Source organism: Providencia sp. UF-183 (genome assembly GCF_058246155.1).
In genome coordinates, this window is record NZ_JBSICD010000004.1 from 1 (window position 1) to 230,686 (window position 230,686).

Annotated in this window: 202 protein-coding genes, 4 tRNA genes and 2 pseudogenes (1 of these 208 cut by a window edge); 135 read left to right on the plus strand and 73 right to left on the minus strand. The window is 41.3% G+C overall.

What is annotated here, in order from left to right:
• Positions 1-378: 378 nt before the first annotated feature.
• On the minus strand, positions 379-543 hold the full coding sequence (locus AC4IFT_RS04305; RefSeq protein ID WP_490750698.1) for a hypothetical protein: 165 nt from the start codon (positions 541-543) through the stop codon (positions 379-381).
• Between the two features lie 1,017 nt (positions 544-1,560).
• Between AC4IFT_RS04305 and AC4IFT_RS04310 the strand changes: the two genes are divergently transcribed.
• The gene (locus AC4IFT_RS04310; protein WP_490731477.1) at positions 1,561-1,854 is read left to right on the plus strand and encodes a helix-turn-helix domain-containing protein; all 294 of its coding nucleotides are present in this window, start codon (positions 1,561-1,563) and stop codon (positions 1,852-1,854) included.
• Positions 1,855-2,188: 334 nt separating this feature from the next.
• On the opposite strand, the gene AC4IFT_RS04315 is transcribed toward AC4IFT_RS04310, so the two are convergent.
• From AC4IFT_RS04315 to AC4IFT_RS04330, 4 genes are read right to left on the minus strand one after another with little or no spacing between them, the layout of a single operon-like run.
• Positions 2,189-2,857: a methionine ABC transporter permease gene (locus AC4IFT_RS04315; protein WP_490731475.1), complete on the minus strand. Its 669-nt coding sequence runs from the start codon at positions 2,855-2,857 to the stop codon at positions 2,189-2,191.
• Entirely contained in the window at positions 2,854-3,867 is a 1,014-nt protein-coding gene (locus tag AC4IFT_RS04320) for a methionine ABC transporter ATP-binding protein (RefSeq protein WP_490750699.1), read from the minus strand. The genes AC4IFT_RS04315 and AC4IFT_RS04320 overlap by 4 nt, the downstream gene beginning before the upstream one ends.
• Before the next feature lie 3 nt (positions 3,868-3,870).
• A complete protein-coding gene (locus AC4IFT_RS04325; protein WP_490750700.1) occupies positions 3,871-5,331 on the minus strand; it encodes an NAD(P)-binding domain-containing protein in 1,461 nt (486 codons plus the stop codon).
• Between the two features lie 4 nt (positions 5,332-5,335).
• Entirely contained in the window at positions 5,336-6,460 is a 1,125-nt protein-coding gene (locus tag AC4IFT_RS04330) for a CMD domain-containing protein (protein WP_490750701.1), read from the minus strand.
• A gap of 214 nt (positions 6,461-6,674) precedes the next feature.
• Here AC4IFT_RS04330 and AC4IFT_RS04335 point away from each other — a divergent pair, with 214 nt between their 5' ends.
• Positions 6,675-7,517, plus strand: a complete 843-nt coding sequence (locus tag AC4IFT_RS04335; protein ID WP_490731467.1) for a MetQ/NlpA family ABC transporter substrate-binding protein — start codon at positions 6,675-6,677, stop codon at positions 7,515-7,517.
• Positions 7,518-7,727: 210 nt separating this feature from the next.
• Positions 7,728-8,465 carry a cyclase family protein gene (locus tag AC4IFT_RS04340; RefSeq protein WP_490750702.1) on the plus strand — a complete coding sequence of 246 codons (738 nt, stop codon included), beginning with the start codon at positions 7,728-7,730 and terminating at the stop codon, positions 8,463-8,465.
• Between the two features lie 60 nt (positions 8,466-8,525).
• On the opposite strand, the gene AC4IFT_RS04345 is transcribed toward AC4IFT_RS04340, so the two are convergent.
• Positions 8,526-9,758: an ArsB/NhaD family transporter gene (locus AC4IFT_RS04345; RefSeq protein WP_490731463.1), complete on the minus strand. Its 1,233-nt coding sequence runs from the start codon at positions 9,756-9,758 to the stop codon at positions 8,526-8,528.
• A gap of 601 nt (positions 9,759-10,359) precedes the next feature.
• Here AC4IFT_RS04345 and AC4IFT_RS04350 point away from each other — a divergent pair.
• From AC4IFT_RS04350 to AC4IFT_RS04365, 4 genes are all read left to right on the plus strand, one after another.
• The gene (locus tag AC4IFT_RS04350) at positions 10,360-12,309 is read left to right on the plus strand and encodes a PTS mannitol transporter subunit IICBA (RefSeq protein ID WP_490731461.1); all 1,950 of its coding nucleotides are present in this window, start codon (positions 10,360-10,362) and stop codon (positions 12,307-12,309) included.
• Between the two features lie 11 nt (positions 12,310-12,320).
• Positions 12,321-13,484, plus strand: coding sequence for a mannitol-1-phosphate 5-dehydrogenase (locus AC4IFT_RS04355; RefSeq protein WP_490731459.1), 1,164 nt, complete (start codon positions 12,321-12,323; stop codon positions 13,482-13,484).
• 78 nt (positions 13,485-13,562) lie between these two features.
• Positions 13,563-14,111 carry an MltR family transcriptional regulator gene (locus AC4IFT_RS04360; RefSeq protein WP_490731457.1) on the plus strand — a complete coding sequence of 183 codons (549 nt, stop codon included), beginning with the start codon at positions 13,563-13,565 and terminating at the stop codon, positions 14,109-14,111.
• Between the two features lie 114 nt (positions 14,112-14,225).
• Positions 14,226-14,648, plus strand: a complete 423-nt coding sequence (locus tag AC4IFT_RS04365; protein ID WP_490731455.1) for a GNAT family N-acetyltransferase — start codon at positions 14,226-14,228, stop codon at positions 14,646-14,648.
• 21 nt (positions 14,649-14,669) lie between these two features.
• On the opposite strand, the gene AC4IFT_RS04370 is transcribed toward AC4IFT_RS04365, so the two are convergent.
• The 3 genes from AC4IFT_RS04370 to AC4IFT_RS04380 form a co-directional block, all read right to left on the minus strand.
• Entirely contained in the window at positions 14,670-15,083 is a 414-nt protein-coding gene (locus tag AC4IFT_RS04370; protein WP_490731453.1) for a hypothetical protein, read from the minus strand.
• Positions 15,084-15,986: 903 nt separating this feature from the next.
• Positions 15,987-16,163 carry a hypothetical protein gene (locus AC4IFT_RS04375; RefSeq protein WP_490731451.1) on the minus strand — a complete coding sequence of 59 codons (177 nt, stop codon included), beginning with the start codon at positions 16,161-16,163 and terminating at the stop codon, positions 15,987-15,989.
• 254 nt (positions 16,164-16,417) lie between these two features.
• Positions 16,418-16,639 carry a hypothetical protein gene (locus tag AC4IFT_RS04380; protein WP_490750703.1) on the minus strand — a complete coding sequence of 74 codons (222 nt, stop codon included), beginning with the start codon at positions 16,637-16,639 and terminating at the stop codon, positions 16,418-16,420.
• Positions 16,640-16,781: 142 nt separating this feature from the next.
• Here AC4IFT_RS04380 and AC4IFT_RS04385 point away from each other — a divergent pair, with 142 nt between their 5' ends.
• Both AC4IFT_RS04385 and AC4IFT_RS04390 read left to right on the plus strand, forming a co-directional pair.
• Positions 16,782-17,177, plus strand: a complete 396-nt coding sequence (locus AC4IFT_RS04385) for a hypothetical protein (RefSeq protein ID WP_490750704.1) — start codon at positions 16,782-16,784, stop codon at positions 17,175-17,177.
• 441 nt (positions 17,178-17,618) lie between these two features.
• Entirely contained in the window at positions 17,619-18,746 is a 1,128-nt protein-coding gene (locus AC4IFT_RS04390; RefSeq protein WP_490750705.1) for a hypothetical protein, read from the plus strand.
• A gap of 61 nt (positions 18,747-18,807) precedes the next feature.
• Here AC4IFT_RS04390 and AC4IFT_RS04395 read toward each other — a convergent pair whose 3' ends face one another.
• A complete protein-coding gene (locus AC4IFT_RS04395; protein WP_490731447.1) occupies positions 18,808-19,134 on the minus strand; it encodes a hypothetical protein in 327 nt (108 codons plus the stop codon).
• 127 nt (positions 19,135-19,261) lie between these two features.
• Between AC4IFT_RS04395 and AC4IFT_RS04400 the strand changes: the two genes are divergently transcribed.
• From AC4IFT_RS04400 to AC4IFT_RS04415, 4 genes and pseudogenes are all read left to right on the plus strand, one after another.
• Positions 19,262-19,600 (plus strand): hypothetical protein, encoded by a 339-nt coding sequence (locus AC4IFT_RS04400; RefSeq protein WP_490731445.1) that lies wholly within the window; start codon positions 19,262-19,264, stop codon positions 19,598-19,600.
• A gap of 168 nt (positions 19,601-19,768) precedes the next feature.
• Entirely contained in the window at positions 19,769-20,092 is a 324-nt protein-coding gene (locus AC4IFT_RS04405) for a hypothetical protein (RefSeq protein WP_490750812.1), read from the plus strand.
• Positions 20,044-20,235 (plus strand): annotated as a pseudogene (locus tag AC4IFT_RS04410) (hypothetical protein); the annotation flags it as partial. The gene AC4IFT_RS04405 and the pseudogene AC4IFT_RS04410, both read left to right, overlap by 49 nt.
• 13 nt (positions 20,236-20,248) lie before the next feature.
• A complete protein-coding gene (locus AC4IFT_RS04415; RefSeq protein WP_490731508.1) occupies positions 20,249-20,422 on the plus strand; it encodes a hypothetical protein in 174 nt (57 codons plus the stop codon).
• Positions 20,423-20,683: 261 nt separating this feature from the next.
• Here the strand turns inward: AC4IFT_RS04415 and AC4IFT_RS04420 are convergent.
• Both AC4IFT_RS04420 and AC4IFT_RS04425 read right to left on the minus strand, forming a co-directional pair.
• Positions 20,684-20,794: pseudogene (locus AC4IFT_RS04420) on the minus strand (Arm DNA-binding domain-containing protein); the annotation flags it as partial.
• A gap of 164 nt (positions 20,795-20,958) precedes the next feature.
• A tRNA-Arg gene (locus AC4IFT_RS04425) sits at positions 20,959-21,033 on the minus strand.
• 277 nt (positions 21,034-21,310) lie between these two features.
• Here AC4IFT_RS04425 and AC4IFT_RS04430 point away from each other — a divergent pair.
• Positions 21,311-21,943 carry a LysE family translocator gene (locus AC4IFT_RS04430; RefSeq protein ID WP_490731443.1) on the plus strand — a complete coding sequence of 211 codons (633 nt, stop codon included), beginning with the start codon at positions 21,311-21,313 and terminating at the stop codon, positions 21,941-21,943.
• Positions 21,944-22,224: 281 nt separating this feature from the next.
• Positions 22,225-22,977, plus strand: a complete 753-nt coding sequence (gene mlaA, locus AC4IFT_RS04435; RefSeq protein WP_206082411.1) for a phospholipid-binding lipoprotein MlaA — start codon at positions 22,225-22,227, stop codon at positions 22,975-22,977.
• Positions 22,978-23,532: 555 nt separating this feature from the next.
• On the opposite strand, the gene fadL is transcribed toward mlaA, so the two are convergent.
• Positions 23,533-24,816, minus strand: coding sequence for a long-chain fatty acid transporter FadL (gene fadL / locus AC4IFT_RS04440; RefSeq protein WP_490750706.1), 1,284 nt, complete (start codon positions 24,814-24,816; stop codon positions 23,533-23,535).
• Between the two features lie 353 nt (positions 24,817-25,169).
• Here fadL and AC4IFT_RS04445 point away from each other — a divergent pair, with 353 nt between their 5' ends.
• The 4 genes from AC4IFT_RS04445 to sixA all read left to right on the plus strand — a co-directional run bounded on the left by AC4IFT_RS04445 (position 25,170) and on the right by sixA (position 30,054).
• Complete coding sequence (locus tag AC4IFT_RS04445; RefSeq protein WP_275074618.1) at positions 25,170-25,466, plus strand: YfcZ/YiiS family protein; 297 nt, start codon at positions 25,170-25,172, stop codon at positions 25,464-25,466.
• A 271-nt stretch (positions 25,467-25,737) separates the two neighbouring features.
• Positions 25,738-27,057 carry an acetyl-CoA C-acyltransferase FadI gene (gene fadI / locus AC4IFT_RS04450; RefSeq protein WP_490750707.1) on the plus strand — a complete coding sequence of 440 codons (1,320 nt, stop codon included), beginning with the start codon at positions 25,738-25,740 and terminating at the stop codon, positions 27,055-27,057.
• Positions 27,057-29,246 carry a fatty acid oxidation complex subunit alpha FadJ gene (fadJ, locus tag AC4IFT_RS04455; RefSeq protein ID WP_490750708.1) on the plus strand — a complete coding sequence of 730 codons (2,190 nt, stop codon included), beginning with the start codon at positions 27,057-27,059 and terminating at the stop codon, positions 29,244-29,246. The genes fadI and fadJ overlap by 1 nt, the downstream gene beginning before the upstream one ends.
• A 325-nt stretch (positions 29,247-29,571) precedes the next feature.
• A complete protein-coding gene (sixA, locus tag AC4IFT_RS04460) occupies positions 29,572-30,054 on the plus strand; it encodes a phosphohistidine phosphatase SixA (RefSeq protein WP_490750709.1) in 483 nt (160 codons plus the stop codon).
• Between the two features lie 20 nt (positions 30,055-30,074).
• Here sixA and smrB read toward each other — a convergent pair whose 3' ends face one another.
• Positions 30,075-30,620 (minus strand): endonuclease SmrB, encoded by a 546-nt coding sequence (gene smrB / locus AC4IFT_RS04465; RefSeq protein WP_490731433.1) that lies wholly within the window; start codon positions 30,618-30,620, stop codon positions 30,075-30,077.
• Positions 30,621-30,838: 218 nt separating this feature from the next.
• On the opposite strand from smrB, the gene hutI reads away from it, so the two are divergent.
• The 11 genes from hutI (at position 30,839) to AC4IFT_RS04520 (ending at position 42,920) form a co-directional block, all read left to right on the plus strand.
• On the plus strand, positions 30,839-32,077 hold the full coding sequence (gene hutI, locus AC4IFT_RS04470; protein ID WP_490750710.1) for an imidazolonepropionase: 1,239 nt from the start codon (positions 30,839-30,841) through the stop codon (positions 32,075-32,077).
• Positions 32,078-32,376: 299 nt separating this feature from the next.
• Positions 32,377-33,108: a histidine utilization transcriptional repressor HutC gene (hutC, locus tag AC4IFT_RS04475; RefSeq protein WP_490731429.1), complete on the plus strand. Its 732-nt coding sequence runs from the start codon at positions 32,377-32,379 to the stop codon at positions 33,106-33,108.
• Positions 33,109-33,435: 327 nt separating this feature from the next.
• Positions 33,436-35,115 carry a urocanate hydratase gene (gene hutU / locus AC4IFT_RS04480; RefSeq protein WP_490750711.1) on the plus strand — a complete coding sequence of 560 codons (1,680 nt, stop codon included), beginning with the start codon at positions 33,436-33,438 and terminating at the stop codon, positions 35,113-35,115.
• 12 nt (positions 35,116-35,127) lie between these two features.
• Positions 35,128-36,660: a histidine ammonia-lyase gene (gene hutH / locus AC4IFT_RS04485; protein ID WP_219247128.1), complete on the plus strand. Its 1,533-nt coding sequence runs from the start codon at positions 35,128-35,130 to the stop codon at positions 36,658-36,660.
• A gap of 90 nt (positions 36,661-36,750) precedes the next feature.
• The gene (locus AC4IFT_RS04490) at positions 36,751-38,142 is read left to right on the plus strand and encodes an amino acid permease (protein WP_490731423.1); all 1,392 of its coding nucleotides are present in this window, start codon (positions 36,751-36,753) and stop codon (positions 38,140-38,142) included.
• A 212-nt stretch (positions 38,143-38,354) separates the two neighbouring features.
• Positions 38,355-39,287 carry a 50S ribosomal protein L3 N(5)-glutamine methyltransferase gene (gene prmB / locus AC4IFT_RS04495; RefSeq protein WP_490731421.1) on the plus strand — a complete coding sequence of 311 codons (933 nt, stop codon included), beginning with the start codon at positions 38,355-38,357 and terminating at the stop codon, positions 39,285-39,287.
• A 113-nt stretch (positions 39,288-39,400) separates the two neighbouring features.
• Positions 39,401-40,489: a chorismate synthase gene (gene aroC, locus AC4IFT_RS04500; RefSeq protein ID WP_490750712.1), complete on the plus strand. Its 1,089-nt coding sequence runs from the start codon at positions 39,401-39,403 to the stop codon at positions 40,487-40,489.
• A gap of 173 nt (positions 40,490-40,662) precedes the next feature.
• Positions 40,663-41,466, plus strand: coding sequence for a TSUP family transporter (locus AC4IFT_RS04505; protein WP_273803701.1), 804 nt, complete (start codon positions 40,663-40,665; stop codon positions 41,464-41,466).
• Between the two features lie 17 nt (positions 41,467-41,483).
• Positions 41,484-42,032: an elongation factor P hydroxylase gene (locus AC4IFT_RS04510; protein ID WP_490750713.1), complete on the plus strand. Its 549-nt coding sequence runs from the start codon at positions 41,484-41,486 to the stop codon at positions 42,030-42,032.
• Positions 42,033-42,059: 27 nt separating this feature from the next.
• Positions 42,060-42,332 carry a YfcL family protein gene (locus tag AC4IFT_RS04515; RefSeq protein ID WP_219247140.1) on the plus strand — a complete coding sequence of 91 codons (273 nt, stop codon included), beginning with the start codon at positions 42,060-42,062 and terminating at the stop codon, positions 42,330-42,332.
• Between the two features lie 69 nt (positions 42,333-42,401).
• Positions 42,402-42,920, plus strand: a complete 519-nt coding sequence (locus AC4IFT_RS04520; RefSeq protein ID WP_490731415.1) for a GNAT family N-acetyltransferase — start codon at positions 42,402-42,404, stop codon at positions 42,918-42,920.
• Between the two features lie 35 nt (positions 42,921-42,955).
• On the opposite strand, the gene mnmC is transcribed toward AC4IFT_RS04520, so the two are convergent.
• Positions 42,956-44,995, minus strand: coding sequence for a bifunctional tRNA (5-methylaminomethyl-2-thiouridine)(34)-methyltransferase MnmC2/FAD-dependent 5-carboxymethylaminomethyl-2-thiouridine(34) oxidoreductase MnmC1 (gene mnmC / locus AC4IFT_RS04525; RefSeq protein ID WP_490750714.1), 2,040 nt, complete (start codon positions 44,993-44,995; stop codon positions 42,956-42,958).
• Between the two features lie 202 nt (positions 44,996-45,197).
• Between mnmC and fabB the strand changes: the two genes are divergently transcribed.
• Complete coding sequence (gene fabB, locus AC4IFT_RS04530) at positions 45,198-46,412, plus strand: beta-ketoacyl-ACP synthase I (protein WP_490731411.1); 1,215 nt, start codon at positions 45,198-45,200, stop codon at positions 46,410-46,412.
• Positions 46,413-46,603: 191 nt separating this feature from the next.
• A complete protein-coding gene (locus tag AC4IFT_RS04535) occupies positions 46,604-47,446 on the plus strand; it encodes a hypothetical protein (protein WP_490750715.1) in 843 nt (280 codons plus the stop codon).
• Between the two features lie 46 nt (positions 47,447-47,492).
• On the opposite strand, the gene AC4IFT_RS04540 is transcribed toward AC4IFT_RS04535, so the two are convergent.
• The 4 genes from AC4IFT_RS04540 to AC4IFT_RS04555 all read right to left on the minus strand — a co-directional run bounded on the left by AC4IFT_RS04540 (position 47,493) and on the right by AC4IFT_RS04555 (position 51,404).
• On the minus strand, positions 47,493-47,954 hold the full coding sequence (locus tag AC4IFT_RS04540) for a hypothetical protein (RefSeq protein ID WP_490750716.1): 462 nt from the start codon (positions 47,952-47,954) through the stop codon (positions 47,493-47,495).
• Positions 47,955-48,466: 512 nt separating this feature from the next.
• Positions 48,467-49,975, minus strand: coding sequence for a tripartite tricarboxylate transporter permease (locus AC4IFT_RS04545; RefSeq protein WP_490750717.1), 1,509 nt, complete (start codon positions 49,973-49,975; stop codon positions 48,467-48,469).
• An 11-nt stretch (positions 49,976-49,986) separates the two neighbouring features.
• Positions 49,987-50,418 carry a tripartite tricarboxylate transporter TctB family protein gene (locus AC4IFT_RS04550; RefSeq protein WP_353243190.1) on the minus strand — a complete coding sequence of 144 codons (432 nt, stop codon included), beginning with the start codon at positions 50,416-50,418 and terminating at the stop codon, positions 49,987-49,989.
• An 11-nt stretch (positions 50,419-50,429) separates the two neighbouring features.
• Positions 50,430-51,404 carry a Bug family tripartite tricarboxylate transporter substrate binding protein gene (locus AC4IFT_RS04555; RefSeq protein ID WP_219247153.1) on the minus strand — a complete coding sequence of 325 codons (975 nt, stop codon included), beginning with the start codon at positions 51,402-51,404 and terminating at the stop codon, positions 50,430-50,432.
• A gap of 312 nt (positions 51,405-51,716) precedes the next feature.
• Here AC4IFT_RS04555 and tctD point away from each other — a divergent pair, with 312 nt between their 5' ends.
• The gene (gene tctD, locus AC4IFT_RS04560; protein WP_490731505.1) at positions 51,717-52,385 is read left to right on the plus strand and encodes a transcriptional regulator TctD; all 669 of its coding nucleotides are present in this window, start codon (positions 51,717-51,719) and stop codon (positions 52,383-52,385) included.
• Positions 52,382-53,812 carry a sensor histidine kinase gene (locus tag AC4IFT_RS04565; protein ID WP_490750718.1) on the plus strand — a complete coding sequence of 477 codons (1,431 nt, stop codon included), beginning with the start codon at positions 52,382-52,384 and terminating at the stop codon, positions 53,810-53,812. Before tctD ends, AC4IFT_RS04565 begins: the two co-directional genes overlap by 4 nt.
• A 43-nt stretch (positions 53,813-53,855) precedes the next feature.
• On the opposite strand, the gene AC4IFT_RS04570 is transcribed toward AC4IFT_RS04565, so the two are convergent.
• Positions 53,856-58,523: a tetratricopeptide repeat protein gene (locus AC4IFT_RS04570; protein ID WP_490750719.1), complete on the minus strand. Its 4,668-nt coding sequence runs from the start codon at positions 58,521-58,523 to the stop codon at positions 53,856-53,858.
• A gap of 364 nt (positions 58,524-58,887) precedes the next feature.
• Positions 58,888-59,808 (minus strand): DMT family transporter, encoded by a 921-nt coding sequence (locus AC4IFT_RS04575; protein ID WP_490731398.1) that lies wholly within the window; start codon positions 59,806-59,808, stop codon positions 58,888-58,890.
• A 101-nt stretch (positions 59,809-59,909) separates the two neighbouring features.
• Between AC4IFT_RS04575 and AC4IFT_RS04580 the strand changes: the two genes are divergently transcribed.
• The 11 genes from AC4IFT_RS04580 to AC4IFT_RS04630 all read left to right on the plus strand — a co-directional run bounded on the left by AC4IFT_RS04580 (position 59,910) and on the right by AC4IFT_RS04630 (position 70,706).
• On the plus strand, positions 59,910-60,731 hold the full coding sequence (locus AC4IFT_RS04580; protein WP_490731396.1) for a helix-turn-helix transcriptional regulator: 822 nt from the start codon (positions 59,910-59,912) through the stop codon (positions 60,729-60,731).
• A 78-nt stretch (positions 60,732-60,809) separates the two neighbouring features.
• The gene (gene pdxB, locus AC4IFT_RS04585) at positions 60,810-61,946 is read left to right on the plus strand and encodes a 4-phosphoerythronate dehydrogenase PdxB (protein WP_490750720.1); all 1,137 of its coding nucleotides are present in this window, start codon (positions 60,810-60,812) and stop codon (positions 61,944-61,946) included.
• A 79-nt stretch (positions 61,947-62,025) separates the two neighbouring features.
• Positions 62,026-63,036, plus strand: coding sequence for an aspartate-semialdehyde dehydrogenase (locus tag AC4IFT_RS04590; RefSeq protein WP_490750721.1), 1,011 nt, complete (start codon positions 62,026-62,028; stop codon positions 63,034-63,036).
• On the plus strand, positions 63,036-63,851 hold the full coding sequence (gene truA / locus AC4IFT_RS04595) for a tRNA pseudouridine(38-40) synthase TruA (RefSeq protein ID WP_490750722.1): 816 nt from the start codon (positions 63,036-63,038) through the stop codon (positions 63,849-63,851). The genes AC4IFT_RS04590 and truA overlap by 1 nt, the downstream gene beginning before the upstream one ends.
• A gap of 65 nt (positions 63,852-63,916) precedes the next feature.
• Positions 63,917-64,603 (plus strand): DedA family protein, encoded by a 687-nt coding sequence (locus AC4IFT_RS04600; protein ID WP_273839202.1) that lies wholly within the window; start codon positions 63,917-63,919, stop codon positions 64,601-64,603.
• Positions 64,604-64,707: 104 nt separating this feature from the next.
• A complete protein-coding gene (gene accD / locus AC4IFT_RS04605) occupies positions 64,708-65,679 on the plus strand; it encodes an acetyl-CoA carboxylase, carboxyltransferase subunit beta (RefSeq protein WP_490731389.1) in 972 nt (323 codons plus the stop codon).
• Positions 65,669-66,958 (plus strand): bifunctional tetrahydrofolate synthase/dihydrofolate synthase, encoded by a 1,290-nt coding sequence (folC, locus tag AC4IFT_RS04610; RefSeq protein ID WP_490750723.1) that lies wholly within the window; start codon positions 65,669-65,671, stop codon positions 66,956-66,958. The genes accD and folC overlap by 11 nt, the downstream gene beginning before the upstream one ends.
• Positions 66,959-66,963: 5 nt before the next feature.
• Positions 66,964-67,611, plus strand: coding sequence for a cell division protein DedD (gene dedD, locus AC4IFT_RS04615; RefSeq protein WP_490731387.1), 648 nt, complete (start codon positions 66,964-66,966; stop codon positions 67,609-67,611).
• 178 nt (positions 67,612-67,789) lie between these two features.
• Entirely contained in the window at positions 67,790-68,293 is a 504-nt protein-coding gene (gene cvpA / locus AC4IFT_RS04620) for a colicin V production protein (protein WP_206082374.1), read from the plus strand.
• A gap of 14 nt (positions 68,294-68,307) precedes the next feature.
• Positions 68,308-69,825: an amidophosphoribosyltransferase gene (gene purF / locus AC4IFT_RS04625; RefSeq protein ID WP_490731386.1), complete on the plus strand. Its 1,518-nt coding sequence runs from the start codon at positions 68,308-68,310 to the stop codon at positions 69,823-69,825.
• Between the two features lie 308 nt (positions 69,826-70,133).
• The gene (locus AC4IFT_RS04630) at positions 70,134-70,706 is read left to right on the plus strand and encodes a UbiX family flavin prenyltransferase (protein ID WP_353243179.1); all 573 of its coding nucleotides are present in this window, start codon (positions 70,134-70,136) and stop codon (positions 70,704-70,706) included.
• Between the two features lie 13 nt (positions 70,707-70,719).
• Here AC4IFT_RS04630 and AC4IFT_RS04635 read toward each other — a convergent pair whose 3' ends face one another.
• Together AC4IFT_RS04635 and AC4IFT_RS04640 are read right to left on the minus strand one after the other, a co-directional pair.
• Positions 70,720-72,249 (minus strand): YopT-type cysteine protease domain-containing protein, encoded by a 1,530-nt coding sequence (locus tag AC4IFT_RS04635; protein WP_490750724.1) that lies wholly within the window; start codon positions 72,247-72,249, stop codon positions 70,720-70,722.
• A 212-nt stretch (positions 72,250-72,461) separates the two neighbouring features.
• On the minus strand, positions 72,462-73,370 hold the full coding sequence (locus AC4IFT_RS04640) for a TIGR01777 family oxidoreductase (RefSeq protein WP_490750725.1): 909 nt from the start codon (positions 73,368-73,370) through the stop codon (positions 72,462-72,464).
• A gap of 424 nt (positions 73,371-73,794) precedes the next feature.
• Between AC4IFT_RS04640 and yfcD the strand changes: the two genes are divergently transcribed.
• The 4 genes from yfcD to AC4IFT_RS04660 all read left to right on the plus strand — a co-directional run bounded on the left by yfcD (position 73,795) and on the right by AC4IFT_RS04660 (position 77,465).
• The gene (gene yfcD, locus AC4IFT_RS04645; RefSeq protein WP_490731378.1) at positions 73,795-74,337 is read left to right on the plus strand and encodes an NUDIX hydrolase YfcD; all 543 of its coding nucleotides are present in this window, start codon (positions 73,795-73,797) and stop codon (positions 74,335-74,337) included.
• A gap of 237 nt (positions 74,338-74,574) precedes the next feature.
• Positions 74,575-75,810: a M24 family metallopeptidase gene (locus AC4IFT_RS04650; protein WP_490750726.1), complete on the plus strand. Its 1,236-nt coding sequence runs from the start codon at positions 74,575-74,577 to the stop codon at positions 75,808-75,810.
• Positions 75,811-75,828: 18 nt separating this feature from the next.
• On the plus strand, positions 75,829-76,026 hold the full coding sequence (locus tag AC4IFT_RS04655) for a DUF3311 domain-containing protein (RefSeq protein ID WP_219247190.1): 198 nt from the start codon (positions 75,829-75,831) through the stop codon (positions 76,024-76,026).
• Entirely contained in the window at positions 76,023-77,465 is a 1,443-nt protein-coding gene (locus AC4IFT_RS04660; RefSeq protein ID WP_490750727.1) for a sodium:solute symporter family protein, read from the plus strand. Before AC4IFT_RS04655 ends, AC4IFT_RS04660 begins: the two co-directional genes overlap by 4 nt.
• 58 nt (positions 77,466-77,523) lie before the next feature.
• Here the strand turns inward: AC4IFT_RS04660 and AC4IFT_RS04665 are convergent, their stop codons facing one another.
• Entirely contained in the window at positions 77,524-77,994 is a 471-nt protein-coding gene (locus AC4IFT_RS04665; RefSeq protein WP_273839196.1) for a DMT family transporter, read from the minus strand.
• 103 nt (positions 77,995-78,097) lie between these two features.
• Here AC4IFT_RS04665 and AC4IFT_RS04670 point away from each other — a divergent pair, with 103 nt between their 5' ends.
• Entirely contained in the window at positions 78,098-78,994 is an 897-nt protein-coding gene (locus AC4IFT_RS04670; protein ID WP_490731370.1) for a LysR family transcriptional regulator, read from the plus strand.
• 50 nt (positions 78,995-79,044) lie between these two features.
• Here AC4IFT_RS04670 and pta read toward each other — a convergent pair whose 3' ends face one another.
• Together pta and ackA are read right to left on the minus strand one after the other, a co-directional pair.
• Positions 79,045-81,189, minus strand: a complete 2,145-nt coding sequence (gene pta / locus AC4IFT_RS04675; protein ID WP_490731368.1) for a phosphate acetyltransferase — start codon at positions 81,187-81,189, stop codon at positions 79,045-79,047.
• Between the two features lie 71 nt (positions 81,190-81,260).
• Positions 81,261-82,463: an acetate kinase gene (gene ackA / locus AC4IFT_RS04680; RefSeq protein WP_219247197.1), complete on the minus strand. Its 1,203-nt coding sequence runs from the start codon at positions 82,461-82,463 to the stop codon at positions 81,261-81,263.
• A 595-nt stretch (positions 82,464-83,058) separates the two neighbouring features.
• Here ackA and yfbV point away from each other — a divergent pair.
• The 5 genes from yfbV to AC4IFT_RS04705 all read left to right on the plus strand — a co-directional run bounded on the left by yfbV (position 83,059) and on the right by AC4IFT_RS04705 (position 87,843).
• A complete protein-coding gene (gene yfbV / locus AC4IFT_RS04685; protein ID WP_219247199.1) occupies positions 83,059-83,514 on the plus strand; it encodes a terminus macrodomain insulation protein YfbV in 456 nt (151 codons plus the stop codon).
• Positions 83,515-83,664: 150 nt separating this feature from the next.
• Positions 83,665-84,159, plus strand: a complete 495-nt coding sequence (locus tag AC4IFT_RS04690) for a YfbU family protein (protein ID WP_219249371.1) — start codon at positions 83,665-83,667, stop codon at positions 84,157-84,159.
• Between the two features lie 356 nt (positions 84,160-84,515).
• Positions 84,516-85,205: a sugar phosphatase gene (locus AC4IFT_RS04695; protein ID WP_490750728.1), complete on the plus strand. Its 690-nt coding sequence runs from the start codon at positions 84,516-84,518 to the stop codon at positions 85,203-85,205.
• Between the two features lie 88 nt (positions 85,206-85,293).
• Positions 85,294-87,123: an SLC13 family permease gene (locus tag AC4IFT_RS04700; protein WP_490750729.1), complete on the plus strand. Its 1,830-nt coding sequence runs from the start codon at positions 85,294-85,296 to the stop codon at positions 87,121-87,123.
• Between the two features lie 180 nt (positions 87,124-87,303).
• The gene (locus AC4IFT_RS04705; protein ID WP_490750730.1) at positions 87,304-87,843 is read left to right on the plus strand and encodes a phenylacetic acid degradation protein; all 540 of its coding nucleotides are present in this window, start codon (positions 87,304-87,306) and stop codon (positions 87,841-87,843) included.
• A gap of 66 nt (positions 87,844-87,909) precedes the next feature.
• Here AC4IFT_RS04705 and yfbR read toward each other — a convergent pair whose 3' ends face one another.
• The gene (gene yfbR, locus AC4IFT_RS04710; RefSeq protein ID WP_353243165.1) at positions 87,910-88,491 is read right to left on the minus strand and encodes a 5'-deoxynucleotidase; all 582 of its coding nucleotides are present in this window, start codon (positions 88,489-88,491) and stop codon (positions 87,910-87,912) included.
• 202 nt (positions 88,492-88,693) lie between these two features.
• Between yfbR and AC4IFT_RS04715 the strand changes: the two genes are divergently transcribed.
• Positions 88,694-89,122 (plus strand): hypothetical protein, encoded by a 429-nt coding sequence (locus AC4IFT_RS04715; protein WP_490750731.1) that lies wholly within the window; start codon positions 88,694-88,696, stop codon positions 89,120-89,122.
• Positions 89,123-89,378: 256 nt separating this feature from the next.
• Here the strand turns inward: AC4IFT_RS04715 and AC4IFT_RS04720 are convergent, their stop codons facing one another.
• Positions 89,379-90,593 (minus strand): pyridoxal phosphate-dependent aminotransferase, encoded by a 1,215-nt coding sequence (locus tag AC4IFT_RS04720; protein WP_206082353.1) that lies wholly within the window; start codon positions 90,591-90,593, stop codon positions 89,379-89,381.
• Between the two features lie 803 nt (positions 90,594-91,396).
• Between AC4IFT_RS04720 and AC4IFT_RS04725 the strand changes: the two genes are divergently transcribed.
• The 14 genes from AC4IFT_RS04725 to nuoN all read left to right on the plus strand — a co-directional run bounded on the left by AC4IFT_RS04725 (position 91,397) and on the right by nuoN (position 108,416).
• Entirely contained in the window at positions 91,397-92,320 is a 924-nt protein-coding gene (locus AC4IFT_RS04725) for a LysR family transcriptional regulator (protein ID WP_490750732.1), read from the plus strand.
• Positions 92,321-93,432: 1,112 nt separating this feature from the next.
• Positions 93,433-93,876: an NADH-quinone oxidoreductase subunit A gene (locus tag AC4IFT_RS04730; RefSeq protein ID WP_206082351.1), complete on the plus strand. Its 444-nt coding sequence runs from the start codon at positions 93,433-93,435 to the stop codon at positions 93,874-93,876.
• Between the two features lie 18 nt (positions 93,877-93,894).
• Positions 93,895-94,569: a NuoB/complex I 20 kDa subunit family protein gene (locus tag AC4IFT_RS04735; RefSeq protein ID WP_004912254.1), complete on the plus strand. Its 675-nt coding sequence runs from the start codon at positions 93,895-93,897 to the stop codon at positions 94,567-94,569.
• Positions 94,570-94,643: 74 nt separating this feature from the next.
• Complete coding sequence (gene nuoC / locus AC4IFT_RS04740; protein ID WP_374447138.1) at positions 94,644-96,446, plus strand: NADH-quinone oxidoreductase subunit C/D; 1,803 nt, start codon at positions 94,644-94,646, stop codon at positions 96,444-96,446.
• A 2-nt stretch (positions 96,447-96,448) separates the two neighbouring features.
• Positions 96,449-96,997: an NADH-quinone oxidoreductase subunit NuoE gene (gene nuoE / locus AC4IFT_RS04745; protein WP_004912250.1), complete on the plus strand. Its 549-nt coding sequence runs from the start codon at positions 96,449-96,451 to the stop codon at positions 96,995-96,997.
• Entirely contained in the window at positions 96,994-98,352 is a 1,359-nt protein-coding gene (gene nuoF / locus AC4IFT_RS04750) for an NADH-quinone oxidoreductase subunit NuoF (protein ID WP_206082348.1), read from the plus strand. Before nuoE ends, nuoF begins: the two co-directional genes overlap by 4 nt.
• 89 nt (positions 98,353-98,441) lie before the next feature.
• Positions 98,442-101,174, plus strand: a complete 2,733-nt coding sequence (nuoG, locus tag AC4IFT_RS04755; protein WP_490750733.1) for an NADH-quinone oxidoreductase subunit NuoG — start codon at positions 98,442-98,444, stop codon at positions 101,172-101,174.
• On the plus strand, positions 101,174-102,151 hold the full coding sequence (gene nuoH / locus AC4IFT_RS04760) for an NADH-quinone oxidoreductase subunit NuoH (RefSeq protein WP_004912244.1): 978 nt from the start codon (positions 101,174-101,176) through the stop codon (positions 102,149-102,151). Before nuoG ends, nuoH begins: the two co-directional genes overlap by 1 nt.
• 14 nt (positions 102,152-102,165) lie before the next feature.
• A complete protein-coding gene (gene nuoI / locus AC4IFT_RS04765) occupies positions 102,166-102,708 on the plus strand; it encodes an NADH-quinone oxidoreductase subunit NuoI (RefSeq protein WP_004259834.1) in 543 nt (180 codons plus the stop codon).
• 12 nt (positions 102,709-102,720) lie between these two features.
• Positions 102,721-103,257, plus strand: a complete 537-nt coding sequence (nuoJ, locus tag AC4IFT_RS04770) for an NADH-quinone oxidoreductase subunit J (RefSeq protein WP_219247213.1) — start codon at positions 102,721-102,723, stop codon at positions 103,255-103,257.
• The gene (gene nuoK, locus AC4IFT_RS04775) at positions 103,254-103,556 is read left to right on the plus strand and encodes an NADH-quinone oxidoreductase subunit NuoK (RefSeq protein ID WP_004912233.1); all 303 of its coding nucleotides are present in this window, start codon (positions 103,254-103,256) and stop codon (positions 103,554-103,556) included. Before nuoJ ends, nuoK begins: the two co-directional genes overlap by 4 nt.
• On the plus strand, positions 103,553-105,409 hold the full coding sequence (gene nuoL, locus AC4IFT_RS04780; protein ID WP_490731351.1) for an NADH-quinone oxidoreductase subunit L: 1,857 nt from the start codon (positions 103,553-103,555) through the stop codon (positions 105,407-105,409). The genes nuoK and nuoL overlap by 4 nt, the downstream gene beginning before the upstream one ends.
• A 19-nt stretch (positions 105,410-105,428) precedes the next feature.
• On the plus strand, positions 105,429-106,949 hold the full coding sequence (nuoM, locus tag AC4IFT_RS04785; protein WP_353243159.1) for an NADH-quinone oxidoreductase subunit M: 1,521 nt from the start codon (positions 105,429-105,431) through the stop codon (positions 106,947-106,949).
• Positions 106,950-106,955: 6 nt separating this feature from the next.
• Positions 106,956-108,416 (plus strand): NADH-quinone oxidoreductase subunit NuoN, encoded by a 1,461-nt coding sequence (nuoN, locus tag AC4IFT_RS04790; protein WP_490750734.1) that lies wholly within the window; start codon positions 106,956-106,958, stop codon positions 108,414-108,416.
• Between the two features lie 54 nt (positions 108,417-108,470).
• On the opposite strand, the gene AC4IFT_RS04795 is transcribed toward nuoN, so the two are convergent.
• Together AC4IFT_RS04795 and AC4IFT_RS04800 are read right to left on the minus strand one after the other, a co-directional pair.
• Positions 108,471-109,481, minus strand: coding sequence for an alpha-xenorhabdolysin family binary toxin subunit B (locus AC4IFT_RS04795; RefSeq protein ID WP_490750735.1), 1,011 nt, complete (start codon positions 109,479-109,481; stop codon positions 108,471-108,473).
• Positions 109,482-109,492: 11 nt separating this feature from the next.
• A complete protein-coding gene (locus AC4IFT_RS04800) occupies positions 109,493-110,701 on the minus strand; it encodes an alpha-xenorhabdolysin family binary toxin subunit A (RefSeq protein WP_490750736.1) in 1,209 nt (402 codons plus the stop codon).
• A gap of 664 nt (positions 110,702-111,365) precedes the next feature.
• On the opposite strand from AC4IFT_RS04800, the gene AC4IFT_RS04805 reads away from it, so the two are divergent.
• From AC4IFT_RS04805 to menE, 6 genes are all read left to right on the plus strand, one after another.
• Positions 111,366-112,691 (plus strand): isochorismate synthase, encoded by a 1,326-nt coding sequence (locus tag AC4IFT_RS04805; protein ID WP_490750737.1) that lies wholly within the window; start codon positions 111,366-111,368, stop codon positions 112,689-112,691.
• A gap of 128 nt (positions 112,692-112,819) precedes the next feature.
• Entirely contained in the window at positions 112,820-114,493 is a 1,674-nt protein-coding gene (gene menD / locus AC4IFT_RS04810; protein WP_490750738.1) for a 2-succinyl-5-enolpyruvyl-6-hydroxy-3-cyclohexene-1-carboxylic-acid synthase, read from the plus strand.
• Positions 114,493-115,257: a 2-succinyl-6-hydroxy-2,4-cyclohexadiene-1-carboxylate synthase gene (gene menH, locus AC4IFT_RS04815; RefSeq protein WP_490750739.1), complete on the plus strand. Its 765-nt coding sequence runs from the start codon at positions 114,493-114,495 to the stop codon at positions 115,255-115,257. The genes menD and menH overlap by 1 nt, the downstream gene beginning before the upstream one ends.
• 12 nt (positions 115,258-115,269) lie before the next feature.
• Positions 115,270-116,127: a 1,4-dihydroxy-2-naphthoyl-CoA synthase gene (gene menB, locus AC4IFT_RS04820; RefSeq protein WP_206082336.1), complete on the plus strand. Its 858-nt coding sequence runs from the start codon at positions 115,270-115,272 to the stop codon at positions 116,125-116,127.
• Positions 116,127-117,098: an o-succinylbenzoate synthase gene (menC, locus tag AC4IFT_RS04825; protein WP_490731342.1), complete on the plus strand. Its 972-nt coding sequence runs from the start codon at positions 116,127-116,129 to the stop codon at positions 117,096-117,098. The genes menB and menC overlap by 1 nt, the downstream gene beginning before the upstream one ends.
• Entirely contained in the window at positions 117,086-118,492 is a 1,407-nt protein-coding gene (menE, locus tag AC4IFT_RS04830; protein ID WP_490731340.1) for an o-succinylbenzoate--CoA ligase, read from the plus strand. Before menC ends, menE begins: the two co-directional genes overlap by 13 nt.
• 87 nt (positions 118,493-118,579) lie before the next feature.
• Here menE and AC4IFT_RS04835 read toward each other — a convergent pair whose 3' ends face one another.
• Both AC4IFT_RS04835 and AC4IFT_RS04840 read right to left on the minus strand, forming a co-directional pair.
• Complete coding sequence (locus AC4IFT_RS04835) at positions 118,580-118,960, minus strand: DUF805 domain-containing protein (protein WP_490731338.1); 381 nt, start codon at positions 118,958-118,960, stop codon at positions 118,580-118,582.
• 119 nt (positions 118,961-119,079) lie between these two features.
• Entirely contained in the window at positions 119,080-120,522 is a 1,443-nt protein-coding gene (locus AC4IFT_RS04840; RefSeq protein WP_490750807.1) for a catalase, read from the minus strand.
• A gap of 304 nt (positions 120,523-120,826) precedes the next feature.
• Here AC4IFT_RS04840 and AC4IFT_RS04845 point away from each other — a divergent pair, with 304 nt between their 5' ends.
• Positions 120,827-121,369, plus strand: coding sequence for a YfaZ family outer membrane protein (locus AC4IFT_RS04845; RefSeq protein WP_353243150.1), 543 nt, complete (start codon positions 120,827-120,829; stop codon positions 121,367-121,369).
• A 149-nt stretch (positions 121,370-121,518) separates the two neighbouring features.
• Here the strand turns inward: AC4IFT_RS04845 and AC4IFT_RS04850 are convergent, their stop codons facing one another.
• The 3 genes from AC4IFT_RS04850 to tyrP form a co-directional block, all read right to left on the minus strand.
• Entirely contained in the window at positions 121,519-121,713 is a 195-nt protein-coding gene (locus AC4IFT_RS04850) for an Rpn/YhgA-type helix-turn-helix domain-containing protein (RefSeq protein WP_490750740.1), read from the minus strand.
• 189 nt (positions 121,714-121,902) lie between these two features.
• The gene (locus AC4IFT_RS04855; RefSeq protein WP_490750741.1) at positions 121,903-122,862 is read right to left on the minus strand and encodes an Rpn family recombination-promoting nuclease/putative transposase; all 960 of its coding nucleotides are present in this window, start codon (positions 122,860-122,862) and stop codon (positions 121,903-121,905) included.
• Between the two features lie 237 nt (positions 122,863-123,099).
• Positions 123,100-124,248 carry a tyrosine transporter TyrP gene (tyrP, locus tag AC4IFT_RS04860; RefSeq protein WP_490731331.1) on the minus strand — a complete coding sequence of 383 codons (1,149 nt, stop codon included), beginning with the start codon at positions 124,246-124,248 and terminating at the stop codon, positions 123,100-123,102.
• 481 nt (positions 124,249-124,729) lie between these two features.
• On the opposite strand from tyrP, the gene AC4IFT_RS04865 reads away from it, so the two are divergent.
• Positions 124,730-126,070: an anaerobic C4-dicarboxylate transporter gene (locus AC4IFT_RS04865; protein ID WP_206082329.1), complete on the plus strand. Its 1,341-nt coding sequence runs from the start codon at positions 124,730-124,732 to the stop codon at positions 126,068-126,070.
• A gap of 75 nt (positions 126,071-126,145) precedes the next feature.
• Here AC4IFT_RS04865 and yfaE read toward each other — a convergent pair whose 3' ends face one another.
• From yfaE to ubiG, 4 genes are all read right to left on the minus strand, one after another.
• A complete protein-coding gene (gene yfaE / locus AC4IFT_RS04870; RefSeq protein ID WP_490731329.1) occupies positions 126,146-126,409 on the minus strand; it encodes a class I ribonucleotide reductase maintenance protein YfaE in 264 nt (87 codons plus the stop codon).
• Between the two features lie 2 nt (positions 126,410-126,411).
• Positions 126,412-127,548: a class Ia ribonucleoside-diphosphate reductase subunit beta gene (nrdB, locus tag AC4IFT_RS04875; protein WP_219247242.1), complete on the minus strand. Its 1,137-nt coding sequence runs from the start codon at positions 127,546-127,548 to the stop codon at positions 126,412-126,414.
• An 11-nt stretch (positions 127,549-127,559) separates the two neighbouring features.
• Positions 127,560-129,851: a class 1a ribonucleoside-diphosphate reductase subunit alpha gene (nrdA, locus tag AC4IFT_RS04880; RefSeq protein WP_206082326.1), complete on the minus strand. Its 2,292-nt coding sequence runs from the start codon at positions 129,849-129,851 to the stop codon at positions 127,560-127,562.
• Between the two features lie 359 nt (positions 129,852-130,210).
• Complete coding sequence (ubiG, locus tag AC4IFT_RS04885) at positions 130,211-130,933, minus strand: bifunctional 2-polyprenyl-6-hydroxyphenol methylase/3-demethylubiquinol 3-O-methyltransferase UbiG (protein WP_490731325.1); 723 nt, start codon at positions 130,931-130,933, stop codon at positions 130,211-130,213.
• A 285-nt stretch (positions 130,934-131,218) separates the two neighbouring features.
• Between ubiG and gyrA the strand changes: the two genes are divergently transcribed.
• Entirely contained in the window at positions 131,219-133,819 is a 2,601-nt protein-coding gene (gene gyrA / locus AC4IFT_RS04890) for a DNA topoisomerase (ATP-hydrolyzing) subunit A (RefSeq protein ID WP_490731323.1), read from the plus strand.
• Between the two features lie 160 nt (positions 133,820-133,979).
• Positions 133,980-136,823 carry a two-component system sensor histidine kinase RcsC gene (gene rcsC / locus AC4IFT_RS04895; RefSeq protein WP_490731321.1) on the plus strand — a complete coding sequence of 948 codons (2,844 nt, stop codon included), beginning with the start codon at positions 133,980-133,982 and terminating at the stop codon, positions 136,821-136,823.
• A gap of 54 nt (positions 136,824-136,877) precedes the next feature.
• Here rcsC and rcsB read toward each other — a convergent pair whose 3' ends face one another.
• Positions 136,878-137,528 carry a response regulator transcription factor RcsB gene (gene rcsB / locus AC4IFT_RS04900; protein ID WP_490750742.1) on the minus strand — a complete coding sequence of 217 codons (651 nt, stop codon included), beginning with the start codon at positions 137,526-137,528 and terminating at the stop codon, positions 136,878-136,880.
• Position 137,529: 1 nt separating this feature from the next.
• Entirely contained in the window at positions 137,530-140,205 is a 2,676-nt protein-coding gene (rcsD, locus tag AC4IFT_RS04905; protein WP_490750808.1) for a phosphotransferase RcsD, read from the minus strand.
• 214 nt (positions 140,206-140,419) lie between these two features.
• Here rcsD and AC4IFT_RS04910 point away from each other — a divergent pair.
• From AC4IFT_RS04910 to AC4IFT_RS04920, 3 genes are all read left to right on the plus strand, one after another.
• A tRNA-Ser gene (locus AC4IFT_RS04910) sits at positions 140,420-140,507 on the plus strand.
• Positions 140,508-140,512: 5 nt separating this feature from the next.
• A tRNA-Thr gene (locus AC4IFT_RS04915) sits at positions 140,513-140,588 on the plus strand.
• Between the two features lie 480 nt (positions 140,589-141,068).
• Positions 141,069-141,593 carry an AAA family ATPase gene (locus AC4IFT_RS04920; protein ID WP_490731317.1) on the plus strand — a complete coding sequence of 175 codons (525 nt, stop codon included), beginning with the start codon at positions 141,069-141,071 and terminating at the stop codon, positions 141,591-141,593.
• Positions 141,594-142,395: 802 nt separating this feature from the next.
• Here the strand turns inward: AC4IFT_RS04920 and gltP are convergent.
• Together gltP and AC4IFT_RS04930 are read right to left on the minus strand one after the other, a co-directional pair.
• Positions 142,396-143,703 carry a glutamate/aspartate:proton symporter GltP gene (gene gltP, locus AC4IFT_RS04925; RefSeq protein WP_490731315.1) on the minus strand — a complete coding sequence of 436 codons (1,308 nt, stop codon included), beginning with the start codon at positions 143,701-143,703 and terminating at the stop codon, positions 142,396-142,398.
• 582 nt (positions 143,704-144,285) lie between these two features.
• The gene (locus AC4IFT_RS04930) at positions 144,286-144,948 is read right to left on the minus strand and encodes a GntR family transcriptional regulator (RefSeq protein WP_490750743.1); all 663 of its coding nucleotides are present in this window, start codon (positions 144,946-144,948) and stop codon (positions 144,286-144,288) included.
• Between the two features lie 411 nt (positions 144,949-145,359).
• Here AC4IFT_RS04930 and AC4IFT_RS04935 point away from each other — a divergent pair, with 411 nt between their 5' ends.
• From AC4IFT_RS04935 to AC4IFT_RS04955, 5 genes are read left to right on the plus strand one after another with little or no spacing between them, the layout of a single operon-like run.
• On the plus strand, positions 145,360-146,601 hold the full coding sequence (locus tag AC4IFT_RS04935; RefSeq protein WP_490731311.1) for an NRAMP family divalent metal transporter: 1,242 nt from the start codon (positions 145,360-145,362) through the stop codon (positions 146,599-146,601).
• A 14-nt stretch (positions 146,602-146,615) separates the two neighbouring features.
• Positions 146,616-147,395 (plus strand): LamB/YcsF family protein, encoded by a 780-nt coding sequence (locus AC4IFT_RS04940; protein ID WP_490731309.1) that lies wholly within the window; start codon positions 146,616-146,618, stop codon positions 147,393-147,395.
• Complete coding sequence (locus AC4IFT_RS04945; RefSeq protein ID WP_490750744.1) at positions 147,392-148,198, plus strand: putative hydro-lyase; 807 nt, start codon at positions 147,392-147,394, stop codon at positions 148,196-148,198. Before AC4IFT_RS04940 ends, AC4IFT_RS04945 begins: the two co-directional genes overlap by 4 nt.
• A gap of 9 nt (positions 148,199-148,207) precedes the next feature.
• Positions 148,208-149,818, plus strand: coding sequence for a 5-oxoprolinase subunit PxpB (gene pxpB / locus AC4IFT_RS04950; protein WP_490750745.1), 1,611 nt, complete (start codon positions 148,208-148,210; stop codon positions 149,816-149,818).
• On the plus strand, positions 149,799-151,541 hold the full coding sequence (locus AC4IFT_RS04955; protein ID WP_490731303.1) for an acetyl/propionyl/methylcrotonyl-CoA carboxylase subunit alpha: 1,743 nt from the start codon (positions 149,799-149,801) through the stop codon (positions 151,539-151,541). Before pxpB ends, AC4IFT_RS04955 begins: the two co-directional genes overlap by 20 nt.
• A gap of 40 nt (positions 151,542-151,581) precedes the next feature.
• On the opposite strand, the gene AC4IFT_RS04960 is transcribed toward AC4IFT_RS04955, so the two are convergent.
• A complete protein-coding gene (locus AC4IFT_RS04960) occupies positions 151,582-151,851 on the minus strand; it encodes a hypothetical protein (RefSeq protein WP_490731301.1) in 270 nt (89 codons plus the stop codon).
• A gap of 418 nt (positions 151,852-152,269) precedes the next feature.
• Here AC4IFT_RS04960 and AC4IFT_RS04965 point away from each other — a divergent pair, with 418 nt between their 5' ends.
• Positions 152,270-152,812: a DUF924 family protein gene (locus AC4IFT_RS04965; RefSeq protein WP_490731499.1), complete on the plus strand. Its 543-nt coding sequence runs from the start codon at positions 152,270-152,272 to the stop codon at positions 152,810-152,812.
• A gap of 46 nt (positions 152,813-152,858) precedes the next feature.
• Here the strand turns inward: AC4IFT_RS04965 and AC4IFT_RS04970 are convergent, their stop codons facing one another.
• The 5 genes from AC4IFT_RS04970 to AC4IFT_RS04990 all read right to left on the minus strand — a co-directional run bounded on the left by AC4IFT_RS04970 (position 152,859) and on the right by AC4IFT_RS04990 (position 158,989).
• Positions 152,859-153,452, minus strand: coding sequence for a molecular chaperone TorD family protein (locus AC4IFT_RS04970; protein WP_490731299.1), 594 nt, complete (start codon positions 153,450-153,452; stop codon positions 152,859-152,861).
• Positions 153,453-153,600: 148 nt separating this feature from the next.
• Positions 153,601-154,377 (minus strand): dimethyl sulfoxide reductase anchor subunit family protein, encoded by a 777-nt coding sequence (locus AC4IFT_RS04975; RefSeq protein ID WP_490731297.1) that lies wholly within the window; start codon positions 154,375-154,377, stop codon positions 153,601-153,603.
• 1 nt (position 154,378) lies between these two features.
• Complete coding sequence (locus tag AC4IFT_RS04980) at positions 154,379-154,996, minus strand: DMSO/selenate family reductase complex B subunit (RefSeq protein ID WP_206082307.1); 618 nt, start codon at positions 154,994-154,996, stop codon at positions 154,379-154,381.
• Between the two features lie 11 nt (positions 154,997-155,007).
• Positions 155,008-157,437, minus strand: coding sequence for a DMSO/selenate family reductase complex A subunit (locus AC4IFT_RS04985; protein ID WP_490750746.1), 2,430 nt, complete (start codon positions 157,435-157,437; stop codon positions 155,008-155,010).
• Between the two features lie 283 nt (positions 157,438-157,720).
• Positions 157,721-158,989: a mechanosensitive ion channel family protein gene (locus tag AC4IFT_RS04990; RefSeq protein ID WP_490731283.1), complete on the minus strand. Its 1,269-nt coding sequence runs from the start codon at positions 158,987-158,989 to the stop codon at positions 157,721-157,723.
• A gap of 682 nt (positions 158,990-159,671) precedes the next feature.
• On the opposite strand from AC4IFT_RS04990, the gene AC4IFT_RS04995 reads away from it, so the two are divergent.
• Positions 159,672-160,514, plus strand: coding sequence for a D-amino-acid transaminase (locus AC4IFT_RS04995; RefSeq protein ID WP_490750747.1), 843 nt, complete (start codon positions 159,672-159,674; stop codon positions 160,512-160,514).
• Positions 160,515-160,525: 11 nt separating this feature from the next.
• Here the strand turns inward: AC4IFT_RS04995 and AC4IFT_RS05000 are convergent, their stop codons facing one another.
• The 3 genes from AC4IFT_RS05000 to AC4IFT_RS05010 form a co-directional block, all read right to left on the minus strand.
• Entirely contained in the window at positions 160,526-161,101 is a 576-nt protein-coding gene (locus AC4IFT_RS05000; protein ID WP_490731279.1) for a cysteine hydrolase family protein, read from the minus strand.
• A 95-nt stretch (positions 161,102-161,196) separates the two neighbouring features.
• Positions 161,197-162,558 (minus strand): sensor histidine kinase, encoded by a 1,362-nt coding sequence (locus AC4IFT_RS05005; RefSeq protein WP_490750748.1) that lies wholly within the window; start codon positions 162,556-162,558, stop codon positions 161,197-161,199.
• Positions 162,548-163,222 (minus strand): response regulator, encoded by a 675-nt coding sequence (locus tag AC4IFT_RS05010; RefSeq protein WP_490750749.1) that lies wholly within the window; start codon positions 163,220-163,222, stop codon positions 162,548-162,550. The genes AC4IFT_RS05005 and AC4IFT_RS05010 overlap by 11 nt, the downstream gene beginning before the upstream one ends.
• 171 nt (positions 163,223-163,393) lie before the next feature.
• Here AC4IFT_RS05010 and AC4IFT_RS05015 point away from each other — a divergent pair, with 171 nt between their 5' ends.
• Entirely contained in the window at positions 163,394-163,639 is a 246-nt protein-coding gene (locus tag AC4IFT_RS05015; protein ID WP_490750750.1) for a hypothetical protein, read from the plus strand.
• Positions 163,640-163,661: 22 nt separating this feature from the next.
• A complete protein-coding gene (locus AC4IFT_RS05020; protein ID WP_490750751.1) occupies positions 163,662-164,453 on the plus strand; it encodes a MipA/OmpV family protein in 792 nt (263 codons plus the stop codon).
• Positions 164,454-164,510: 57 nt separating this feature from the next.
• Here AC4IFT_RS05020 and AC4IFT_RS05025 read toward each other — a convergent pair whose 3' ends face one another.
• Positions 164,511-164,771, minus strand: a complete 261-nt coding sequence (locus tag AC4IFT_RS05025; RefSeq protein WP_490731269.1) for a DinI-like family protein — start codon at positions 164,769-164,771, stop codon at positions 164,511-164,513.
• Positions 164,772-165,030: 259 nt separating this feature from the next.
• Here AC4IFT_RS05025 and AC4IFT_RS05030 point away from each other — a divergent pair, with 259 nt between their 5' ends.
• Positions 165,031-165,564: a GNAT family N-acetyltransferase gene (locus AC4IFT_RS05030; protein WP_490731267.1), complete on the plus strand. Its 534-nt coding sequence runs from the start codon at positions 165,031-165,033 to the stop codon at positions 165,562-165,564.
• A gap of 19 nt (positions 165,565-165,583) precedes the next feature.
• Here the strand turns inward: AC4IFT_RS05030 and AC4IFT_RS05035 are convergent, their stop codons facing one another.
• Positions 165,584-165,997, minus strand: coding sequence for a GNAT family N-acetyltransferase (locus AC4IFT_RS05035; RefSeq protein WP_490750752.1), 414 nt, complete (start codon positions 165,995-165,997; stop codon positions 165,584-165,586).
• A 167-nt stretch (positions 165,998-166,164) separates the two neighbouring features.
• Between AC4IFT_RS05035 and AC4IFT_RS05040 the strand changes: the two genes are divergently transcribed.
• Together AC4IFT_RS05040 and AC4IFT_RS05045 are read left to right on the plus strand one after the other, a co-directional pair.
• Positions 166,165-166,782, plus strand: coding sequence for a pentapeptide repeat-containing protein (locus AC4IFT_RS05040; RefSeq protein ID WP_490750809.1), 618 nt, complete (start codon positions 166,165-166,167; stop codon positions 166,780-166,782).
• Positions 166,783-167,072: 290 nt separating this feature from the next.
• Positions 167,073-167,255, plus strand: coding sequence for a hypothetical protein (locus AC4IFT_RS05045; protein ID WP_490750753.1), 183 nt, complete (start codon positions 167,073-167,075; stop codon positions 167,253-167,255).
• A gap of 122 nt (positions 167,256-167,377) precedes the next feature.
• Here the strand turns inward: AC4IFT_RS05045 and AC4IFT_RS05050 are convergent.
• From AC4IFT_RS05050 to AC4IFT_RS05060, 3 genes are all read right to left on the minus strand, one after another.
• Positions 167,378-167,454: transfer RNA gene (locus tag AC4IFT_RS05050), tRNA-Pro, on the minus strand.
• Between the two features lie 73 nt (positions 167,455-167,527).
• Entirely contained in the window at positions 167,528-169,243 is a 1,716-nt protein-coding gene (gene yejM, locus AC4IFT_RS05055) for an LPS biosynthesis-modulating metalloenzyme YejM (protein WP_490750754.1), read from the minus strand.
• Positions 169,244-169,264: 21 nt separating this feature from the next.
• Positions 169,265-169,492 (minus strand): YejL family protein, encoded by a 228-nt coding sequence (locus AC4IFT_RS05060; protein WP_219247299.1) that lies wholly within the window; start codon positions 169,490-169,492, stop codon positions 169,265-169,267.
• Positions 169,493-169,733: 241 nt separating this feature from the next.
• Here AC4IFT_RS05060 and yejK point away from each other — a divergent pair, with 241 nt between their 5' ends.
• Positions 169,734-170,735, plus strand: a complete 1,002-nt coding sequence (yejK, locus tag AC4IFT_RS05065; protein WP_490731177.1) for a nucleoid-associated protein YejK — start codon at positions 169,734-169,736, stop codon at positions 170,733-170,735.
• Positions 170,736-170,876: 141 nt separating this feature from the next.
• Here yejK and rplY read toward each other — a convergent pair whose 3' ends face one another.
• Positions 170,877-171,158, minus strand: coding sequence for a 50S ribosomal protein L25 (gene rplY / locus AC4IFT_RS05070; protein ID WP_219247303.1), 282 nt, complete (start codon positions 171,156-171,158; stop codon positions 170,877-170,879).
• 166 nt (positions 171,159-171,324) lie between these two features.
• Entirely contained in the window at positions 171,325-173,082 is a 1,758-nt protein-coding gene (radD, locus tag AC4IFT_RS05075) for a DNA repair helicase RadD (protein WP_490750755.1), read from the minus strand.
• 222 nt (positions 173,083-173,304) lie between these two features.
• On the opposite strand from radD, the gene rsuA reads away from it, so the two are divergent.
• The 3 genes from rsuA (at position 173,305) to AC4IFT_RS05090 (ending at position 176,219) form a co-directional block, all read left to right on the plus strand.
• Positions 173,305-174,012, plus strand: coding sequence for a 16S rRNA pseudouridine(516) synthase RsuA (gene rsuA, locus AC4IFT_RS05080; protein ID WP_490731172.1), 708 nt, complete (start codon positions 173,305-173,307; stop codon positions 174,010-174,012).
• Positions 174,013-174,029: 17 nt separating this feature from the next.
• The gene (locus tag AC4IFT_RS05085; protein ID WP_490731170.1) at positions 174,030-175,214 is read left to right on the plus strand and encodes a Bcr/CflA family multidrug efflux MFS transporter; all 1,185 of its coding nucleotides are present in this window, start codon (positions 174,030-174,032) and stop codon (positions 175,212-175,214) included.
• 663 nt (positions 175,215-175,877) lie between these two features.
• Positions 175,878-176,219, plus strand: coding sequence for a YejG family protein (locus AC4IFT_RS05090; protein WP_490731168.1), 342 nt, complete (start codon positions 175,878-175,880; stop codon positions 176,217-176,219).
• A 209-nt stretch (positions 176,220-176,428) separates the two neighbouring features.
• Here AC4IFT_RS05090 and mepS read toward each other — a convergent pair whose 3' ends face one another.
• Together mepS and AC4IFT_RS05100 are read right to left on the minus strand one after the other, a co-directional pair.
• The gene (gene mepS, locus AC4IFT_RS05095) at positions 176,429-177,013 is read right to left on the minus strand and encodes a bifunctional murein DD-endopeptidase/murein LD-carboxypeptidase (protein WP_206082285.1); all 585 of its coding nucleotides are present in this window, start codon (positions 177,011-177,013) and stop codon (positions 176,429-176,431) included.
• 752 nt (positions 177,014-177,765) lie between these two features.
• Positions 177,766-178,365 carry a YrbL family protein gene (locus AC4IFT_RS05100; RefSeq protein WP_490731166.1) on the minus strand — a complete coding sequence of 200 codons (600 nt, stop codon included), beginning with the start codon at positions 178,363-178,365 and terminating at the stop codon, positions 177,766-177,768.
• 331 nt (positions 178,366-178,696) lie between these two features.
• On the opposite strand from AC4IFT_RS05100, the gene AC4IFT_RS05105 reads away from it, so the two are divergent.
• On the plus strand, positions 178,697-179,041 hold the full coding sequence (locus tag AC4IFT_RS05105) for a YmdA family protein (protein ID WP_490731164.1): 345 nt from the start codon (positions 178,697-178,699) through the stop codon (positions 179,039-179,041).
• A 125-nt stretch (positions 179,042-179,166) separates the two neighbouring features.
• Here the strand turns inward: AC4IFT_RS05105 and yeiP are convergent, their stop codons facing one another.
• The 3 genes from yeiP to AC4IFT_RS05120 form a co-directional block, all read right to left on the minus strand.
• Positions 179,167-179,739: an elongation factor P-like protein YeiP gene (gene yeiP, locus AC4IFT_RS05110; protein ID WP_219247317.1), complete on the minus strand. Its 573-nt coding sequence runs from the start codon at positions 179,737-179,739 to the stop codon at positions 179,167-179,169.
• Between the two features lie 157 nt (positions 179,740-179,896).
• Positions 179,897-181,141, minus strand: coding sequence for a tryptophan permease (gene mtr, locus AC4IFT_RS05115; protein WP_490750756.1), 1,245 nt, complete (start codon positions 181,139-181,141; stop codon positions 179,897-179,899).
• Between the two features lie 152 nt (positions 181,142-181,293).
• The gene (locus tag AC4IFT_RS05120) at positions 181,294-181,731 is read right to left on the minus strand and encodes a nucleotide triphosphate diphosphatase NUDT15 (RefSeq protein WP_490731160.1); all 438 of its coding nucleotides are present in this window, start codon (positions 181,729-181,731) and stop codon (positions 181,294-181,296) included.
• Between the two features lie 165 nt (positions 181,732-181,896).
• Here AC4IFT_RS05120 and fruK point away from each other — a divergent pair, with 165 nt between their 5' ends.
• Entirely contained in the window at positions 181,897-182,832 is a 936-nt protein-coding gene (gene fruK / locus AC4IFT_RS05125; RefSeq protein WP_219249385.1) for a 1-phosphofructokinase, read from the plus strand.
• Positions 182,833-182,885: 53 nt separating this feature from the next.
• On the opposite strand, the gene AC4IFT_RS05130 is transcribed toward fruK, so the two are convergent.
• From AC4IFT_RS05130 to AC4IFT_RS05145, 4 genes are all read right to left on the minus strand, one after another.
• Positions 182,886-183,200, minus strand: coding sequence for a HigA family addiction module antitoxin (locus AC4IFT_RS05130; protein ID WP_349424675.1), 315 nt, complete (start codon positions 183,198-183,200; stop codon positions 182,886-182,888).
• The gene (locus AC4IFT_RS05135) at positions 183,200-183,478 is read right to left on the minus strand and encodes a type II toxin-antitoxin system RelE/ParE family toxin (protein WP_490750757.1); all 279 of its coding nucleotides are present in this window, start codon (positions 183,476-183,478) and stop codon (positions 183,200-183,202) included. The genes AC4IFT_RS05130 and AC4IFT_RS05135 overlap by 1 nt, the downstream gene beginning before the upstream one ends.
• Positions 183,479-183,594: 116 nt before the next feature.
• Entirely contained in the window at positions 183,595-184,440 is an 846-nt protein-coding gene (gene nfo / locus AC4IFT_RS05140; RefSeq protein WP_490750758.1) for a deoxyribonuclease IV, read from the minus strand.
• A gap of 97 nt (positions 184,441-184,537) precedes the next feature.
• Complete coding sequence (locus AC4IFT_RS05145; RefSeq protein ID WP_490731151.1) at positions 184,538-185,617, minus strand: YeiH family putative sulfate export transporter; 1,080 nt, start codon at positions 185,615-185,617, stop codon at positions 184,538-184,540.
• A 191-nt stretch (positions 185,618-185,808) separates the two neighbouring features.
• On the opposite strand from AC4IFT_RS05145, the gene yieE reads away from it, so the two are divergent.
• From yieE to dld, 8 genes are all read left to right on the plus strand, one after another.
• On the plus strand, positions 185,809-186,672 hold the full coding sequence (gene yieE, locus AC4IFT_RS05150) for a DNA-binding transcriptional regulator YeiE (RefSeq protein ID WP_490750759.1): 864 nt from the start codon (positions 185,809-185,811) through the stop codon (positions 186,670-186,672).
• Between the two features lie 236 nt (positions 186,673-186,908).
• On the plus strand, positions 186,909-188,399 hold the full coding sequence (locus tag AC4IFT_RS05155) for an amino acid permease (protein ID WP_206082275.1): 1,491 nt from the start codon (positions 186,909-186,911) through the stop codon (positions 188,397-188,399).
• 246 nt (positions 188,400-188,645) lie between these two features.
• Entirely contained in the window at positions 188,646-189,782 is a 1,137-nt protein-coding gene (locus tag AC4IFT_RS05160; RefSeq protein WP_490750760.1) for an ABC transporter substrate-binding protein, read from the plus strand.
• Between the two features lie 19 nt (positions 189,783-189,801).
• Entirely contained in the window at positions 189,802-190,896 is a 1,095-nt protein-coding gene (locus AC4IFT_RS05165; RefSeq protein WP_490731145.1) for a FecCD family ABC transporter permease, read from the plus strand.
• Positions 190,890-191,678, plus strand: a complete 789-nt coding sequence (locus tag AC4IFT_RS05170; RefSeq protein ID WP_219249386.1) for an ABC transporter ATP-binding protein — start codon at positions 190,890-190,892, stop codon at positions 191,676-191,678. Before AC4IFT_RS05165 ends, AC4IFT_RS05170 begins: the two co-directional genes overlap by 7 nt.
• Before the next feature lie 286 nt (positions 191,679-191,964).
• Positions 191,965-193,986 (plus strand): ligand-gated channel protein, encoded by a 2,022-nt coding sequence (locus AC4IFT_RS05175; RefSeq protein ID WP_490731143.1) that lies wholly within the window; start codon positions 191,965-191,967, stop codon positions 193,984-193,986.
• A 601-nt stretch (positions 193,987-194,587) separates the two neighbouring features.
• A complete protein-coding gene (locus AC4IFT_RS05180) occupies positions 194,588-195,970 on the plus strand; it encodes an APC family permease (RefSeq protein ID WP_219247338.1) in 1,383 nt (460 codons plus the stop codon).
• 298 nt (positions 195,971-196,268) lie between these two features.
• Positions 196,269-198,008 (plus strand): D-lactate dehydrogenase, encoded by a 1,740-nt coding sequence (dld, locus tag AC4IFT_RS05185; RefSeq protein WP_490750761.1) that lies wholly within the window; start codon positions 196,269-196,271, stop codon positions 198,006-198,008.
• A 56-nt stretch (positions 198,009-198,064) separates the two neighbouring features.
• Here the strand turns inward: dld and sbcB are convergent, their stop codons facing one another.
• Complete coding sequence (sbcB, locus tag AC4IFT_RS05190) at positions 198,065-199,492, minus strand: exodeoxyribonuclease I (protein ID WP_490750762.1); 1,428 nt, start codon at positions 199,490-199,492, stop codon at positions 198,065-198,067.
• A 346-nt stretch (positions 199,493-199,838) separates the two neighbouring features.
• Between sbcB and AC4IFT_RS05195 the strand changes: the two genes are divergently transcribed.
• Together AC4IFT_RS05195 and tmaR are read left to right on the plus strand one after the other, a co-directional pair.
• Complete coding sequence (locus AC4IFT_RS05195) at positions 199,839-201,122, plus strand: MFS transporter (protein WP_490750763.1); 1,284 nt, start codon at positions 199,839-199,841, stop codon at positions 201,120-201,122.
• Positions 201,123-201,246: 124 nt separating this feature from the next.
• Complete coding sequence (gene tmaR, locus AC4IFT_RS05200; RefSeq protein ID WP_004253179.1) at positions 201,247-201,579, plus strand: PTS system regulator TmaR; 333 nt, start codon at positions 201,247-201,249, stop codon at positions 201,577-201,579.
• A gap of 59 nt (positions 201,580-201,638) precedes the next feature.
• Here tmaR and AC4IFT_RS05205 read toward each other — a convergent pair whose 3' ends face one another.
• Positions 201,639-202,328: a helix-turn-helix domain-containing protein gene (locus AC4IFT_RS05205; RefSeq protein WP_490750764.1), complete on the minus strand. Its 690-nt coding sequence runs from the start codon at positions 202,326-202,328 to the stop codon at positions 201,639-201,641.
• A gap of 206 nt (positions 202,329-202,534) precedes the next feature.
• On the opposite strand from AC4IFT_RS05205, the gene AC4IFT_RS05210 reads away from it, so the two are divergent.
• From AC4IFT_RS05210 to AC4IFT_RS05220, 3 genes are read left to right on the plus strand one after another with little or no spacing between them, the layout of a single operon-like run.
• Positions 202,535-204,865, plus strand: a complete 2,331-nt coding sequence (locus tag AC4IFT_RS05210) for a molybdopterin-containing oxidoreductase family protein (RefSeq protein WP_490750765.1) — start codon at positions 202,535-202,537, stop codon at positions 204,863-204,865.
• A gap of 2 nt (positions 204,866-204,867) precedes the next feature.
• On the plus strand, positions 204,868-205,416 hold the full coding sequence (locus AC4IFT_RS05215; RefSeq protein ID WP_225818851.1) for a 4Fe-4S dicluster domain-containing protein: 549 nt from the start codon (positions 204,868-204,870) through the stop codon (positions 205,414-205,416).
• A gap of 2 nt (positions 205,417-205,418) precedes the next feature.
• Complete coding sequence (locus tag AC4IFT_RS05220) at positions 205,419-206,237, plus strand: dimethyl sulfoxide reductase anchor subunit family protein (RefSeq protein WP_490750766.1); 819 nt, start codon at positions 205,419-205,421, stop codon at positions 206,235-206,237.
• 831 nt (positions 206,238-207,068) lie between these two features.
• Here the strand turns inward: AC4IFT_RS05220 and AC4IFT_RS05225 are convergent.
• Together AC4IFT_RS05225 and rne are read right to left on the minus strand one after the other, a co-directional pair.
• The gene (locus AC4IFT_RS05225) at positions 207,069-207,368 is read right to left on the minus strand and encodes a putative quinol monooxygenase (RefSeq protein WP_490731128.1); all 300 of its coding nucleotides are present in this window, start codon (positions 207,366-207,368) and stop codon (positions 207,069-207,071) included.
• A gap of 197 nt (positions 207,369-207,565) precedes the next feature.
• Positions 207,566-210,766, minus strand: coding sequence for a ribonuclease E (gene rne / locus AC4IFT_RS05230; RefSeq protein ID WP_490750767.1), 3,201 nt, complete (start codon positions 210,764-210,766; stop codon positions 207,566-207,568).
• 542 nt (positions 210,767-211,308) lie between these two features.
• Between rne and rluC the strand changes: the two genes are divergently transcribed.
• Entirely contained in the window at positions 211,309-212,268 is a 960-nt protein-coding gene (rluC, locus tag AC4IFT_RS05235; RefSeq protein WP_490750768.1) for a 23S rRNA pseudouridine(955/2504/2580) synthase RluC, read from the plus strand.
• A 45-nt stretch (positions 212,269-212,313) separates the two neighbouring features.
• On the opposite strand, the gene AC4IFT_RS05240 is transcribed toward rluC, so the two are convergent.
• The gene (locus AC4IFT_RS05240) at positions 212,314-212,898 is read right to left on the minus strand and encodes a Maf family protein (protein ID WP_490750769.1); all 585 of its coding nucleotides are present in this window, start codon (positions 212,896-212,898) and stop codon (positions 212,314-212,316) included.
• Positions 212,899-213,041: 143 nt separating this feature from the next.
• Here AC4IFT_RS05240 and yceD point away from each other — a divergent pair, with 143 nt between their 5' ends.
• The 20 genes from yceD to AC4IFT_RS05340 form a co-directional block, all read left to right on the plus strand.
• The gene (yceD, locus tag AC4IFT_RS05245; RefSeq protein ID WP_004911841.1) at positions 213,042-213,566 is read left to right on the plus strand and encodes a 23S rRNA accumulation protein YceD; all 525 of its coding nucleotides are present in this window, start codon (positions 213,042-213,044) and stop codon (positions 213,564-213,566) included.
• Between the two features lie 12 nt (positions 213,567-213,578).
• Entirely contained in the window at positions 213,579-213,749 is a 171-nt protein-coding gene (gene rpmF, locus AC4IFT_RS05250) for a 50S ribosomal protein L32 (RefSeq protein WP_047755811.1), read from the plus strand.
• Positions 213,750-213,760: 11 nt separating this feature from the next.
• Positions 213,761-214,801 (plus strand): phosphate acyltransferase PlsX, encoded by a 1,041-nt coding sequence (plsX, locus tag AC4IFT_RS05255; protein ID WP_353243614.1) that lies wholly within the window; start codon positions 213,761-213,763, stop codon positions 214,799-214,801.
• A 9-nt stretch (positions 214,802-214,810) separates the two neighbouring features.
• Entirely contained in the window at positions 214,811-215,761 is a 951-nt protein-coding gene (locus tag AC4IFT_RS05260; protein WP_490750810.1) for a beta-ketoacyl-ACP synthase III, read from the plus strand.
• A gap of 18 nt (positions 215,762-215,779) precedes the next feature.
• Positions 215,780-216,712, plus strand: coding sequence for an ACP S-malonyltransferase (fabD, locus tag AC4IFT_RS05265; RefSeq protein WP_490731119.1), 933 nt, complete (start codon positions 215,780-215,782; stop codon positions 216,710-216,712).
• Positions 216,713-216,719: 7 nt separating this feature from the next.
• A complete protein-coding gene (gene fabG, locus AC4IFT_RS05270) occupies positions 216,720-217,454 on the plus strand; it encodes a 3-oxoacyl-ACP reductase FabG (protein ID WP_225818844.1) in 735 nt (244 codons plus the stop codon).
• Positions 217,455-217,609: 155 nt separating this feature from the next.
• Positions 217,610-217,846: an acyl carrier protein gene (gene acpP / locus AC4IFT_RS05275; protein ID WP_004253236.1), complete on the plus strand. Its 237-nt coding sequence runs from the start codon at positions 217,610-217,612 to the stop codon at positions 217,844-217,846.
• A 78-nt stretch (positions 217,847-217,924) separates the two neighbouring features.
• Positions 217,925-219,175: a beta-ketoacyl-ACP synthase II gene (gene fabF, locus AC4IFT_RS05280; RefSeq protein WP_490750770.1), complete on the plus strand. Its 1,251-nt coding sequence runs from the start codon at positions 217,925-217,927 to the stop codon at positions 219,173-219,175.
• 149 nt (positions 219,176-219,324) lie between these two features.
• The gene (gene pabC / locus AC4IFT_RS05285; protein WP_490731114.1) at positions 219,325-220,155 is read left to right on the plus strand and encodes an aminodeoxychorismate lyase; all 831 of its coding nucleotides are present in this window, start codon (positions 219,325-219,327) and stop codon (positions 220,153-220,155) included.
• A gap of 43 nt (positions 220,156-220,198) precedes the next feature.
• The gene (gene mltG, locus AC4IFT_RS05290; protein ID WP_490731112.1) at positions 220,199-221,221 is read left to right on the plus strand and encodes an endolytic transglycosylase MltG; all 1,023 of its coding nucleotides are present in this window, start codon (positions 220,199-220,201) and stop codon (positions 221,219-221,221) included.
• Between the two features lie 6 nt (positions 221,222-221,227).
• Positions 221,228-221,854, plus strand: a complete 627-nt coding sequence (gene tmk, locus AC4IFT_RS05295) for a dTMP kinase (RefSeq protein WP_490750771.1) — start codon at positions 221,228-221,230, stop codon at positions 221,852-221,854.
• Between the two features lie 12 nt (positions 221,855-221,866).
• Complete coding sequence (gene holB / locus AC4IFT_RS05300) at positions 221,867-222,859, plus strand: DNA polymerase III subunit delta' (protein WP_490750772.1); 993 nt, start codon at positions 221,867-221,869, stop codon at positions 222,857-222,859.
• 12 nt (positions 222,860-222,871) lie between these two features.
• The gene (locus AC4IFT_RS05305; RefSeq protein ID WP_490750773.1) at positions 222,872-223,663 is read left to right on the plus strand and encodes a metal-dependent hydrolase; all 792 of its coding nucleotides are present in this window, start codon (positions 222,872-222,874) and stop codon (positions 223,661-223,663) included.
• Positions 223,664-223,710: 47 nt separating this feature from the next.
• A complete protein-coding gene (hinT, locus tag AC4IFT_RS05310; protein WP_219247379.1) occupies positions 223,711-224,061 on the plus strand; it encodes a purine nucleoside phosphoramidase in 351 nt (116 codons plus the stop codon).
• Positions 224,062-224,081: 20 nt separating this feature from the next.
• Positions 224,082-224,474 carry a YcfL family putative periplasmic lipoprotein gene (locus tag AC4IFT_RS05315; protein WP_490750774.1) on the plus strand — a complete coding sequence of 131 codons (393 nt, stop codon included), beginning with the start codon at positions 224,082-224,084 and terminating at the stop codon, positions 224,472-224,474.
• Between the two features lie 2 nt (positions 224,475-224,476).
• On the plus strand, positions 224,477-225,055 hold the full coding sequence (gene lpoB / locus AC4IFT_RS05320; protein ID WP_490750775.1) for a penicillin-binding protein activator LpoB: 579 nt from the start codon (positions 224,477-224,479) through the stop codon (positions 225,053-225,055).
• A gap of 1 nt (position 225,056) precedes the next feature.
• Complete coding sequence (locus tag AC4IFT_RS05325) at positions 225,057-225,920, plus strand: phosphotransferase (protein WP_490750776.1); 864 nt, start codon at positions 225,057-225,059, stop codon at positions 225,918-225,920.
• 52 nt (positions 225,921-225,972) lie between these two features.
• On the plus strand, positions 225,973-226,995 hold the full coding sequence (gene nagZ, locus AC4IFT_RS05330; protein WP_490750777.1) for a beta-N-acetylhexosaminidase: 1,023 nt from the start codon (positions 225,973-225,975) through the stop codon (positions 226,993-226,995).
• Between the two features lie 1,337 nt (positions 226,996-228,332).
• Positions 228,333-229,685, plus strand: a complete 1,353-nt coding sequence (locus AC4IFT_RS05335) for an OprD family outer membrane porin (protein WP_490750778.1) — start codon at positions 228,333-228,335, stop codon at positions 229,683-229,685.
• Positions 229,686-229,724: 39 nt separating this feature from the next.
• On the plus strand, positions 229,725-230,686 hold the 5' portion of the coding sequence (locus tag AC4IFT_RS05340) for a bifunctional metallophosphatase/5'-nucleotidase (protein ID WP_490731094.1). It continues 658 nt past the right edge of the window; only the first 962 of its 1,620 coding nucleotides appear in the window; it begins with the start codon at positions 229,725-229,727; its stop codon lies off the right edge, out of view.

Sequence of the window (230,686 nt, forward strand, 5' to 3'; positions counted from 1 at the left end):
TACTCAGCAAATCCTCCAAATCAAGTAAAGCTCAGTTACTAAGTTGTGCTCAGGTAAGCTGGTTGCAGGTTCAGGCCAAAGGCTAAATCCGAAGGATTTAAATCCTGCACGACCCACCATCAAATCGAATACTCAGCAAATCCTCCAAATCAAGTAAAGCTCAGTTACTAAGTTGTGCTCAGGTAAGCTGGTTGCAGGTTCAGGCCGAAGGCTAAATCCGAAGGATTTAAATCCTGCACGACCCACCATCAAATCGAAATACTCAGCAAATCCTCCAAATTAAGTAAAGCTCAGTTACTAAGTTGTGCTCAGGTAAGCTGGTTGCAGGTTCAGGCCGAAGGCTAAATCCGAAGGATTTAAATCCTGCACGACCCACCATCAAATCGAAATACTCAGCAAATCCTCCAAATCAAGTAAACGCTCAGCCGCCAAGTTGTGCTCAGGTAAGCTGGTTATTTCATTCTTTTGGGTTTGTTCATTAAGCTTAGTGGCCATAAAACGTTCACAGGCCAAAGTAAATACATACTGAGTTGGTTTAGGCATTACGCCGCTTAAATTTTGTTATTATGGCTTGTTAAGTGAAAAATCCCTCTTAATGCTTATATATTTAATTTCAGATCCATTATTCTTTAAAGGAGCATCCAATATTGATCTTAATTTAATGCCGTAGGTTAAATATCCCTCAGAGGAATAGAATATGATTTAAAATGGCATATAATTAATATGGGTATTATAGGCGCTAAAAGAAAAGTGGCATGTTTTGGAGTTTAAATCTAATCATTTAAAAATTATCAATGTAAAATATTGGTCATCTTCTTTCGAAGATAAAAACATCAAAATTAAAATAAGATAATCTTATAGTGTTAATTTGTCATAATTTTGTGATGTTCATCAAGTAAAGTGAATAATAAACTTACTTAACGTTATGGTTTTGTTATGTTGAGCGTGGTGGATTGGTAAGTAATTATTTTGCTACTTTAAAAATTTAGCGTTTGCATTAATTGTAACAGACTATCTGCTTATGTATGTTATTGATATTTAATGTTGCTAAAAACTAGTAGAGGTAAAATTTATTAATTTTACTGTTATTTACAGATGCAAATGATATCTGCTTGTTTTTTATTCGTTAAATGATTGTTTCTATCAAAAATCATTAATATTGTTACTGTGTTAAATTATTCTGTTTATTTCCTTTATTTTTAGGTTATACATCGGTTAAACGCTGTTTTTTCAGTGTAATATTCCGATATTTTGATGTGTTACAAATATCACGTGTAATTTAATTGTAGATTCAAAAAATATAACCATATGATATTCAAGGTATAATTTAACATCTCCTGCAGTGGAATTACATTGTAATGTTCTGTTACATAATTGTAACGTCACTATAAGACTAGTTGAAACTAATTAGAAGGCTAGTATATCATTCCAATCGATATCTGCTGAATCGTCAGTATTATTATCAAAGCTATACTTATTATATAAAGATAAAAATAAAAACATGCAGTGATTTATCTGCTGATTTTTATTTCATTAATATAAATTGAAGCGAGAATGTTTATGAATACAAAATATCCTGTCGCTTGTGCAGTTGGACAAAAAATTAAAACACTAAGAAAAGCTCAAGGCTATACTGTTTTTCAGTTAGCTAAAGAGATAGATATTAGCGAGCAACAATTATTTCGTTATGAGCGCGGTGTAAACCGCATTGATATTGATTGTTTAGTTCGCGTATTAAAAGTCTTAGGTGTTAATATGGGTGAGTTTTTTAGCGAAGTGCTTCAAGATGATACCCGAACAGATGAAAGAAGAGAGACTAAAGGGTTTGATGACTCAATTTATACATTAGTATAATACGAGAAATTATATTGTCTCACAATGAAACCTAATTTAATTTTAGCTTCTTATTGTTTCAATTAAGAACATAAATTAAATGCACACTATAGTGTGTATTTCATTAAACAGAATAAATATATTTTTTATCTCTCATTCTGTGTAAGCTAAGAAATAAAAGCCTGTAATGGGCTTTTATTTTTTTATATGTAGTTATAATTGAAATTAAATTTATAATAAATAAAGAGTCACTGAGAATTGCATTTTAAACTTATTACAACTGCCTAAGGAAAATCAGCTTGGGCGCCTGTAATAGCAAAATAGAGCTGATAGTAAAACTACCAGCTGTAAATAATTAATGAAAACGGGCTTTTCGAGCTAGGTAATCACCAATAAATTGCATGCCTTGAACAATAACAACGAGTGTTACAACGGTAATGGCCATAGCCACGTTATCAAAACGTTGATAGCCATAATTTAAGGCGAGATCACCAACTCCACCACCTCCGACTGCACCTGCCATTGCTGTTGCACCGACTAAAGTAATGCTTGCCGCGGTTAAGCTCAGAATAAGCGAAGATTTAGCTTCTGGTAAAATGAAATGCCATACTATTTGCCAATTTGTCGCGCCCATTGAATCTGCTGCCTCAATAATTCCAGAGTGAACGCTTAAGAGCGAATTCTCAACTAATCGGGCAGTGTAGGGGGCAATAAAAATCACCAATGGGACAATTGCAGCGGTAGTACCTATAGATGTTCCAACCATAAAACGCGTTAATGGGATCATTGCCACCAACAAGATAATAAAAGGTAAAGACCGGATAATATTAATTATTGGATTGACAATGCGATATATGCTTTTATTCTCCCAAATGCCGTCAGGCCTTGTTATAACTAGCAATATTCCTAATAATATGCCAAATAGAGACCCAAGAACTAACGCAACGCTCACCATTGTGAAGGTTTCAGACATTGCCAGCAAAAACTGTTTGCTAGTTAAGGCTGTTTCAAATATTTCTGTCATATTGCCCCCTGATTAACAGCGACGCCACGCAGGCGTAAAAACTGAATAGCTTCTTCAATTTGTATTTTGTTGCCAATGAATTGCACGAACATGCTGCCAAGTACGACACCGCTAATCTCTTTCATATTGGCAAAGAGAATATTAATTTTAACGATCTCTTTTAAGATGAGTTCATTCACGACGGGTTCTTGAGCTGATGAACCTAGAAACTCAAGACGATAAATATCTTCTTGATGTTCTAAATTGTGCAGAACACGCTCAGGAATATCTTCATTTAAAACGGTACCAACAAACTTTTGTGTCGTTGGTTGTTTTGGATTAGCAAAAATATCTAATACCGTACCTTCTTCTACAATTTTACCCGCTTCCATCACCGCAACACGATTACATACTTGTTCTATGACCTCCATTTCGTGTGTCACAAGCAGGATAGTAATATTTTGCTCTCGACTGATTTTTTTTAATAGCAGCAAGATAGAGCGTGTTGTTTGGGGATCCAGTGCGGATGTTGCCTCGTCGCACAACAATATTTGGGGGTTATTGATAAGCGCACGGGCAATACCCACGCGTTGTTTTTGCCCACCCGATAACTGGCCTGGGTATTGGTGCTTTTTATCGCTTAGCTCAACATATTCAAGGATGTTATCAACTCGGCGATTGATCTCGTTCTTATCAAGCCCAAGTAAGACTAATGGCATGGCAATATTTTGAGCAACAGTTTTGGTTTCTAATAAATTAAAATGCTGAAAAATCATGCCAATACTTTTTTTATGGGCACGAATTTCAGCGGGGCTATGGAGCGCAATGTTCTGGCCATCAATTATAACGGCACCACTGGATGGTTTTTCTAATTGATTGACTAAGCGAATAAGTGAGCTTTTGCCAGCCCCGCTATAACCAATAAACCCAAAGATATCACCTTTATTGATATGCAAGTTAATGTCTTGCAACGCAACTAAAGATTGCCCATCTTTTTCATATACTTTTTGGACATTTTGAAATGTAATCATAGTTTACTCTACATTATCAGTTAGTTGCATACGTTCTGAAGGTAAAAGTGCTGGCTGCCACTCATCACCTAATAATTCAAACTCTTGGCTTGTTTTCACTAATTCGAGATGTGCTTCTCTATGAGCTAGGTATAACTGTGCTGCAATATGGTCAGCTAAACGTTCTGCACCTGTATTAGTTCCGGGGATCAGACCAATGACAGGCCCCATACTGAGAGATGCACTCAAATTAAAGCAATAAAATTGCTTTAGCTGTTCATTGTCAGCACTATTTTTGCCTTGTAATTCAAAATGCTCTCCTAAATAGGGGAGTGAGCCGAGTTCATTATTTTCTTCGCTGATTGGTGGGGTATAAGCATCAGCCCACGTTTTTATTAATGGGGTAATTTGGTTAAATGCAGGATGCTTGAACCAATTGATTCGATACCCTGTTGCAAGGATCAAATAATCTAAGGTGAATTTTTCGGTTGTCGTCGAAATATGGAGTTTTTTATCTTTTAATTCAATATGCTCAATCTGAGTATTAAAGTTAAAAAAAGCATTAGAATGTCGAGAAACCCGCAAAGTGCTGCCGTGCGGTGCTGGGGTTTTAGCTTTTGCGACATATTCAGCATAATGCCATTTCTGTGCATCTGTAAAATAAGCATAAGCATTCGAAAAGCCTGCACTTCCTGCGACTTTACCACGGTTTACTCGTGGCATATCTGCGGCTCGAATTAAAATTTCAACAGAATTTGCCCCATTTTCTAGCGCGGTGGCTGAACTGTCCATGGCACCTGCGCTATAGCCAACAACACCAATATCTAACCCTTTAAAACGGCGGTAATCGGTGCCTGCATATGAATGTTCCCAATAATGTTGTGGAATATTATCCATAAAACTGGGGATGCTCGGTTCGCTAAATGACTCCATACCCGTGGCTAAAATAACATGCTGTGCAATGTAATCTTTTGTGCCTTCAGGGGTATTAAAAACTAACTGGCTGCCATGATCGACCAAATGCAAGTCAATAAGTTCGTACTGGTTCAATACCTTCGGTGCTGTAATAGCTTTAAACCATTGCAGATATTCACCCCATTGAAGACGAGGAATTTTGTCTAACGCTTCCCATTTTTCATTGCCAAACTGCGCTTTAAACCATGCTTGGAATGTTAACGAAGGTGACGCTAAGGCTGGGCCAACAACCTGCTTAGGTGAACGCAGTGTTTCCATAAGAGCAGGTTTTTGCCAAGGACCTTCATTTCCAGCAATAGACTTATCAAAGACAATGGCATTAATACCGCGTAATTTGAGTGCGAATGCGGCGGTGACTCCCGACATGCCTGCACCAATAATGGCAACATCAATGCGTTGCTTGTTGATATCATTATCAGATAACGCCCAAGATGCGATTGGGATATTAAGATATTGCAAGTCTTGTGCAATTTGCGCTTCTAAAGCCGCTAAACCTGTGATCCTATCCATGAAATTATTCCTTATTCTCCGTTATTTCAAATGGTTCACCGAGGGAAAGCATCAAGCGATTTGCCCATGAGAAAAACGCAGTAGACTGAATTAAATCAAGTAATTCAAGTTCGGATAGCCCCAACTGGCGCAGTGTTGCGATTTGAGAACTAGCGGCCTGAATTGGCGTTGCTGATAAAGACGCAACGAGATCGGTTATTGCTAACAATCTATCATCAAAACCAGCCGCAAGAACTTCACCCATTGGGGTTGCTAAGAGCTTGTCAACATCGCCTCGGCGTTCTTTGGCATACTGACTGGCTTTGCGTGCATGAATAGATGCACAATAAATGCAACCATTCACTTTGCTGACAACCGCAGCTGCGAATTCACGTTCCCAACGGGGAAGGCCACCTGTGGTGTAAAAGACGCCTCGGTCGATTAAGGTTCGAATTTCTAAAATCTTGCTTTGGTGAGCAAGCAAAAGGAAGTATTCAGAATTTAATTGGCCAAACTTTTTCATCACTTGAGCTTCTTCATCGCTCAGCGTTTCAACTTCTCTAGCGGCTATCCAAGCTTCCCAACCTAAACTATCTTGCGTGAAGGCCGTTGGGGATGGATTGCCTTGGCGAGTTAAAGGCTGATGATTCCATTTACCTGCGACTATTTTTGCAGTATCGAATGGCTTAGCCTCTGATGCGGTCAGGAGATTAATACCTTCGACTAAGCGAGCTTGATAGGTGACAAAAGTAATTAATTGAGCAAGCAAAATTATGTCGCTATTTTCCCAGTCATTTTCGATTAAGTTTTCGATGAGTGAGAAATGAGTATCTTTTGGGGATAACGTTAATATTTGCAGATATTCCGCAGCAGCTTGTAAAGAAGGTGAAAGATTCTCAGTTTTTAGTGATGATGATTGTTGTGAATAAAAATCTGCTAATGCTTGGCTACCCGTCAATTTTGCAACTTGATGTGCAAAATGATAACGAACATCAACAGGGAATAGTGTTGATGGAACAGAGAAAATTTCGCTGTATGCGGCTTGGGTATTTAATGTTGCAGCTGAACGGTCTTGGCGGATTAACGCTAAATCGGAATCTGGTGGCAAGTGTGTCAGTGTATTAATTAAATCATTATTGAAAATGGTCATAGAGTAACTCTCTTTTTTTAAACGTTTTTTTATCCCCTTCATTACATATCAATCACATCATTTATCGAACGATCTGTTTGTTATATCCATATAACCTAAAAGAATTAAAACTACTTCTTATATTACTAACAAACTAAGTTATAACTATCTGATCTAAGAACAACCAAATTAATATGATTATACTGGCTGAAATATTTTCACAGGGTTGTTACAAATGCTAAAACAAAAATTAATAAATCTATCTTTAATCGCGGCAGCTGTTATTGCGCTTTCAGCATGTGGCGATAACAATGAAAAAGATAATCCAAATAAAAAACAAATCACGATAGGTTTTGGGGTTGGAAATTATATCGATCAAGTTGATAAAGGCATTGTCCCTATTTTAGAGAAAAAGGGATATAAGGTTAATTTGCGCCAATTTTCACAAAATAGGCAAATCAACCCAGCATTTGAAGAAGGTTCTATTGACGCATCGGTGAATCAAAGCCGTGCGTATATGGATGCTTATAACAAAAAGAATAATATTAATATGGTGGCACTAACTGATTCACCAAGTGCGCCGCAAAGTTTACGTTCTAATAAGCATAAATCAATTGAAGATGTTAAAGATGGTATGATTGTTGCGTTATCTAACGACCCTGTTAATGCAGAGCGCGGCGCGAGGATCCTTGAGCAATTAGGTTGGATTAAAATCAAACCTAATGTCAGTACACTGAGCTTTAGCGTTAATGATATTTCGTCAGGTAAATATAACTTAGATGTGCGTGAAACAGATGCTGCTCAAGGTTTAAGATTACTTGATGATGTTGATTTTGTAGTGGTAAATGGAAATTATGTCGCAAGTGCAGGCCAACGTATTGCCGACGGGTTAGTTGTTGAAAACTCACCGTTAGAGCACCGTGTTATTGTCACTGTAATGCAAAAAGACCTTGATTCTCAATGGGCTAAAGACTTAAAAGAGGCCTTTGAATCTAAAGAATATGCAGATTATATTCGTTCCCAGCGTATTTATGATGGCTTTATTGAGCCAGAAAGCTGGAATAAATACCCTAAATAAAATCCTAGTCTAATTTTTTATATTTTTGTTCTTATCTAGCCACTTATTATTGAATTAATAAGTGGCTTTCTTATAAATTAATATGAAATTTATTCTTATTAAATTTCTAGACAACATAATGTTTTTGCTGCTATTAAATAGTTAAGTAACACAACAAAAAATACAACTTCATAAAAAGACAGAACAAAATCAACCTGACAGGGGAAAAATATGAGTCACGAACTGATTGATGCATTTAATATTATAAAACAGAAGAAATGGGTTGATTTAACACACAGCTTTGATGGCAACTCACCACACTTCTTTATGTTTGATTCAGCAGAGTTTAAAACCTTATTTGGTTATCCCGAAGGTTTCTTTGCTCAGCAATTTACCTTTCCGGGCCAATATGGTACGCACATTGATGCACCATGCCATTTTGTTGAAGGCAAACGTTTTTTGCATGAGTTAGAGCTAAAAGAGCTTGTCTTACCTTTAATTGTTATTGACCAGTCTGAAAGAGCGAAACACGATCCAAACTTTGCCTTTTCTCTTAATGATGTGCTGGTTTTTGAAGAGCAACACGGCAAAATCGAAGCTGACAGCTTTGTCGCGTTAAGAACAGATTGGAGCAAACGTTGGCCATCACAAGAGTTGATGGATAATAAAGATGTTGAAGGTAACAACCAAATTCCAGGCTGGGGAATGGATGCGTTAAAATTCTTATTTGAAGAGCGTGGTATTAAAGCAATTGGACATGAAACGTTTGATACCGATGCTGCGAAGGATTTTCGAAAAAATAATGCATTACTGGGTGAATATTACGTTTTAGAACAAGATACTTACCAAGTGGAGTTACTGGCAAACTTGGACAAAGTACCGACTCGCGGGGCAGTTATTTTTAATATTGTGGCTAAACCTAATAATGCGAGCGGATTTCCTGTGCGCTCATTTGCCATCCTTCCCTAAATATTGAAGTTTTATTACCAGCCATCATGAAGTATGGCTGGTGATAAACTGCAATTATTCCTACAAGACTAATACTACCCAGATTGCGGCTAAGAGCATGCATAACGCGGCAACAATGCCTCCCGATTTTGCAAACTCACTAAACGATATTTTCACACCATAAGCCGCAGCTTGTTCAACAACAATAATACCGGCAAGGCTACCAAAAACTAATAAATTGCTTGAAAAACCAGAGCCAAGTACTAATGCAGCACCAAGCGAATCTGCATTTCCATCAGGTGTTAAAAATGGTACAAGTAGCATGACGGAGGGGTTATTTCCTACGATTGTGCTGAGCACACCAGTCACTAAGAACAATGCCAGAGGGTTATTTAAATCGACACCATGAGCACGTAAATCATTGAGGAGTTGCTGAGGAATTCCTGTTGACGCAAAGGCCGCATTAACGACAAATAATCCCATAATTAAGAGTAATAAATTCCCATCGACTAATTTAAGCATATCGCTAGATGCAATTGAACGGTTCAATAATAAGAACCCTGCGGCAGTAAGGGCAATTAATTCTCTAGGAATATCGCTAATGATAAATGCGATAATAACGGCAAATGTAATAATCCCTGCCTTGGTTGTTTCCCATACATTTAATGTTTCTTGAGTTGTTGGTGCTTTTGTTTGCATTTCATCCTTAGCAATGTACCAGCGATTGCGGTACAACCAAACGAGGACTAGCCATGTAATGGGTAACGAAATTAAGGCAGGGATTGCTGAGGCTTCTAATAAACCGACAAATGAGATGTCGAGTCCTTGAGCTGCAATCATATTCTGCGGGCTGCCAATTAATGAGCCAGCAGCACCGTTATTTGCTGCGAAACAAAAGCCTAATAAAAATGGGATAGGGTTTAAACCACGGGATAAGCTAATTGAAACTAATAATGGTGTCATGGCAACAACCACGACATCATTAGTTAATAGAGCAGAAAGGATCCCGCCAACACCGATTAATACCGCTAAAAGTGCCGGAGGAGAAACCTTTAACATCGCAACTCGGTTCGCTGTCCAGCTATAAAAGCCAGATACAACAAACGATGCAGATACCACCATTAAACCGAATAACATGCCAATTGTTCGATAATCAATGGCATTCCAAGCATGTGGTGGGGTAATACTACCGATAGCCATCATGGCTAAGGCGCCAATAACAGCAGCTCCCGTTCTGTCTACTTTAAAACCGGGCAACTTACCAAAGCCCATAGCAATATAAACCAAAAGAAAAACAATAATGGTTAAAGTCATTGTGTTCACATTTTAATGAATAAATTTAAGGATAATTTATCGGTGAATATCTTTTGAATCAAGGTTAAATATTCTTTTGATAATAATAAGTTGCAGTAAATCTTATTCTCAATCATCGCAAAAAGATAGAAAATTTAAAATAAGATGAATGCTAAGCCGACATATTCAGCTCAATATTCATTTCATTTGTGCTTTTTTGAAATATTCAGCGAGTGAAAATTAATTACAAAACTAAATCCAACAACAGTAAAAAGGCTAATTTAGCTTTTAAGAGATCTAAAAAATCGTGAATATGAAAATAATTCGTGATCAAGATCTCTATTCTGAAAATTAAGTTAAGGATTCCAGTGTGACTAAAGTCACATTTTTTGTTTATTTTGATTAAAAAATCGTCTTTGTAGTAAAGCCACACTGCATATTTGTGAAGCTGATCAATATTTATGAGGGGATAGATAGGGTATTTGGGTGATGTTCATCACATAAAGCCCGCGTGGTACGCATCTGACAAAGGTCATGTTAGAGTGAAAGTGTCGAAAAATTCACTAACGTTATTTGGCGATAACGTTACAACCTTATCGTTCTCGTACCACGGGGTTCTATCATGGTAACATCAAATATCAAATTAAAGGTACAGAATTTTGGGCGTTTCCTCAGTAATATGGTCATGCCTAATATCGGTGCTTTCATTGCGTGGGGTTTAATTACCGCGCTCTTTATCCCTACGGGCTGGTGGCCAAATGAAACATTGGCACAGCTTGTCGGCCCAATGATCACCTATTTATTACCGCTGCTCATTGGCTATACGGGCGGGCGCCTAGTTGGCGGTGAGCGCGGGGGGATTGTTGGGGCAATTACCACTATGGGGGTGATTGTTGGTGCCGACATGCCAATGTTTATGGGGGCAATGATAGCAGGGCCACTCGGTGGTTTTGCAATTAAACGCTTTGACCGTTGGATTGATGGCAAAGTGAAAACTGGCTTTGAAATGCTTGTGAATAACTTTTCATCTGGCATTATCGGCATGCTTTTGGCAATACTCGCATACCTTGCTATAGGTCCACTGGTTGCTGGTCTATCTAAAGTATTGGCAGCGGGCGTTAACGTGATGGTGGAAAACAACTTACTGCCGCTGACATCAATATTTGTTGAACCTGCAAAAATTCTCTTTCTAAACAATGCGATAAATCACGGGATTTTTTCCCCATTAGGCATTCAGCAAGCCACTGAAACAGGTGCTTCTATTTTCTTCTTAATTGAAGCAAATCCAGGTCCAGGACTAGGTGTGTTACTTGCATATATGTTTTTCGGTAAGGGAAATGCAAAACAATCAGCACCCGGGGCTGCAATCATCCACTTTTTTGGTGGGATACACGAAATCTATTTTCCATATGTTTTAATGAATCCGCGCTTAATTCTTGCCGTTATTCTGGGGGGCATGACAGGCGTGTTTGTGATGAACTTATTCCATGCTGGTTTAGTATCGCCAGCCTCTCCAGGGTCAATCTTTGCAGTTTTACTGATGACACCAAAATCATCATTAATTGGTGTTATTTTATCCGTCACGAGTGCAACAGTCGTTTCCTTCTTAGTTTCTGCAATCTTATTAAAAAGAACCCGTGTTGGTGATGATGATGAATTAGATAATGCGACGAAAAAAATGCGTGATATGAAAACGCAGTCTAAATCATCAAATAAAGAGGCAACGAATAACCATTCAAGCGTTAATCTTGCAAATGTGCAAAATATCATTGTTGCTTGTGATGCCGGTATGGGCTCGAGTGCTATGGGGGCAGGTGTATTAGCTAAAAAAGTTCGTGATGCAGGGCTATTTGATATTAATGTCACCAATATGGCTATTAATGACCTTCCTGCGGATGTTGATATTGTTATCACTCATAAAGACCTCACTGAAAGAGCTAAAACATTTGCACCTAATGCAATGCATATTTCTTTAGCAAATTTCTTAGACGGTCAAACGTATAATGATCTCGTCACTAATTTAATTGCGAAAAAGCATCCTACTGCTGCAAATGACGGGCGTTTAATTAAGCAGACTATTGTAGCCGCAAATGACGAATCTTTTGATGTTGAAGATAAAGATGAAGCATTGTTTACACTCAGTGCTAAGCATATTCATTTAAATTTATCGGCGAAAAATAAAATACAAGCAATCCAATTTGCAGGGCAAAAATTAGTTGAAGGTGGATATGTTGAGCCTGACTATATTGATGCGATGTTGGCGAGAGAAAAATTAACGTCAACCTACCTTGGTGAGTCCATTGCAGTCCCACATGGAACCATTGAAGCGAAAGACCGTGTTTTAAAAACTGGCATTGTTATTTGCCAATATCCAGATGGTGTGCAATTTGGGGATGAACCCGATGAAATTGCTCGCCTCGTTATTGGTATAGCAGCACAAAATAATGAGCATATTGAAGTGATTACACGAATTACCTCAGCACTGGATGAGGATGGTGTTATCGAGAAATTGTGTAATACCCAAAATATTCAAGAAGTGCTCGAAATTTTAGCATCACAAAGTGCAGCGTAAGGAGAATAACAATGAAAGTCATTCATTTTGGTGCAGGAAATATCGGTCGTGGTTTTATTGGAAAAGTACTCGCAGATGCGAATTCACAACTTACATTTACCGATGTTAACCAACCTTTAATTGATCAATTAGAGCATCAACAGTCGTATCAGGTACATGTTGTTGGTCAAGAAAGTCGTATTGAAAAAGTGCAGCATGTGCACGCAATTAATTCTAATGACCCAAAGACAATCGAATATATCGCTACTGCGGATATGGTAACAACTGCAGTCGGCCCGCAAATCCTTGAAAAGATAGCAGGGACTTTAGCGCAAGGTATTACGTTAAGAAATACGTTAAATAACCAAAAACCACTCAACATTATAGCATGTGAAAATATGGTAAGAGGGACAAGCCAATTAAGGCAGCATGTTCTTGCACAATTGCCTGTAGAAATACATGGGTGGGTTGAACAACATATTGGTTTTGTCGACTCGGCGGTTGACCGTATTGTTCCTCCTATGGATGCGGCAAACGATGACCCTCTTTCGGTCACCGTCGAATCATTCAGTGAGTGGATTGTCGACAAAACACAATTTGTTGGCAATATTCCGAGCATTGATGGGATGGAGCTAACGGATAATTTAATGGCATTTGTTGAGCGCAAACTATTCACGTTAAATACAGGTCATGCGATTACTGCTTACCTAGGTCAGTTATATGGGCATCAAACAATTAGTGATGCTATTAATGACCCTAAAGTTCATGCTGTTGTAAAAGCAGCTATGGAAGAAAGCGGGCGAGTTTTAATTCAGAGATATGGATTTAACGCCGATAAGCACCAGCAATATATTGAAAAAATATTAAGCCGTTTTGCAAACCCCTATTTAAAGGATGATGTTAGCCGAGTAGGGCGTCAACCTATCCGTAAACTCAGCCCAGAAGATAGGTTGATTAAACCGTTACTAGGGACGTTTGAGTACCAATTACCTAATAATAATCTGATAATTGGTATTGCAGCTGCGCTTCATTTTAGGTGCTCTAATGATCCTCAGGCCATTGAGCTAGTTGAATTAATTAACGAAAATGGCATCTATCAGGCTACTATGGAGCTATGCGGTTTGCAGCAATACCCTGCCATTGTTGATAAAATTTGTACTCAATATGAGTTAATAAAGTTGAGTAATAAACAATAATTCGGGTAATAGGCTAATTATTGAGGTTCAATCACTTTATGGTTATTAGCGAATGAATATTAAGCAGGTGGCCATAAAGTGACAAAAAAAATTATTATGGAAAATAAGCAAGACATTGAAAATCATATCCTTGAGCGGTTAAACCAACGGCCTGAAATTCATTTATTTATTCAGGAGGTTATAACGCTAATTTCTCAAGCAATTGATAAGTTAATGTTAAAAGTATTTAGGAAGGATGATTATGCTGTAAAATATGCAGTTGAGCCTCTTTTGACAGGTAATGGACCATTAGGTGATTTATCTGTGCGTTTGAAACTGTTATTTGCTTTGGGGGCCATAACGCGTGAAACCTATGAAGATATTGAATTATTTCTAGCATTAAATGATTCTTTATCTTTCCAAGAATTAAAATTAGATTATATTGATGATGAAATAATCGGCAGTATTAAAATGTTGCACTGCATGGGTCCATTACCTGAAATGATGCGTTTTGATCAGCCTGAAGATATGGTAGATAAACAGCTAATTGATTTGCAAAAGCAGCGCTATCAGCAAATGGTCAAGTCGTCTTTGGTGTTATCTGTTGCTGATTTAATCGCACAAATACTAGAAACTGATGTTTTTTAATCAACGATTGGATTTATAATTTTTTTCTCTAAAAGCTTCGCTTATCTATTTACTTCATTATATAAATATGTTTGAAATACAAGTATGTATAATCGAACTTAATATGGTTTAAACATGAATATTATTATTACTCATGAAGTCACTCAAGAAGATAGAGATGAATTACTTACAGGGCTGCGTAGCTATAACACCCAGTATTTAGATGCTTCCCGCTTTGGTCAATTAGGCGTGTATTTTAAAGATGGTGATGGTGTGATGCAGGGCGGCTTAATTGCGACAGTAAGAGCTAATTGGTTATGTATTGATTATTTATGGGTAAGTGAATCAGCGAGAAAAGAAGGGATAGGTAGTCAATTAATGCAAACAGCTGAACTTGAGGCGTCGAAAATAGGCTGTCTTCATGCTTTGGTTGATACTTTTAGTTTTCAAGCACTGCCATTTTATCAAAAATTAGGTTATATCCAGCAAATGTCCCTGCCAGATTTCCCCGAAACAGGAATGCAATCTCATTATTTGACTAAAATGAATTTAAAATAAATTTTTGATTGTTTTCACTACTCACATTTGAAAACAATCTACTCCATTTGTTTGGATATTTTTATTAGCACTAGCGGATGGGTCAACAGGTAAATTTAATTGATTTATCCAGCATGCTAGACTTTGTTTTGCATTTAATCTTATCCCAGCATTTTTATCATGAACTGAGCGAATGTTTATTGTTGAGTATTCCATCAGTTTATTATCCACAAAGATAAATACTCTGTCAGCTTTCTGGTTCGGTTGTTCAGCTAATAACTGGTCGGCATAAAAGAATAAATCATACTGGCCCCGAGTGGCTGAACTCTTAGGTATCCCTTCAATGTGAATGACTTCAGCTTTACTCATTCCAGAAATAACGACTAAAGACGGCTCTTCTTTTGTGCAAGCTAAAAGCAAAAGAGGCAAAAAAAGAAGAATGACAATTTTTTTCATTGAGTATTATCCAGTAAATACGCGTAACAGAATTGATAATAGAAGGTTCTATTCATGATCAAAATGATTAGATGAAAAATAGGATTTTTCTACTCGCAGCGATTCAATCAGCCATTTTTTGCGTTATATTTCTTCACATTGACTTTCAATATTCACTCGGCGGGCTACGATATAAATGATTAAGTGGCGTAGGTATGGTCGATTAGGTATATTGACTTAAACTTTTAATTGGTAATTTAAATGAATGAATCAAGCGGTTTGATAATTGCAGAAACGATAATTAATGTAAACAGCATCATGTTTTCAGATAATGCATTCTTTCTGCCTATCTATATTTTCAGAGCAGTAAATATCATTTATCAGGTGCATTTATTAATGTGATTTCCGTTAACATTGTATATTTGAGGGGGGAGCTCAACATTAGGTTAAATGGTGATTGCGAAAGCGACAAGAGTTACATAGATTGCAGATAAGACCAAGGTCACGCCTATGATTGTTCTAGCGAAGAGGCAGAAAACACTACTCGGTGGTGATTTTGGAAATAGAGCTGAAAAGCTCCAATAAGCAAGCCACAGGAGTAAAAAGGCAGCAAATAAAAGATAAATAACGGTAAATGACACTACGTATGCCCCAATCTTTAAGTTAGGTAGATGATTGCTATGATGCAACGTACGCTATGATCATACCAAGCATACACATGATGACTATAAGGCATATTCCAGCGATAACTCGAATAAAAGACCAGAAAGTATTGGTTCGGCCTATATTCCAAAAGCAAAAAAATACTGCAATTCCTAATATGATTTCATAAATAATCAGTTCAGCCATGACGACGCACACATCCATATGATTAAGTGATTAACAATATACATAAGTCAAATATCAATAGCTATCAATTAAAGACTAAAGTTCTATCGACCACAATAACTTTTTGATTAGCATTTCCATTCGTGGATGATAGCTAACGGTAACCATTTTTTCTTTGCCTGCGTTTTCACCTTCTTTTATCGTTTTAATTTCATTGAGGATGAACTGATACTTATCAGATGTTATTACGTATTTACCTAATTTAATTTCCATTGTTATTCTCCGCATCCTTCATTAATAAATAAATTTCCATAGCAATTCGATAATAATTATCACCGTTAATTGCTATGCAATGGTTGTTAAATTGACGAGCTGACCAAATGTTATTAACTCGAACCATACTGATGCCGTTATCAATAATAATCGGCATTGATTGCAGCTTCCTTGCTGAAATATCGCCTATTCCTAGTTGGCGAGCAATAAACTTTCACCACCTCGGTAGTTACAGGCATGGTTATATCCTTTGGTTAAATCATATAAATAGCGTAGCGTAGGTAGGTGAGCCCAATGGGAGCGAATGGGATATCATCTGAGAAGTCCATCGGTGGCTCATTCTGCGGCATTTGTTGCTGTGGTTTTCGAAAATTCTGGCTTCCTGACTGATTGCTGTTACCGCCAAAATCCAACTGGTTAACGATAATTACTGGTGCTGATTTCTTCTCTCCATTCTGGCTTGTCCACTCTTTCATGACGAACTCACCAGTTATACGCGATGGGTTGATAGGAATGTAATCAAAGAAACAAAGCGTATGGGTTTTGAAATTAAGGAGGGGGAATACGCAAACTTTCGTGAAGTAAGAGAGGTTAAGCGCATAGCCTGCAAAACCTGCAATGGAAAAGGCGAGATTAGTCACTCGTACAGATGCAATAGGCGTGGCTATCCTCGATGATTTCCAAGCAGGCGGCATTGCTCGTAATGTTTATAAATGCTTACTTATGAAGCACGAATATATAGTGTGCGATAATTTACGAACTATAGGCGGCGGTTCTTTGTGGGTGTCTGGTATGACTAGTATTGGTGAAGTAAGAATTTATGACATGATCAAAAAGAAATTTATTGATGTGTTATCAAATACTGGATGCGGGCATAAAGGTATCATTCCATGGAGCGCGGAAGGGCTATCTCAGTCGGATATAGCCAAATGGGAGCCAAGAAAGTTATCAATGGACTCCTGTCACCATATAGTAAACATTATCAGCAAAGATAGAATTTACAGTAATGACTAATGTAATGTATTAACAACCCACCCACTCCGGTGGGTTTTTTATTGCCTGAAATATATAGGTTGATCAGAATGCACTCTGTAGCCTTGATGTTTTCATATATTGAAAGTGTTTTGCTTTCAGTTTGTTTATGTGTGTAATTTATTGTGTATTTGTAATCCAATTATTGAAAGAGAAAATATGGATTATTTATTGCATTCACTCCTGCATTTAAACTGTCAAAAAATAAAAATTACTAAAAAACATTATTAATCAATGGGATATGTATTTATTTAAGGCTGTTTGGCTGCATTGGTAATTTAACTCACCACACAAGATTATGATTAGCAGTTAGTAACAAAATAAGTAGTCATTTTCTTTATTTATATCGCAATTACACCTATATTGAGTTAAATAATTAAACAGTGGCATTAAATATAATGCATAACTAGAAGAAATGACGATATGAAAAAAAGAGTGCTACTTATAGCAACCTTATTTGCTGTTGCTATGCAAAGCTATGCTATCGAACTTAAGGTTCCGATCGGGGCAAGAGGTTATCTGGGGGAAGTTCAGCCCCCTGTTGCATCAGTATCTACCTACTTACAGACAGCATCAGACCTTGAGGCGAATACCATTCACTATCAAATAAGTTTACGGTGGTGGGGCGTTCTTGGTGAATTGGAGTATTTTCCTGAAATAAATACATCAGGTATTCAGTTTGTCAATACGACTAATCCAGACAGTGGGTCAATCGTGTTAACTATCAATGGAACTTTAAATGCATCATTTTTACGTTATGATGGGAAAACGATGCAGAATGTAACAGCGACATTGGTTAATGGAAAAAATGTTAGCATGAATGGGCTATATAGATTCCAAAATGAATACACAAGGTCTGAAGCGGCATGGGGAATAGCGCCAAAATTAGGAAGCAAAAATTTTTTCAAACATACATATAATGATAAGATAAACCCGGCCGTATTCACAGTTTCAAGTTACTCAGCTTATGCGATTGGTGGTGGCCTAAAGCCTGGTGTGTATAAAATTAATCCGAGTTATATTGGTGTGACTCTAATCGCTTCAGGATGGGGGTTCACAGAAAGTGCCCCGCTGTTTGACCAAAGTAGTAATGTGACAATAACAGCACTAAAAAGTTGCAAGTTGACACCTTCAACACAGACAAATATCCAATACCCCACACAGTTAAGCCAGAACTACCCTACACCGAAAAACTTAGCGAGTGAACAAGCGGTTGTGCAAGTGAGCTGCTATGAAGCAGGAAAGGAAGGTTTTTTAACTCTGGGGCCTATGAATCCAATGGTGACAGGAAGCACTACAGGGATGGTGTTAACGAGTTCAGAAAGTAATGCAGGTGACTTGCCTTATATTGCAACATCGGCGACAAGCCAAGGTGATAGCGTGTGTAATGCTAACTCATCAGATGCAATCCCTTATTTAGGTAGCCAATCAATTTCGACGATACCGGGCAAAGACTTTACGAAATCGCTCTTTTTCAATCTTTGTGCGAACGGTAATATTAAGCCGGGTAAATATAAAGGTGCGATTAACGTCTCTGTATTGGTAGAGTAGCAGCGTTAACTCAATCAAAAATCAGACCTGCTTCGGCAGGTTTTTTTGTTATGAGCATCGATTAAGGATATACCCAAGACTCTGGTTTATTATAAATACCACATTCATCATCCATGACTTTAGCATTTAGTTTTTTTGCGATTTCTAGCATTTTTATATAGAGAGCAGTATCAGGCCATGTGGTATAAACTCTACCGTTATCCCACTCAAGCCAAGGCTCATCATAGGTGCTATTTCCGATCCATATTGCATTAAATTCACCGTTAATAGCATTTATTTTTAGCTCAGGGTCTTGCTCAACAAGAGCTATCCACTCGTCGCTACTGATTGGATTGCTTTCACTATCAAACCAGCATTCAGCACGAGTAATATGAAATTCAACGCCCATACAGTCATCCTTATTAAATTGGTGGGAAATAAAATATCACTTAAATATATAATCTGAAAGTGTGCTTTGCTTCAATTTGCACTCCCGCTAAGCTAACATTACTGAAACTAATTGATGGGATGGTGAGATGAAAGGATACATAGCTGCTAGCTTGCTAATGATGATGTGCTTTGGTTTTAATGCGCACTCTAGCAATAGCATTGACTCATTAGCATCAGATGGGAACAGGTCTGATTATGGCGATTGGGATTTTATTTATGCTGAAAAAATGAGTTATGAGTTATGTAAGCTGTCGGCAGAGGTCATTTACGTATCTGGCACAATCAACCATAACATGACATCAGTGACTAATTTTGAACACGCGTACACATCAATGACACGTACACCAAAGCATGTAGTTAGGATTGATTGCAACGGCCATGGTGGAAATATAATGATATTGACCGCTGATTATATTGCTCAATAGTTAATCTAGCCCGTCCTTGGGCTGTGATTCGCTCTCTATATAAACATTATGCCCCATATCACACATTACGCCTCTTAACTGAGGTCTTTTGCTTTGTTATAAACAAGAACAGTAACACTTCCCCTAAAACAAATGGTTAAATCTCTCTCATTAATTTATGGGGGATTTATGACCGAAGATGAACAAAATAAAAAGAACGACGCTCAATTGAATTCGTTCTTTCGCTCAGTCACTAAAGAGAAGTTTTCTGAGTTTATGCAGCTAAAAGGCGTTGACATCCTAACCTGCAAGATGTGCGGTAGTGACAAAATATCAATGCCAGCAATAAGGCATGTCTCAGAAGATGGCTCTCCATCTCATCTAATACCAACAAGGGTAAAACAGTTAGATTTCAATAGTGATTATTTTTTGACTAACTATACTTACAGGGTATTATGCGCGAACAACCGCAGGAGCTTCACTTTGTTAATTACCCAGTACAAACGTCGATAAACAGCAGCGTAGTAACTTGGACTGGATCGGTAATCTGCCGCAAGCTGTTTAATGAAGATGACGAGTTTGGTGATTTAATTGTTGAGATACCGCCGAGAGATTGGGGCTTGCTAGATATCGTCGTCACAGAGCAATTACCACGATGCAAGGGGGAGAATGAAGTTAAGAGAGTACCGAGCGCAACGACCGATGCGTACATTCTACGAAACAATTCAATTCTATCACCCCTCATTCGGAAACATTCACTTAGTCAGTTTGCAGATAGAGCCTAAAGTTTTGGGTGGCGTTGAGTATCAGCAGTGTAACTTTGAGCTAGCAGAGAGCCAGTAAAGCAAAACACCGATTATCGATACTTCGGTTAAGTTTAGCCGGGCCGCACAGGACTTTAAGAAGCAACTGAAGAAATGGAAGTCTAATACGAGAATGAAACCAATATCCGCTTGCGAGTTGATGAAAATGGCATCACTGAAGGACTAGCGCGCACGCCTAATAAGATAGTTTTGCAGGGCTGTAGAAATCGCTATCAGGCAATGGATAGAGCCCAATGGTTAGAAGCTTTTCTTTTTTATCGAATCGGTATATTAAACGTCAAGATTTAGCACCGGTTGTTGATATATTAAGATATAAGTCGCCACCATCCGCAAGCTTGTACGGCTTATCTTGCGCTTTCGCTGCTTCTACTTGTTTAACATTTAGCTTCATAGAGGGTATTGAGTGTGAGTAAAATATACGATACCACCAATACTACCCCCGAAAATTTGTTTATAGCAGTATAGATTGGTTTAGCTCAGTTTAGTGTGGATGATTGTTACGCTTGGTTTTATGAGGGTTTTGTTTAGGTGGGAATAGGTCGGTTGAGTCTATTGTGGTGTCCCCTGCAGGAATCGAACCTGCAACTAGCCCTTAGGAGGGGCTCGTTATATCCATTTAACTAAGGGGACTTTGAGCTTATTACTAAGCAGGGTTTGCATTTTACTGTCCACTTCCAATGGAATCAAGTTGTTACGGTGAATTAATTCAATTTATTGTGAAGATCGTTTTTTTGTTTGTTTTTTCGTACTAGTTTTGTCTAATAACTATTTCAGTTGCTGGTTTTATTTTGCTATGACTATAATCAATAGATGCGTGAAAGTTAACGTAAATTTAACAAGCTATGGGAAAATGTTAAGTGCAAAACTAGCTTAATTATCGGTCAATATTGAATTTTGGAGTGGGGAAATGCCAGAGATCGCTACATTATTTGCTTTTGGTCTAATTGCTCTTGGAATGGTATTAACGCCGGGTCCGAATATGATTTATTTAGTTTCTCGGTCTATTTGCCAAGGTCGACAAGCTGGGTTTATTTCACTTGCAGGTGTCGCACTCGGATTTGTTTTTTATATGTTATGCGCGGCCTTTGGTATCACCGCTTTTATCTTTGCAATTCCTTATGCGTATGATGTGTTACGAATTGCAGGGGCGATGTACTTGCTCTATTTAGCGTGGCAGGCAGTTAAGCCTAATGGGCGTTCAGCTTTCCAACTCCAAATATTGGATATCGATAGCCCTAGAAAACTTTTTATGATGGGGTTTTTAACGAATATCGCTAATCCTAAAATCGCGATTATGTATTTATCTTTACTGCCGCAATTTATTACACCAGATCATGGCAGTGTGTTGGTGCAATCAATGATATTAGGAACAATCCAAATATTGGTTAGCTTAACAATCAATGGGCTTATCGTGATTACAGCGGGAGCTATTTCATTATTACTGACTCGTCGTCCAACGTGGCAGTTAATTCAACGGTGGCTAATGGGGACAGTTTTGGCTGGGCTAGCCATCAAGATACTGGTTGAATCCAAAAAATAATTGTAAGGAGGAGTGTGGTCATGCGGCTTATTCTTTCATTTGATGTTTTTCAATTTGATAATTGATTTCTTAATTTACAGAAATATAAAGTAATGGTTTTTGTGCTAATTGCTCATAATTCTTATAATAATGGCATGATTAACTAGGGTATAATTAAAAGTTCATCTGTATAATCACTCAAAACGGTTAACAAAATTAATTTTTTCACCTTATTATTATCAAATTCGTGAATATTGTGGAAAGTACCATAGCAGGACGGTGCAGGGAATGGAGAGGGTGTTATGAAGTTTCGCATGACTAGCGTTTTTCTAGCGGGTGTATTAATTGCAGGTTGTGCAAGTAATATTGACCCGGATACGCAAGAACGTTCAGACCCATTAGAGGGTTTTAACCGAGCAATGTTTAATTTCAACTACAATGTTTTAGACCCTTATGTCTTAAGACCTGTTGCTGTAGCTTGGAATGATTATGTTCCTATGCCTGCGCGTAATGGCTTATCCAACTTCTTTGTTAACCTTGAAGAACCCGCGAGTATGCTGAATAGTTTCTTGCGCGGGGAAGTGACTCAAGGTTTTAAACACTTTAACCGCTTCTTCCTAAATACTGTCTTTGGTATGGGTGGGTTGATTGATGTGGCAACAATGGCAAACCCGCAGTTAGCCAAAGAAGATCCTAAACGTTTCGGTAATACACTTGGCTACTATGATGTCGGTTATGGCCCTTATGTCGTTTTACCCGGATATGGGAGCGCAACACCACGTGAGGAAGGTGGGGATTTAGCGGATGGTTTATACCCAATGTTAAGTTACCTGACATTTTGGATGTCCGCTGGTAAATGGGCGCTTGAAGGGATAGAAACAAGAGCACGACTGCTGGATTCAGATGGATTACTTAAAAACTCTTCAGACCCGTACTTGATGATGCGTGAAGCTTACTTCCAACGAAATGATTTCTTATCAAATGGCGGCGTATTGAAAGCAACTGAAAACCCAAATGCGGCTGCGATTGAAGGGGATCTTGATTCGATTGATTAATTTAGTGAATTGACTCAGGAAGGTTTATCACTCTCTTGTCTGTATTAAAACGTGAGAGTGATAAATTAACAGCTAGTCATTGTCTCGCTTTCCTCGTTGGGTAACAGTGTCAATCAAGGCGATTACCCCTAACACCCCAATAAATCCTACTGTAAATAATGTTCCCATAAAACCTCCTACGTTTTTGTCATTGTGGCCTCTTTTGTACTTTTACTGCGAATGTATCGCATTAATAATACAGTTTGATGAATGGATACGTATTTTTTGTGTATCTGTATTCTAAAATATGTGTATAGATTGTGCTTGCAAATAAGAACATTCAGAGAAAGAAAGGTAATCTAATGAAATATAAAAGGAATTATCTTAAAAGAAGCTTATAAGGCTAATTTTCAACGTGAAAACAGTTGTTAGAATGCAAATTATTTATTTAACAATTAATCTACATATATGAGTAGTAAGGTGTCAAGATAAATTTATGATAGGGATGTTTTTTTGAATAGTGGGATAGTAGGGCTATCAGGGAGTTGCCTCCCCGATAGTTAAGCATTCGATTTATTAGAATGCGTAGTTAAAGTTCACGCCGTATAACCAAGCAGAGCCTTCAGATTTGAAGCGAGTAGTTGTGCTTGGATCACCTTCTTTTAGCATTTCATTGATATTGACTTTTTTGCCATACATATAGGCAATACCAACGTCAACAGAGGCATTTTCATTAAATGCATAGGTTGTACCCGCACTTAACCAATAGCGGTCTTGGTCAGGAATCGAAATAGAGCGGTATTCTGAACGTACAGGAGTTTGGTCATAGGCAATACCTGTACGGAAAGTCCAACTGTCATCATAAAAATAAGTAGTACCAAGTGCTAAACGCCAAGCATCTTTAAAGTGCTCAGGTTTATGAAACAGTTCTTTACCATTGCTTTTTTGATAAGCTGTGAGTTCTTTAAACTCACTCCAGCCTGTATAGGCTGCACTATAGTGTAGAGCCCATTTTGGTGCGACTTTATGGTAACCAGAAAACTCCCAGATATCTGGTAGGTTAAGATCCAATTTTCCTTTAACGCTAGAACCAGCCAGTCCACCTGCCATTGCTGGTAAGTCATTTGAGAATTTGCCATCCTCAAATTTAACTTTAACCTTTGAGCGGTAAGTTAAGCTTAGGCGGTTATCTTGGTTGAATTCATATAAAACACCTGCATTCCAGCCATAACCCCAGTCATCACCTTTTAATTTCGCAGCAGTTGTACTTGGTGTAACACCTAATGCCGGAGGAAGCTTTGCAGCTCCTATACCTACATGACGAGTAATTTCAGCATCAGCATAGACAGCGTTAGCACCTAAACCAAAGCTAAAATTATCATTTAGGCGGTATGCACCACTTAAATTTAAGTTAACAGTTTTTAAATCAGTTTTTCCGCCAACAGGCCCACCTGCATAACTTTTTGGAAAATCGGTCGCTAAACCGAAGTTTGTTGTCATGGACGTACCAACAGCCCATTTATCATTAATTGGGAAAATAAAATGCGCATTAGGCACAACGGCACTTGGCGCGATATCATTAGCAGTAAATGCGCTGTTATCACGACCTTTAATATCAACACTTGGGTCAATATACACCGCGCCTACAGACAGAGATGGTCGGTCAAATAGCATCATCGCAGCAGGGTTACGGCTCCCTTCACTTGCGTTGTCGCCCATCGCACCAGCTCCCGAAAATGCGCGTCCCAGTGCGGATGTAGAATATTCATTTAGTAAGAAACCCGCCGCGCCGGCGTTAGAAGATACAATTGCCACTGCTATTGCTAAAGCTGATTTCGAAAACAGGTTTTTCTGGCTCATGACCAAAACCCTCTTATGTTTTATTTTAAATAAAGCGACTTCTATCGCAAGAAGCGCAGAATTGTAGGGTCCATTGCCGTCATGACAAATCAGACCAGTTACTAGAGTATAGGTCTGACCACCCAATATGTTGCAAGCTTGTTTTGTATTTATTGTGACTTCGTTTTCAAAAATGCGATGTATTTAACAAAATAGCAACATTGGGTGACTGTTTTGGAGTAATAAATAATCAAATACGGGGTAAGATCAAACTTATGTTTAATTATTAGCAATAAGTTTTGATACATACTGGTTTTTACCACTTTTTCAGCGTTATGATAGCCACTTAACAGTTTGTTTATTTGGAGAGTAAAATGACTGATGCGATTAACCGTTGTAGTGCGGATGAAACAGCAGCTTGCTGTTGTGTGGATGTAGGCACAGTGCTGGATAATAAAGACTGTACTGCGTCGTATCAGCATGTTTTTGCCACCCAAGGTGAAGCGGAATCCATGTTGAAGATGCTCACAGAAAAAGCGAAGTCTGTTGAGTCAGATCCCTGTGCGATTAATCATACTTTTAAACAAGTTGATGGCGGTGTTGAACTGAGCGCAGAATTTAGTTTTAGCTGTGAAGCTGAAAGTCTGATTTTTCAGTTAGGCCTTCGTTAATCAAACGTTTGAATTCATTAAGTGAACCCTTCTATAGTGATAGCACCTTTTATTAGATGCTAAGTAATAGAAGGGTTTTTTATATTTGTTAAATCCATTCCTTTTCTTTTCAGCACTATTTTTATACCAACTTGCGTGCGCGCTCCCATTTTTTAGTCAATGCAATTGATAATTGTGAAAGTTATGTTAACAATCATTACAGGTCAGACCTCTTTCGGCCCATCGTGAAAAAATAAACAATAATTTTTATTTATGCTTTGCAGGAGCGACCATGAATCAACATTCCCACCATGGTGACAGTACATATTCAACAAAAGAGCGCATTGCCATTGTTAGTGGCTTACGTTTACCGTTTGCAAAGCAGTCAACGGCCTATCAAGGCATTGCTGCTGTGGATTTAGGCAAAGCGGTTGTCGCTGAATTATTAATTCGTAGCGATTTAGATAATCAGCTGATTGAACAACTTGTCTTTGGTCAAGTGGTTCAAATGCCTGAAGCACCCAACATTGCGCGGGAAATAGTGCTTGGCACAGGGATGAGCGTTTCAACGGATGCATACAGTGTTTCAAGGGCGTGTGCGACAAGCTTTCAAGCCATTGTGAATGTGGCTCAAAGTATGATGGTTGGGGATATTTCCGTTGGGGTTGCGGGCGGGGCTGACTCTTCTTCAGTTTTACCAATAGGCGTTTCAAAAAAATTAGCAGCAACGTTACTTGCACTGAGTAAGGCAAAGTCGGTTGGGCAAAAATTATCGCTTATCACAAAATTACGCTTAAAAGACTTAATGCCCGTTGCGCCTGGAGTAGCTGAATACTCGACAGGGCTTCGCATGGGGGACACCGCGGAGCAAATGGCGAAAAGCTACCACATCACGAGAGAACAACAAGATGAGTTAGCGCATCGTTCCCACGTTCTTGCGGCTAAAGCGTGGGAAGGTGGTTTATTGAATGATGAAGTCATGACGGCGTATATGCCACCTTTTAAGCAAGCCTTTTCGCAAGATAACAATGTACGAGGTAACTCCGTCTTATCTTCTTACGCTAAATTAAAACCTGCATTTGACCGCAAGCATGGCAGTGTCACCGCGGCGAATAGCACGCCTTTAACAGATGGTGCAGCCGCTGTATTGATGATGACAGAATCAAGGGCAAAAGCATTGGGTTATACCCCACTAGGTTATATTCGTAGCTATGCTTTTAGCGCGATTGATGTATGGGAAGATATGCTATTGGGGCCATCTTATGCAACGCCTATTGCCTTGAAACGTGCGGGGTTAACTTTACAAGATCTCACGTTAATTGATATGCATGAAGCCTTCGCGGCTCAAACATTGGCTAACGTCAAAATGTTTGGTAGTCGCCAATTTGCACAAGACAAACTAGGTTTAAAAAACGCCATTGGCGAGATAGACATGGACAAATTTAATGTTCTCGGCGGTTCTATCGCTTATGGTCACCCGTTTGCGGCTACGGGTGCAAGAATGGTGACACAAACACTGAATGAACTTCGTCGTCGTGGCGGTGGCTTTGGTTTAACAACAGCTTGTGCTGCGGGTGGTTTGGGTGCAGCTATGATTTTAGAGGTGGAATAATGACGCAAAATTCTACTACGGAATTGGTGATAGATAAGGCACAGCAAGCTTTCTCATTAGAAATTTATGATGAAAATGTAGGTGTGATTTTCATTGATGTTCCAAATGAAAAGGTTAATACACTAAAAGCTGAATTTGCTGAGCAATTTCTTGCAATCTTACAAAAAGCACAATCCACTTCGGGCTTAAAGGGGTTAGTGATCACCTCGGGCAAAAAAGATAACTTTATTGCAGGCGCCGATATCAGCATGATTGCGCATTGTGAATCGAAGGCGCAAGCCAGTGAGCTATCAAAATCAGGGCATATACTCTTTGATAAAATCGATAATTACCCATTACCGATTATTGCCGCTATCCATGGAGCATGTTTAGGTGGCGGTTTAGAGTTGGCATTAGCCTGTCATGCAAGGGTGTGTTCAAATGATGATAAAACGCGCCTCGGCTTGCCTGAAGTTCAGTTAGGCTTATTACCTGGCTCTGGTGGTACGCAGCGCTTGCCACGCTTAATCGGTATTCCCCAGGCGTTAGATTTGATGTTAACGGGTCGCCAGTTAAAAGCTAAACAAGCACTTAAATTGGGCCTTGTTGATGATGTTGTCCCTGAGTCAATTCTATTAGATGTCGCCGTTAAAATGGTTAAAAAAGGCGGTATTCAACGACCAGCTATTCATTGGCAGCAACGTTTACTGAGTAGCAAATTACTTCGCAACCAAGTGTTTAATGGGGCAAAGCAAAAAGTATTGAGTAAAACCAAAGGCCATTACCCTGCACCAGAAAAAATCATTCATGCGGTAAAAACGGGGATGAATCAAGGGTCATCTGCAGGGTTTGCCGAAGAGGCCAAAGCATTTGGTGAGTTAGCGATGTCCCCCGAGTCAGCTGCATTACGCAATTTATTCTTTGCTGTTACTGCGTTGAAGAATGAAACCGGTGCACACGCTAAGCCACTTGACGTTAACCAAGTGGGGGTGTTGGGCGGAGGGTTAATGGGCGGGGGGATTGCCTATGTGAGCGCAACGCAAGGAAAAGCGTCTGTTCGAATTAAGGATATATCAGAAAAAGGCATTGCTCAGGCTTTGAAATATAGCTGGGACTTATTGACCCAGCGAGTGAGCAAACGCCGATTATTGGCGCGCGAACGTGCTGCAACAATGGCTAAAATATCAGGAACATTGAATTATCAGGGGTTAGAAACCGCTGATCTCATTATTGAGGCTGTTTTTGAGGATTTAGCGCTGAAAAGAAAGATGGTTTCTGATGTTGAAAAAATGACGAGAAAGGATGTTATTTTTGCATCGAATACATCTTCATTACCTATTCACCAAATAGCCGCTAATGCCCAACATCCAGAGCGTGTCATTGGTTTACATTATTTCAGTCCCGTCGATAAAATGCCATTGGTTGAAGTTATTCCACATAAACAAACGGATGAAACAACAATTGCTACAGTGGTCGCATTCGCTAAGCGCCAAGGTAAAACGGCGATTGTGGTTGGTGATGATGCGGGTTTTTATGTTAATCGAATTCTTGCCCCTTTTTTATGCGAGGCGGCGCAGTGCCTTATTGAAGGTGAGTCTATCGATCATATTGACAGTGCATTAGTTGAGTTCGGTTTCCCTGTAGGGCCGTTTAATTTACTCGATGAAGTTGGTATTGATGTCGGCACTAAAATCTTACCTATTTTAGTAGGACGATTTGGGGATAGATTCAAAGCACCAGATATCCTAGATAAAGTTGTAAAAGATGACCGCAAAGGTAAGAAAAACGGAAAAGGCTTTTATGAGTACGGCCATTCTTCACCTAAGTTACTATTTTGGAAGAAAAATAAAAAACGCCAAGTGGATAAATCGATTTATTCTCTTATCGGCATCGTGCCAGAAAATAATTTAAGTAAGACAGATATCGCCCAACGTTGCGTGATGATGATGCTAAATGAAGCGGCTCGTTGTCTTGATGAGAAAATTATTCGCAGTGCAAGGGATGGTGATGTTGGCGCCGTCTTTGGTATTGGTTTCCCACCATTTTTTGGCGGTCCGTTCAGGTATATGGATAATTTTGGCATCACAAAAACGGTCGAGACACTAAAAGTGCTTGCAACACGCCATGGCGATAAATTCCAACCGTGTGATTTATTGTGTCAAATGGCAGAGAACAACCAAACGTTTTATTCAGTTGATGGTCAAGAATAACAACTGAAAACTAGGTCGTTTTTGGGGCTTAATAGCATTATACGATAAGCTAATAATGCGGTTGAGCGTAAGGAAAGCGTTAAGCCTGAGCTGAATATTAATCCATTCAGTTATCAGGCTTTTTTAATCGGTAGATTTAATTAACTGGAGTTATGTTTTGATAAAGGCACGTTAAAAAATCAATAAAAAGTCATTTAAATCATTTTAATTGTTGGTCATTTAATGCAGAATCACTTTTCACCCCAACTGATGGTTACTTTTACAACAATTATCTTAACAAAAAGAATAGCCACTTTACGTAAGTAGGCTACTCAGATGGTGGATTATGCAAGTTTATATTATGCGTCACGGCGATGCGGCGTTACATGCACCAAGCGATGCCGAAAGGCCATTAACACAAAAGGGAATAGATGAGTCAGTATTAATGGCTGAGTGGTTGAGAAATCGCGGCATTGAGATTGATACTGTTTTGGTTAGCCCTTATCTAAGAGCATTACAAACTGAAAAAGCAGTAAGTGAACACCTTAAACTTCCATCGACAAATGAAGTTTTAGCGCAATTAACCCCAGGTGGAAATGCGGCTTTTGTGGCCGACCATATACGCGATTTAGCGGTGACAGGTGCAAAGGCAATCTTGGTTGTATCCCATTTACCGTTAGTGGGGTATCTAGTGTCAGAGCTTTGTCCGCAGAAAGAACCGCCGATGTTTACAACATCAACGATTGCATGCATTGAATTGGATTTGGTTCACCAAAAAAGTGATGTTGAATGGATGCTAAGTCCATCTCAATTATTATTTGCTAAATAAATTCTCGCTAAACAGAGCACTTAACGACGAGTGCTCTCTTCATTTTCGATCAAAAGTAACAAAGCTGCATTGCCACCCCATTCTTTAGGCGCTTGGTGAAACGCAATAATATCAGGATGTTGTGCAAGCCATAGTGGTGTCTGTTGCTTTAATATATGTTTGCCATGCCCATGCATGATGCAGGCACAATAGACATTTTCACGTTTACAAGCTGCTATCAGCGCGCCAATTTCTTGCTTAGCTTCCATCTGAGTTAACCCATGTAAATCAAGAAACAGCTCTGGCGTGTAGTCTCCTCGACGTAATTTTTTGAGCTCATAAGGGTTAGAATCAGGTTTTAAATAACGAGTAGGACCTTCATTGTCTAATTGTGGCTGAAATTCGTCCGAAAAGTAGAAAGATGCATCGACTTGTTCCTGTTTCATTTTTTTTTCAGAAGGTTGCGTGACTTTCACACGCACGGGAGCATGCAGGACTTGATCCTGATTAATTTTTTTTGCGCCGCGAATTGCTTCTTTAAATAGATGAATTTCATCATCTTTCAGTCCAAATTTATTTTTCGTCATTTTAATAATATGTATAGAGCCATTTTGCAGGTCACTAGTGTAACCTATTTTCGTGAGATATGGGGACAAATGCATTTTTTAGCGTGACATAACAAAATTGTTACCTTTTGAGTCGCAGAGATTGACAAATGGTGTATAACTAGTCTAATTGTATATACATATCTATACCATTATTTTTCAAACTAATAAATCAACCTGCCACGACAATAGGAAAACTGATGTTATTTAAAACGCTACCGCAAGATGTGATCTGGCGTCATGGTCGTATTGCGACAATGGACCCAGATCGGATTGAGCCTTACGGGCTAATCGAAAATCATGACATAGTCGTTCGTGATAACCAAATTATTGCAATCTTACCACCAAAGGAAATTGAACAAAATCAATGTCAGGTTGTTGATGTAAAAGGAAAACTAATTACTCCTGGTTTGATTGACTGCCATACTCATTTAGTCTTTGGCGGAGATCGCGCTTCTGAATGGGAGCAGCGTATGAATGGTGTTTCTTATGAAACTATAAGTGCACAGGGCGGTGGAATTAACTCAACCGTTCGTGCTACAAGGCAAATGAGCGAAACAGAGCTATTTGAAAAAGCGCAGCCAAGGTTAGATGCATTAATTCGTGAAGGTGTGACGAGCATTGAAATGAAATCAGGTTATGGACTTGATTACCAAAACGAAGAAAAACAATTGCGGGTCGCAAAAAAATTACTTGCAGAATATCCTATTTCCATTTCTTCAACGCTCTTATCTGCTCATACGGTACCGCCAGAATTTAAAGGTAAACCAGACGAATATATTGACCTTATCTGCCAAAAAATTATGCCCGAATTATGGAATAAGGGGCTATTTGATGCTGTTGATGTGTTTTGTGAAAGTGTTGGTTTTTCTCTTAAGCAAAGTGAGAAATTATTTGCCGCTGCCCAGCAATTAGGCATACCGGTGAAGGGCCATGTTGAGCAATTATCTAATCTCGGTGGTAGTGGGTTAGTTGCACGCTATCATGGTCTATCGGTTGACCATATTGAGTACTTAGATTTAGCTGGAATTAAAGCACTTAAAGAAAGCGGAACAGTCGCTGTGTTGTTACCCGGTGCATTTTATTTCTTACGAGAAACGAAGTTGCCACCCATTGACTTATTACGTGAACACCAAGTACCAATGGCGATATCAACGGATTTTAACCCTGGAACAAGCCCATTTGCATCATTACGCCTGATCATGAATATGGCGGCAGTATTATTTAAATTAACGCCAGAGGAAATCTGGGCTGGAGTGACCCGTCATGCAGCAAAAGCTTTAGGGAAAGAACACACTCATGGTCAGTTAAAAGCTGGTTTTACCGCAGATTTTATTGTTTGGAATGCCAAAGAGCCTGTAGAAATGATATATGAGCAGGGGAGTAACCCGATGCATATACGTGTCTATCAAGGGCAAATCACACACCATAACCAATAATATTGATAACCGTTAGCATAAAAAAAGACATTTAAATTGGCGTGATAATCGCCATAATTAATTAATAAAGTTCTTATTGCCGTATATAGTGTAAGTGGTCACTATATACGGGCAGTATTTTGTTTTTAATTTTTTATTAAGCATCATTGTTTAATTACACAACTAACGTGTTTTAAAAATGATGAATTTTATTCGCGACTGTCAGGATGACGATATCCGATAGCACTAAGGCGGTGTTGCGTGATGATTAAAATAACATGCGCACATTCAAGATTTTAATGACTAATTTGGAATGAACAGTGACAGCCGAACAAAAAAATAAATCAGGAACGCCAGTTCCACTCTATTTGCAAGTAAAGCAATCAATCATTGAAAAAATACACACCGCGGAATGGCGTACGAATGACCGTATTCCGTCTGAGTCTGAACTCGTTTCTCAATTTCAATGTAGCCGAATGACAGCTAACCGTGCTTTAAGAGAATTAACAGCGGAAGGGCTGCTTGTTCGTTTACAAGGTGTAGGGACGTTTGTTGCTGAACCAAAAGGGCAATCCGCATTATTTGAAATTCACAGTATTGAAGCTGAAATTCTTGCAAGGAATCACAAATATAGCTGTCGGATTATTAAACTCGAAGAAATTCAAGCCTCTGCTGCACTAGCAAGTGAACTTAATATTCCTACTGAAGCCCCTGTTTTTCATTCGGTGATTATCCATATGGAAAATGATGTGCCAGTGCAAATTGAAGACCGTTATGTGAATGCGTTAGCTGCACCTGATTACCTTAAGCAAAACTTTTTGTCGATCACACCTCACGATTATTTATCACAAGTGGCGCCATTGACCCAAGGTGAACATATAGTTGAAGCTATTGAGGCCGATGAGCGCTCAGCAAGGTTGCTACAAATAAATGTTGGTGCTTCGTGCTTATTGATTACTCGACGTACATGGTCGCAAGCTTATATTGTGACAAGCACGAAATTATTGTTCCCTGGGCATCGTTATAAACTTAAAGGCAGTTTTTCCTCTTAACTCATTAATTGATAAACGGAATTTTGTTTAATACAAATTTCCGTTTTACCCTCCACTAAACACAATTCATCATTTTTAATTCTCTACTTATTAAGTGTAAATTTGTTGTGAAATAAATGTGATCGAGTAGGCAAATTTAGAAGAAAAAAACAGCGTTTATAAAAAATATAAAATATTCATCTCAATGTTTTTTCAGGTAAAAAAACCTTTTAATATCAAATTTTTTTAATTTTTATGTTAAAAAATGGATTGATCGTACATGTATATACAACTATATCTATATAAACATGAATGGTATCCAATGATTCGATAAAAGAGGGTATACAAGTGACAGCACTGAATAATAAATACAGAAATATCGAAATTAGAGCGCCGCACGGAAATACATTAACGGCAAAAAGTTGGCTGACGGAAGCGCCACTGAGAATGTTAATGAATAACCTTGACCCTGATGTTGCTGAAAACCCCCATGAGCTGGTGGTGTATGGCGGAATTGGTCGCGCTGCACGTAACTGGCAATGCTATGACCAAATCATTGAATCACTAAAGCAACTTGAAAACGACGAAACGTTGCTTGTGCAATCAGGCAAACCTGTGGGTGTATTTAAAACACATTCGAATGCGCCACGCGTATTAATTGCTAACTCAAACTTAGTTCCGCACTGGGCAAACTGGGAGCATTTCAATGAGCTAGATGCAAAAGGTTTAGCAATGTACGGGCAAATGACCGCGGGGAGTTGGATTTACATCGGCAGCCAAGGCATTGTGCAAGGAACCTACGAAACGTTTGTTGAAGCTGCTCGTCAGCATTTTAATGGTGATTTAACGGGGCGCTGGGTGTTAACTGCTGGCTTAGGTGGAATGGGCGGTGCTCAACCATTAGCTGCCACATTAGCAGGGGCTTGTTCACTTAATATTGAATGCCAACAAAGCCGTATCGATTTTCGTTTAAGAACTCACTACATTGATGAGCAAGCAACTGATCTTGATGATGCACTTGCACGTATCGAAAAATACACCGCGCAAGGTAAAGCTATTTCTATTGCGTTGTGTGCAAATGCCGCAGAAGTCCTGCCTGAGCTGGTTAAACGCGGAGTAAAACCCGATATGGTGACAGATCAAACTAGTGCTCACGACCCACTAAATGGCTATTTACCGATTGGCATGACGTGGGATGAATACCGAGAGCAAAGCGTAAAAGACCCGCAAGGCACCGCGTTAGCTGCGAAAAAATCCATGGCTGAACATGTCAAAGCCATGCTCGCGTTTAAAAAACAAGGCATTCCAACGTTTGATTATGGCAATAATATTCGTCAAATGGCATTGGAAATGGGCGTGGAAAATGCATTTGATTTCCCAGGTTTTGTTCCTGCGTATATCCGCCCGTTATTTTGTCGTGGAGTTGGCCCATTCCGTTGGGTAGCTTTATCAGGCAACCCTGAGGATATTTATAAAACGGATGCTAAAGTTAAAGAATTATTACCAGATGACAAACACTTACATCGCTGGTTGGATATGGCGCGTGAGCGTATTAGCTTCCAGGGATTACCTGCGCGTATTTGCTGGGTAGGGCTAGGGGATAGAGCAAAACTCGGCTTAGCATTCAATGAAATGGTTAGAAGTGGTGAGGTTTCCGCACCCATAGTCATTGGGCGCGACCATTTAGACTCAGGTTCTGTCGCAAGTCCAAACCGTGAAACAGAATCCATGAAAGATGGCTCTGATGCCGTATCAGATTGGCCATTACTCAATGCATTATTGAATACAGCTAGTGGCGCTACGTGGGTTTCACTACACCATGGTGGTGGCGTTGGCATGGGCTTTTCGCAACATTCCGGTGTGGTCATTGTGTGTGACGGAACCGATGAAGCGGCTGAACGCATTGCGCGTGTGCTTCACAATGACCCTGCAACAGGGGTTATGCGCCATGCGGATGCAGGGTATGAGATTGCAATTGATTGTGCGAAAGAAAAAAACCTTAATTTACCTATGATTAAAACTCGCTAAGGAGTGCCATTAATGACTAAGTTAACTATCCATCCAGGAAAAATGACACTCGATGAGTTACGTATTGTTTTCCAACAAACAGTGACCGTTTCCCTTGATAAACGTGCACAAGCTGCGATTGAGAAAAGCGTTGCAACCGTCAATAAGATCATCGCGGAAGATAAAACTGCATATGGTATCAATACAGGTTTTGGCTTGCTTGCAAACACCCGTATTGCCACGAAAGATTTACAGTCATTACAACGTTCTATTGTGATGTCCCATGCGGCAGGTGTTGGCGAACCACTTGATGATGAACTGGTTCGCTTGATTATGGTTCTAAAGATCAATAGCTTAGCGAGGGGGTTTTCAGGTATCCGCCTTGAAGTCATTAATGCGCTGATCGCATTAGTGAATGCGCAAGTTTATCCGTTCATTCCAGCTAAGGGTTCTGTTGGGGCATCAGGAGATTTAGCGCCTTTAGCACATATGAGTTTGATTTTATTAGGGGAAGGTAAAGCCCGTTTTGAAGGTAAATGGATTTCAGCGAAGAAAGCACTGGAAAAAGCAGGCCTGTCGCCATTGAAATTAGAAGCTAAAGAAGGTTTGGCATTATTAAATGGAACGCAAACCTCAACTGCATTTGCGCTTAAAGGGTTATTCGAAGCGGAAAAACTCCTGCTTTCAGGTATTGTTTGCGGTGCATTAAGTGTTGAAGCCACGCTAGGTTCACGTAAACCATTTGACCCACGTGTACAAGAAGTTCGTGGGCAAAAGGGGCAAATCGATGTGGCAGCCATGTTCCGTGAAATTTTATCGCCAACGAGTGAATTAGCCAAATCCCACGAAAACTGCGTAAAAGTGCAAGACCCCTATTCACTACGTTGCCAACCGCAAGTGATGGGCGCGTGTTTAACACAAATTCGCCAAGCGGCTGAGGTGATTTTAATTGAATCGAATGCAGTGTCAGATAACCCGCTGGTCTTTACAGATAACGGTGACATTATTTCAGGCGGGAACTTCCACGCAGAGCCTGTGGCGATGGCGTCAGATAATATTGCTCTTGCGCTGGCTGAAATTGGTGCCTTGTCAGAACGCCGTATTGCATTACTAATGGACACACATATGTCCCAATTACCGCCATTCCTTGTCAATAATGGCGGTGTGAATTCGGGCTTTATGATTGCGCAGGTGACAGCCGCTGCATTAGCAAGCGAAAACAAAGCATTAGCACACCCATCTAGCGTTGATAGCTTACCAACCTCTGCAAATCAGGAAGATCACGTATCAATGGCACCTGCGGCGGGTCGTCGTTTATGGGAAATGGCAAAAAATGTCACGGGTATTTTGGCAATAGAGTGGTTATCCGCTTGTCAGGGGATGGATTTCCGTGAAGGGTTAAAATCAAGTGAAGCACTCGAAAAAGCACGTAAAACACTGCGTGACCAAGTGTCTTACTATGATAAAGACCGCTATTTTGCCCCTGATATTGAAGCGGCAATAAACCTCATTAATCAACACAAACTCTCAACACTCTTTACGGTAGGGACCGTCTTCCCTAAATAGCACATCAAGCAAATAAAAGGTGGCCGGCAATGTATCGGCCGCCTGAAGTATTTATCTGCACGACTAATAAAATAATACGAAGGATAAATCATGCAAAGCACATCACAACTTGCGCGAGGGCTTTCTGCGCGCCACATTCGATTTATGGCTCTTGGCTCTGCGATTGGTACAGGGCTATTTTACGGTTCAGCAAAAGCGATAGAAACTGCAGGCCCGGCGGTCCTGCTGGCATATATCATTGGTGGCGCGGCCGTATTTATGGTGATGCGTGCACTCGGTGAAATGGCCGTTCACCGCCCGCTGGCGGGGTCTTTTTCCCAGTATGCAAGCCATTATTTAGGTGCTAGAGCTGGCTTTTTTGCTGGCTGGACTTATGTATTTGAAATGCTAATTGTTTGTCTCGCAGATGTCACGGCATTCGGCGTGTATATGAAACTGTGGTTCCCAGAAGTTGAACAATGGATTTGGGTGCTCAGCATTATATTTTTTATCGGTGCGATTAACTTATGCCACGTAAAAACCTTTGGTGAAATGGAGTTTTGGCTTTCCATTATCAAAGTGGTGGCGATTATTGCGATGATAGTGGGCGGTGCTGCAATTATGTTGTTTGGCTTTGGTCAGGCAGCAGACCATGCAGTGGGTGTATCTAACTTATTTATTCATGACGGGTTTATGCCGAATGGAATAGGTGGGGTGATTGCGTCATTTGCCGTAGTGATGTTTGCGTTCGGGGGCATTGAGGTTATAGGTATTACAGCAAGTGAAGCGAAAAACCCTGAAACGACGATCCCAAGGGCCATTAACGCCGTACCAATTCGTATCTTACTTTTTTATGTCCTGACGTTATTTGTATTGATGTGTATATACCCATGGAACCAAATTGGTCAACAAGGTAGCCCATTCGTCCAAATTTTCGATAGCTTAGGGATACAGTCCGCTGCAAATATTTTGAATGTGGTGGTGATCACCGCGGCGATATCAGCGATCAATAGCGATATTTTTGGTGCAGGGCGCATGATGTACGGGATGGCGCATGAAGGACAAGCACCGAAAGCCTTCACTAAGCTAACAAAAAATGGTGTGCCATGGATGACCGTGCTCGTAATGGTGGGAGTTCTGTTAGTAGGTGTCGTCTTGAACTACGTTATTCCTGATGATGTGTTTGTCGTGATTGCATCCATTGCGACATTTGCCACGATTTGGGTCTGGCTGATGATTTTGCTGTCACAATTTGCGATGCGCAAAAAAATGTCTCCTGAAGAAATTAGTCAATTGAAATTCCCGGTGCCGATGTGGCCTGTTGCACCAATTCTCGCGATTGCTTTTATGGTGTTTATCTTTGGTGTGCTCGGTTATTTCGAAAGTACTCGAATTGCCTTGTATGTTGGTATCGGTTGGTTAGTATTATTAACTATCGCTTATGCGTTATGGGTTAAAAAGCCTGCAAAAGAAACGGAAGCGCTCGTCCAAAGTGAAAGTTAATCTCGCCATTTTTCTCTGATTGTTTTGGTATCTTCATTCATGCCCTTTAGCGTCTTAAAGGGCATTTTTGCATCAAATTGCTATTCAAAGGTGCGATTTGGTCGTTTTGTTAATTATTTTATTGCATTAATCTGCTGATTTGTCTTTCACTTCGTGGCAAACTTTAGCTATTCGCATTTTCCCTTTCAAAAATCACGCTGGAGAAACCCTTCTTGGAAAAGATCTTCGTTGATGAAGCTGTTGCAGAACTTCATACCATTCAGGATATTTTACGTTGGACGATGAGCCGTTTTAATGCCGCCAATGTATATTATGGCCACGGAACCGATAACCCGTGGGATGAGGCGCTGCAATTAGTGTTGCCAACGCTTTATTTACCGTTAGATCTGCCGGATGAACTTCTCACATCGCGCTTAACGCCAACTGAGCGCCACCGTATTATTGAGCGTGTTTTACGCCGCATTAATGACCGTATTCCAGTGGCCTACTTGACCAACCGTTCATGGTTCTGCGGCCATGAATTCTATGTGGATGAGCGGGTGCTGATCCCACGTTCACCAATTGGAGAGCTGATTAATAACCACTTTGTTGGGTTATTAGCAGATGAACCACAGACTATTTTAGATTTATGCACTGGCAGCGGCTGCATTGCTATTGCGTGTGCTTATGAATTCCCTGATGCAGAAGTGGATGCGGTTGATATTTCTAGTGATGTTCTTGCTGTTGCCGAAGAAAATATCGCTAACCACGGTTTAGATCACCGTGTAGTACCTATCCGTTCAGACTTATTCCGTGATATGCCAGAGGTAAAATATGACCTCATCGTCACGAACCCCCCGTATGTAGATGCCGAGGACATGGGGGACTTACCAGAGGAATTCCGTGTTGAACCTGAATTAGCACTTGCTGCGGGTAGTGATGGCTTAAAACTGGTACGTCGAATTCTGGCAAATGCGCCGCGTTTTCTCACTGAAGAGGGAATTCTGGTGTGTGAAGTCGGTAACAGTATGGTGCATCTCATTGAACAATACCCAGAGATCCCATTTATTTGGTTAGATTTCGAATACGGTGGTGATGGCGTATTTATGTTAACGCGTGAACAGCTAGTTGAGCATCATGCGCATTTTGATTTATATATTGATTAATCAATAGTTGCACGATGGATTAGTATAGGGTAATCAATAAGAACAACATAACAACATCATTATTAACAACCACATTCTTGGTATTCAAGAACGGCTTAAAATAGGAAACTCCGATGGCTGGAAATTCAATTGGGCAACAGTTTCGTGTGACCACATTTGGTGAGTCACACGGTGTGGCATTAGGTTGCATCGTCGATGGCGTACCTCCGGGGTTAGCACTGACAGAAGCAGATTTACAAATCGATTTAGACCGTCGCCGCCCAGGTACATCACGTTATACAACAGCGCGCCGTGAACCTGATCAGGTTAAAATTCTTTCGGGTGTATTTAATGGTATCACCACAGGGACAAGCATTGGCCTGTTGATTGAAAATACCGACCAACGTTCACAAGACTACGGTGCAATCAAAGATGTCTTTAGGCCAGGGCATGCCGATTACACCTATGAGCAGAAATATGGTCAACGGGATTACCGTGGTGGTGGGCGTTCATCAGCACGTGAAACCGCAATGCGTGTTGCTGCTGGTGCCATTGCAAAAAAATACCTGCAAGAGAAATTAGGTATTCAAATTCGCGGTTGTTTAACACAGATGGGCCCTGTTGAGTGTGAAATTAAAGATTGGTCAATCGTTGAAGAAAACCCATTCTTTTGCCCTGACCCTAGCAAATTAGACGCCCTTGATGAATTACTGCGTGGCTTGAAAAAAGAAGGCGACTCCATTGGTGCGAAAATTACCGTTGTTGCTGAGCATGTTCCTGCTGGATTAGGCGAACCTGTATTTGACCGATTAGATGCGGATATTGCCCATGCACTAATGAGCATTAATGCGGTTAAAGGGGTGGAAATTGGTGATGGCTTTGGCGTTATTGGCCTGAAAGGCAGTGAAAACCGTGATGAAATTACCCGCGCAGGTTTTACGTCAAATCATGCTGGGGGAATTTTAGGGGGGATTAGCAGCAGCCAACCTATTATTGCCCATATTGCTTTAAAACCGACCTCAAGCATTACAGTTTCAGGTAAAACATTAAATCGTGATGGTGAAGAAGTGGATATGATCACCAAAGGTCGCCATGACCCTTGTGTGGGGATCCGCGCTGTGCCTATCGCAGAAGCGATGTTGGCGATTGTGTTAATGGACCATTTCTTGCGCCACCGTGGTCAGTGTGCGGATGTGACTCCTGCAATGCAACCATTTGAATAACAGTAAAAAATAGCTAATGTTATCAGAGGAGCGAAGCAGTTAGTCGCTCTTCTAAAATGAAGGTTTGGATGACACCTCCTTAAAAATATTTCATCTGGGTTGTGATATCGCAATGCAAAGTTGCGATAAATTACGCGTTAACATCATGATGTTTCTCATTTTTGGATTGAAAAATGGATTGGCTAACCGCCGTTGCACCTGAAGTTTATGCCTTACTTTTCTTTGTTGCACTTTTTGCTGGTTTTATTGACTCCATTGCGGGCGGTGGCGGGTTATTAACGATACCCGCGCTGTTGTCCGTTGGTATCACACCTGTTGAAGCGTTAGCGACCAATAAGCTCCAAGCAGTTGGCGGGTCATTTTCTTCTACTTTATATTTTGTTAGGCGCAAAGCGATTGACCTACGCGAGCAAATATTCCCCTTCATTATGACAATGTTTGGTGCGATGCTCGGGGCGATTGTTATTCAAATGATTGATACCGCCTTCCTTAAGCAGTTGCTTCCCGTATTGGTTATCTGTGTTGGTCTCTATTTTTTATTAACGCCATCAATCGGTGTGCAAGATAGGCAGCAACGTGTGAGCATGCCATTTTTTGGCGTGGCTATTGGTATGACTCTGGGCTTCTATGATGGCGCATTTGGGCCGGGTACAGGTTCATTTTTGGCTTTAGGTTATGTGCTGCTGCTCGGTTATAATCTGGCAAAAGCCACTGCTCATGCAAAATTACTCAACTTCGCCTCCAATTTCGGCTCTTTAGTGTTTTTTATTATCGGAGGTCATGTTCTTTGGATGCTCGGTTTTGTTATGCTGGCGGGCCAAATGATAGGCGCACGATTAGGCGCTCGTTTGGTGCTAACTAAAGGACAAAAACTGATCAGGCCGATGATTGTGGTGATTTCGTTATTGATGAGTATTAAGTTACTCCACGATAGCCATGGTGATGTGATTAAAGCTTGGTTCCTCTCATTATTTTAAGATGATTTAAATTATTCATGAGTAAACATAATTATCAGGACTTGATTAATATTTTTGATGGATGTTTTGGTGAAACTTATAACACCAAGCTGGTAAAAGGGGACGATGAACCCATTTATTTACCTGCCGATGAGGCCGTTCCTTATCACCGTATTGTGTTTGCCCATGGCTTTTTTACCAGCGGGTTGCATGAAATTTCTCACTGGTGTATCGCGGGTGAAGCACGGCGCCAGCAGGTAGATTACGGTTATTGGTATTGCCCTGATGGGCGTGATGAAAAAACACAATGTGAGTTTGAAGTCGTTGAAATAAAGCCTCAAGCCCTTGATTGGCTATTTTGTGTTGTAGTAGGAATTCCTTTTAATGTTAGCTGCGATAATTTGGAAGGGAATTTTGAACCCGATCGCATCGCATTTATGCGCAAAGTTCATACACAAGTGATGACTTATTTGCAAAATGGCATTCCTGAGCGCCCATTATGCTTTATTAATGCGTTACAATCGTTTTACAATACGCCTCCACTTTGTGCAGAAGACTTTCCCTATCCGGAAGACATTTTTGCCTGATTGACACATTTAAAGTAAGGATTAAGCATGCTTGCGGATTTAGAAACACGCATACTGACAAAAATTGATGATATGGTTGAACACGCTAGCGACGATGAATTATTCGCAGGCGGCTATCTGCGTGGTCACTTAACCCTTGCTGTGGCTGAGCTTGAAGAAGAAAACGAAACCAGCTCAGAAGCGTTGTATCAACGCGTTGAAGAAAGTATTCAAACTGCCATTAAAGCGGGTGAGTTAACACCCCCTGACCAAATTTTGGTTTTAGGTATGTGGAAAAATTTATTAAATAACGCAATTTAATTTTCTGTGTTATGAATTGGAAGCGGGGAAACCCGCTTTTTTGTTAGCTAAATTTTGTGATAAGTAAACATGATGGCGCATACTCGCTTAGCTAAATTGGCAGATGCCAAATACCTCCCTGCGGTTGAAGCCTCCGCTGGGCAGGCATTCACGACTATTGAAAAATATAAATGGCTTGCTGAAGGTGATGGGCAAACAGAGCAAGATCACCTTGATTTTATTGCCAAGCAATTAGAATGGGTGGCAGTGAATGATAACGGTAGACCCATTGGTTTTATTAATGCTGAAATCCATCATGATAGCCTGTTTATTTGTGAGGTTTCAGTTTGCCAACAATGGCAAGGGCAGGGGCTGGGTAAAAAACTGATCAAGCAGGTTTTGGATGCGGCGTTGGCACGTAATATAGCGACTGTAACGTTGACCACTTGCCGCGATGTACCTTGGAATGCACCTTATTACCAACGCTTAGGTTTTGAAATAATTGATGAAAGCCAACTAACTGACGCACTGCGTGATATTTTACAAGCTGAAATCGACGCAGGGTTCAAAGCAACAGACCGCTGTGCGATGGCAATTCAATTAACTTAAAGCAGGCTTAAATTTATAGGCCTGCCAGTTGGTTGTTAGTAAGGTATTTTTACGGGGCGGCCTACCCGCAATTTTTTTACCCAAAAACGATTTGGGTTCAATTCAGCCAACGTTTCATCATCTAATGGTAGAGGCTGCCCAAAAATCTGTGAAGCAAGAATTTCCGCACACAGTGGGGCGGTGGATAGCCCTCTTGAGCCCAGCGCACCAAAGATAAACAAGTTGGGGTAAACGGGGGCATCCTCAATGGGTTGGCTCTTTGCGATTTTTGCCTGCAAATCATGATAAGCAGCTAAATGCTGCTCATAATTTGGCACGTTTCCTAAGAGTGGAAAATGGTCACGTATGACGCAGCGAATGCCTTGGCGCGATTGTTGTTGTGAAATATTGATATCATGTGGCCATGAAACATCGGGTAAATTATCAATCAGCTTTTGGCGGTTAGCTTGCTGCTCAGCTTCATTGTAGTCTAAATCGAGGTAGTCACGTTGATAGCTGGCGCCTAAACAATGTTGCTTGCCTGTATTGTCCGCAGGGGTTAAATAGCCCTCAAAACACAACACATTTTTAAGTTTTTGCAGCATTGGGTTGGTCGGAATATGGCTGACTTGCCCCCGTACCGCGTTTATGGGCAAATTAACGGTTTGTGAATATTGGCGCAGTTTATGGCCATTAGCAATAACTACAGTTGGGTGTACACGTGTTAGCTCGTTTTGTTCTGGTGTTGTTATCTTCAATTGCCAGTCGCGTTCGTTTTGCACTAATGCCGTGACATCATGATTGAAATAAAACTGAACACCTTGGTGTTGCAGATAATGATACAAGCCCTCGCACAGATCAGCAGGGCAGAGCCAGCCACCAGATGGATAATGAATACCATCGTAATTGACATCAACGCCACAAATATCATTGAGTTGCTGGTGGTTTTTACCCACGGCAAAATCTTCAGGCCAATCGGTATCTAGCATTCCCGCAATTTTACGGGCGATTTTTTCGTTATAGGCTAACTGAGTAACGCCACACCACTGACCATCAAAGGGAATTTCCAAGGTGGCAAGCTGGTGGTAAAAGAGTTTAGCAAATGGGAAAGCACTGACAAAAAAACGTTCGAGAGGGTCATTCGCGCCTGTTAATAAAGGGTAAATAGCACCTTGGCGGTTACCCGATGCATTTTGGGCAACATTGGCATCTTTACAATACAGTGTGACGTTGGCGCCGCGTTTCATAAGAAAGTAGGCGGCAGTTAAACTAGCAAGCCCACCACCAATAATGGCAATATCATGCGGGTTATCAGCAGGTTGCCTTTTACTCCACGGCATTGAACTCTGGTAAGTGTTTTCAGCTAATATGCCTGTTAACATTTCGCGTTTTTGCCCAAAGCCTTTGGCTTTTTGCAGTGTAAATCCTGCTTGTTGCAACCCGCGTTTGACAAAGCCAGCCACGGTAAATGTGGAGAATGTTGCACCTTTTCGAGCCAGTTTCGCCATTGTAGCGAACAGGTGTTCACTCCACATTTGTGGGTTTTTAGAAGGTGCGAAACCATCCAAAAACCAAGCATCTATCTTGTTGTTTAAATTGTCTTTAAGAAGCGATATTTGCTCATTAACATCCCCAAACCATAAATCTAATGTGATATCACCATTTTCCAAAATAATTCTTTGGTTACCCGCTAATGCAGGCGGCCAGTTTTCACATAATTCGGTAGATAGCGCAGAAAGCTCAGGCCAGCATCGATGTGCAGCAATTAAGTCCGCTTTTGTTAGGGGGAATTGTTCAAAACTGATGAAATGTAACCGCTTAAGGGGGGATTGTGGATCCTGAGCTTTGAACTGCACAAATGATTGCCATAAAACGAGAAAATTCAAACCTGTACCGAATCCTGTTTCAGCGATCACGCAGGTTTCACCAGAATGGGTCTTAAAACGCTCAGGGAAATGATTTCCGTGCAAAAAAACATGGCGGGACTCTTCTAACCCATTTTGGTTAGAGAAATAGATATCTGCAAATTGCTCAGACATGGGAGTGCCTTCATCATTCCAGCTAAGGCGTGCGGTTTGTACTGCGCTCTTTTTCACGATAAAGCCTATGATCACCAAATAATCGCTAAATTTTACCGCTGATAGTCGTGTAAGGCTACTGTCATAAAAAAGTGTTATTACTGCCGTAGAGAAAAAAATACAAAAATTTACCCTGATCGGACTTGTTCAGCGTACAAGTGTAAGCTAAAGTGACACCCTGTAATCCCGCAATCATATAAATATAGACATGAGGTAACGAATGAAGCGTGCAGTCATCACTGGTCTAGGTATCGTTTCCAGCCTTGGTAATAACCAGGAAGAAGTACTGGCTTCTCTGAAGGAAGGTCGTTCCGGGATCACTTTCTCAGAAGAATTCAAAGAGGCAGGGCTTCGTAGCCATGTCTGGGGTAATGTCAAAAATTTAGATCCCAAAGACCTGATCGACCGTAAAATGTACCGTTTTATGAGTGATTGTTCCGCATATGCTTACTTGTCTATGGAACAGGCGATTGCGGATTCAGGTTTAACTGAAGAACAAGTTTCGAATTTACGTACGGGTATTGTTGTTGGTTCAGGCGGTGGTTCTCCACGTAACCAAGTCGCGGGTTCAGACGGCATGCGTGCTAAAGGTTTACGCGGTGTAGGTCCATACATGGTGACCCGTGCAATGGCATCAGGTATCTCTGCTTGCTTAGCAACACCGTTTAAAATTAAAGGTGTGAACTACTCAATCAGTTCTGCTTGCTCCACATCTGCGCACTGTATCGGCCATGCAGTTGAATTAATTCAACTGGGCAAACAAGATGTAATTTTCGCCGGTGGTGGTGAAGAGCTGAGCTGGGAAATGACCTGTGAGTTCGATGCAATGGGCGCGTTGTCTACCAAGTATAATGAAACGCCGGATAAAGCATCGAGAACTTACGACAAAGACCGTGATGGTTTCGTTATTGCAGGCGGCGGCGGTATTGTTGTCGTTGAAGAATTAGAGCACGCGTTAGCGCGTGGCGCACATATCTACGCTGAAATCGTGGGTTATGGTGCAACATCTGATGGTGCTGACATGGTTGCTCCATCTGGTGAAGGCGCTGTGCGTTGTATGCAAATGGCAATGCAAGGTATTGATAAAATTGATTACATCAATACTCACGGTACCTCAACACCTGTTGGTGATACGAAAGAGTTAGAAGCTATCCAAGAAGTATTTGGTGATAACTCTCCGGCTATCTCTGCAACGAAAGCAATGAGCGGTCACTCATTGGGCGCTGCGGGTGTACACGAAGCTATCTACAGTTTATTAATGTTAGAACACGGCTTTATTGCGCCAAGCATTAACGTTGAAAACTTAGATGAGAAAGCAGCTGGTTTGAATATCGTGACTAAACCAACGGAACAAGCGTTGAATACAGTGATGTCAAACAGCTTCGGCTTTGGTGGTACTAACGCCACATTAGTGATGAGCAAATATAAAGCGTAATAGCAAGTAGTTTACTCAATCTAATAATAAAAACGAGAACAGTAGTTCTCGTTTTTATTTGTGTCAAAAATAATATTTCTTATATCATAAGTGTGGTTTTCATTTATTAAATAAATAATCGAAAATTTAAAGATAAAAAAACAAATTTATGTCATTCTGTTTTTTTATAAAAACAGGGATGTAAAATATAAATGGGAATTAGCTGTTTTTTTTCAAATGTAAATTATCGGGTAAAGCAGGTTTTAAATGAAAGTTCGTCGCGAGCAATAAATCAGTATAATAAAAATCCAAGTGAAAAAGGATTAATTGATACAATTAAGTTTGTTAATAATAAAATCAATTTTTATAGAATATATGATGATTCTTATTCAAAGAGCTCTTGCGTCAAGCCAAAGTTAGATAGAAAGGCACAGCACCTAAAACAATTACATGCAGTTTATTCGGATAGAGATATTACAAAAAATACGGGCCATACCAATATATTAAAAACGTTTAATGTTAATTATGAAAGTGCCAGGAATTGGAATGCAGCCCATTATGACTGTACGAAAAAAGAACTAACACAAGAAGTGCTTGAGAGTACAATTTTTGATAAAACCAAGAATAAACTATTTAATATCACTAGTATTAATGCGGATTTTTCAGACTCTGTATTAAATGGTGTTCAATTGACTTTAGCAACTAATACTAATCTACTCCATGGTAAATTTGAAAATACACAATTTAAAAATTGTGAGATTGAAATCCCATTTGATGAAAATGCGAACTTCTATTTTAAGGGTAGTACATTTGATAATTCAATATTAAAAATTAAATTTGATGTAGATAATGCGGTAAGAAATCGACTTAAAATGGGAAACCAATGGGATGAGTTTGAAAAAGAAAGCCAAATACTTAAAATTATTAATACAATAAGTGATAAAGAAATAAAAATTGATTTAATTGATCAAGTTTATAATTACAATCAATTAGTTAAAAAGGGAATAAACAGTGCAATTCAAAGTAATTTGAGAAACAATGTGAAATACTCTTAATTATTTTTGACTTAAAATGGCAGTATGATTTGCTGCCATTTTTGGCTTAATCACCACCACCTCCATCACCCCCGCCAGAATCCGATGAAGAACAGTCTGAGCTTGAATTATCATTCGAACAAAAACTGCTACTTGTACGGTGGTTATCATCATTGGATGAATTGTCATAATAGGGTGGTACATAACTTGAGTTTGAATGACTGGAGTTTATTTTTTTCGTTGTATCCTTCACATTTTTGCACACTTCAAAAATTTGGCTTTTCCCTTTTGCCCAGCCAATGGTCACCAAACTGGTGTTTTTTTTCACGGTAACATGCAGCATTTTCCCGCAGAAAATATACATTTTACCAACGGATTTTATTTGAATATAACCGCTGTCTTTCTCTGCGATAATGACAGGGTTTTGGCTGTGGATCACGTAATTGTCACCGTGAACATTAACCGTGCGGATATATGCTAATGGTTTAGGGTGGATATTAAAAAGAACAAAAAACAATCTATCAAGCATATCGTTTATTATTTTAGTGAATGAAGTTTGTAAGTTAATTGATTGGTGCTATTGCGCCAATCGTCTTTGTCTGATTAAACATTTACAGTAGTCAATTTGAATAATAAAACATCATTTTCTGAAATTATTACTATCAAGTTAGTGCGATGATATTAGCGTCAAATAAGGTTAATCAGAGGCACTAATATGAACTTCACACGATGCAAAATTTGGAAAAATGACTTAAAAATTTTAGGTAGCGCTTTAATTAACAGTATTAAAAGCCTATTCGCAGTCAGAATTAAATGCATATTTAATAATAACAAGCCATTTCCGCTGTCTGCCAAACATCCAAAACCCTCACTGCTCATGCCAATGCCAGAATCAAAATATGTCTATTATGGTGAAAGCGCACACAATAAAAATGTGATATTGCTAAGTTATACAAAGCTTCCTGTTAATTGATAAGTAAAAAAAATGCCCCGAAAGCAACCTGGGGCAAAGTTTTACAGAGAAGGTACCCGCAAGGCGAGCTAAGAGAGAGTGTGTTGCAATTTACGTTTGCGAATGCGTTTAATTATTGGTGGAAGTACCAGTACCAACACTGCAAGGACTAATAAGCTTTGTGAAATGGTGCTGCTCCACAAAATATCGAAATCACCGTTACTGATAGACAGCGAGCGGCGCAAGTTTTGCTCCAACATTTCGCCTAATACAAAACCTAAAATTAACGGGGAAAGGGGGAAATTCATTTTCCGTAAAATAAAGCCAAACACCCCAAGCCCCATCATCAACAGTAAGTCAAATGTCGTACTGTGAACCGCATAGACGCCTACGGCTGAAACACACGCGATAGCAGGGACTAAAAACCAAAGCGGTACCGTTAACATACGGGTGAATAAGCCAATTAATGGGATATTCATGATAAGTAACACCACGTTGGCAATCAGCAGGGCGGCAATCAGCCCCCACACGATGTCCGGTTGCTCGGTGAACATTCCAGGCCCCGGCGTGATGTTATACAGCGTTAATGCCCCCATCATGACTGCGGTTGTTCCCGAACCCGGCACGCCAAGAGTTAGCATCGGAATAAATGACCCACATGCAGAGGCATTATTAGCCGCTTCTGGTGCTGCAACACCGCGCACATCACCATTACCAAAATCACCTTTTTCACCACTGATTTTTTTCTCCGTCATGTAGGTGATAGCACTGGCAATCGTTGCGCCTGCTCCCGGTAATACCCCAACGAAGAAGCCAATAAATGACGAGCGCAGAGCTGGGCCCGCACAGGCTTTGGCTTCTTTGCGGTTAAACAGCATGCGGCCTGTTTTACGGATCAAACCTTGCCCTGCCGCTTTGCTTTCTAACATCAGCAGAATTTCGCTGACGGAAAACAAACCAATCACGACAACAATAAATTGCACGCCATCCGATAAGTGCACACTATCGAACGTAAAACGGTATTCTCCAGAGTTAGCATCGACCCCGACGGTGGCGAGTGACAAACCAATTAACGCCGCAAGCAGGGATTTAATCGGGTTTTGGCTCATCATGCTACCAAGGCAGGCGATGGCAAATACCATTAGTGCAAAGTATTCGGCGGGCCCAAAGGCGAGTGACCACTGGGCAAGTAACGGGGCGAACAAAATAATACCGACGATAGCGATGGTTGAACCGATAAAGGAACTTACCGCTGAAATTGACAGCGCTACGCCACCACGACCTTGTTTTGCCATAGGATAACCATCTAACGTCGTCATTATCGCGGCGGCATCACCGGGGACATTCAGTAAAATAGAGGATATCCGGCCGCCATATTCACAGCCTAAATACACGGTGGCGAGTAAAATCAGCGCAGACTCGGCGGGCAGTTTTAAGGCAAAGGCGAGTGGCAGTAAAATCGCTACGCCATTAATCGGCCCTAACCCCGGTAACATGCCTACGACGGTGCCAATAAAGCAACCGATTAAGGCAATCAAGATATTTTGAGGAACAAGGGCGACCTCAAAACCTTGCGATAGATACATCCAAGTTTCCATATTGTCGCTCCTTAACTCAGCAGGCTGCCAATGGGCAGAGTCACATCCAACAGCTTATCAAAGGCATAGAAAAGAAATATGCCAAGGACAGGCCCTGAAATCACCGCGGCGATAGGGGTTGCGCCGAATAACAGCGCGACACTGATGGTCAATAAACTGGTGGCGATGGGAAAACCCAACCACTCAAACGCCCATGCATAAATCACCAAGGATAAAATTAATAATGCAAGGCGGCGCAGTACATAAGGTTTCGGCCACTCAACGGCTTCTTGCTTACCAAACAGCAGGGCAAGCGCACACATCGCCATTAAGGAGAGTATGGCAACCGGAAAAGGGCGGGGGCCCAGTGGTTCATAAGAGAACTCACTTTGGATCCCCCAGCCAATATAAATTCCGATGACACACAATATCAGCCAGACTAGGGCAAATATGCGTTGGCTCATCGTCGGCTCCGTTATTTGGCTAAACCAAATGCACGGGCTTGTTCACGATATTGCTCGATTTCTTTTTTCACATAGCTATCGAGCTCTTGCCCCGTTAAGTTGTATTCAAATAACCCGCGCAATTCGCGTTGCTTCTTGAATTCGTCGGTTTGTTGCAGTTTTTGGAAGGCTTCAACCCATTGGTTGTAATCTGCATCAGAGACTTTTGGCCCCATATAGAACCCACGAATAATCGGCCAAACAATGTCATAGCCTTGTTCTTTGGCAGTTGGAATATCTGCTAAACCATCACCTAGGCGTTTGTCTGCATACACGGCAAGAATGCGAATTTTGCCTTCATTGATATACGGGGTCATTTCACTGATATCCCCCGATAACACTTGAATATGGTTACCTAACAACGCCGTTAAGGTTTCCCCGCCGCCTTCAAAGGCAACATAGCGCATTTTGCGTGGGTCTATATCAATGGCTTTAGCGAGTAACGCAGTCTTCATCCAGTCTTGGCTGCCAATAGAACCCCCTGCACCGAAGACAATGCTATTGGGGTCTTTTTTAAAGGTATCCATTAAATCTTTGAGGGATTTATACGGGGAGTCAGCACGTACCGCTATCATGCCGTAATCGCTACCCACACTGGCAAGCCAACGCACATCGTTTTCGTTATAACGGCCAAATTTACCTTGGGCGAGATTGAGTAGCGAACCACCCGAAAAGGCGACAATGGTGCCGGGTTCCGCAGGGCGCTGTGCGACGATGGCATTGTAGGCGACTGCACCAATTCCACCCGGCATGTAGGTCACCCGCATTGGTTTTTCAATTTCTTTGGTTTCCAACATGGAAACTTGGACTAGCTTACAAGTTAAATCAAATCCACCCCCCGGTTTAGCAGGGGCGATACATTCAGTCCGCTCAGGAAGCGCAACTGCGGAGTTTATACCAACTAAAAATATTGCTGTTGCTAAGGTGTTTAATGTGAACTTTTTCATTCTTTATTTCCTTACTAAGCCAATAATTAGAGGAACAAATTGTGGATTTCTTATTGTGTTTGCGAGCTCATCATTGGCTGAGGAAGCTTTCATTTACCTTTCATTAACAAATAATATTATTTTTATGTGATATATATCAGATTGTTTTATATTTTCGCTTCTTTGTTATGTTAATTTAATGTTAATTTAGCGCCATTAACGTGCTTGTAACGTCAGAGTTGTGATGAACACAGTAAAAATGATGACAATTGCTTTTCATTCATGATGGGGAATGCCAACGTATACCAATAAGTAATAATAATGAGTGTGCGTATGCGAATTTTATTGGTTGAAGATCATGATGAATTATCGTTGTGGTTACAAAAGGCCTTAACGTCGTCAGGGTTTGCCGTGGATGTAGCACCTGATGGTGCGATTGCAGATCAGTTGTTACAGACTGAAAATTACACGTTAGTCGTTTTGGATGTATCACTTCCTCGAATGAGTGGGCTTGAAGTATTGGCGCAAATGCGAAAACGTCATCAAGAAACGCCTGTTTTATTGTTAACGGCGAACTCCGATGTGGCAGACCGCGTGCAAGGGTTGAACGCAGGGGCGGATGATTACCTCACCAAACCATTTGATATCGCGGAGTTAGAAGCGCGAATTCGTGCACTGTTAAGGCGTAGCCAAGGGCAGGTGAATGAGCCTCAGCGTTTTGGTTCGCTGTGTTACCACGAAGAAGGTTATTTTTTATTATGCCAAGAGCCATTAGGGCTCACGCCTAGGGAATATGCGGTATTAAATACCTTATTCCATCGGCGAGGGCGGCCTGTTTCAAAAACGCAATTATTTGAGCAGGTTTTTTCGTTGTCAGATGAAGCCAATTTACAAAGTATTGAATTATATGTGCATCGCGTAAGAAAAAAATTAGCGGGTTCAGACATTAATATCAATACGTTACGCGGATTGGGATACCGATTAGAGCAGTGTAGTGTATGAAATTAGTCTCTCATCCACGCTCTCTCTTTCATCAGTTACTGCTTTTTTTCGGTATCCCGCTCATTTTGTTGGGCAGCTTTTCTGTTTATACCCACTACTACAGTGCAAAATATGCGTCTAATTTGGCGTATGATCGCACGCTTCTTGCCTCCGCACGGACGGTTGCAGAAAGGCTACAAGTTACCGATGGTCACTTATCAGTTAATGTACCCTACGTGGTGCTTGATAGCTTCGAATTGAATAATAACGACAGAATTTTTTACCAAGTGATTTCCCCTGAGGGGGAAACTATTTCGGGTTATGATGACCTACCTCCCATCCCCCCTTATTGGATGCGCTCCCAGCACTATACCGCTCTGGTTTACTTTTATGATGCGGAATATAAAGGCCTACCGATACGCATCGCCACATTTTTTCAGCCCATAAATGAAGGTGGTATTGCGGGAATGGTGGAAATCCGTGTGGCAGAAACCGTCTATTCACGGCAAGATTTAGCCAATCAATTATTAATATCCGCATTAATGAGCCAAGGAACCGTGGTGTTTTTAACCTTGTTACTTGCCTATATCTTATTGAGTAAGCTTTTGACTCCATTGAAAAAACTATCAAACTTGATGTTAGGGCGCTCAGCGAATGATTTGACGCCATTGCCGAACCTGTTGCCGTGGTCGGATTTATCACCGTTAATTGAGGCGCTTAACCGTTATATATCGCGATTAAAACGCATGGTAAGGCGCCAAGAACGCTTTAGTGCAGATGCCTCTCACCAATTAAAAACGCCATTAACCGTGTTAAAAACCCAAGTATCCGTTGCCATTAATACTGAAGATGAAAGCCAGCGCCAACAAAGCTTACAAGCGATCAATCAAACGCTGGATAACACCATCGTACTGACGGATAGGCTTTTGCAATTATCTCGCTTAAAAGCCCATGAAAAATCGGCAGTTAGCCAATATAGGGCGATTAACTTAGTGGAGATTGTGCATCAAGCCTGTTTTACTCGACTCGGCCAGGCAGAAAGCCAGCGGATTGATTTGGGCTATGAAGGGCTTGATACAGCATGGATTAAAGGTGAACCTCTTTTGCTTGCTGAGATGTGTGCCAATTTAATTGATAACGCGATTAAATATACCCCTGAAGGCGGGGTGGTGACTGTGCGAGTGGTGAAGGATGAAAGTACTCAGCAGATTGTTTTAGAGGTTGAAGATTCTGGTCCCGGTATCCCTGATGCGAAAATTAGCCGCTCCATGGAGGCATTTACACGGTTAAATAATGCATTAGGGAAAGAGGGAGCAGGGCTTGGCTTAGCATTGGTAAAAGATATTGCCAGTTACCATGATTCAGAACCGCAATTATTAAAAAGTGAATCATTGGGTGGGTTGCTTGTGCGGATAGCTTTTACCGCGAGTCATGCGCCAAATCGTTAAAAAATAAGGGCGCTATTGATTGAGCGCCCTTTGTTTCTACATTTTATTTTTTTAGTGCACTAAAATCCCATTTTTGTAAGGCATTGATGGAATCTTTGTCTTGGTATTTAGCCCCTAACTCAAGGTAATCATGGGCTTTTTGCAGATCTTCTTTGCTCTTGGTGCCAATCCAACCGTTATAGTACATATAGGCAAGTTTGTATTTTGCCATGGCATGGTGAGCGCCTTGTTCTAAATCGGTCATATCATAGTACTTGGCTGCTCTAACGTAATCTTTTGGCATACCTTGGCCGAAGTAGAGCATATCTCCTGCTAAGTGTGCGGTATTACTGTCATTTTGCTGAGCGCCTAAATCAAAATAATACAGGGCTTTTGCAAAATCCTTTTCAAGTCCACGCTCGTTGTCTTTACGGTATAGGTTGCCCAAAATGTTGTAGGCTCTTGGGTAGCCATTTTTACCAGCAAGTTCATAATAATAAATCATTTTTTGCGTGTCTTCAGGGACCATTTCGCCTCGTGCGTAGTTGATCCCTAACGAGAACGCGGCCATTTTATCACCTGCTTCAGCTTTGACGCGCTTCGCTTCAATTTGTTCAGCAAAACGGCCATATTTTTGGAAGTCTTGCTCTTCTTTAAAGCGTTTATCAATTTCTTGCTTATCTTCCGCTGAAAGGTTATTCATCAACTCAATCTTGTCAGTGTCTTTTTCCAACTTTAACGCGATGTAATACGCGTGTTTGGCATCATTTTTGCGAGTGTAGGCATTATAGAGGCTACCAAGAGCGTATTTATCGTGATATTTCAAGGAAATTTCAAACCATTCAATGGCTTTATCGAGATCTTGCTCAACACTACATTCACCTTCGAGATAGAGGTCGCCCATGGCACGAGATAAATCCTCAGGTTCTTGAATATAGGTTCTATCAGTATTTTTCTCGAACTTGCCTTTTTCTAACCACTCTTTCAGGTAGGTGCCTGCTTTATCCATATCCGTATTGCGGCTATTGGAACAGTAGCGCCCTGGGGAATTAATTTCATAGAGCATTTTGATTGCACCCATATCCCCTTGTTTATAGGCCTGTTCCAGATACTCTAACGCTTTTTGTGGATCACTACTGGCGTAATAGTGATATAAGCGTTTGAGGGCGTCAGGGCGGTTTTGGGCTTCACTTTCGAGTAAAGCAAAGTATTTCTTATCATCTTTGCTACGATTAAGGTCGTTCTTCTCGCTGCGAATACCTTTTTGGTACAAGTTTGCTAAGGAATTAAACGCTTGTTTTGAAAGATCGCTATCAGTAGATTTCATCCCCTCTTGCAGATATTGAATTGCAGTGTTGTACTCGTCAGATTCAAAGAGAACACGGCTATCATATAAGTAATCACCTGCGAGTTGCACTTTAGAGAACAAGTCACCCCTTGCTACGCCATCAAGGTAATTTTGGCGCTTGGCTTGGCTACTTTCGGTCACATTGTCTAGAGATGGATAAACAGCGAGGTTACCGCCAGCAATGGCTTTTTTGTACCAAAGCTGCGCGGCAGAAGCGCGGCCACGGGATTTATACCAATCCCCTAGTTGACCAGCGGCCGCCGCATCGCCATTTTGTGCAGGGACGACGGTGGTGTCATACAGTTTTGTGTACTCTTCAACACGGCTCGGGTTAGAATATTTTCTCAAGTAAACAATGGCTTCATCCCAATTTGGTTCAACAGTCAGTGCTTCCTTATCGGCTGAGAGCTCGCCCATATACAGTATTTCACTGTACAGAATAATGGCGTTATCGTTTCCTTCATCACTGGCCATTTTCAAATATTTCTTGGCTTGCTGGCGGTCTTCTTTCACACCGTTACCATACAAATAGGCACGGCCAACCTTGTATTTTGCGGTTGCATTTTCATTTAGCGTTTTCATGCCAATATCAAAGTCATCCATGTATTTGATATATTCATTTCCCCAACTACCTGATTTTAGGTAGTATTCACGGGCTTTTTGGCGATTAGCTTCGACTAATGGACTACCATTTAAATATTGGTGAGCCAGTTCGCGGGTATAGTTTTTGCTACCAAGGGCGGCGAGTTGGTCATAATAACCAATGATTTTGCTTTTGTTCGCACTCAGAAGTTCGGTATTTTCATTATAATAGTCAATCAGCTCTTCAAGTGCCGTTTCATTATTCAGTTTGGCGCTTTTCGCTAAGTATTCCAGCCATTTTTGCTGATCGACTTTTTGCCCATAATTTCCGAATTTATACGCATTGGCGAGGGTGCGAATTGCATCTGAGTCATTGTTTTTTGCATTGGCCTGAATGGTAATAAACGAGGCTCTCGCTTTTTCAATTTCTCTTTTACGTGATTTTAAAAAACTGAAATCAGGGTCAGAGATTTTGTTGAAATACTCCATCGCGAGGTCATAGTTTGCATCTTCCCCATAATCCCCTTTTTGGTAGATTTCACCCAGTTCATATAAGCAACGGTTACTGCCTAATGCTGCACAACGTTTATATTGTGGGACGATGTCATCGGGTGTTAACCCTGAGATGGCTTGGAAGCGGTCTTTATAATAGGCCTTGTCATTGATGTAATTCACGCGGTCAAGGTTTTGCACAATGTATAACATTGCGGATGTACTGCCTAAATCTGCTGCGTTTAAAATGGTCTCGTAGTAAGGTTTGAGTTCGTCATTGGTTAGCGCGCTAACATTCTTTAAGTTTGTGAGCTGGGTTATGCCATATTGATAAGTGATATCGGCGTCTGTACCAATCAGTGGCTCAATCAATTTTTGCGCTTCGGCGTTTTTTTCATTAGTCGCTAAGTGAACGAGTAACGTTTTGGTATCACTGCGATTTAAGCCTATTTTAAATAAAATATCGTAGGCGGTGGCCAGTTCTTCGGGCGTTAACGAGGATTTTGCACGAGATGAGTCGAGCAAATCCACCAGTATATTGGCGATGGTACTGGTTTCAGAGGGCTGATATTTAAGCAGGGCTGCAGCGTAATAGACACGCCCGTTATAATCGTATTTACTTGCTTTTTCATATAGTTCAAAGGCTAATTTTTTATTATTTTCTGGGTCTTGGCGCAGTAAGTAATCCGCATAGTAATGCGCTAATGCATCATTGTCGCGTTCGATAACGTCTTTCTTTAAGATATCAACAATGGTTTTTTCATCCACAAATTCTTTTATATCATAACGATAGTATAAATGAACTAGCATGCGATCTGCGGTGGATGGGTAGCCTCGTGAATCTAAGTTATCTTTCAGTATTTGCGTGGCTTTTTCGAGGTTTTTTTCAGTACCGAAGCCATTAATATAACCACGAGCAAGTTGCATTTGGGTTTCATAACTTGGCTTAATGCGATTTGCTTTTACTGTCGCCTCAAAAGATTTTTCTGGTGAATATAATACACTGCCTTCCGTGCCATAAACTTGGCTGGCAAGGATTTGCGCCTTTGCTGAATTTGGGTACTTCTTCATTAACTCAGGCAGATATTTCGCCACTGTCTCATTGAGTTTTTTCGTGGGAAAATCATAGTTAGAGATAGCGCGCTGAGTAATGGTAATCAGTGCTTCTTGATGGCCAATATCGGCTGCAGAGGTTAAATATTTGTTGGCTAAGGCATCATCTCGGTCAATAGAACTAAAAGTGGTACCTGAATAAGCGCGATAAGCCTCATACATTGCGTCAGGGTATTGCTGGTCAGCAGCCTCGGTGAGCGCTTTAATTTTTTTATTATCAGCAAGGTAACTTAGGTACAGTGCTTTGGGTTTCTTTTGTTGTATCAGAGGGCGCAAATAGGCCATGGCGCGCAATTCACTGCGCTTTACTCCGTCACCCTCACTGTATTTGTGATAGAGCGTGTAAATGGCGTATTCTTCACCTTTACTGGCTCTTTCTTCAAGATTGGCGAGAACTTGTTGTTTCTCTTCAGCCGTCTGTGAACCATACAGCGATAAAGGCGCTGGCTCTATATCATTGCTTTGGGAAATAAAATCTAACGTAGAGGAATAAGACATGCGCTCGTATTTTTTCGCCAATGCAGGGTTTGGTGCAATCCCATCGCCACCGTTTTCATAAATAGTGGCAAGTAGCATGGCAGGTAATGGGAAATCTCTGCTAACCAGCGGCGTTAAGATTTCAACGGCCTTTTTATTGTCTTTATCAAATTGATGGGCAATATAACCCAGCGCAAATTTTGATAAGTTGGAGCCTTGATCAGCGGCTAAGGTAAAGTATTGGCGTGCCAGTTTGATATCTTGGGGGATTTCGTCGTATCTGTCCTCCATGTACACGCTGCCCACTAACTCTTGCGCTTCGATAACGCCTAAATCCGCGGCTTTGGTGAGTGACGTGAGACCACTTCTATCTTCAGGCGTATCATCCATCTCGCGGTTATAGCGGTAATAACCGAGGTTATAGAGCGCATTCTTATTATTAGCTTCAGCGGCCTTGATTAAATAACGCTGCGCAGCTTCATCATCAGGCTCAATACCAATTCCATCTTTATACATCATGGCTAAGGCATACGCAGATTGAGGATCGCTGTCGGCATTTTTTTGGAACTGCTCAACAGCGGCTTTAGTATCACCTTGTTGATATAAGTCGTACCCAGCTTGGGCTGAGTTGGATTGGCTTGATGCATTGATAAAATAAATGCCGGCTGCAATAGCGATTATTATCAATGCAAACAAACCTATCTTAAGCTGTTTAGTCATGGTTTTTCCTTGTCATGGCTTATCAGATTGTTTGCCACGCTCCTGTGTTTAGTGCATACCCTAGGCTAATACTACTAAAGAGGTATTTTGTTTGGCTTAAGTCTAATTGCTTATGGAGAAGATTCAATCGGATTAGGTCTACAATGAGCAATAAGATGACTTTGAGCTTACCAATGGCAGAAAAATAATGAATAACTGAGTGATGATAAAATGTCACAAAGCATTAAGGTTGATAAAAAAGAGTCAAAAAAATTAAGAAAGTGAGGGAAAAGCATGGATTATTTTGTGAGGGGCTTTCAAACATAGCCCCACAATGTGGGGCATATGAGTGACGACATTGCTTTATTGCTTTTGTAATTCTATTTTACTGGCAAGTATCCTTTTGAACCACCTTTTTTTCACGGCGGAACATTTGTGTGAGCGGGGTTCGTAACTGCTGCGCTAGCATCACACCCAGTAATACCACGCCTCCACCGATTAAATGATAGCTTTTTAGTTCTTCACCCAAGGCGAAAATAGCGATAATTGCAGTGAATACTGGGGCGAGATTCATAAATATGGACGTGGTATTTGCCCCTAAGCGCATCACGCCTTGGATCCACATAGCGGGTGCGATAATTGAGGCGGCAATCCCCGCAAACATCACTAACCCAATGTTGTGGCTATTCAGTGCCACATCGTCTGCCATTAAAAAGTTTGGTAACAGTAAAATCACCCCAAAGAAAATTTGTACATAGAGCGAATCCCAGCTAGAAAGCTGAATTGACCAACGTTTTGTTAGTACGCCATAGAGGGCATATGCCGCAGAGGCAACAATCATCATCAACTCGCCTTGGCCTAACCCGTGGGAGAGTAATGAACTTGGATTGCCTTGACTGACCAACCACAGTAAGCCAAACAGCGACAAAGCAGAGCCAAGAACGATGCCCACTGTTGGGATCACTCGCAAAACAAAAATACTGATGATAACTGTTAATAATGGGATCAGTGAGTTCATGATCCCCATAAACGTGGCGCTGACACTGTGTGCGGCATAATAGGCTAAGCTTTGGTATAGCATCATTCCTAGCGCCCCTAAAATGGCTAATTGCCACCAATGTTTCATCACCACTTTATGGTTTCGTAGCACAGAGCGCAGTACAAAAGGCGTCATAACAACTAGCGCAAGTGCCCAGCGGTAAAAGGAAATTGCCGCAGGATCAATGGCCGTGGACGCCGCTTTGTTGACGATGGCGTTGACTGACCATAACAAAACCGCAATCAGCGGAAAAAGCAAATTCTTCATTAACACATTCTCCCATATCGAATGTGATCCAGTATACATCTGACCGATTTTTTATATATACTGATAACCAGACAATCGATAACGCTTTTCAGACAGGTATCATGGGAAATTCAAAATTAGATATTTGGCAAATCAGTGAATGCAATATTATTGAGCCTGAGCTTATTGCATTTCGCCACGAACAAACCGCTGCACTTACCGAATACAAGTCACATTCACACCCATTTGGGCAGATGCTGTATGTGGTGTGCGGTATTATGGAAATGGAAGTGGCTGGAAAGCACTACTTGGCGCCGCCTGAATTTTGTATTTGGATCCCCGCGAATATCCCCCATGCTAGCTTTAATAAAGAAAGTGTCAAATTTCGTATCGTGGATTTCTCACATGAATATAATGAGGTGTTAGCTCAGCGCCCTTGTGTGGTTCGTTTAAGCCCGATATTTCAATCCATTATGACGGATATGTACCAACGGGGGGTTGTTCAACCCGAAACGGAACAAGATTTACGCCTTGCCAATGTGTTGATTGACCAATTTTCACTTTCCCCATGTCAAGACACCTATTTGCCCGCCACTAAGGACAAATTTTTAGCTCCGATTTTACAAGAACTGCAAAACGACCCCGCTGATAACACCACGCTGGCGGAATGGGCAAAACGTTATTATACCTCAGAGCGAACGTTATCAAGGCGTTGCCAACAAGAACTCGGTATGTCATTTAGTGAATGGCGGCAACGTTTACGCTACTTACATGCCGTCGCTGGCTTAGAGCGCGGAAAAAGCGTGCATGAAGTCGCGTTAGATGTGGGATATAGCTCAGCATCGGCATTTATTGCCATGTTTCAACAAATTTCTGGGGTGACACCTGACCGTTTTCGTGTGAAAGAATTTGCGATGGATGATAACTTTAGCCTAGAGCGCTAACTCTCATAGGCATCTGGGGTAAACCGTGGCAAAATATTGTGATACAGAGCAAAATTACCAATCATTGGGACACACAGCGTGAAAATTTTAGTTGATGAAAATATGCCTTATGCTCAGGCACTGTTTAGTGAGCTAGGCGACGTCAAAGCTGTACCAGGACGTCCAATTCCTGAACAAGAACTCATTGATGCAGATGCATTAATGGTTCGCTCCATCACCAAGGTCAATGAATCACTTCTGAGTAATACGCCGGTTAAATTTGTCGGCACTGCAACTGCGGGCTTTGACCATGTGGATACAGCATGGTTATCCAGCGCCAATATTGTTTTTTCTTCTGCGCCAGGCTGTAATGCCATTGCGGTGGTGGAATACGTATTTTCCGCATTATTACTGCTCGCTGAGCGCGATAACTTTGATTTACGTGATAAAACGGTTGGGATCATTGGTGTTGGCAATGTAGGTGGCCGTTTAGCCACGCGTTTAAATGCATGGGGCGTGAAAACGGTTTTATGCGATCCGCCGCGTGCTGCAAAAGGGGAAGATGGGCCATTTGTGGCTTTTGATGCGCTGCTTGCTCAGGTTGATGTACTGACTTTCCATACCCCGCTGAATATGACAGGGGAATATCAAACCTTCCATTTGATGGACAAAACCCGCTTAGAAAACTTGCGTGACGGCAGCATTTTAATCAATGCCAGCCGTGGTGAAGTGGTTGATAACAAAGCGTTACTGGCTGCGCTTCAGCAAGGAAAGAAAATAAGTGTTGTGCTGGATGTTTGGGAGCCAGAGCCTGACTTAAATACCGACCTGCTCCATTTAGTCGATATCGGTACGCCACATATTGCAGGCTATACCTTAGAGGGCAAAGCGCGCGGAACGACGCAAGTTTATGAAGCTTACTGTCAGTTTCTCGGCAAATCGGCGCACGTTTCCCTCTCATCGCTATTGCCAAAACCCGATATCAGCGAATTGACTTTCAATGGTAAATTAACGCAAAACCAGCTCAAAAGGTTAGTGCATCTAGTGTATGATGTGCGCCGTGATGATGGCGCATTAAGAGCCGTTGCAGGTATCAAAGGTGAATTTGATAAGCTGCGCAAAAATTACCAAGAGCGCCGCGAATGGTCATCCCTGAATGTGATTTGTGATGACCCGCAAACTGCTACGTTGCTCAGCGAGCTTGGTTTTCAGGCGCGCTTAATTCACGCATCATAGATTTTAGTAATATGAACTTCTGATTAAATGACTTCAATTATTGAGGTCATTTAATTTTTTATTTTTTAGAGGAATAGCCATGACTGAAGGTTGGAATATTGCAGTATTGGGTGCAACCGGTGCTGTGGGTGAAGCGATAATTTCACTGTTACAAGAAAGAGAATTTCCAGTCGGTGAGCTGTATTTACTGGCCAGCGAGCGCAGTGCGGGAGAGAGCGTGCGTGTTAATGGCAAAAGTATTCAAGTTATTGATGCCAAAGATTTCGATTGGTCACAAGCTCAAATAGCCTTTTTCGCGGCAGGTGAAGCGGCTTCATTGCAATATGCCGAGTCCGCAGCGCAAGATGGCTGCATCGTGATTGATACTAGCGGCGTATTTGCCCAAGAGCCTGATGTGCCATTAATTGTGCCGGGTGTGAACCCGCAAGTATTAGCGGATTACCGTAACCGTAATATTATTTCGTTAGCAGATAGCGCAGTTAGCCAGTTGTTAACAGCCATTAAACCGCTAGTGGATGCAGCAGGCTTAGGCCGTATCACATTAACCAATATGTTGTCTGTTTCTAGCTATGGTAAAGCCGCAGTCGATGAGTTAGCAGGGCAAAGCGCACGTTTATTAAACGGTATTCCTGCGGAAGAAGGGCGTTTTAGCAAGCAATTAGCTTTCAACATGCTGCCATTGTTGGCGGATATGGATGGCAGCGTGGCGCACGAACGTCGCTTAGTTGAACAAGTACGTAAAGTGTTGCAGGACGATGGCCTACCTGTCGCGGTTAGCTTTATTCAATCCCCTGTTTTCTATGGTAATGCGCAAGTGGTTCACCTCGAAACGTTACGCCCAATCAGTGCGGAAGAAGCGAACGATGAATTTGAACGTTTTGACGATATTCAGGTCTCAGAAGAGGGTGATTATCCAACGCAAGTGACTGAAGCATCGGGTAATGACCAACTCAGCATTGGTTGTGTGCGTAATGACTACGGTATTCCTGAAATTTTACAGTTCTGGTCAGTGGCAGATAACGTGCGTTTCGGTGGCGCATTAATGGCGGTTGAAACGGCAGAAAAACTGGCTCAGGAGCTGTTTTACTGATGTCCGAGTCAACAAAGTTGCATCGTATCGCGTTAGGTATTGAATACAACGGCAGCCGATATTTTGGTTGGCAACGCCAGCAAGAAGTAAAAAGTGTACAAGGCTGCCTAGAGGAAGCCTTGTCGAAAATCGCCGCTGAGCCGATTGGCGTATTTTGCGCGGGGCGAACAGACGCAGGCGTTCACGCAACGGGGCAAGTGGTGCATTTTGAAACGTCGGCTGAGCGCAAAGAAGCGGCTTGGACGATGGGGGCAAATACTCACTTACCGCCAGATATTGCGGTACGTTGGTGCCAACCTGTCAATGATGAGTTTCATGCACGTTTTAGTGCAACGGCGCGCCGTTATCGCTATGTGATTTTTAATCACCGTTATCGGCCCGCTATTTTATCCAGTGGTGTGACCCATTTTCATTATCCATTGGATGAAAAACGTATGCATGAAGCGGCGCAGGCACTGATTGGGGAGCGTGATTTTACCTCATTCAGAGCAGTCCAGTGTCAGTCTAGAACACCTTGGCGTAATGTTATGCACGTCAATGTGAGCCGCCACGGGAATTATGTGGTGGTAGATATTAAAGCCAATGCGTTTGTTCACCATATGGTGAGAAATATTGTTGGTAGTTTGCTGGAGATTGGCTGCGGAAATCAAGAGATTGATTGGATGGCTCATCTTCTTGAATTAAAAGACCGAACTAAAGCTGCCGCCACGGCAAAAGCGGAAGGGCTCTATTTGGTCAGTGTGGATTATCCAGAGAAATTTGCGCTCCCAAGTAATGTCATGGGGCCACTTTTTCTTGGCGATGAACTGATGTAAATCGACGTTAACTTTATCTCATAATTACTGCAAATAGCACGGATGCTATTATTAATGAGGATTATATGGAATTTATCAGTTTTATTATCGACTTTATTTTACATATCGATGTGCACCTCGCTGAACTGGTCAGAGATTATGGCACGTGGGTATATGGTATTCTATTCCTGATCCTATTTTGCGAAACAGGGTTAGTGGTCACACCATTTTTGCCGGGGGATTCGTTATTATTTGTCGCGGGCGCCATTTCGTCCTTAGACAGTAACGACCTTAACGTGCATTTAATGGTAGCGCTAATGATTACTGCGGCAATTATTGGTGATGCGGTAAACTATACGATTGGGCGTATTTTTGGGGAAAGATTATTTAAAAATCCAGATTCAAAGATTTTTCGTCGAGTCTATTTAGACAAAACCCATGCATTTTATGAGAAACACGGCGGTAAAGCGATTATACTGGCGCGTTTCGTGCCGATAGTCAGAACTTTTGCACCTTTCGTTGCAGGAATGGGCAAAATGTCTTATCGTCACTTTGCATTTTATAATGTGACGGGCGCATTTATTTGGGTATTATTATTCACTTATGCAGGGTATTTCTTTGGTGAATTACCGTTCGTACAAAAGAATTTGAAATTACTGATAGTCGCGATTATCTTTGTTTCAATTCTGCCGGGCGTGGTTGAAATTATTCGTCATCGCCGAATTGCAGCAAAAGAAAAGCGTGCGGCAGCGCAAAAAATCGATAACCACTAAGTGGTTTAAAAAGTTTTTATCTACAGTGAGATATCATTGTGGTTTAATGGCAAAAAATTACATACTGGTGATAACCAGAGTGAATCAGACAAAAAGGTCCATTAATGAGCTGGATTGAAAAAATTTTAAAGAAAGGTAACTTGACCCAATCTCACAAAGCCAACATCCCAGAAGGGGTTTGGACTAAATGCGATAGCTGTGGACAAGTTTTATACGGTGCTGAATTAGAACGCAATTTATCTGTGTGTCCAAAATGTGACCACCATATGCGTATCCATGCCCGTCAGCGCTTAGAAACTTTCCTTGATGAAAATTCTACGACAGAACTCGGTAGCGAACTTGAGCCAAAAGATATTCTCAAGTTCAAAGATTCAAAAAAATACAAAGACCGCATTACCGCAGCACAGAAAGAAACTGGCGAAAAAGATGCAATGATCGTGATGAAAGGAACCTTAAAAGGGATGCCTGTCGTCGCTGCTGCGTTTGAATTTGCTTTTATGGGTGGCTCAATGGCCTCCGTCGTGGGTGCGCGTTTTGTCCGTGCGGTAGAGCAAGCGCTGGAAGATAACTGTCCGCTGGTGTGTTTCTCGTCAAGCGGCGGTGCACGTATGCAAGAAGCGTTGTTATCATTGATGCAAATGGCGAAAACCAGTGCTGCTTTAGCAAAAATGCAAGAGCGCGGTTTACCATACATTTCTGTGTTAACTGACCCAACCATGGGCGGTGTTTCAGCAAGTTTAGCCATGTTAGGTGATATCAACGTGGCAGAACCGAAAGCGCTGATCGGCTTCGCAGGTCCGCGTGTTATCGAACAAACTGTACGTGAAAAGCTGCCACAAGGCTTCCAACGCAGTGAATTCTTACTGGAAAAAGGCGCCATCGACATGATCGTTCGTCGCCCTGAAATGCGTGATCGTCTGGCTGAAATTTTGGCGATGTTAACCAACAAACCAAGTTTCACTGAAACGCCAATCATTGTGGCAGAAACGGTAGAAATCGACCTAAATGCCATTGATGAGATCAATGCCGAAGAACCAGAAAAGGATTCTGCAAAGCATAAAAAAAATGATGAGTAATCTAATCATTCCTACAGCCAAGTCTCCTTTGGAGGCTTGGCTTTCTTATCTCACTGACCTGCATAGCCAAAATATCGACATGGGGTTGGAACGAGTCGGCCAAGTTGCTCGGCACATGAACCTGACGCAACCTGCTCCTAGAGTTATCACCGTCACAGGCACCAATGGAAAAGGCACCACCTGCCATACGCTGGAATCAATTTTGATGGCAGCGGGGTTAAAAGTGGGTGTTTACAGTTCTCCGCATTTAGTGCGCTACACTGAACGTGTGCGTATTCAAGGGAAAGAACTTTCCGAGTCTGATTTCTGTGAAGCGTTTGCCACCATTGAAGCGCAGCGTGAAAATATTTCGCTCACTTACTTTGAATATGGCACGTTGGCTGCACTACAATTATTTAAGCAAGCTAAACTGGATATCGTTATCTTAGAGGTGGGCTTAGGTGGGCGTTTAGATGCCACCAACGTGGTGGATGCAGATATTGCAGCCATTACCAGCATTGCGCTCGATCATACCGATTGGCTGGGTTCTGATCGTGAACATATCGGTCATGAAAAAGCGGGTATTTTCCGTCAAGGTCATTATGGCGTGGTGGGCGAGCCTGATATGCCAGAGTCGATTGGGCAATATGCCGATAAAATTGGCACGATACTGTTCCGCCGTGGCGTCGATTGGCAATATAGCGAACAAGCAGCGAGTTGGTCTTGGCAAAGTTCGCAACGTGAGTGGCATAATCTGCCATTACCGAATGTGCCGCTGGCAAATGCAGCAACAGCATTAGGTGTGATTAGCTGCTTACTGCAAATTGATGCAGATATTGCTAAAAAAGTCACGGATACCGCTATTGTCCAAGGTTTAAAATCAGCTCAATTGCCGGGGCGTTTCCAAATTATTGGCGAGAAGCCATTAATGATTTTGGATGTGGCGCATAACCCCCATGCGGCAGGGTATTTAGTCAGTAAATTAGCTGGCTTACCTGCGGTTGAAGGTCGCCGTATTCGTGCAGTTGTTGGAATGCTTGGCGATAAAGACATTAAAGGCACTCTTGAGTGTTTATCGCAGGAAGTGACGGATTGGTATCTAGCCCCATTAACTGAATTTAGAGGGGCAGATGTGGCTCAATTGAGCCAGCATATCGCTAAAGCCAATGTGTTTGATAGTGTTGAAAAAGCGTGGCAGCAAGCCTGTGTTGATGCGCAAGAACAAGACGTGATTGTGGTTTGTGGGTCATTTCACACCGTCGCTCATGTCATGATGTTATTAGAAAACCAAAAAGGATAGTGCTGGTGGCTAGTAAATTTCAAAATCGTCTTGCTGGCGTCATTGTTCTGGTTGCGGCAGGGGTCATCGTACTTCCTGCGCTTCTTGATGGCGATAAGAAATATAATGAAAATGAATTTGCGGCCATTCCTATTATCCCGAAACCGGGTGACGAAGAAGATATCGAAGCGATTGCACCATTAGCACATAATAGTGCGAGTGCTTCTTCGGAAGGGGCTTCTGAGGCCATGCTATCAGAGGCGATTACCCAGCAGCAAAATGAACAAGTGGCGGCAAATGTCCCTGCGACAGTCGAGCCAATAAAACCTGAGCCGAAGCCAGAACCTAAACCAGAGCCTAAGCCGGAACCAAAACCACAGCCGAAACCAGAACCTAAGCCCGAACCGAAACCAGAGGTAAAACCTGAGCCGCAAGGCAAAGCGTTTGTGGTTCAAGTCATTGCATTGAACAATGCGAACAAGGTTGAGGAGATTGTGGCGAAGTTACGGTTATCGGGTTACCAAGTGTATACCGTTCCAGCTAAGCCCGTGAACAATAAACTTACGCGTATTTATGTCGGGCCTGAGGCATCTAGACAAAAGCTAGAAGCTGCTCTTCCTGAACTTAACGCGATTACTGGGACAAAAGGGATAATTCAAACATTTAAACCCTAATAAATAGACACAATAATCCCTAAAAGGTAAGGGGATTTAGTAACTTACTGCGGCGATTATGATTTTTTCTTTTCGCCGCTATTTTTTGTAAATAGATAGAAAAATGGTTACGCAAACGTTTTCGTTTTCTGTTAGAATGCACTTCGCTGATGTCGTGAGTGCAAATTTTGGATGAAATATGGTCTGGATAGATTACGCAATTATCGCCATTATTGGCTTCTCGGCACTGGTTAGCTTGATCCGTGGTTTTGTTCGTGAGGCACTATCACTGGTGACATGGGGCTGTGCTTTTTTTGTCGCAAGTACATTTTACCCTTATTTAGCGGACTACTTTACCCGCTTTGAGGATGTACTGGTGCGAAACGGCATCGCCATCGCCGCATTATTTATTGCCACATTAATTGTAGGCGCGGTGGTGAACTATGTGATTAGCTCTTTAGTGCAAAAAACGGGTTTATCAGGCACTGATCGTGTTCTGGGGATTTGCTTCGGTGCTCTGCGTGGTGTGTTGATTGTATCGGCTTTGTTGTTCTTTCTCGATACCTTTACACCGCTTCCTCAAAGTGAGGATTGGCAGCGTTCAGAGTTTATTCCACAGTTCAGTCATATTATCAGGTGGTTTTTTGACTACCTGCAAAATGCGTCAAGTTTCCTACCGGAGAACATCTCTCCGTCTGGCTGATGAGGAAAGACCAAATGTGCGGTATTGTCGGGATCGCTGGTGTTACACCAGTTAACCAATCAATTTATGATGCTTTAACAGTGCTCCAGCACCGTGGGCAAGATGCAGCAGGTATTGCCACTATTGATGGCAAAAATAATATTCGTTTACGTAAAGCGAATGGCCTTGTGAAAGATGTGTTTGAAACGCGCCATATGCTTCGGTTACAAGGTTGCATGGGGTTAGGGCATGTTCGTTACCCAACCGCAGGCAGTTCCAGTGCTTCAGAAGCGCAGCCTTTTTACGTGAACTCACCATTTGGTATCACGCTTGCTCATAATGGTAATCTGACAAACGCACACGAACTCACACGCAGTTTGTTTGAAACCGCGCGTCGCCATGTTAATACGACGTCGGATTCTGAGATTTTGCTTAACGTGCTGGCGTATGAACTGGATAGATTTGACCATTTCCCTCTTGAACCAGACAACGTTTTTAGCGCAGTCGCCGCGATGCACAAAAAGCTGCGTGGCGCCTACGCTTGTGTCGCCCTGATTATCGGCCATGGCATGTTAGCGTTTCGCGACCCTCACGGTATTCGCCCGTTAGTATTAGGCCGCCGTATCACCGAAAATGGCGAACATGAGTATATGGTTGCCTCTGAAAGTGTCGCGCTCGATACGCTCGGTTTTGAATTTTTACGTGATGTCGCTCCGGGCGAAGCGGTATATGTCACAGAGAAAGGCCAATTATTCACACGCCAATGCTCTGACAACCCACAATTGACACCATGTATTTTTGAATACGTCTATTTTGCTCGCCAAGATTCCTTTATCGACAAAGTGTCGGTGTATAACGCAAGGTTACGTATGGGCCAAAAACTCGGCGCGAAAATTGCGCGTGAGTGGGAAGATCTCAACATCGATGTAGTGATCCCAATCCCAGAAACCTCTTGCGATATTGCCTTAGAAATCGCTCATATCTTGAATAAACCCTACCGCCAAGGTTTTGTTAAAAACCGTTATGTCGGCCGTACGTTTATCATGCCGGGTCAACAAGAGCGCCGTAAATCGGTACGTCGTAAACTGAATGCTAACCGCGCAGAGTTTCGCGACAAGAATGTGTTATTAATCGATGATTCTATTGTCCGCGGCACAACGTCTGAGCAAATTGTTGAATTAGCGCGTGAAGCGGGTGCTAAGAACGTCTATTTTGCCTCAGCAGCGCCGGAAGTTCGCTTCCCGAACGTGTATGGTATTGATATGCCAAATGCCAACGAGCTGATTGCTCATGGCCGTGAAGTGGATGAAATTCGTAAATTAATTGGCGCAGATGGGTTAATTTTCCAAGATTTATCCGACCTAGTTGATGCTGTTCGTGAGGAAAACCCAGAAATTACTGAGTTCGAATGTTCTGTATTTGATGGCATTTATGTCACCAAAGACATTGACCAAAGTTATTTAGATTATCTGGAAAACTTACGTAAAGACGACGAGCTGAAGTTGAAAGATAAGAGTGAAGTCGAGGATTTGGAAATCTACAACGAAGGCTAAAATACCTATCATTCTTCAAGTTGTAGGTGTGTTGGCTTCACAAATTCGCCCTAGTCACGTAGTTATCTACGCTCCTAGGGTCTCGTTTGTTTGCCGCCTACCTACAACATGAATAATTTAAGGTATTCGTTAAGTAATATTTGTACCAATTAAACTATCTAGAAAATTCATTCGTTCTATAGTCACTACAACATGAATTATCCTTGGCAATCTCACATCCCCAAAATATTGATTATTCGGATAGGCACCAACAACCGCACGTAATTTAGTATATAATCTTCAGAAATTACCGTGGATTGGGCAGAGAAATGAAAAAACTGATTATTGGGTTAACTGGAGCGAGTGGGGCGATTTATGGCGTCAGGTTGCTTGAGGTACTGAAACCTGTCGAACAGGTTGAAACCCATTTAGTGATGAGCGCCGCTGCCCGCCAAACATTAGCACTAGAAACCCAATACAGCGTGAAAGACGTACAGCAACTTGCAGACCACAACTACGATAGCCGCGATATTGCAGCGGCCATTTCATCAGGTTCGTTTCGTACCGCCGGCATGGTGATTATGCCTTGTACCATGAAAACCCTTTCTGGTATTGTTCATAGCTATACCGACACCTTAGTGACAAGAGCGGCGGATGTCGTACTTAAAGAAGGCAAGAAATTAGTCCTTGGAGTACGTGAAACGCCATTGCATGTTGGGCATTTGAAATTAATGGTGCAAGCGGCTGAAATGGGGGCGGTAATTATGCCACCCATGCCAGCGTTTTACCATCAACCGCAAACTATCCAAGACATTGTTAACCAAACAGTGAACCGCGTTTTAGACCAATTTGATATTGAACTTGAGCAGGATTTATTTAATCGCTGGCAAGGGGCTAAATAAATTAAGACAATATTTATACTTGGTTATTAAGTGTTTTTGAGCCAAATATAACACTAGGGTCAGTATTAAGATCAAAATTACCCATAGAAATATTGGGTTCGACAGGGTAAATATGGCCTTTTTTATCAATGAAAATGTCATCATCCGTTTTTTTCAATAGCGCTAGGTTATTTTGTATAACTTGATGAAGGATCGGGGTTGCAATGTTCGACGAGTAGATGGTCTTTTGCATATCATTCTTTGATTTAGTGTAATGAAACGCTAATGTGACGAGGTGATTTTTCTTGTCAAAATGACGGTGTACAATGCGATAGGTTTTATTTTTTGGTATCAAATTTTTGAATGATTTTCTTTTGAATACGGCCTCAAAGTTATCTAATGCCAGTAATTTGTTTGTTTTTAAATTGCTATCAAAAACTTTTGTTTCTTTATGCTTATTTGAAATTGTATCTATTCTATTAAGTTTAACAAATGAAATTTGATAATTAGAATCGCTATCTTTTATAAATTCATATTCCTCATGTTTAGCCATAAAACTTTTTAGAAAAGAAGTGAACTCATCGACGTCATGAGATTGATAAATACCTTCGTTGGGGTCAAAAAATTGATAGGTTTCACTTTCATTGTTTTTCTTGATATTAATTGCGCAAGCGTGACTTTGACTTAAGAATATATAATTTTGGTTTTCATCTTCACATGCTCTAATTATATCCATAAAATCATTTAATTTTGTCATTTCTTCATATTCATCTTGCATTTTTATACTGGTGGTTAAGTTTTGTTGCTTATTTGTATCTAGCCAGCTTTTTTCTATTTTTTCGTTTGTGAAAATTAGCATTAAATCTAATAGGTTATTAATTTTTGTTTGATTTATTTTTTTATTAATGATGGGTTCAATAATGTCGGATGCTTCTTTTTGTATTTCAGTATCTGGTCTTGAAATTTCACTTGAATTCAATGAGTATATTTCTTTTGCACACTTACTATTGTCAGGAATTAATGATGCCATAGTTATTTTTAGCATTCTATCGTCTTTACCTTTACATTGCTCAAGGTTTTCATTTAAGGCTAGGTCTATCAATTTCAAAAAATTTTTTTCTTCGAGGGTGGCAGAGGATAATGGGATATGTAGTGATAAATTATAATTGTATGCTGAGTTACATCGTAGTTTTTGTATATCAAATATTTCCTTAAGTAGTTTATTTCCTTGTTTAACTAGGCGTTTTTTTTCTGCGTGCTTTTTATAGTCTGAAACAGATGTCATCGCTAAATCACTGCGTTTTTTTTGCAACATCGCGTTGTTAGCGGCAATGTTATCTAGGTATCCGTTGTAAGTATTGATAAAGTTTTGCTCTAAACCTATATCACTATAATGTAAGAATTTGACAGATGTGCCATAACAAAAGCCAAAGAAAGGTTCTTTTGAATTTGCAATACCCAGTATGTTTTCCTTGAAAAATTTAGAGCCATCTGTTTCTAAAAAATTTAAAAATTTTGATTGGGTAAAGGGTGTTTTATTTAATGAAGTTATTTTGTCGGGCATGATGGTATCCTTAATTATCTAATGAATAGATACCATACTTATGTTTTCTATTTGTATCTTTCAAATCTCAATGATTTTGTATTTACTATATGCAATGGATATAAATGTACATGATTTGCATAAAGCACCTGTATAGGAATGTGTAGCCATCATCTCGTCATGTCTATCTCGAGATAGTAAAGATATGAGTATACTAGGAGCGTTAAAAGGGATTAGTTTTCTTTGGCAACCAATAAGTCTTCTAATGCAATTTTCAATTCGATAAATTCGAATTCAAACCCGGCTTCTTCTAGGCGTTTAGGTATAGCTTGCTGCCCACCTAATACTAAAGCGGCGGATTCACCTAAAATAGTTTTGATGACAAACGCAGGCGTGCGGACAAAAGAAGGGCGGTTGAGTACATCCCCTAAAATAGCCGTGAACTGGTCATTATGCACAGGGTAAGGCGCAGTCATATTGAAAGGGCCTGAAAGTGTTGGAGTCGTCAGTAAAAAGTAAATCGCGTTGACCATATCGTTGATATGTATCCATGGCATATATTGTTTACCATGACCAATTGGGCCACCAGCACCCATTTTAAAAATAGGCAGAATTTTACCTAATACACCGCCATTGGGGGATAAAACAAGGCCTGTGCGTAATAAACACACACGTGTTTTGTCGGACGCAGCATTTACGGCAAGGGCTTCCCAGTGTTGAGCGAGTTGATGGGTAAACTCGTCGTGGGGTTGTTCGTCTTCAGTGACAACAACTTGACCTTGGTCACCATAGTAGCCTACGGCAGAGCCCGATAAAAAAACGGAAGGCGGTGTTTCGCTAGCGGTAATGAGTTCAGCGAGTCGCTGGGTGATTTTCCAACGGCTATCACAAAGGCGTTTTTTTTGCTCGTCACTCCAGCGTTTTTCAGCAATGGGTTCGCCCGCTAAGTTAATAACGGCATCAAAGCCATTGAGATTATTGACATCATTTAACGTCGTCCAACATTCAACGGCCTTACAAAAGTGGCTATACACTTTTTGTGGCGAACGGCTTAATACAGTGACCTGATGATCGAGGGCGATTAATTTTTGAACCAGAGGGGTGCCGATGAGCCCTGTGCCGCCTGTTATGAGTATTTTCATTGCCATCCCCGTCATATTTCAAACCGCAGCGTTGTTGCCTGCGCTCAATACCTTAAGTCACATACTTATGTATGCTCCTCATCCCCGTCATATTTCAAGCCGCAGCGTTGTTGTCTGCCCTAGTTGCCTAGCGACTATCTCATTAAGATCAAGTCATCACGCTAATACAATGTTTCCATAGGTTTTATGATTTAACTATAGCACCTGTGAGCACAAATTGTGTGATTTGCCTACGTTATCGCAAAAAAGACAAAAGCTCTATGAGCAATGTGATAAGAAGTGTTTATTTGTGATAGCAACCAAGTGAAAATTGGGCTAGGATCGACGACTAAGTGCGAGTTAAAGCCCGTTGTATTGTCTGACATGTCGTGGCAATCAATCTATGACATAAGCTATTTTAGCTTAATTATAAAAGGTTTACAGGATGGAACAACAAACCGAAGTCGTTGAATGGGTCGATATTGTCGATGAGGATAACAGCGTTATCGCTCAGGCAACCCGCAGCCAAATGCGCGCTGAAAATTTACGGCATCGTGCGACGTATATTGTTGTGCATGATGGAATGGGGAAAATCTTAGTTCAACGACGTACTGACATTAAAGATTTTCACCCCGGCTTTCTCGATGCCACCGCCGGTGGTGTTGTTACCCAAGGTGAAAATATTCTGGACTCCGCAAAACGTGAAGCGGAAGAAGAGCTGGGGATTGCTGGCGTACCATTTGCAGAGCATGGCCATTTTTATTTCGAAGATGCGCATTGCCGCGTGTGGGGTGGGTTATTTAGCTGTGTTAGTCATGGCCCATTTGCACTGCAAGAGTCTGAAGTGGCAGAGGTGAGTTGGTTAACCCCAAAAGAAATCAGCGCTCGTTGTGATGAATTCACCCCTGATTCACTAAAAGCACTTTCGTTATGGCTGACGCGTAACAATGAGTCAGAAAAAGCCATCACTTGTGCTGAAAACTCATAATCACTCAGATTTAAATCGTAAAAGGACTATTTTTTGTAGTCCTTTTAATTTTTTCACCAAAATTCAAATCTCTAGCAAGGTTAATTTTTGACTAATATATAACTATTAGTTATATCCAACTTGCACCTTACACGATGTATTCATTTCAACTCTCGATATAATAAGCGAACTTATTATTTCGCTTGTCATATTGTGAAATTATTTAGCGATACAGAACGACGGATTGAGAAAATAACAATGACAATTCAAAAAGCAGAGTCACTTTTAAAACAACAACACCTTGAAAATGTTACAAATAAAGCGCGTGAAATTATGGCGCGTGAGGGGATTGAAGCGCTAATTGCAACGGTTGGGGATAATTTTTATCACTTAACAGGTTTTGCGAGTTTCTTTATGTACACCTTCAGGCAAACAGGTTCTGCCATTGCCGTGATCTTCCGTGATCCCACAGTAAAATCACTGGTGATCATGAATGAGTTTGAAGCGGCAAACTTAAGCTTGGAAATGCCAAACGCACAGATTAAAATCTTCCCAATTTGGGTGGATGTTGACGACCCTTATAACCCAGATAACGGTAAAGTGGTAAAAGCAAGGCCGATCAATAGCCCAATTGAAACCATTTTTAACTTATTAAAAGACGCTTTATCTGAGGCGGGTGTGTATGGCAAGCCTGTCGCGATTGAGCTTAACCAAATTACCTACACGGGTAAAAATTGGTTAGATAAAGTCATTCCAGAACTGAATCTGGTTGATTCTTCGCCGCTTTTTAATGAATTACGCATGATCAAAAGTGAATGGGAAATCAATCATCTGCGAAAATCAGCCCAAATTACTGAGGCAGGCATTGAAGCCGCTAGCCAACTGATTCGTGTTGGTTGTACATCAGCAGAACTGACCGCCGCTTTTAAAGCCAAAGTCATGTCTTTTCCTGAAACCAATTACAGTCGTTTTCATTTAATTTCAGTGGGAAGTGATTTTTCCCCCAAAATGTTGCCAGACAATGTGCCAGCAAAAGAAGGGAACTTAATTAAGTTTGATTGCGGTGTGGATGTGGCGGGATACGGTGCTGATATCGCACGTACTTTTGTGGTGGGTAAACCGAATGACAAAGTTAACGGGATTTACCAAACTATATTAAAAGGCCATCAATATATGCTAAGCCGTATTGCACCCGGTGTGGCGTTAAGCGATGTATTTAATGAAACGATGGCATTAATTCGTTCATCAGGTTTACCACACTATAACCGTGGTCATTTGGGGCACGGTGACGGCGTATTTGTTGGTTTAGAAGAAGCGCCTTTTGTTAGTGCAGCAACCACTGAGGTGTTCCGTGCAGGCATGGTCATGAGCTTGGAAACGCCGTATTACGGTATTGGTGTGGGCGGTATTATGATTGAAGATATGTTACTGATTACAGAGGATGGTGTTGAAATGTTAAGTCATTTGCCTCGTGAATTGGTTTCTCTCAAATAATAAAAATAAGGACTTTTTATGAGATGGTATCACTACCTCGTTATTTTCCCGATTTTGGCGTTAACCGTCGGGATCTATTATGCCAATGAGGTCGAACCCTTTGTCATGGGGCTGCCTTTCTTAATGTTTTGGATAGTGGCATGGGTGATTGTGACAGCACTCGTTATGTTATTAATTAATGTGTTAGACAGTAAAAACCTTAAGGAAACGTCATGAGCTCCGCATTAATTATTATTGCCGTTTTTTTCCTTTTCAGTGTTTATTTGGCAATCAGAGCCAAAAAAGGAAAAACGATGGACCACGAAGGATGGTCTGTAGGTGGGCGAAGCTATGGAGCGCTACTCGTTTTCCTACTCAGTGCAGGGGAAATTTATACGACCTTTACATTCCTTGGGGGCAGCGGCTGGGCATACGGTAAAGGGCCAGCTATCCTCTATACCCTAGCGGTTAATGCCTTTATGGGGATCTTTTTGTACTGGGTGCATCCGCGTGTTTGGCGGTTTGCAAAAGATAATGATGTCAGAACTATTTCTGAATTATTTACTAAGAAATATAACAGCCAAGGGCTCGGGCTATTAATTAGCTTAATTTCCATTGCGGCGATGGTACCATTATTTGTTCTCCAACTGAAAGGCCTTGGTATTATTGTTTCACAAGCCTCCTATGGGGCTATTCCTGCGGATATGGCCATTTGGATTGGAATTATCGCAGTCACGTTGTTTGTGATGATTTCAGGTATTCATGGGTCAGCTTGGACATCCGCTCTGAAAGATTTAATGATCTTAATTGTCGTGGTGTTTATTGGGATTTATATTCCGCTGCATTATTACGGTAGCTTTGGTGATATGTTTAAAGCGATTGATACCGCCATGCCAAGCTTCTTAACCTTCCCAAAAACAGGGCTGAATATTCCGTGGTATATTTCCACAATATTCCTATCTGTTGTGGCGTATTTCTGTTGGCCTCATTATATGGCAGCGGTATTTACGGCAAAAGATGAAAAGTCCCTCAAGCGAAATAGTATTTTAATTCCGGCGTACAGCTTGATTATGCTATTTGCCTTTTTTGTTGGTTATGCGGCGATATTACAAATTCCACACCTTGAAGGCTCTGCGGTGGATTTATCACTGTTTGAAATTTCGAAAGAAACCTTTTCACCTGTAGTGGTTGGCTTTATCGGTGCAGCAGGGATGTTAACGGCGTTAGTACCCGGTTCTATGTTGTTGTTAACCACCTCAAATATGTTAGCGGGCGTGGTACAAAAAGCGGTAGGTGTGAGTGAAGAAAAACGCCAGTCTGGTGTGTACGCGCGCTATATGGTGCCGTTAGTTGCCTTGGTGAGCTTGTATTTTATTTTCCACAGTAATGACACGTTAGTGGCAATTATGTTGCTTGGCGTGAATATTGTAGCGCAATTTTTCCCTGCGTTATTGATGAGTTTCAAACAGCATAATCCAATGACATCCGCGGGTGCGATTTGTGGTATTGCAGCGGGGGTATTATTCCTTGCTGTCACCTATATTGAAAAAATATCGTTAGCACAACTCTTCCCATGGTTAGGGGAAGGCTTAAGCTTTATGAATATTGGTATTGCTGCATTTATTCTGAATATTATTGTTGCGGTGGTTGTTTCGTTATTGACTCGAAAAAAATAATATTGGGATATTCCATTAAATAAAATGCCCGCGATTTTTGCGGGTATTTTTGTGAGTCTTATTTACGTGCCATTTGAACACAGAACACGCCTGTCACCACTAAACCGATGCCCAGTATCTTTCCGAGTGGAATTGGGTTTTGTGGCATACCAAACCACCCAAAGTGCTCTATCAAAGCTGAAATCATTAATTGACCTGCAATCACCATCACAAAGAAGGTCGTGCTACCAATTTTTGGCACTAAAATAAGAGCAGAAGTGAGGTAAAGCATACCCGCAATTCCCCCAAACCAAATCCAAAGGGGCTGATGAAACAATTCCGCGCTAAAATTAGGTTTTGGGACCTTAAAAACAAAGAGTAATGGGATCAGGACAATAATGCTGATCACCAGTGAAACGGCACTGGCCCAAAGTGGATGGCCTAAGTGGCGGGCTAATACTGCATTGCTTGCTGCTTGGATAGGGACAACGACCCCAGCAAACAGCGCCACTAATGCTAAAAGTATTCCAGATAATGAAAGTGTAGACATACCAACCTCAGTGTTAACAGGGGATCATTATTGATTTAAGATAAGATTAACGAGCAGGGCATTAATTGGGAAATGAACAATTTTATAAGGTACTATTCGCCAAATGAATAACTTAAGAAGATTAGATTTAAATCAATTAGTTACCTTGCTAATTTTATTGAGGGAACGCCATGTCAGCCGTGCGGCACAAGCCCTTCATAAAAGTCAGCCTGCGGTTAGCCACTCACTGAATCAGCTGCGTGAGCTATTTCAAGACCCTCTGTTGGTACGGCAGAATGGGCAATACCAATTAACCAGTAAAGCGGAATCACTATATACACCGTTACTGAAAGCACTGGAGCAATTAGACTACTTGATTGCTCAACAAAATTTTCAACCTGCTTTGTGCCATCAACGGTTTAATCTTGCATTGTCTGATTATGGTGCAGCCATTATTGCTCAACCATTGACGCGTTTTCTGCGCGAGCAAGCACCTGATGTCGATTTAAACATTTGGCATTGTAGTCGAGAAGAAATGCAAAATAAGTTATTAGAAGGAAGTTTAGATCTGGCGTTTGGGGTCTTTAATTCACTTGATAACACGCTTCGTGCCCAATCGATTTTCCAAGATAAAATGGTGAGTCTGGCCGATAAGTCAATTTGCCCAGCGGGAACAATGACGTTGGACGAATGGTTGTCACACCCTCATATTGCTGTGAGTATGAAACCGTTTGACACCAACGAAGTTGATGCGCAGCTAAAACGGTTAAATCAGCAAAGACGTGTGGCAGTGACAGTACCTTATTGGCAAGTTGCACCACAACTTATTGCAGGTACTGACCTTATCTTAACAGCGGCACAAAGAGGTTTTCCGCCAGAGATGAATCAACATTGTGTGATATTTGAGCCACCCGTTGAGATTGCACCATTGGATTTTCAAATGATTTGGCATGAACGCAGTGATACGGATAACGCACTGAATTGGTTAAGAGAAACTATCATTAATTTATTCGCACAATAAAAAATGCCAGCCAATGATGCTGGCTGGCATTTACCGCAATAATAAATGAATTACGCGTTTTCGTTCTGTACCGCTTGGATTGCAGTTAACGCAACGGTATAAACGATATCGTCAACTAATGCCCCACGAGACAAGTCATTGACTGGTTTGCGCATACCTTGCAGCATTGGGCCGATTGACACGAGGTCAGCGGAACGTTGTACTGCTTTATAGGTGGTGTTACCCGTGTTCAGGTCTGGGAAGATAAACACGGTTGCTTTACCGGCAACTGGGGAGTTAGGCGCTTTCGATTTCGCCACATCAGCCATTACCGCCGCATCGTACTGCAATGGACCATCAATCATCAGGTCTGGGCGTTTTTCTTGCGCTAAACGGGTTGCTTCACGCACTTTTTCAACATCACTACCTGCGCCTGAATCACCAGTTGAGTATGAAATCATTGCAACACGTGGGTCGATACCAAAGGCTTTTGCAGAATCCGCAGATTGAATAGCGATTTCAGATAATTGCTCTGCTGTTGGGTCTGGATTGATTGCACAGTCGCCATAAACAAAGACTTGCTCAGGTAACAGCATAAAGAACACAGAAGAAACCAATGAGCTACCCGGCGCCGTTTTGATCAACTGGAGCGGTGGGCGGATGGTATTCGCGGTGGTATGCACTGCACCTGAAACTAAGCCATCAACTTCACCTTTTTCGAGCATTAATGTGCCCAAAACTACGTTGTCTTCCAGTTGTTCACGAGCAACAACTTCGGTCATACCTTTGCTCTTACGCAGTTCAACAAGGCGTGCAACGTATTCTTCGCGGACTTTAATTGGGTCAACGATTTCAATACCCGTGCCTAATTCAATGCCTTGTGCAGCGGCAACACGACGGATATCGTCAGGGTTACCTAACAGAACGCATGTTGCGATCCCACGCTCAGCACAGATAGAGGCGGCTTTAACGGTACGAGGTTCATCACCTTCAGGCAGAACGATACGTTTACCTGCTTTACGTGCTAATTCAGTTAATTGATAACGGAACGCTGGCGGAGATAAACGGTTTGGACGCTCAGAGTCAGCCACTAAGGATTCAATCCAGTCGCTACTAATATGGCGAGCCACATAGTTTTGAATTTTTTCGATACGCTCATGGTCATCTGCTGGCACTTCTAAGCTGAAACTTTGCAGGTTCAGGGAAGTTTGCCATGTGTTGCTTTTCACCATGAAGACAGGCAAGCCTGTTTCGAATGCTTGTTCGCATAATTGACGAATTGGCGCATCGATGTTGTAGCCACCCGTTAACAGAACCGCACCAATTTCAACGCCATTCATCGCAGCTAATGATGCAGAAACCAGCACGTCAGGGCGGTCTGCTGAAGTCACTAACAGTGAACCTGGGCGGAAGTGCTCAAGCATATGTGGGATGCTACGTGCACAGAAAGTGACAGATTTAACACGACGTGTTTTGATCTCACCTTCGTTAACAATCTCTGCACCCAAGTGTTTTGCCATGTCGATTGCACGCGTCGCGATTAAATCGAAGTTCCACGGAATGGATGCTAGCACTGGCAGGTTCAGTGCAGAAAGCTGTTTCGGGTCGAGGTTAGCCACTGTCGCTTTCGTTGAATCGTCAAAGATTTCAGACAGGTCAGGGCGAGTACGGCCTTGTTCATCAACAGGTGCATTCACCTTATTAATGATAACGCCGATAATATTCTTATTACGTTGGCCACCAAATTCATTACGAACTAGCTCTAAACGCTCTTGCATTTGTGTAATTGAGCTATTGCCTGTCGCAGTGACAAAAACAATTTCCGCGCCTAATGTTTTGGCAATTTCATAGTTTAATGACTGAGCAAAAGAGTGTTTACGCGTGGGCACCAAGCCTTCGATTAAAATCACTTCTGCATTTTTGGTGTGATCGTGGTAGCGAGCCACAATCTCTTCCATTAACACATCTTTTTTAGATGAGGTCAGCAGTGATTCAACATATTCCATCGTCAGTGGTTCAACAATGGTGGTGATACTTGAATGGGAACGCAGGACTTCAGTAGTTTGGTCTTTATTGCCAGAGATGCGGGGCTGTGCGATAGGTTTGAATACGCTTAATTGAACACCTTTTTGTTCCATTGAGCGAACGACACCTAGGCTAACGCTAGTTAAGCCAACGCTGGTGCCGGTAGGTATTAACATAATTGTACGGGACACGGGAACCTCTTTATTTCGGTTACTCTAATGACAAAACGATACCGCCAGCATTTGCTGGCGGTAGATGTTTCTTATGCGGTTAAACGCGCAGTATCTTGAGCGATAACCAACTCTTCATTGGTTGCGATAACCATTGCTGGGCGGCTATTATCGGTTGTGATTAAACCTTCTTTACCGAAGCGTGCCGCTAAGTTACGTTCGTGGTCATATTCGAAACCAAGAATAGCCAGTTTCTTCAGGGTAATTTCACGAACTTGTGCTGAGTTTTCACCAATACCGCCTGTGAAGATGATAGCATCAAGACGGCCTTCCATCAGTGCACTGTATGCGCCAACATATTTAGCTAAACGGTGGCAGAAAACATCCATTGCACGCGTTGCATCTTCTTTTGTGCCATAGTTGTCTTCAACATAGCGACAATCACTTGTTACGCCTGTTAAGCCTAATAGTCCAGATTCTTTGGTCAGCATTTTGTTGATTTGATCAACGCTCATGCCTAAAGAGTCATGTAAATGGAAAATAATTGCAGGGTCGATATCGCCACTGCGCGTTCCCATGACTAAACCTTCTAATGGAGTTAAGCCCATAGAGGTATCAACACATTTACCGTTGACAATCGCAGTGACAGAACCGCCGTTACCTAAATGGCAAGTGATAACGTTTAATTCTTCAACAGGTTTGTTGAGTTTTTTCGCCGCTTCACGAGAAACATAGTAATGGCTTGTGCCGTGTGCGCCGTAACGACGGATACTATGTTCTGAATAGAGTTCGTATGGCAGGGCATACAGATAGGCTTCTTGTGGCATTGTCTGATGGAACGCAGTGTCAAATACAGCCACGTTTTTATTGATCAGATGAGGGAACGATTTTCTTGCCTCTTCAATACCAATTAGGTGAGCAGGGTTATGCAGTGGAGCAAATGGGATTGCCGCTTCAATGCCTTCAATCACTTCGTCAGTGATTAAAACAGAAGAGGTGAATTTCTCGCCGCCGTGAACAATACGGTGACCGATCGATGTAATTTGCGCTGACAACTCAGGTTTTTCAGCAAGAATGGTGTTGACAATGAAATTCAATGCTTCGCTATGCGCCGCACCAGCACCTAAAGGAGCTTCCTTTTTAGCACCATCCATTTTCCATTTAATACGGGCTTCAGGGAGGTTGAAACACTCAGCTAAACCGGATAAAAATTCGTCACCGTTAGTTGGATCAATGATGGCGAACTTCAGCGAGGAGCTACCGCAGTTTAGAACCAGTACCAGCTTACTTGACATGGAAATACCTATCGTTAATTGTTGTTGTGAAGCCTTTTAAAAACATGAAAAGACTCAGATTAAAAATATGGTTCGCTAGAGCCTAGCGTATTTATGACCTGAAACATCATGATTGATATCATGTTAAAGGCGAAAAAGTTAAAGATCTTGGTAATCTTCAAGGGTTTTATAACGCTATCGTTATTCTTTTGTGCAAAGTGCTATATAAAAGAAAACTTCGCATCTGGTGTTGAAATAACGACCAAAACCCCAATATATAACTGTTGTCTATCTTTTTATTAAAAAGATGGATAAAGCGATAAAGTAACAAATTCAACAGCAATTCTAAATGTGGCAGATTCTACTAAAAATATTTTATATTTTATACGTTTTTTTTAAAAATAGGTCGTTTGATTGATTAAAATCATAAGTGTCATATAAAGTGTAGTTATAGCACGAAGTTAGATATTTATCAGAATAGCTGATTTTCATTAAGGTCGCTTAATTTAAGGTAAATTCAGTAAATAATTTGTTTAACTTAAGTGTGCGTTCTCGCTCACAATGGCGTAAGCTTAATGATAGCTAGTCAGTTTTAGAAGTGCATAGGAAACGATTCATGAGTACATTACAAAACACACCCCCAGGTTTTTTTAAACGCTTCAGATTAGGCAATCGCTATCTGAAAACTTTTCCTATGGAAAAAAAACTGTCACCTATTTTCCCTGAAATTCGGATTAACAAAGCTGTTCGTTTTGGTATTCGCTTTATGCCGCCGATTGCTATCTTCACATTAGCATGGCAAATCGCCTTAGGTGGGCAGCTTGGCCCTGCAATTGCAACGGCATTATTTGCCTGTAGTTTACCAATGCAAGGGTTATGGTGGTTAGGGAAACGTGCGTCAACACCTCTGCCATCAAGCTTGCTGAGCTGGTTTTACGAGATCCGCGACAAATTTACGGAGGCGGGAATTGCGATGGCCCCCGTTGAGCAACAGCCTGATTACATGGCGTTGGCTGACCTTCTTAAGCGTGCATTTAACCAACTCGATCGCTCTTTTATGGAAGATGTTTAACAAAAAATCGCTGTACAATTTTTATTAAAAGCTAGAGTTAACAATAAGTAATGCAAAAAGTGTATCTAGATCAATAAAAGCGATGTTTTCACTGTCTTAGATGTAGGTTGAGTGCGAAGATAAGCCATACTTTTCTGTAGGAGAGCCATGATGGAAATGACTAACGCCCAACGCCTGATTTTATCGAATCAATATAAAATGATGACTATGTTAGACCCAGATAACGCAGAACGTTATCGCCGCTTGCAAACGATTATTGAACGTGGCTTTGGGTTACAAATGCGCGAACTGGACAGAGATTTCGGTCATTTAAGTGAGGAAACATGTCGCACTGTGATTGAAATTATGGAGATGTACCACGCACTGCAAGTTTCCTACAGTAATTTGCCTGAAAAACAAGATATTGATGGCCGCCGTGTGCAATTTTTAGGTTTTGATGCAGCAACGGAAGCGCGTTATTTAAGCTATGTGCGCTTTATGGTGAATACAGAAGGGCGTTATACCCATTTTGATAGCGGGACTCACGGGTTTAACTCGCAAACGCCAATGTGGGAGAAGTATGTTCGGATGTTGTCGATTTGGCATGCGTGTCCAAGGCAGTATCATTTGTCAGCAGTGGAGATTTCGCAAATTTTTAACGCTTAGTTTTTCTCGTCGTATTTTGCGCTGTAGCGGTGTTGGCTTCACACACTAACCCTAGTCACATACTCATGTATGCTCCTAGGGATTAGCGTGCTTGCCGCCTAGCTACAGCACAAACTCCTTAGAGCAAACTTGTTCTTCATACCTCTGCCTTAGCGACAAGACGAATTATTTAGAGCAAATGGGGTTAATTGGTATAAAAATTCAATTTCAAATTCAATTTCACATTTCTTTTCAGCTTTAACTCACCAGTGCATTCAAATCTAAGTCATTAACGCAAATCTTGATTATTTTTGTTATTGAGGTTGCGCATTGGCGTCTATTTAGCGTTAACTAAGAGATAGAATCGATTCAAGTACATGAAAGGGGTAGACGTGAAATTAAAGGCAAAGGGTTTTCTATTTGATTTGGATGGGACATTGGCGGATTCGCTGGCGGTAGTTGAGCGTTGCTGGTGTAAATTTGGTGAGCGTATAGGGAAAAGCCCGGAAGAAATTATTAGCTTTATTCATGGAAAGCCTGCATTGACCAGTCTGCGCCATTTTTTGCCTGAGGCAAGTGATGAAGAAATTATGGGTTATTTTCGCTGGCTCGAAAAGATGGAAAGTGAAGATGTTGAAGGCGTTGTCGCCTTACCGGGTGCGGTTGCTTTGCTAACACGCCTGAATGAGATTGGTGCACCTTGGGCGATCGTGACCTCAGGGACTGTACCCATCGCACATGGACGCCAGCAAGCTGCGGGATTACCAGAGCCGAAACACTGGGTGACATTTGAAAAAGTGTCTAAAGGTAAGCCTGATCCAGAACCTTTTATGCTAGGGGCAAAAGCGCTTTCTCTACCTGAAAAATCGTGCATTGCCTTTGAAGATGCTCAAGCTGGCATTCATTCTGCACTTAGCGCAGGTTGCCAAGTGGTTGCAGTCCATGCACCAGAGAGCTTACCCCGCCGTGATGAAATCGATGTAATTGTCAGTTCACTGGAGCAAATTTCTGTTATGGGACCTGACATTAATGGTGATTATGAACTTTTAGTGTCAAAATTGCTTTAATCGTGATCTAATCAAAGAAATTCTCCGTAAAACATGGTTAACTAAAGAAAATCTTTAGCAATGTTTTTTTTCGTCGAAAGGGGATATTTTGAACGGAGAATTGCTGTGGGTATTAACCCTCCTGTTGATAGCGATTGTTCTTTTTACCACGAATAAAGTCCGCATGGATGTGGTGGCGTTATTGGTGATTGTTGCGTTTGTACTCAGCGACACCTTAACGTTAGAGCAAGCGACTTCAGGTTTTGCCGATCCGAACGTGTTATTGATAGCCGCATTGTTCGTTATTGGTGATGGCCTTGTTCGCACAGGGATCGCATATCAAATGGGGGATTGGCTTGTTCGCGTTGCAGGAAGTAGCGAGAGCAAGATGTTGGTCTTTTTGATGCTAACGGTGGCTGGGCTCGGTGCTTTCATGAGCTCAACAGGCGTTGTGGCTATTTTTATTCCTGTGGTACTGAGCGTTGCTGCGCGCATGAAAACATCGCCAAGCCGGTTGATGATGCCGCTGGGCTTCGCGGGGCTTATCAGTGGCATGATGACCTTGGTTGCTACGCCGCCAAACATGGTGGTAAATAGCGAATTAGTCCGTGAAGGCATCAAAGGTTTCCAGTTTTTCTCCATTACCCCTATTGGTATTCTTATTCTACTGGCTGGTATTGCTTACATGTGGCTAACACGCCGCTGGTTAGGCAGTAATGAGCCCGATAAACTTCCTGAACGCTACCGCCGTACCTTTCGTGATTTAATCCGTGATTACAAGCTAACTGGTCGCGCGCGCCGCCTTGCTATTCGTAAAGGCTCTCCGTTAATTGGCCATACCCTTGATGAACTGCATTTGCGTTCACGTTATGAAGCCAACGTAGTGGGAATAGAGCGTTGGAGAAAGTTTCGCCGCGTGATGGTCAGCGCGACAGGGGGAACGGAGCTGCGTGAACGCGATGTTTTACTGGTTGATATATCGGTAAGTGATGATGATTTACGTCTATTTTGTAGTGAACAATTGCTTGAGCCAATGATTTTACGTGGGGATTATTTCTCGGATCAGTCTCGCGATGTGGGGATGGCCGAAGTGTCCATGAACCCAGACTCTGAGTTACTGGGCAAAAGTTTACGGGATATCAAGTTTCGTACACGATATGGTTTGAACGTTGTCGGTATTCGCCGTGACGGTAAGGCATTGGATGGTAAGCTGGTGGATGAGCCGTTGCGCCTCGGCGATATTTTGTTGGTGATCGGTGATTGGAAGTTGATCCGTATTTTGTCCACTAAACCACGTAACTTTATTGTGTTGAATTTAGCGGCAGAAGTTGAAGCGGTCGCCCCTGCGGCTTCACAAGCTCCCCATGCTCTATTTTGCTTAGCATTGATGGTCGCCATGATGGTGACCAATGAAATTCCTAACTTTATCGCAGCATTAATTGCATGTTTGCTGATGGGAAAATTTCGCTGTATCGATATGGAAAGCGCCTATAAATCAATTCACTGGCCAAGTATTATCTTGATTGTTGGGATGATGCCTTTTGCGCTCGCGTTGCAAGAAACTGGCGGGATAGCCCTTGCGGTTGATGCATTAATGAAAATCGCGGGCGGTTTAGGTCCTCATGTGATGCTACTGTGTTTATTTATTCTGTGTGCCACGATTGGCTTGTTTATCTCAAATACAGCCACTGCGGTATTAATGGCACCAATTGCTATTGCTGCGGCGCGGCAAATGGAGGTTTCTCCTCTGCCTTTCGCGATGGTAGTGGGTATTGCAGCATCTGCGGCCTTTATGACGCCAGTCTCTTCACCTGTAAATACCTTAGTGCTCGGCCCTGGTGGTTATAAATTCTCTGATTTCTTAAAGATTGGGGTGCCATTTACGATTATTGTGATGTTTATCAGTATTGCGGTTATTCCTCTCCTTTTCCCTTTTTAAATAACAGCCCTAATCAATAGCGCTGTTATTTATCACTCATAATATGGGTAATTGTAATGAGCTTATTTGCTTTAATTCAGCTTAAGTTAAATTAAGGATAAGTCTGATGTCACTTATCATGCATTCATTTTTATAATTAAAACTATTAATTAAATTAGCCTTATTTCCTGAGAACTTAGAATGCATATTATCATTGCTGCGATTTCAGCACTAGCCGCGCTTGTTTGGGCATTACACTCATTACAAAATTCAGGTGTTGATCTTAATTCGTTTAATCCATTTACCTGGGCTCGACGCAGAAAGTGGCAAAAACAATACGGCACAAAACCTATTTATAATTTATCGACAGCGACGGACGCCGCCGCTGCCATTATTGTGGGAACATTAAAGCAAGAGGGGGAAATTTCCCGAGAGCAAAAACAAACGGTTATTGACTTATTTGCTTCTAATTTTAACTTGGGAAATCAAGAGGCAATGGATTTGTTTGCTTCATCTGCTCACCTCGTGTATAACGAAATAAACTTCGAACACAGTATTCCACATATCCTTAAATTAAGTATCAAACAATTCACGCCATCAATGATAACGACATTTCTTTCGCTATTAGAACAGGTTGTTGAATTAGAAGGCACGCCTACAAAAATACAAGCTAATATTATTGAAAGAGTCGGTATTGAATTTAAAAAATCGAATAAAAATAAGATTGGTTGGAAAAATTAAAACTAATTTACACCGTATAAATAAAGACCCATGTTATGGGTCTTTATTATGTTTAATTCGAAGGGGTTAATTACTAATTTCATCTAATGAAAGCGTAAAACCCGGAACGAATTTTTCCATAAAATAATCCATTTCTGGGCTTTGTCTTTCGGCTAACATTTTTTCAAGGCGCTTTTTAGCTAATTTAAATTCACTATTTCCAGCCGATAACTCTTCTAAGCATTTTAAATAAGCGCATAAGGAATCGGCTTGTTTAACAATAAAATGTTCTTCTTCAGACTGTAAGTCCTCAATAATGAGTTCCCGAAAGTCACCTTGTAACTCTTCAGGTAACATATCCAGTAATTTTTGTTGGGCAAATTTTTCTATTTTTTTGTATTCATGTGCAATTTGCTGATTATGGTATTTGATTGGTGTCGGTAGATCCCCTGTGATGACTTCGCTAGCGTCGTGATACATAGCAAGCAAGGCAATGCGAGAGGCATCGACATTCCCGCCAAATTTTTTATTTTTGATGATAGCGAGTGCATGAGCGACCATTGCGACTTGCAGGCTATGTTCGGAGACATTTTCCGTTCGGACATTGCGCATGAGTGGCCAACGGTGGATAAGTTTCATTCTGGCAAGGTGTGCAAAAAAGTAGCTCATAAGACCTCATAAACAGCGGTAAACAATAGGTAAATTATAACGTGTCTAAGCGCAGAGGGGTATGCATTTATGACAAGTTATCGTTTAAAGAATGCCTGAGTATAGGTATTTAGCACTGTTAATAAATAATATTTAATTTAATGAATGGCTAAGTATTATCTAGCCTATCATGAATATATTATTAAACACTAAAGGGGGGGATATGGTTGATAACGATCATAGAAGAAAAGGGTTTGTTTCTATAGAAAATTATTGGGGAGAAGAAGTAAAATCAATCTCTGTAGAACATAAATCGGGAAATATAGAGAAAACAGAGGGATTTGTTGAAAATATAAAGCACGGTGAAAAGATAGATGGCGTATTTCATTTTTATTACCAAATGGGGTTGTTTTCACCTGAGAATACGTGGTCTGTATCTGTATTAACGAATAATGGTGATATTTATAAGACTGAAGGCTATTTCTCCTGTTCAATTACAGATTCGGATAAAGGTGTGACGGTTATTGGAATTAATGGTGATGCTAAAACAGTCTATGTTACTTTTCCTAAATCGGGAAGTTGTTCTAAAAAACTAATACATGCAAAACACAATTCTATATTCGATAATCAATTAGAGAAGTACATGAGATAACAATAAAGTTATACTTATTATTGTTTGATTTGGCTGTGTTAATAATTATAATGGAAAATCATTAAGTAAATTTCTAAGGAATTTTATGAAATACTTTCCTTTTATATTATTAGGTTTTTTTCTGGTTGCAGTATATATAATTTCCATTATTTGATAATCAAAAAAATACATTCTTTTAATGATGAGTCGATATTGAATATAAAAAGCCTCCGTAATAGGAGGCTTTATTGTGATTAATACTAATCTAAATTGGAGGTTATTGGCGATAACCTTCAAGGAAACGGCCAAATTTATTAATTGCCATTTCAAGGTCGTCAGCGTAAGGCAAAGTCACAATCCTAAAATGGTCAGGCTCAGGCCAGTTAAATGCGGTACCTTGCACTAATAACACTTTTTCTTGCAATAGCAAGTCTAGGATCATTTTTTGGTCATCGTGGATATTAAAACGTTTAATATCAATTTTCGGGAACATATACAGTGCGCCTTGCGGTTTCACACAAGATACACCAGGAATTTGATTAATAAGTTCCCATGCACGATTACGTTGTTCGTATAGACGCCCACCCGGTTGAATAAACTCGCTAATACTTTGGTAGCCACCGAGTGCAGTTTGAATCGCATGTTGCATTGGAACATTGGCACACAAACGCATAGACGCTAACATTTCTAACCCTTCAATGTAGCTTTTTGCGTGTTTTTTCGGGCCATTAAGTACCATCCAACCTTGACGGAAACCCGCTACACGGTAGGTTTTTGATAACCCATTGAATGTAATCGTTAATAAGTCAGGCGCTAATGCCGCAATAGAGTGATGAACGGCATCATCGTACAGAATTTTGTCGTAAATTTCGTCAGCATAGATAATCAGGTTGTGTTGGCGAGCCAGCTCAACAATTTCTAATAGCAAATCTTTGCTATATACCGCACCCGTAGGGTTATTTGGGTTAATGACGACAATACCGCGGGTTCTTGGGGTGATTTTGCTACGAATGTCTTCGATATCCGGCATCCAGCCTTGTTGCTCATCACACATATAGTGAACCGCTTTCCCACCTGAAAGGGAAACGGCTGCCGTCCAAAGTGGATAATCAGGTGCAGGCACTAACATCTCATCGCCATTATTAAGCAATGCTTGCATCGCTTGGACGATCAATTCAGATACACCATTACCGATATAAACATCTTCGACCGTCATTTCGTGAATACCACGTGCTTGGTAGTGTTGAACGATGGCTTTACGGGCAGAATAGAGACCTTTAGAGTCACAATAACCTTGAGAGCTAGGCAGGTTGCGCAACACATCGACAAGAATTTCGTCAGGGGCTTCAAAACCAAACGGTGCCGGGTTACCAATGTTCAGCTTGAGGACTTTGTTGCCTTCCTCTTCTAAGCGCTTAGCTTCTTTTAATACGGGCCCACGAATGTCATAGCAGACATTATCGAGCTTGCTGGATTTAGTTAAATTATTCATTGTTCTCTCATTACCCTAACGGGATTTCTTTGGTAGGGGGACCGGCTCTCTTACCTTACTGTACTCCTCCCTCAGAAGCTTTTGAAGATGCAAGGTTATTTTTGGTGTAAAAGGTTGGTTAAAGTATAAATGTGATGTTTGACATCTTATTATCTCACATAGGTTGATTCCATGTGCTATTTAGCGCACTTAGAATGAATTAATATTCCAATAATATTGCGTGTTTTGGTGTGTAAGTATGAAAAAAAGTAAAAAATGACAGTTGAACTAAAAAATTGTATCAAAATGTAATATTGAGGCTAGATTCGTAAATTTAGACATAATTTTCACCTCATATTGCGTGTTTTTTATATTTTTTTAGGCTTTTTTGTTAGTAATATTGATTGTTTCTCTCACTATTTTTTAACTTAATGGGCGAGCTTTTATTTTAACCAATTGAAAAGAAAGTAAATTTATAAATGATGAAATGAATTTTATAATGTGCTTACATTAAAATAATTGTGATTACATTAAATATGTTACTATTTAGTCGAGCTTTATAATGGGTTTCTTGAATCAAGTTCTATAAAAGAATACGTTTTTTGTTAAACCTATTTTTGTTTTATTAGTAGTACTCTGGGTTGTCGGCATTGATGTTATTCGTTAATAACAGGCTGGCAGTATGCAGATAAAAGTAGTAGAAGTCATTGCAAATCTAAGGATTAGAGATGCACTAGCTTATAATAGTTATAAATTAAATCGCTGATTCTCATGGAGGAGAGCAGAACACCAGGTAACATAAATATTATATAAGAGAATGAACGATGATAAATTCCAATCGTCCCATCATGAACCTAGATCTGGACTTGCTGCGTACATTCGTTGCAGTCGCTGATCTAAACACATTTGCAGCCGCAGCGGCAGCAGTGTGTAGAACGCAGTCTGCGGTTAGTCAGCAGATGCAACGTTTAGAGCAACTTGTCGGTCGTGAGCTTTTCGCTCGTCATGGGCGTAATAAACTCCTCACTGCACATGGATTACAATTATTGGGTTATGCAAGGCAAATATTGCGTGCTAACGATGATGCCACGGCCTCATTAACGTATAACGATGCGGATGGTGAATTACGCATCGGTGCGTCTGATGATACCGTCGATATTCTGTTGCCATTCTTACTGAATCGAATCGCTTCTGTATATCCACGTATTGCCGTTGAAGTGCGTATCAAGCGTGCGCAATTTATTGAATCTATGCTGGATAACCATGAAATTGATCTAGCGCTAACAACGGCAAGAATTAGCCATCACCCAAAAACGGCATTAAGAACTGTCCCAGTGTTATGGCACAGTGCCCCTGATTTTCAATTGCGCCATAATGAGCCAATTCCATTAGTGGTGATGGATGAAACTAACCCATATCGTAAATTGTGTACTAATGCATTGGATGATGCAGGCCTCGCTTGGCATGTTGCTTATGAAGCTGCATCCTTGCCAGCAGTACGTGCCGCAGTGACGGCTGAAGTTGGTGTTACTGCTCGCCCAATGGAAATGCAAAATGCGGATTTACGTATTTTGAATGAAACGGATGGATTACCGCGTTTACCTGATATTCAATACTGGCTATATAAAAATGCGGATGAGCAGAAAGACTTTGTTTTGACTGTCTTTAGTGCCATTGAAAACAAAAAAATTCCTTATGTTGCAACATCAGCGAGTGAACTGGCTGAGGGCAATACAGGAACTAATTAGTCAGTTAAAGTTAATCGTTTCAAGTGAACGTTAGTCGCTCACTGTAAACAAACAACATAATGATTAAACGGCAATTCCAAATTTTTATGGGATTGCCGTTTTTTTTGTCTGAATGTCTGCTTTGAAAGTGGAGGGCGAAAGCGCCTCATAATCTAATTATTTTCCACAAAAGCAATGTGCGTCTTAATTCAAAGGAATATATTGCCTAAAGCCATATTCGCTGGGTTAAGATGTAACCACACTAAGGCAATGGAAATGGTATTCTTTTTTAGATGTACCTATCTATAGATAAAGATGCTTAGTAACTGAAACGATTATTTCATATTGTTGTGTTAAATTTTCAATAATGGAGAAGACGTATAAGAAATCATTTTAAAACTAGGTATAAATATTGAGCAACGGTTATTAGAAATCGTTATCAAGTTCAAATTTATCATTTTTTTATCGATTTCAGTACACAAAACCGGCAATTAACCACTTAATAAGTATGGTTAAATGTTGAAGACCATGAAATAATTGTGATGTAGCTGGCAGAACCAGAATTTCATTTTTTGGTTAACGATTTGTTACGCTATTAACAATCTTTTTTTGCTGGATTGATAAAATAGCGCTGCATTGTCAGCGAGTTAGTTCAACTATTGAGTAAAAAAGCGTTACAGTTTCTTAAAGTTAAATTGAACGCCATGTAAACAAATTGAGTACTTTTTCAATAAATCTGTGCGTTAGATCAAATAAAAAGCGCAATTTTTCATCTGTTAAGACAGGTTTTTCCTGCGATAATGGTGTAGTAAAAACGAATAATCAGTTAAACTAGTTTGAGTGTTTACTTGTGTTTCATTACACTGACACGTTTTAGCAGATCATGAGTACTTTTTGTTGTTTTAATGTTTTTTGAGTGTGAAGTTTTTGTAACAAATACGGGTTATTTTACCTAATTTGGGTAAAGTAAATTGTAATGAGAGAGGACAAACCAAACGCAGTCATCGGACTGATTTATGTTTGGTGATGATTTTTGGTCTTTCTTCTCGATTAACTGGGCAATTGTGGTGCAATACTGCCGTGTTGTTAAAAAGAGCAGTTTACGCACCATAAGTAATGAGTAAGCAACGAGTATGTCTACATCAATCCTAGCGTTAGCCCATAACTGGGCGTTTGCGATATTCCTTATCGGCACTATCGGTCTTTGTGCTTTCATGTTGGTCGCAGGTCACTTCTTGGGTAGCCGCGCCAAAGCCAGAACAAAACATGTCCCTTATGAGTCAGGTCTTGATTCGGTCGGTAGTGCACGTCTTCGTATGTCAGCTAAGTTCTACTTAGTCGCCATGTTCTTCGTTATCTTCGATGTTGAAGCCATGTTCTTATTTGCATGGTCAGTTGCCATCCGCGAAGCCGGTTGGGTAGGCTTCATCGAAGCCGCGATCTTTATTCTGGTATTGTTGGCGGGATTGTTTTATCTGGTTCGCGTAGGAGCATTGGATTGGACTCCAGTCCGTTCCCGCGGAAAAGTGAAGCATCCTAGTGAAGTTATTAAAATCAGCAATCGTCATCCGCAGTAAAAAGCGAGGCATTATACAATGGATTATACGCTCACCCGCATAGATCCGAACGGTGAGAACGACCGTTACCCACTGCAAACTCAGGAAATCGTTACCGATCCACTGGAGCAGCAAGTTGAAAACAGTGTGTACATGGGGAAACTTTCTCATGCACTTCACGATGTGGTTAACTGGGGGCGCAAAAACTCTCTATGGCCATATAACTTTGGTCTTTCATGTTGCTATGTAGAAATGGTAACTTCGTTCACGGCTGTTCATGACGTAGCCCGCTTTGGTGCGGAAGTACTTCGTGCTTCACCTCGTCAAGCCGACTTCATGGTTGTAGCAGGAACCTGTTTCACAAAAATGGCGCCTGTTATTCAACGTCTGTATGACCAAATGCTCGAACCGAAATGGGTTATCTCCATGGGTTCATGTGCCAACTCTGGTGGCATGTATGACATTTATTCTGTTGTACAAGGCGTCGATAAGTTTATCCCTGTGGATGTGTATATCCCTGGTTGCCCACCGCGCCCAGAAGCCTATATGCAGGCTCTGCTTCTGTTGCAAGAATCTATCGGTAAAGAGCGTCGTCCGCTCTCTTGGGTCGTTGGAGACCAAGGGGTTTACCGTGCCAATATGCAATCAGAAAGAGAAAGAAAGCACGGTGAACGTATCGCAGTGACTAACCTGCGTACACCAGACGAAATTTAAGGCTTAAAGCCATACAGCGTAACAGAGCAATGTTGTTGCGAAATAATAAACCTGATCAAGCGTTATGGTGAAGAATGATGACAGATCAGATAGCGCAAGCGAGTAGTAACCAGCCAGGATGGCAGACACAGGATCATTTAAATGACCCTGTGCTTCTGGAACTGCGCAATCAATTTGGGCCGGATGCCTTTTCTGTTCAAGCAACCCGCACTGGCATGCCAGTGATATGGGTTCGTCGTGAACAATTACTGGAAGTAGTCGATTTTCTTAAGAAATTACCGAAACCGTATGTCATGTTATTTGACTTACACGGGGTAGATGAGCGTCAACGAATTCACCGTCAAGGTCTGCCAGAAGCAGACTTTAGTGTTTTCTACCACATCATCTCCATCGACCGTAACCGCGATATCATGTTAAAAGTCGCTCTGAATGAGAAAGACTTGAACGTGCCTTCTGTGGTTTCACTGTTCCCAAATGCTAGCTGGCATGAGCGTGAAGTGTGGGATATGTTTGGGATCACCTTCCAAGGTCACCCAAATCTGCGCCGCTTGCTGATGTCGCCAAACTGGGAAGGTCACCCACTGCGTAAGGATTACCCTGCGCGTGCAACTGAGTTCGACCCCTTTGTTCTGACAAAACAGAAACAAGATCTGGAAATGGAAGCATTAACTTTCAAACCAGAAGAGTGGGGCATGGCGCGTGGAAATGAAAACGAAGATTTCATGTTCCTGAACTTAGGGCCAAACCACCCATCATCACACGGTGCGTTCCGTATCGTATTGCAACTTGATGGTGAAGAAATTATCGACTGTGTGCCTGATATCGGTTACCACCACCGTGGTGCTGAGAAAATGGGCGAACGCCAGTCATGGCACAGCTACATTCCATACACTGATCGTATCGAGTACCTCGGCGGTTGCGTGAATGAAATGCCATACGTGTTAGCCGTTGAAAAACTGGCTGGCATCGAAGTGCCTGACCGCGTGAAAACCATTCGTGTCATGCTGTCTGAGCTATTCCGTATTAACAGCCACTTGCTGTACATCAGTACTTACATCCAAGACGTCGGTGCAATGACACCGGTATTCTTTGCGTTTACTGACCGTCAAAAAGTGTACAACGTGATTGAAGCTATCACAGGCTTCCGTATGCACCCAGCTTGGTTCCGTATCGGTGGTGTTGCACACGATTTACCACGCGGTTGGGAAAAACTGCTGCGTGAGTTACTTGACTGGCTGCCAAAACGTTTAGAATCCTATGTTACGTCAGCACTGAAAAACTCCATCTTAAAAGGCCGTTCGATTGGTACAGCAATGTACAACAAAGAAGAGGCACTGGCATGGGGCGTAACGGGTGCAGGTTTACGTGCAACAGGCGTTGATTTTGACGTGCGTAAATGGCGTCCATATTCAGGCTACGAAAACTTTGAGTTCGATATTCCAATCGCGCACAACGGTGACTGTTATGACCGTGTGATGATCAAAGTGGAAGAGATGCGCCAGAGTATCCGTATTCTTGAGCAATGCTACAAGAATATGCCAGAAGGCCCATTCAAAGCCGACCATCCACTGACGACGCCGCCACCAAAAGAGCGTACGTTGCAGCACATTGAAACCCTGATTAACCACTTCTTGCAAGTGTCTTGGGGCCCTGTGATGCCTGCGAATGAATCATTCCAGATGGTTGAAGCCACGAAGGGTATTAACAGCTACTACCTGACCAGTGATGGCAGCACCATGAGCTACCGTACACGTATTCGTACCCCGAGTTATGAGCACTTACAGCAAATTCCTTCGGTGATCAGAGGTAGTTTAGTTTCAGACTTAATCGTCTATCTGGGTAGTATCGATTTTGTAATGTCGGATGTGGATCGCTAACCATGCATAATGAACATAACGAAAATGAGAAGCACAACGAGCTCAATGTCGTGAATGTGTTTGAACCGCAAGTCAATCATGGCTTTGTCTTAACTGAGAAAGAGCGTGAAGAGATTGAAGGTGAGAAACACCATTACGAAGATGCGCGTGCTGCCTCAATTGAAGCACTGAAAATTGTGCAAAAAAACCGCGGTTGGGTTGAAGACGGAGCTATCCATGCGATTGCTGACGTCTTAGGCATCCCAGCCAGTGACGTTGAAGGTGTGGCCACATTCTATAGCCAAATCTTCCGTCAACCAGTGGGTCGCCACATTATTCGCTATTGCGACAGTGTTGTTTGCCATATTACAGGTTATCAGGGCTTAGAAGCTGAAATCATTAAACAGCTGAATATTCGCCCGGGTCAAACAACAGCTGATGGCCGCTTTACCTTGCTGCCAACCTGTTGCTTAGGTAACTGTGACAAAGGTCCAACGATGATGATCGATGAGGACACGCACAGCTACGTACAGCCTGAAAATATTCAAAAATTACTGGAGCAGTATCCATGACAAATTCTGTTAATCCAGTGATCCGTACTGCCGAAACTCATCCTCTAACATGGCGTTTGCGTGATGATAATCAGCCTGTTTGGTTAGATGAGTATCGCAGTAAAAACGGATACAAAGGTCTTGAGCGTGCGCTCAAAGGCATGGCACCCGATGAAGTTGTGAATCTCGTAAAAGACGCTGGCCTGAAAGGGCGTGGTGGTGCGGGCTTCTCAACAGGTCTGAAATGGAGCCTGATGCCGAAAGACGAAAACATGAAACTGCGTTACTTCTTATGTAATGCGGATGAAATGGAACCGGGTACCTATAAAGACCGTCTATTGATGGAGCAACTGCCTCACCTGTTAGTTGAGGGGATGATCACAGGCGCTTATGCACTGAAAGCTTATCGTGGTTATATCTTCCTGCGCGGTGAATATGTTGAAGCAGCGCAAAACCTGCGCCGCGCCATCGAAGAAGCCAAAGCTGCAGGTCTGTTAGGTAAAAATATCCTCGGTTCTGGATTCGATTTTGAACTGTTTGTGCACACGGGTGCTGGGCGTTATATCTGCGGTGAAGAAACTGCGTTGATTAACTCCTTAGAAGGTCGTCGTGCAAACCCACGTTCTAAACCACCATTCCCTGCAACATCAGGTGCTTGGGGCAAACCAACTTGTGTAAATAACGTCGAAACTATCTGTAACGTGCCTGCAATTTTAGAGCACGGTGACCAGTGGTATATCGATTTAAGCGCAGGTAAGAGTAAAGATGCCGGCACGAAATTGATGGGCTTCTCAGGCCGAGTGAAAAACCCAGGTCTGTGGGAATTACCGTTTGGTACTACAGCGCGTGAAGTCCTTGAGGACTACGCGGGTGGGATGCGCGATGGCTTGAAATTAAAAGCATGGCAGCCGGGCGGGGCAGGGACAGACTTCCTGACCAACGACCACCTCGACTTACCGATGGATTTCGAAAATATTGCTAAAGCAGGCAGCCGTTTAGGTACTGCGCTGGCAATGGCGGTTGATCATGAAATCAACATGGTTTCGTTAGTGCGTAACTTAGAAACCTTCTTTGCACGTGAATCATGCGGTTGGTGTACGCCATGTCGTGATGGATTGCCGTGGAGCGTGAAAATTTTACAAGCACTGGAAAAAGGCGAAGGCCAACCGGGCGACATCGAAACATTAGAGCAACTTTGCCGTTTCTTAGGTCCGGGTAAAACATTCTGTGCTCACGCACCGGGTGCAGTCGAACCGCTGCAAAGTGCCATCAAATATTTCCGTGATGAATTCGAAGCGGGTATCTCGCAAAAAGATCTGCGTAATTTAGTGCAGATTGCAGGTATCCAGCCAAACCTGCTGAAGCAGCGCTGGTAATCGTTTCGCGATTGAGCAACCGCGAACGAGATTTTTCACGAAGAACGTATTTTTGATTAACGCCTGCTTTATGCGGGCCTTTGGGAAGCATGCTGACTATGGCTACAATATATGTAGACGGCAAAGAATATGACGTTAACGGGTCTGAAAACCTGTTACAAGCCTGTCTTTCTCTCGGGCTAGATATTCCTTATTTTTGCTGGCATCCGGCGCTGGGAAGCGTTGGCGCTTGCCGCCAGTGTGCGGTTAAGCAGTATCAGAACGCGGATGACACCCGCGGTCGCCTAGTAATGTCTTGTATGACACCGGCAACGGAAGGCACGTTCATCTCTATCGATGATGAAGAAGCTAAGCAATTCCGTGAAAGTGTTGTGGAATGGCTGATGACCAACCACCCACACGACTGTCCAGTCTGTGAAGAGGGCGGTAACTGCCACCTGCAAGATATGACGGTGATGACCGGCCATAACATGCGTAAATATCGTTTTACGAAACGCACACACATTAACCAAGATCTGGGGCCTTTCATCAGTCATGAAATGAACCGTTGTATCGCGTGTTATCGCTGTGTTCGTTACTATAAAGATTACGCAGATGGTACGGACTTGGGTGTATATGGCGCACATAACTATGTGTACTTCGGTCGTACAGAAGACGGCACGCTGGAAAGTGAATTTTCCGGTAACTTAGTCGAAGTCTGCCCGACAGGGGTATTTACCGACAAGACCCACTCTGAGCGCTATAACCGTAAATGGGATATGCAATTTGCACCGGGTATCTGCCAACAGTGCAGTATCGGTTGTAATACCAGCCCGGGTGAACGTTATGGTGAAATTCGCCGTATCGAAAACCGTTATAACGGCTCGGTAAACCACTATTTCCTGTGTGACCGCGGTCGCTTTGGTTACGGCTACGTTAACCGTAAAGACCGTCCACGTCAGGCTGTCTTGAACAAAGACGGCGTTAAACAGGTTATCTCTGCGATTGAAGCAATGCAAAGCGGTGCGCAAATTATCAATCAAGCGAAAAAAGTGATTGGTATTGGCTCGCCACGTGCAAGCATTGAAAGCAACTACGCATTACGTGCATTAGTGGGCGCAGAAAACTTCTACTCAGGTATCTCTGCGGGTGAGCAAAGCCGTTTAGCGCTGATGCAAAATATCCTGCAAAATGGCGGTATCTATACGCCAACACTGCGTGAAGTTGAAGGCTACGATGCAGTACTGGTTCTGGGTGAAGATTTAACTCAGACAGGTGCGCGTATGGCGCTGTCTGTTCGTCAAGCAGTGAAAGGTAAAGCACGTGAAATGGCCGCAGCACAGAAAGTTGCTGACTGGCAAATCGCGGCAATCATGAACATTGGTCAACATGCGAAATACCCGCTGTTTATCACCAACGTTGATGATACCCGTTTAGACGATGTTGCCGCTTTCAATTACCGTGCACCGGTTGCTGACCAAGCGCGTTTCGGTTTTGCTATCGCCAATGTGATTAACGGTGAAGCGCCTGCGGTTAACGACTTACCTGCAGACCTGAAAGCGAAAGTGGAAACTATCGCACAAGCCCTTTCAAGTGCGAAAAAACCACTGATTATCAGCGGTAGCCATAGCGCGAGCGATGCAATGATCCAAGCAGCAGCGAACGTGGCATTTGCACTGAAAGCGAAAGGCGCGCAAGTGGGTTTATCTTACTTAGCCTCTCACGCGAACAGCTTCGGTTTAGCAATGATGAACGCACAGCCATTAGACAGCGCATTAGCTCGCATTGAAGCGAACGAAGCGGATGTGGCTATCGTTATCGAAAATGACCTTTACCGTCACAGCAGTGTGGATGCAGTCAATAGCGCATTAGCGAAATTGAGTCACCTGATTGTTGCTGATCACCAGCAAACTGACATCATGGATAAAGCAACGCTTATTCTGCCTGCGGCGAGTTTCGCTGAAGCAGACGGTACGTTGATTAACCAAGAAGGTCGTGCACAACGTTTCTTCCAAGTCTTCGACCCAACGTATTACGACAAGGCTATCGTGATGAACGAAAGCTGGCGCTGGATGCACTCGCTGCAAACAGAAGCGCAAGAACGTGATGCAGATTGGTCGCAACTTGACCACGTGATTGCTGACTGTGTGGCTGCATTACCGCAATTTGCCGGTATTGTGGATTCTGCACCGAAAGCGTCATTCCGTATCCGCGGACAAAAATTAGCGCGTGAACCACATCGTTACAGCGGTCGTACAGCAATGCTGGCGAACCAATCTGTGCATGAGCCACGTCAACCGCAAGATATTGACTCTCCATTTGCTTTCTCAATGGAAGGGAACAACAGCCCAACCGCACCACGCCAGCAAATTCCATTTGCTTGGGCACCGGGTTGGAACTCACCTCAAGCGTGGAATAAATTCCAAGCGGAAGTCGGTGGCCATTTATTATTTGGTGACCCGGGTGTGCGTTTGTTCAATTCAACGGAAAGTAAACTGGGTTACTTCACTGATATTCCAGCCGCTTACCAAGCAGCGGACGCTCAGTGGGTGGTGGCGCCGTATTACCATCTGTTCGGTAGTGATGAAATGTCACAGCGTTCAGAGGTCATTCAACAGCGCATGCCTGAGCCCTATATCATGCTGAACACGCAAGATGCTGCGGCACTTGGCTTGGCAGCAGGGACAAAAGCTGAATTTAGCCATGCAGGCCAAGGGTTCAACTTGACTGTACGTCTCAGCAATAACCTGTCGGCAGGTCAAATTGGCTTACCATTAGGGATGCCGGGTATCGCACCTTCAATGGCTGGCGTGTCAGTCAATAATCTGCGGAGGGGAGCATGATGGATTGGATTTCTCCTGAAGTGATGGAAGTATTAATTTCCATCCTCAAATCTGTCGTCATTTTATTGGTTGTTGTGACTTGTGGGGCATATATGAGCCTGGGAGAGCGCCGTATTCTCGGTCTATTCCAGAATCGTTATGGTCCAAACCGCGTTGGCCCATTTGGGATGGGCCAGTTAATCGCCGACATGTTCAAAATGCTGTTTAAAGAAGACTGGATCCCACAGTTTGCGGACAAGAAAATCTTTACGCTTGCGCCAGTTATCGCATTTTGTTCATTGTTCCTTGCGTTCGCCATCGTGCCTGTCAGCCCGACTTGGCACGTAGCAGACTTAAACATCGGGATTTTATTCTTCCTGATGATGGCAGGTCTGGCGGTGTATGCGGTGCTGTTCGCAGGTTGGTCAAGTAACAACAAATATTCATTATTAGGGGCGATGCGTGCTTCGGCACAAACCGTCAGTTACGAAGTGTTCTTAGGCTTGTCTTTAATGGGCGTAGTCGCACAAGCAGGTTCATTCAACCTGATTGATATTGTGAACTCCCAAGAAGGCATGTGGAACATTATTCCTCAATTCTTTGGTTTTGTGACCTTTGCGATTGCGGGCGTTGCGGTATGTCACCGTCACCCGTTTGACCAACCAGAAGCAGAACAAGAGATTGCGGATGGTTACCACGTTGAATACTCAGGGATGAAGTTCGGTCTGTTCTTCGTCGGTGAGTACATCGGTATCGTAACGGTTTCTGCCCTGATTGTGACGCTGTTCTTTGGTGGCTGGCATGGCCCGTTCCTGCCGTCATTCTTGTGGTTTGCTATCAAAACTGGCTTCTTCATGATGATGTTCATCTTGATCCGTGCCTCTTTACCGCGTCCACGTTATGACCAAGTGATGTCTTTCGGCTGGAAAATCTGCCTGCCATTGACACTGCTTAATCTGCTGGGTACTGCAGCAGTGATTTTATACAACGCTCAGTAAGGGGTGATTGAACCATGACATTGAAAGAGTTATTGGTCGGTTTCGCCACCCAAGTACGTAGTATTTGGATGGTCGGCCTACATGCGTTCGATAAACGCGAAACGCAAATGTATCCAGAAGAGCCGGTTTATCTGCCACCCCGTTACCGTGGTCGTATCGTGCTAACGCGCGATCCAGATGGTGAAGAGCGTTGTGTTGCGTGTAACTTATGTGCGGTTGCTTGCCCAGTGGGTTGTATCTCACTGCAAAAAGCCGAGCACGAAGATGGACGCTGGTATCCGGAATTTTTCCGCGTTAACTTCTCGCGCTGCATTTTCTGTGGTCTGTGTGAAGAGGCTTGTCCAACCACGGCAATCCAATTAACACCTGACTTTGAAATGGCCGACTGGCGACGTCAGGATCTGGTTTACGAGAAAAATGACCTGTTGATTTCAGGTCCGGGTAAATATCCTGATTATAACTTTTACCGTAAATCGGGTATGGCGATTGCAGGTAAAGACAAAGGTGAAGCGGATAATGAAGCGAAACCGATTAACGTCAAAGACCTGTTGCCATAAGGAGCGATATTCATGGAATTTACATTTTATATCGCCGGTCTGGTTGCAATACTTGCAACTTTGAGGGTGATAACTAATACCAACCCGGTGCATGCACTGTTGTATCTGGTTGTTTCTCTGCTGGCACTGTCAATGGTGTTCTTCTCACTCGGCGCGTATTTCGCGGGTGCGTTAGAAATCATCGTTTACGCAGGCGCCATTATGGTCTTGTTCGTGTTCGTCGTCATGATGCTGAACCTAGGCCGCTCTGTGCAAGAACAAGAGCGAGCTTGGTTAACACCGAAAAACTGGATTGGCCCTGCGGCATTATCTGCCGTGTTACTGGCTATCCTAGTTTACGGCATCACGTCTTTATCTTTTGAGAAAGGCATTGATGGCACAGTGATTGGGGCGAAAGAAGTCGGTATTAGCTTGTTCGGGCCATATGTTCTGGCTGTGGAACTTGCTTCACTGTTGTTATTGGCAGGTATCGTCGTCGCATTCCACGTTGGACGTGACCGTAAAGAAAACGGTGCTGACCTTGTTAGCATCGCGGAGGAGCAAAAATGATACCTCTAGAACATGGTCTGATTTTAGCGGCAATCTTATTTGTGATGGGGCTTAGCTGCCTTGTTATCCGCCGCAACTTGCTTTTCATGTTGATCGGACTGGAAATCATGATTAACTCAACTGCACTGGCATTTGTCGTCGCAGGGAGTTTTTGGGGGCAACCAGACGGCCAGATTATGTATATCTTGGCAATCGCGCTGGCTGCAGCGGAGGCGAGTATTGGATTGGCGTTGTTACTGCAACTCCATCGTCATCGTCAGAACCTGAATATTGATAAAGTCAGTGAGATGCGCGGATGAACCTACTCTATTTAACTATTCTGTTGCCTTTACTGGGGTCGGTGTTATTAGCCTTCTCCCGTGGACGCTGGTCAGAAAACGTTTCGGCCATTATTGGTGCGGGGTCGGTCGGCTTAGCTGCCCTCGTCGCATTCTATGCTGGTAACGAATTTTTAGCTCAATCTGTATTAGCAAACGGTGAATACCCACCTTATCCGCAAGCACTTTGGACTTGGATGTCTGTTGGTTCGTTCAACATCCCATTTACCCTAGTACTTGATGGTCTATCATTGACTATGTTAGGTGTGGTAACGGGTGTGGGCTTCCTTATTCACGTGTATGCTTCTTGGTACATGCGTGGTGAGGAAGGTTACTCACGTTTCTTCGCTTACACCAACCTGTTTATCGCGAGCATGGTAGTTTTAGTCCTCGCTGATAACATGATGCTGATGTATCTCGGTTGGGAAGGGGTGGGGCTGTGCAGTTACTTGTTGATTGGTTTCTATTACACCAATCCAGACAACGGCAAAGCTGCGATGAAAGCGTTCTTTGTAACGCGCATCGGTGACGTATTCCTTGCTATCGGTATGTTTATTCTTTGGAATGAACTGGGCACCCTGAATTTCAGCGAAATGGCGGTGTTAGCACCTCAGAAATTTGCTGAAGGTTCAAGCGCAATCAACTGGGCGACCTTGATGTTATTAGGTGGTGCAGTCGGTAAATCGGCTCAGCTACCATTACAAACATGGTTAGCCGACGCGATGGCGGGTCCAACACCAGTTTCTGCACTGATCCACGCCGCAACCATGGTAACTGCGGGCGTTTACTTAATCGCACGTACCCATGTTCTGTTCCTGTTAGCGCCAGAAGTTTTACACTTAGTTGGCGTTGTGGGTGCAGTAACATTAGTACTGGCAGGTTTTGCCGCGGTTGTACAAACGGATATCAAACGTGTCCTCGCTTACTCCACCATGAGCCAAATTGGTTATATGTTCTTGGCGCTGGGTGTTCAAGCTTGGGATGCGGCGATTTTCCACCTGATGACACACGCCTTCTTTAAAGCGTTGTTGTTCCTGTCAGCAGGTTCGGTGATCCTCGCTTGCCACCACGAACAAAACATCTTCAAAATGGGCGGGCTGCGTAAGCAAATCCCATTCATTTACGCTGTGATGTTAATCGGCGGAAGCGCACTGGCAGCATTGCCACTGTTTACCGCAGGTTTCTACAGTAAAGATGCAATTTTGTGGGGCGCGCAGCTTGATGGACAAACTGTGCTGTTGTGGGCAGGTATCCTCGGTGCATTAATGACCGCAATTTATACCTTCCGTATGATTTTCATCGTGTTCCACGGTGAAGCAAAAATCAAAGCGCATAAGGTTAAAGGCATCACTCACACATTGCCACTTGGCATTCTGGCTATCCTTGCAACGTTTGTTGGTGCATTAATTCACCAACCATTAGAAGGGGTGTTCCCAGCGGAAGCCGCAGGAAGTGAAGACGGTAAAGTCTTACTTGAAGCGATTTCAGGCGGGTTTGCAATCGCAGGTCTGTTGATTGCCGCATTCCTCTATCTATTTAGACGTTCCATTGTTGATGCTATCGCGAAAACGGCGGTTGGCCGCTTCTTCAGTGCATGGTGGTACCAAGCATGGGGATTCGACTGGCTGTATGACGTCGTCTTTGTGAAACCGTTTAAAGGGATTGCATGGCTACTGGAAAGCGATCCGATTAACTCACTAATGAATATTCCTGCACGCTTATCAAGCTTAGCGAACAAAGGACTTTCTGTGAGTCAAAACGGCCAGATCCGTTGGTATGTTGCCTCATTGGGGCTGGGTGCAGTGCTGATTCTTGCTCTGCTGCTTTTGGTTTAATTAAGGGACACATTGCGCCATGCTACTACCCTGGCTAATACTTATTCCCTTCATCGGTGGCCTGCTGAGCTGGCAGGCTGACCGGTTCAGTCACCGCGCTCCACGCTGGATTGCGCTGGCGACGATGGGATTAACACTTATTCTTTCCGTGCAACTGTGGTTACAAGGGAGTTACTCTCTGGCTAATCCGCAAGGCATTCCACTGTGGCAATCTGAGTTTTTAATGCCGTGGATCCCTGCACTGGGAATCAACATTCACTTAGCGATTGACGGTTTATCACTGTTGATGGTCGTTCTGACCTCTATCATGGGTGCGTTCTCGATTCTGAGCTCATGGAGTGAAAACCAAAAGAACCAAGGTGCCTATCACTTTAACCTTCTGTGGATTATCACAGGGGTGATGGGGATTTTCACAGCGGTTGACCTGTTCTTGTTCTTCTTCTTCTGGGAGATGATGCTGATCCCAATGTACTTCCTGATTGCAAATTGGGGACACAAAGGCTCAGAAAACAGACAACACGTTAACGCGGCGACCAAGTTCTTTATCTATACGCAGGCAAGTGGTTTGATTATGTTAGTGTCCATCATTGGATTGGCACTGGCACACTTCAACTCAACGGGTACCTTAACATTTGATTACGACCAGTTATTAGGCACGCAAATGTCTAGCGGTGTCGCATTCATGTTGATGTTAGGTTTCTTTATTGCCTTCGCTGTTAAAATGCCATTAGTACCATTCCATGGTTGGATGGCAGATACCCAAGAGCAATCCCCAACCGCAGGTTCGGTGGACATCTCCGGTATCATGCTAAAAACCGCGGCTTATGGTCTGTTACGTTTTACGTTACCGCTGTTCCCAGAAGCGTCTATCCAGTTCACGCCAGTGGCGATGACACTGGGTGTGATCAGTATCTTCTACGGTGCATGGTTAGCGTTCAAACAAACGGATATTAAACGTCTGGCGGCTTACAGTAGCTTATCCCATATGGGGTTTGTGACCGTGGCGATTTATGCAAGTTCAGTGTTAGCGTACCAAGGTGCTGTGATCCAAATGATCACTAACGGCTTGTCTGGTGCAGCGTTGATTATCATCAGTGGTCAACTGTACGAGCGTACGCAAACGCGTGATATGCGCATGATGGGTGGATTGTGGAAACGCATTAAATGGTTACCAGGAATGTCCCTGTTCTTTGCTGCGGCAACGTTAGGTATGCCAGGTACAGGTAACTTCATTGGCGAATTTATGATCCTATTCGGTAGCTTCAGCCAATTCACATTAGTGACCTGCATTATGGTATTTGGTGTGGTGTTTGCTTCTATCTACTCACTGTGGATGATGCAACAGACTTACTACGGCACACCAAAATCAGAAAAAGAAATGAAAGGGTTAACGGCGCGTGAATTCGGTGTGCTACTGGCTCTGGCTGCTTTACTGGTTATTATCGGTTTCTATCCACAACCAATTTTAGATACATCAGTTGGTTCAATGGAAACATTGCATAACCTGTATTCTGCTTCACTAACAACATTAGGGCTGTAATTCGCCATGACAATAACTCCTCAAGAACTGATCGCAATACTACCACTGATGATCGTCGGATTGACGGCGGTGGTTGTGATGCTGTCCATTGCGTGGCGACGCGATCACCTGACTAGTGCCGCGCTGACAGTATCGGGTTTTATCATTGCGTTGCTTTCACTCATTTGGGTAGCCGATGGCTACCTGATGGATGTGACTTCGCTTATCCGTGTTGATGGCTTTGCTCTGTTCTACAGTGCGCTTGTCCTGATCGCAGGTATTGGTACCAGCATCTTTGCTTACCATTGGCTGGAAGGCTTTGGTGACAACAGAGACGAATTTCATCTGTTAGTGGCGATTGCCGTGGCAGGTGGTGTGCTGTTATCCATGTCGAACCACATGGCGTCAATGTTTATCGGTATCGAACTGATTTCATTACCTCTGTTTGGTTTAGTGGCGTATACCTTCGAACGTAGCCGTACCTTAGAAGCCGGGATCAAATACATGCTGTTATCCGCAGCAGCGTCTTCGTTCCTGTTATTTGGTATTGCATTGTTGTATGCAGAATCAGGTAGCTTAAGCTTCGCTTCAGTGGGTCAAAGCCTGTCTGACAATCAAATCCATGCACCACTCGTGATGATTGGCTTTGGTATGTTAATTGTTGGCTTTGGTTTCAAACTGTCTCTGTTCCCATTCCAACTGTGGACACCAGACGTATACCAAGGCGCGCCAGCACCCGTTTCTGCGTTCTTAGCAACGGGAAGTAAAATTGCTATATTTGCTGTATTAGTGCGCATCTTTATGGAAGCGCCGATTACCAGCAGCAATACACTCGCCATTGTTATTTCAGTGATTGCCATTGCCTCTATTCTGTTTGGTAACTTACTGGCTATCACGCAGAAAAGCGCAAAACGCTTACTGGGTTACTCCTCTATCTCCCATATGGGTTACCTGTTAGTGGCACTTGTTGCCCTGCGTACCCATGCAGACTATGCACAAGTGACGATTGCCATTTATTTAGTCGGTTACTTGTTCGCAAGTTTGGGCGCATTTGGTGTGATCAGTATCGTTTCGAGCCCTTACCGTGGTGATGACCAAGACGACTTCAGCGCATTTCGTGGGTTGTTCTGGCATAAACCAGTTCTCGCGACAGTGATGACGGTTGCGCTGTTATCCTTAGCGGGCATTCCAATTACATTAGGGTTTATTGGTAAGTTCTATGTGATTGTTTCTGCAGTGAAAGCTGAACTGTGGTGGTTAACAGGTGCTGTGGTGGTAGGTAGTGCGATTGGTTTGTACTATTACCTGCGCTTTATGGCAAGCCTATACAGCCGTGATGCGGAACATGCTGAGCGTTATACTGGCCCTGAAAAAGCAACGTTGGGTACAGTTTTTGCGGCTCTCTGTGCAATTGCAGCCATAGTCTTCGGTGTTTGGCCACAACCGCTTATTGATATTTCGGCATTAGCTGTAGCAATCGTTGGTTAATGAATACAGTCTAAGTAATATGAAGCCGGTTACTGCAAAGTAACCGGTTTTTTTTTAATCAGGCAATTGGCGTTGGTACTGATATTCCACATCATTCAAATAGGTCATTAGCATCTGGCTTGCGGTATTTATTTGGGCTAGGTTAAGGGTCTGCTCCGACATTTTTTCACTCATATATTGGCACCATGAATCCCAATAATTCTTCAGTAATTCAACTTGCTGAATAATAGTTTGCTTATGCATATCAATATTTGTAATTTCATTCGATAAAGACATTAACTGTGAGAGCCTGAATATATTGGTGTCAATGGTATTAAGTTCTTCTTTATGCTCAATAATTTGGTCACTTAGATAAAGTCGCACATCGACTAGCTTAGAGAACTCAAGGCCATCATCAACCATAGAAAGCAGGTTTTTAATATAGTTAATAGCGGCTTTTAATATTTCTTTTTTGTTGGGGGAAATATTTAAAGAGTCAATTAATTCCTTACCTTTAAAATATTTATCAAAAAAATCAGTGAGCTTGGAACGCAGCACAATGTCTTCTGCTGCTGTAATGATAGAGTAATTATTGTGTAGTTCATTTATTTTTGCTTGCATGCTATGTTTTGATGCAAATAAAACTTCTTTTTGGTTTGTATATTGGGAAAACTTTAATTTGTTAGGTTCGTTAAGATGAAATACGAGCAGTGATTCAGTGGTGTAACGTATTTTAGAAATTAACTTTTCTAACTCTAATTTCGTGTCCATTAGGTCATCAATAAAACCTGCAGTGAATACTTGCCTCTTTAAATCTGCATAGTTATCACTAGGTGTTGCTGAAGAATTGGGTTCATATAATTCACTGTTTAGGATGTAGTTTAGTTTGATTCTTAATATGGGTATTGAATTTCGAATAAGTTCATTCAGTCTTTCTGTTTTTATTGCAATTTTTTGTATTCGACCATAAATAATATAATCATAATTTATAATGTTTTTATTAAAAGAAACAATATTATTTGAAATACATCTTAACTGGTAGATATCTGTTGAGGGTAGCATTGGTAAATCAAAGTTGTCATGCATATTAATGCCTTTTATTGGGATGATGTGTCATATGTTTGTAGTTCATCAAATAATTTAATTAAATGAACAGAGTAGTCTTGAATTGAACCCCAAGAAATAATAATTCGTTTGAATTGAGCAACAAATCGAATAAGCTTGTCTGCATTGTTTATTCGTTGGAAAATTTCTATGGATTGCTTTATTTCAGTCAAAATAACTAGCCACATATAATCAAGATGATCAATGGCGAGGCGAGCATCTTTAAACAAACTTTCAATTTTATGCAAGTTAAGTTGGATATCAAAAATGGTTTTTTGAATTAGCTTTTCATTGTTAATCTTGATGTTTAGTTCGGCAATTTCTTTTAATAACTCATTCTTTTTGGCTCTTATTGCATCTGCTTTCGGCCCAAAGATGCTGCGGGTGATGACTAAACCAATAATTCCCCCTGTTAATCCTGTAAAACATAATTTGACAAAGTGGGAGTACTCTTGCTCTAGTTGTACAATATCTTGTTTTTTAAATTCTATCATTTCTTTTAAAAATGATTCTGAGCTATCGCGATTGACGGGTTCGAGTTGTTGATAAAGGCCTTTTATATTAAATAGTAAGGATTCAACATGTTCAAAGTTTGAAAGGTATCCACCTGTAATATAAGCTCTAAAGTCTGATACTGTGTTTTTGATTTTTATTGTTTTTATAGATTGCTGTTTTATATCACTCTTAATTAAATTTAAAATGCTAACAAGTTCAGTGGCAATTTGTTGGTCGTCATTTTGATAGGTGATTTTATCTAAATCATTTTCGGTTAAATCATCTAGACTATCGGATATTTTTTGCAAAATTGGCATGTGGTTAATGTACTCAATAATTTGATTGCCCGTTTGCATGATATTTCGACTAGTAAGGGACAAATTAACTGATTGCTCTTTTACCTGTTGTTCTACATTATCCCAACTGTTTGCATGTGTACGTATATTGAGGATTGCGTTTGTCAGTTCTCCAGATTCTATGGGAAGTTCTGTAGATTCATTAATGCCAAACCATTTTAAAATATCAGTCTCACGTAAAGGTAATGCAAGTGCAAAACGAACATGTTTGTGAATATTAATTAAATCTTCTAAAGTAAATATACCTGCTGAGCGAGCAGAAAGTGTATCCTGATTAGTTAACAATGCTAATGTTGCATTTCCTATATTTTCTTTTTCAATAATTCGGTCGTAACATTCTTGAGTTTGCATTATTTATTCCAACTTATTAGGTTAATGAGTTATGAACAGCTAATTTGTTCATTATTTGAATGCATATATATAGTAGGTATAGTGACTAATTTAAGAAAATTGCAGCAATAAATTATAAAGTAGAGGCTTTATATTGATAACCTACTAGAAACGTCAGGCTAGGGTTGATACTAAAAAATGAAAATCAGCGCTAAAAAATAACTCAATGTGTGTATCCCTATAGTAAAAAGTAACATTTATAAAATTGATCTAATTAATAGGAACGCTAATTTTTATAAAGCTAAGCGGGTATGAAATGAAGATAAAGGCCTAAAAGCCTCTTTGCCATAAGGCAGAGCATAGAGCTACCTGTTTAACCTTTGAAATCGTTGATACAAAACTGTTGATTGGTCAATAAATTGGCAACGAAAAACCCAGAACAGTGATAAAGCCACAAAATATCAATTAATTAAATGAATATGTCATTATATAATTGATAGAATAAACTATACTAGACGCAAGAAGAACATCACATTCCAGCCTTAGTCGGTTGTTATGAATCAGCAAAAACAGTACTTGCGGGAGAATAGCTATAGAGACAATGATTCATCAATGTATTAATGCATTTCATTGCGCTATGTAGTCTTTGATGTCAATCGATGTGCTGTGGCAGTAGGGATCTAAAGTGATAAATAAAAAAATTGATAAAGTTATAGCTGAAATTCTGGATCATTTGTCTACATTGGCACTGGGAAACAAAGAATACACACGACTTGTTTGGCAATTTGATGAACAAACGGCTTTTCCTGGCTTAGCATGGCTGTCTTCACAGACTTGTTACCCACAATTTTATTGGTATCAACGTACCGGTGCAGAAGAGTGCAGTGCGTTGGGGCGCGTTAAATCCTTTTATTCTATCGAAGATGCTGAATATTTCTTATCCCAATATCCTCAAACACCTGATGTGCGTTTATGGGGGCTGAACGGTTGGAATGCAGTTGGGGATGGGCTGACAAATGAAGAAAAACAACAAGCGACATATTGTTTTCTCCCACGTTTAGAAATTCACCGATTGCGCTCAACCATCAATGTGAGCCTAAATATTGATGGGAAAGCGGACATTCAAGCTGCAATTGAATTTCTCTCGGAACTAACCACTGTATCAGATGTACCGCTAACGCTTTCTGCTTCGATTACTGAGCAAAAACATATTCCTTGCCATGATGAATGGTGCCGTTTATTAAATGGCGCTATTCGTGATATGAAGATGGGCAAAATGGAGAAAGTGGTGATGGCGCGGGAAACGCAATTATCCCTTTCACAAGCGATATCAGTTGCTGAGTTTTTATCTGCAAGCCAACAAGTCAATCATCATTGCTATCACTTTATGATGGCATTTGATAAACACACTGGGTTCATTTCATCAACACCTGAGCGCTTGTACTTGCGACAAGGCGAGCAACTTAATTCCGAAGCACTTGCAGGTACTGTAGCCAATGATCCTGATGATGTTATTGCTGCGGAACACGCCAAATGGCTGATGGAAGATAAAAAAAATCAGCATGAAAATTTAGTGGTGGTGGATGATATTTGCCAGCAATTGCAGGGCGCTGTTACGGGGATTGATGTTTCCTCAGCAAAAGTGATTCGCTTAAGAAAGATACAACATTTATATCGCTCAATTGTAGCAACCCTGATTACCCCTTCTGATAGCGATTGCTTGCAGCGTCTTCAGCCAACTGCGGCAGTTTGTGGTTTACCAAGAAAAATAGCACGGCAGTTTCTTGCAAAAAATGAGCCTTTTTCTCGAGGATGGTATGCGGGTACTGGCGGGTTTATTAGTTTGAATAAAAGTGAGTTTGCCGTTTCATTGCGCTGTGCTCAAATTAATGGTTCTCAAGTTTCACTATACTCAGGCGCTGGCATAGTGAGAGATTCGGATCCGCAACAAGAGTGGGAAGAAATTGAAAATAAAGCAGCGGGTTTAAAATCGTTGTTTGGTAATGGCTAAAGACCTTAGAATAAAAATGGTTATTTTCTTTTTATTTTCAATTAGTTCACCAAAAATTGTTCTGAGATCAAGAAAATTTTTTCGATCAGTCTAAACTAATTGATAATTAATAATTTGCTGAGCATATTATGTCGAATTCTGCATTTAATATCCGTTGGGCTGAAGTGATCATTGAAGCACTGAGTCGTCACGGAATGAAACACATCTGCATAGCGCCAGGCTCTCGTTCTACGCCATTAACGCTGGCTGCAATTAGCAACGCAAAATTACACTGCCATACGCATTTTGATGAACGTGGCCTTGGGCACCTTGCGCTAGGACTCGCTAAGGCAAGTGACGAACCTGTTGGTGTCATTGTTACCTCAGGCACTGCTGTGGCTAATTTGTATCCATCATTAATTGAAGCAGGATTAACGGGGGAAAAAGTTGTTTTCCTTACTGCTGACAGACCCCCTGAATTGATTGATTGTGGTGCGAATCAAGCAATTCGCCAAACACATATTTTTGCATCACATCCTGCCCAGACATTAATGTTACCACGCCCAACGCGAGATATTTCAGCCAAATGGCTGGTGACAGCGGTGGATAACGGCATGAATCAACTTCATCATGGCGCGTTTCATATCAATTGTCCGTTTGCAGAGCCACTTTACGGTACGAGTGAAGGGGATTATGAATGGCAGCAAACATTAGGTGATTGGTGGAACTCAAATCACCCATGGTTAAGTGAGCCGCTAACCCAAACTGTTGCTCTCGTGGCAGATTGGTATTTTTGGCGCCAGAAAAAGGGTGTTGTTATCGCTGGGCGCATGGGGGCAGCTGAGGGGGAGCTTGTTGCTGCATGGGCTCAAGAGCTAGGGTGGCCAATATTAGGTGATGTACTATCGCAAACAGGGCAACCGTATCCATGTAGTGATTTATGGCTACAAAATCCAAGTGCTCAAGCCATATTGCAGGACGCTGAATTAGTGGTGCAATTTGGCTCAAGTATTACGGGTAAACGGTTACTGCAATGGCAAGCTAATTGCCAACCGAAAGAATACTGGATTGTTGACCCCATACCACAACGCTTAGACCCTGCAAATCATATGGGACGTAAGCTGACATGCTCAATTAAAGGCTGGCTTGAAAATCACCCTGCACAGCCACGTAGTCTGTGGTGTGAACCATTATTAGAACTTGCTGAAAAAACCCAAAAATATGTTGAAAAACAACTATCAGGTCAATTTTCTGAAGCCGCAGTTGCATATCAGCTCCCTGAGTTACTTCCCCCGCGTGGACAATTATTTGTGGGTAATAGCTTAATCGTACGTTTGATTGATTCATTCGCACAGTTACCGGTGAGTTACCCTGTTTATAGTAATCGAGGAGCCAGTGGTATTGATGGGCTCATTTCTACATTGGCTGGCGTACAACGTGCAACAGCGAGACCCACGTTGGGGATCGTGGGGGACATTTCTGCGTTGTACGATTTAAACAGCCTTGCTCTATTACGCGAACCTTCTGCACCGACTATTTTGATTATTGTAAACAATAATGGTGGGCAAATATTCTCCATGCTGCCAACGCCTGATGATGCGAGACAAAACTATTATTGTATGCCGCAGAATGTCAGCTTTGAACCCGCTGCGAAAATGTTTGGATTGCAATACTGTGCCCCGACAGACTGGGATGGCTTAAAAAATACAGTCCAGCAATTTTGGCATAATCAACATGGCACACTTGTTGTTGAGCTAGTTGTTGAGGGGGATGAAGGTGCACGTACATTAAAACAGTTACTTAGCGTTGCAGTGGAGCTTTAATGCTAGCTGCCACATTACATAACCCGGAAAAATCAGGCCCTTGCCTCGTTTGGCTTCATGGGTTGCTGGGCAGTGCGGATGATTGGCTTTCGGTGATTGAGCAGTTTAATGATTATCGATCATTAGCCGTTAATTTACCTGGGCACGGTGGCTCACAGAATGAGACGTGCCAAAGTTTCGAACACTTTAATGAACAATTAAATGCACTTTTGCAACACTATCAAATAGATGAATATTACTTAATAGGTTATTCATTAGGGGCTCGTCTTGCCATGCACTTTGCCTGCTTTTACCAGCCAAAAGGCTTGCTAGGGTTGGTCATTGAAGGTGGAAATGTTGGGTTGGATGACTTACAGGCAAGGCGCGAACGTGAAAAGAATGACAAAACATGGGCGCAACGTTTTCGTACTGAGCCCATGAAAAAGGTGCTGAATGATTGGTACCAACAAGCTGTTTTTGCAGATTTATCGGCATCTCAGCGAAATAAACTGATTGAATTGCGCCAAGAAAATAATCCGCAAGCTATTGCGGATATGCTTGAGAGCACATCATTATCTCAGCAACCATTTTTAGTCCCAAATTTGCACCAACTGACTTGCCCATACCACTATTTTTGTGGCGAGCGAGATCAAAAGTTTCGAAGCGTTTCGCAACAATACACATTGCCATTAACGCTGATTGAAAATGCGGGGCATAATGCTCATCGGGAAAACCCTACGGGCTATGCAACTGCACTTCACCATTTTTTATCACACTGTGGTTAAAGGAATTTGAGAATGATTTATCCAAGCGAAGAAAAACTGTACGCACCTATTGAATGGCAAGACTGCTCCGAAGGGTTTGATGATATTTTGTATCATAAATCCCCTGAAGGGATTGCGAAAATTACCATTAACCGCCCACAAGTGCGTAATGCGTTTCGTCCTCAAACGGTTAAAGAGATGATCCAAGCCTTATCAGACGCACGTTATGATGACCACATTGGTACCATCATTTTAACAGGTGAAGGTGAGAAAGCTTTCTGTGCAGGCGGTGACCAAAAAATTCGTGGCGATTACGGCGGGTACCGTGATGAAAGTGGGACTCACCACTTAAACGTTTTAGATTTTCAACGTCAAATTCGTACCTGTCCAAAGCCTGTTGTTGCAATGGTCGCGGGTTTTGCCATTGGTGGAGGCCATGTTTTACATATGATGTGTGACCTAACGATTGCGGCGGATAATGCGATTTTTGGTCAAACAGGGCCAAAAGTAGGTTCTTTTGACGGCGGCTGGGGCGCATCTTACATGGCACGTATTGTAGGTCAGAAAAAAGCCCGTGAAATCTGGTTCTTATGCCGTCAATATGACGCAAAAGAAGCGTTAGATATGGGGCTGGTCAATACCGTCGTTCCTTACGCTGAATTGGAAAAAGAAACCGTTCGTTGGTGCCGTGAAATGTTAGAAAACAGCCCGATGGCACTGCGTTGCCTGAAAGCCGCATTAAATGCGGACTGTGATGGTCAAGCGGGCCTGCAAGAGTTGGCAGGTAATGCCACCATGCTGTTCTATATGACTGATGAAGGTCAAGAAGGCCGTAATGCTTTCAACGAAAAACGTGCGCCTGATTTCTCTAAATATAAGCGTAATCCGTAATGCGTAAAGCCAAGATTTATTCGTTCAGCCTGCCTATGGAGGCAGGCGTTATCCTTCGTTATCAACGCCTCAAAACACGTGATGGGCTTTTGGTGTGCTTGCAAGATGGGGATAGCGAAGGTTGGGGGGAAATTTCGCCTCTACCTGAATTCAGCCATGAGACTTTGGAAGAAGCAACCGCTGAAACCATTACTTGTCTGAATGAATGGGTGAAAGAAGGCAAAATTTCTGATAGTCAACTTCCTTCAGTAGCATTTGGTGTTAGTTGTGCCGTCGCTGAGTTAACTGGCGAATTACCCAAAGAAGCGGATTATCGCAAGGCACCACTGTGCAGTGGTGACCCTGATGACTTAATTTTGAGCCTTGATGCAATGGAAGGCGAGAAAGTGGCAAAAGTCAAAGTGGGGCTGTATGAAGCCGTACGTGATGGCATGGTGGCAAATCTATTGTTAGAAGCGGTTCCAGAGCTTAAGCTTCGCCTTGATGCGAATCGCAGTTGGACACGTGCAAAAGCGGACGGTTTTGCTAAATATGTTAACCCTGACTACCGTGATCGTATCGCATTCTTAGAAGAACCGTGTAAAACGCGTGAAGAGTCTCTACAATTTGCTGCTGACACGGGCATCAACATTGCATGGGATGAAAGTGTGCGCGAAGAAGGGTTCAAGGTCGAGGCTCTAGAGGGGGTTGCGGCGATTGTGATTAAACCAACACTCACGGGTAGCTTAGCCTATTGCCGTTCTTTAATTGAAGATGCTCATCGTCTTGGCTTACAAGCGGTGATTAGTTCTTCTATTGAAAGCAGTTTTGGCTTAACTCAGCTCGCTCGCGTTGCGCATTGGTTAACACCGAATACAATCCCTGGTCTTGATACGGTTTCTTTAATTCAATCACAGTTAATCCGCCCTTGGCCACAGTGCGAGATTCCATTACAACAGTTAGAGGATTTAACCGTTGTATGGCAGAGTTAACGCCGTTTAATGATTGGCCTTGGCAGCACTGGGCCAATCTTCAACCCGATTCAATTGCTGTATATTCAGATGGTGAAAGCCTAACGTGGGACTCGCTTAACCAACAGGTTAAGGATCTTGTCACTTATTTTTCAATGCAAGGTGTGACAAGGGGGCAATGTGTCGTACTTCGCGGGAAAAACTCGGTTGAGTTATTACTTAGTCAATTGGCACTGATTGCCTGCGGCGTCCGTGTTCTACCGCTTAATCCACGTATTCCTAAACGCGTGTTAAACGAATTATTACCTCATCTAGATGTCAGCTCAGTGATTGATTTTACGGATGATACCGAGCTGCTTTCTCATTATCGAAACCTCGATTACCAACTGTATTATCACTTTATTGGTGAAGATAATTTTCAACCTATCAATTTTCAGATACAAATGGCTCAGCCAGCCACGTTGATATTAACATCTGGGTCAACGGGCTTACCGAAAGCCGCAGTTCACAGTGTTGAGGCCCATCTCAATAGTGCTGATGGTGTCTTGAGTGCGATGAATTACCAACAAGGTGATTGCTGGTTACTTTCCTTACCACTCTTTCATGTTTCTGGACAAGGCATCATTTGGCGTTGGTTACTTAAAGGCGGAGCGCTCGCACTTAAAAATCAACCACTCACAGAAGCCTTGCAAGGCGTTACGCATGCCTCATTGGTACCAACACAGTTATGGCGTTTGCTTAATGATGAAACAGACGTTCAGCTCTTGCTTAAAGAAGTGCTATTAGGTGGTGCCTCAATCCCGTCTTCATTAACGGATTTAGCGCAGAGCAGGGGTATAGCATGCTGGAGTGGCTATGGTATGACCGAAATGGCTTCGACAGTTTGTGCTAAGCGCGCAGATGGTAAACGTGGTGTAGGTTTGCCGTTAAAAGGGAAACAAATTCGTATTGTTGCTGATGAAGTTCAAGTTAAGTCAACGAGTCAGGCTTTAGGTTATTGGTTCGATGGAAAAATTAGTCCTTTAAATTGTATTGATGGATGGTTTAAAACGAATGATAAAGGCGCATTTATTGATGGTGAGTATCAAATACTCGGTCGCCTCGATAATCTCTTTATTAGTGGTGGGGAGTGCGTTCAACCCGAAGATATTGAAGCAGTCATTAATTCTCACCCTAATGTATCGCAAAGTTTTATTATTCCCATTGATGATACAGAATTTGGTCAACGCCCTGTGGCCGTAGTGGAGTGCGACTCAGATTTGCCTCTCAGTGAATTATCCGTTTGGTTAAAAGACAAACTTGCTCCCTATCAGTATCCGAAAAGCTTTTATCAGTTAGAGCCTAGTTTAAAGAGTGGGGGGATAAAAGTGTCTCGTCAGCAAGTAAAAAACTGGGTTTTAGCCCAAGGCCGATGAATTAGATAACAATGCGGGTGGATAGACAATATTATTTTTGCGGAGATTATCAAGCCGGGGCAGCGGCTTGATAAGTGAAAAGAAGAATTAGGCCTTCGGGTCTGGGCCAAATCGATTATTACCCTGAGTCCCATCAAGAATGCTAAAAACAAATAAGATGATCCCACCGAAAGGAACAAATGAGATCAGATACCACCAACCTGATTTGTCTATATCGTGTAAGCGTCTAATAGTGACGGCGATACTCGGCACAATAATCCCTAAGCTATAGATTAGCAATATAACAGACGCAATATAGCCGATACTGCCAATTTCACCTGTATAGCTATCCATTGAAATACTGATTAATATAATCAATGCGCAAAAGACAATCGCGTTGAATAATGTAAACATCCAATATTCTTTACGTCTAGCACGCCCTTCAAAATTCGCATAATTATTTTTTAATACATCCAAATACCAATTCATTTTGATTTTCCTTAACCTAAATTTAAAGTGGGGGAGTATATCGATTGAATTAGTGAATGTAAATACAGAATGGTTTAGGGAACGAGTACGACGGGCAGATTACCCGTCGTGGTATATTTTTATTTCTTTAATTCATTCAACGCTTTCTCAACACCTGCACCGTATTCTGGGTGAACTTGTTTGAATAGGGCAATTTGGCGTAGTTGCGTGGCTTGCGTTGCATCAATTAGTTCACCAGCAATACGTTTAAACATACGTTGGTGTTCGGCATCATCTAATAATTCATATAATGCACGTGGTTGGCTGAAATAGTCTTGGTCTTCACGGTGATCCCAATGATCAGCAGCGCCCTCAATAGATAATGGTGGTTCACTAAAATCAGGCTGTTCTTGGAATAAACCGGTTTCGTTTGGTTCATAAGTCACATGATTACCACTATTACCATCAACACGCATTGCACCATCACGATGATAATTGTGGAATGGGCAGCGAGGTGCGTTTACTGGAATTTGGTGATGGTTAACACCAAGGCGATAACGGTGTGCATCCCCATAGGAGAACAGGCGCCCTTGCAGCATTCTGTCTGGTGAAAAACCAATACCTGGGACAACATTAGCAGGGCTAAATGCCGCTTGCTCAACATCAGCAAAATAATTATCTGGGTTACGGTTTAGTTCGAAATACCCCACATCGATTAACGGATAATCTTTATGAGGCCAAACTTTAGTCAGGTCGAATGGGTTATAAGGTACACTTGACGCTTCTTTTTCAGGCATGATCTGGACTTGTAAATTCCAGCGAGGGAAATCACCTTTCTCAATTGATTCAAATAAATCGCGTTGAGAACTTTCTCTGTCCTTACCGACTAATTGCTCTGCTTGCTCATCAGAGAGGTTTTCAATACCTTGCTGGCAACGGAAGTGGAATTTTACCCAGAAACGTTCATTATTGGCATTAATAAAGCTATAAGTGTGGCTGCCAAAACCGTGCATGTGACGATAGCTTTGTGGAATACCACGGTCACTGGCATCGATGGTTAATTGGTGCAAAGACTCAGGTAATTGGGAGAAAAATGCCCATTTGTGTTCCATCGTACGTAAGTTAGAGCGTGGGTCACGTTTGACGACGTGGTTTAAGTCAGGGAATTTTAAGGGATCACGGAAGTAGAATACGGGGGTATTGTTACCCACCATGTCCCAGTTACCTTCTTCTGTGTAAAACTTGAGGGCGAAACCACGAATATCACGTTCAGCATCCGCAGCGCCACGCTCACCGGCTACAGTCGAAAAACGGGCAAACATTTCTGTTTTTTTACCTACTTCGGAGAAAATTTTTGCGCGGGTATAAGGGGTAATATCATGAGTGACGGTAAAGGTACCAAATGCACCAGATCCTTTTGCGTGCATACGTCTTTCAGGGATCACTTCACGGTCAAAATGAGCTAATTTTTCTAAGAACCAGACATCTTGTAACAACATTGGGCCGCGTTTACCAGCGGTCATGACATTATTATTGTTGGCGACGGGCGCGCCAGAGGCAGTCGTAAGGCCTTTTTTCTTCATCACAATGCTCCTGATTTTGAATTTAATGACTACATAAACCTAACTAAAAAGTTATAATTTTGTAATAAAATGAAAATACCACTACAATAAACTTGTGATTCAGTATAGTAATTATGGATATGATTATCTAATTAATATAACCAATCACTGTGATTGAATGTGAGATAAGTGGGATTTTTTAATATTTCAGTGGGATGAAATTATCTTTTGGCTGAATAGGTTGCGTAAATCTGAGTAATTTAGGCTGAGAAACGGGTGTAAATCGCGTAATATCCGTAGGTAATAATTTCAAGAGGATAAAATAATGCGCAAAGTTGTGTTATTAGTGGCGGCCATGTCCCCATTTTTTATGAATTCTGCTCAAGCAGTATCTGTGAGCGCACAAGCAGGTAAACACTATACTGAATTATCAGCAGGCTTAGGTAATCAAAATGCAGGCCTTGCATTTAATGGTTCTTGGGCACGTAGTGATCATGATGGTCAGATGGGAAGTTTAGGGGCTACATTCGGCCTCCCTGTTGGGCCTTTTGCTGCGTATGTTGGGGGTAAAGGTTTGTATTTATCGCCAGATAATAATAGCAGTGGCGCAGCATTAGCAGTGGGCGGTGGTTTAAATTGGCAGGCATTGCCTTCACTGAATATTTATGGTGAAGCTTATGGCGCGCCAGAGTCACTGACTTCGGGTAGCAAGTCTTACGTTGAAGCGAAAGCGGGGGCTCGTTATACCGTATTTAAACCGTTATCTATTGATGCGGGTTACCGTGTAATTGAAATGAAAGGCTCTCACAATAAGTCGAATGAGAAAATTGCCGATGGCCTTTATTTAGGCGCTGGTCTTTCATTCTAGTATTGTCATCTAATGTTTATTGCCCTTAGTTCCTTATGCAAAACTTGCTGCTAGGGGCATATTTTTTATTTGGCTGTAATTAAATACTTTTAAAGCAAATGATTATCTTTTTGGTTATTTATCTCAGATGTTCATATGACCCTAGGGTATTACTGTAATGAAGTTAAAATATCACGGCTTAACCCTGTGCTTTTCATGATGATTTCGGGGCTAACACCATTTTTAAGCAGCTGAGCAGCCATAGTGAGCTTGGCCTCTTCTCTGCCTTCCTCTCTGCCTTCTTCTCTACCTTGTTGAATACCTTCTTGGCAGCCTTTATTTTGCAAGCGCTGTGCAATACTCATAATAGTCTCCCTATGTTGGTCTGTTTGCTCTTCTAAGATTTGAACGACTTCTTCAAAGTTTGTGGCATCTAACGCAATAAATAGGTAATTAAGGTTAGTAATTACATGACAGTCATATAAAATCATAATTTAACTTATTGTTTTTTCTTCTGTTTAATCATGTTTTTAAATTGAGTGTCGATAGTATTATCATAGTGTGGATAGAATATCGTGACTTAACCCCGTGCTTTTCATGATGATTTCGGGACTAACGCCATTTTTAAGCAGCTGTGCAGCCATAGTGATCTTGGCCTCTTCTCTGCCTTCTTCTCTGCCTTCTTCTCTGCCTTCTTCTCTGCCTTCTTCTCTACCTTCTTCTCTGCCTTGTTGAATACCTTCTTGGCGGCCTTTATTTTGTAGGCGCTGTGCAATACTCATAATAGTCTCCCTATGTTGGTCTGTTTGCTCTTCTAAGGTTTGAACGACTTCTTCAAAGTTTGTGGCATCCAACGCAATAAATAGGTAATTAAGGATGGTAACCACATCGCTATCGCTATTATAGTGCTTATTGAGCGCTTGTGCTAAAAGTGGAAGAACCCGCTGGAACTCATCACGTAAATATTTATGTTTCATGGCCAGCTCCATCACTGCGACTTTACGGTGATTCACTAACTCGTTATCGTCTATAACCGTGACATCGACTAAAGGAAAAGGCTCCGTATATAGCTTATTTGCTATCTTAGAGAGGGGAAAGCAATCAGTCCATAATAAAGAATGTGGATAGGGGGAGCGACCCCCGTGGTAAAAAAGAACGGGTACTACAAGCGGTAACGCGGTATTTCCTTGTTGCATATGCTGGTTCATCGCTAAAAAAGCGTAATGTATTAAGCGCCATGCCATTAATTTATCCGGGGTAGATTGGTGTTCAACGAGTAAATAAAGATACCCTTGCCCGTGTGTAGTTTGAACAGAATATAAAACATCAGATAAGCGGGAGCGTAATTGTTTATCAATAAAAGATGAGTTTGTGAGTGCTAATGTATTGAAATCACATAGTGATTTTATATGTTCAGGTAAGTGAATTTCAAAGAAGTCTTGTGCACTATCAATGTTTGTCATGAATCCCTTAAATGCTGCGTCATGCGCAGCAGAAACACTTTTTCTTTGCATCCAACTCGCTCCCTCATTTATCTATTAACTACAATAAAGTAAGAGGGCTTGATTGTCTTTTCGGTATTATTAACTGTGATATAGCGTAATAAAAGAAAAAAATTTTGCTTTATTTGCTAATAATGAATGTTAAAAGATTAAAAAATAGGGGAGGATGCATTTGATTTATGGGGATTACAAATAAAAGAAAGGCCCCAAATTGATGTTATTCAGCTCGGGGCCTAATCGGGCAGTTCATTAACCGACGTTTGGTAGGAAGCCCGCGACAATGGAAAATTGGATAGCGATAACAGCGACACCACAGAGTAAGATTATTGCTAAAACGGGTGTGCCACCTTTAACGCGATACCCACCTTTAGCTTCCACCTTGCGAACACGCATAGTGAGAAGAGCAGGGATAATTAAAGCAAGAACAGATAATGCAACTGCCGCATATGTTAAGGCTTGCACGAAACTGCTATAAAACAGAGCGCACAACAAGGGTGGAACAAAGGTCAACAAACTGGTTTGAATACGACCAACAAAATGATTACTGCGTTTGAACAAGTCGGCAAGGTAATCAAACAAGCCTAATGCCACACCTAAGAAAGAGGTTGCTAGGGCTAAATCCATAAATAAGCTGACGGCTAAGTTAACACGCGGATTAGCGACCACATCACGTACTGCGGTTAACAAACCATTGAGGCCTGATTCTTGAGCCAAAATACCTAAGAATGTATGAGATGGTATTGAACCTAATGTAGCGATTTGCCACAGAATATAGGCAACAAGAGGAATTGCACTACCTGTGATGAAAATCATACGTAATTTACGCACATCACCATTCATATAGTTCACTAAGCTAGGAACACTACCATGGAAGCCAAATGAGGTGAATATAACGGGAATAGCGGCAAGAACTAGGCCTTTTTCGATGGGCATCGTACTTAAATTGACCGCTTCTGCATGGGGGAGCATGACAAAAATCATGATCACCATAAAAATGGTTTTAGCCGTAAATAAAATACGGTTAATAAAATCAACAGAGTGGGTCCCGATTGTGACGACTGCACCACCCACCACAGTAAATAGAATGATAGCAGTGCTTGGCGTAATTTTAACACCCCACCAAGAGGATAAGCTGTCAGAAATCAATACACCGGCCCCACCAATATAAGCGGTTGTGAGCGCGTACATTAACAGCAACATACTTAAGCCAGTGACGATTTGCCCTGCTGGACCAAGATATTTTTTTGCGACAGTCCCTAAGCCCATATTTGCAGGGTTATGTTGGTAGACCTCAACTAACAATAATGAGGTATAGCTCATTAACATCCATAATCCGACAAGCAAACAGACTATGCCTGTAAAACCGACGCCTGCAGCGGCCAGTGGCATTGCCAGCATCCCTGCACCTATTGTTGTTCCTGCAACGATTAACACACTGCCAAGGGTACGATTCTTCACAAGTTCCTCTAATTGAATCTGAATAATTAATAAGTGATGCAGATTATGCGATTGTGCGTATTGTGTCAAATGTAAATTACAGATGGTGTAAATATATATTTACATTAATTTGAGTGAGAAAAGGAAGGAAATCGTCTAATAAAAAAAAGGTTAATTACTCAAGAAAAAATGATGAATAAAGATAACTAATGGTAAATTTAATTTGAGAGATTTGTTAAAAAAAGGCAAGTAATTCATTGATTTTTTAGGGGTGTAGACTGAACTGATTAGTATGTCAGTTACTTAAGAAAAATAGTGTGATATGAACAGAATAAATACAACAAAAATAAAACTATATTGGTTTTTAAATTATCATAAATCAAATTAATGCTTGAAAATCATCTCGATAATAGGAGGCAAATACATATAAAAGGATGGAACTATGGACTTTATGATTCAACTCGCCATTATTCTTGTTTGCTTGTTCTATGGGGCAAAAAAAGGGGGGATGGCATTAGGGCTGCTTGGTGGTGTCGGTCTTGTCATCTTGGTTTTTGGATTTGGCTTGCCACCAGGAAAACCACCTGTTGATGTTATGCTTGTGATTATTGCTGTTGTTGCCGCATCAGCAACGTTACAAGCATCAGGTGGTTTGGATGTCATGCTGCAAATTGCAGAACGATTATTACGAAAAAACCCAAAATACATTTCTATTGTGGCACCTTTCGTTACCTGTATCTTAACCATTTTGTGTGGTACAGGGCACGTGGTGTACACCATTTTACCTATCATCTATGATGCGGCGATTAAAAATAATATTCGACCTGAAAGACCGATGGCGGCAAGTAGCATAGGTGCACAAATGGGGATCATTGCCAGCCCTGTGTCTGTTGCGGTTGTGTCCTTAGTTGCCATGCTTAATGGTGTGACAATCAATGGCAAGTCTCTTGAATTCCTCGATTTATTGGCGATTACTATCCCTTCAACCTTAATCGGTATTTTAGCGATTGGTATTTTTAGCTGGTTTAGAGGGAAAGATCTCGATAAAGACCCTGTATTCCAAGAGTTTATCTCTGTTCCTGAAAACCACGACTACGTGTATGGCGGCAGTGTGACACTGCTTGACAAAAAACTGCCAAAAATTAACTGGGTCGCGATGTGGATTTTCTTAGCATCCATTGTCGTTGTCGCATTACTAGGCGCATTCTCTGAGTTAAGGCCGTTAGTGAATGGCAAGCCGCTATCAATGGTTTTAGTGATTCAGATGTTTATGTTGCTGGCAGGTGCGCTCATCATCATTATCTGTAAAACTAACCCAGGGCAAATTTCAAAAAATGAAGTATTCCGTTCAGGGATGATTGCGATTGTGGCGGTATATGGTATCGCGTGGATGGCAGAAACCATGTTCGGCGCTCATATGGATGAAATTAAAAGCACCTTGGGGTCGTTAGTGAAAGACTTCCCGTGGGCATATGCGGTTATCTTATTACTGGTTTCTAAGTTTGTTAACTCGCAAGCGGCGGCTTTGGCAGCGGTTGTGCCTATCGCGTTAGGAATTGGTGTTGACCCTGCTTATATTATTGCGTCAGCACCGGCGTGTTATGGTTACTATATTTTACCGACTTATCCAAGTGACCTAGCAGCGATTCAATTTGACCGCTCTGGAACAACGCGTATTGGTAAGTTTGTTATTAACCATAGTTTTATCTTACCGGGATTAATTGGGGTCGGTGTATCCTGCGTATTTGGTTGGGTATTTGCCGCGCTTTATGGCTATCTATAATAGGTAGAGCGCATCAATTAGGATAAATAGATAGAAAAGCGATTGCATTAGAAAATGGTGCAATCGCTTATTATATTAGCCGATTTCGATATCAGTCAGAGGGTGACAGCAACAGGGTAATATTTCCCCATCCTGCACAAATGCCAGAGGTTTGCGTTTGTAACCCACTTTCCCGCGCAATAATGTTACTCGGCAAGAACCGCAATAACCTTCACGGCATTGATACTCCACAGGTATACGACTATCTTCAAGCGCTTCAAGTAAACACGAATGAACGTCAGCATGGTAGGGGACATGCACACCCTGCGTCGTACGCAGGGTGATTTTATGACTGGCCATACTTACAGTTCAAAGTCGCTCAAATCATCGGTATTGACTTCAGAGTCAATCTGACCGACTAAATAAGAACTGACTTCAACTTCTTGTGGCGCCACTTGAACGTTATCTGATACCAACCATGCATTGATCCATGGGATAGGGTTAGAACGACCTTCAAATGGCAGTTTTAGGCCAACAGCTTGCATACGAATGTTGGTGATGTATTCGACATATTGGCACAGAATATCTTTATTCAGGCCAATCATTGAACCTTCACTGAACAGGTAATCTGCCCACTCTTTTTCTTGCTCTGCTGCCTGCACAAACAAGTCATAGCATTCTTGCTCGCACTCTGCGGCAATTTCTGCCATTTCAGGGTCATCTTGGCCTGAGCGTAACAGGTTCAACATATGTTGAGTGCCTGTTAAGTGTAAAGCTTCATCACGTGCAATCAGCTTGATAATTTTAGCATTACCTTCCATTAGCTCACGTTCTGCGAATGCGAATGAACAGGCAAAGCTGACATAAAATCGGATTGCTTCCAGTGCGTTAACACTCATTAAGCACAGGTATAATTGTTTTTTCAGCGCACGCAATGAAACGGTGATTTGTTTCCCGTTACAGTTGTGTGTGCCTTCACCGAACATGTGATAATAGTTGGTCATTTCGATGAGGTCATCATAATAACCAGAGATATCTTTCGCACGTTTTAAAATTTCTTCATTTTCAACGATATCGTCAAAAATAATCGCCGGGTCATTCACGATATTACGGATAATATGTGTGTATGAACGTGAGTGGATGGTTTCAGAGAATGCCCATGTTTCCACCCAGGTTTCCAGCTCAGGAATCGAAATCAGTGGCAGTAATGCCACGTTAGGGCTGCGACCCTGAATAGAGTCAAGCAGCGTTTGGTATTTCAGATTACTGATGAAAATGTGTTTTTCGTGATCTGGCAGCGCATTGTAATCAATACGGTCGCGAGAGACGTCAACTTCTTCAGGACGCCAGAAAAACGACAATTGCTTTTCGATCAGCTTTTCGAAAATAGGGTACTTTTGCTGATCATAGCGTGCCACGTTAACAGGTTGGCCGAAAAACATCGGCTCCTGCATCTGGTCATTTTTTTTCTGTGAAAATGTTGTATATGTATGTGACATAACAATTCCTATTAAATTTTACACGCGCCGCCTTCACAATCGGAATCTGCTGACTCAACAACTTCTTCCAGATCGCCCTGAACATCTTCCGCACCATCACGGGTGTTATGGTAGTAAAGTGTTTTCACACCAAACTTATAGGCGAGCAATAAATCTTTTAGCAATTGGTTCATTGGTACTTTGCCGCTCTCGAAACGAGTTGGGTCATAGTTTGTGTTTGCAGAAATCGACTGGTCGATAAATTTCTGCATAATACCAACGAGTTGCAGGTAGCCGCTGATAGATGGCATTTGCCATAACAGTTCATAAGCCCCTTTCAGGTTTTCGTAATCTGGCACTACTTGGCGTAAGATGCCGTCTTTTGACGCTTTAATACTGATGTAGCCGCGCGGTGGCTCAATACCATTGGTTGCGTTAGAAATCTGTGATGATGTCTCAGAAGGCATCAATGCAGACAGTGTTGAGTTACGCAGACCATAAGTCTGAATATCTTTACGCAGCGCTTCCCAATCGTAATGCAGTGGTTCATTGGTTAACTTATCGAGTTCTTTTTTATAGGTATCGATAGGTAATACGCCTTGAGAATAGGTCGTTTCATTGAACCACGGGCAGGCACCTTGCTCTTTCGCTAAATCGTTTGATGCTTTTAACAGGTAATACTGAATAGCTTCAAAGGTTTTGTGAGTTAAGTTATTTGCGCTACCGTCTGAATAACGAACACCGTGTTTCGCTAAGTAATAGGCATAGTTAATCACACCAATACCTAATGTACGGCGCCCCATAGAGCCTTGTTTAGCTGCAATAATTGGGTAGTCTTGGTAGTCGAGTAGGGCATCCAATGCGCGAACCGCTAGGATGGCTAACTCTTCTAATTCATCAAGGCTATCAATCGCACCTAAGTTAAATGCAGACAGTGTACATAATGCAATTTCACCTTCTTCATCATTGATATTATTCAATGGTTTAGTTGGCAGCGCGATTTCTAAACACAGGTTAGATTGACGGACAGGGGCAACCTGTGGGTCAAATGGGCTGTGCGTATTACAGTGGTCAACGTTTTGAATGTAAATTCGGCCTGTTGACGCACGCTCTTGCATCATTAATGAGAACAACTCAACTGCTTTAACGCTGGATTTGCGGATAGTCTCATCTTGTTCATATTGCACATATAAACGTTCGAATTCATCTTGGTCTGCAAAGAATGCATCATACAGACCTGGGACATCTGAAGGGCTGAATAGGGTGATGTCTTGGTTCTTAATCAAACGTTCGTACATCAATTTATTCAATTGCACACCGTAGTCCATATGGCGAACTCGGTTACCTTCAACCCCGCGGTTGTTTTTCAGGACTAACAGGCTTTCAACTTCAAGGTGCCAAATTGGATAAAATAAGGTTGCAGCACCACCACGGACACCACCTTGAGAGCAAGATTTAACCGCAGTCTGGAAGTGCTTGTAGAACGGAATACAGCCTGTGTGGAAAGCTTCACCGCCACGAATTGGGCTACCTAATGCACGGATACGGCCAGCATTCACGCCAATTCCAGCGCGCTGAGAAACGTATTTAACAATCGCACTTGATGTCGCATTGATGGAATCAAGGCTGTCACCACATTCAATCAGAACACAAGAACTGAACTGACGAGTTGGTGTACGTACCCCCGCCATAATTGGCGTAGGTAAAGAAATTTTAAATGTTGAAACCGCATCATAGAAACGACGAATGTAGTCCAAGCGGGTTTCTTTTGGATAATGGGAGAACAGACAAGCCGCGACTAAAATGTAGAGGAATTGCGCGCTTTCGTAGATCTCACCCGTTACACGGTTTTGAACTAAATATTTCCCTTCGAGCTGTTTAACAGCCGCGTAGGAGAAATTCATATCACGCCAATGGTCAATAAAACCGTCCATTTGCTCGAACTCTGCTTGAGTGTAGTCTTCCAGCAAATGCTTATCATACTTGCCCATTTCAACAAGGCGTTTTACATGCGTATAGAGTGCTGGTGGCTCAAATTGGCCATAGGCTTTTTTACGCAAGTTAAAGATAGCCAGACGCGCAGCAAGGTATTGATAGTCTGGCGTTTCACCAGTAATCAAGTCGGCAGCCGCTTTGATCATCGTCTCGTGAATATCAGACGTTCTGATCCCATCATAAAACTGAATCTGAGAACGTAACTCCACCTGTGAAACAGATACGTTACTTAGGCCTTCCGCGGCCCAGGTGATTACCTTGTGGATTTTATCGAGATCAATGCGTTCTTTATGTCCGTCACGTTTTGTGACTAACAGACTCTGGTTCATGAGTAAGTACACCTTGGTTGAACTACAAAATAGTGTGCTGCAAACATAAAAAAGCTCATGGTTAAATACCATGAGACTAGTATTGTTTAGTTTAGCTTCACTACTATATGTAGTAGTTTGTTGAGTAGACAATAACAAGATAATGTTAATATGCGATTTTATCAAGTGAACAAATTGACGGGATCTTGTGGATAACTGGTTGGATAAGAAAAGTGATCATGTCGGTAAGCTGCATGGTAAAAGGGACTAATAAAAAAAAGGCTTCCGACATGATGACTAAAATAAATTTTGTAAACTTAGACCGTTTGCTGATTTCTTAAACGTACTGCTTGCGATTTATTCTTTTCGTGATTACTTAACTACTCACTAATTGTATGGAGCATATAATTCACATCGACATTTGGCCCTAGCCAGAACTTATCAGTGATAGGATTATAATGTAAGCCCGTGATATGCTTATCTTTTAGCTGTGTTCCATCAATCCAACCGATTAATTCGGAAGGGCGAATAAACTTATTCACATCATGAGTGCCTTTCGGAACCATCTTCATGACATACTCAGCGGCAACGACCGCCATCAGCCACGCTTTTTTATTGCGATTGATGGTAGAGAAAATCACATGACCACCCGGCTTAACTAATTTTGCACAGGCTCTTACAACGGATTGCGGATCAGGAACGTGCTCTAACATTTCCATACAAGTGACGATGTCGTAAGCTTGAGGGTGTTTATCAGCGTGTTGTTCAACAGTTTCTTGAACATATTCAACAGGAATACCCGATTCGAGAGAGTGTAAGCGAGCGACCATCAGCGGGTCTGCACCCATATCAAGACCCGTGACTTCTGCACCTTCACGCGCCATGCTTTCAGATAAAATACCGCCGCCACAACCGACATCAAGAATTTTTTTACCAAAAATACCCTCAACACGTTGCATGATGTAGCCAAGACGTAATGGGTTAATGCGGTGCAAGGGGGCAAATTCCCCTTCTAAGTCCCACCAACGTGATGCAATGGATTCAAATTTCTCGATTTCTTGCTTATCGACATTCAAGTATGTTGGTGTTTGGGTATCACTCATTGATAAAACTCCTATTTTAACCCTATGACCGTTATTGCCTATTAAGATGATACGAATTAGGCGCGGTAATAGGTGTCCGTCAGACATTGATGGTCATAATCTAGACAATAATGCACTTAAGGCAGTTATTAATGAATAATCCCACAAGTTTCGGACACATAAACTTAATTTTCCGCTATTATACATAGCTTGAAAGACAAATACCCGTCTCTTATTTTTATTAAATTGGCGAATTGTGGTATAGTTCTACTCTTTGAATCCGAAGTTATGAGGGACAGTGGTTCCATGAGCGAGATTGCCAGAGAAATCACCCCAGTCAATATCGAAGAAGAGCTGAAAAGCTCGTATTTGGATTACGCAATGTCCGTTATTGTCGGCCGTGCGCTTCCAGATGTTCGTGATGGACTGAAGCCAGTACACCGTAGAGTACTCTTTGCGATGAATGTACTGGGAAATGATTGGAATAAACCCTATAAAAAATCTGCCCGTATAGTCGGGGACGTTATCGGTAAATACCATCCACATGGTGATAGCGCTGTTTACGAGACAATTGTTCGTCTTGCTCAGCCTTTCTCTATGCGTTACATGCTGGTAGATGGTCAGGGGAACTTTGGTTCGGTTGACGGGGACTCCGCAGCCGCAATGCGTTATACGGAAATCCGTATGGCGAAAATTGCCCATGAGTTACTGGCGGACCTTGAAAAAGAAACCGTAGATTTCGTTCCAAACTATGATGGTACAGAGCAGATTCCTGAAGTCATGCCAACGAGGATCCCTAACCTACTGGTTAATGGGTCATCAGGTATCGCTGTCGGGATGGCAACCAATATTCCGCCTCACAACTTAGGCGAAGTAATCAATGGTTGTCTTGCCTATATAGAAGACGAAGATATTAGTATCGAAGGCTTAATGGAGCATATTCCAGGGCCTGATTTCCCAACAGCGGCTATTATCAATGGTCGTCGTGGTATTATCGACGCGTATAAAACGGGTCGTGGTAAGGTCTATATCCGTGCCAGTGCCGAAGTGGAAGTCGATGAAAAAAATGGTCGCGAAACCATTATTGTCAGCGAAATTCCTTATCAGGTGAATAAAGCGCGCCTGATTGAAAAAATTGCTGAATTAGTTAAAGAAAAACGTGTTGAAGGTATCAGTGCATTACGTGACGAGTCTGACAAAGACGGTATGCGTATTGTGATTGAAATCAAACGCGATGCGGTGGGTGAAGTTGTTCTAAATAACTTATATTCATTGACTCAACTGCAAGTGTCTTTCGGTATTAATATGGTTGCTTTACACCAAGGCCAACCAAAAATCTTAAACCTGAAAGATATTATCGCTGCCTTCGTTCGCCACCGCCGTGAAGTGGTGACACGCCGTACGATTTTCGAACTGCGTAAAGCACGTGACCGTGCGCACATCCTTGAAGCATTAGCCATTGCACTAGCTAACATTGACCCGATTATTGAATTAATCCGTAAAGCACCAACGCCTGCTGAAGCAAAAGCAGGGCTGATTGCGCGCTCTTGGGATTTGGGTAATGTGGCTGCAATGCTTGAACGTGCAGGTGATGATGCGGCGCGTCCAGAGTGGCTTGAAGAGCAATTTGGTGTTCATAACGGTCAATACTTCCTGACTGAACAACAAGCACAAGCTATCCTTGATTTACGTCTGCAAAAATTAACTGGCCTTGAGCACGAGAAATTACTGGAAGAGTATCGTGAACTGTTAGTGCAAATTGAAGCACTGCTGTTTATCTTAAGAAGCCCAGAGCGCTTAATGGAAGTGATCCGCGAAGAGTTAGAAATTATTCGTGACACTTACAATGATCCACGCCGCACTGAAATCACTGAAAACACTGCTGACATCAACATTGAAGATCTTATCAATCAAGAAGATGTAGTTGTGACTTTATCTCACCAAGGTTATGTGAAATATCAACCTCTGACAGATTACGAAGCACAACGCCGTGGTGGTAAAGGTAAATCAGCGGCACGGACGAAAGATGAAGACTTTATTGAGCGCTTACTAGTTGCCAATACCCACGATACCATTTTGTGCTTCTCAAGCCGTGGACGTCTGTATTGGATGAAAGTGTATCAATTACCTGAAGCGAGTCGTGGTGCACGTGGTCGTCCTATCGTTAACCTATTGCCACTGGAGCCAAATGAGCGTATTACCGCGATTTTACCAGTGCGTGAGTACGAAGAGGGCTACACCGTCTTTATGGCTACTGCGAGCGGTACGGTGAAGAAAACGCCTCTACAGGATTTCAGCCGTCCAAGAAGTGCCGGTATTATTGCTGTGAACCTCAATGAAGGGGATGAACTGATTGGTGTTGATTTAACCAACGGTTCTAACGAAGTCATGCTGTTCTCTGCTCAAGGTAAAGTGGTTCGCTTTGCTGAAGATGCTGTGCGTGCAATGGGTCGTACTGCAACGGGCGTTCGGGGTATTAAATTAATGGACGACGATAAAGTTGTTTCATTAATTATCCCACGCGGTGAAGGGCACATATTAACCGTGACCGAAAATGGTTATGGTAAGCGTACTGAAGAAGCTGAATACCCAACAAAATCTCGTGCAACTCAAGGGGTTATCTCCATTAAAGTGAGTGAGCGTAACGGGAGCGTTGTGGGGGCAATTCAAGTGGATGACACTGACCAAATCATGATGATCACCGATGCGGGAACGTTAGTTCGTACACGTGTTTCTGAAGTGAGCGTTGTAGGCCGTAATACACAAGGCGTGACCTTGATTAGAACGGCTGAAGATGAAAAAGTGGTTGGATTGCAACGTGTTGCTGAAACTGAAGATGATGAAAATGCAGATGAAAGTACCGACGAAAATGGTGCTGATGATGCAAATATCACTGATCAAGAATAAACAGCGCGTTTAACTGACACAACGGGCAGCTCAGAGATGGCTGCCCGTTTTATTTCTCTCTTTTGGGCTATTCATTTTTATCCCTTTTCATGTTTATCGTTTTTTAATATTGTAATCGAGTATAATTAATCACTGTGATATAGAATAACTAGGAAATCGCTTGAGATATCTACCCTCATTTAAAACATCATTAAGATTGTCACGGGATCTTTTTCGTATCCTCGGCTTGATGTTATGGGGCATGGGCGCTTTTATTACGTTATTTTTCCTCTATTCGCAATTTAATGAATACAAATCTGATATTCGTCAGCAATTCAATTCAGGGTTTGAAAGCTTACAATCCTATATTCAACAAACCGGTGAAACGCTACAAGCTATTCAATCGATGACTGAGCAGCATCGGGGCAAACTGGATGAGTATAAAAAGACGAATGAGAGTGAGCCTGAGTTCATGTCGTTACCCGGCTCTGCAAATTATTCCTTTTATAAGTTGACGCTAAACTCTGATTGTGACTATTTTCAATACCGTTCCCAACGGTATTTGCTGGCTTTTGAACAGCTAAACTATTTTTGGAAAGATAGTATTGCCGCGCCTCAAGGGTTAAACCATGTTTTTTTAATTGGTTCCCAAAGCTATTGCCTAGTGGACTACCCAATTCGCTCAACTGTTTCTGATATAGAAATGCTCAAAAAAGTCGGTTACGAAAGCGCGCGTTCTTATCAAAGCCTAAAATTACAAGGCAAGGAGCGCAATCTTTATACTATTGTCCATGGTGCTCAATCCGATAATGGCCAAATTTATTTGATCCAACCAATACAGAATTCGGGGGTTGTGACAGGGTTTATTGGTATTGAACGTGCGATAAATTTAAATCAGTTTAATATTAGTAAAAGCAAATCCATCGAAATTATGGTGGTAAATTCTCATAATCAACCTGTTTTATATTCTTCAACTGAACCAAATCCCAAAAATTCAGCATTATTGGCTATCTCTGAACCTACTTTTTTTGGTTTTAATTCAGATTACTCAAAGTTGATCTTTAAAAAACGGCTTTTGCCTGCGCAAATAACCGTTTTTTTCTCAATTTCCACCTCTGATATTATATCTAACCTTGAAAGCACCATATTTTATGGCGCAATGCTGAATATTTTTACTGGGGTTTTATTGTTTTTCTTGATCTGGTTGCTCGAAAGAAAAATGTTGGAGCCTGCTGCCAATACAGCGATCCGCTTGGAAGAACATGAACAGTTTAACCATAAGATTGTTGCTTCCGCACCTGTTGGTATCATTATCTTAAGGCTAACAGATGGCGGTAATATACTGAGTAATGAATTAGCACATGACTATTTTAGGTTACTCAATGACGATGATAAGTTGCGCATTCTTACTATCATTCGCCAAAAAACCAGTAATTACATAGATGTGGTGACAACCAACGGGACGCACTTACAAATTAGTTTCGTCAATTCTCGCTATCAAAATGAAGATGTGGCGATTTGTGTTCTGATAGATATTAGTATCCGTGTACAAATGGAAAAATCGCTGCAAGATGTCGCGGATGCTGCAGAACAGGCTAACCATGCTAAATCTATGTTTTTGGCAACGGTTAGTCATGAGTTAAGAACGCCGCTATATGGCATTATTGGGAATATTGAATTACTACAACGCTATGAATTATCAGAGAAAGCGACTCGTTTGGTCTCTACAATGGATAATTCGTCAGCATTATTGCTGCAAATCATTAGTGATATTTTAGACTTTTCTAAAATAGAGTCTAAGCAGCTAAAAATAGAAAATAAACTGTTTAATTGCCGTGAGATTTTTGCCTTTGTATTAGCTAATTATCTTCCATTAGTAACTAAAAAAAGAATTTCGCTGTATTCATACATTGAACCTGATATTCCAGATTTAATTTTGAATGATGCAGTGCGTTTGCAGCAAGTTATCTCTAACATTGTCAATAATAGTATAAAATTCACGCAGTCGGGGTTTGTATTACTCTATGTCTGGAAAGACAATAATTATTTAAAAATTGAAATCCGTGATTCAGGGATAGGGATGACACAAGCAGTTGTCATGCAATTATTTGACCCATTTTTTCAAGTTTACGATCAAAATAATACGGGACATAAAGGGACAGGGTTAGGTCTGGCCATTTGTGAAAAATTGATAAACTTGATGGATGGAGATATAGAAGTCAGCTCTCAGCATGGTCTAGGAAGCTCTTTCACAATACGAATCCCATTGTATGGACAGGAATATATTAAAAAAGTCATACCTGATTATCGTGCCAGTTACCGTATTGCTATCTTATGTAAAAATACATTTTTGATGAACTTTTTATCGCGTTTATTAGGTGATGCAAAATTCGTTATTGTGATGGGGAATGAAGTAGATACAAAGGCTGTCTATGATTTACTTATCACAGATTACCCACATATTGATGAAGTACAAAGTAGGCAACAAATCAACCTTTCCAGCTTTTATGCGGGGGAGTTTTATGAGTCTAGTCCAAACAGGTGGATTTATAATACTTTCCAACTTGATAAGTTACCGGTACTTATCGACAAATGGCTTGTTAAAGTTGCTGAAGAAAATGTAAAAAATCAAAGCACAAATGAATTAATTGAGGCTGACTGCCGATTAAGTGAATACCATATTCTGATTGTAGACGACCATCCAATTAATCGTATGTTGCTGAGTGAGCAACTTGCGAGTATTGGCTTTAGTACAGGAACGGCAATAGATGGGCTAGATGCATTGAAATATTTGAAAAGTAATCATGCTGATCTTGTTTTATCAGATGTCAATATGCCAAATATGGATGGCTATCAGCTTGCGCGGGAACTGCGCCGTTTGGGGAATACTTTGCCTATTATCGCATTGACAGCAAACGCAATGGCAGAAGAGAAGCAGCGCTGTATTGATGCAGGGATGAATGATTGTTTATCTAAGCCAACAACGATATCAATTTTACGTGAGACACTAACACGTTTTTGCTAAGAAAAAATAAAAACCCGCAATCGGGTTTTTATCGTTTAGAAGTGCTGGTATTTATTACTCTGAAGATGAGTTATCAATGCTCACAGATGAGAGATAATTGAGTAAAGCAATATCATTCTCAACACCCAGCTTCAACATCGCAGATTTTTTCTGGCTACTGATTGTTTTAATGCTACGATTCAGTTTTTTAGCAATTTCAGTGACCAAAAATCCTTCTGCAAATAAACGTAACACCTCGCTTTCTTTTGGTGATAAGCGTTTATCTCCGTATCCACTTGCATTAACTTTCTCTAATAACTTGCTGACGCTCTCTGGCGTAAATTTCTTACCTTTTTGTAACGCTGCGAGTGCTTTAGGTAAATCAGCTGGTGCACCTTGTTTTAACACAATACCTTCAATATCCAGCTCAAGAATAGCGCTTAAGATAGCTGGGTTATTATTCATCGTCAGAACAATGATTGAAAGGTCGGGATAATGGCGTTTAATATATTTAATTAGTGTAATACCATCGCCATATTTATCACCTGGCATAGATAAATCAGTAACGAGTACGTCAGCATTCAGACGTGCTAAGTTATTAATCAAAGAGGTCGAATCCTCAAACTCACCTACGATATTCACCCATTCGATCTGCTCAAGTGATTTTCGGATACCGAAAAGAACAATAGGATGATCATCGGCAACAATGACATTTAGGTTATTCATATTATTGGTTACCTTCTGGCATTAGTTTTTTGACTGAATTATCCAGATCTCTAATGCAATTTCTTATTTCAAGTCCGTTTTCATCTGCTATGTAGCCCTCTAAGTCCTCACAAAGCTGATGAAGAACTGTAAACTCGAGCATAGCAAAAACTCCTTTTAAACGATGTGCAGTGTTTTTCAATTCGGTCAAATCCTCAACACTTTCACTATTATACAGTTTATTAATATCTATCGGTACTGTTGTGATAAACAAATCTTTATAACCACTATTCGCTAAAGCGATTTGATAGGTGGAAATAGTTTTATCAATTGAATCTTGTGAGGGAGTAGCTAAAACCACTGGTGTAACATCTAACTCATGAGTATTGGCATTTTCAATTAGTAATGAAATGGCATCAATAAGTTCATCAGCGAAGTTATAGTTTACTTCAATATAGTTGTTGCTTACCTTATTTGGCGCTGAAGTACATCCATCAACTTTTACAATATATTCAAAGGGTTCTTCATTGTTATCTGTGATTAACAGATCCCAATTGGGCTGCGTTGTACTTTCACTTAAATCAAGAAATTCTGCACCATAATTGGATAGGGTGTTTCTGACTATTAGAGAAATATCTGCATTGTGAATATTTAGGCGTATATAGGTATCTTCTAATAATGCAGGGTATTCCCGTACTATTGTTTCATTAATCGCAGGCAGTGAAATCTCATAGTGTGTGCCAATCGCATCACTAGAATGGATAGAAAGTGTCCCATTCATTTTTTTGACTAATAACTTACATAAATACAGCGTCATTCCAGAACGTGTGAATTGAGAAGTGTTAACCACTTGAGAGGTAAACGGGTTCTGCATATTACTAAGCTCTTGGTTTTTCAAGCCTGTTCCACTATCTCTGACATTTAGACTGACAAGATGTTTCTCTTCATCATAAGATAGCGTGAAAGTCATTTTTCCAAAAGAGGTGGTGGCAAGAGAATAATCCCAAATTAGTTGTAATAAGTGTTGTAAGTAAGTTGGGTTGACTTGAATAAGCGAGTCTGGGTTCACATTATTATGAAAATAGAGGGATAGTCCCTTACTATTAACTTGATACAGGTTTTGCTTAAGAAATTGGCTGATGAATTGGCTAATAGCCAACATTTCAGGTTTCAGTAATGTTTTTTGGGATTCAAGTTGATTAAGCAAAGATATATTTTTAAACCATGATTGGATGGCAAATAGCTGGTTTTCAATTTGTTTGAGTTGAGAATGCTCAGTAAGCGTTGTAGATAAAGCAAGCTGAGAAAATTGCTTATCAATAGTGGTGAGTGCAGGCAGGATTTCCTGGCACATATTCTCAAATATGGCCCTACGCATTTGAATATTCTTTTTGTGTTCTCGTGTAGCGAGTTCTTGGCGCTTTTGGGTAAGCACTTCTTTATCTTTATCCATAATGATAAACAGCGCGGCATTAGGCAAAGTTTCGCTTTCTACAAGTACCACTTCATAAATGTTATTTTCAATAGAGACTTGGATAAAGTCATGGTTATCCATAGCCATATCTTTAATATGAACCAAATCCATTGATGGTAGTAATTGGTTAGCAAGGTGATTACTGAGTATTTTTGTATTGGTATTAAAGTCGTAAACCAAAATGCCATACGAGATTCGATTGATAATGTCGTTATTTAGCGATTCTTTAAATCGTAGTTCTTGTAACATCGACGTATTTGGTGAAATCAGACGTTTACGAAGAAAGATTAAGGTGATAATGGCTAAAAATATCATCGCAATCATGCAAGTGATTAGCCAAAAATTGTAGCTGATAATATTAAAAATAATGGTTTTCAAAGAAATATGGTAATAAAGCTGATAGCCACTTCCCTCTATCGGTTGCGAGAATATGAGTTTAGTACCTGATAAAGTTGAATGAGAGCCAGTACTACCAGTACTTGCAGGTCGAGAGTTAATGGTAAAAAAATCCCCATTCAAAGAGGAAGGGATCAATGAATTCATTGAAATATCAAATGAAATGACACTCGTTAATTGACCCGGCGAGTTAAACATAAGACGGTAGGTATAGTAATAAACATTTTCAGGCGAATACTTTTGCACATTTGAGATGATTTCTCGCCGATCGAGTAATGTTGATTGAGCCAACATATCCGCGCGCTTTTCTTCAGCTGTGAGGGTTAAATAGCTTTCTTTAAAGCGTAATTCAGGCTTAAGAACGGAATGAGTGGTGACAAGAACGAGGGTGTTATCTAACCCGTTAAGGTAATACATAGAGTTATATTCATTTCGAGCTCCCCAAACAATCTCCATATAGTTAGCTAACTTAGCTGCAAGCTCTTTACTGGACGTTTTATTTGGACCAAACACAATGGCATCGATTGTTTGATTTGCGCTGCTTAGCCAATAAATGTCGTGGCGCATTTCCATCGTTGATAGGGAGTCGATTGTTGGGACTATCGATTTATCATTTGCGAGTTTATAAATATGATTTGCTTGATAACGGTAGTCTTCAATTTGAAAAGCTAACCTTGATGCCATACTGGCTAGGGCAGTTTGACGGCTTTTCACCCATTCTTGGTAGTAGTTAAAAAGTGATAATGAAAGCATCACGATTAATAACAGAATAAATACAGCAAAAATGCGAGAAAGGGCATTAGGTTTTAATAATGTTTGTTTGTACATACTTGAGTACGCGGTCCCATCGGCAAAATTTATTATTAGATTAAAAATCATACGCCTAGAATAATCATTGGCAGCGATTTTGCACAGATATTACCATTTTTATTGGCAAATAGAGAACAATTGAGTGAAGATTAGCCAAACGAATTAAAAAAAGCAATTTTTTTACTTTCAGGGGTAGACAAGGGGGCGGGATTCCTCCATAATCGCGCCCCATGGAGAGATGGCCGAGCGGTCGAAGGCAGCGGTCTTGAAAACCGCCGATGGGTAACCATCCTAGAGTTCGAATCTCTATCTCTCCGCCAAATTAGCCGGCTTAGCTCAGTTGGTAGAGCAACTGACTTGTAATCAGTAGGTCACCAGTTCGACTCCGGTAGCCGGCACCAAATAAGAACCCGTTAACTCGAAAGAGTTAACGGGTTTTTTCTTGCTTATGATTCATCTCGTTGAATCATATCTAGTTATCGATGGGTTGTTTGGTTCTATCATCGCTAAAAAGAGTATTAACTTAAATTTTGTACTTCTTCTAACGGGAAGGGAGAACGCATATGTCTCTTGATTTATATTCTCAAGCCCCTCGAGCTTTGGGTCACCTTTTGCTAAGTATTTCACTTCACGTGCTTTATTTATTATAAAACCTCATAAAGCAATCTGTGAGTGAGGTTGTTTGATTTATAAGCTATTTTCATGTAATCAGAGGTGTTTAATTTGAACAACACATTGTAAGTGAGTAATTTATTGCTACAGATAATGAGTGTGTTACACGCTCAAGTAAAAGAAGGCCTTATATAACAGAAGTGACTTAATTTTTTATTGTTAGCCTTAAATCACCGATTGAGGCAGGATAGATTTCTTAAGGGGAGTCTATGAAAATTTGTATTATTGGCACATCAGGCGTTGGAAAAACAACGTTAGCAAAAAGGCTTTACCAAGAATTTAATATTTCCATGTATGAGTATGATGATATTTATTGGGACAAAACAGGGGATGAATACAGAAAGAATTCCCCTGATATCATTCAGTCTCGGGTTTCAGATATATTATTACAGGAAGAGTGGATCGTTGAGGGAGCCTATGATAAACGACTGTTACCATTTTTTAATGACTGTATGCTAATTATTCATTTAACAGAATCTCATCACATTTGTGTAGGTCGTATTATAAAACGTTTTGTCTTTGCTCGCCTTACAGGGAAGAGCCCAAAAGAAACGTGGAAAAACACCTGTGAGTTATTATCTTTTACTAAAGAATTTGAGTCTAGATTAGAGGCGTTTTTTGTATTACACCCTGAGCTTGGTTTGAAAAAAGTTACGGTAAACGCGAATAAAATAAATATTATTGAGGTTGTTAAGAATTTTAAGTACACCCAATCAATCCCAAAAACACTATGACCTAACAATTTTTTTTAAAAAAAGTTTTTAGTCAAGGGATAGGTGACTTTTAAAAAAATAGCCCCTGGTGTTGGGGCTTAAAGGGATGGTACTACTAGGATTAACTCATAGGATTAGTTATACGCTATAGAACGTCATTTTTTGCAAGTCATAGTTAAAATTAGATTGAGTTTTGTAAAATAATGAAAAGCAAAAGAGAATAATGTTAGATTCAGGCGCGTGCTTACTGTAGATCTCACACACTATTGTAGGAATAAGATATATGGCATTGTAATATAGGTATGATAAAAATATAAATTCTACTGAGTGAGATAAAAAAGCATTATTAACAGGAAAATCGCTCTTAAGTAAATGCACTTATATTAAATGAAAGAAAAGCCTCGTTAGATGACGAGGCTTTTTTTGTTAGAACCAGCTGTGTAGCATAAAATAGGATAATGAAAATACAAAAATAACCATTAGGTGTTGAAGCACCTTTAAAAATAAAAGAAATCTTCTTATTTGATTCATTGTTTCCTGCTCAGACTAACAAGGCATATAAAGAAATTAATACAACATATAGCGTAGTAACAATATCAAAAAAATTCCAATGACTAAAAGTAAATTTTTTAAAAAAAAGAAAAATAAAATAAAAAATAGGTGTTTTTAACTAGATTGCCGTGAGGGAAATATATAAAAGAAATATTGTAATAATAACGATGTGAAGTTAAGTATACTAAGGCTATATTATTTTAATAGTAATAAAAAACCCTCTTTAATTATGAAAGAGGGTTTTTTATCGTAACAACCTTTTTAACTTTAATTAAAAAGTATTTTCATATTCACGTGCTTTTTTGATGTCGTAATTATGTTCCCATTTAGCAATAACGAGCGCGGCTAATGCATTACCAACAACGTTGAGGGCCGTACGTGCCATATCTAAAATACGGTCGACACCTGCGATGAATGCAAGGCCTTCAAGTGGGATCCCTACACTGCCTAAAGTGGCAAGCAGTACAACGAATGATACCCCAGGAACGCCTGCAATACCTTTTGAGGTGATCATCAGGGTAAATACGAGTATCAGTTCTTGCCCTATGGATAATTCAATACCATAGAGCTGGGCGATAAATATTGCTGCAATACTTTGGTATAAGGTAGAACCATCGAGGTTAAATGAATAACCGATAGGAATAACAAAACTGGTTACGGATTTTGGTGCGCCGTATTTTTCCATTTTGTCCATGATGCGTGGAAGTACAGTTTCAGAACTTGCGGTGGAATAGGCTAACAGAAGTTCGTCTTTTAATATTTTCATTAACGTGAAAATATTAATTTTGCAATAGCGTGCAACAATTCCTAAAACCACCACCGCAAAGAAAATAATTGCGCAGTGAACAAGAATAACCAGTTTAAGTAACGGCACCAATGATGAGAAACCAAAGTTTGCAACAGTAACTGAGATCAGTGCGAATACCCCGATTGGTGCATACATCATGATCATATTAGTGACGCGGAACATGGTTTCAGAGAAGGTCTGTAATACATCAAGCAGTGGTTGTTTTTTCTCAGCAGGTAAAGATGATAGTCCTAAACCGAAAATAACCGCAAAGAAGATGACCGGAAGCATATCGCCACTCGCCATCGCTGCAAAAATATTGCTAGGAACCAAAGTGAGAATGGTATTGATAATCCCGGATGGGTGGCTTTCGACTTCTTGCGTTGTTTTTTCGTATTGAGAAATATCGACTTGGGTGAGCTGAGACATATCAATGCCAACACCCGGTTGAAATATATTTGCGAAAGAAATACCGACAATAATAGCAATTGTGGTAATCACTTCAAAATAGAGAATGGTTTTGAAACCGAGAGAACCTAACTGTTTTGTATTGCCGACACCAGCGATACCTACGATGAGCGTTGAGATAACAATAGGGACAACGATCATTTTAATCAACTGGATAAATATTTTACCCGCGGGAGAAAGGATATTTAAAATAAGCCAATCTTTGTACTCTGTATTGTCATGCAAAAGCGCACCAGCAATAACACCTAAAATAAGAGCGACCAGTATTTGCCATCCTAGGCCAAATTTAAAGGGCTTCTTATTAGTCACTTGGTTTAATGTCATAATGGAATCTCATTTATATTAATAATTTTTATGTGTGCTTTTTTATTATCGTAAATTTTATAGCGAATATTCGAGAAAACTACAACTGTTAACTCGATTTATTTGAGTAATTTCAGCAAGTAATTTATATCAAATCGTTACTGTTGTTAAATAAATGCGCTAAATGTCAATAAATTGTAGCATTTTATTGTTTGATGTGAATTCCTATGGCATGAGAAAGTTAATTTTTGAAGTATATTAAAAAAATGAAAGTGTTTTATTCTGGTGTCTTTTTTGTTAAAAATTGGTTGGTTGGGTAAAAATAAAACTAGATTAGATAAAAAAAGCAAACAAAAGCACTTTTTTTATTACATGACGATATAAATAGAATATTAAAATTAAAGATAAGAATGTGATTAATTAACAATGCAGAGTTTTCTACTTTATAAATTTAAACTTACCTTACTGTAATACCAGTAAAAAATTTTATTGTAAGAATAAAATGATTCACTCAAATTTTTGTAATGTGAAAATGAGTGAAAAATTTAATCTACAGTAATTGGGAGAAGGAAAGAGAGAAGTAAATTGGAAGAAAAGACGAAATTAAAACGAGGTTTGGCTGCGTTTATAAGCTGCCAATAGCGTTCGCTCAGATAAATCAAGGTAGCTACGTAAGGTATTTGCGGCTTCAAGATTATGGCCTTCATCAAGTAGCTCAAGGATAAATTGGTTTTTATCAATATAAGGGGCATATAAAATTTTAGGGTCATTAAGATGGCCAAAAGCGAGACGCAGTTCAGCGGAGACATTTCGATAAAGCTTAATAAGCCGTTCACTATCGGTTAATTCGACAATCGCAGTATGAAATTTCATATTGGCAGTACCCACACTAATCCAATCCTCAACTTTTTCATGTTTACGCGCATCACAAACCGCATCCTTCATTTTTTGAACAGCAGGATGTAACGGATAGGCGTGTTCCAGTGCATTACATTCAATCAGTCGCCTAACATGATAAATATCAATAATCGCCGCCATATCGGGAATTGACACAAAAACGCCCTTATTTGGTGCATAGGTCAATAACCCTTCTTGAGTTAACACGCGAAAAACCTCACGAAGGGTATTACGTGAGATCTCAAGCTCCTCACTGAGTGTTGCTTCAGATAAGCGCTGTCCTGGTGTCATTTCCCCAACGGTGATTTTAGCGCGGATAACTTCTGCAATCGTGACTGACAAGGTTTGGGCAACAGGCGTTTTTTTCATAAAAAAGCACACTTGAATTTGATGAATAATGAAGCGGCTATATTCACATATTCACGTTTAGGCGGCAAGTTTCCTTTCAAAAACATCAAGGTGCATCCCAAGATTTGCACCCATATAGTGAAAGTGGCCTAAATTGCACTGAATTAGTGCATGCCAAGTAGGGGCATCACGTGTTCTTCGCTTTAATTGTTAAAAAAGTGATCTCGCCTTGATTTTTAAATCACAGATAACGATTTTTATTGATTGTTTATTCGGCATCTCATACTAATTGTTCAACAATCTATTAAAAATGAATTAACAATTATTCTAACAAGTAGAACAATGGCACGATAATTGCCTGAGTGATAATCGCAATAACAACATCTATAACGACACAAATAATTAAAACAATAAGCATAGAGGAGTACGTATATGGCAGCTCAAGAAAGCGCACCAAGCACTGCTGAGTATGTGAAAAGTCGCCGTTCTTCGTTGATTAGTGCCATCTTTTTGATGGCGACGTCTGCAATCGGGCCTGGTTTTATTACCCAAACCGCAACATTCACAGTCGCATTAGGCGCAGCTTTTGCTTTTGGGATCTTAGCGTCAATCGTGATTGATTTTATTGTGCAGCAAAATATCTGGCGAGTGGTGACATTAACAAAAACGCACTCTTCTGAAATCGCCAACGCAACAATTCCCGGAAGTGGTTATGTTTTGGCTGTGCTGGTGATTTTTGGTGGTTTGGTATTTAACATCGGAAATATTGCAGGGGCGGGGTTGGGGCTCAATGCGTTAGTGGGGCTTGATCCAAAATGGGGCGGGCTCATTAGCGGGTTATTGGGGATTTACATTTTCTCATCTCGTAAAGCGAGTACCTTTATCGATCGCTTAATGATTGGTCTAGGTTTGGCGATGATAGCATTAACGCTGTATGTGATGTTTGTTTCTAACCCACCTGTCGGTGAGGCATTAAAACAAAGCGTGATGCCAGATACTATTGATTTCGCCATGATCACAACGATTGTTGGCGGAACTGTCGGGGGCTATATTTGTTATGCCGGTGCACACCGTTTATTAGATAAGGGAACGGTCGGCATTGAAAACATCCATGTTGTATCGAGTGCGGCAACAAAAGGCATTTTAGTTGTTGGTTTGATGCGTTATGTCTTATTTTTAGCGATTTTGGGCGTCGTCGCAAGCGGCGTAACAATCGATCTTTCAGGGCAAGCTGCGAACCCTGCATCCCAAGCGTTCCAAGCGGCAGCAGGTAATTTTGGTCTGCGTATTTTCGGTTTGATTTTATGGGCCGCTGCGTTGACCAGTATTATTGGTGCGGCATATACCTCAATGAGCTTCTTGAAAGTATTCAAAACATCTATAACTGAAAGACAGCGCAACGTTGCTACCATTGTCTTTATCACGATTTCGTTGGCCATCTATTTATCAATGGGTACCGCTCCGGCTGCATTGTTAGTATTTGCGGGTGGGTTTAACGGTTTAGTGCTACCCCTTGGTTTAACCATTTTTGTGTACATCGCATGGAGACGTGCAGATTTGATGCCGGGTTATCATTATCCGCGTTGGTTAATTTGGTCGGGGATCGTGACCTGTGCGCTAACGTGGTATATGGCGGCCATGTCCGTTACTGCTATTTTTAATTACCTGAAATAACCCTTGGAGTGATGATGAAAAAACAAATCGATTTAAACAGCGACTTAGGGGAAAGTTTTGGTCAATGGCGGATGGGAAATGATGAGGCTATCTTACCCGTGGTCAGTAGTGCCAATGTGGCTTGTGGTTTCCATGCAGGATCGCCAGAAGGAATTTTAAAAACCTTAACGGCGGCCAAAGAAAATGGTGTGGCAGTAGGGGCTCACGTGGGCTATCCCGATTTAGTCGGTTTTGGGCGTCGTAATATGGATATTGCTTCTAGCGAGTTGACTGCGGATGTCATTTACCAAATCGGTGCATTGAAAGGGCTAGCTGCCGCAGCGGGCACTGACGTTTTATATGTGAAGCCCCATGGAGCCCTTTATAACACTATTGCTCATGATAAACGCCAAGCCACAGCAGTGATTGAGGCAATCAAAGCTATTGATAATAAATTAATTCTTGTTGCATTAGCGGGTTCACCATTAATTGGTTGGGCGCAAGAAAGTGGTTTGAATGTGGTGGCAGAAGCATTCGCAGATAGGGCTTATAACAGTGATGGCACATTAGTTTCGCGTAAGCTGGCTGGCTCCGTGTTGCATGACCCGAAAATCGTTGCTGAGCGCATGCTGCAATTAGTGCAAGAAGGTGGCGTCATTTCGATTGATGGTCAATTTACCCCGATTGAGGCTGGGTCAATTTGTGTCCATGGGGATAGCCCAGGAGCACTGGAAATGGCACAACAAGTCCGCGCTATCCTTGAAAAACAAGGGATTGAGATTTATGGTTTTGCCCATAAAGGAGAGCATGAATGACACAATTAATGAAAGCCTCCAAGCAAGCAATTGAAGCTGCACGGGCTGCCCGTGAAGCAATACGAACTGGCTATGATAAACCTACCGCAGGACTCGCGCCGGGAATGACGCAAGCCAATATGATTGCACTTCCTCGTGATTGGGCGTTTGATTTTTTATTGTACGCACAGCGTAATCCCAAAAGTTGCCCCGTTTTAGATGTATGTGAAGCAGGGAGCTGGCAAACTATTTTAGCCGATGGTGCGGATTTACGAACGGATATCCCTCGTTATCGTGTATGGGAACACGGGCAATTAGCCGATGAAATCACGGATGCGACAGCGATTTACCAACAACATCCTGACTTAGTCACATTCCTGATTGGTTGTAGTTTTACATTCGAGACACCTATGATTGAGGCGGGAATTGATGTACGACATATCACCGATAAATCGAATGTTCCGATGTATAAAACTAATCGTTTGTGTCGTCCCGCAGGGCGCTTACAAGGGGAGTTAGTGGTTTCGATGCGGCCAATCCCCGCCAATCGAGTTGCGGATGCCGTGAGTATCACAGGACGATTTCCTGCCGTTCATGGTACGCCTGTTCACATTGGGGCCCCTGAAAAACTCGGTATTACCGACATTATGAAGCCTGATTTTGGTGATGCGGTGCGTATCGAAGAAGGGGAGATCCCCGTGTTTTGGGCCTGTGGTGTAACACCACAAGCGGCAGTGATGAAATCGGGCGTTCCATTTGCGCTAAGTCATGCTCCGGGATACATGTTTATCACCGATGTGCCTGACGCGGCTTATCATATATAGAGGTGCCCATTGAGATTTTTACCGGTCAATCTAAGTGCGCTGATGGTAGAGCTGCAAAGCCTTGAACAGACGATGGCACTCACAGATTCATTAAATGAAATGCCTATCAAGGGGGTGGAAGAAATCACCCCTGCGGCAAGAACGATTTTAGTGAGATACAACCCGATTATTATTGATGCCGATGATTTGGTTAGCCAAATTTCAGTCAGAGATATTTCGAAAGTGGCGTCTAAGTCGAGCAAACTTGTGGTCATTCCTGTGCATTATACGGGGGAAGACTTAACAGAAGTCGCTGAAATATTGGATATTTCGACGGATGAGGTAATCCGCCGTCATACAGAAAATGAATACCAAGTGGCATTCAGTGGTTTTGCGCCCGGTTTTGGTTATATGGTATCGAAAGGGGCACAGCTGCATGTACCTAGACGCCAATCACCGCGCGTTCGAATTCCTGCTGGTTCGGTGGCACTGGCAGGGGAGTTTAGCAGTGTATATCCACAAGCAAGCCCCGGTGGATGGCAGCTCATTGGTGTGACAGACCTGGCGATGTGGGATATCAATCGCGCTGAGCCTGCCCTGGTGCAAGCGGGATCACGAGTAAGTTTTGTTGATGCCGCAAAAAGTACAGTGAGTTATAGCCTACCTGAAAAGGCTAAAGAGACCGTTACGTTGCAGAATTCAGCGAACGATTTCACTGTGTTAGCCACAGGGTTACAAACGTTATTTCAAGATTTAGGGCGTATTGGCCAGTCTGCTCTCGGTATTTCTGAATCTGGGGCAATGGATAAAAATGCTCTGAGAAGTGCAAACCGCTTAGTGGGTAATGTTTCCGATGAAACTGTATTAGAAATTACGCAAGGTGGCTTCAAAGCGCGGGCGAACAAAGACTTAGTCATTGCTATTACAGGTGCGCCTTGTGTAATCGAAATCACGACAGAAAATGAAGAACATTACGAAGCTGATGTGTACCAAACTATCCACCTTGCTAAAGGGGATGTGATCAAATTGGGTCGACCGAGTAAAGGTGTTCGCAGCTATTTAGCGATACGGGGCGGTTTTAATATCGAACCCGTTTTATCGAGTTGTTCATTTGATACCTTAGCGCAAGTTGGGCCATTGCCAGTAACAGTAGGGCAAGCGTTGGCAATTAATGATAAAGCAACTACACAAGCTATCTCTGTTAATGAAACGCCTATTTTTGATTACCCATCAGCGGATGATGTTGTGGTATTAGATGTCATTTTAGGGCCGAGAACAGATTGGTTTACGCAACAAGCCATCGAACGGCTCACCAACCAATTATGGCAAGTTACCGCTGCATCGAATCGTATAGGTTTGCGTTTATTGGGTGAACACCCGTTTGAGCGCGAAATCCAACAAGAATTACCGAGTGAAGGAACGTGCATTGGTGCTATCCAAGTGCCTGCTAATGGACAGCCTGTTTTATTTTTGAATGACCACCCATTGACAGGCGGTTACCCCGTTATAGGTACAGTGTGTGAGTATCATTTGAGTCTTGCAGGGCAAATCCCTGTGAATGCCCAAATCCGTTTTAATCCATTAGGTGAGTTTAAAGAATTACAAGGGAGTGATTGTGCTTATGAACACGAACAACAATAACAAAACCCATAAAGTACTGATTGCCAACCGTGGCGAAATTGCTGTGCGCATCATCCGTGCCTGTCGTGATTATGGTTTTCAATCTGTTGCTGTGTATGCAGATAGCGACATTGCCGCGTTACACGTCAAAATGGCGGATGAAGCTTATGGGTTAGGGGGAAATACCCCAGCTGAAAGTTACTTGAACATTGAAAAGTTAATAGAAATTGCAAAAAAATCAAGGGCGACGATGGTTCACCCTGGTTATGGTTTTTTATCTGAGCGTGCAGAGTTTGCTCGTGCAGTTAACGACGCAGGGCTAATCTGGATTGGGCCAAGCGCGGAAAGTATTGATATTTTAGGTGATAAAGTCCAAGCCCGTCATATTGCACTGCAAGTTGGAGCCCCGTTAGTTGTCGGCACCAAAGACCCCGTTAAAGATGCACGAGAAGTGGTGGAGTTTGCTCATCAACATGGCCTGCCTATTGCGATTAAAGCTGCCTTTGGTGGTGGTGGTCGTGGCCTAAAAGTCGCGTGGCAAATGCATGAAGTCGAAGAGCTTTACCATTCAGCTGTGCGTGAAGCAACGGCAGCATTTGGGCGTGGTGAATGCTTTTTGGAGCAATTTTTACATAACCCGCGGCATATCGAAGCGCAGGTTATTGCAGATACCCATGGTAATGTGCTGGTGGTGGGGACTCGCGACTGCTCATTGCAACGCCGTAACCAAAAATTGGTAGAAGAGTCCCCTGCGCCCTATTTATCAGAAGCGCAATTACAGCAAATTATCACCTCTTCGACCGATATTTGCCGTAAAGCGGGCTATGTTGGGGCGGGAACGGTTGAGTTTTTATTAAGCCAGGACGGTACGTTATCTTTCCTTGAAGTGAATACACGACTACAAGTTGAGCACCCCGTTACAGAAGAAACGGCGGGCATTGATCTCGTTATTGAACAGCTGCGTATTGCGGAAGGTTTACCATTAAGTCTCAATGAGATGCCTAAACCGCGGGGTCATGCTTTTGAGTTTCGCATCAATGCCGAAGATGCAGGAAATGGTTTCTTACCTACGCCTGGAACAATCACTGTTTTTGATGCTCCATCAGGTCCTGGGGTGCGTGTAGACAGTGGGGTAGAGGCAGGAACAACAATTCCACGGACTTTTGACTCATTAATGGCAAAACTTATTGTCGTTGGAAATACCCGTGAACAAGCGATTTCCCGTGCTCGTCGTGCTCTGTCAGAGTTCAATATTGAAGGGGTAGCCTCTGTTTTACCTTTCCACCGTGCCGTGATGGAACAATCTGATTTTTATGAAGATTTTAAAGTGCACACTCGCTGGATCGAAACAGAGTTTAATGTGGATATTCCACCAGCGCCGCGCCAAATTCCACAAGAGGGCAATGAGTTGACTCGTACGTTTATTGAAATTGATGGTAAACGTTGTGAATTGGGTTTGCCTGCACAGCTCTTTTCGGGGTTATCTGTTAACCCTGCGCAAGAGTCAAAAAATGTGTCACAAAAGGTGAGTAACCCAGATGCCGTCAATGCCCCGATTTCAGGTGTGCTCTTTAATTGGTTGATCCCACAAGGGGAAAAAGTGCTTGAAGGGGATATCATTGGGGTTATGGAAGCGATGAAAATGGAGGTTCAAGTGCTAGCTCATCGAACAGGAACATTAAAATACAGTGCCAACAAAGGTGACTTTATTGAAGCTGATTGCCAAATTGCAGAAATAAATTAGGTAAGCCTTGAGCTAACTTGGGTTCAAACATGGACTCAAGTTAGCGTGAGTGGCGCTCTGGCAGTGAACGCAAAGGTGGATGCGGCGCTGGTACGGCATGTTTTTCTTCCGCCGTCATTTCTTCGCTATCACGGTAGACTTCTCCGCACAAAAAATACAAATTCGGGCGCTTAGATTCAAGGTAGCTTTTTCGACTAACACATTGTTCTTGGGTGAAAATGGAGTCAGTTACAGGAAGTGCATCACATGAATCTGTACCGCAAGGGCTAACCCACAGGGCCCAACCAATAAGTACCATATGTCCTGCCATTTACATTGCCATCCTTAATGAGAGCTAATATGAAACGCTGAAGAAGTATTAATGTGACGTAGCATGCTCGAACGTGTTACTCATTCAATTATATTATCAGTGAAATTCTAACATTAGCTTAACCAAATGTATCTATTTCTCCTTGGCAAACAGATGACTTCACATTAAATAACAAAATATGAAAATGGAAAAAGTTTAAATCTATTATAGTGATAGATACAATAATTTACCTTAGATATAAACAAGATAATTTGTTAAATTGTGATAAAGATTGTTGTGCAATTTTTTAGCGCCAGCTCGCAAAAAAACAAAATAATTTGCTGTAAATTCCCGTTTTTAGAGCTTAACCCTGTCAATTAATGCGATTATTAACTAGGATTACGATAACACCTAATAAGAAAATCGATAGGAATTTATGATGAATGCCATGGAAGAAGTGCTTTCATTTTGGTTTGAAGAATCTACACCAAAACAGTGGTTTGAAAAAAGTACAAAGTTTGATTCGACGATAGCTAGCCGCTTTTCCTCAACTTGCGAGCGTGCAGCAAAAGGTGAATTGGCCTATTGGCGTGCGTCCATTCGCGGTCGTTTAGCGGAAATTATTGTGCTTGACCAGTTTTCTCGAAACTTATGGCGCGATACACCTCGAGCATTCGCTCAAGACTCGATGGCACTGGCATTAGCGCAAGAAGCTATCAAGCAACATGATTATAATTTGCTGACTTTGTCGCAACGTAAATTTGTCCTGATGCCTTATATGCATTCAGAATCCAGCTTTATTCATTTACAAGCAGTGGAATTATTTCGCATGCTAGGGGATGACAATACGCTAGATTATGAAATGCGTCATAAGGCGATTATCGATAAATTTGGGCGTTATCCTCATCGTAATGAGATTTTAGGCCGCGCATCAACGAAAGAAGAACAGGCTTTCTTACAAGAGCCAAATTCTTCATTTTAGTGCACAGAATAACCAAAGAGCAGTTTGCTCTTTGGTATCACAAAAACTAGCGAAACAACTCAACTGGAATGGGTGTAAGTTCAAGTTGTTGCTGCAAGTCAGTTAGGTAAATCTCAGTGACTTTTGCGAGGTTTGGGTAGAATGGGTTTTCGGTTTGGGTTTGTTGAACCAACGCTAAATAACGGTAAGCCCAAGGTAATAAATGCTGTTCCAGCAATTCAACGATAGCCTGATCTTCGCCTTGTTCAGCAAGCGCTGAAATGGCCATCAACATCAAGCCAAATTGGTCTTCAGGCTCACGGATACCAGTATCGGTAACTAACCCTTTTGATTCCAGTAAGTTGCGATAAGCCGCCGTTGACTCGCCCATCACAGTATTATCATGCTCAAGGTACACTGACCCCCAAGGCGGGGCAGGCATTGTGCCTTGTCCTTCAAATAATATCGAATAATCATAAGCAATATCATCAGGTTCTGTTTGTGCCAACGAAGCAGAAATAGCCTGAATTTGGTCTGGATCTTCCCATAAGTGTAATTGAGGTATTTCACTTAAAACTGGGTAGACATTTTGTAACGTATCAGATTGCGGAGAGTAGTAAAAAAACGCACCAAGGATGCGAAATATTGTCGTATCAATCATATTTTTATCCGTCTTATTTCGTGCTACAGCATGACATTGTCATCTGCTTTCCCGCGATTACATCAATGATAGGTTTCGTTGTTTCTTAAACAAAGAACCCCAAAAGGAGTTCTTTGATAAGGCATCTTAACACAGTAACAACAAAGGGTTACATGGTGATCTGCCACAAGTTATAGAAAGCAATTCGACCGGCAAGTTCAGCTAGCAAAACGGCGGCTGCGCAGGTCGCTAATGTTGCTTTTGGTGCGCGTTGTTTCAGTGCCATTCCGACAAATGCGGCTAAGGCAATGGCTAAGACAACCACTTGGAAGCCCCAAAAACCGGTTTGTTCACCGCTAAGGACAGGGCCTGTTTCCGTTAGGAACGCTTGGTATCCTGCACGGCTGGCAAAAATAGCGAACGTACCGATAAGGAAAGAGGCAATGCCTAATCCGCGAGCACCAACGGCAATAGCAAGTGCACCACCACCAACGAGCATCGTCATCCACATTTGTAGTGTGGTGTAGCCAGTATTCCAATTGGCAATTGTTGCAATGTTATATACCTGTGGGATTGACCAAACAAAGGCTAACCCAGAGATCACCGCCGCAATATTGGCTAATTCACGTAAGATGGTATGTTTGAAGAACAGCGTAAAAAATAAAGTCGCTGCTGCACATCCAACAAATACACCACTTAAGAAGGCTTCGTTACTCATTGGAGAACGACCAACCCCCAGCAACATGTTAAAGAAGCGCAGTGGTTGACCTACGTGCAATCCACCAATCACTAAGCCAATCAGCATAACAATAAATGCAATAATATTGGCGGTTTTTAACTGTTTGTCATCAATGGAACCCATTTTGCGGCTCAAGTAGGCCAGTAAAAATAGCCCTGCGGCAGATTGCCCTAAGACGGTGAAAAAAACTAATGGTAATTCATGCATTTTACACCTCCGCTGGGTTTTTCAGTTCGCCGCTTTTATCGCCAAATGGCTTCGCGTCTTTATGGGGTTTAATGACAATGTTCGGGTTGGTGAAGCTTGGGTCTGGCATCGGTGCAATCCCGCATTCTGTGCCGTGTAATTCACGCAGAACATTAATGTCATCAAAATCTAAAGCGCGTTGTGGGCAAGACTCAACACACACTGGCTTCATGCCTTTTGCGACACGTTCATAACAACCGTCGCATTTGCTCATCAGCTTTTTCTTTTCATCAAATTGCGGTGCGCCATATGGGCAACGCAATTCGCAATAACGGCAACCGACACAAATAGACTGGTCAACAACCACTAAACCGTCTTCTTCACGTTTATGCATTGCCCCTGTCGGACAACCCGCGACACACGTTGGGTTTGAGCAATGGTTACAGGAAATTGACAGGTAATAGTTAAAGACATTTTGCTGCCAAATTCCGTCTTGTTTTTGCCAACTTCCGCCGCCAAATTCATATACACGGCGGAACTTAGGGCCTAAATCTAAATCTTTTTCGTCCTTACAACTGACCTGACAGGTTTTACAGCCAGTGCATTTTGTGGAGTCAAAATAAAAGCCATATTGTTTCATCATTTAACTCCTTAAGCGCGTTTAACTTCAACAAGGTTGGTATGCTGTGGTGTACCTTTCGCCAGCGGGGAAGGCACGTGTGAAGTTAAGGTGTTGATACAACCGCCAACATCTAAACCTTCACTATTGAGGGTACGCCATGCACCCTGCGGAACAGCGATAACACCAGGTAAGACACGCTCAGTGACTTTAACTTTAATTTGAATGCGGCCACGATCATTGAAAATTTCAGCCAAATCGCCATTACTTAAACCCCGTTGCTGTGCATCAATTGGGTTAAGCCAGAATTGATGGGGGATAGCTTCACGTAGCATCGCCACGTTGTAATAGGATGAATGGACATGGCCTTTATCATGGAAACCTGTCATCAATAAAGTGTGTTTTTGGTCTTTAGCTTGCGCCTCAACCCCTTCTTTATTCACACAATATTCTGGCAGAGCAGGGATGCGTTGGCCTTCTGGTAACTCCCAGTTTTTGACTCTTTCAGCCAGTTTTTCCGAATAAATTTCAATTTTTCCTGATGGCGTTTTTAACGGGTTGTTAATTGGGTCATCGCGGAATTTCTTCAGTGCAATATTTTCGCTGCTATTTAGGAATTTACGATCAATGATACCTGCACCATCTGTTTCGCTAAATTCAGGCAAGTGTGGCATTTTTTCACGCGTCTTGTTGTAACAGAATTCAATCCACTCAGCGTAAGTACGGCCTTCGGTGAATTGCTCTTTAACACCCATTTTTTCCGCTATTTCGGCTAATACATCATAGTTAGGGCGGTTTTCCCATAATGGCTCAATCGCGTTCTGTAGGCGTACAAGGTAATGATACGCACCACTTGCATAGGAGTTATTAATCAGGTCGTTAGTTTCAACGGTGGTGACGTCAGGCAGCAGCAAATCTGCATATTTAGCAGAAGGAGTGTCATGGTTATCCCACACTAAAATAAACTCACACTTAGACTCATCAGAGAGAATTTCATGGGTTTTATTTAAATCACCGTGCTGGTTACCAATGACGTTACTGGAGTAACACCACATAAATTTGATGTCGTTTTCCAGTTTATCAACACCCTTGATACCGCCATTTTCTGCCGTCAGTTCTTTACCGCGTACAATGGCTTCAGACCACATGTAAGTTGGAATTAGCGCTTTCACAGGGTTAGGTAATGCAAAACCTGCAACTGGGTAAGCGTAGCTATTACCCCATAAACCGGTATTAGTACCTGCTCGGCCAATATTGCCTGACATTAATGGCAGCATCATAATGGAACGACAAGCCTGCTCACCGTTTTCCGTACGTTGTAAACCCCAGCCTTGTGAAATCCAAGCACGATTTGCATTACCAATTTCGCGAGCTAATTGGGTGATACGTGCAACAGATATTCCCGTTAGTTTACTTGCCCATTCAGGGGTTTTAACGATGCCGTCAGGGCCATTACCTAGGATATAATCTTTGTATGAACCATTGCGTGGTGCAGAAGCGGGCAGTGTGGACTCATCCCAACCCACACAGTAATTTTTCAGGAATTCTTCGTCAGTTAACCCTTCTTGGATCATCACATAACCCAGCGCTGCGACTAATGCCGCATCAGTCCCTGGATAGATAGGGATCCATTCAGCGCCTAGAGTTGTAACACTGTCTGTACGGCGCGGGTCAATAATAATGACTTTCGCTTTACTTTTGTCTAATGCATTGAGTGTTTCATAAAATTGGCCTCCACCGGACATCCGTGTTTCGGCGAGGTTATGACCAAACATGACGACTAAATCAGAGTTTTGGATTTCGGATAAATAAGACTCTTCAACGCTACCATATACGTATGGCGTAATTTCCATTAATTGAGCGTATGAATAGGTACCGTAGTCGCCTAAAAAACCGCCTGTGAGGCTGAGCAGGCGTTTACATGCGGCACGACCATGCAAATTTGCACCTGTTGAGCCAGAACCATATTGGTAGTAAATGGCATCACTACCATATTTATCAATGGTATATTTTAGTTTTTCAGCGATGATAGTAGTGGCTTCATCCCAAGTGATTTTCTTGAATTTCCCTTCACCACGTTTACCTACACGAACCATTGGGTATTTTAAACGGTCAGGATTGTAGGTTTTCCAACGTACAGATCGTCCACGTAAACACGGGCGAATTTGATGTTCACCTAAAGTGGAGTCATCGTACATTGTTTCGTTAGAGATACGGCTGATAACACCGTCTTTAACGTGAACCTTCAGAGGACAGCGACTTCCACAGTTAACTAAGCATGCGCTGTAACTGATTTTTTCGCTGACTTCGTCAGGCATGATTGCTGGTGCTTTTGCTTGAGCAGAAAAGGGGAGAGTGATTGAGCCTGCCACTGCGGCGACGCCCGCAACGGTTGCAGAGGTTTGTATAAACTCCCTCCTGCTCAGTTCTCCAAATTGAGTATTATTTTTAATTTTATGCATTGACATTGCCTATATGTAAATAACAACACGACTAACTTGTTTTATATGTTAAAAAATGTCTGTGTTAAGTGACATGATTTACATCAATGTTGATACGGATAAATTTTATGTATTTATATAATTTATAAGGAGTTTTTTTGAGCTGAAGAGGGTTTTAGTTCTATTTTTATTAACTATCGTTATATTTATTTTTATATAATGATTGGGTGGGAAATGAGGAAAAAGAGGGGCTAAACCCTCTTTTAAAATACTACTTTAGATGTAGATAAATAAGAAACTTTTACTAATCACTTGGTGTTAACGGTTTTACTGCCGACGAGTTAATTAATCTAACATCATTTCCGGTAGGTGATTGATGTGGCATTAAATTAAATTGCGGCAAGATTGAAAAGATGTGGTCAAAGATATCCGATTGGATTCTTTCATACTCAACCCAAACCGTTGTATTGGTAAATGCGTAAATCTCGATAGGGATACCATTCGAGTCCGATTCCAATTGCCTTACCATGATGGTCATTTTTTTATGAATGTTAGGGTGTGCTTTTAAATAGGCATCAATATAAGCACGAAATGTCCCGATGTTTGTCAAACGGCGCTGATTTAATGGGATCGCTTTGTCATCAGGGAGCGCAGAATTAAACACTTGGATTTCAGATACTTTTTGGCCGATATATGGCTCAAGTAAGTTGGCTTTTTCGCAGTGCGTAATTTCTTCAGGCGTTAAAAAATGTACGCTGGTGGCATCAATACGAAAACTGCGTTTTATCCGTCGCCCACCAGATTCAGTCATGCCTTTCCAGTTCTTAAATGAATCTGAAATTAATGCATAAGTCGGAATGGTCGTAACGGTATTATCCCAGTTACGGACTTTCACTGTAGTTAAACCAATATCAACAACGGCACCATCAGCACCGTATTTTGGCATTTCTAACCAATCACCAATATTCACCATATTATTGGCTGATAGCTGTATCCCAGCAACTAAGCCCATTATTGGATCTTTAAATACCAACATCATTACTGCTGTCATGGCTCCGAGTCCACTTAAAATAATCAGTGGAGACTTACCAATCAAGAGTGCAATGATCATGATGGCAATCAGTATTGATGCAATTAGTTTAATACTTTGGAATATTCCTCGTAGAGGAAGGTGGGCGGTTTTGGCAGCACGTTGCAAGATACCTAATACGATATCAAGTATGGAGTAAATCGTTAATAAGCCAAATAATAAACACCAGGCTTGTGAGCCAACCTTAAGAACGGTTTGTGCGGTTGAGCCAGCAGATAACCAAAGCGTTGCTTGGATGTTAACTACCACCCCTTGGATCACAAAAGCAATTCGGTTGAAAAGATAATGTTGGGTGAGCAAATGCGGCCAGCTACCCGCAGATTTTTGCCCCCGTTTTTCTAACGTAGGCAGTAATATTTTGTGTAAAAAAAGGTGCAAGACAAGAGCGACAATCAGTATGAGCCCAAGCACCATGAGCAAAGAGGCGAGGTTGGCATAGTCTTGATTAAACTGGTGGACCCAGTCGAGCAGTTGCTGCTGCATGTGTTCTCCTTCTATGACGATGTTTTAATTGCAGTTTATCTCTATAAAAAGTTTTGGTTACTAAGAAAGACTATCATGAGCAGATTTAAATTTCATTATAAGAGAAATAAAACTCTGTCTTAATAATGTATGGAAGCGATAAGTATTGGGATGATAATAAAATCACGTTGATAATAATAACGTAGATGAATGGATGGCTTTTAGCGTAACGTGCCAGGCATGCCAACATAAATTTAACACACTGCAAAATAGCAATAAAAAAGCGGCTTTGAATTCAAAGCCGCTGTGCAAAATATTTGCAAATTAACGCTAATGATAAGGTAAATGAAAGGTTTGATTGACTAGAAAACAACTAACTTACATAAAACGTTTTGACAGTAATTCAACGACTTCTTGAACACTACTGATAAATTCTTTAATGCTGCTCATGGTTAACTCCGATTGTTAAAGTGTGATCTCGATCACGTGAGGGCATTTTAATCTTTGGGTTGTTAATGTCAAGTTAATCCTAAAATATATTTTAAAAATTAAACATAATTTTAATGTGGGTATTTGTCGTGATTATTGTTTCTTCTAAAGGCCTTATAAGAAAAATGATGAATTGAAATGCAGAGAGGTAAATATGGTGTATGGTTAATTATACGAAAGAGAATAAATTGGCTAATTAAAGGGATGTATATAAATGATAACTTACGTGAATGGTCAGTATCTACCTGAAGAACTGGCTACCGTGTCTGTTTTCGACCGAGGTTTTTTATTTGCCGATGCTGTATATGAAGTGACCGCCATTATCAATGGAAAACTCGTTGATTTTGAAAACCACATTGTGCGATTACAGCGTTCATGCCATGAACTGCAACTAAATTTACCGTATGGCGTGGAAAAGATTAAACAAATTCATACGCAATTAATTGAGCGTAATAATATCAATGAAGGACTTATTTACCTTCAATTTACTCGAGGAAATGCAAAACAGCGTAATTTTTTATTTCCTGATAAAGAGACTAAGCCAACATTAGTATTATTTGCACAAAAGACGAACATTGTTGATAACTTAAAAGTAAAAAATGGTATTACGGCTGTCACAGTAGAGGATATTCGATGGGGGAGATGTGATATTAAGACAGTGGCTTTATTAGCTGCATCTTTAGCAAAAGAGCATGCTAAACAACAAGGTGCTGATGATGCAATTTTCGTTAAAGATGGGATTGTAACTGAAGGAAGCTCCAGTAATTGTTTTATCATTAATCAGTACAATCAATTACAGACTCGAGGGCTGACCTATGAAATCTTACCAGGTATTACGCGAAAAGCGGTTCTTTTGCTGGCCCAAGAGCAGGGTATAGAGATTATTGAAAAACCGTTCAGTCTTGAAGAAATGCTAACAGCGAAAGAAGTCTTTATGACATCAGCTACAACATTAGTTTGCCCTGTTATCAAAATTAATCATCATGCGATTGGAGACGGTAAGCCGGGGAATATTACCATCCGGCTACGCGAGATTTACCTAGAAAATACTAAATAAAATAAACTTTGTTATTTTAATTGCAGAAATTCCTTAACGGAAGAAACCGTGACCATGCCCTCTAATGCTTGAATACTTTGCTCATGAAGTTCAAGTGTTGGAGCGGCACATAAATCATCTAAAATAGTGACAAAGTAGCCCAAATCATGCGCTTCACGTGCTGTACTCTGAATAGCCTTTACGGTGCTAACTCCGCCAATGAACAACTGTGTAATGCCATTATTCGTGAGCCACTTATTAAAATGGTTTCCTGCAAATGCGGAGACACCTTTTTTAATCATTACAGGGTCGCGAAATCCCACATCAAGGTCGTGCACCCAATTGCAGCCATTGTCACTTAGTTTTAATGCGCCGATTTCTTTGGCATGTTGAAACATGGGGGAACCCGCGGGAACATCGTGGTAATTATCCGAAAAACCAACTTTTACCCAAATGACAGGCATTCGAAGGTTTCTTGCATGGGAAGCTGCTTGGTTCGCTTTTTCAATAATTCTGCGTTCACAAGTTTGTTGGTAGCTAGAATTTGATAAGCCACTTTTACCAATTATCTCTTCAATGAGATCAATAATTACTAATGCCTTGGACATTATTGCCTCTTTTAAATTAAGTAAATTAACGTACAAAAGAGGCATTTTATCTGTAAAGTAGTGGCTATGCTGTTAACTCAATTACAGAATTCAATTTAAGGTAAATCAATAATAAAACCAATTCCCTGATTATCTAATCCATCAGTAACTCTAATTACAGCTCCAATTTTTAACGCTAAATTATGGGCAATGGATAAACCCAAGCCACTCCCAGTTTCTACCGTACCAGGGACACGGTAAAAGCGAGGAAAAATAAGTTGGCGGCTTTGTTCTGGGATACCTCTTCCATTATCTTGCAATGAAATTGTGGCCCCAAAGGGGGATAAATCTTTAATTGAAACTTTAATCTTGCCTTTTTCTGGGCAATATTTGATCGCATTTTCAATCAAATTGGTAAAAATATTGGTGAGGGCTAGTTTGTCTGTGAGTACATAGAAAGAATCTGGGCTTTGCAGTTCTACATCGATATTTTTATTGATGGCATAAGGAACATGGGATGAAATAATCGTACTGATTAAAGCAGGCAAGTCGATTTGTTCTTTATTTAAAGCAAAATCTTCTGCTTCTAAACGTGCTAAATCAATAAGCTGATGAGATAAAGACGCTGCACGGTTTAATGTCTCCTGCATATCATTAATAATTTCTTCTTTTTCTTTTGGGTTATCGATCTGTATTAATAAATGCAATTGAGCGATAACGGCAGCGATCGGTGTACGTAGTTCATGTGCAGCATCAGCCATAAAGCGCTTTTCCCGTTGATTTGCTGCATCTACACGGGTCATCAGGTTATTGATTGCAGCAATAATAGGGCGAATTTCTTTATACTGCTCTTTAACTTCGATAGGCGATAAGTTACCAGGCTGGCGACTGGATATAATCTTTGCAGCTTGTCTTAATGGCCTTAGGCTAAAATAGGCTGTAATGACAATAGCAAGAAACATGATCGCTAATATAAAAGCTAAGGGTATTGCTGTCCCTTCCGCTGGCGTGCCTAGCAATGAGGTACGGTCTGCGTAGGATTCTGCAATTATCACTTCAAACTGCTTCGAGTGGTTCCATGCGGATGTAAAATGCCAGTCTGGGTATTGTCTTGTTAGCTCGTCAATTGTTTTTAGAGAAGGCACCGCTAATTTTTCACTATTGCGGTAAAGGACATTACCTAAGTTGTCTCTAACAACCATAAATGGTCGATAATTAATCCCTTCACCACTTTCAATAGCCTCGGTATAGAGGTTTTGTAATATGTTGGCGATTTCATTAAAATATTCAGGATTATCAGAAACAACCCCCAGTGTTTTGGCAAACCCAGTCGTAATGATCACTTGTTGCTTGTTCAATTCTTCATGAATTGATGGCCAATAGAAAAATTGTAACCAACCGACTAATATTAGCCATAGAAAAATCACAGAGCTAATTTGTAGGCCGAAGGTATAAATAAAAAAGGATTTAACTTTCACTTGGCTGAGCTTCTTTTTTTAATAAATAGCCGATACCACGGATAGTAATAATTCGGTCTTTACCTATCTTGCGGCGTAAATTATGAATATGAACTTCTAAAGAGTTACTTTCCACATCATCGATACCGAAGAGTCGCTGTTCTAAATCTGTTTTTCGAACAACATTATCTGCATTTTTAATTAGCTCATACAACAATAAATATTCTTTTCCTGAGAGCAAAAGGAGTTGTTCATTAAGTGTTACTTGATGGTTTAATGGATTTAATTGCAGGTTATCTAATTGCCAAATTTCAGAGGAAAAACCAGCCATTCTACGACTTACTGCTTTTACTCGAGATATAAGTTCTGGCATGGCAAATGGTTTGGTTAAAAAGTCATCAGCACCTGAGTCTAAGCTAGAAACCAAATTATCCATTTGATTTCGTGCGGTTAATATAATGATTGGAATTGACTCCCCAGATTGGCGCCATGTAATTAACTCTGCATGACCATCACCATCGGGTAGCCCTAAATCTAATAGCATTAAATCAAAATTACGAGAAGTGAGCTGTGACTTTGCATCTGCCAGCAATCGTACCCAACAAGGATTAAATCCCGCTAATTCTAAGCCACGGCAAAGTGCTTTCCCCAGTTGGAGATCATCTTCTACTAATAGGATATTCATATTATCACCTCTGAGCGTCAGTATAAGCAGCCAATGGAAACCAGACAATATCTAGTCGTCCCAAGTTCAGCTTAGATTTAAGTTTATCTTAAGCTTGGTTTAACCCAGTTTTAAGGTACAAAAATATAGACAGATTATTATTCTTCCATCCTCCTAAGAATAAGAGCATTGATGATGAAGCAAGCTTTCTATGAAGTACCAATATTTATCGTAGTTATTCTCATTGCTTTGATAATTATGGGAAAAGATTTTAATAAAACATCAGGCATTCATTTTTCAAACATAACAATTAATGAAGTCGCTACGTGCACGGATGTTAATAAATGCATTTCTCAGGCACGCATTTCTGATGAAAGAAAAAACAAATTAAGCCCATTAAAAGAAATTAAAGCATTTTTAAGGCAAAAAATTTATTAATCACGATGAGTGTCATTTGAAAATGAAAAAAATTGCAGCATTAATGGTTGGTATCTTGCCGTGTAGTTATGTTGTTGCGGGGGAAAGTACATTTATTTCAGGGGCAGGAGTCAATATTGCACCCGTTTATGAAGGTTCAAAAAAATACCAGTTTGGACCAAATTTAGAGGCAACGTATGCTTACCTTTCGGATAATTATGGCGTATTTAGTTTAGGTATCGAAGGAGTTGCATGGGGAATAGGCTTAACAGAGAATCTCACTTTTGTTAGTTCGTTGGGCTACGATTATGGCCGTGATGAAAAGATTGGTTTTCTTGGTAATAAAAATAAAGATCTTAAAGGAATGGGGGATTTAGATGGTTCCCTGCTAGTCGGTGCTGACCTTTATTACACACTAAACAACTATGAATTCTACATCATGGGTGATATTGCAACAAAAGATAGGCGTTATGGTGGGCGCCATATAGGCCGTACTGCTACTGTAGAATTAGGTGTCAATACAAACTATGAAATTAATAACTCATGGGAAATGGAATATAACTTAGCAACAGTATGGGGAAATAAAGCGTACAATCAAGCCTACTTTGGTGTCTCAAAACAACAAGCTAGCAAATCTAAATTTGCAGAATACGATGCTGGTAGTGGATTTAAAGATGTACATGGCTCAGCCACATTAAATTATAATATGGATGAAAGCTTCACCTTATATTCAGGTATTGCTGCGTATTATTTAATTGGTGATGCAGGTAAGAGTACATTAACTGAGCAAAAATTAGGTTTGATTGGGTTCACTGGTTTTCGCTACGCATTTTAAGTATGATAAAATAAAGGAATGTTTAGATTACCTTTAACATTCCTTTAGTTAAAATTGTTATTCAGCTGTATTTTCTTCGGGGATCCACCCATCATCCAGCCAAATTTCTTCTAATATTTCTTCGATGCGTACCTTATCTTCTGACATTTTAGTTCCAGAAATATTGACACGCTGCTGCGAACTAAAACCGACGCGAGTTACCATGTCAGGGTACTGATTCTGCAGTTTGCGTAAAATCTCAGATTCAAGGGCGAGTAAAACGTTTGTGCTTGGTTTTTGTAGTGCGTTTTTATCAAATAAAACTTCAATCCGTAACATAATAGCCTCGGCTAAAGACTGTATTAATATACAGTATTTTTAGATGTATAAGGAGAAAAAGTCAATAAGATTATAAAATATTTTTCAAATTAGATGAGTTAAATGGCAATGAATTTCGGAAGGAAAATAATAAACAATTAAAACAGATAGTTAAAAATAACTAAAAATAAGGTTGTTGAGGATAAATTGATTGTCAGCATTAAAAAAATACGTATTCTAAAAGTGTATTGTGTCCCCGTAATGATGAGTATAGGAATAAATGTTACATTCAATCAGATTATCTAGCAATGATATAAACGAGAAAGAGGCTGTTAATCAGTTATACGATAAATCCTTTCCACTTTATGAGCAAAGAAGCTACCAAGGTCGAGAGTCAATTTTAGGGCTTAATGATTATCATCTTTATTACTTTACAGATAATAGTGAATTTGTGGGTTTTATAGGCTGCTGGAAAATTAAAGATTATTTCTATATTGAACACCTCGCTATTTCAGACTTGCTAAGAGGGCAAGGCTATGGACAGAAAGTATTAAAACAGTTTTGCCTCGATGTTGGGCAAGTCATTCTTGAAATTGACCCTGTTATTGATGAAGTCAGTAGAAAACGTCTTTCGTTTTATCAGCACTGTGGCTTTCAACAAAATGAATATGCACATGCGCACCCAAGCTATTACCCTGAAAATAAGCCTCATGAGCTAGAAGTATTAAGCTATCCACAAGCTATAGATAAAGAAACTTATCAACATTTTAACCAGATGCTACAAACAGTTGTGATGGAAAAAACGTTATTGTAAATCTGTTGATAAGACAGCTTTAGCTTGGGATGTAGCAATAGATAAGTTCTGGGTCGTTATCATCCAAGTTTTCAATACTGCCACTCGGAATAAAGCCAGCTTTCATGAAAAGCTGTTGGGTGGCTGTATTTGATTGATTTGTTGAGGTGAAAACTTTTGTTGTTGGACTTCTTTTGATCAATTGTTTTATTAATAGTAATCCTAAACCCTGTCGGCGATATAGGTCATTAACCATCAATAGTTCAATAAACCCGTGTGCAAAAAATTGCGAAGTTATGACACCGTACGCGAATATTTCTTCTTTTTCTTCCAACACGAAGCAATGGCCCTGTTTGACCCAATCTCTGATTTCGTTTAATCGAATATCTGTCGCTACGGTGTCTATCTTGTAGACAGTGTTTATGTCATTTATGGTTGCTAAACGAAAATTCATCTAATTCCCTCATCAATTTATTGTAGTTATGCAGTATAGAGCAAAATTATTTTATTTATCAATACTATCGGGAAATCAGTAAAACATGCTATCACGCTTTTTGTGCTAGGTGTCAAGTTCCCATAAAAATTACATGGTATTATATACAGTATTGGTGGTTTCTAGGTATAAGCAATTACGAGGTCATAATGGAAATAGAAAGTCAAAGCGAATATTTAGATCAAAAATTTTGTGATTTAGAATTTGAAGATGAAAAATTTGAACATTCCCTGTTTGAGCGGTGTGAATTTATCAATTGTAACTTTACGGGAAGTCGTTTTGCCGATTGCCGGTTTGTAGAATGTACTTTTTTAAAATGTAATCTCAGTTTAATTAGTATTCCTAATTCACGCTTTTCTATTTGTGAATTTAATGGCAGCAAGCTTGTGGGGATAGACTGGACAAAAGGATATTGGCCACGTTTTGATTTTTATTCTCAACTGAGTTTCAAAAGTTGTATTTTGAGTGGCAGTAATTTTTTTGCACTTAAACTCCATGAAACACAATTTGATGATTGCCGTTTACATGATATTGATTTTAGAAATGCGGAACTTAATAAATCAGTAATAACAGATTGCGATTTATCAAATAGCTTATTTATGCAAACCAATTTAACGTTGGTAGATTTTACGGGAACGCATTCCTTTACGATTGATATTCGCCAAAATACGCTAAAACAGGCTAAATTTTCACGTTTCGAAGCATTAGAGTTACTGTATGGTTTAGATATTCAATTGGTTGATTAGGTTATTTGAATAAATAAAAATGCCCTTTGCAGGCGCAACCTGAAAGGGCAGTTATTTAATATTACATAGCATACATAAGTCCTATTTGCTTATCTTCAATCTCAATACTAATTTTGTCACTATCGGGTGTTTCAATAGTCGCCAATGAGATAAAAAAAGCAATGACAATGATGGTATATACGAGAAACATACAAACCTCCCGTAATGCTTGGCGTTAACGATACTGCGCATAAGCGTGTTCGCTCAATTTAAGAATAAATGAGTTTTTTTAATTTGGAAATAGAGAGGACGTGTTTTTTGAACTATTTTTTCACATCGGTGTGTTATATCTATCTGCGAGACTCGCTAAGATAGAAGCAGAGCGATTAGCGCAAGAAGAAGCTAAACGTATTGCTGAAGAGGCGGAAAGGGCAGAGCAGGAAGCTGCAGAACGTAAGCAATATGGTCTTGGTAATAATGACGCATTGCTGTAATCGGGGATAAAAGTCTGTTTAATCATGACGAGGTTTTACACCAGAGTTACACCAGTTTTACACCAAGCAAAATCTAGGCATAAAAAAACCAACTCTAACAGGTTGGTTTTTCTATAAAAAGTTGGTCGGCATGATAGGATTTGAACCTACGACCCCCGACACCCCATGACGGTGCGCTACCAAGCTGCGCTACATGCCGAACTGCGATTTATACTACTCAATCTGATCTTAAAATCAAGAGGCTGCTATCGAGACTGGTTGATAATTAAGCACTAATTTTCATTAAAGCGTTTTAACTCAGTGAATATTTTCAGAAGCTCCGCCAAATTAGGTTTATCATCTTTTACCATAACACCTTGTTTATCATAAATATTAAACTGGCCATTGTGATCCATATACAGAGTTTGCGTATCAGTGGTAATGACCACATCATCATTATCCCCAGTAATCACCCAAGGATATGTACGTTGGTTGCTAAACAGATCCTCACCTTGGCTATAATCATCTGTTTGATTATTAACATGTAATAACCGTTGCATTAAGGTGGTCATGATATCTTGATGGCTAGTTAGCTTATTTATTTGTTGTGCAGGAGTATTTGGCCAGTAAATAAATAGCGGAACTTGCATTTTATCTCGATTAAACTGCTTGCCATCAAGCCAGTTATCCTCTTGTTTACCTTGGTTGTTATAATTCGCAGTGATAATTACGATAGTGTTCTCTAATCGGTTATCGCGTTTTAATGCTTCAATGACGCGATCAATTTGCTCATTAGTTTTAGCACTACCTGGCGTTCCTTTTATATTTAAAAAAGAGAACCAAGGAGAATCATGTTTGAGGTTATCTAGCCAGCTGGTCCATTGAGTAATCGTTAAGCCATCATTATCCGCTGTTTTAGCAGGTAATGAGTAATCCGATAAAATAGCTTGGCGGAATAATGGTGAGTTAAAGCCATCTGTTGAGAATAAACCAAATTGGTAACCTTGATGCTGTAATGCTTCTATCAAGACTGATGGGTGGCGTCCATTGAGAATATTATCAAGGTAAGTTGATGAAATTCCATAGAAAAGCCCAAATAAAGCAGTGTCGTCACGTAAACCCGTAGTATAGTGATTGGTAAACTGCGTACTCATTTTTTTGAAGTTGTTAAGAGCACTCATTGACGTTTGTTGGGCTTCATCACCCAAATCATCAACTACAAGTAACAGCAAATTGTACCCTGTACCTTGACTGTAGTAGCTCAACGGTTTGAGTGGGTAGTTAAGTTTTAGAGCTGTAGGGCTACCTTGCTGGAATACACGGTTTTGGTGTTCAGTCAGGTCAAGCAAACCATATCTATCCAATAACTTACGTGCAGTCATTGGTTGGGAGAGCGGATAGTTATAACGCTGCATGGTGATAGGACGGTAAAAATTCGCATCGGCCCACGCATACATTAAGTGCGTCATAATAAAAGTTACAATGAAAATACCCGCTAGAGGCTTACCAAAGGTTTGGCGATTTAAGCTGCGTAACTTTTGCCAGCTCCATGTTGCAAATAGCATTTCAACTAAGAAAATAATGGGAATACTGATAAACATCAGCTGCCATTCACGGGCCATTTCCCCTTTAGCGGGGTTGATAACTAAATCCCAGACTTGTGGTGTCAAATGAAGGCCAAACTGGCTAAAGACACGAATATCAAAGATAAGAAGCGTAATACCTGCCGTAGCAAGTGCAACGCAGATTAGCCTCAGCAGCCGCTGAGACATCACAATAAAGGTCAGTGGAAAAATAATGAGTAGGTATGCGGCAAAGACCACAAAACTAAAATGACCTAACCAACTGACGAAAGCATAGATGCGGCCAGTTAACGTGTCTGGCCAATCAAAAATAAACAGGTAACTACTACTCAGCACGAGGCTAAGCAGTATATTGAATAGTGCAAACCAGTGCCCCCAACCAATCATGTTAGAGACTTTGTCACGGTAGCGCTGATGGGTGACCATACTGTTTATTTCATTAATCAGTTAGTGTGATTTATCTTCTTTTACAGAAGAAAGTAATGCATTGGCAAACGATTCTGCAATCATTTTACGTTGTGCAGGAGCAACTGACGTATTGAGCAGGTTTGTTACCATATTACCTAACACCATCAGGGAAAGGTCAACAGGGGTATGGTTTTTTTCTAACACACTTACGAGGTCAGAGAGTAAACCTTCAACTTTGTCATCACTATAGCGAGATGATTGTGGCATAAATTGAGACATCCTAAATTAATGAAAGCTCCATATCATAGCGTATAGCCGCATGATTTTCTTCTTTCTTCGCAACAAATTTTTGTTTAAGTGATAATAATGCTTATTCAGATTCAAAAAGTGTGTATTAGTTCAGCATTTGGTGATGAAAAATGAGGCAAATGATAGTTTCTATTGCAGCGCATAGATATCAATGTTTGAATACGCGCGATAATATTTCTGCTAGAAGAAGGAGCCAACAATGAGTCTGGAAATTACCCAGATAGCTTTACATCAGTTGATTAAGCGAGATGAACAAACCTTAGAGGTGATGTTACGGGATTCTTTATTGACGGCGGATGATGTCGTACAGGACATGATGGCAGAATTGCACCGTGTTTATAGCGCAAAAAGTAAAGCCTTTGGTGAATTCAATGAAGAAAGTGAATTAGCTGATGCATTAAAACTCTTGCGCAAGGGTGAAGAAGAATTTTTAGGTTTTAGCCGTGCGATGACGGTTCGTTTAAAGGATGAGCTAGCGAAATACCCGTTTGCGGAAGGTGGGATTGTTCTTTTCTGCCAATATCGTTACCTTGCCGTCGAATATTTATTGATTTCCGTTCTCAATAGCTGCGACAGCATGTTTGTCACGGATACATTAGATTTGGGGACAACACACTATTTGGATATCCCACACGCAGATATCGTTGCCCGAATTGATTTAACCGAGTGGGAAACCAATCCAGAGTCGAAACGCTACTTAACATTCCTAAAAGGTCGAGTAGGGCGAAAAGTTTCTGATTTCTTTATGGATTTCTTGGCTGCATCTGAAGGCTTGAATGCAAAAGTGCAGAACAAAGGTTTAGTCCAAGCGTTGGACGACTTTTGCGATAATGCGCAGATGGATAAAAATACCCGCCAAGCGTATCGCCAACAAGTGCATAGCTACTGCACAGAGCAATTGCAATCTGGCGAAGAAATTGAATTACAAGCGTTGGCGAAAGAGCTGCCGATGGTAGAAGAACAAAGTTTTGATGATTTTGCTCGCCAAAATGACTACCAGTTGGAAGAGAGTTTCCCAGCAGATAGAGGGACACTTAAACAATTGACTAAATTTTCGGGTAGTGGCGGGGGAATTACCATTAGTTTTGATGCCATGTTGATGGGGGAACGTATTTTTTGGGATCCTGTGACAGATACATTAACGATTCGTGGTACACCACCAAACTTACGTGACCAGTTGCAACGTCGTGGTAGCAAATAAAATTCTTAGAGTAATTGGCTTCGTGCATTGATGGTTTGAGATTGGTGCACAAAATAATATCTTAGAAATAAATAACGCCGCAATTGCGGCGTTATTTACTCGGCGTCCCGAAAATTTCTAAAGCTCGGCTGTGGGCTTTAATTAAGCGCGCAGGAAGTCAATGTGCGTCACTTTTGGCTTAAATGGGTGACGTTGAACAGCCTGAACTTTTACTTTTGTTTCTTTACCATCGATAACCAGAGACAGAACTTCGTAAAATTCTGCTTTGCTTTCTTGGTTAATCACTTCATCGTGGTTCAGAGTGATAGAGATAGGCTCTTGGTTGCCACCGTAAACGATAGCTGGAAGCTGGTTATCTCTGCGCAGGCGGCGGCTCGCACCCTTACCCTGCTCTTTACGTTCAATTGCATTGATAGTTAACATTACTATTTCTCTATAAAAAGAAAATATAAATTCCTGCTACAGGCGACCCAGCAGCAGGTTCGAGATTTGGCCTAGGAATAACTCATTACAAGAAAGAGATATTTGAAGGCGGCGGCATTTTATCGAAAAAACCACCATCCAGCAATCATTAAGATCATTTATTGCGTTAGGAAAGGGCGTCTGAGATGCGAAATCGCCCTTGATAATCAAAAATTTTTTCTCTTATTTCCCAGAAACGGTCTTTTTTTCGAGCAACAATAAATTGAGGGTAACGTAATAATGATTGTTGCAAAATAATATCGTTTGCATCATTCCATTTAAATGGAACACCTGGCGCGCGTTGGTGTTCACGTAAAAAACGGTATTCAAACACACGGCGTTGGGCGGGGGTTGTTAAGCGATAACGCTCTGAAACACAAGTTCCATCTTCATCGAAATAGTTAATTTTAATCCACTCTCCTTTTGCATCACTGCCACTGATAAATTGCATACCACCGCATCGAATGATCAGCGCATCTTTTAATTTTAATGCGGCTTTAAGCATATCATCAGGATCAGTAAGCACTTCTTGGCATTTTTGACAACGACGAGCAGCGATATCATTTTCTGCACCACAGTGGGGACATTGCTTAAAGCGAAAACGAAATTCGCATTGTTGTTTTTGGCCACTCTCATCTTCTTCCCAGCCTTGGCATCGGCGGCCATAGTGTTCAATAATTTGCCCATCAGAGGTACATTTACCCCAAAACACATTGGCAAATTGGCAAAGAGGGCAAAAAACTTGCACAGGGACACTGGATGAGTTTGGTTTGCTGCTACCGACTTCGGGGCGATATAAATCATGAGGGTTACCTGCATAATCTAAAATTAGGCATTGGGTTTTCCCTTCGCAAAGTCGTAAGCCACGGCCCACAATTTGCTGATATAAGCTGACTGATTCCGTTGGGCGTAAAATTGCAATCACGTCAACATGGGGCGCATCAAAACCAGTTGTTAGAACAGATACATTGACGAGGTAATGTAATTCTCGCTTTTTAAATTGATTAATAATAGATTGCCTATCTGCGGCAGGAGTTTCGGCTGTGACTAAGGCCGCAGATTGTTCAGGTAAATAGCCTAAAACCTCTTTTGCGTGCTCGACAGTAGCTGCAAAAATCATACAGCCTTGCAATGGCATTGCATATTCTACAATCTGGGCAACGATTTTAGGGGTAATACGTTGCTGCTTTTTTAGTGAAAGATTAAGTTCTTGCTCACTAAAAATTCCCGCAGAGGTTAACGAAACTTGGCTAAAATCGTACTGTAGAACAGGCATATCTAGGCGTTCAGGGGGGACAAGAAACTTATTTTTGATCATATAATGCAGCGGTAATTCATAAATGCAATCACGAAAAAAACAGTTTTCATCACCACGAACGATACCATGGTAATGATATTGATAAATCCATCCGCTGCCTAAACGGTAAGGGGTCGCGGTTAAGCCTAAGATCCGCAACGCTGCATTACTTTTTTGTAAATGTTGAATAATTTGCTGGTATTGGCTTTTATCATTCAAACTGATACGGTGACATTCATCGATAATCACTAACGAAAACTGCCCATCAAAAGCAGCAAGATTACGTGCAACCGACTGTACACTGCCAAAAACCACTTTACTGTGTGACTCTTTTCGGTTTAGTCCAGCAGCAAAAATATCCGCTTCAAGGCCATAAGCGAGGTATTTACTATGATTTTGCTCGACTAATTCTTTTACATGAGCCAAGACCAATACTCGCCCACGAGCAAGACGAGCTAATTCAGCAATCACCAAACTTTTTCCTGCACCTGTAGGTAGCACAATAACGGCGGGCTGCGTGTGTTTGCGAAAGTAATGGATCGTCGCATCGACGGCTTCTTGTTGGTATGGACGTAAGGAAAAAGACATATTGCTCAATATTAGTTAAAAAAACAGGTGAATGAGGTTAAATTTAATTTAAAACAATGACTCTGTCTAAAGATACAGGTTGTTTCATGGAAACTATCCCTTAACTAGGGTTATTGTTATAATGAATTATGTGATAGCAATCACAGCAACCTTTCATTTATTATTCTGACAGTTGAGCGCTATTGTACGCTTCGCTGGCATTCCATCAAGTTAAGAGAATCTATGCGACTGGATAAATTTTTGTCCCAGCAATTAGGGATAAGCCGGAGTTTGGTAGCACGTGAGCTGCGTGCAGGTCTTGTGACGATTGACGGTGACGTTGTTAAATCGGGGTCATTTCAAGTCACGCTTGACCATGAAGTTGCTTATGATGGCAATGCGCTAGTGCAAGTTACCGGGCCTCGCTATTTTATGTTACATAAGCCACAAGGCTACATCTGTTCTACTGATGACCCAACTCACCCAACTATTCTCTATTTTATTGATGAACCCCTGGCGCAAAAATTACATTCTGCGGGGCGCTTAGATATTGATACAACAGGATTAGTTCTACTTACTGATGATGGGCAGTGGTCGCATCGCATTACATCGCCAAAACACCATTGTGAAAAAACCTATCGTGTTCAATTAAGTGAAGATATCGGCTCCGATGTTGCGAAGCAATTTGAGCAAGGTGTCATGTTAAACGGCGAAAAGTACCCAACAAAACCCGCTCAACTGGAAATTATAACGCCTCGTGATGTTCGCTTAACTATTAGTGAAGGCCGTTATCATCAAGTTAAACGGATGTTTGCTGCGGTAGGAAATCATGTTTGTGGATTACACCGTGAGCGAGTCGGGGATATTCACTTGGATGAAACCTTAGAGCAGGGCGAGTATCGCCCACTGACAGATGAAGAAATTAATAGCATAACTGTACCACGTAAATAAAAGCAGGAGTTTATAGAGTGCAACAGCAGCGTTCATCCTATTTGGGGCTGATTTTAATATTAGGCTTGTTGTCTATGCTAATGCCATTAGCCATCGACATGTACCTACCTAGCTTTCCGACGATGATGCATTATTTTAATGTAGATGAAGGGCGTATTCAGATGACGCTCAACAGCTACATTTTTGGTTTTGCGATTGGGCAACTTTTTTACGGGCCTATGGCTGACAGTATCGGTCGTAAACCAGTAATTTTAGGGGGAGTGGTTGTATTTGCTTTAGCATCAGCCGCTTGTGCAGTCACTGAATCAATTGATTCTCTTATTTGGCTACGTTTTTTGCATGGCTTTGCGGCAGCGGCAGCCAGTGTGGTGATCAATGCATTAATGCGCGATATGTTCACACGTGATGAATTCTCTAGAAGTATGTCATTTGTCGTCTTGGTGATGACTATTGCGCCATTATTAGCCCCGATTTTAGGCGGCGAATTGATGCGTTGGTTCTCATGGCATGCGATTTTCTGGAGCATTGCAATTGCGGCTGTGATTGCCGTGATCTTAGTGAGCTTTTTTGTGCGTGAAACACTCCCTGTGGCAAAAAGGCAAAAGTTTCATGTGGGAACGACGCTACGTCAATTTGCGACCTTATTTAGAGCAAAACAAGTGTTGTTCTATATCCTTGCCAGCTCATTTTCATTTGCAGGCATGTTTTCATTCTTAAATGCCGGAGCATTCGTTTATATCGACTTAAATGGTGTTTCCCCACAACATTTTGGCTACTATTTTGGCATTAACATTGTCTTCTTATTCATTATGACAACCATTAATAGCCGCTATGTTAGGCATTTTGGCGCGGAAAAAATGCTCTATTTTGGCATTATCATCCAATTTATTATGGGTATCTGGCTATTAGCGACAACAGCGTTTAACCTTGATTTTTGGACGTTAGTCATTGGTGTCGCTATTTATGTCAGTGGCATCGCGATGATTACATCTAATGCAATGGCAGTGATCCTCGATAATTACCCTCATATTGCAGGAACGGTTTCATCTTTAGCGGGAACCATTCGTTTTTCAATTGGTGCACTAGTCGGAACATTATTATCATTGATCCCCGCTAAGAATGCGTGGCCGATGGTTGGTTCGATGGTAGCTTGCGTTGCTTTATCAATGCTCTTTGTTTTATTAGCCAAAAAGGCAAAATAATCTTTAAGTTATCAGCTTCATGGATGAAACTGATAACTCCGTTCTTAGGTTTCACTTCCCTGATTATTCTTATTTTTCCTTAAGTTATCTTTTATCATTCACATTAAGTTGAGTTTTCTCGGCTCTATTGTTCGGTAATTACGATTAGTTTATCTATGGTATTAAAATACAAGATGAAAAATGATCTAAATCAATTATCATTATTGCGCTTTTTGTTAAATTTATGTTTTATCTGTCACTCGAAATAAGGGTGATTAAGTTAACTGAAAAGTCACGCCACATCAAAAATCTGAATGAATATTACTAATTTAATTTGGCAAATGTAAAAAACAGTTGATTGAATTATTGTTGGTGTTGATAAAAATCGTCAAAAATAATTTAATTTTTAATATTTTTAGCAGAAAAATGCACATGCAGTGATTTGTGTCACAAAAATTTAACGACACACCATAATTTTAATGTTATATTTAGCTTCTAATTTTTAACATTATCGTTACTTTTTTATGTGCTAAATCTTCGGTTTGAACGAGTAATTTTTGAAAGCAAGAACTTAACTTTCAAAAAAAGGCACTAGCGATAGAGTAGTTGACTTAGTGTTAGGTAAGTATGCGGGGCTCTTCCCTGTATTAGGCAAAATACCAATTGTTTTTATAGGATATTTTTGTGGAAAAATTAGGTCTTTCGGTGGTGCACAGGCTACCGCAAAGCTACCGCTGGTTATCAGGGAAAATAGGGACAGACGTTGAAGTTGTTCCTATGAATGATGCTGATAGCGATAACCTTGTGGGGCTAAAATTGCTTAGTCATGACTGTGCAACAGATTGTATAGCGATGCAGCAGTTGTCTGAATCGTTATCTGATATGCAAATTTCAAGTTCCATTTTAGAATGGCAGAAAGAGGTTTGCCTATTTATTCATGCAAATGATGAATTAGCGGCTATGTGTCGTTTGAAGGCTACGGGTGTGGCAATCGCGGAATTATCCTCAGGTTTTTATTGCGCTTAGTTAGCGCAAACAGTGGTATCTTTAATGAGTGAATACAATATTTACTCATTTTATGGTGGTTAGTGAGGGTTGCTGTCTATACCAGATTTCAATAGATTGGCTTGGTAATAATGCTGTGCTAGTTTTTTACCTAACAACAAGATTACCAATAAAAAAGCTTCCAAATTTGGAAGCTTTTTTATTGGTAAGGGAGGGAGGTTTACTGATGATTACGAGCCATTAATAATACGGCGGCTTGCGTAATATCTTTTACTCCAGTAACTGTTAGACATTTCAGAGACAATAACACCACTGCTAGTTGATGCATGAACAAACTTCTCATCACCAATGTAAATGCCAACATGTTTCATTGTGCGACCTGTTTTAAATAAAACAATGTCACCCACTTTTAAATTATTGCGTTTTACGCTTTTACCGGAAGACTCTTGTTCTGAAGTAGTACGGGGTAATTCAACACCGAATTGTTCAAAAAAGGTACGTTGAACGAAGCTTGAACAATCAATACCGCTTTTCGTTGTTCCACCTAATCGGTAGGCAACGCCTTTCCAGCTTGCGTATTGATTCATGATTTTAGATTTAGTGTCAACACTTTGTACTAATTCTTCAAATTCGTCTTGGGATGCCATTGTTAAAGAGTCGCCTGCAGCACCATTTAACATACGAACATCTGATTTAGCGGTATATTGAGTATTTTTTGTCGACTTCGGGTTAGTACATGCTGTGAGTGTAACGGCAATAGCAACTGCCGGAACAATGCGCCAAGCATAGCGCTTAAGTTTTTCAGAGGTTAACATTCTTATATATATCCCTTACCATTTTCTTTATCGCATTATTGTGTAAAGAGACACAACAAAACTAAACTTTTCCCTGTGAAAAACGCATTAATGATAACAGTGTGTTTTTCGCAGAAAGTGTTTATCACATTACCTAAATCTAAACTGATTTAGAGGTTCTAACGACCTTATTGAGTATAGATTAAAGCTCAATATTTGCTAATTCAGTTATGCTTGAATTTAGTACCGTAACAGCCCGAATACCAAACCTTAAAGAGCATACATAAACAAAGCCGAAATGGCGAGGTAATAGGGGGATAATTTACAAAACATTAGATAAAAGTGCATATTCTCCATTGGTTTATGTGATTATCGTCATATATAGCGTACTTATGCGTGTAAGCACGACGATTATTAATAATAAAATATGATCTTTCTCACATTTATTATTAGTGCGTTTCAGTTTATTTACTTAATAAGCGCTCTTTAACGTCCGAATGTAAAGAAGTTTAAGTTTTTGTCTGAAGAATTTGAAATATTGAGGAATTAGCTGATTAGAAAATGATGATTTATTGTCCGCTGGTGATTTGTTGACCAATAATAAATTGTAGATTCAATTACTACTGTATATTTATCAGTAATTGTTGTGATGCAGGATAGAAATATAAGAAAAAGGAATAATATATAATTACTCCTGAATTATAAAAACTATTCAAATTATCGAATAAGTATTAAATAAAAATGACAGTTCGAAAATTATAGAAAATTGATATTTATAATTTGACATGAAAATCTTTGTATAGTCGTTTTTCAAAATCAGAGAAACGACGGTTTAAAGTCGAGCGTGCAATAGTGGATGAAAAATAATCGAGGGGGATTAAATTAGATGAGCCTAGATTGTCGATAATTAAAAACTTTCCGTGGGGTTTATAACCTAATTGATAGACAATGTTGTAGGTTTTTAACGCCATGGTTGCAATGGCTTCTTTATAAATTGTTTTTTTGAATTCCCTATAAGCAATTTTCATGTTTTGTTGGTGTTTTAGATATGCATTTTTATTTTTAAGATAATAATCTAAAGTATGCGATACATTCCCTGTTTTATCCTTAATTAATTGAAACACGTAACCTAGCCCAAGATTGGTTTCTTGAGTGCCAAAGTAGTGAGAAATGGTTGTTGCTTGCTCTCCCTTTCGGTAAAGGCGTTTATAGTAGCGTACTTCTCTTAGTGTTTCTTTGTCATCACGGCCTTTTAGATGAATTTTGATGCAAAGCTCATCATCGTCAGGGTGCTGATAGCAGGCCCTTTGCCGTCCAGACGCAATCAAATTGGTAGGTAATAAATTAATTTTGTAGTTGAGTTTTTTTTTCATATTGAACAACACTATTTTTATCACATTGAATACAGATAAATAAAGAAAACGTTAATTTCGACGTTTATTATTACATTTTCGACTCATTTTAATAGATTGAATTTTCTGTGTGTAGCAATACGTGTGGTAATAAAAAGTGTGATCCAGTCTAATAATTTTATATTGGATATAATTCAATATGAAAAATAAAAAACTGCGGCCATAAGTGAAATCTCTCGCTATTTATTAAGAATAAGATGTCGTCCTCATTCAGTTGAACTGAATTATTCATTTTAAGAGTAAATAAATTACTAAAAATGACGATAACTTAATTTTAAGAGGAAATTTTTCCATGAATAGCTTAGTAAAAAAAATCACAGCATCTTTTTTGGCCTCAATGGTATTAACAACTAGCTTTTCTGTATTGGCTTCTCAAAACAGCGACCAAAAGCGCTCTAACTCTGCTGTTATCCGCTTTACTGGGGCAATAGTGGCTGCTCCATGTGTTATTGGAACGAATGACAACTTTATTGAAACAAAGTGTTGGAGTGACACAGGAAAGGAAAAAACAAAGTCAGTTGATATTTCCAAGTTGAAAACAACCGAACAGGTATTGCCTAATTTGAAGGGTACACAACAATTTAACTGGATTAATAAAGAAAAAACGATGGGTATTTACACCGTTAAGTATGATTGATTCCAATAAATACATGGAATAAGGAAGTAGTCGGCTAGGAGAGTGCCATGTTCAATAAAAATGTATGCCTATGAGTATGTTATTCATAGGCATAAGAATATAGATGTTATTTTGCTGAAATGTGATTAGTCACAACGGCCCATATAGCGGCGCTCAGGGATATGAATACGAATTTTTTCACCGCTGGTGAGGTATTCAGGAACCTGAACGGTCAAGCCCGTTGCCATCGTTGCCGGTTTAGTACGAGCACTGGCAGAGGCACCTTTAATGCCCGGTGTTGTTTCAACAATAACCATATCAACAGTTTGCGGTAATTCTAGCGCTAAAACTTGCCCATCCATCGTTAGAACTTGCATACCCGGTAATCCCTCTTCAGGGATAAACAGCAGTTCATCTTCAATATCTGCTTTTTTGAAAATATACGGCGTGTAGTCTTCGTTATCCATGAAAACATATTCATCACCATCAATATAAGAAAAGCTAACACCACGGCGAGTTAACGAAATCGTTTCTAAAATGTCATCGCCTTTAAAACGCTCTTCAACTTTTTGGCCTGTTTTGATATCAGTAAAGCGCATTTTGTATAATGTACTGGCTCCACGAGCACTAGGTGCTTGAATATCAATATCTTTAACCAGCAATAATTTGCCATTATAGTTGATCGCTAAACCACGTTTGATTTCGTTGGCCTTGGCCATAAATAACCTTCTTCGGTATTGTCAAAAAGAGTGCGACAAAATTACTCGCACAAACGCGATTAGGCAAGATGTTGAGGTCAATTTTCAGTGAAAATTTTTTGAAAAAATACAGATGGGAAATAATATAGCCCCGTAGGGCTATATTAAGAACGGCAAATTAGTAAATAGGGAGTAGGCCAGCCAAAGACATGATGTGTGCAACGGCGTTGATCAAACCAAATAGAATGACAAAACCGATAACTAATATGCCACCAGGTGCTTTGTAACTGTTGTTTGGATAACGTTTCCGGCTTGCTTTTGCCATTAATGCAGGGACAATCACAGCCCATATTGTTGCTGCTAACCCAGCAAAACCAATCGCGTAAATAAAGCCATTAGGGAAAATTAATGCCAAAACTGTTGGCGGGATAAAGGTGATTAAAATAGATTTCAAACGCCCTTGCTTGTCATCTGCGAATTTGAAGAAGTCAGCAATAAAATCAAATAAACCTAGTGACACACCTAAGAAAGAACTTGCCAATGCCATATACGAAAACAGATTCAAAAATTGGGAAATAAAGCTACTTTGTGTAGAAATATTCATCTGAGTCAGTAATGCATCGATATTGTTACCGTTTTCTCTGATTTCGATAAACGATGAACGAGGGATATTTCCTTGGATCGCATACTGCCATAAAATGTAAATAACAACCGTAATAATGGCACCGTAAGTTAAGCTTTTAACTACACTACAGCTGTCTTTATTATAGTATTTTACTAGTCCAGGTACGTTACCGTGGTAGCCAAATGAAGTTAACAGGTAAGGCAGTGCGGCTAAGGCATAAGGTAAATATTGTGTGTCGTTTTGTTCTACTTGGTTAAATAAAATGGCAGGTGAAGCGGTTGTGATCATCCCACCGATAGACATGATAAATGTAATAACCATCCCGCCAATTAAAATAGTGCTTAGTCTATCCACTGCACGTGTCGATAACCAAACGAAAAATGCAACAATAAACGCAAAAACCAAACCTGCCCCAGCTTGTGGAATTTGAATATGTTCTGCTAAGTTTGCGGTAATTATAGAACTGCCCGCAGAAATATAAGCATAAGTTAGAATATACAGAACAAAAGTCACCGATAAACTGTTAATAGTATTCCAACCGGTACCCAATAAATCTTTTACCATGGTATGAAAGCTAGCGCCTGCTGGGTAATTCATATTCGCTTCTAAAATCATTAGCCCAGAAAGTAACATACAAATAAAGGTATAAATTAACAGGATAATAGAGCCTGAAAACCATACGCCTGAAGTCACCATTGGAATTGAAAACATGCCTGCACCAACTGCGGTACCTGCAATGATCATTGCGCCCCCTAATATAGAAGGGCTTTTTGGTTGTGTTGTCCCATTAACGGCCATGGTGGCTCCTAATAAATTGTTTCACTGTACTAGCTAAATGATACGGTAGTGGCAAAGTATTGTAAATAAGGAAAATAAAATAAACTGAACAATTTGAAAGAGATGGTGAAGAAACATACAAATTAATTTAATTTGTATGTTTTATATGGGAGTTAAATAGATTGGTTGTAAAAGCGCTGATTTAACCAAAGGTTGATGGCATTACGGCTTGCCTCAAAATGGGGTTCTGGCAGAGAATCAGGAAATACCCATATAAGGCTTTCGCATTTATCGTCTTCCATAATTTGCGGTTGCTTGTCGCCGTTATATTCGACATGCAGACAAATGGAAACGGTATGCTTGCCTTCTTGCTGATAAGTTTGCAAGTTATTGCTGATACCAAATACACGAGGTGCTGCGATATCAATGCCAATTTCTTCTTTTATTTCTCGGATAGCACAGGCTTCAAATGTTTCCCCCGGGTCGACGTGCCCACCAAAAATAGACCAGTAGGGGGCGTGTTTGCTGCTACGCTTACCCAATAAAACCTGCCCTTGTTTGTTGGTAATGATAACGCCGACGCCAACAACGACGTTTATTGGCTGAGACATATTCCCTCCTTTTTCTTTTTATTTTCAGCGCGAAGATTTTGCCATGGGATAGGCGAAAAACAAGCAGGAAAAAGTATAAATAGCACTGAAAACAACACGTTTTAATGTTATAACTATGGCATACATCTAATGATATGATAATCATGATAAGGGAGATTAGTGGTTATGACTCGCCGGGTTGCTACAATTACATTAAATCCTGCTTACGACCTTGTAGGGTTGTGCTCGTCTATTGAAGTGGGTGAAGTTAACTTAGTCAAAACCGCTAGCCTGAATGCCGGAGGAAAAGGAGTCAACGTAGCGAAAGTGCTGCGTGATCTGGGCATTGATATTACCGTTAGTGGTTTTATGGGAAAAGACAATCAAGAAGAATTCCAACATTTCTTCAGCGAAAATGGCATGGCAAACCGTTTTAGTATGGTGCCTGGGCGAACACGTATTAATGTCAAACTCACTGAAAATAATGGGAAATCAACCGATTTTAATTTTTCTGGTTTTGATGTGAGCAAAGAAGACTGGAACCGTTTTTCAACGGAATCATTAAATTGGTTAGGTCACTTTGATATGGTGGTGGTGAGTGGAAGCTTGCCTAACGGTATTGATCCAGAAGAATTTACCCGTTGGATGACTCGCTTACGTCAATTGTGCCCATGTATCATTTTCGACAGTAGCCGTGAAGCATTGAAAGCGGGCTTAAAATCCTCGCCTTGGTTGGTAAAACCGAATCGTCATGAATTAGAAAGTTGGGTTGGGCGCAAACTACCGGATTTAAAAGATGTGATTGCAGCGGCACATGAGCTAAGAGATAAAGGCATTTCTCATGTCGTCATTTCATTGGGTGAGGAAGGGGCATTGTGGGTTAATGCTTCAGGCTCTTGGTTAGCTAAGCCGCCACATTGTGAAGTCATCAGTACAGTCGGAGCGGGCGACTCGATGGTTGCCGGCCTTGCTTACGGACTCCTCAATGGTGAATCAAGCGAGCACACATTGCGCATGGCCACTGCAATTTCGGCGTTATCAGTTTCACAAGCAGATGTCGGTTTAAAGAACCGCAGTAAGTTAGCCGACATGATGGCTAAGATTGAAATGAAGTCGCTGTAATTACTGATTGTTTGAAAAGAAACCCCGCGTTATTTATTACGTGGGGTTTTTTGTTAGTATTCAGACGTTGGTTGTTGTGGTTGCTGCAAATTTTCGTATAAAACTATCCCAGAAATATCGATTTTATCTTCGAGTAAGCGTAAATCGTAATGAGTTTGTAGCCGTAGCCAAAACTCGGGGTTACTACCTAAAGCCGCTGAAATACGGATCGCGAGAGCAGGGGTTAAGGCTGTTTTTCCCGAAAGAAAGCGGGAAACGGTTGCGGGTGTGACACCAATATTTCTGGCAAATTGCCGAACACCAATGCCTAAGTCATCTAAAATATTTGCAACCATAATGCCGGGATGGGTAACAATGGCCTGTTTCATTAGTGGTAGTCCTCTAAATTTAAAATGTAAGCATCGCCATTAATGAACTCAAATGTAATACGCCAATTTGCACGAACAGTAATTGACCAAATATTAACTCGCTCACCTTTTAATTGATGAAGGTTAAATGTGAAAATATCTAAATCATCAATAAAGTTGGCGGAATCAATAGCCTGAAGCCTATCATTTATACGTGAAGCATCTTTAGGGGAAACACCTGAAAGTGTTCCTTTTTCAAATAGTTGCTTTAATCCTTTGTGTTTAAATGATTTAATCATATCACCTTCCGTTACGTGACTTGTAACACCTTATCAGGGTGTTACAAGCAGTGCAACATAAAGGTGACATAAGCAAATAGAAACGAATCCTAAATTTTAATAGGGCTCTATCAATGTTAGCTATTTTGTTGGGATTTCAGCCAGGCAATTTCTTGTGGCCAGATATCTGGGTTGATTGTTTCTAAAATCAGCGGGATCCCATCAAATCGGCTGTCTTGCATAATATATGTAAACGGTGCGAAACCAATATTCCCTTCACCCAAGCTGTGGTGACGGTCAACGCGGCTGGCAAATTCACTTTTAGCATCATTCAGATGCATGCCTTTTAGAAACTCAAAACCGACAATCTCTGAAAATTGGGTGAATGTTTTATCGCAATCTTCAATTGTGCGTAAATCATAACCTGCGGCGAAGGCATGGCAAGTATCGATACAAACACCCACACGGCTTTTATCTTTTACACCCTCGATGATTTTCGCGAGATGAGTAAAATCAAAGCCTAAGTTAGTGCCTTGCCCTGCGGTATTTTCAATGACTGCGGTGACACCTTCAGTTTCGGCTAATGCAATATTAATGGACTCTGCAATACGTGCTAAGCAATCATCCACTTCAATTTGTTTTAAATGACTACCGGGGTGAAAGTTTAATAAATCAATACCAAGCTGTTCACAACGTTGCATTTCATCAATAAAGGCAACTCGTGATTTTTCTAGGGCTTCAAACTCAGGGTGACCTAAATTAATTAAATAGCTGTCATGGGGCAGGATTTGGTGTTTCCCATAACCGTATTTTGCACAGTTAGTTTTAAACTTTTGAATAACTTCTTCACTCAATGGCGCGGCTTTCCATTGGCGTTGGTTTTTGGTGAATAATGCAAAGGCAGTGGCATTAATCTCATGGGCGCGAATAACGGCTTGGTCAACGCCACCAGAGGCGCTGACGTGTGCTCCAACAAATTTCATTTTTGACTCCTTTTTATTGAAGTATGCCATTAATAAGCGCATAAATGAAATCAACAAAAAAGCCGCTTAATTAAGCGGCTAAAGTCGGAGGCACACATTAAAAGATATTTTGTATTAAGAGATTAATTAATAAACCACCAACGATTAACCAAGCAAATAAAATCAATGCCATTAATAATGGTTTAATACCCGCTTGTCGGATTGCACTGACATGAGTAGTTAAACCTAATGCTACCATTGCCATTGCAAGTAAAACCGTATCTAACACGATGATTTGTTGGACTAACGCTTGTGGCAATAAATGTAATGAGTTAAACCCTGCTACTAAGATAAAGAATACAGCAAACCAAGGGATGGTAATTTTGCTTTTTTCCGCTGAATGACCATTTTTTGCCGCCGCTTTACGGCTTAAAAAAGCAGATAAAATAATTAAAAATGGCGCTAGCATCATAACTCTGATCATTTTCGCAATAACAGACGCATTTTCTGCATCAGTACCAATGGTATGGCCTGCGGCAACCACTTGCGCGACTTCATGCACGGTTGAACCAATGTAAATACCGAATGTTTCTTGGGTTGCTGTAAACCAACCAAAGTGTGCATTTAATTGGTAAATCCAAGGGTAAACGAAGATACAAATTGTCCCGAAAATAACGACAGTAGAAACGGCAACTGCGACTTTACTCGCTGAAGCTTTTACTACGGGCTCTGTTGCCATGACGGCTGCTGCACCACAAATACTGCTGCCTGCACCGATCAAGATGGTCGTTTCATCATCTAGGCCAAAGACTTTTTTTCCTAACCAGTAGGCTAATAAGAAAGTCGATGTTAGGGTCAATGCATCGATAATAACCCCAGTAGCACCCACATCAGTAATTTGTTGGAACGTTAAACGAAAGCCGTAAAGGATGATCCCTGCACGTAAAAAGTAGTGTTTAGCGAATTTGACGCCTGCATCACAAGACTTACTTGCGGCTGGGTAAAAGGTATTTCCCACAACAATCCCCAATAAAATGGCGAGTGTTAATGCACCTAAACCAATATCCATAAACCATGATTGGTCACCAAGGTAGATGGCGATGGCCGTTAAAATACCGGCTAATAGGAGTCCCGGTAATAATTTCAAAATAGGGTGAAAGCTATTTTGATTTAGGGTGTGAATGTCGCTTTTATCCATGATAATGCTCTTTATTGCTGCTTATATGATTTGGTAATAAGCATATAATAAAAAGTATAATAATTTAAATTGATTGTTTGTATATAATCTATCTAAAAAAGTGGTTTTAAGTTTCTTCTGGAATATTGCCAATAAATCATTAATATTAACAATATTATTACAAGTAATAAAAACACGTTGGGGCGACCTTTATGCGAATAACACTTAGGCAACTTGAGGTTTTTACAGAAGTATTGAAAAGTGGCTCCACGACGCAAGCATCTCAATTATTAGCACTGTCCCAATCTGCGGTCAGTGCGTCGCTAACGGATTTAGAAGGTCAACTTGGTGTTCAGCTTTTTGACCGTGTGGGTAAACGTCTTGTTACAAACGAGCATGGAAGGCTTCTTTATCCCAAAGCATTAGCCTTATTAGAGCAAGGGGCGGAAGTCGAGCAACTATTCAAAAAAGAGATGGGTGCTGTGCGTCTGGCAGCGAGTACCACGATCGGTAACTACATGTTGCCTGAGATATTAGCGGGTTACCGTCATGATCACCCTGATATCCCTTTAGAGCTTCTTATTAGCAATACAGAGGAAGTCATTAAGGCGGTGATGGAGTTTCGGGTGGATGTGGGGTTAATCGAAGGAGTTTGTCATAGCCCTGAGCTGATTTCGAAACCTTGGTTAAAAGATGAGCTGGTGGTGTTTGCTTCACCGCAAAACCCGTTAGCAAATAAAAAGGTGTCATTAAAAGAGCTTAGAGATGCTCCGTGGATTTTACGCGAGCGGGGCTCAGGTACGCGAGATGTCCTTGACCAACTGCTTTTTGCCCATCTCCCTGGCTTTCATATTTTAATGGAATTAGGTAATTCAGAGGCCATTAAACATGCGGTTCGTTTTGGTATGGGGATAAGCTGTCTATCAAGGCGAGTAATCGCAGAGCAACTGGACAATGGTACTCTAGTTGAGCTTGAAGTAGACGAACTTCAATTGGAAAGAACGCTGTATTTGATTTACCACCGTCAAAAGCACCTTTCGAATGCGATTACTAATTTGCTAGCCTACTGTAATTAAAAATCCTCGTTATCTTTTAACTTGCCGCCTAGCGGCAAGCCAAAATCTTTAGAGGGTTCGACAGCGTATTTCCTGATTAAACGCGGATGCTTAATTTTTTGGCGATAACGCGTTTTACTTATAATTCTGCGTGAATTATGAAGGTATCTTATAACAGTGAAGAGTTGCTTAGTTCTCACAGCCTATTTTGCTAGAATTCACGCGATATTGGCTGAATAATAAAATACAGGGAACAAATGTCAGAACAACATACCAATACTATCACGCAAGACCGACCACAAAAGTTGCGCCGTGAATTAAAAGCGCGTCACCTTGCGATGATTGCTATCGGTGGCTCTATCGGTACCGGTTTATTTGTAGCATCGGGTGCAACCGTTGCGCAAGCAGGCCCCGGAGGGGCACTACTCTCTTATGCCATCATCGGCTTAATGGTCTATTTCTTAATGACGAGCTTGGGCGAGCTAGCAGCCTATATGCCCGTTTCAGGCTCATTCGCCACTTATGGCGCAAAATATGTTGATGAAGGTTTTGGTTTCGCATTAGGTTGGAACTACTGGTATAACTGGGCGGTTACTATTGCGGTTGACTTAGTTGCGGCACAATTAGTGATGACTTATTGGTTCCCTGATACGCCGGGTTGGATTTGGAGTGCCATCTTCCTTGCCATCATCTTCTTACTGAACTTCATATCTGTTAAAGGCTTTGGTGAGGCAGAATACTGGTTCTCACTGATCAAAGTCACCACGGTAATTATTTTTATTGTTGTTGGTGTTCTGATGATTTTTGGCATCATGAATGGTGCGGAAAATGCGGGTTGGCATAACTGGGAAATTGGTGATGCGCCATTTGCAGGTGGCTTCTCTGCCATGATTGGTGTGGCCATGATTGTCGGGTTCTCTTTCCAAGGAACTGAATTAATTGGTATTGCAGCGGGTGAATCAAAAGACCCGGCTAAAAATATTCCTAAAGCCGTACGTAAAGTATTCTGGCGTATCCTGTTGTTCTATATCTTTGCCATCTTAATTATTAGTTTGATCATTCCTTATACTGATCCTAACTTGCTGCGTAACGATGTGAAAGATATCAGCGTGAGTCCATTTACCTTAGTATTTGAAAACGCAGGGCTATTATCAGCAGCGGCGGTGATGAATGCGGTTATCTTGACGGCGGTATTGTCTGCAGGTAACTCTGGCATGTATGCATCAACCCGTATGCTGTACACCTTAGCGCGTGAAGGTAAGGCGCCTCGCATATTTGCGCGTTTATCGAAAGGTGGCGTACCACGTTATGCGTTATTAGCCACGACGGTCGTCGCGGGTCTGTGCTTCTTAAGTTCTATGTTCGGCAACCAAACGGTCTATCTATGGTTATTGAATACCTCAGGGATGACAGGGTTTATTGCATGGTTAGGTATTGCCATCAGCCATTACCGCTTCCGTAGAGGCTATATCGCTCAAGGTAAAGATTTAAACGACTTGCCGTATCGCTCTGGATTCTTCCCAATTGGGCCAATTTTTGCCTTTATTTTGTGTTTGACAATCACACTGGGCCAGAATTACCAAGCCTTCTTGGAAGATAATATTGATTGGATTGGCGTTACAGCGACGTATATTGGTCTCCCGCTCTTTTTAGCCATTTGGTTTGGTTATAAAATTGCTAAGAAAACAACCTTTATTCGCTATAAAGATATGAGTTTTCCAAGCTACCGCGAGAATTTAAATAAATAATCCATCATTATTTATGTATTGAATAACAGCATCCTTTATAGGGTGCTGTTTTTTTGTATATAGCGCAATAAACCCGCGATTTGCTCGTTAGTTCTTCTAAATGTTTTGCTTTTCGAGGCAGCTCACATAATTCCATTCATATAACACATTATTAAATCAATAATCGTATTGATAAGTATTCTTATTTGCTTTATTGTTATCGCATTAAAATGTAAGTCAATAAGGTTAATGGTGGAGCTTAATACTATGTCGTCGGTAGCCAAGAAGTCAGTAGCTAGGTCGGTAGTAAAGGGAATAGGTTTAGCGTTATTAGCGAGTGCCAGTTTGAGTGCGTGGTCAGCAACAGTGACTGACATGGCAGGAAGAACCGTTGAAGTGCCCGATAATGTTAACCGTATTTTACTTGGTGAAGGCCGCTTATTCAGTGCGGTTGCTCTACTCGAAGGTGATAAACCCATTGATCGCATTGTAGGGTGGCAAGGGGACTTACGCAAATTAGATCCACAAACTTATGCCGCTTATAAAGCTAAATTCCCTGCGATTGACAATATCCCCTTGATTGGAAACACCAGTGCAGACAGCGTCAGTTCTGAAAAAGTCCTCACGTTGAACCCTGACATTGCTATTTTTGGTTTATCGGGTCATGGGCCGGGTAAAAACAGCGAACTAGTCAATCAACTAGAAAAGGCGGGAGTGCCCGTTGTATTTGTCGATTTTAGGGACAGTCCATTAAAAAATACGCTGCCAAGTATGCGTTTGTTAGGTAAAGCATTAAACCGCGAGCAAGTCGCAAACAAATATGTGGATTTCTATGAAAGAAATCAAATGCTTGTTACGGATATCACGTCAAAAATCCCTGAAGACAAAAAGCCCAGTGTTTTTATTGAGCTGAGAGCGGGCGCTTTTGAAGATTGTTGTGGCACCGCGGGTGACGGCAACATGGGGAATTTTATTGATTTAGCGGGCGGTAAAAATATCGCGAAAGGGGTTTTACCCGGCGCATTGGGCACCATGAATTTAGAAAAAATCATTGCGGCCGACCCGAGTATTTATATTGCAACTGGTGCAAAAGCGCCGGGCAGTAAAGATGCTGGTGTACAATTAGGCGCGCAAAGCACAGTGAACGACGCCAAAGATAGCCTGAAAAAGATAACAGATCGCAAAGGTATTAGCTCATTATCGGCCATTAAAGATAAGCAAGATTATGCTATCTGGCACAATTACTATAATTCGCCTTACAACGTCATTGCGACACAAGTTTTCGCCAAGTGGTTCTACCCTGAGCAGTTTTCAGGCCTTGATCCACAAAAAACACTGGAAGAACTGCACAGAGAGTTTCTTGCTGTCGAGCCAACTGGTGTATATTGGGTCAGCGAAAAGTAATGAGAGTAGGTAAGAATTAATGAGTATTACAAGCGAGCCACTAACGGCGGTGGAACAAGCCGCTAAACAGGCTGATGATGGTGTAAAACAACATTACCAAAGTATGTTGCGCCGTCGTTTTACATGGATTGTGGTAATTATTGCGGCAATTTTATTGTCGCTAGTTATTGATTTTACATTAGGGCCATCGGGTTTATCGCTAGAGCGATTATGGCAAACCTTGATGACGCCTGAAGCGGTTGATGCAGGAACCCGTGTGATTGTGTGGGATATCCGTTTACCTTACGCCTTGATGGCGGTGGTCATTGGTATGTCTCTGGGGTTAGCTGGCGCTGAAATGCAGACTATATTGAATAACCCATTAGCGAGCCCATTTACACTTGGGGTTTCTAATGCGGCTGCATTTGGTGCTGCACTCGCGATTGTGTCGGGGATTGCAATTCCGGGCGTCCCTGATCAGTGGGTAATTTCTGCGAACGCATTTATTTTTGCCTTATTAGCGGCATTAATGTTGGATGCGGTCACCCGTTGGACGCGCGTTGCAACATCTGGCGTGGTTTTATTTGGTATCGCGTTAGTGTTTACCTTTAATGCGCTGGTTTCGATGATGCAATTCATTGCCACAGAAGACACGTTACAAGGCCTTGTATTCTGGACGATGGGAAGCTTGTCAAAAGCAACATGGGTGAAATTAGGTGTGATGGCACTGGTTTTTGCATTGATTTTCCCAATTGCCATGATGAGCTCTTGGAAATTGACGGCATTAAGGCTGGGCGAAGACAGGGCGATTAGTTTTGGTATTGATGTTCGCCGCTTAAGACTGACGACCTTATTACGGATCAGTATCTTATCTGCGTTAGCGGTGGCATTTGTTGGGCCGATAGCGTTTATTGGTTTAGTCGCACCGCACATTGCACGTTTAATTTTTGGCGAAGATCACCGCTTTTATTTACCTGCAAGTGCATTAATTGGTGCGTTGATATTATCGATGGCTTCAATTGCCTCGAAGAACATTATCCCTGGCGTGATTATTCCTGTGGGTATTGTGACCTCATTAGTGGGCGTCCCGTTCTTCTTAAGTATTATTTTGCGTCATCGAGGTAACGTATCATGAGTGGCCTGATTATTAACCAATTTAATGCGGGCTACCCAAAACGCGCAGTGATTGAGAACTTGACAACGGATGTACTGCCAAGGGGAAAAATCACTGTATTGCTTGGCCCAAATGGCAGTGGTAAATCGACGTTATTGCGCTCGTTAGCGGGGCTGAATAAAGCCACGGGGCAATTATTGTTGGATGGTTTGGACTTAACGCAGCAAAATTTTGCCCAGCGTGCGCAGAATGTGGTGTATTTACCCCAAACTTTGCCTGCGGGTGTGCATCTATATGTTTTAGAGTCGGTGATTGTTGCACAACGCGCTTCTGGCGGTTTAAGCAATGAAAACAATAAAGACGAAGTGATGCACTTATTGCGCCAATTAGGTATTGAGCATCTGGCATTGAGTTATTTAGACCAGCTTTCAGGTGGACAAAAACAATTAGTAGGTTTGGCTCAATCATTAATTCGCCAACCCAACTTATTATTATTGGATGAGCCACTGAGCGCGCTGGATTTAAATTATCAATATCATGTTATGGATTTAGTGGCGAAAGAAACGAAACGGCGAAATATTATTACGGTCGTCGTGGTTCACGATATTAATATCGCATTGAAACACGCGGAACATGTATTGATGTTAAAACAAGGCAAATTAATTGCCCAAGGTGAACCCGCCGAAGTGATTACGCCAGAAAGCCTTGCCGAGGTCTATGGTGTAAGGGGGCGCATTGAACGCTGCTCTCAAGGTGTACCGCAAGTGTTGATTGACGGGCTGGTGGATAAACTCGCGAGTTAATTTGTAATTAATAATAAATGTGCTTGTTATCCTGCAAGCACATTTATTAAATATTAAGGAGATGAAATAGAAAAAGATTATTAAATACTTACTCACAGAGATTAATTAATAAAGATTAATTACCCACAGGAAATTTACTTGTATTAGGAAATGGTTTTTACCATAAATTTCCTATGGGTATTTATTATCCAAATAATAAAAATAATCATAATTATTAGGTTCAAAGAAACCAATGTTGAGCATATCAATTCATATATAAAACAGAATATCTCTTGGAGAGTTGGGAATGGTTGTTTTTAATAAAAGAAAAGTGGCGATTAGCATTATTGCCGCCATCGCTGCGTCACCTGCATTTGCTGATGATAGTAAAGATAAAATCTATGTAACAACAGCGTCAGGTTACCAACAGCAAATTGAAGATGCACCAGCATCAATTTCTGTTGTGACGCGCGAACAACTTGAAAATAAAGCTTACCGTGATGTGACTGATGCACTGAAAGACCTTCCTGGAGTCCAAGTGACAGGTGGTGGAAGCAAGGCAGATATTAGTATTCGTGGTATGGATGCAAAATACACCATGATTATGGTTGATGGTAAGCGTATCGATTCACGTAGCACTCGTCCAAACAGTGATGGCTCAGGGATTGAGCAGGGATGGTTGCCGCCATTGCCAGCGATTGAACGTATTGAAGTGGTACGTGGACCAATGTCCTCCCTCTATGGTTCAGATGCGATGGGCGGGGTAATTAATATTATCACGCGTAAAGTTGGCAAAGAATGGAATGGTTCTTTACGTGCAGATACAACGATTAATGCCCATAGAGATTCAGGTAATGAAGGACAAGGCAGTTTTTATGCATCTGGTCCTTTAGTGGATGGTCTGCTGGGAATGAAAGTAAATGGAATTTACTCCAAGCGTTGGGAAGATAAATTTGTCGGTGGGTACAATGAGCAGAAAGTAGGTGCTATTGGTACAACGCTGACACTAACACCGGATGAATTCAATACCTTTGATTTTGATTTCAAGCATGATGAGCAAGAAAGAAATACGACGGCAGGGAAATCAGGTAACCTGATGTGTACAACAGGCAAAGGAGCTAGCAAAGTCACTAAACGTTGTGAAGACTCTAATGTCACATACCGTAAAAATAATTATGCAGTAACACATAACGGTATTTATGATTGGGGTGCAATAGAAACATTTGTGCAACGTGATGAAACAAAAAACCCTAGCCGTAAAATGGAATATAACGATACCTTAGTTAAAAACCAAACGGTATTTAACCTCGGTGACCACACTTTGAGTATTGGCGGTCAATATCGTTATGAAGACCTCCGTGATAAAGGAAATCAATTAGCTTCAGCTGCTGATGTCGATAAATTAACTCGTTATAGTTGGGCATTATTTGCTGAAGACGAATGGATGATGACCAATGACTTCGCTTTAACGGGTGGTGTTCGTATGGATAAAGATGAAAACTTCGGTTCTCATTGGACTCCTCGTCTATATGGTGTTTGGCATACCTCAGATGAATGGATCATCAAGGGCGGGATCTCAACAGGATATCGTTCCCCAGAGTTAAGACAAGTTGCTCCAAATTGGGGACAAGTTACGGGTGGAGGCGGCGATCCCGCAATTATTGTTGGTAACCCAGACCTAAAACCTGAAAAAAGTGTTACACAAGAGCTTGGGTTTATTTGGAATAATCAAGATAACCTGAATGTTGGTGTCACATTCTTTAATACAGAATTTAAAGATAAAATTATGGAGATTCGCAGATGTACAGATAATACAGCGAATCCTCCTGGTTCTGTGGCTGGCGGCGGTTGTATATACGATGGTACAGCATATAAATTTATTAGTGAAAGGGAAAACGTAGATAAAGCAAATCTTCGTGGTGCTGAACTGACATTTAACTGGGATATCACAACGGATCTCGTATTTGCTGCTAACTATACCTATTCTGATTCTGAGCAAAAAAGTGGTAAGTTCAAAGGTAAACCTTTAAGCCGTACACCGAAACATATGGCAAATGGTTCTTTAACTTGGCAAACCACAGAAGATCTACAGTTATGGAATCGCGTTAACTTTAATGGAAAAAGCAGTTCATACCTTTCAAGAACAAGTATGAGTAAAGAAAGACCTTCTTATACCTTTGTTGATATCGGTGCTAGCTACCAAGTTGATAAAAATATTAATTTAGTTGCAGGTATGTATAACATATTTGATAAACGTTTAACGGAAGAATCAAACGACAAAGTTTTAGATGGTCGCCGTTATAACTTTGGCATCAACTATAATTTCTAATACAACTATTTACTGTTGTTAATCAAAACCCTTTGGTTTATGCCAAAGGGTTTTTTTTATCTCTCGCCAAATACAGCCATTAAAATAAATAAAAAGTGGTTTTTGGGGTGAGAAAATGACGGGAAAAACACTGTTATTAGTTACCTCGCCAAAATAGGCCAAACCATCAAAATTTCTCATCGGAAATAGGGTGGTTTGTTAACAATTTAACTTGCTATTTAAGGTTATGGCGTGCAAAATGCGCGAACTAAAAAATAACTGATGCTCAATAAACTTAAGCATCGGTTTTTTTGTTTTTAGGAACGTTCATTCTAGCGGGGCCGGACATAGAGCCGGAGAGATAATTTTAATATTTACGTGTAGCAAACATTTTACGCTACCGATTTGAGGAATGCTTTTATGGCTTACTTTTTCGCTATCGCAGCAGGGCCAAGCGGCCGTCGTTGCCGCATCGATGACTACGGAGCTCTGCGCAGCTTCGCACACACTCTTCTGAGCTCCTCCACGTTTTTTTCTGCCTATAGGCAGATGCAAAGTCTTCCCAGTAACTGTCGATTGAGCCGAAGTAGCTCACAATCGAAAGTTATGGGAGGGCTTAGACATGCCAAATAATTCAATACCTTTATCCATCGGTCCAAACCAAACTGGCGCCAATAACCGCGTACAACTTGCGAAAACCTTAACCTTGGTGCAAGTCGTGATGATCGGTCTGGCATACATCCAGCCAATGACTATCTTTGATACATTCGGCATGGTATCGGACAAAACAGGTGGACACGTCCCGACTTCATACATTATTGCACTGGTTGCGATACTGTTTACTGCTCTGAGCTACGGCAAGCTGGTGAAACGCTTCCCATCTGCTGGCTCAGCGTATACTTATGCTCAAAAATCAATGAGCCCACACATTGGTTTCCTTGTGGGTTGGACATCTTTGCTGTCCTACATTTTTATGCCAATGATCAATATCTTATTGGCTAAAATTTATTTACAAGATATTTTCCCTAACGTAGAACCTGCGATTTTTGTTGTCGGTCTGGTTATCGTGATGACAGCGGCAAACTTACGCGGTATCAACGTGATTGCGAACTTAAGTACGGTTATTGCGATTATTCAAATCGGGGTGATGGCGGTATTTACAGGGTTAGTGATCCACGGGGTTTCTAGCGGTGAAGGCTCTGGCGAAATCTGGACATTCAACCCATTTGCCAATGAAAAAACAGAAATGATCCCATTAATTGCTGGGGCAACGATACTCTGTTTCTCATTCTTAGGCTTCGATGGTTTAAGTTCACTGTCAGAAGAAACGCCAAATGCCGGTAAAGTCATCCCACGTGCGATTTTCTTAACGGCACTCATTGGTGGGATTATCTTTATCACCGTTTCATTCTTCTTACAGCAATACTTCCCAGATGTATCGCGCTTTAAGAATATCAATGAGACACAGCCAGATATTATGCGTTTTGTTGCTGGAGCATTCTTCCAGTCAATCATTTTGGTTTTCTCATGCGTAACCGTATTGGCTTCAGGAATGGCAGCTCATGCAGGTAGTGCCCGTTTAATGTACGTAATGGGACGTGATGGCGTATTCCCAGAGAAAGTATTTGGTTATGTTAGCCCGAAATGGCGTACACCGGCGTACAACGTATTAATGGTCGGTTTCTTGGCATTAGGTGCCATCTGGTTCGAAATGGACTTTGCGACCGCACTTATTAACTTCGGTGCATTAATCGCCTTTACCTTCGTCAATATTTCAGTGATCAGCCAGTTCTTTATTCGTGAACGCCGTATGACAGGCTTCAAAAATATTGTTAACTATTTGATTTTACCTATTATCGGCACACTAACCGTGTGTGTGTTATGGTTGAATATTGAAGAAGATTCAATGGTTTATGGACTTATTTGGACTGCAGTTGGTTTAGTCTATATGGCTGCATTGACGCGGATGTTTAAGCGGCCTATGCCGCAGATGAGCGACATCTAAGTTTATTCTTCATATTTTACGTTGTAGCGGTGTTGCGTTCTCAAAACGACATGGGTCACATACTTATGTATGCTCCCCATGATCGTTTGGCTCCGCGCCTTGCTACAACGCGAACTATTTTGAATATGCCGATTGTAAGAAAGATAAATAGCGCCTTGGGCGCTATTTTTTTGTCTGTTAAGAATTCTTTAAGATAAACCGTGTAGCCTATTAACATCTTAATATTATGTGATATTGTTGTTGGAACTAATATCGCACATCTCATAATCAATATGAATTCGAGTAAGAAGGCGCACACATGAAAGATGCACAAAAACCTGAGAATCAACGATTATTACTCACACTCAGGAACATTGTTGGTAAAAAAAATATCCTCACTGAGCCACACAAAACAGAACGTTACCGTAAAGGGTTCCGCTCAGGAACCGGAGATGCGATTGCCGTTGTATTTCCAACCACCTTGCTTGAGCAATGGCACGTATTTAAAGCGTGTGTAGAAGCGGATAAAATTGTCTTAATGCAAGCGGCGAACACTGGGTTGACTGAGGGCTCAACACCGAGTGGTTATGATTATGACCGCGATATCGTGATTATTAGTACCTTGCGATTAAACCAAATCCAAGTGCTTCCTGAATTTAACCAAGTGGTTGCCATGCCCGGCAGCACCTTATATGACCTAGAAAAAATCCTAAAACCTCTTGGGCGTGAGCCGCACTCTCTGATTGGTTCATCTTGTATTGGTGCATCCGTTGTTGGCGGAATTTGTAATAGTTCAGGTGGCTCCTTAGTGCGCCGTGGCCCTGCGTATACCGAGCTTGCGTTGTACGGTCGCGTTAATGATGATGGGAAAGTTGAGCTAGTTAACCACTTAGGAATTGATTTAGGGAATACGCCAGAAGAAATTTTGACCAATCTGCAAAACCGTGGTTATAGCAGTGAAGATGTACAAGTCAGTGATAAATTAGCCTCTGACCATGAATATGCTGAACGAGTTAGAGACGTTGATGCAGACTCTCCATCTCGTTTTAACGCCGATGAGCGTCGTTTATTTGAAGCATCAGGGTGTGCGGGCAAGTTAGCTGTATTTGCGGTGCGTTTAGATACCTTCCCAGCGGATAAAAAAACACAAGTTTTTTATATTGGCTCAAATAACCCTGATGTACTGGAAGATATTCGCCGTTATATTCTGAGTGAATTTAAAAACCTACCCGTTGCCGGGGAATATATGCACCGTGGTTGTTTTGATATTGCGGAAATATACGGCAAAGACACCTTCTTAATGATTGATAAATTTGGCACCGATAAAATGCCAATGTTTTTTACCATTAAAGGGCGTATTGATGCTGTATTAAATAAAGTGCCATTCTTACCGTCTAATTTAATTGACCGTACAATGCAAGTACTCAGTAAATTATGGCCATCTCATTTACCGCATCGCATGAAAGAATTCCGCGACCGTTATGAACATCATTTAATGTTAAAAATGGCAGGGGATGGAATCGATGAAGCTAAAGTTTGGTTAAAATCCTATTTTGCACATGCAGATGGCGGCTATTTTGAATGTACCCCAGAAGAAGGGGCAAAAGCCTTTTTACACCGTTTTGCAGCGGCGGGCTCTGCGGTACGTTACCACGCGGTTCATAATAAAGATGTCGAGGATGTATTGCCGCTAGATATTGCATTGCGCCGTAATGACCGGGATTGGTTTGAAAAACTGCCTCCTGAAATTGAAGATTTATTAGTGCATAAATTATATTGCGGGCATTTTATGTGCCACGTTATGCACCAAGATTATGTTTTGAAAAAAGGGGTTAACCCAAAAGAATTAAAAGAAAAAATGCTCGCTTTGTTGGATGAGCGCGGTGCGCAATACCCTGCTGAGCATAATGTTGGGCATTTATATAAAGCGCCACCACAATTAAAGTCATTTTATAAAAATGCGGACCCAACCAATACAATGAACCCTGGTTTAGGTAAAACCACTAAACGTAAACATTGGGAAGGGGATTGTGGCTGTGGGCAATCAGGCGAGCACTAATCTAAATTAAGTTAAATAAAAAACGGGCAGATAATTTCTATTCTGCCCGTTTTTTATTAACTCGCTAACTCCATCGCATAATTGACCAACGCTTTTAATTGCTGGCAGCGTTTTTCATCATGTTGATGTTCTTCTAATAAGAATTGTATTTGTTGCATATATTCCGTTAAGCGAGCTTCACTGAAATAATCCCGACGATGTTGTAACCAGCGCTGCTGTTCTTCATAAGAAAGGGTCGCTGGGTAATTACGTGCCTTATACCGGAAAAAGAGCTCTTTCATTCGTTTATCTTCAAAACTTAAATCTAACGCAGGTAAGTTTTGCGGCGGGGTTTCACGAATAATATCCATGGTAGAGCGGTCAGAAGGGCTAAAAAAGCCATTATATATTTGTGTATCCACATCATCCGAAATTTCGAACTTTTGCGGCTCGCTAAATAATTCGATCAATTTATTCCGAATATCGGGGTTCTTACGCAAGATGTCTAAATTGCGATGACAAAGATCTCTATCTAACCCTGTACGCACTGCATCTTCATCACGTAATGTTTTTTCAGGCGCTAAAATAGGGCATTTATTGATATGCACTAATTTGACAGGAACAGGAGGCTCACCATTTAGCTCAGATTTAGGTGTATATAAACGCTCGCGTAATTCTTGGGTATTTAAGGTTAACAATGGCGAAATATCCGCGGATAAATCACACATAATGACTGCGTTGCGGTTTTCAGGGTGCCAAGCTAGCGGAGCGACTAAGCTGACATAAGAACGCAATGCACCAAACATACCTGAAACATGTACTAAAGGCGTTATTTCTACAATATCAATAAGTTGACTGACTTTGTTTTTATTGCGTAGTTGATAAAAATAATCAAACATACGCGGTTGCGCCGCTTTGAGTAACTTTGCCATGCTAATAGTTGCTATCACATCTGACATCGCATCATGAGCATTTTCGTGAATAATGCCATTGGCTTTTGTTAAGTGCTCTAAACGCATACTTGGCAAACCGTCTTCATTTTCAGGCCATTCAATGCCTTCAGGGCGTAGCGCAAAACAGGCGCGCAGTGGGTCGAGTAAATCCCAACGTGAATTATTCTGTTGCCAGCTATATGCATAAGGGTCGTAAAAATTACGGTAGAGAATATTACGAGTGACTTCATCATCAAAACGAATGTTGTTGTAGCCCATAATACACGTATTGGGCACACTAAACGCTTGGTGGATGCGTTTAGTAAACTCGGCTTCATTAACGCCTTGTGCTAAGGCAATTTGCGGGGTGATCCCAGTGATCATGACGGCTTCAGGCTGTGGCAGATAATCATCAGCAGGTGCACAGTAAAAAACTTCAGGCTCTTCAATGATGTTAAAGTCTAAATCAGTTCGCACTCCCGCAAATTGAGCGGGCCTATCAAGCGCAGGGCGCTTGCCGAAAGTTTCGTAATCGTGAATAAAGAATGAGGGTTGTTTTTTATTGTCTTGCAACGTTATCACCGTTTGAATTCTGCGCGTTTGAATCTGATAGTGGGTATTGTTAGATTCACTATTCCATATAAATCAATGATACCTTATCTATAATCAAAGCTAAACCAAGGTCATCTGAAATAGCAGGAAAATCAAATTGAATATCAATGAGGTATTTTTGAGTGCCAGAGGTGGGAGCCTAATGCTATTGTTAGTCTGTAGAGCATGAAATGTTATGTCTATCACATAAATAAATTGTTAACGTTAACATTGGTGATTAACATCACAAAACAATAGCTTTTGAGTGGGAATTAATAAATGTTAACCTTAACATTTGCCAAAGGTAAATTAAGAATAGGTGATTAACATGAATAGTAGTGCAAGGAAATACTATGCGTTATTGAGCGCATTGTTGTTTTTTTTCTTTTTTACATGGTCATCTACATTTTCAGTTGTTGCCATTTGGCTACGCAAGTATGTCGGCCTAGAAGGGGCGGATACAGGGTTTATTTTTGCCTGTATTTCAATTGTCGCGCTATGTGCTCAACCATTGTATGGCTTCTTGCAGGACAAATTAGGGTTACGCAAAAACTTATTATTATTTATTGCCGTTTTACTGATTGCGTCTGGGCCATTTTTTATGGTTTTTGGGTCGTTATTAAAATGGAACGTCGTGATTGGCAGTATTGTTGGTGGGTTATTTATTGGGATGACGTTCCATGCGGGAATTGGCGTCCTTGAATCTTATACCGAGCGTGTCAGTCGATTACGTAATTTTGAATATGGTAAGGCGAGAATGTGGGGTTCTTTGGGGTGGGCTGCTGCAACATTTTTCGCTGGGCGCAATATTAATATCGACCCTGACTATAATTTTATTATGGCGACGGTGTCTGGTGTGCTTTTTTTAATCATTCTATTAAACCTTAAAACGGCAAATGCGGATGCTTATAATAATTTAGAGCATGGCAATCCTTCTTCAATTACATTGCGTGATGCCTTACAGCTTTTTGCTTTACCGCGTTTTTGGGCGTTAATATTATTTGTATTAGGCACGTGTATTTATAGTGTGTATGACCAACAATTTATGGTGTATTTTTCGCATCAATTCCCAGATGAGAAACTAGGGAATGAGATGTACGGTTATCTAAACTCATTGCAAGTATTCCTAGAAGCAGGGGGAATGTTTTTAGCGCCGTTCATCGTCAACCGAATTGGGGCAAAAAATGGTTTACTATTTGCTAGTTCAGTGATGGCATTGCGGATTATTGGTTCAGGATTAGTCGAGGGGCCTATTCTTATCTCTGTCATGAAATTGCTGCATGCGGTTGAGTTGCCTATTCTACTGGTGGCAATCTTCAAGTATAACAGTCGCCATTTTGATAAACGCTTGTCATCAACACTTTATTTAGTTGGGTTTAGTTGTGTAAGCTCCGTGGTTGCCAGTGTGCTATCACCATTAGCGGGCTGGGGGTATGACAAAATTGGTTTTGCGCAGACCTATTTGATAATGGGCTTGTTTGTCGTTATAACAACGATATTGTCTGCTTTTTGTCTTAGAAATGATAAAACGAATAATACAAAGCCTAATCTTGATGAGAAATCAGCAGAATTAAATCAAAATAATCCAGAAATTCGAGCAGTAAAAGCATAACCCAATGATCTTTTTCAATAGATTAAATCAATAAATATGTGAAACTGACTTGTAACGTAAGGCGATTAGATTGTATTGTGTAATGAGATTATGCGTTTTGAATATTGACTAGAGGGTTTTAAACATGGACAACGCTAACAAGCCGTCTTTCCAAAATGTTCTGGAATTTGTGCGTATGTTTCGTCGCAAAAATAAAATTCGTCGTGAAATTACCGACAATGAGAAAAAAATTCGTGATAACCAGAAGCGTGTTTTGTTACTGGATAACTTAAGCGAATACATTAAGCCCGGGATGTCAATTGAAGACATTCAGGCGATTATTGCTAATATGCGCAGCGACTATGATGACCGTGTTGATGATTACATTATCAAAAATGCAGAATTGTCAAAAGAACGTCGTGAAATCTCTAAAAAATTGAAAGAGATGGGCGAGCTGCCACGAATTGACGTAAAATAGAATAAAATAGCCGAGTTAATCTCGGCTTTTCTTTACTCTTATTTAATCAACACTAACGATTATAATACGAGAGTCTTTACCTGCTTAATAAGTGCATTAGCTAATGGTGCCATTTCTGTTTTTTCAATAAACCCCATTGTAATAGCTGCCGCGATTAATTCTCCCCCCTGATTAAATACAGGGCAGGCAATAGATTGTGCGCCGGGGATCCCCTTTGTGGGCTCATATCGAATCGCATAACCTTGGCTAACCACTTTATTGAGTTCATTTTGCGAATAATCTTCACACAAAAATTGCTTATCAAAAGCCGCATAAATTAAACCTGCTGCACTTTTGGCAGTGGGTAATGGGGTGTTTGGTAAGAAATCAATTTCAATATTTTTAAAACTACGGTTGTATTTAACCAGTGATAACAATTTCCCAGAACGTAATGCAACGCCAGTGGAAACATTTTGTTCATCGCGAAATTGAATCAAACTGTTATTAATAACATCGACAAAAGACCCTTCAGGCTCAACAAAATTTGCTAGAAAGGTGAGGTTTCGGCCTAAGCCATAACGGCTCGTTTGGGCATCTTGGTATAGCATTTGTGTTCGACACAGCGAAACTAAATATTTATGCAATCGGCTTTTGGATATTTCACAACCTTTGGAAATATCTGCGGCTCGCGCTATTCCACCATTTTGAGCAATAAAATTCAGAATGCTGACAGCGATATCAACAGAATTAACACCTTGCAGGGTAGACATACATAAACCTCGTTTTAACAATTCCTTCTATTTTACCATGAGTAATCTGTCCCTCCTAACAACCAAAGAATCTGAGAGTTAATCATTAAGTGGTAGTTATTTTGTACCTATAAATAATAACAAAGCTTGATTCGCCTCAAGTTCACTATTTATGAATGGAGTATATATATAGTGTACTTTTAAAGGCAATGTCGAGGTTTACTATAATGAAAACAATAAATGAATTACGTCTAAAACGCCGAACGCTCCTAAAAGGGCTTGGTGTTGTTGGGTTGGCGACTATCACACCGTGTTCTTTTGCGCAGGGAAACAATAATCAGCCCCTGCCAAAGGTGCGATTAAAATTGTCTGACTACAAAACGTTTCGTTCAACCTGTGCAATGGAGTGTTTGCACTGCAACTTAACGGCTTATACCTACCAAGGTAAGTTAATGAAAATACAGGCAACAGAGGGCTTTAACGTTAAATGTTGCTTACGAGGAATGAGTAGAACGAAGTGGGTATATCATGACCAGAGGATCACAACACCGTTATTGCGTGTAGGGGAAAAAGGAAAAGCGGAATTTAAACCCATTAGCTGGGATGAAGCGCTTGATCTTATAGAGAAAAACATTCGAGAGACAATCGCTAAGTATGGTAACGAAGGATTGTTCATTTCGACCCATGCAGGAAATATGGATTCCATCAAAAATGATATGGGTAAGGCATTTTTTGATTATTTAGGCGGTTCGACAAAACAAGCGGGTTCTTTGTGTTGTTCAGCAGTCACTGCGGCAATGATCCCAATGGTGGGATTACGCTACGCTGATACACGGGATACGGTGGCGGATAGCCGTTATATTTTGTGTTGGGGAAATAACCCTGCGGTGACCATGCAGGCCTATTTTAAAAACTACAATCAAGCACGGAAAAATGGTGCGAGGTTAGTCGTCATTGACCCGAGGTTTAATGAAACCGCGGCAAAAGCGGATGAGTGGATCCCTATCATTCCAGGGACAGATACAGCGTTAGCACTTGGCATGATTAAAATTATTATCGAAGAAAATCGTATTGATGAAGGTTTTCTTCGTGCACATACTGGTGCGGTTTATTTGGTTGATGAGAAGCAACAGCAGCTTAGGCAAGATGCCTCTGATCCTGATAGCTATTTGGTGTTTGATATTCTAAGTCAGCAACTTGTTCGTCACGATTCCACAGGGATCAAACCTGCATTGTTTCAACATGAATTACCTAACCAGTTAGGGTATACCACCGTTTTTGAGCAAATTTACCAACAAGCTAAAGGGTGGGATGTGGCACGAGTTAGCGTGGAAACTGATGTACCTGCGGAAACTATTGTGCGCCTAGCCCGTGATTATTCTTCAATTACCCCCTCAATGATTGTGCAAAATATGTCTGGTGCTCAACGTACTGAGCATGGTGCATATGTGGCGGCAAGTCAGTTTTACCTTGCTTTGCTAACGGGGAATATCGGTAAACGCGGCGCAGGTGTTTGCGATGCAGGCGGTGCAAGACAGATGGCTAAATTTAGCCCAATTGTGCCACCTGCACCGAACGCAAAAAATATTCCGCCAATACCTGTGGCAAAAGTTGGCGACTATATCGTCAATGAGAAGCCCCATCCGATTAATTTTTGGTGGGTAATGACGATGGGCGTGATGACGCAATTGCCTAATACTAACAAAGTGCGGGAAGCACTGAAGAAAGTGCCTTTTGTGGTGGTTGCAGATAACTTAATGAGCTCAACAGCGCTATATGCGGACTTAGTCTTGCCTGTCACCACTATTTTCGAAGATACCAGCTTGATGGCTGGGGTGCGCAGTCAGTATGTACAATTGATGGAAAAAGCGGTTGAGCCTGTGGGGGAAGCTAAACCAGACTATTGGATCTTTGCTCGTCTAGCTGAGCGCTTTGGCTTTGGCGAGGTATTTAATAAGCCTATAGAGCATTATATTGATGCTTGCCTTGTGGGCTCGGGCATTACACGTGAAATGCTAGAGAAAGGCCCCGTAAGGCCAGTCGAAGGGGATTGGATCCCGTTTAAAGACGGGGTGTTTAGAACGTCGACCAAAAAAGCCCATTTTTTCATTGAAGATTGGCAAAAGAAAAACTTTTCACCTGTAGTGGCTTATTACCAAGTAAAAGAGTCGGTGAAGGGCTCCCCTGAACTTGCTAAAAAATACCCTTTAATGGCAGTGCAGCGCAAGTTAGCGCGCAGTGTTCACTCCAGTCATGGAATGAATGAATGGATCCTCGAGGTGCAACGTAATCAACCCAATGTGTTAATCCACCCAGAAGACGCTAAAACACGCGGCATTCAAAATGGTGAATGGGCAGTCACATTTAATGATAGGGGGGAGCATAGAGCGATTGCGGTAGTCACGACACACATTAAAAAGGGCGTCATTTCCCTCGATAATGGCTGGTGGGAGCAACAAGGGGGAAGCAGTAGCCATGTGACTAATGACCAAGTGGAGCATTTAGGCACAGGCCATTGCTGTAATAGTACGCTCGTTGACGTGAGAAGGGAGGCATAATCATGGTTAAGCAATATGGTTTTCTCATTAATACAAAAGATTGCTATGGTTGCCGCACTTGTTCAATGGCATGTAAATCAGAGAATGTGACTCCTCCTGGGGTTTTATGGCGGCGTGTACGTGAGTTCAATGATGATTCACCGAATACACAGGCATTCATTACAATGTCGTGTAACCATTGTGATGACCCTCAATGCTTAAAAGTCTGCCCTGCAGATACTTACACTAAACGGCCAGATGGAATTGTGGTGCAAGACCATGAAAAATGTATTGGTTGCCAAATGTGTATTATGGCGTGTCCATACCATGCCCCAGTTTTTGACCCGGCTGAAGGTAAAACCAGTAAATGTAATATGTGTGCTGAACGATTAGATGAGGGATTACTGCCTCGCTGTGTGGAGTCTTGCCCGACAGGGGCAATTGAGTTCGGCGAAATTTCTGAACTTCGTAAAAAACATACAACAAATTGGGCGGTACTGGAGAAGCGCTATAATATGCCCGATCACACAATCAGCCAGCCTAATATTGTGATTATTGGAATGGAGGACTAATCATGAATATTCATCATATGGAACTCCCTTTGGTATTTTTCACTGTGATGAGTCAGTGGGGGATTGGTGCGGTACTCGCCTTGACGTTATACCAAATGAAAGCCAGTACGGAAAATAAACTCGTTGGCAAATCCCTACGTACAGCGGTGTTAATCATTTGGTTAGTTGAAGTGATAGGCTCGTCTATGTCTATGGGGCACTTAGGAGTTCCATTAGAAGCTTATCGTTCAGTACTCGGGTTAAGCCATTCATGGCTAAGTCGAGAAGCGGTTACGTTTGTTTTGCTTAATGGCCTAGTGACTCTCTGGGCACTTTCTTGCTGGTTACAACCAACAGCAAATATGCGTAATATTGTATTGGGTTGGTTGAGTGGTGTCGGTGGGTTAGCGGCAATTCTTGTCACAGCACAAGTGTATTATCAAATGGTAGCCCATCCACTCTGGCATAGCCCTGCAACACAAATTGCCTTTATTGGTAGTGCAATTGTATTAGGGTTTAGTTTTATCACACTGTTTGTTCGTGCTTTAGCCAAACCGGTGCCAACCGTGATTAAAATCGGCGTGATATTGGGTGTTGTGTTTGTATTGATATCACAAATTATTCGCGTGCAAATACCTGCAAGCCAAGGGGGAAGTTATCTCTTATGGTGGCAAGTTGTTATGAGCATGATATTACCGTGCGTGATAGCCCTAAGAGGGGGCAAGGGTAAAAAGCCATCAATACTGTTATTGGTTGCATTGATGGTGGCTATGTTTAGTGGTGAGTTAGCGGGTCGAGCGTTGTTTTATGGAGCGGTTATGATGCAGGCGCCTTGGTTCTAAAAATCCTCGTCATATTTCGGGCTGTGGCGTTGTTGGCTTCGCTCAGTCACACAGGTCATATACTTGAGTATGTGGCCTGTTCTGTCTTTAATTTGTCGCCTAGCCACAAAGCGAACTATTTAGAGAATTGGTCATTGGTATACAGCCATATTTCGGGCTATGGCGTTGTTGGCTTCGCTCACTCACACAGGTCATATACTTGAGTATGTGGCCTGTTCTGTCTTTAATTTGTCGCCTAGCCACAACGCGAACTATTTAGAGGATTGGTCATTGGTATACAGCCATATTTCGGACTATGGCGTTGTTGGCTTCGCTCAGTCACACAGGTCACATACTTGAGTATGTGGCCTGTTCTGTCTTTAATTTGTCGCCTAGCCACAACGCGAACTATTTAGAGAATTGGTCATTGGTATACAACCATATTCAGGGTTGTAGCGTTGTTGGCTTTGCTCAGTCACACAGATCATATACTTGAGTATGTGGCCTGTTCTGTCTTTAATTTGCCGCTAGCCACAACGCGAACTATTTAGAGAATTGGTCATTGGTATACAGCCATATTTCGGGCTGTAGCGTTGTTGGCTTTGCTCAGTCACACAGGTCATATACTTGAGTATGTGGCCTGTTCTGTCTTTAATTTGTCGCCTAGCCACAACGTGGACTATTTTAAGGATTGGTATTAAATAGCCAATGAGATCCAGCCTTATTATTTGTTGACGAAGATATTTTTAGCAATATGCTTTTAGGCTCAAGGCTCAAGGCTCAAGGCTCAAGGCTCAAGGCTCAAGGCTCAAGGCTCAAGGCTCAAGGCTCAAGGCTCAAGGGCATTAGTTGCTATTCGTCAGGGACAAATGCGCTATTCATCAACTTAATAATAGGGTCGGATTTTTTATAACTATTGATAAGCGGGACGAGGCGTTTGAAATGTTCGCTCGCACAGTGAATATCAAGCGCGTGTTGGTCAGGCCATTCCTCAATAAAAACAAAATGCCCAGGATTTTTTTGGTCAACATACAAATCATAACTAATGCAAAGGGGCTCTTGTTTTGTCGCTTCAACCAATTCACGGTATAACGGCATCACAGTTTCAATCGCTTCTGTTTTGATAAAGTCTTCTGCAATCACTTTCAGCATAATAGATCCCTTTCTGTGTGGTGGTTACTGTATAAAAACACAGTTATATAACCATAAGGATAGTACTAACACAAGCGTTGATTATCGATAATCAATGAAACTTTTTAATTGGTAAATTAATAATTTGAATGCAGATAAATAACAAAAAAGCCTTGGTGGTTTCCCAACAAGGCTTTTTTAATCAGTTCTAACTCAGTTTAGAAGCTGGCAGGTTTTGCCATCTCTGAAGTTGCAACATTCGATGCCACATGGCCACCTGCGCCACCTTTACCTTCAAACGTAGAGGTCTCGCGTTGGTACTCTGTAATTTCAAATGCTGCCGCTGCATCAGTTGGTGCAGGTGCCTTAGTCATTGGTGAGTAGGCATGGCGTTTATGCAAGCTATTTGCAGTCGTATTAGAGGTTACTGGCGCCTCGACCTTAGTTGGTTCAATTACCTCTGGGGCAATTGGCTGTTCAACGATAGGCTCGATAACAGTTTCAGTAATCTCTTCAACGGCAACGGTAGGTTGAGTGTTTTCTTCAACGATAGCTTCAACAACCGTTTCAACTTCGGTGTCAGCTGCAACAATAACTTCTTCAACATCAGTTTTTACATCGTCGATAGTCGTTTCGGTTGCTTGCTCTTGAATAACAGCATTCACTTCAGTGGTTGGTATAACAACTTCAGCAAGTTGAATTTCTTCAACAACAGCCACTTCTTCAATAACCGGTGTTGCTACAACGGCAGATGCTTCAGGTAGGTTTTCCGTCTTAGCGGTTTCTACGGTGTTTGCATTGATTGATTCAATACCATTTTGCTGTTCAAGCATTTCTTCATTCGTAATGATTGCCATGCTCTCTTGTTGAGGCTGAACAATTGGGTAATGAATGAAAACTTTACCTGAAGCAAGTTCTGGTGATGCTACCGCAGCCGCTAATGGCATTGGCGAAGCATTGAGATGACGCTCATCACGGTAACGACGACGACGTTGACCGCTCACACGTAGGTGGCGAGGAGAACGGCGTGAACGACGAGGAATGATGGTGTCTTGTTTTTCTTCGTTATCTGCTTGATGGTTTAAATCTTGCAGATCATCAGCTTGCACTTGGCCTTCAACTTGATTAACCGCAGCTACAGGAGCGGGTAATGCAGCAACTGGCGTAGAAACAACAGGTTCTGCAACATCGGTTTTAACCACTTGCTCGTTATCAGTCACACGAATTTTTTGTGTTAACTGACGACGTTGGCGACGAGGAGCCGCTGGACGCTGCTCTTCTTCTTCCCTTGCATTTGTAGCTTCAACGTTATCTTGTTGTGCATCTTGCTGAGTTTTTGCAGTTTGTTGCTGACGTTTTTCATCTTGACGGCGACGGCGATCAGCGCGCTGTTCACGACGCTGTTGGTTGTCACGATTGCCGTTTTCTGCAGTTTGCTCATCTTGCGGTGCCGCATTTTTATTATTGCGACCCTTGTTACGATTATTCGTCTCTTCCGATGAGGCATTGCGATCATTGCGGTTATTGCGATTGTCACGGTTGTCGCGATTATCACGGCTATCGCGGTTTTCGTTATCATCACGGTCACGGCGATTATTATTGCGACGATCATTATTACGACGACGGTCATTATTATTGCGTGGCTTAGGTGCTGGTGCTTCAACCACTTTCTCTTCTTCATCACCGAAGAGACCTTTAAAGAATGCTGCAATTTTGCTGAATAAGCCTGGTTGTGCAGGTTCATTTGCTGTTGCTACAGGCGCTTTAGTTGGCACCGCATCTTTTAGTTTGGCAGCAGGAAGTTCGACTGGCTCTTGCAGAGCAAATGCGGAAATAGCAGGTTGCTCAGGTGCTTTACGCTCAGCGGTTGTTTCATCAGTATGAGTTAAGGTTTCGGTTTCGTGATATTGAGCTAAGTTATAGCTCAACGTATTCACTTCTTCACCTTTACGGATACGGATCACGTGGAAGTGAGGCGTTTGCATCTGGTCATTTGGCACGATAACAACACGAACGTGAGTTTGGCGTTGTTCGATTTCACTCACTGCCTTACGTTTTTCGTTCAGCAAGTAAGACGCGATTTGTACCGGAACGATAGCGTGCACTTCATGGGTATTTTCTTTCAGTGCTTCTTCTTCGATTAAACGAAGAACAGATAATGACAGCGATTCGTTATCACGAATTGTCCCTGTACCCATACAACGCGGGCAAACATGGTGGCTTGATTCACCTAATGATGGGCTCAAGCGCTGGCGGGACATTTCTAATAAACCGAAACGAGAGATACGGGCTATTTGAATACGAGCACGGTCTTGACGAACAGCTTCGCGTAAACGGTTTTCCACTTCACGTTGATGCCTAACAGGCGTCATATCGATAAAGTCGATAACAATCAAACCACCGAGGTCGCGCAGACGTAATTGACGTGCAATTTCATCCGCAGCTTCAAGGTTAGTATTAAATGCGGTTTCTTCGATGTCACCACCACGCGTTGAACGTGATGAGTTGATATCAATCGCAGTTAATGCTTCTGTAGTATCAATGACTAACGCACCACCAGAAGGTAAACGCACTTCACGTTGGAACGCAGATTCAATTTGAGATTCGATTTGGTAATGGCTGAATAATGGTACGTCGCCACTGTAGTGTTTGATTTTGCTTGCAAAATCGCCGCGACCAATCGCTTCAATATGGTTGCGAGCCATTTCGACGACTTTCGGATTATCAATCAGAATTTCGCCAATGTCTGGGCGCAGATAATCACGGAACGCACGCACGATTACATTACTTTCCTGATGAATGAGGAAAGGTGCAGGGCGGTTTTCAGCGGCTTTTTGAATCGCTTCCCAGTGACGTAAACGGTACAGTAAATCTTGTTGCAGGGATTCTGCGGATTTACCAACACCCGCGGTGCGGACAATCAGGCCCATGCCATCTGGAATTTCTAAAGAAGACAGAGCTTCTTTGAGTTCCGTACGGTCTTCACCTTCGATACGACGAGAAATACCACCTGCGCGAGGGTTATTTGGCATTAACACTAAATAGCTACCTGCCAGACTAATAAAAGTGGTTAACGCTGCACCTTTATTACCACGTTCTTCTTTATCAACTTGAACGATAACTTCTTGGCCTTCTTTTAACACATCTTTGATGTTAGGACGGCCTTGAGAGTGATAGTTGCTTGGAAAGTATTCGCGAGCGATTTCTTTGATAGGAAGGAAACCGTGTCTTTCTGCGCCATAATCAACAAAAGCAGCTTCAAGACTAGGTTCGATACGGGTGATTTTACCTTTGTAAATATTCGCCTTTTTTTGCTCATGACCCGGGCTTTCGATATCCAAATCATAGAGACGTTGCCCGTCAACAAGGGCAACACGCAACTCTTCCTGTTGAGTTGCGTTTATTAGCATTCTTTTCATGTTATTACTTACTCATTATTTTCTTTTAAATAAAGAGCAGCGAAAGAAAGAGCTACTGTAAACCGATGGCCTCGTGATTTTTACAAAACCGTCTGCCTCGCGGCAGTCGTTCGTATAGAGACGCGCAGTATTCGGTGAACCTGATTTTTAGATTAAAAATTCAGCGTTCTTAATTAAGGTGCCGTTAATTATCATTAAAACGGAAGTCCCTAACCCAATAAGCCAAAATTCGTTGCTCGCTAATTTATTTGATATTGCTAAATGTCTTACGCCATTGCTGCATTGTTACGCTATCAAATAAGAAATCCTATAAACGCCAATTTTCGTTTTTTAAACATCTCGGCAACTACATATTATTCCATTGCCATGTGCATTATAGCAAGTCGATAAGGAAGTTATATGGAAATTTTATTTAGAAATAGGATAAATCATGCAGAAAATAACCAAAATAAAAAAAAAACATAAAAAAATTCGTGGAGTCGGTATGATAGAGAGAGTCAATAAGCGCATATTTTAATCAATTAGAGTTAACGCATTCCCGAATGAATACACAAAATCAAGTTCAATTTATAGACATCAGCGATGACGAGGCTGGGCAACGCATCGATAACTTTTTGCTCGCTAAACTTAAGGGCGTACCAAAAAGTATGATTTATCGCATTATCCGTAAAGGGGAAGTGCGTGTGAATAAAGGGCGGATTAAGCCTGAGTACAAACTCGTTGAAGGGGATCAGGTTCGTGTTCCGCCGGTGAGAGTTGCAGAACGCGAAGCACCCGCTGTTTCCGCTAAATTAGATAAAGTGGCTGCATTAGCAAACTGCATATTATTTGAAGATGACGCCATACTTGTACTGAATAAACCTTCTGGTACTGCGGTACACGGTGGAAGTGGGTTAAGCTTTGGTGTTATCGAAGGGCTTCGTGCCTTACGGCCTGAAGCGCGCTTTCTTGAGCTGGTTCATCGCCTCGATAGGGATACCTCAGGCATTTTATTGGTTGCGAAAAAGCGTTCGGCATTAAGAGCCTTACACGAACAATTACGCTTGAAAACCATGCAAAAAGATTATTTGGCCTTAGTGCGTGGCAATTGGCAATCTCACGTAAAAGTGGTTCAAGCTCCGTTATTGAAAAATATTTTGCAAAGTGGTGAGCGAGTCGTCAAAGTGAGCAGTGAAGGCAAGCCATCGGAGACGCGTTTTAAAGTAGAAGAGCGTTTTGAGAATGCAACGTTAGTAAAAGCGAGCCCTGTGACGGGTCGAACGCACCAAATTCGTGTGCATACCTTATATGCAGGCCACCCAATTGCGTTTGATAACCGTTATGGTGATGAACAATTTGATAGCCAGTTAGCGGATACAGGCCTTAATCGATTATTTTTGCATGCAAGTGCATTAAAATTCACACACCCAAAAACTGGGGAAGAAATGCGCCTGCAAGCGCCAATGGGTGCAGAGCTCAACCAATGTTTAAAAGTCTTACGTAATCGTAAAACCTCATCTTAAGTTCCAATGATTGGCGGGTAGGGACGATTACCCGCCAATCATTGACTAATCCAGCAGTGGGTTCACATCATGCTGGCGTAGCATATCGAGCAGCAAGATAATTGGTAATCCAATTAAGGTGTTAGGGTCGCGCCCATCGAGCTTATCAAATAACGTGATGCCGAGTCCTTCTGATTTGAAACTCCCAGCACATTGGAACGGTTCTTCCTTATACAAGTAGTTGGTGATTTCCTGGTCAGTTAGCTGACGGAAATACACATCGAACAATTCACACTGCAAATTAAATTTGCCAGTTGCGGAATCTAATAGGCACAATCCAGTATAAAAAGTGATTTTATTGCCCGATGCTGCTTTCAATTGTTTGAATGCATTTTCAAAGGTGTGCGGCTTACCAACAATTTTGCCATCAATGACACACACTTGGTCAGAGCCAATAATTAAATGTTGAGAATACTGTTCTGCAAGTGCCGCTGCTTTGGCATGAGATAACCGCATGACCAAAGCTTGAGCGGATTCATTTAAAACAGGCGATTCATCAATGTTCGGAGGCGAGGCTAAAAATGGCAACCCCAATTTTTTTAATAAGGATTGTCGATAGGGTGAAGTTGACGCCAAAATAATCGATTTCATGATTTTTCTCGAAACTCGTAGCCAAAAGGGTTAACTCATTTTAAACTATAAACCGCAAAACCTGCGATTTTTTGGTGAAAAGGCGAGTTTACCCCGCCTTTTTCTTTGACTATAGCTCATTACAAAGTTAATATGCGCGCCTTATGCAAAAGGTAAAATTACCCCTGACTATCGATGCGCAGCGTGCAGCTCAGAAAAACCTCGACTATGTCGGGAGTTATACACCTGAGCAAGTTGCACGTCTTGCAGAATCAGTAGTCAGTGTAGACAGTGATGTAGAAACCGAATTATCATTTAATATTGATAAACAGCGTCTCACGGTTATCGAAGGGAAGTCCGATGTGGATCTCACCCTCCAATGCCAACGCTGCGGAAAAAATTTCAAGCATCATGCCTACGTATCGTATTGTTTTAGTCCTGTCGTCAATGACGAAAAGGCCGAAGCATTACCGGAGCTCTACGAACCAATTCAAATTGATGAATTTGGTGAAATAGATTTGCTGGGAATGATAGAAGATGAAATAATTCTTTCCTTACCAGTTGTTCCGGTTCATGATTCTGAACACTGTGAAGTGTCCGAAGCGGACATGGTGTATGGTGAACTGCCTCCTGAGGCAGAAAAACCAAACCCATTTGCCGTATTAGCCAGTTTAAAGAAAAGTACTTAAGGAGTAAGGTCAATGGCCGTACAACAGAATAAACCAACTCGTTCAAAACGCGGTATGCGTCGTTCACATGATGCACTGACTGCTACCCTAGTTTCTGTAGATAAAACTTCAGGTGAAACTCACCTGCGTCACCATGTGACTGCAGACGGTTTCTACCGTGGCCGTAAGGTTATCAGCAAGTAATTGTTGGTACCTTGGCTAATCTAACCATCGCGTTAGATGCTATGGGCGGGGATGTTGGTCCCCGCGTCACAGTGCCTGCTGCATTGCAGGCTCTGGCATCTAATTCAGCACTCAAATTACTGCTTGTCGGTCAACCCGAAGCCATTCAACCTTTGCTTGCACATTTAAGTGCTGAGCAAATTTCGCGCGTCGAAATTATCCCTGCAGACGGAATTATTGCTAATGATGCTAAGCCATCGAATGCAATAAGACAAAGCAAAGGAACCTCGATGCGAGTGGCATTAGAGTTAGTGAAGACAGGGCAGGCACAAGCGTGCGTGAGTGCAGGTAATACAGGCGCGTTGATGGGGTTAGCAAAGTTGATGTTAAAATCCATAGACGGCATTGAGCGCCCAGCGCTAATGACCATCTTACCGAATCAGCAAAAAAGCCAAACGGTGGTGCTGGATTTAGGAGCAAACGTCAACTGCAGTAGTGACATGTTAGTGCAATTTGCCGTAATGGGTTCGGTGATGGCTGAAGAAGTGGTCAACATCACAAAACCAAAAGTTGCTTTGCTTAATATCGGTGAAGAAGAGAGCAAAGGGCTGGATAATATCCGCGAAGCCGCCGCAGTGTTAAAAGAAACGGCGTCCATTAACTATATCGGTTACGTTGAAGGTAATGAATTACTGACAGGTAAAACGGATGTGTTAGTGTGTGACGGCTTCGCAGGTAACGTCTCATTAAAAACAATGGAAGGGGTAATCCGCGTTATTCTTTCCTTGTTAAAATCGGCGGACGATGAAAAGAAAAAACGCAGTTGGTTGATGCAACTGGCGAAAAAATGGCTTAAAAAACGTTTAATGAAGCGTTTTGGGGATATGAACCCCGACCAGTATAACGGTGCGACTCTGTTAGGATTAAAAGGTATTGTGATCAAGAGTCATGGTGCGGCTAACGAAAATGCATTTAAAGCTGCGATTGACCGTGCAGTGCAAGCTGTTGAAAAACAAGTACCAGAAAGAATAACAGCGCGATTAAATATTGTTTTACCCAGGAGCGATCAATAACCTATGGCTATGTACAGTAAAATCTTAGGAACAGGCAGCTACTTGCCAGCGCAAGTACGCACCAATGCTGATCTGGAAAAAATGGTTGATACTTCCGATGAATGGATTGTCACCCGCACTGGGATACATGAAAGAAGAATTGCTAACGAAGACGAAAATGTCTCCGTAATGAGTTTTCATGCAGCACAAAAAGCTCTTGAAATGGCGCAAGTTGACGCCAGCGAAATAGGTTTAATTATTGTTGCAACAACGTCTGCAACCCACGCTTTCCCAAGCGCAGCTTGCCAAGTACAACAGATGCTAGGCATTCATGATTGTGCAGCCTTTGATGTTGCCGCTGCGTGTGCAGGTTTTACCTATGCAATCAGCATTGCAGACCAGTTTGTTAAAACGGGCATGACGAAAAAAGCATTAGTTATTGGCGCAGATGCATTGTCAAAAACATTAGACCCAGAAGACCGCGGTACCATTATTCTATTTGGTGACGCCGCAGGTGCTGTTGTTGTAGGTGAGTCTAACGAACCCGGTATTATTTCTACCCATTTACATGCTGATGGCCGTTATGGGGATTTACTCGCATTGCCTAATCGCAGTCGTTGTTCAGACGACCCCGCGTATTTAACCATGACAGGTAATGAAGTATTCAAAGTTGCAGTCCGTGAATTGGCGCACATTGTTGATGAAACTTTGGCCGCAAGCGGTATTGCAAAAGAAGAACTTGATTGGTTAGTGCCACATCAAGCAAATTTAAGAATTATTGCTGCGACGGCAAAAAAACTCGATATGACCATGGACAAAGTGGTTATCACCTTAGACCGTCATGGTAATACTTCTGCGGCATCGGTCCCAACTGCATTTGATGAGGCAGTGCGCGATGGACGTATTCAACGTGGCCAACTTGTGCTGTTAGAAGCATTTGGTGGCGGTTTCACGTGGGGCTCTGCCTTAGTTCGTTTTTAATTTACTGAGAAAACAGACATGACACAATTTGCGATGGTATTTCCCGGACAGGGTTCTCAGTCTTTAGGAATGTTAGCAGCATTAGCTGAAGAAAATCAGCTGGTTGAGCAAACATTTGCTGAAGCATCAGAAGCATTGGGTTACGATCTTTGGGCATTAGTCCAAAATGGTCCAGAAGAAGAATTAAACAAAACATGGCAAACACAGCCTGCATTATTAGCGGCATCTGTGGCGATTTTCCGTGTTTGGCAAGCTAAAAACGGTGCAATGCCTTCAATTATGGCAGGGCACAGCCTTGGTGAGTATTCTGCGTTAGTTTGCGCAGGCGTTATTGACTTCAAAGAAGCCATTAAGCTTGTCGAATTACGTGGCAAGTTAATGCAAGAAGCGGTTCCTGAAGGTACAGGCGCAATGTATGCCATTATCGGTTTAGATAATGAATCCATTGAAAAAGCTTGCCTAGAAGCGGCGCAAGGCCAAGTGGTTTCGCCAGTAAACTTTAACTCCCCAGGCCAAGTGGTTATCGCAGGGGAAAAAGCGGCAGTTGAACGTGCGGGTGCTGCGTGTAAAGAAGCGGGTGCAAAACGCGCACTGCCGTTATCGGTAAGCGTGCCTTCACACTGTGCATTAATGAAGCCTGCTGCTGAAAAATTAGCCGAAGCGTTAGAAAAAATTGAATTTTGTGAGCCAGTCTATCCAGTTATCAACAATGTTGATGTTAAAATTGAGCAATCGGCACAAAATATTCGTGATGCTTTAGTCCGTCAACTGTATAATCCAGTACGCTGGACAGAAACAGTAGAATTGATGGCAGATCAAGGTGTTGAACACCTTATCGAAATGGGACCGGGTAAAGTATTGACTGGTCTTACCAAGCGAATTGTCTCTAATTTAACTGCCGTAGCAGCCAATGATCCTGTATCATTAGACACTGCTTTAGAAAATAGCTGAGGACGACATGAGCTTTGAAGGAAAAATTGCACTGGTAACAGGTGCGAGCCGCGGAATTGGTAAAGCCATTGCTTTAACGTTAATTGCACGCGGTGCTACCGTTATTGGTACAGCGACCAGCGAAAAAGGCGCAGAAGCTATTACCGCTTACCTTGATGGTAAAGGGAAAGGTTTAGCGTTAAACGTGACTGATGCAGCATCAATCGAAGAAACGTTGACCAAAATTCGCGAAGAATTTGGCGAAATTGATATTTTGGTTAATAATGCAGGTATCACTCGCGATAACTTATTGATGCGTATGAAAGAAGAAGAGTGGCAAGATATTATTGACACCAATCTTTCATCCGTTTACCGTTTGTCTAAAGCCGTTTTGCGTGCCATGATGAAAAAACGTTGTGGGCGTATTATTTCCATCGCATCTGTTGTGGGCGTGATGGGGAATGCGGGACAAGCAAACTATGCAGCAGCGAAAGCTGGGCTGATTGGTTTTAGTAAATCATTAGCTCGTGAAGTCGCTTCTCGTGGTATTACTGTTAACGTCGTTGCTCCAGGTTTTATCGAAACGGATATGACGAAAGCATTGACAGATGAACAGCGTGCAGGCATTTTATCTCAGGTTCCTGCAGATAGACTGGGTGATGCACAAGAAATTGCCAGTGCTGTAGCGTTTTTAGCTTCTGACGAAGCTGCTTACATCACAGGTGAAACATTGCATGTCAATGGTGGCATGTACATGATCTAAAGAAATGATGGAACTATTTGCATTATTAGTGTTATCCAACGCTAAATAATGCAAAATAATGGTTCCAACAGCCGGGATTGGGTTGTATCTTTTCCTGTATTTCATAAACTACGAAAACCATCGCGAAAGCGAGTTTTGATAGGAATTTTAATAGTATGAGCACTATCGAAGAACGCGTTAAGAAAATCATCGTTGAACAACTGGGTGTTAAAGAGGAAGAAGTTGTAAATACAGCTTCATTTGTTGATGACTTGGGCGCTGATTCTCTTGACACAGTTGAGCTGGTTATGGCTCTGGAAGAAGAGTTCGATTGCGAAATCCCTGACGAAGAAGCTGAAAAGATCACAACAGTACAGGCTGCGATTGACTACGTCGAGAACGCATCTAAATAATTGTACGAAAAACATGTCTAGGCGATCACTCGATCGCCTATGTTCCTTTTGTAACTTTTCCCTCCTTGGAGGAAATACGTGTCTAAGCGTCGTGTAGTCGTAACCGGACTGGGCATGTTATCTCCTGTCGGCAACACAGTTGAGTCATCATGGAAAGCTGTTTGTGACGGACAGAGTGGTATCAGCCTCATAGATCATTTCGATACTACTAACCACGCAACTAAATTTGCTGGCTTAGTAAAAGATTTTAACTACGAAGATTTTGACATCTCTCGCAAAGATGCGAAGAAGATGGACCCATTTATTCAATATGGTATTGCAGCAGGCTTCCAAGCCTTTAAAGATGCTGGATTGGAAGTAACAGAAGCCAATGCTACTCGTATCGGTTTAGCGATTGGTTCTGGTATTGGCGGGTTAGGGTTAATTCAGGATAACTGTGAATCTATGATGGCCGGTGGCCCTCGTAAAGTTAGCCCATTCTTCGTACCATCGACAATCATTAACTTGGCAGCAGGCCATTTAAGCATTATGTATGGTTTGCGTGGTCCAAGTATTGCGATTGCTACTGCTTGTACATCCGGTGTTCACAATATTGGACACGCCGCACGTATGATTGCCTATGGCGATGCAGACGTTATGTTGGCAGGCGGTACTGAAAAAGCGACGACACCTTTAGGTGTGGCAGGCTTTGGTGCTGCACGTGCACTATCAACTCGCAATGATGACCCACAAGCAGCAAGTCGTCCTTGGGATAAAGACCGTGATGGTTTTGTTCTCGGTGATGGCGCAGGTATCATTATTCTTGAAGAATATGAACATGCGAAAGCGCGTGGAGCTAAAATTTACGCAGAAGTGGCTGGCTTTGGTATGAGCAGCGATGCTTACCATATGACTTCTCCGCCTGAAAATGGTGAAGGAGCTGCATTAGCGATGGAAAATGCGCTAAAAGATGCAGGCATTGAGGCGAGCGAAGTGGGCTATATCAACGCGCACGGCACATCAACAAATGCAGGTGACTTAGCGGAAGCGCAAGCGGTTAAGTCTGTATTTGGTGAAGACTCAAATGTGTTAGTAAGCTCAACAAAATCCATGACAGGCCACCTATTAGGTGCTGCGGGTGCAGTTGAATCTATCTTCACAATTTTGTCTCTGTGTGATCAAATTGTCCCACCAACGATTAATCTAGATAACCCTGATGAGGGTTGCACACTGGATTTCGTTGCAAATAAAGCACGTAAAGTTGAGAACATGGAATACGCTCTGTGTAACTCCTTCGGCTTTGGCGGCACAAACGGTTCATTGATTTTCCGCCGTTACCACGCAGAATAATCAATTCGTTCCGTTATTAATTCAGCCTCAGTTGTGTCTGCAACTGGGGCTTTATTTTACCCGTCTCTTTGCACAGCTCTATGCTTTAGTTTATGATAGTTCAACCTGATTACTGTCTGATTTATCAGCTTTTATTATAAGTGTTATCAATGTCATATTGGGTTAATGGTCAACTTTGTCAGCAAATTAGTGTCTCTGATCGCGCTGTTGCGTTCGGGGATGGTTGTTTTACGACTATCCACGGAATGAATCAGCAAGCGAAGATGCTAAAAGAGCATATTGCGCGTCTAGCACGTGATTGTGAACGGCTAAAAATTACGGTGCCTGATTGGGATGAACTGGAGCGGCACTTAGTTGAAATTTGTGCAAATCAAGCGGATGACGAATTTGTATTAAAAGTCATTATTAGCCGTGGTGAAGGCGGGCGAGGTTACAGCTCTGTCGGTTTTACGAAGCCAACAATTATTGCCAGTGTTTCACCCTTTCCATCGCACTATACTCAATTACAGTGCAAAGGCGCTAAGCTGATATTGAGCCAAACACCTGTTTCGCGAAACCCATTATTGGCAGGGATGAAACACCTAAACCGCCTTGAACAAGTGTTGATCCGTCAAGAAATCGATGAGGCTCAAGCGGATGAAGCGATTGTACTCGATACTGACGGTACTATTGTCGAATGTTGCAGTGCAAATGTGTTTTGGCGCATCGGGCAAACAGTTTATACCCCAGTGTTATCACACAGCGGGGTGAATGGATTAATGAGACAAAAGATCATAGCGTTATTAGCAGGGAGCCAGTACCATTTTGAAGAAATTGAACGATTCGCTTCCATATTAGCTCACTGTGATGAGGTCATTATGTGCAATGCCTTGATGCCAGTTCTCCCCGTTCAAAGTATCCAAATAGGCACACAAGAAAGCCCACTGCAGTATGATTCGCGGGAACTGTTCGAATACTTATTTTTACGCTGCAAAATCTAATTTGCATAAATTAAAGTCTAATACGCATTGGTATGGTCAATAAATGAAATTAGCTAAAAAAATCATTTTGATTGCTGTTGTTCTAATTACCGTAGTGGCGATTGCACTTTATTTGCAATATCGCCAAGTATTGAATTACGCGAAAACACCGATTAACCTCACACAAGAAAAAATTTTCACTGTGCCTGCGGGGACAGGGCGTGTGGCATTTGAAACATTGCTAATCAATGAAAAACTGATTGAGCAGGGAAATGAATTTCAATGGTTATTAAAGCTGCGTCCTGAATTGGCACAGCTCAAAGCGGGCACATACCGTTTACAACCTGATATGGATGTCGAACAGTTACTAAAATTGATCGTCAGCGGTAAGGAAGCTCAGTTTTCGATTCGGTTTATTGAAGGTAATCGTTTAGCCGATTGGAGCAATATTTTACGTGATGCGCCATACTTAGCGCACAAGTCCACTGAAATGACACCGACTGAGCTTTACACTGAAATAGGTTTTAAAGGTGAGGGAACCTTGGAAGGTTGGCTCTATCCAGACACCTATCTCTATACAGCGGGAACACCTGACACCGAAATTTTGAAACGTGCTCATAAGCGTATGCAAACCAGCCTTGATGATGAATGGAAAGGACGTGATAGGGATCTGCCGTATAAAAATGCCTATGAAATGTTGATTATGGCGTCAATTATCGAAAAAGAAACGGGGGTTGATAGTGAACGTTCGCAAGTCGCCTCGGTATTTGTTAACCGCTTGAAGCAAAAAATGCGTTTACAGACAGACCCAACGGTCATTTACGGCTTGGGTGATAAATATCGTGGTAAAATTTACCGCAGTGATTTAGATAATTACACCGAATATAACACCTATAAAATTGACGGGTTACCGCCAACACCGATAGCAATGCCAAGCCTTGCATCCGTAAAAGCAGCTGCACATCCAGCGAAAACAGATTATTTATATTTTGTCGCGGACGGTAAAGGGGGACATACCTTTAGCCGTAACTTGAATGACCACAACCGTGCCGTCAAAGTTTACCGCCAAATTGAACAGCAAAACTGATAAAACATGAAAAACCAATTTATTGTTATTGAAGGATTAGAAGGCGCAGGGAAAACCACCGCAATCAACACGGTGGTAGACACGCTTAACCATGCAGGTATCAACGATATCGTATTTTCCCGTGAGCCTGGGGGCACACCGCTGGCAGAAAAGCTGCGAGAGCTCATCAAACAAGGTATTGAAGGGGATAAAGTCACGGACAAAGCCGAGCTCTTAATGTTGTATGCAGCCCGCGTGCAATTAGTTGATACTGTGATTAAACCTGCACTTGCTGCTGGAAAATGGGTTGTTGGTGATCGCCATGATATGTCTTCGCAAGCTTATCAAGGTGGCGGACGCCAGATTGATCGCCATTTAATGCAGTCTCTGCGTGATTTGGTGTTAGGCGACTTTAAACCTGACCTGACGTTATACCTTGATTTATCGCCAGAACTTGGTTTACAACGTGCTCGTTCACGGGGTGAGTTAGATAGAATTGAAAAAGAGTCACTCGCCTTTTTTGAAAGAACACGAGAAAGATATTTGGAACTTGCCGCGGGTGATAAATCCATCGTGACGATTGATGCAAGCCAAAATATCGATCAAGTTCAAAACGATATTCGTGCTGCGTTACTAGCATGGTTAGCGAAATAAGGTGTTGATGGCATGAATTGGTATCCTTGGTTAAATGAGCCTTATCGGCAAATCATTGCGGCTTACCAAAGTGGCCGAGGTCACCATGCCTTGTTGCTTAATTCCATTCCAGGCAATGGTGCTGATGCATTATGTTATGGGGTTAGCCGTTGGTTAATCTGCCAAAATCGTGATGGGATGAAAAGTTGTGGGGAGTGCCATAGTTGCCGTCTGATGCTGGCAGGGACACACCCTGATTACCATGTGATAGAGGTTGAAAAAGGGAAATCGACGGTCAGTGTTGATTCGGTCAGAAAGCTGATTGAAACCTTAAGCAGTCATGCACAACAAGGTGGTAGTAAGGTGGTGTATATTCCCAGTACGGATGCCCTTACCGATGCCGCGGCGAACGCATTGCTAAAAACCCTTGAGGAACCAGCTAAAGATACCTATTTTTTGTTAGGTAGCGAAAAGCAAGAAAACTTGTTAGCTACGATCCGCAGCCGTTGCCTGAGTCACTTTTTACCAGCACCAGATTCGCAAATCGCATTATATTGGCTGCAAAAGCAAAAGCCTGATTTAGTTATGGCTGATGCGGTTACTGCCTTAAAACTTTGCCAAGGCGCACCAGTTGCGGCGTTAGCGCTACTTGATGACAATTTATGGCAAAAGCGCACCGCACTATGCCACAACATGGCGTTAGCATTACAAAACCGCGATATGCTAAGTTTGTTACCGTCACTGAATATAGATGATGCGGTGATGTCTCTGAATTGGCTATTAAGCTTATTTGCTGATGCCATTAAGGTACAGCAAGGCGCAGCGCAGTTTTGCATTAACCAAGACTATAGCGCGCAAGTGATGCAGTTAGCATCCATGATGAACCGTACACAACTTCATGATGTGTACGAGCAATGGCTGCACTGTCGCCATCAATTAATGACCGTTCCTGCGTTAAACCAGGAACTTCTGTTGGCTAATCAATTATTACAATGGGAAGCCTTACTGGCGAGCCCCTCATTTTAAAAAGAGTTAAATATGTTTGTTGTTGATTCACACTGCCATCTCGACTGTTTAGATTATGAAAAATTACATACGAATGTCGATGATGTGATAACAAAAGCGTCTGCCCGTGATGTTGGTTTCATGTTAGCGGTGGCAACGACGCTGCCGGGCTTTGAAAAAATGAAAACGTTGATTGGTGAGCGTGACAATATTGCATTTTCTTGTGGTATTCACCCCCTGAATTTAGATGAAGGGCACGATTTCGAGCGTTTAGCGCAGTTAGCGGCGGGGAAGGAAGTTGTTGCCTTAGGGGAAACTGGCTTAGATTATTATTACCAGCAGGAAAATGCAGCGTTACAGCAGGAGTCATTTCGCCAACATATCCGCATTGGCCGTGAAGTGAATAAACCTGTCATTGTGCATACCCGCTCAGCGCGAGAAGACACGCTAGCAATCTTACGTGAAGAAAAGGTAATGGATTGTGGCGGTGTATTGCACTGTTTTACTGAAGATAAAGACACCGCTATCGAGTTGCTTGATTTAGGCATGTACATTTCATTCTCAGGCATTGTGACATTCCGTAATGCAGAGCAAATTCGTGAAGCGGCGCGAATTGTCCCGCTAGATAGAATTCTTGTCGAAACAGATTCACCTTACTTAGCACCCGTTCCGCACCGTGGAAAAGAAAACCAGCCTGCTTATGTGCGTGATGTGGCGGAATACATGGCTGTACTCAAGGGTGTTAGTGTTGAGGAGATGGCCGAGATCACCACACAGAATTTCAATCGTTTGTTTCATTTAAATGTCGGCGTGAATAACGCATAATCAACACACGATAATTAAATCATTCTTGAATTATTAAGGAAATTAACATGGCAGAAGAAACCATTTTCAGCAAGATCATCCGTCGTGAAATCCCTGCGGATGTGGTTTACCAAGATGAGCTAGTCACGGCTTTTCGTGATATTTCACCACAAGCGCCATCACACATCTTAATCATTCCTAATAAATTGATCCCAACTGTGAACGATGTCACTGCGGATGATGAACTGGCTCTTGGCCGTTTATTTACGGTTGCGGCAAAAATTGCGAAAGAAGAAGGTATTGCAGAAAGTGGATACCGTTTAATTATGAATTGCAATGAGCACTCGGGCCAAGAAGTTTTCCACATTCATATGCACTTAGTGGGTGGTCGCCCATTAGGCCCATTATTGGCCAAATAATGAAAATATTGGGAACAACAATGAACCGCGCGGTATTACTAGGTACGCTCGTCGTACTTTTGAGTGGTTGCCTCTATAAAAAGCCACAAGGGTTGGTTTTTAATGAGCAGCAGCGTGTGATCATGGAACCGTCTGTGTTGGCGCAAGGTATCATTGTTGAAAACCCAATTGTGAGTATGGTGGAGCATCAACTTGTTGCCACCATCAATATTAGCAATGTGGAGCCGAAAGCGGTCAATATTGCTTATCGCCTGTATTGGTACGATAAGCAAGGGTTGAAGGTGGAGACATCGGCAATTGCAGAGCAATTATTATTACCGAGCTCCACAGAGCAAATTCGCGCGGTAACCTCTTCTCCTCGTGCAGATAATCTGCGTATTCATATTTTTTTATCCCCTAAGGCCGGAGAATAATAATGAAACGGATCCTAATGGTAGCCGCGGCAGCGCTTATTTTAGCCGGCTGTCCGTCATACCCACCACAACAACCTGTTGAGCAGCCACCGATTGTGCCGATTGAACCCCAGCAGCCTGAAGTGACGCCGCCACCGCCACCGGATAAGGTGCCAACACCGCCTAAACAGCAAACAACGGATTGGTCTGCGGCAATAGCACCGTTAGTTGCACAAATGGCAGCGGCAGATGGCGTGGAGTCTGGCAAAGTTTTACTTGTAGACTCAGTCAAAAATAATACGAATGGTTCTCTTCCTGTGCAGCAGATTACAGCCAATATGATGTCTGCGGTAGAGAATACTCACCGTTTTAATGTTGTCCCACAAGATGTGGTTAATGCGGCGCGTAAGACGCTGGGGTTATCCCAAGAAGATAGCCTTGTGACTCGCAGCAAAGCAATTGGCCTTGGTCGCTATGTACAGGCAAATTATGTGATTTACAGCGTGATGTCTGGGTCAAACAAAGAAAGGCGTCTTGAGATGCAATTAATGGAAGTGCAAACAGGCGAAATTATTTGGACTGGAAAAAACAATATTGAGTAACATGCAGTCATTGCTTGCTTTACTCTCGGCACATTTCCCAGCAATTTCAAACAAGTGCTGGGAAATTTCTCCCTTAGTTGGGTTATCCGGTGGCAGCTTTTTAGTTGAAAGTCATCAACCCAATTGCCCCTTAAAACTGGTGGCTCGAGCTGATACATATCGGCAAAATGCCTTGTATGTCTCTCGACATAAAGAAGCCCGTATTTTACAGCAAATTCAGCATTTACCCTTTGCTCAGGCGGTGGTTGCACATAATGCTGAGTGGTTAGTTTTAGCATGGTGTGAAGGGCAACATCCCCACGAGGATCGGTTTTACTCGCAAGAATTTCAGCAGAAACTTGCCAGTATCGTTGCTACTTTGCATTGTTCATCGTTATTGACTTACACATTGCCATTGAGAGCCGAAATAGCCCATTATGGGGAACGCGTCGATCAACAACGGTTTTCTCCACGCTGGAAGCGGCTTCATCGAGACTTTTTACAAAAAAAGATGCCAAAGGCGTTGAAATTGGCACCTGCCCATATGGATATTCATCCTAAAAATATCATTATTCAAGAAGATGACAAATTGATGTTATTGGATTGGGAATATACCGCAAATACCGATATTGCGTTTTCGCTAGAAACCTATTTTCAATTCAATAACTTTACCGTGCGCCAGCGCCAGCAATTTCTGACGCAATATTGTGATATTCAAGGTGCTTACCGCGATAAATTTCAGTTAACGCATCACTGTAATTTATGGTCTCCTTGGGTAAAATACATGACATTAATGTGGTATGAAGTGCAGTGGCATGAAAGTCGAGACCCTGACTTTTTGTTACACTCTCAACCATTACGACAATATTTCAGTTTGCTAGGCTAAATGCTTAGCACAACCTCTATACAGTTAATGAATGAAATAAGTGAGGCAGGTTATGGGCCCGATAATGCTCGATGTTCAGGGGTATGAACTGGACAATGAAGAACGCGAAATATTAGCTCATCCACTGGTGGGCGGCTTAATTTTATTTACCCGTAACTTTCATGATGCAGCACAACTGCGTGAATTGGTTCGTCAAATTCGGGATGCATCACGAAACCGACTGTTGATTGCAGTCGACCAAGAAGGTGGGCGTGTACAACGTTTTCGCGATGGTTTCACAGCATTACCATCAGCACAAGCATTTGCCGCACTGAATAATGAACATGATGGTGCAAAATTGGCAGAGGAAGCAGGCTGGTTAATGGCCGCAGAAATGATAGCGATGGATATCGACATTAGTTTTGCGCCTGTACTTGATTTAGGCCATCAAAGTATTGCGATTGGTGAGCGCTCATTCCATGAAAACCCTGAGATAGCGATGGTGATGGCAGAGCGCTTTATTAAAGGGATGCATAGCGCTGGAATGAAAACAACAGGGAAGCATTTTCCTGGTCACGGTGCAGTAAAAGCAGACTCTCATAAAGAAACGCCTCGTGATGATCGTGCGCTTGATGTAATTCGCGGCAAAGACATGTCGATTTTCAAAGACTTTATTCAACGGGAATTATTGGATGCCATCATGCCCGCCCATGTTATTTATACACAGGCTGATGACAGGCCGGCAAGTGGTTCGCCTTTCTGGTTAAAATCCGTTTTACGTGAGCAACTTGGCTTTAATGGCGTTATTTTTTCTGACGATCTATCGATGGAAGGTGCTGCGATTATGGGCAGTTACCCTGAAAGAGCCAAGGCGTCCTTGAATGCAGGTTGTGACATGATCCTGGTCTGTAATAACCGTGACGGTGCAGTGAGCGTATTGGATAATCTACCAAAACAACATGATAGCCAAGCCTCGAAGCTTTATCACAGTGGCCGACAATACAGTTTGGCAGAGTTGCAATGTGCGGCACGTTGGCAGGAAAGTAACCAAAAATTGGTTGAATTACATAATAGATGGCAAGAATCTAAGCAGTAATCAAAAATAAGAACCGATTAAGCCAGTGAGAAGACTTATCTCACTGGCTTTTTTTATGTAATAGCTAGCCTTAATGTGGCGCATTTAGGAGCAGGGTATTCGCTGGTTATTTTCAATAACGTTACCCGTAACGCTATTAAATAAATTTAATAGGATTTAATTTATTTTGAAAATTGGATAAATAAAAAACCAAAACTTATTTTTTAATAAAAATTAATAATCCACAAAAAACAACACAAATGAAACAAAGTTACTTCAAGAATATAGCAGAAGTATAAATGCTGATATTTTAATCGGACTGTAATTGGGAAGATAAACTAAATAATTTAAGATTAAAGTAATAAAAGATTGTTTTCAATTTCTCTTAGGGTAGTTTGGCTATGGTTCATAAATTGAGCTTATAATTAAAAGTATTAGAAAGGCTAAATAGCTGAACATTAACTCTCTGTTATTTGGGCATATTAGTTAACGCAAACGTTTTGCATAAAAACTAAACATATAATGCCGTATCTTAAGCTGGGCTAAAGGTATATATGTATTTAATATTCCAAAAACAAATGGGGTATTGACAAAAAGAATGGGGATATCAAGTTCTGAAAATGTGCATATAAGCACATAATGTTGTAGTTATGCTCAGATTTTAAAGGTTTTTTCTTTTGGCTTTAAGGTAAATAAAGTTTTCAGTTTTATATCTCTTAATCTATATAGAAGGTAAATAGGATTTATATGTGATGTATATCACATTCATATAGATATTGAATGCAACTTATGTAACGTGTTGTGACAGTGATCGTTTTAATTGACGTAAAATTACGTTAGCATTCCTATTATGATAGTTTTATGACAATGCACCAGAAGTACAGTGCATTGAAAAAGAAAGCCATTCACAAACAAGATATTAAGTAAAATAGAGCAGGTAAATTCTGAGAAGCTTATTTCTCTTGGGATAACTTTGCCCAAAAGAAAATAGAAATAGCGAACAGAATTTTGACCATAAATGATACTTTCTATGCTGTTTAAATATTAACACCTTATTGTTACTTAACCGAAATGAAACACGAAAAATGAGTGAGAATGCCTCGGAATAATTAAAATTAATTAAGTTTTAACAGTAAGGATAACACCTTATTAACTCAAAAAGTAAACACGTATGCGGCTAAATTGCTGTATGAATTTTTTTATTTAAAAAATGACTTTAGTGTTTGAAATGGACGTATTTGTTTATCGTTAAGTTAAATTGTTTTACTAAGCTAAAAATAAAAATGGTGATTTGTTGTTCATGAGAACATGGCACAACATAAAATTAATTCAAATAATCATTAACTAGGTTAATTCCAATGAAAGTTAAAAATCTTGCGCTATTAATGCTTTCTCCTTGCTATTTAGCAGTTACCATGGCAAATGCGAGCAACTGGGAAAATTCAATCAAAGAAAACTCATTTATTGCGGATTCAGAGTTAGAGCTGTCAACTCGTAATATGTGGAAATACCTGAAAACTGAAAACCGTTTCGATAAAGACGAAGGTCGTTATAGAAAGCAAGTTGCAAATGCTTGGGGTCAAAACTTCCAAGCTGATTTTACTTCAGGTTATTTTGCTGATGTGATTGGGTTTGATGCATCCTACTACGGCGGTATTAAATTAGGCGCAAGTAAAGACTTCGCCTCTCGTGCAATTTTATATAACGATGATGGCCATGCGAAAGGTTATAACAAAATTGGTCAGCGTTATGCCAAAGTAAAATTAGATTTAGAACCTGTTAAATTTAATGCGAAAGCAGGTTGGTTTACACTGAAAAACACGGGTATTTTCACGAACTCACAACGCCTTTCTTTAAACAGCTACAGTGGTTATTACACCAATACAGCCATTGATGATTGGAGCTTGGATTTATTATATCTCGACAAGAAAGTCATGCGTCGTGATAGCCCAAACATTGATGCAATGTATTTTACTGATGGTAATGGTGTAAAACACAACGTTAACCACGTGATCACGGGTGGCATTAACTACAATACAAAACCACTGAAAGTACATTATTTTTACGGTCAAGCTGACGATTTATTCCGTCAACAAGGTCTTGAAGCAAAATATAAGCTGACCTCTGACTTAACACTCGGCACACAAATTTATAATCATGAATACGGTAGTGACGGTAAACGTACTGAAACTAACGATGCAAAAGGCAAACGTAACTTTGACAAACGTGCATGGCACTATGCGGGAACCGCAGAATGGCGGGTACCAGAAACCCCATGGACACTTAGCACTGGTTTAACCTATACCCAAGCGAAAAAAGCAAACGGCGTTGGTCAATTTGCCCGTAACCCAATCGGCAACACCCGTGGTCGTTTTAACTCGCCAGCATACTCAGATATCGACTATGTTCGTGACGGTGAAACGATGATCGCGTTAGCTGCTGAATACCGTGTGAGCAAAGAACTGTCTGTAGGTGCGCGTACCAACTATTCAGAATTCAAATATGAAGGCGAAAGATTAAAACAAGGTCAATTTGGTCTATTCAGCTACTGGAAACCAACAGAAAACTTATCGGTTTCATTGAGCGGCGGTCTGGGTTGGCACCATCAGCAAGAAAACGACTATACCACACCAAAACTGTATGACGGCCACTCACGTCGTGCACACTCGTTGTCAGGTTCTATGACAACCACTTATCGCTTCAAAATGTAGTCGGCAGTTGAGTCCTGCTTAAAATAAAAGGGTTGAAAAATGAAACATAAAATTGGATTACTGACCGTTTTGATTTCGGGAGCGCTACTTGCAGGTTGTGCAACCAAAACGGCCGACACAGTGAAAGTGCAGGTTATTGGTATCAATGACTTCCACGGCGCATTACAAGCACCGGGCGATGGTAAATTAGGTGGCATCGAATCTATCGCGACTTTAGTTAACCAACTACGTGCACAAAACGATAAAACTATCGTGGTAGGTGCAGGTGACTTAGTCGGTGCGAGCCCATTATTGTCTTCTATGTTCTACGATGAGCCGACAATCGAAGCATTAAGCGCGATTGGTATGGAAACCAGTGCTGTAGGTAACCATGAGTTCGATAAAGGCAAAGAAGAGCTGCTGAGAAAACAAAACGGTGGCTGCCATCCGACCGCTGGTTGTGTGGGTAAAGATTCCTTTGCTGGCGCTGACTTTAACTACTTAGCGGCGAACGTAATTGTGAAGGAAACAGGCGAAACCCTGTTCCCATCTTACTTTATTAAAGAGTTTGATGGCATTCCGATGGCGTTTATTGGCCTAACATTAGAAGGTACACCGGCTATCGTGACACCAAGTGGTACCGCAGGTTTAGAGTTCAAAAATGAAGTCGAAACCATTAACAACCAAGTTAAATTGTTAAAAGCGAAGGGTATCAATAGCATCGGTGTTTTGATCCATGAAGGTGCGACCCAACAAGTCGATACTAAAGTCAAAGATATTAATCGTTGTGATAATATCAAAGGCCCAATTGTTGATATCGTTAATCAATTAGATGGCGCTGTTGATTTTGTGGTCAGTGGCCATACTCACCAAGCGTATAACTGTGAAATTAACGGTAAAACAGTTATTTCAGCCCAGTCTAACGGTACGTTGTTATCTCAGTTAAACATTGAGATTGATAGAAAAACAAAAGATATTGTTAGCATTAAAGCGAAAAATATTCCTGTTGAAACAAAACGTTA

Excerpts from the sequence above, each read along its gene's own strand:
- AC4IFT_RS04985 (WP_490750746.1), bottom strand. The coding sequence starts at position 157,437 with ATGCATAAAATTAAAAATAATACTCAATTTGGAGAACTGAGCAGGAGG.
- tmk (WP_490750771.1), top strand. The coding sequence starts at position 221,228 with ATGAAAAACCAATTTATTGTTATTGAAGGATTAGAAGGCGCAGGGAAA.
- yieE (WP_490750759.1), top strand. The coding sequence starts at position 185,809 with ATGCGAATAACACTTAGGCAACTTGAGGTTTTTACAGAAGTATTGAAA.
- mlaA (WP_206082411.1), top strand. The coding sequence starts at position 22,225 with ATGAAGTTTCGCATGACTAGCGTTTTTCTAGCGGGTGTATTAATTGCA.
- acpP (WP_004253236.1), top strand. The coding sequence starts at position 217,610 with ATGAGCACTATCGAAGAACGCGTTAAGAAAATCATCGTTGAACAACTG.
- AC4IFT_RS05000 (WP_490731279.1), bottom strand. The coding sequence starts at position 161,101 with ATGTCCAAGGCATTAGTAATTATTGATCTCATTGAAGAGATAATTGGT.
- AC4IFT_RS04670 (WP_490731370.1), top strand. The coding sequence starts at position 78,098 with ATGAATAACTTAAGAAGATTAGATTTAAATCAATTAGTTACCTTGCTA.
- AC4IFT_RS04955 (WP_490731303.1), top strand. The coding sequence starts at position 149,799 with ATGAACACGAACAACAATAACAAAACCCATAAAGTACTGATTGCCAAC.
- AC4IFT_RS04335 (WP_490731467.1), top strand. The coding sequence starts at position 6,675 with ATGCTAAAACAAAAATTAATAAATCTATCTTTAATCGCGGCAGCTGTT.
- nuoN (WP_490750734.1), top strand. The coding sequence starts at position 106,956 with ATGACAATAACTCCTCAAGAACTGATCGCAATACTACCACTGATGATC.
- AC4IFT_RS05335 (WP_490750778.1), top strand. The coding sequence starts at position 228,333 with ATGAAAGTTAAAAATCTTGCGCTATTAATGCTTTCTCCTTGCTATTTA.
- AC4IFT_RS04730 (WP_206082351.1), top strand. The coding sequence starts at position 93,433 with ATGTCTACATCAATCCTAGCGTTAGCCCATAACTGGGCGTTTGCGATA.
- AC4IFT_RS04590 (WP_490750721.1), top strand. The coding sequence starts at position 62,026 with ATGACTGAAGGTTGGAATATTGCAGTATTGGGTGCAACCGGTGCTGTG.
- AC4IFT_RS04580 (WP_490731396.1), top strand. The coding sequence starts at position 59,910 with ATGGGAAATTCAAAATTAGATATTTGGCAAATCAGTGAATGCAATATT.
- menB (WP_206082336.1), top strand. The coding sequence starts at position 115,270 with ATGATTTATCCAAGCGAAGAAAAACTGTACGCACCTATTGAATGGCAA.
- rsuA (WP_490731172.1), top strand. The coding sequence starts at position 173,305 with ATGCGACTGGATAAATTTTTGTCCCAGCAATTAGGGATAAGCCGGAGT.
- fabG (WP_225818844.1), top strand. The coding sequence starts at position 216,720 with ATGAGCTTTGAAGGAAAAATTGCACTGGTAACAGGTGCGAGCCGCGGA.
- hinT (WP_219247379.1), top strand. The coding sequence starts at position 223,711 with ATGGCAGAAGAAACCATTTTCAGCAAGATCATCCGTCGTGAAATCCCT.
- aroC (WP_490750712.1), top strand. The coding sequence starts at position 39,401 with ATGGCTGGAAATTCAATTGGGCAACAGTTTCGTGTGACCACATTTGGT.
- nuoE (WP_004912250.1), top strand. The coding sequence starts at position 96,449 with ATGCATAATGAACATAACGAAAATGAGAAGCACAACGAGCTCAATGTC.
- AC4IFT_RS04400 (WP_490731445.1), top strand. The coding sequence starts at position 19,262 with ATGAAAGGATACATAGCTGCTAGCTTGCTAATGATGATGTGCTTTGGT.
- AC4IFT_RS04505 (WP_273803701.1), top strand. The coding sequence starts at position 40,663 with ATGGATTGGCTAACCGCCGTTGCACCTGAAGTTTATGCCTTACTTTTC.
- gltP (WP_490731315.1), bottom strand. The coding sequence starts at position 143,703 with ATGACATTAAACCAAGTGACTAATAAGAAGCCCTTTAAATTTGGCCTA.
- AC4IFT_RS04330 (WP_490750701.1), bottom strand. The coding sequence starts at position 6,460 with ATGACCATTTTCAATAATGATTTAATTAATACACTGACACACTTGCCA.
- AC4IFT_RS04575 (WP_490731398.1), bottom strand. The coding sequence starts at position 59,808 with ATGAAGAATTTGCTTTTTCCGCTGATTGCGGTTTTGTTATGGTCAGTC.
- AC4IFT_RS05160 (WP_490750760.1), top strand. The coding sequence starts at position 188,646 with ATGTCGTCGGTAGCCAAGAAGTCAGTAGCTAGGTCGGTAGTAAAGGGA.
- fabD (WP_490731119.1), top strand. The coding sequence starts at position 215,780 with ATGACACAATTTGCGATGGTATTTCCCGGACAGGGTTCTCAGTCTTTA.
- truA (WP_490750722.1), top strand. The coding sequence starts at position 63,036 with ATGTCCGAGTCAACAAAGTTGCATCGTATCGCGTTAGGTATTGAATAC.
- dld (WP_490750761.1), top strand. The coding sequence starts at position 196,269 with ATGAAAGATGCACAAAAACCTGAGAATCAACGATTATTACTCACACTC.
- AC4IFT_RS05220 (WP_490750766.1), top strand. The coding sequence starts at position 205,419 with ATGAATATTCATCATATGGAACTCCCTTTGGTATTTTTCACTGTGATG.
- nuoH (WP_004912244.1), top strand. The coding sequence starts at position 101,174 with ATGGATTGGATTTCTCCTGAAGTGATGGAAGTATTAATTTCCATCCTC.
- AC4IFT_RS04650 (WP_490750726.1), top strand. The coding sequence starts at position 74,575 with ATGACAATTCAAAAAGCAGAGTCACTTTTAAAACAACAACACCTTGAA.
- hutI (WP_490750710.1), top strand. The coding sequence starts at position 30,839 with ATGTTATTTAAAACGCTACCGCAAGATGTGATCTGGCGTCATGGTCGT.
- nuoK (WP_004912233.1), top strand. The coding sequence starts at position 103,254 with ATGATACCTCTAGAACATGGTCTGATTTTAGCGGCAATCTTATTTGTG.
- rcsB (WP_490750742.1), bottom strand. The coding sequence starts at position 137,528 with ATGAATAACCTAAATGTCATTGTTGCCGATGATCATCCTATTGTTCTT.
- AC4IFT_RS04385 (WP_490750704.1), top strand. The coding sequence starts at position 16,782 with ATGGAAAAGGCGAGATTAGTCACTCGTACAGATGCAATAGGCGTGGCT.
- rluC (WP_490750768.1), top strand. The coding sequence starts at position 211,309 with ATGAATACACAAAATCAAGTTCAATTTATAGACATCAGCGATGACGAG.
- yfbV (WP_219247199.1), top strand. The coding sequence starts at position 83,059 with ATGAGTACATTACAAAACACACCCCCAGGTTTTTTTAAACGCTTCAGA.
- AC4IFT_RS05130 (WP_349424675.1), bottom strand. The coding sequence starts at position 183,200 with ATGAAACAGGCCATTGTTACCCATCCCGGCATTATGGTTGCAAATATT.
- accD (WP_490731389.1), top strand. The coding sequence starts at position 64,708 with ATGAGCTGGATTGAAAAAATTTTAAAGAAAGGTAACTTGACCCAATCT.
- AC4IFT_RS04510 (WP_490750713.1), top strand. The coding sequence starts at position 41,484 with ATGAGTAAACATAATTATCAGGACTTGATTAATATTTTTGATGGATGT.
- AC4IFT_RS05145 (WP_490731151.1), bottom strand. The coding sequence starts at position 185,617 with ATGGATAAAAGCGACATTCACACCCTAAATCAAAATAGCTTTCACCCT.
- AC4IFT_RS04720 (WP_206082353.1), bottom strand. The coding sequence starts at position 90,593 with ATGAATAATTTAACTAAATCCAGCAAGCTCGATAATGTCTGCTATGAC.
- AC4IFT_RS04980 (WP_206082307.1), bottom strand. The coding sequence starts at position 154,996 with ATGAAACAATATGGCTTTTATTTTGACTCCACAAAATGCACTGGCTGT.
- AC4IFT_RS05020 (WP_490750751.1), top strand. The coding sequence starts at position 163,662 with ATGAAAAAAATTGCAGCATTAATGGTTGGTATCTTGCCGTGTAGTTAT.
- nuoG (WP_490750733.1), top strand. The coding sequence starts at position 98,442 with ATGCTGACTATGGCTACAATATATGTAGACGGCAAAGAATATGACGTT.
- fadL (WP_490750706.1), bottom strand. The coding sequence starts at position 24,816 with ATGAGCCAGAAAAACCTGTTTTCGAAATCAGCTTTAGCAATAGCAGTG.
- AC4IFT_RS04920 (WP_490731317.1), top strand. The coding sequence starts at position 141,069 with ATGAAAATTTGTATTATTGGCACATCAGGCGTTGGAAAAACAACGTTA.
- menD (WP_490750738.1), top strand. The coding sequence starts at position 112,820 with ATGTCGAATTCTGCATTTAATATCCGTTGGGCTGAAGTGATCATTGAA.
- AC4IFT_RS05015 (WP_490750750.1), top strand. The coding sequence starts at position 163,394 with ATGATGAAGCAAGCTTTCTATGAAGTACCAATATTTATCGTAGTTATT.
- AC4IFT_RS04320 (WP_490750699.1), bottom strand. The coding sequence starts at position 3,867 with ATGATTACATTTCAAAATGTCCAAAAAGTATATGAAAAAGATGGGCAA.
- nuoJ (WP_219247213.1), top strand. The coding sequence starts at position 102,721 with ATGGAATTTACATTTTATATCGCCGGTCTGGTTGCAATACTTGCAACT.
- AC4IFT_RS04960 (WP_490731301.1), bottom strand. The coding sequence starts at position 151,851 with ATGGCAGGACATATGGTACTTATTGGTTGGGCCCTGTGGGTTAGCCCT.
- AC4IFT_RS04735 (WP_004912254.1), top strand. The coding sequence starts at position 93,895 with ATGGATTATACGCTCACCCGCATAGATCCGAACGGTGAGAACGACCGT.
- fadI (WP_490750707.1), top strand. The coding sequence starts at position 25,738 with ATGAATCAACATTCCCACCATGGTGACAGTACATATTCAACAAAAGAG.
- AC4IFT_RS05175 (WP_490731143.1), top strand. The coding sequence starts at position 191,965 with ATGGTTGTTTTTAATAAAAGAAAAGTGGCGATTAGCATTATTGCCGCC.
- AC4IFT_RS04365 (WP_490731455.1), top strand. The coding sequence starts at position 14,226 with ATGAATATTATTATTACTCATGAAGTCACTCAAGAAGATAGAGATGAA.
- smrB (WP_490731433.1), bottom strand. The coding sequence starts at position 30,620 with ATGACGAAAAATAAATTTGGACTGAAAGATGATGAAATTCATCTATTT.
- AC4IFT_RS04555 (WP_219247153.1), bottom strand. The coding sequence starts at position 51,404 with ATGAAAAAGTTCACATTAAACACCTTAGCAACAGCAATATTTTTAGTT.
- AC4IFT_RS04405 (WP_490750812.1), top strand. The coding sequence starts at position 19,769 with ATGACCGAAGATGAACAAAATAAAAAGAACGACGCTCAATTGAATTCG.
- AC4IFT_RS05315 (WP_490750774.1), top strand. The coding sequence starts at position 224,082 with ATGAACCGCGCGGTATTACTAGGTACGCTCGTCGTACTTTTGAGTGGT.
- AC4IFT_RS05135 (WP_490750757.1), bottom strand. The coding sequence starts at position 183,478 with ATGATTAAATCATTTAAACACAAAGGATTAAAGCAACTATTTGAAAAA.
- menC (WP_490731342.1), top strand. The coding sequence starts at position 116,127 with ATGCGTAAAGCCAAGATTTATTCGTTCAGCCTGCCTATGGAGGCAGGC.
- AC4IFT_RS04935 (WP_490731311.1), top strand. The coding sequence starts at position 145,360 with ATGGCAGCTCAAGAAAGCGCACCAAGCACTGCTGAGTATGTGAAAAGT.
- AC4IFT_RS04725 (WP_490750732.1), top strand. The coding sequence starts at position 91,397 with ATGATAAATTCCAATCGTCCCATCATGAACCTAGATCTGGACTTGCTG.
- ackA (WP_219247197.1), bottom strand. The coding sequence starts at position 82,463 with ATGTCAAGTAAGCTGGTACTGGTTCTAAACTGCGGTAGCTCCTCGCTG.
- AC4IFT_RS04850 (WP_490750740.1), bottom strand. The coding sequence starts at position 121,713 with ATGAGTATTGCACAGCGCTTGCAAAATAAAGGCTGCCAAGAAGGTATT.
- AC4IFT_RS05010 (WP_490750749.1), bottom strand. The coding sequence starts at position 163,222 with ATGAATATCCTATTAGTAGAAGATGATCTCCAACTGGGGAAAGCACTT.
- nuoC (WP_374447138.1), top strand. The coding sequence starts at position 94,644 with ATGATGACAGATCAGATAGCGCAAGCGAGTAGTAACCAGCCAGGATGG.
- AC4IFT_RS04305 (WP_490750698.1), bottom strand. The coding sequence starts at position 543 with ATGCCTAAACCAACTCAGTATGTATTTACTTTGGCCTGTGAACGTTTT.
- AC4IFT_RS04355 (WP_490731459.1), top strand. The coding sequence starts at position 12,321 with ATGAAAGTCATTCATTTTGGTGCAGGAAATATCGGTCGTGGTTTTATT.
- AC4IFT_RS05120 (WP_490731160.1), bottom strand. The coding sequence starts at position 181,731 with ATGTCTCAGCCAATAAACGTCGTTGTTGGCGTCGGCGTTATCATTACC.
- AC4IFT_RS04945 (WP_490750744.1), top strand. The coding sequence starts at position 147,392 with ATGACACAATTAATGAAAGCCTCCAAGCAAGCAATTGAAGCTGCACGG.
- yfcD (WP_490731378.1), top strand. The coding sequence starts at position 73,795 with ATGGAACAACAAACCGAAGTCGTTGAATGGGTCGATATTGTCGATGAG.
- sixA (WP_490750709.1), top strand. The coding sequence starts at position 29,572 with ATGCAAGTTTATATTATGCGTCACGGCGATGCGGCGTTACATGCACCA.
- AC4IFT_RS05305 (WP_490750773.1), top strand. The coding sequence starts at position 222,872 with ATGTTTGTTGTTGATTCACACTGCCATCTCGACTGTTTAGATTATGAA.
- AC4IFT_RS04565 (WP_490750718.1), top strand. The coding sequence starts at position 52,382 with ATGAAATTAGTCTCTCATCCACGCTCTCTCTTTCATCAGTTACTGCTT.
- AC4IFT_RS04535 (WP_490750715.1), top strand. The coding sequence starts at position 46,604 with ATGGGAATTAGCTGTTTTTTTTCAAATGTAAATTATCGGGTAAAGCAG.
- mtr (WP_490750756.1), bottom strand. The coding sequence starts at position 181,141 with ATGGCCGTTAATGGGACAACACAACCAAAAAGCCCTTCTATATTAGGG.
- AC4IFT_RS04970 (WP_490731299.1), bottom strand. The coding sequence starts at position 153,452 with ATGATTGATACGACAATATTTCGCATCCTTGGTGCGTTTTTTTACTAC.
- AC4IFT_RS04345 (WP_490731463.1), bottom strand. The coding sequence starts at position 9,758 with ATGACTTTAACCATTATTGTTTTTCTTTTGGTTTATATTGCTATGGGC.
- fadJ (WP_490750708.1), top strand. The coding sequence starts at position 27,057 with ATGACGCAAAATTCTACTACGGAATTGGTGATAGATAAGGCACAGCAA.
- AC4IFT_RS04430 (WP_490731443.1), top strand. The coding sequence starts at position 21,311 with ATGCCAGAGATCGCTACATTATTTGCTTTTGGTCTAATTGCTCTTGGA.
- AC4IFT_RS04640 (WP_490750725.1), bottom strand. The coding sequence starts at position 73,370 with ATGAAAATACTCATAACAGGCGGCACAGGGCTCATCGGCACCCCTCTG.
- AC4IFT_RS05215 (WP_225818851.1), top strand. The coding sequence starts at position 204,868 with ATGGTTAAGCAATATGGTTTTCTCATTAATACAAAAGATTGCTATGGT.
- AC4IFT_RS04550 (WP_353243190.1), bottom strand. The coding sequence starts at position 50,418 with ATGAGCCAACGCATATTTGCCCTAGTCTGGCTGATATTGTGTGTCATC.
- AC4IFT_RS04990 (WP_490731283.1), bottom strand. The coding sequence starts at position 158,989 with ATGCAGCAGCAACTGCTCGACTGGGTCCACCAGTTTAATCAAGACTAT.
- AC4IFT_RS04630 (WP_353243179.1), top strand. The coding sequence starts at position 70,134 with ATGAAAAAACTGATTATTGGGTTAACTGGAGCGAGTGGGGCGATTTAT.
- nfo (WP_490750758.1), bottom strand. The coding sequence starts at position 184,440 with ATGAAATTTGTTGGAGCACACGTCAGCGCCTCTGGTGGCGTTGACCAA.
- AC4IFT_RS04370 (WP_490731453.1), bottom strand. The coding sequence starts at position 15,083 with ATGAAAAAAATTGTCATTCTTCTTTTTTTGCCTCTTTTGCTTTTAGCT.
- AC4IFT_RS05165 (WP_490731145.1), top strand. The coding sequence starts at position 189,802 with ATGAGTATTACAAGCGAGCCACTAACGGCGGTGGAACAAGCCGCTAAA.
- AC4IFT_RS05210 (WP_490750765.1), top strand. The coding sequence starts at position 202,535 with ATGAAAACAATAAATGAATTACGTCTAAAACGCCGAACGCTCCTAAAA.
- AC4IFT_RS05260 (WP_490750810.1), top strand. The coding sequence starts at position 214,811 with ATGTACAGTAAAATCTTAGGAACAGGCAGCTACTTGCCAGCGCAAGTA.
- mepS (WP_206082285.1), bottom strand. The coding sequence starts at position 177,013 with ATGTTAACCTCTGAAAAACTTAAGCGCTATGCTTGGCGCATTGTTCCG.
- AC4IFT_RS04705 (WP_490750730.1), top strand. The coding sequence starts at position 87,304 with ATGCATATTATCATTGCTGCGATTTCAGCACTAGCCGCGCTTGTTTGG.
- AC4IFT_RS04965 (WP_490731499.1), top strand. The coding sequence starts at position 152,270 with ATGAATGCCATGGAAGAAGTGCTTTCATTTTGGTTTGAAGAATCTACA.
- AC4IFT_RS04390 (WP_490750705.1), top strand. The coding sequence starts at position 17,619 with ATGAAAAAAAGAGTGCTACTTATAGCAACCTTATTTGCTGTTGCTATG.
- AC4IFT_RS04855 (WP_490750741.1), bottom strand. The coding sequence starts at position 122,862 with ATGCAAAGAAAAAGTGTTTCTGCTGCGCATGACGCAGCATTTAAGGGA.
- fruK (WP_219249385.1), top strand. The coding sequence starts at position 181,897 with ATGACTCGCCGGGTTGCTACAATTACATTAAATCCTGCTTACGACCTT.
- menE (WP_490731340.1), top strand. The coding sequence starts at position 117,086 with ATGGCAGAGTTAACGCCGTTTAATGATTGGCCTTGGCAGCACTGGGCC.
- yfaE (WP_490731329.1), bottom strand. The coding sequence starts at position 126,409 with ATGGCCAGTCATAAAATCACCCTGCGTACGACGCAGGGTGTGCATGTC.
- AC4IFT_RS05100 (WP_490731166.1), bottom strand. The coding sequence starts at position 178,365 with ATGAAAAAAAAACTCAACTACAAAATTAATTTATTACCTACCAATTTG.
- AC4IFT_RS04520 (WP_490731415.1), top strand. The coding sequence starts at position 42,402 with ATGATGGCGCATACTCGCTTAGCTAAATTGGCAGATGCCAAATACCTC.
- tctD (WP_490731505.1), top strand. The coding sequence starts at position 51,717 with ATGCGAATTTTATTGGTTGAAGATCATGATGAATTATCGTTGTGGTTA.
- AC4IFT_RS04835 (WP_490731338.1), bottom strand. The coding sequence starts at position 118,960 with ATGAATTGGTATTTGGATGTATTAAAAAATAATTATGCGAATTTTGAA.
- AC4IFT_RS05105 (WP_490731164.1), top strand. The coding sequence starts at position 178,697 with ATGAATAGCTTAGTAAAAAAAATCACAGCATCTTTTTTGGCCTCAATG.
- AC4IFT_RS04840 (WP_490750807.1), bottom strand. The coding sequence starts at position 120,522 with ATGAAGAAAAAAGGCCTTACGACTGCCTCTGGCGCGCCCGTCGCCAAC.
- AC4IFT_RS04490 (WP_490731423.1), top strand. The coding sequence starts at position 36,751 with ATGCAAAGCACATCACAACTTGCGCGAGGGCTTTCTGCGCGCCACATT.
- AC4IFT_RS04310 (WP_490731477.1), top strand. The coding sequence starts at position 1,561 with ATGAATACAAAATATCCTGTCGCTTGTGCAGTTGGACAAAAAATTAAA.
- hutH (WP_219247128.1), top strand. The coding sequence starts at position 35,128 with ATGACTAAGTTAACTATCCATCCAGGAAAAATGACACTCGATGAGTTA.
- AC4IFT_RS05155 (WP_206082275.1), top strand. The coding sequence starts at position 186,909 with ATGTCAGAACAACATACCAATACTATCACGCAAGACCGACCACAAAAG.
- lpoB (WP_490750775.1), top strand. The coding sequence starts at position 224,477 with ATGAAACGGATCCTAATGGTAGCCGCGGCAGCGCTTATTTTAGCCGGC.
- AC4IFT_RS04975 (WP_490731297.1), bottom strand. The coding sequence starts at position 154,377 with ATGCATGAATTACCATTAGTTTTTTTCACCGTCTTAGGGCAATCTGCC.
- gyrA (WP_490731323.1), top strand. The coding sequence starts at position 131,219 with ATGAGCGAGATTGCCAGAGAAATCACCCCAGTCAATATCGAAGAAGAG.
- AC4IFT_RS04570 (WP_490750719.1), bottom strand. The coding sequence starts at position 58,523 with ATGACTAAACAGCTTAAGATAGGTTTGTTTGCATTGATAATAATCGCT.
- ubiG (WP_490731325.1), bottom strand. The coding sequence starts at position 130,933 with ATGAGTGATACCCAAACACCAACATACTTGAATGTCGATAAGCAAGAA.
- AC4IFT_RS04795 (WP_490750735.1), bottom strand. The coding sequence starts at position 109,481 with ATGCATGACAACTTTGATTTACCAATGCTACCCTCAACAGATATCTAC.
- rpmF (WP_047755811.1), top strand. The coding sequence starts at position 213,579 with ATGGCCGTACAACAGAATAAACCAACTCGTTCAAAACGCGGTATGCGT.
- rcsD (WP_490750808.1), bottom strand. The coding sequence starts at position 140,205 with ATGTACAAACAAACATTATTAAAACCTAATGCCCTTTCTCGCATTTTT.
- nrdB (WP_219247242.1), bottom strand. The coding sequence starts at position 127,548 with ATGTCACATACATATACAACATTTTCACAGAAAAAAAATGACCAGATG.
- AC4IFT_RS05035 (WP_490750752.1), bottom strand. The coding sequence starts at position 165,997 with ATGAATTTTCGTTTAGCAACCATAAATGACATAAACACTGTCTACAAG.
- AC4IFT_RS04350 (WP_490731461.1), top strand. The coding sequence starts at position 10,360 with ATGGTAACATCAAATATCAAATTAAAGGTACAGAATTTTGGGCGTTTC.
- nagZ (WP_490750777.1), top strand. The coding sequence starts at position 225,973 with ATGGGCCCGATAATGCTCGATGTTCAGGGGTATGAACTGGACAATGAA.
- AC4IFT_RS04695 (WP_490750728.1), top strand. The coding sequence starts at position 84,516 with ATGAAAGGGGTAGACGTGAAATTAAAGGCAAAGGGTTTTCTATTTGAT.
- rplY (WP_219247303.1), bottom strand. The coding sequence starts at position 171,158 with ATGTTAACTATCAATGCAATTGAACGTAAAGAGCAGGGTAAGGGTGCG.
- AC4IFT_RS05205 (WP_490750764.1), bottom strand. The coding sequence starts at position 202,328 with ATGTCTACCCTGCAAGGTGTTAATTCTGTTGATATCGCTGTCAGCATT.
- AC4IFT_RS05325 (WP_490750776.1), top strand. The coding sequence starts at position 225,057 with ATGCAGTCATTGCTTGCTTTACTCTCGGCACATTTCCCAGCAATTTCA.
- AC4IFT_RS04930 (WP_490750743.1), bottom strand. The coding sequence starts at position 144,948 with ATGAAAAAAACGCCTGTTGCCCAAACCTTGTCAGTCACGATTGCAGAA.
- AC4IFT_RS04600 (WP_273839202.1), top strand. The coding sequence starts at position 63,917 with ATGGAATTTATCAGTTTTATTATCGACTTTATTTTACATATCGATGTG.
- AC4IFT_RS04635 (WP_490750724.1), bottom strand. The coding sequence starts at position 72,249 with ATGCCCGACAAAATAACTTCATTAAATAAAACACCCTTTACCCAATCA.
- AC4IFT_RS04800 (WP_490750736.1), bottom strand. The coding sequence starts at position 110,701 with ATGCAAACTCAAGAATGTTACGACCGAATTATTGAAAAAGAAAATATA.
- AC4IFT_RS04325 (WP_490750700.1), bottom strand. The coding sequence starts at position 5,331 with ATGGATAGGATCACAGGTTTAGCGGCTTTAGAAGCGCAAATTGCACAA.
- rne (WP_490750767.1), bottom strand. The coding sequence starts at position 210,766 with ATGAAAAGAATGCTAATAAACGCAACTCAACAGGAAGAGTTGCGTGTT.
- nuoI (WP_004259834.1), top strand. The coding sequence starts at position 102,166 with ATGACATTGAAAGAGTTATTGGTCGGTTTCGCCACCCAAGTACGTAGT.
- nuoL (WP_490731351.1), top strand. The coding sequence starts at position 103,553 with ATGAACCTACTCTATTTAACTATTCTGTTGCCTTTACTGGGGTCGGTG.
- yfbR (WP_353243165.1), bottom strand. The coding sequence starts at position 88,491 with ATGAGCTACTTTTTTGCACACCTTGCCAGAATGAAACTTATCCACCGT.
- AC4IFT_RS04940 (WP_490731309.1), top strand. The coding sequence starts at position 146,616 with ATGAAAAAACAAATCGATTTAAACAGCGACTTAGGGGAAAGTTTTGGT.
- yeiP (WP_219247317.1), bottom strand. The coding sequence starts at position 179,739 with ATGGCCAAGGCCAACGAAATCAAACGTGGTTTAGCGATCAACTATAAT.
- AC4IFT_RS05195 (WP_490750763.1), top strand. The coding sequence starts at position 199,839 with ATGAATAGTAGTGCAAGGAAATACTATGCGTTATTGAGCGCATTGTTG.
- AC4IFT_RS04415 (WP_490731508.1), top strand. The coding sequence starts at position 20,249 with ATGAAGTTAAGAGAGTACCGAGCGCAACGACCGATGCGTACATTCTAC.
- yejM (WP_490750754.1), bottom strand. The coding sequence starts at position 169,243 with ATGGTCACCCATCAGCGCTACCGTGACAAAGTCTCTAACATGATTGGT.
- AC4IFT_RS04995 (WP_490750747.1), top strand. The coding sequence starts at position 159,672 with ATGATAACTTACGTGAATGGTCAGTATCTACCTGAAGAACTGGCTACC.
- AC4IFT_RS04845 (WP_353243150.1), top strand. The coding sequence starts at position 120,827 with ATGCGCAAAGTTGTGTTATTAGTGGCGGCCATGTCCCCATTTTTTATG.
- nuoF (WP_206082348.1), top strand. The coding sequence starts at position 96,994 with ATGACAAATTCTGTTAATCCAGTGATCCGTACTGCCGAAACTCATCCT.
- AC4IFT_RS04655 (WP_219247190.1), top strand. The coding sequence starts at position 75,829 with ATGAGATGGTATCACTACCTCGTTATTTTCCCGATTTTGGCGTTAACC.
- AC4IFT_RS04665 (WP_273839196.1), bottom strand. The coding sequence starts at position 77,994 with ATGTCTACACTTTCATTATCTGGAATACTTTTAGCATTAGTGGCGCTG.
- menH (WP_490750739.1), top strand. The coding sequence starts at position 114,493 with ATGCTAGCTGCCACATTACATAACCCGGAAAAATCAGGCCCTTGCCTC.
- AC4IFT_RS04660 (WP_490750727.1), top strand. The coding sequence starts at position 76,023 with ATGAGCTCCGCATTAATTATTATTGCCGTTTTTTTCCTTTTCAGTGTT.
- AC4IFT_RS04715 (WP_490750731.1), top strand. The coding sequence starts at position 88,694 with ATGGTTGATAACGATCATAGAAGAAAAGGGTTTGTTTCTATAGAAAAT.
- AC4IFT_RS04380 (WP_490750703.1), bottom strand. The coding sequence starts at position 16,639 with ATGAAAGAGTGGACAAGCCAGAATGGAGAGAAGAAATCAGCACCAGTA.
- mltG (WP_490731112.1), top strand. The coding sequence starts at position 220,199 with ATGAAATTAGCTAAAAAAATCATTTTGATTGCTGTTGTTCTAATTACC.
- purF (WP_490731386.1), top strand. The coding sequence starts at position 68,308 with ATGTGCGGTATTGTCGGGATCGCTGGTGTTACACCAGTTAACCAATCA.
- AC4IFT_RS04545 (WP_490750717.1), bottom strand. The coding sequence starts at position 49,975 with ATGGAAACTTGGATGTATCTATCGCAAGGTTTTGAGGTCGCCCTTGTT.
- holB (WP_490750772.1), top strand. The coding sequence starts at position 221,867 with ATGAATTGGTATCCTTGGTTAAATGAGCCTTATCGGCAAATCATTGCG.
- yceD (WP_004911841.1), top strand. The coding sequence starts at position 213,042 with ATGCAAAAGGTAAAATTACCCCTGACTATCGATGCGCAGCGTGCAGCT.
- AC4IFT_RS04340 (WP_490750702.1), top strand. The coding sequence starts at position 7,728 with ATGAGTCACGAACTGATTGATGCATTTAATATTATAAAACAGAAGAAA.
- AC4IFT_RS05060 (WP_219247299.1), bottom strand. The coding sequence starts at position 169,492 with ATGCCACAATCATCTCGCTATAGTGATGACAAAGTTGAAGGTTTACTC.
- fabB (WP_490731411.1), top strand. The coding sequence starts at position 45,198 with ATGAAGCGTGCAGTCATCACTGGTCTAGGTATCGTTTCCAGCCTTGGT.
- AC4IFT_RS04690 (WP_219249371.1), top strand. The coding sequence starts at position 83,665 with ATGGAAATGACTAACGCCCAACGCCTGATTTTATCGAATCAATATAAA.
- AC4IFT_RS05240 (WP_490750769.1), bottom strand. The coding sequence starts at position 212,898 with ATGAAATCGATTATTTTGGCGTCAACTTCACCCTATCGACAATCCTTA.
- pabC (WP_490731114.1), top strand. The coding sequence starts at position 219,325 with ATGTCATATTGGGTTAATGGTCAACTTTGTCAGCAAATTAGTGTCTCT.
- radD (WP_490750755.1), bottom strand. The coding sequence starts at position 173,082 with ATGTCTTTTTCCTTACGTCCATACCAACAAGAAGCCGTCGATGCGACG.
- yejK (WP_490731177.1), top strand. The coding sequence starts at position 169,734 with ATGAGTCTGGAAATTACCCAGATAGCTTTACATCAGTTGATTAAGCGA.
- AC4IFT_RS05030 (WP_490731267.1), top strand. The coding sequence starts at position 165,031 with ATGTTACATTCAATCAGATTATCTAGCAATGATATAAACGAGAAAGAG.
- AC4IFT_RS05180 (WP_219247338.1), top strand. The coding sequence starts at position 194,588 with ATGCCAAATAATTCAATACCTTTATCCATCGGTCCAAACCAAACTGGC.
- folC (WP_490750723.1), top strand. The coding sequence starts at position 65,669 with ATGATGAGTAATCTAATCATTCCTACAGCCAAGTCTCCTTTGGAGGCT.
- AC4IFT_RS04395 (WP_490731447.1), bottom strand. The coding sequence starts at position 19,134 with ATGGGCGTTGAATTTCATATTACTCGTGCTGAATGCTGGTTTGATAGT.
- AC4IFT_RS04865 (WP_206082329.1), top strand. The coding sequence starts at position 124,730 with ATGGACTTTATGATTCAACTCGCCATTATTCTTGTTTGCTTGTTCTAT.
- AC4IFT_RS05225 (WP_490731128.1), bottom strand. The coding sequence starts at position 207,368 with ATGCTGAAAGTGATTGCAGAAGACTTTATCAAAACAGAAGCGATTGAA.
- nuoM (WP_353243159.1), top strand. The coding sequence starts at position 105,429 with ATGCTACTACCCTGGCTAATACTTATTCCCTTCATCGGTGGCCTGCTG.
- AC4IFT_RS04315 (WP_490731475.1), bottom strand. The coding sequence starts at position 2,857 with ATGACAGAAATATTTGAAACAGCCTTAACTAGCAAACAGTTTTTGCTG.
- AC4IFT_RS04375 (WP_490731451.1), bottom strand. The coding sequence starts at position 16,163 with ATGGAAATTAAATTAGGTAAATACGTAATAACATCTGATAAGTATCAG.
- tmaR (WP_004253179.1), top strand. The coding sequence starts at position 201,247 with ATGGACAACGCTAACAAGCCGTCTTTCCAAAATGTTCTGGAATTTGTG.
- AC4IFT_RS04445 (WP_275074618.1), top strand. The coding sequence starts at position 25,170 with ATGACTGATGCGATTAACCGTTGTAGTGCGGATGAAACAGCAGCTTGC.
- cvpA (WP_206082374.1), top strand. The coding sequence starts at position 67,790 with ATGGTCTGGATAGATTACGCAATTATCGCCATTATTGGCTTCTCGGCA.
- nrdA (WP_206082326.1), bottom strand. The coding sequence starts at position 129,851 with ATGAACCAGAGTCTGTTAGTCACAAAACGTGACGGACATAAAGAACGC.
- tyrP (WP_490731331.1), bottom strand. The coding sequence starts at position 124,248 with ATGCTGGCAATGCCACTGGCCGCTGCAGGCGTCGGTTTTACAGGCATA.
- AC4IFT_RS04540 (WP_490750716.1), bottom strand. The coding sequence starts at position 47,954 with ATGCTTGATAGATTGTTTTTTGTTCTTTTTAATATCCACCCTAAACCA.
- AC4IFT_RS04515 (WP_219247140.1), top strand. The coding sequence starts at position 42,060 with ATGCTTGCGGATTTAGAAACACGCATACTGACAAAAATTGATGATATG.
- AC4IFT_RS05025 (WP_490731269.1), bottom strand. The coding sequence starts at position 164,771 with ATGTTACGGATTGAAGTTTTATTTGATAAAAACGCACTACAAAAACCA.